The sequence below is a fragment of the Haemophilus seminalis genome (assembly GCF_006384255.1).
Taxonomy (GTDB): Bacteria; Pseudomonadota; Gammaproteobacteria; order Enterobacterales; family Pasteurellaceae; genus Haemophilus; species Haemophilus seminalis.
Genome location: NZ_VCED01000001.1, coordinates 230,686 through 426,151, shown reverse-complemented (window position 1 = coordinate 426,151; position 195,466 = coordinate 230,686). Strand labels below are relative to the sequence as shown.

Sequence of the window (195,466 nt, the reverse complement as noted above, 5' to 3'; positions counted from 1 at the left end):
TGTCGTTGGTTTTTTCTAAACCATCGCCAAGGTTTACACTGTATTTGATTTTGCTGGTTTTATTGTCTGTATTTTCAACAGATACACTCGTACCTTCGCCGTCAATAAAGTTAACGGTGTCATAAGCGGTAACAAAATCTTTTGCCGCGTTATTTCCTTGCAAGTTCCAGCCCGCGTTCAATACATCGCCTACAGTTGCAGCATTATTAGAGTTAACTTCATTAGCTGCAGTTCCCAATGTCGGTTTTGTTGCTGAAGTTGTCGGCGCATTTGTACCTGTTTTCGCACCGTCAAGGTTGCCAGCTACGTCGGTAATCGCATTGCCACCGTTGTTTAAGCCATTATTAGTTAAGGATACTGGTTGTTTACCAGTAGTGACAGGTGTAATTGTCACACCATCACTGTTGATTACAGTCTTGTCACCAGCTTGGTTTTTAAATTCAGCACTTGTTAAGCCACTTAATACTGGGTTTAAGGAATAGATAAAGTCTTGGCCTGCTTGTTTTACTGCAAGGTTATTACCTGCTTTGAACGTCACCTTATTGCCCGCTTTGATTAACTCTTCAGCCTTACCTTCTACTGTACCAGTACCTTCTTGATCTGCTGTTGCTTTCCACCCCATTTCTGTTAAGGCTTTTACTACTTCATCAGCAGTCACTAATTTACCACCAGTTATATTAGCTGTTGGCACTCCATCTGTACCTGTCGTAATCTTGCCAGTTTTTGGAGTTAATGTGATGGTATCTCCAGATGCAGTTACGTCTAACAAGGTTCCATCGCTAGATTTAATCGTAAACTTAATACCATCTTTTTGGTCTAGCGTTTGATCTGTCGTTTCAGTTGCTGCTGCATCTCCATTTTTACCTGCTAATTTAATTTTGTTTTTAGCAAGTCCATGGAATTGGCTACCATTAATAGCATCCGTAGACGTAGCACTAACGTCTCCAGCTTCTACATTCGTAATTTTTACTGGGTCTGTTCCATTAGAACCAGATACTTTAAGGTCTCCCGCATCAGATTTATTTAGTTTAGGACCTTGGTCGCCACCTACTTGTACAGTGCTGAAAGATGGATTATCTACTGTAGCGAATGTAATTTTACCGCTTGTATCATGTTTTACATCTAGGTTTTTACCAGCAATCATTTCTACAGTGCTGCCCGCTTTAATGGATTCACCAGTCTCAGTAACACTACTTCCTGTGTTTCTTGTACCACCGTTAGCACTTGCTTTCAATGTGAAAGCCGCACTATTCACAGCACTTACCACAGAATCTACCGTAGCAATTTTGCCCGCGTCAGCATCTTTTACTTTCACAGTACCAGGGTTAGCACCAGTAGTAACAGATTCGATGTCACCAGTATTTACTTTTAAACCCTTTTCATCGGTAGTTAAGGTTTTGTCTCCAGCTTTAACCTTTAAACCAGCATCAGTTACTTCTAAGGATTTATCAGCTGGGTTAACCTTAACGCCGTTAGTATCTACTGTTAAAGATTTGTCTGTTGCTTTTACAGTAATATTATTGTTACTATCTTTTTCTAGTCCATCGCCAAGGTTTACGCTGTATTTTACAGTGGATGTTTTACCATCTTTGCTTTCCACAGTAACAGATGTGCCATCGCCTTTGATGAAGTTAACCGTATCATATGGTTTTACGAAGTCTACAGCTGTACCATCACCTTGTATATTCCAACCAGCATTCAACACATCAGATACAGTCGCTGCATTCGTCGGATTTACCTGATTTGCAGTATTTCCTAAAGTTGGGGCATCTTGAGATTTAGTCGCATTACTTGGGTCTGTTGCAGCAGCATCATTATTTTTAGTGCTCGGTAAATTACCTGCCACATTAGAAATCGCATTGCCACCATTGTTTAAACCGTTTTGAGTTAATGAAATCGGATTCTTACCTGTAGAAGTTTCTGGAGTAATGGTTACACCTTCATTAGTCAGCTTGGTGGTCGGCGCATTTGCATCTGTGCCTTTAAACTCTGCACTAGTCAAGTTACTTAATACTGGATTCAAAGAATATGTGAATTTAGAAGTAACATGAGTCCCTGTTTTACGATTAGGGTTATCAGGATCTTCATAGGCATCTCTAGTCGCATTTTCTTGATTTAATACCAAGTTATCGCCTACACGGATTTTTACTTCATCGTTAAGACGAACTTTATCTACATGACCTGTGGCTGTCCCAATCTCTCCTTTTGTAGAACTTTTACCATCAGTTGCGTAGTTGACACTTTGTCCTGTTGCTTCAGTACCTTTTAGTTTCAACACCCCAGAACTACCGTGATCTTTTTCAGCTTCTACAGCCCAACCACTAGACATACGTTTGGTAACGGAGTTCAACTGAGAACCGTTGATAGCATCTGTGGAATCATCCGCAATACGACCCGCTGCAACGTTTTTCAACTGACGTTCTGCCCCTGGTGTACCAAAGGATACTACGTCACCTTCGGAAGTATTCGTGCCACCTGCCCAATAGAATGTATAAGCTACCTTTTTACTGTCAAATGGAACGATATGACCTTCTTCATCATAGGAAATATCTGTTTGACGAGTACCTTTAGAGTTTTCATCTGCTCTTGAACCAGTACCAATAGCGACACCGTTTTGTAATTCAGAAATTGCACCAGTACCTAATGCTACGCCACCTAATTTGGTAACACGTGCCCCAGTACCAATAGCCGTACCTAAATCACCAGTAGATAAGGAATGAATCCCCATGGAAATAGAACCATGGCCATTTTTATTAGCTGCTAATGAATAATCCAATCTCGCTGTATCAAGTGTTCGTCCGTTCGTTAATTCCATATAGGCATTTTGAATCGAACCTGATGCATCTTCCATTTCTACGGATCGAATAGTACGTTCTATTTGTTCTCCACCTATGGTCTCTGTTTTTTTAGTGGATTTGATGACCGCACGACCTTGCGCATCTTTTTTCTCTTTTTGATACTTCACAGTTTGTGCAGCGACTTTATTGATTTCCGAGCCACCAATCATAATAGAGGAGTCACCTTGCGCCTGTGTGCCCAAGCCCATGGCAATCGCACCTTGTTCACCTGATGCTTTCGCGCCTTGACCAACTGCAATATCTGCCTCTTTCGTTGCTTGTGCTAACTGACCGACTGCAACAGAAGAAGTTGTCGCATTAGAATGATCACCGACAGCTACCGCAGATTTGTCAGCATTTGCTTGATAACCAGCAGCTACCGCAGATTCTTTAGCACGAGCAGCCGTACCGGTAGCTACGGCATAATTACCCTGAGCTTCCGCGCCCATACCGATAGCGACCGCTGCCTCCGCATTTGCCAAGATAGACGCGCCGGAACCAATGGCTGTCGCACCAAAGGCACCTTTTCTAACGATAGAGTTTGTACCAATCGCCACGCCTAATGGAGTAGTAGAGTGGGCCTGCATACCGATAACCGTAGACCCATCTTGACCGTAGCTAGCACGATAGGAACGATCTAATCCTGCGCCTACTAGTTCCTTATATTTTTCAGAAATAGTAAGCTCCGACTCTGTTTTATCTGTTGGGTTCCTTTTTCCTGTACCTGGAGTGACTGCCGCATTAAAATCATTAACACTTCTGGCATCTGCACTATTCGGGTCCGCAGCTTTAAAATATTTCTTTCCGTCATAGGCTTGAATATCATTACCACCGATAACGATAGAGCCTTGACCTGCTACAGATTGCGCACCAATGGCTACCGATTGGTCACCCATAGCACGGGTATTACGACCTAAAGCTGTACCTTCATTAATATCTACGCCTTGGAATGAGAAGAATTTATCCTGGCTGGCAGCTCCTGCATTTTTAAAATAATCTAATGTGCTGGTAGTACCTCCAAAAGCTTTCACCAACACCGTATCGTTATCATCCGCATCCGTACCAACGCCAAGAGGTTTTCCATCAGTATCCACAGAGCGATAGCCTACACCCGCGCCGGCACCGAGTGCGACTGAATTGTTAACGGCAGTACTATTTTTATTAAGTCCTGTATAGGCATTCGTACCAATAGCCACACTACCGTCATCAGCTCGTAGTCCTGTACTTTGATCATTTGTCTCGAAGTTACTTCTACTGCTACCCGCAGTTGCCCTTTGACCGATAGCAATACTACGTCCATTACCTTGGTCGCGGCTTTTTGCGTCCTTACCAAGAATGATATCCCCATTTTTTTGGCAGTTGCTGAGTTACCGATTGCTACTGTATCGTCTCCAGTTGCAGCTGCTGTCGAGCCTAATGCTATGACTCCTACTTTTTCTGCTTTCGCTAAATTACCTATAGCAATTGTATTTGTAGCAGTAGCTCTAGCCCCATATCCTAAAGCTGTAGCTCCTTCTTGAGTCGCAAAAGCTTTTCCGCCGACCGCTGTGGTGTATTTATTCGTTGATTCTACACTACTACCTAAGGCAACACTAGATTCATTCGATGCCTTTGCAGCATTACCGATAGCAATGGAATTCTCACCAGTTGCTTGACTTTTAGAACCTACTGCCACTGCTTGCTTATTACTTGCATTAGTATCTAACCCAATAGCAACTGACCAGTTACCAGTAGATTTAGATTGAAAACCTAGGGCAATTGCACTATCTCCTGTGGCTTGTGCTTTTCTACCTACCGCTACTGCATTGATCTGAGTAGCCTTAGATTCTTGACCCACAGCAACATTGTTATCAGAACCTTCACCGGCTGGATTCGCTGCAACAGCTGCATAAGCCGAATGGCCACTTAATAGCGTCAAGGCGATAGCTGAAGATTTAATAAAATTGCCTGAAAATTTGACCGCACTTTTTTGTGCATTTGATGAACTTTGTTTTTTATGTGCTTTGGTTAATTCTGAAACAACCACCCAAGATTGAGTTGCTTGGCTCCAAACGATACGGAAGATTTTATTCATAAATGTCTCTCTAACGATGTTCAAAAATACCCTTAATCTCTTATTCAATTAATAAAAAAACTTGGGCGTAAATAAAGTGGAAAAATTATACAGATTTAGTCATGAAATTCAATTTAAAAATACAATCTTTACGATAATTTACATTTATCAAGTGTAATGAGAAATGAGGGCAAACGTTTGCTTTTTTTACGCAAGAAACAAGCAAAAGTGCGGTGAGTTTTAGGGGAGTTTTAGGGGAGTTTTAGGGGAGTTTTAGGGGAGTTTTAGGGGAGTTTTATGAGGAAAAGAAGTCAGGACAAAGCTCTATAGATTACAGAACTCCGCCCTTGATTTAACTATTCAACATTTTAGTTGCGAGTTAGTTGCGGGGCATTTTATCTCATTACTAACAAATTCTCGGTAGAGGTTCATTTGTTGGTAAATCTAATAATCGACTTTGTCCAAAAATGCCCACTAAACGCACTTTTTTATCGGTTGTCACTTCACCAATCACAGCCGCATTTTCACCTAATGGATGACGACGAAGTGCGGTCAAAATTTCTGGTGTTTTTTCAGCGGAGGCAACAATAACCAATTTCCCTTCATTCGCGAAGTTTAATGCTTCAAGACCAAGTAATTCACAAATTCCCCGCACTTCTTGGCGAATTGGCAAGGCTTGTTCATCAATATTCATGCCTAGCTGTTGCGCCTGTGCAAATTCATGCAAAACAGCATTGACACCACCACGGGTCGCATCTCGAACTGCTTTCACACCATCTACTCCGCGTAAATTTTCAATTAGTGGATAAAGCACCGCACAATCACTGTGAAGATCCGTTTGGATTCCCAATTTTTCACGTAAATTTAAGATTGTTGCGCCATGATCCCCAATGGTGCCACTCACAATGATTTTATCTCCTGCTTGAATTTTATGAACGCCCCAATCCAAATTTTGAGGAATAACACCAATTCCACTGGTATTGATAAAAATCTTATCCACAGCCCCTTTCTGTACCACTTTTGTATCGCCAGTAACAACCTGAATGCCTGCCGCTTTTGCGGTTTCTGCCATTGATTGAATAATTGCTTTAAGATCCGCAAGTGGCAATCCTTCTTCCAAAATAAAGCCACAGGATAAATATTTTGGTATCGCCCCGCACACCGCCACATCATTTGCCGTGCCGCACACTGCTAATTTCCCGATGTTACCACCAGGGAAAAAAATGGGATCAATGACAAAACTATCCGTGCTAAATGACAGTGTTTCGCCTTGCTTTGCTAATTCGGTTAATGGAATTCTTGCCTGATCTTCCCCTTGCGCCAAAATAGGATTAGCAAAGGCTTCAACAAAATAATCTTGAATCAATTTTTGCATGGCTGCACCGCCATTGCCGTGCGCCATAGTAATAAATTCACTCATTTTATTCTCTCCGATATTGATAATAGGCTGCACATGCACCTTCGGAAGAAACCATTAATGCGCCATAAGCATTATCAGGATTACAACCTGTGCTAAATAATGGGCAATCAGATGGTTTACAACGCCCAGTCAAGACATCACCACAACGAGAATTGGGATCATCCGCCACCTTTTGCGCTTGGCTTTGGAAATAAATTTCGGCATCAAATTCACGATAAGCCTCCGTCAATTCCACGCCTGATTGTTCAATTTCCCCCAAGCCACGCCATTCACTGCTTGCTTTAAGCTGGAATACTTCTTGCATTGAACGTTGGGCTATAGCATTTCCGTGATCATCAACAATACGTTTATATTGATTTTCGATTTCACAACGGCCATCAACAAATTGCTGCACTAACATCACAATCGCCTGCAAAATATCTAAAGGTTCAAAACCTGTAATCACAAAAGGTTTGTGATATTTATCGACAATCCCTTGATAAGGCGATGAACCAATCACCATACTCACATGCCCTGGCGCAAGAAAACCATCAATTTTGACTTGATCTTGTGCCAGCAAGCTATGTAAGGTTGGAATAATGGTGATGTTTTGGCAAACAATCCAGAAATTTTTTGTTCCTAGTTTTTTGGCTTGCTGAAGCGTCACTGCTGTACTCGGCATTGTCGTTTCAAATCCTAAGGAAAAAAAGACGACTTTTTTATTCGGATTATTTTGTGCAATATTCAATGCATCCAAAGGTGAATACACAATGCGAACATCTGCGCCTTTCGCTTTTGCTTCTAAGAGCGAACCTTTGCGACCTTTCACCCGCATTGCATCTCCAAAAGTACAGAAAATGACATCTGGTTTGAGCGCAATTTCAATACAAACATCAATACGCCCCATCGGAAGCACACAGACTGGGCACCCCGGACCATGAATAAATTCAATACTTTTTGGCAATAGCCGATCCAATCCAAATTTAAAAATCGTATGGGTATGCCCGCCACATACTTCCATTAAATACAACGGATTCTGCGCCGTAAAGTGCGGCATTTTTTCCATCAATTTTTCAAGTTGCGCCACTAAACTACGGGCAAGTTCAGGATCGCGAAATTCATCAACAAATCGCATCGATTATCCTTGTTTACGTTGTTGTTCTAGCCAATTTAACCACTCGCTAAGACCTTGTTCAGTGGTAGCAGAAAGTTGAATCACTTCAATATTTGGATTCACACGTTTTGCATTGGCAATACATTGTTCTACATCAAATTTCAAATAAGGTAATAAATCCACTTTATTTAAAATCATTAAACTTGATGCGGCAAACATATGCGGGTATTTAAGCGGTTTATCTTCGCCTTCTGTCACTGATAAAATCACTACTTTCGCTTTTTCACCAAGATCAAATTCAGATGGACAAACGAGATTTCCTACATTTTCGATAAACATAATGCTGTCAGCTTGTGGTCTTAATTTCACCATAGCTTCACTAATCATTTGTGCATCTAAATGACAACCTTTGCCTGTATTTACTTGAATAGCTGGCACACCAGTAGCACGAATACGATCTGCATCATTTTCAGTTTGTTGATCGCCTTCAATGACATAACAAGTGCGGTCATTTTTGAGGGCATTTAGCGTCGTCGTTAAAAGGGTGGTTTTGCCTGAACCCGGACTCGATACAAGATTTAAAGCTAAAATATGTTGTTTAGTAAAGAATGCTCGGTTTTGGTCCGCGAGTTGATTATTTTTTCCGAGAACATCTTGTTCAATTTTTAACAAACGTTTTTGAGTATCGTCTGCATCGACTGGTTTATTGAAATGAAATGCTGAATGTGAAAAATTTGGCGTACCTGATTGATGACTTCCTTGATCATCATGTGTATGAGGCAATTCACCAATACGGACTTGCTCTGGATGTCCGCAGCCACAGGTTGTACACATAAATCCTCCGTTTTAATGTGCTTATTTGGGCTGAGTTTTCAAACTGACTTTCCATAGAAATAAGGTCTAAAAAACTCAAAGCCCTGAGCTTTGTCAACAAATTTGCAACAAGCATAGCACAATCAAAATTCGGCTTTTTGATGAAGATCATAAACTGATAATTTCTGTGGCTAATTCGTTAATAAATCCATGATGATGGGATGAAATCAAAATGGGTAAGGAAAGTTCACGTAAAAGTGCGGTCAATTTTTCAGTGTTTTTTCGATCTAATCCATTGGTGGGTTCATCTAATAATAAGATTTTTGGCTGCATCGCTAAGACACCTGCAAGTGCGGTGAAATTTTTCTCACCACCAGATAAGGTATGCACCATACGATCTTTTAAACGTGTGATACCAAGACGTTCTAATTGCTGCTCTGCAATATGATACGCCTGCTCTCTAGACATGTTTTGGTTTAATGGTCCAAAGGCAATATCATCCAACACTGTTGGGCCAAAAAGTTGATCATCGGCATTTTGAAAGCAAATTCCAATCGTGCCACGAAACGGCGCAAAATCCTTTTCTTCACGACAAACTTGGCCAAATAGTTTAATTTCCCCTTTGGTTACAGGAACAAATCCCAACAAAGCAAGCAGTAAAGTGGTTTTTCCTGATCCAATTTCCCCTTGTACGAAAAGGCGTTTTTGACCTTCCAAGGTAAAACTCAAATCTTGAATAATCGCTCTACCATTGCGTTCTATACAAAGATTATTTACAGCTAACATGTTATTTTTCTCTCTTTTTGCCGAACTGAAAACCACGACATTTTAAAGCCATTTGCGCCGTTTCAGCTTTCAACAGGGCATGAATCAATAATAAAGCGACACTTTGAGCCGTTACATAAAGGGTTCGGCGATTAAGCCCAGGACGAAATCCACGAGCTCGCATAGCAATATCCATTTTTTGACGCAATTCGCCAAGCAGTGCAATGTAACGTACGGTCAGCACAAAAAGTTGAATTAATTTTTCTGGCAAAGGCAATTTACCAATGGCTTGAACAAGCACCGCATCATTAATATTCCACAAAAAAAGCCAAAGCGAAATCAACAATAAATGAGTACGTAAACTCAATTTTTCTGCTAATTCTATACCTTGAAAATTGAGTTCAATGCCATTTTCGCCAATTTTCCAACTTAATGTCGCCCACATTAAAACAATAAAAATGATTAAAGCAAACCAACGTTTAAGATAGGGCAAAAAAGATTTTTGACTGAACTGCAGTGAAATAAAAAATAGAGAAACTGCAAGAGCATTAAGGGGGATAAGCCAAGTGAGATCACTCAATCCACTAATGATTAGCCCCCAGATAAACAGATAAATCAACCTAAAGTGCGGTTGAAATAAGCGATGAATTTTCATTAAGTGACATTCTCGGTACGATTCATGACTTCAGGATACATTTTACCAAGTAAGGTAATCACCCCTACGCTGATAATACTATCCAAAATAAATACCGGAATATGAGAGACTAGCAAGAGCCAAACAAGATTCAGATAACTTTTACCACCATCTAACATCAGCACAAAAGAAGCAAGCGCGCCTGCTCCGCCAACGCCAATTACGCCAGCTCCAATACCGACTAATAAGCGATCTTTTAAAGCCATGTGCGGTTGTAAACGAGAACGGAAAAGATAATGAGCGATCACCGCTGGCGTTGCCATCACACAAAGATTGACGCCTAACACTGCAAATCCGCCGAAAGAAAAGAAGATGACTTGCAATAAAAGTGCGATGAGAAACGCAGGAAATACAGCCCACCCTAGAAATAAACCAGCCATGCCATTTAAAATTAAATGAACGCTACCAATCCCTACGGGCACATGAATGGTTCCAGCCACAAAAAATGCTGCCGCAAAAAGTGCGGTGAGCGGTAAACGTTCTGATTCTAAACGACGCAACCCCACGGCAATGCCAGCAACAGCAAGCACCGCACCAGCTAATAAAATAGGCGTATGTAACACGCCTTCAGATAAATGCATTAAATACGTCCTTGTTTAATTTTACGCGCATTACGTAAAGCAATAAGTCCAGCAATACCAACGATATAACCAATTCCGCCTAAAATATCATGCAAATAAATTTTATCTTTTAAATGCGCAATATCTTCACGAAGCAGCATTAAATCTGCACCGCTTTGATTTTCGGCAGATGTGTGAGCGGCAACAACTGACGCACGGTGTCCTTCATCGCCTTCTACTACAACTTTTAAAGTTGTATGTGGCACATCAGCAATGGAAAGCTTAAATGCGCCTTGACGGTCAGTTTTTCCAGTTAAAACGGGATCAGAAACGCCTGAGCGGAAAACTTCTAAATAAGTTTCAGCTGCTGGGGTCATATCAGAATAATAGGATTTGCCAGAGAGTGTTTGCCCATCATATTGGGCAAACACATAAAGCGCATGGGCATAAGCATTCGGGAGATAGCAAGCCGCAAAAAGTGCGGTTAAAAAAACAATTTTCTTCATCCCAAATCCATATTATTGCGCATCAAAAGTTAACATATATTCTACAGAGCGACGATCGTAATCCGCATTATTTGTTACGTTTTCCTCAAACTCTGCCCATACTTTATTGAAGCCTTTAGTTGGCGTAAATTGAGCAATACCTTTTTCATTAGTTAAATTGAACGGCGCATCTTCACTCACACCCACTTTAATGCCTTGAACTGGTTTACCATTATGTAACACAAGGATAGAAAGTGGTTTGTTCGCTTGTGCTTTTTCTTGAGGAATCAATTCGTAAGCTTGTTGATGAGATTTGAAAGATTCAGCATCCCATTTCAAAATCGCTTTACCAAATTTAACAGGATTGGTACTAAATTCTGCTGTTGGTTCTTCACGTTTTGTTTTTTCAACGTATTTACCGCTTGGTAATTTTGACCATACACCATTATCGAAATGAACGAATACTAAATCTGATTTAGGCATAAGATAGGCTTCGCCATTTCTGAATTGATAGTCAACTGAGGTTAATTTTCCTTGAGAATTTAAGGCTTGGATAGATTTAAGTTTAGATTCTGGATAGGTTTCAGTTTGTTCATGTCCAAATTTCACCACGTATTCACCTTTAGCTGAAGCAGGTTCAAGCCAAACATTGTGAGCGTTAGCAACAGACATACCTAAAAGTGCGGTTAATCCCACTGCGATTTTTTTTAATTCCATTTTGGATGCTCCTTGTTTATTTAAGAAAATCTGAACGCATGATAAAATATGAAGTAACTTTAGAGTCAAGTTATTTTTTTAGGTGATTAATGAAAATTGGAGCACTTGCTAAAGCCCTAGGCTGTACCGTAGAAACCATTCGTTATTATGAACAACAAGGTTTAATCCCGCCCCCAAAACGCACTTCAGGCAATTTTCGGCAATATAATGAAGAACACTTACAACGTTTATCATTTATTTGTAACTGCCGAAATCTAGATATTTCATTAAGTGAAATAAAAACCCTACTGAATTTAGAAAATGCTTCAAAACAACAAGCAGAAGAAATAAATCGTGTGTTAGACAAACATATTAAAGAGGTGGCAACAAGAATTCATGAACTCGCCCATTTGCGGATGAAATTAATTGAATTACGTGAAAAAACAGTCTCGAATGATGAAGATCCAATGAAATTGCTATTGCAACACAGTGGCGTGAAATTTGTGCGATTAAAATAACCGCACTTTTAGATTATGGCTGACTAGATAAACGCTGTTTCGCTTCCTTATTGCCTAATTCAGCGGCTTTCTTCAGCCATTCCAATGATTTTTCAGGTTGGTTTTGTGAGCGATAAATATTACTTAACATCATCATCGCATCCGTGTCTTTAGCGCGAGCTGTACGTTCAAAAAGCTTAATGGCTTGTTCTGTATTTTGTTTGACGTAATCGCCACGTAGATACATAACGCCAAGGTTATTTAGCCCTTTCACGCTGCCCTTCTCTGCCGCTTCGCTAAACCACCAATAAGCCTTTTCGTAGTCTCTCACCGTGCCACGCCCAAGATTATATAACATTCCTAGATTGCTTTGAGCGGTTATGTTTCCTTCTAACGCCATCGGATACATGATATCGAAAACAGAGATCCATTGCTGTTTATTGGCAAAGTCTTGTGCCAAATTCATTCTTGCTTGATCATTCATTTTCGAACTTGCTGTAACATCAACCGTTTTCATTGCCCAAATAGGCAAACTAAAAGAAAATAATACTGTATGAAAAAATAACTTCAGTTTCATTTATAAAGTTGCTATTAAAAGTAAAATAAAAAACACAGCAGTGATCGCAAATTCGGTTAGTCCAACTTGCATAACAGAGAGCTTTTTAGTGGGCAGATAAACCGCTCTCACCAATCCGGGAACAAAAGCTAATGCTAAAATAAATTGTTGCGAAACCACAAAAATCAGCACACATAATAAGTGAAAAATCACTGACGCCCAAAAATAACGTGGATTTTTTCGCTCACGCATCATAGATTTCACATAAAGTGTTGTTCCAATAAAAAATAATGTTGGGTAAATCGCCACCCAAAGTATTTTTTCATCAAAAGTGCGGTCAGAAAAATAATAAGATCCCATTCCAGCTAGAGCAAAAATTAAGATCCCCGCCAAGTCATTCCATAAGTTACGCTCATCTTTTTTCTTGGTGAAATAAATGTTTACCGCGACAAACGGCAACATGGCAAACATAAAATACAGTACTTGCCAATTATAAATTAACGCGGGAATCGCAAAAATCACAGCGGCAGCAAAATAAATCACAGACCATTTTTTGTATAACTCAAGATTTTTACCTTTAAACAAATTCAAAAAAGGATACGTCATCAAATAAAGCGAAAACCATCCTAATAGTAAAAATACATGCGCCCATACAGGATTAGCAAGTAACATGCCGTAAATAAAAGGCACCAATGCCATAACAATAGCGCCATGCTGATTAGAGATAAGCAGTTTCATAATGATTAAATAATTGAGAATAATTATCGGGTATTCTAGCCTAGTAAAGAGGATTTTACAAAGTGGTAAACGCTATTTAGAATAGAAAAAAATACCCCAAAGGAGAACCCTATGACAATTCAACGCATTTTACCCAGCACACGTTTAAGTGAAGTTTCAATTCATAACAACCTCGCCTATTTTGCAGGGCAAGTTCCAGAATTAACCATCGAGCAAAATACCTACGAACAAACCAAAGAAGTATTAGGTTTAATTGATAAATTGTTAGCAGAAATTGGCTCCAATAAAAGCAATATTTTAACTGCGCAAATTTTCTTGGCAGATATGCAAGATTATGCACAATTCAATCAAGCTTGGGATGAATGGGTCGATCGTGTTAGCCCACCAAGTCGAGCGACAGTCGAAGCTAAATTAGCGGATCCTCGTTGGAAAGTTGAAATTGTTATTATTGCAACCTGTTAGTTTTTTAAGCCGAATAAACAGGAGAATATTATGGAAAATTGGACAAATGAAATTTGGGTAGCGATTGGTATCGCTTTTATTGTTGGATTATTTATTGGTTACATTGCCGTGCGTTTAACCAAAGGCTCCGTAAAACATCAAGCTAAAACAGAAGCTGAATTAAAAACAGTTAAAACCCAACTTGATACACAAAAAGCGCAAATCGAAAAACATTTCGCAGAAAGTGCTGAGTTATTCAAAACCTTAATTAACGATTATCAAAAACTTTATCGCCACTACGCAACCTCCTCCAATAATTTACTGGGCGAAAAAGATCACAAAGGTTTATTCACCCAACAGTTAATTACTGCAACAGATAAATCTCAAGATGAACAACCTAGAGATTATTCTGAGGGCGCATCAGGCTTATTTAAAGAAAATAAAGAAGAAAATTAAAAAAAAGTGCGGCTAAAAATAGAAATGTTTTTAGCCGTTTTTATATAGGAACAATTTATTGTTCTCTTATAACACTTATAAAACCTAGATAAAACAAAACCCCGCGATTAGTTTCGCGGGGTTATGAAAGGGTTAGATGGTGCGACTAGCTGGACTCGAACCAGTGACCCCCACCATGTCAAGGTGGTGCTCTAACCAACTGAGCTATAGTCGCACTGCATAAAGTGCTAGGAATTATAGATATTTTTAATCTGAAAACAAGTATTTTTCTTAAAACCCGATATAACTGACAAAAAAGTAAACAGTATTGCCTTAAATAACCGGGCCGTTTTTGATTTCCCAAATTTTTAAGCGTATAATGCGCACCGATTTTTCGTCTGGCTAATATATAGCCAAGTAAAAATAGTATCTTTAAAATTTTGTAATTATTGACGGAGTAAATAATGTCTAGAAGACTAAGAAGAACGAAGATTGTATGTACTATGGGCCCATCAACTGACCGTGATAACAATCTTGAAAAAATTATCGCAGCGGGCGCTAACGTAGTTCGTATGAACTTCTCTCACGGTACACCTGATGACCATATTGAACGTGCTGAACGTGTACGTTCTATTGCGAAAAAATTAGGTAAAACTGTGGCAATCTTAGGTGATTTACAAGGTCCTAAAATTCGTGTTTCTACCTTTAAAGATGGTAAAATTTTCTTAAACATTGGTGACAAATTCATTCTTGATGCAGAGTTACCAAAAGGTGAAGGCACACAAGAATCTGTTGGTCTAGACTATAAAACCCTTCCACAAGATGTTGTTCCTGGCGACATTCTTTTATTAGATGACGGCCGTGTTCAATTAAAAGTATTATCAACTGATGGTGCAAAAGTTTTCACTGAAGTTACTGTTGGTGGTCCATTATCAAATAATAAAGGTATCAACAAACTAGGCGGAGGTTTATCTGCTGATGCATTAACAGAAAAAGATAAAGCAGACATTATTACCGCTGCACGTATTGGCGTTGATTTCTTAGCTGTTTCTTTCCCTCGTTCAAGCGCTGACCTAAATTATGCGCGTGAACTTGCCCAACAAGCTGGTTTAAATGCAAAAATCGTTGCTAAAGTTGAACGTGCAGAAACAGTGGCTACTGATGAAGCAATGGACGATATCATTTTAGCATCTGATGTCATCATGGTTGCACGTGGTGACTTAGGTGTAGAAATCGGCGATCCTGAATTAGTCGGTGTACAGAAAAAATTAATCCGTCGTTCACGTCAATTAAATCGTGCTGTAATTACAGCGACTCAAATGATGGAATCAATGATTAGCAATCCAATGCCAACTCGTGCTGAAGTAATGGACGTTGCAAACGCAGTATTAGATGGTACTGATGCAGTTATGCTTTCTGCAGAAACAGCTGCTGGTCAATATCCTTCTGAAACAGTAGCAGCAATGGCCGGCGTATGTTTAGGTGCAGAAAAAATGCCAAGCATTAACGTTTCTCGTCACCGTATGGATAAAGAATTTGAAACCATTGAAGAATCTGTTGCTATGTCTGCAATGTATGCAGCAAACCACATGAAAGGTGTTGCAGCGATTGTCACTTTAACTAGCACAGGCCGTACTCCATTATTAATGTCACGCATTAGCTCTGGCTTACCTATCTTTGCTTTATCTCGCAATCAAGAAACCTTAAACCTTTGTGCACTATACCGTGGCGTAACTCCAGTTTATCATAATGAAGATAGCCGCACAGAAACCAGTGCAAAAGCAGCACTCCAATCATTAAAAGAAAAAGGTTACTTATCTACTGGTGATTTAGTGCTTGTTACTCACGGTGGTCAAGGTGCGACACAAACCAACGTATGTCGTACATTAATTGTTGAATAATCAACAATCTAAATACGTTCAACTGAAAGAGCGGTGGATTTTTCCACCGTTTTTTATTTCCTTTTTTCACCGCACTTTTCACTTAAACCCAATAGATATTTGCGGTATCATAGACGACATTCTAGTATCGAAATAAGTCCTATGGCATCACAACCTCAAATCAAATCTTCTGACAAAAAAACGGCACAAATAAGTATTCCACCACACTCACTTGAGGCTGAACAAGCCGTATTGGGTGGCATCATGCTGAGCAATCAACATTGGGATGGCATTGCTGAACGTGTGATTGCCGACGATTTTTATACTTTTCAGCATCGTCTGATTTTTACAGAAATGGAACATCTAATGCGTAATCAATCGCCTATTGATTTAATTACGCTAGATCAAGCCTTAAGAAGCCGTGGTGTAAGCGATGAAGTGGGTGGATTTGCCTATCTAGCAGAGCTTTCCAATAATACGCCAAACGCGATTAATATCTTGGCTTATGCGGATATTGTGAGAGAAAAAGCCATATTACGAGAACTTATTTCGGTAGGAAATCGTATTGCTGAAAATAGCTATTCTCCCAAAGGGCAAGACATCAAGTTAATTCTTGATGAGGCAGAGCGTGAAGTGTTTGCGATTGCAGAAAAACGAACAACTTCTAGCGAAGGCCCACAAAATGTGATCAATGTGCTGGAAAGTACTATTGAAAAAATCGATATTTTGAGCAAACTTGAAAATCATTCTGGCGTAACGGGCATTACGACCGGTTTCACTGATCTTGATAAAAAAACGGCAGGTTTACAGCCTTCTGACTTAATTATCGTTGCGGCACGTCCGTCAATGGGTAAAACCACTTTCGCCATGAACCTTTGCGAAAATGCCGCAATGGCAAGTGAAAAACCCGTTTTAGTATTTAGTTTAGAAATGCCAGCAGAACAAATTATGATGCGTATGATCGCATCGCTTGCTCGTGTTGATCAAACTAAAATTCGAACAGGCCAAAATTTAGATGAAATCGAGTGGAACAAAATTGCCAGCGTAGTTGGGATGTTCAAGCAAAAAAATAATCTTTATATCGATGACTCTTCAGGCCTAACGCCTACTGATGTTCGTTCCCGTGCACGCCGAGTTTATCGTGAAAATGGTGGATTAAGTATGATTATGGTGGATTATTTGCAATTAATGCGCGCACCAGCATTTTCAGATAACCGAACACTAGAAATAGCGGAAATTTCTCGTTCCCTCAAAGCGCTCGCTAAAGAATTACAAGTGCCTGTGGTCGCCCTTTCTCAGTTAAATCGTACTTTAGAACAACGTGCAGACAAACGCCCTGTAAACTCAGATTTACGTGAATCAGGCTCCATTGAACAAGATGCAGACTTGATTATGTTTATTTACCGAGATGAAGTCTATAACGATAATTCCGAAGATAAAGGGATTGCAGAAATTATTATCGGTAAACAGCGTAACGGCCCGATTGGTCGAGTGCGGTTAAAATTTAATGGACAATTCTCACGCTTCGACAATCTCGCCGAACAACGTGAATATCATGATGATTATTAAGGAATAACAATGAATGTAAAACCGGCGACAGCGAAAATTAGCTCGCACGCCTTAAAACAAAATTTAGAAATAATTAAACAAAAAGCACCAAATAGTAAAATCATCGCTGTGGTTAAAGCAAACGCCTATGGTCACGGCGTTGTGTTTGTCGCATCAACTTTAGAACAAAATGTAGATTGCTTTGGCGTGGCTCGTTTAGAAGAGGCTTTGGCATTACGTTCAAATGGTATTACTAAACCAATTTTATTGCTTGAAGGCTTTTTTAATGAACAAGATTTGCCCGTCTTAGCGGTCAATAATATCGAAACTATCATACATAATCGTGAACAATTGGAAGCACTAAAACGTGCGAATTTACCAAGCCCAATTAAAGTTTGGTTAAAAATAGACACAGGCATGCATCGTTTAGGTGTTGCATTAGATGAAGTCGATTTTTTCTATAATGAACTTAAAAAACTTCCATATATTCAACCGCGCTTGGGCTTTGTCAGCCATTTCAGCCGCGCTGATGAATTAGAATCAGATTACACCCGACTTCAAATAAATCGTTTTTTATCCGCTACAAAAGATAAACAAGGTGAACGTACTATTGCAGCGTCAGGCGGCATTCTTTTCTGGCCTGAATCTCATCTGGAATGTATCCGCCCTGGTATTATTATGTATGGCATTTCACCAACTGATACCGTCGGTGCTGAGTTTGGTTTAACACCAGTGATGAATTTAACTTCATCATTGATTGCTGTTCGCAACCATAAACAAGGTGAACCAGTTGGGTACGGTGGCATTTGGACAAGTTCACATGATACAAAAATCGGCGTTGTGGCTATTGGCTATGGCGATGGGTATCCTCGCGATGTTCCTGAAGGCACGCCTGTTTATTTGAATGGTCGTATCGTGCCAATCGTAGGAAGGGTTTCAATGGATATGTTAACCGTTGATTTAGGACCTGATAGCCAAGATCAAGTAGGTGATGAAGTCATTCTATGGGGTAAGGAATTACCTATTGAAACCGTAGCTAAATTCACAGGAATTTTAAGCTATGAGCTAATTACAAAATTAACGCCGCGTGTTATAACTGAATATGTTGATTAATCTGTTAATCACTGCATTTTCTGAAGAGAGGGATTCATTCCCTATTTAATAAAAACCCCAGAAAGTGCGGTTAAAATTTTGATTATTTTTAATGAAAGGAAATACCATGAAAAACATTAACCCGACTCACACCCATGCGTGGAAATCTCTTGAAGCTCATAAAGCTGAATTGTCAAACACCAGCATCCAAGATTTATTTAAACAAGAAAAAAATCGTTTTGATGATTATTCTTTAACATTCAATAACCAAATTCTTGTAGATTTTTCTAAAAACAACATCAATCAAACCACCCTTTCACATCTTCGCCAACTTGCTCAAGAATGCGCTCTTGATAGCGCAAAAGAAGCTATGTTTACCGGTGAAAAAATCAATCGTACTGAAAATCGTGCTGTACTACATACCGCACTTCGCAATCGCGCTAATACCCCAGTGCTTGTTGATGGTAAAGATGTTATGCCTGAAGTCAATGCTGTGCTAGCTAAAATGAAAGATTTCTGTCAGCGTATTATTTCTGGTGAATGGAAAGGCTATACAGGCAAAGCAATTACTGATGTTGTGAATATTGGTATTGGTGGCTCTGATTTAGGCCCTTATATGGTAACCGAAGCGCTTCGCCCATATAAAAATCACCTAAATATGCACTTTGTTTCAAATGTCGATGGCACACACATTGCAGAGACCTTAAAAAAAGTCAATCCAGAAACCACGCTTTTCTTAGTGGCATCGAAAACTTTTACCACTCAAGAAACCATGACAAATGCACAAAGCGCGCGTGATTGGTTACTGAAAGCTACGAAAGATGAAAGTGCCGTTGCAAAACATTTTGCAGCATTATCAACCAATGCTAAAGATGTAGAAAAATTTGGTATTGATACCAATAACATGTTTGAATTTTGGGATTGGGTTGGCGGCCGTTACTCTTTATGGTCAGCTATTGGTCTTTCAATTGCACTATCAATTGGCTTTGAAAACTTTGAAGAGTTGTTGAATGGCGCGCATGAAATGGATAAACATTTCCGCTCTACTCCAATTGAAAAAAATATTCCAACCACCTTAGCATTAATTGGCCTATGGAATACTAATTTCCTTGGTGCACAAACAGAAGCGATCTTACCTTATGATCAATATTTACATCGCTTTGCAGCTTATTTCCAACAAGGTAATATGGAATCAAATGGTAAATATGTGGATCGTGATGGCAATGTCATTAATCATTACCAAACTGGCCCGATTATTTGGGGAGAACCAGGTACAAACGGACAACATGCGTTCTATCAATTAATTCACCAAGGCACCACTTTAATTCCTTGTGATTTTATCGCACCGGCCCAAAGCCACAATCCATTGGCGGATCATCATAATAAATTGCTTTCTAACTTCTTCGCACAAACAGAAGCATTGGCATTCGGAAAAACAAAAGAGGAAGTCGAGGCTGAATTTGTAAAAGCGGGTAAATCTTTGGATGATGTAAAAAATATCATTCCATTTAAAGTATTTACGGGTAATAAGCCAACCAATTCGATTCTAGTTCAAAAAATCACGCCATTTACCTTGGGGGCATTAATTGCTATGTATGAACATAAAATCTTCGTACAAGGTGTGATTTTTAATATCTTTAGCTTCGATCAATGGGGGGTAGAATTAGGCAAACAACTTGCAAACAGAATTCTTCCTGAATTAACAGATTCTGAAAAAGTAGCAAGTCATGATAGCTCAACCAATGGGTTAATCAATCAATTTAAAGCATGGCGTTAGTTTTTTAATATATAAATAATCTGCACTCTAATTACTGATAGATAATCAGATTTTTAAGTGCAGATTATTCAATTTTTATCGTATCTTAAGTACATTGATTATTTTGAAGAGTTTTTTATAATTAAAAACTAAATGTAAGTTACAACATCAAGCAAAATATCCCAATATAAAAAAGCGGTCGTTTTGCTTATAATTCAAGCATCAACCCATTCTACCTTCCTTAAAAAATAATCATATTTATTCTATAAACAACAGGATAACGCTTGCAATTGACATAGAATGTAAAATACAGGCTAAATATTATTAAGAACTGAAAAGTATGGCTGGGGTACTAGGATTCGAACCTAGGGATGCCGAGATCAAAACCCGGTGCCTTACCGCTTGGCGATACCCCAACAGAGAAATCTTTGATTAGATATAAAGAAGATTTTATTTGATAGTATGGCTGGGGTACTAGGATTCGAACCTAGGGATGCCGAGATCAAAACCCGGTGCCTTACCGCTTGGCGATACCCCAACTACTATTTGACTTACAAAGCGATAAATGGTGCGGGACGAGGGACTTGAACCCACACACCTCTCGGCGCCAGAACCTAAATCTGGTGCGTCTACCAATTTCGCCAGTCCCGCAAATCTGGTGGCTACAGCGAGATTCGAACTTGCGACCCCAACATTATGAGTGTTGTGCTCTAACCAACTGAGCTATGTAGCCATTACCTTAATTTGCCTAACCATATCGGCTTTGCGGGGCGTATTATGCTGATTTTGCCGATACTCGTCAAATACTTTTTTGAAAAAATTTGTGTTTCTATGTTTATTTGATTATTAAAAAAACACTTTACTTGTTTTTTACACGTTTGCAGTTTGCATTGTAAGCATTCCTATTCTGTGTCTCTAATTTTTTACTTTTTCACATTCATATATAAATTTTATTTATATTATGATTAAAAAAAGGGCACTTTTTCATTTGTCAATAAAATCTATTTGACAAAAAATGCCTAAATCGTTATTTCTATAACCACTATTCTAAAAAAATCACAACATCTTAGGAGTACCTTATGTCCCATCTCTCAGTCGCCAAATTTGGCGGAACATCTGTAGCCAACCATGCAGCAATGACAGCTTGCGCAAAAATTGTCATTGCAGATCCCAATACGCGCGTAGTCGTGCTTTCTGCGTCAGCTGGGGTGACGAATTTATTAGTCGCTTTGGCAAATGGTGTAGAAACAACAGAACGTGAAAAATTAATCGGTGAAATCCGTCAAATTCAAGAGAATATTTTAAATGAATTAAAAGACGACAGCCGTGTTCGTCCAATTATTGAAAAATATCTTGAAAATATTACCGCACTTTCTGAAGCAGCTAGTCTTGCAACCTCTCCCGCATTAACCGATGAACTCATCAGCCACGGTGAGATGATGTCCACTCAAATCTTTATTGAGATTTTACGTGAACAAAACGCATCGGGCACTTGGGTTGATGTACGTACAATTGTTGCAACCAATAACCATTTTGGTAAAGCAGCACCGAATGATGAACAAACTCAATCAAACAGCGATAGCATTTTAAAACCATTAATAGACCGCGGCGAATTAGTCATCACCCAAGGTTTTATCGGGCGTGAACCAAGCGGTAAAACAACCACATTAGGCCGTGGCGGTAGCGACTACTCTGCTGCCTTGTTAGCCGAAGTATTAAATGCAAAAGACGTTTTAATTTGGACTGATGTTGCAGGTATTTACACAACCGATCCACGCATTGTTCCAGCTGCGCAACGTATCGACACAATGAGCTTTGCTGAAGCAGCTGAAATGGCAACCTTTGGCGCAAAAGTGCTACATCCAGCCACATTACTCCCCGCAGTTCGCAGCAATATCCCCGTTTATGTGGGGTCAAGTAAATCACCAGAAGCAGGCGGAACTTGGGTCACTCGCGATCCTCAACCTCGTCCAACTTTCCGTGCAATTGCGCTACGCCGAGATCAAACTTTACTTACGCTTTCCAGCTTAAGTATGCTGCATGCACAAGGTTTCTTAGCGAATGTATTTAACATTTTAGCTAAACACAAAATTTCAGTGGATACAATCACCACATCAGAAGTGAGCGTAGCATTAACATTAGATAAAACTGGCTCCGCATCTTCAGGGGCAGAATTACTTTCAACCGAATTGCTAGATGAACTTCGTCAATATTGTTCAGTGAAAGTCGATACTGGATTATCATTAGTTGCATTAATCGGCAATGATTTACATACTGCAACAGGTGTAGCAAAAGGAATTTTTGATACTCTTGAGCCTTATAATGTAAGAATGATTAGCTATGGTGCAAGTACCAACAATATTTGTATGCTCGTGCAAAGTGAACATGCTGACGAAGTCGTTCGTTCATTACACAAATCCTTATTTGAATAAAATCTAACCCCAAAGTGCGGTGAAAAATCACCGCACTTTTTCTTTTATATCATTGAGATTAAAGCCGAAAAAGAGTAAAGTAAACGGCTGTTCATTTGACTAATTTAACCGAATAAAGGCGGAAATTATGGGAAAAAGTGTTGTTATCTTAGGCGCTCAATGGGGCGATGAAGGTAAAGGGAAAATCGTCGATCTTCTAACGGATCGCGTAAAATACGTAGTTCGTTACCAAGGCGGTCACAACGCAGGCCACACACTTATCATCAATGGAGAGAAAACCGTATTACGTTTAATTCCATCAGGTATGTTACATCCAAACGTAACTTGCTTAATTGGTAATGGCGTTGTGGTTTCACCTGAAGCATTAATGAAAGAAATGGGTGAACTTGAAAGCCGTGGTATTAAAGTTCGTGAACGTTTGTTAATTTCTGAAGCTTGTCCTTTAATCTTGCCTTATCATGTGGCTATGGATCACGCCCGTGAAGCAGCTCTCGGCAAAAAAGCTATCGGTACAACTGGTCGTGGTATTGGCCCTGCTTATGAAGATAAAGTGGCTCGTCGTGGTTTACGCGTAGGCGATTTATTTAATAAAGAAGCTTTTGCCGAAAAACTCAAAAACATCCTTGAATACTATAATTTCCAATTGGTGAACTACTACAAAGTTGAAGCTGTCGATTATCAAAAAACCTTAGATGATGTAATGGCAATTGCCGATGTAATCACTGGTATGGTGGCAGATATCACTACAATTCTTGATACAGCACGCAAAAATGGTGAGCACATTTTATTTGAAGGTGCGCAAGGTACCATGTTGGATATCGACCACGGTACTTATCCATATGTAACCAGCTCAAACACAACGGCTGGTGGTGTTGCAACAGGTTCTGGTTTTGGCCCGCGTAATCTTGATTATGTACTTGGTATCATCAAAGCTTACTGTACTCGTGTAGGTGGTGGCCCATTCACAACAGAATTATTTGATGATGTGGGGGCTGAAATTGCGCGTAAAGGTAACGAATTTGGCGCAGTAACAGGCCGTCCACGTCGTTGTGGTTGGTTCGATGCCGTCGCCATTCGTCGTGCAATCCAACTTAACTCTATTTCTGGCTTCTGCATGACCAAATTAGACGTATTAGATGGTTTTGATGAAGTAAAAATCTGTGTTGCATACAAAATGCCAAATGGTGAAATCGTTGAATATGCACCATTAGCCGCGAAAGATTGGGAAGGTGTAGAACCAATTTATGAAACATTACCAGGCTGGAAAGAAAATACTTTCCGCATCACAGATGTAAATAAATTACCACAAAACTGCATTAACTATATTAAACGTATTGAAGAAGTGACTGGCGTGCCAATTGATATTCTTTCAACCGGCCCTGATCGTGTAGAAACCATGATTTTACGTGATCCGTTCGCAGCTTAATTTCATCTCAGTTTTCGACCGCACTTTTAAAAGTGCGGTCATTTTTTATCTTATTTTTATATCAAACTAAAAGGGCTAAGTTCTATTTACAGAACTTAGCCCTTTAATTACTTACTATACTGTGTGGTTAGATTACCAGAAGTATCCTACTGCTGCACCACCGGTCACTTCACCTTGAGTGTTAGCACCCATTGAGAAGTGAACACCGTATTTACCGTTATCAGAAATACGAGAGTAACCCACTGCTACCGCAGATTGGTTTTTGTGTTGACCCACACCTGCTGTTGCCACAGATTGACCCGGTTTATGCGGTTGTAACAAGTTTGCCATAGCTGCAGAAGTCGCCATGCCCGCATTCATACGGTTGCCTAATTTATTAATTTGGCCCTGTAACTTATTACCCATCGCATATAACTGGCTACCATTTACCGCATCTTTTGAAGTTGCTGAAATTTCACCTGGTGCTACGCCTGTAATCTTAGTCGGTGCGCCTGTCGCTGTACCAACATTGATATTTCCACCATTGTTAGTAATCTTAGGACCATTATCACCGAATTGAACGCTGTCAAAGGTTACATTAGAAGCGGTTGCGTAAGTCACTTTACCGTTAGACTCTTGTTTCACGGTCATATTTTTACCTGCAACCATTTCAACTTTTTTACCTGGATTGATCATTTCTGGCGTACCTGAAATTTTCTTCCCACCATTTTCTGAAGTGGTTAATGTAAAGCCTGAATTGTTAATTGCATTTGCTACATCTTGTGCAGTCGCCACTTTATTTTCAACATTTGCAATATTATTTTCAGCATCTTCAACTGCTTGTTTAGCAACCTTACGTACTGCTTCTGGTGCATTAGGTGGTAAGCTATTATATGCATCTTTTGCATCCTTTAATACTCTCTGCATTTCAGGCGTAACTGGGCCTTGAACGCTACCATCAGATTTATTGGTGATTTTGCCTGTATCAATGTCAAATTTCACATTACTTGTCGTACCATTTTCAGTTTCTACTGAAACTTTAGTACCTTTACCATCGACAAAGTTAACAGTGTCATAAGGTTTTACAAAATCCTTCGCGTCACCATTATTTTGTAAATTCCAACCTGCATTCAACATATCAGATACGGTCGCTGCATTATTTTTAACTTTATCAGCGTCTTCAGCTGTTGGTGCAGCCTGATTCAATGTAGGGTTATTACCATTCTTCGTTTCAGGCAAGTTAGATTTCACGTTACCTAATGTCGTTGGTGCACCAATTTCATTCGGTGCTGCCGCTGGATTAACCATATTCGTTGTTAAGTCCGCAGGTTTCACTTCTGTTGTCGTTGGGTTACCTTTATCATCAACAGTAAAGTATTTATCACCCACTTTAGTCACTGGCTTGCCTTTCTTATCAGTATATTGAACTGGTAAGCCTGTTACATCCACTTTTACTGTCGTGGTAGTTACTTTTGTTCCGTCATTGTTAACAGATTCTTTGGTCGCTAACTTCACTTTCGTGTTGTTACCATCTGCAAAACGAACTTGATCATCTGGGTTAACTTTTTCATCTTCATTTTTGAAGTCCTCAGAAGCTAACGCAGCTGTTTGTTTACCAATCACAAAACCAGATTTTTGAATCGCTGTAGCTACTTTATTACCTGTTACATAGCCCGCACCAGTATTAGGTGAAGATGGATCTTCATTTGGTTTAACTACTTCACCGTCTTTAATACCAATAGTAATTTCACGAACACCATCTTTAGTGTCACCAATTACAGAAATTCCAGCCCCAGCTTTAAAATCCACTTTATTAGCATTCTTCACTGTATCTACATAACCATTTTCAGGCGCACCAACAATCCAGCCCATATTCTGCAAATCACCTACTGTTGCAGCTGCATTTGGCGTAGTTGCGTTTGCTAAATCAACAAGATTAGATTCAGGTTTAGCCCCGTCCTTACCATTTGGTGCAGTTTCTACTGGTTTAGTATTCAATGATGAAGCAACACCTGTAATTTGGGTAGGTTTACCATCAGAAGAAGTTACATTTAACGCAGTTGTTGGTTGTTTTTCAGCAGCATTGTTAGTCGCTGGTTTAGCCGCTTCGGTTTTAAACTCAACTGGTGATTTACCATCTTTATTATTACCAACTTTTACTGTATTAAACTCAACGTCCTCTTTAGTTGCATAAGTTACTTTACCATCAGCATCTTGTTTCACAGACATATTTTTGCCAGCAACCATTTCAACAGTTGCACCCGGATTGATTAATTCACCAGCATCCTTAGTACCTTTAGCTTTTTCACCGTTACTATTTTTATCAGCAGAAGTCTTTAAGTTAAAACCAGATTTATTAATCATATCTGCAACATTACCTGCAGTTACTAATTTTTTAGCATTATCATCTTTAGGATTTGTAACCTTTCCGCCTGTAGATGTTAAAGTTTCAGTTTGTGGTTCTGGTTGTTTTACATCTACTGTAATAGTACGAATACCATCTACAGTTTTACCAGATACCGTTGCTGCGCCAGTACCAATGAATTTCACTTCGTTCGCATTTTTTACTGTATCTTTGTATGCTTCACCTAAAGCATCAGTTGTTTTATTAGAAGATACAATCCATCCCATATTCGCTAAATCACGAACAGTTGCTGCAGAATTTAATACATTATTAGGTAGAGCTTTCTCACCTGGCTTAGTTCCTAAATTCACTAAGTTAGGTTGATCTGTTACTGGGGTACCTGGAGTTGTTGTTACTGGCGTAGTATCTAATGCAGACTTAACCCCTGTAATTTTTTTATTACCTAAATCTACACCCTGAGGATTAAAAGTCATAGTGGTTCCATTTCCACCAATACTTGTCATGTCAGTTAACACTGGATTTAACGAATAAGTAAAGTTTTTACCATCTTGTTTTAACTTGATGTTTTTACCTGCTTTGAACGTTACTGTATTACCAGCTTTCACACTCTCTAACTAATATATTGTGAAAAATAATTATTTATAAAAACAGAAAAGCTCGTCAAATTTGACGAGCTTTTTTAACTTACGTAAAACTGTATTAATATAAATTACGCGCGTTTGAAGTCAAAACGTACAAATTTCAAAACACCAAAATTTTATAAATAAAATCATACTATTAAAAATCTATAACGCCTGTAATTTCCGAAACTATACACATTTTTCCGAAATTAAAAAAGTTACAGGGCTATAATAATGCTATTTTTAAATTAAAAAAAAGTGCGATTTTATTTTGATTTAATCGCACTTTTTATCGCTACTCTTGTTGCCGTCCGAAAATTTTGAGAAACATAACGCCCTTTAAACTATCATTAAAGGGCGTTTAAATTAGATATAAGAAACGGCGGAATTACCCGCCGTCACATTTATCACTCCACCTCAGTCTCAAAATCAACATGCTCATGTTGGTCTGCAAGGGCAATAAAATAAATCGGAAAAGAATCTTCATTTTTTTGCATTTCGAAGTAATCGCCCAACTGTTCAAATGTCGGCGTATAATCCCCTAACTTAACAGCACAAATTTTGTTGACCAGGTTAGGATGGACTTTAATTTGTGCCATCCCTCCAAAAACCGTACCTGGTTTAGCTGTCACTTTCTGCACCCATTGAGTTTTTTTACCCTGTTGAGCGGTAACGGCGGCTTGTAAGGCGGCCACAGCCCCTTCTAAGTGGGCAATGTCTTTTCCAACTTGATAGATAAAAGCTTTGTCTTGTTGGTTAATTTCTAATTTTTCCATTTTTGTAGTCCTCTTTAGCTTGATGATAGATTGTTAAAAGTGCTGAATCAAACAGTGCAAGGCTTGCCAGTTTTACACAAGGCTTCACCTTGATTTGCACAGTTTGTTTAGGTTTTACTTGGATAGTTTGCATCATACTCTCCTCGTAATATCGTGTTGTAACTGCACTTTTCCGTTACACCACGTTTTAATTTTGCCGTCTGGCGTGGTTTGTTGCAGGTCAAATCTTGCCTCTCTCCATGTCACGTTTTCGGTGAGTTCATGGGCGATGATAAGGCTGACTTCATTCGCGTTGATTAGGATGCTTTGGTTGTCCGTCGATAAGTGAATCTTCTCGCTTGCACTGCCTAAAGGCACAATATCGCAATCAAACCGACTACCGGTAAAATCTAAAGGTTCGCCGTTTTCTTCGGTAAACACTAGGGTTTCTGCTTCGTCATCGCCACGAATCCAGTTAAAAATAATCTCAGCCATTTTGCACCGCCTTAAAGCGTTTATCATGTTGTTTGCCCGAAACTTCACTTTCATAGGCCATTTTGCAGTGATTGCGGTCAAAGAAAAGGCCGTTGATGACGCGATACAACACACGCCAGCGTTTTTTCGGCTGTTTTGCCAGTATTGCGCCACGGTAGGTGCGGCTGGAAAGGGTTTCATCTGCTGCGCCACCTGTGAGGGCGTTAAACAGTTGGTCTATGGCAATGACCACGTGATAGCTATAGCGTTTTAATTTGCGTTGAATGTCCATGCTTCAATCTCCTGTTCAAGTGAGGTTAATTCTTGTGGCGTTTTTAAAGCCAACAAACGGTCTTCAAATGCCTGACGTTGCCCAATAATGATGCCAATCGCCACAGCAAATTGAGCAGATTTTTCAATCACTTTGTTAATTAACATATCCAGTGGCACACCACGTACGCGAGCAATTTGTGAAAGCATCGGTGTTGGTGTGTTGTGGTCGGCTTGCCATGCGAGAGCCTCTTTTTCCTGACGATAAAAACTTTCAATTTCTGTTTGTGGATAGCCCGCCAGTAATCCATTTTTTAGTTGGTCAGCTTTATCCGCTAACTTATTGAGTAAGCTTTCTTTTTGTTGTGCAAAAAGTGCTCTTTGTTTTTCGGCTGAAATATCCCATGTGAGCGTGTCAAGATTTAACACATGTGCCGCACTGGGTTGAGGGTCAATTAATACAGGGTTTCCTATTTTATCTGCGATGATTTGTTTACCTTGTGTTTGCCCGTTAAGTAATGCTATGTACTGCTCATCGCTAAGCGGCACTGCTTGCGATGGGATATTGTTATAAAGTTCATCGGAATAAAATGCTATGTCATCAGGATTAAAATATATAGTCATGATTTACCTCTATTAGTAACCGATTGCAATCCACTGTGCGGGCGCGTTATTAAATGCATCTTTATTGCGATACTCCCAGCTAGATACCCATGTAAAATTAGAGGTGGTTTGCTGAGTGATCGAAAATCCTTCTTGCGAATTTCCATCTTGTGAAATTGAGCCAGAGACCCCACCGATGATGATAGAAAATACCGCGAGGGGGAATGTAACAGGGAGAGTACATACTCCAGTCTTTTCGTTTGTTAGATTTGGCAATGTAATTTTTCCCCATTGTAAAATTAGACCATTAGGCAATTTACACCAACCATTTTCAGAGCTTACGCCCGAAAATGAATTTCTCACAGCCGTATTAAAATCTGTAATCTGATTTGCCGTGTGCGTGTGACTTATATTTGCCTTTGTGCCCAGAGCGCGTATTACCGGCTCTATATCATTCAACTTCTCCCATGCTGACCAATCATCATTAGTGACACTCACTTGCCAGCGAATATAGGTATCTTTCGAATAATGTACGTGGAAAATTTGCCGACACCATCTTTCATTACCTATACCACCTGTAATGACCTGAAGATTTCCAGACCAAATATCACTATTTGTATCTCTAGGTGAATTACTTACTCCGTAAAGTGTATCAAAGCAATAAATACCGTCAGTGCGATAATCATTCATATTACCGCTACCATTTTCCACCTTAAAATTATTAATACCATAGCCAGCTAAGGTTGTGGCTGGGGATTGTTTGCTTTCGGCTAGTTCATGAGCGATTTTGACGGCTTTAGATGTTGCTGCTTCGGACTCGCTTTCACTGTTTGTTGAGGAGCTTAGTTGCACTATGCCTGGCTGCTGTAATGTCGCGCGAGCAATCTCACTCAACGCAAATCCCCAACGTACCCAATGTTGCGAATCTGATTCATTCGGGCTGTTATTTTTGCTATTTTTTAATGCTCGGTAGCTTAGCCCTTCAAACTGGACACAAGAGCCTTTAGTATAGTCTTGTGTAGCAGACCATTCGGGTAGCCCTCGTTGCATCAAATAAGCGTGTTTTTCGTCAAGTCGCTTAAATAAGAAGTTAAACCACTCCATAGGAGGGATGCCCTGTGTTTGGTCAAATGTAATCCCCCAACCACGCAATAAGTCAGGGAAATTATCGACCTCACCTTGTTTTGCAGATGATGCAAAAATGCTTTCATCTGGCTTATTTACTAATGCCATATATGACCTCTATATTAGGTTGAAAAGATATTGCACACCTGCTTGGCGTGGCAGTATATCTAAGTGGTTGATTGAGAATTTCTTAAAATCAGATGTGATAGCGCTTGGTACAGAGATAGAGACGGTCATATCGTAGTTATCCACGATGTGACAACCTTCACCAAAAATAAATAGGCACGCCTCAATTAAGTTTGGTAGCGTGCCTATTTGGTAGTTTTTGAGGATTCTGCATTTAATCAAGAATCGATAATCATCATCAGATAATCTGACGGAATCAGACAGCGGGTCTCGTTTCCGATACCATTGCGCACCGCCTAGCCTTTTTTTGCTAAATCCCAGTGCATTAGGTGAATTGCGGAAACCAAAAAATTTACGCAATTGATAGCCATTAATAACCCGAAATTGCCCGACGTGTTTACCGACCAAATCAAGCTGATGCCCTGTGGCCGTTTCAATGTTCAGCACATCTTGCAATCGATATAAATCGATAAAGCCTTGCCCGATAATGTTTTCAAACAGCTTAATCGTTGAGACGGCTTTAGGCTTGTTTCGGTATTGCCAAATCAACAAATCAGAATAGCCCATTATTCCACCTCAATGGTTATATCCGTTGCTAAAATTCGGATTAATTCGCGTGGTTGTGCGGTAATATTTTCCGTGGTAAGAGACTGTCCTTTACGTCCGATTTTTAGTTCTTTCACCCAGAAACCACCCACTTTATTTATTGGCGAATAAAGTCTGGAAAGCGAAAGATTTTGCCCGATGCCAAAGCGTTGAATGGATAATAATCGTTTGATTTCATCCTTATCCACTTCAGTAAAATCTTCATATCGAACGCAACGCATAGATACTTGCACATCAACAGGCGTTGCACGGTCGAACCGTAATGCTCTACGCTCACCATTTACCGTTAAAGTTGTTTCTGTAGCACCTTGCAACCCGACCCCTGCCCCTTTGTTTTCATAAATAACGTGAGCGATTTGCTCATCTGCCCCGCCATCTACAATAATATTCAAGGAGTTAGGCTCTACACCATATTTATCACGCTGCTTAGTGTTATTTTCTAGCACTTTAACTTGTCTAACATCAGGCAATGCGGCAATTTTTGACTGGATAGCATCTGCAGAATTTTGCGCATTTTTGGTTCGGCTAATGAAAAAGCGTTCTCGTAATTGCAAGTCGGTTTCTTCTTCCTCACCAATTTCTGCATTTTCGAATGTGGTTGCCGAGGTAAGCCCAAGCGTAACGGTCTCAATGGTCAAATTCGTGTTTTTTATGAGGTTAAACGCACCCAATTCTTCGCTACGGAAGTCCGCACGGGCAGAGCCATTACTATCTAGCTGTACATCTGCCGTTAATACCCACCGCACTTTATGTGGGTCAGACACTACAATCCCTGCATAAAGATGAGTTAATGGCTCTCCTGTCAAAATCACTGAGCGTAAATAGCTATAACTTGCCGCTCGTCTTATTAATCCGGCATAAGCAACACGCTGATCGAGCCAAGCACCTGTCGCAACATCAGGATCTAACTGTCGATACACATTCTCTGCAAGCTCCTCAATATCCATCTTCATCTGAGCAAGCAAGCCCACCATTTGCCCATCAGGTGAGTTAGGCGATAGGTCGATATTCTGCCCATAGATTTGTCTAAATCCATCTTCAAATCGTGCCACGATTTCGTTTAATCGCTCAATTTGAATGCCTGTTTCAATCAGTTTTGCCATATTTTCTCCAATAAAAAACCCGATCGGAAATGATCGGGTGGTGATTTTAAGCACGCCCAAAGCCGCTTACAGTTTCCCGTAAGCGGTAGGCGGTCGGATTTTGTGTTGTTTATAGAATGTCTAGCTGAAAGCCTGTTGCTTTAGGGTTATAGGCTCGAAGATATTTTAAGACACGCCAGTTATTGCCTTGTTTGTACTCAAATTTTTCAGTGATTCGCTCTAATACTTTTTGCGCCTGACGGAGAGTGCTGTGATATTCGTAAGCCATGTCATGAACTGGTGCAGCGTAGTGCGAGCCAATTTGTTTTAATGCTGGGTGAAGTACTTGGCAAAGTTCCGTGCCACGCAATAAAGCAAACCATGCCCAAACGAGCTGTTGTAGGTCATGCTCTGTAAATTCACGGGTGAATAGCTCATCTTTTTTCTGTTCAGTGATAAGCTCACCCTCAAGCACAATTCTATGCACATATTCAACCGCTTGCGGTAACTGCTCTAATGTTAAATCTTCGATGCTTTCCACATTAAAGCGTTGGTGGATCAAATGATAGGCATCGGAATAAATTAATCCCTTTTTGCTCACGAGCATATTCACGGCATTGCGTAAGCCAGTGCGATCATCTACCGTAGTTTTTCGTTCAGCTTTACCATTAAACCAATAATCATGTAACGCTTGGTAACACTCTTTTTTGTATTTGATTAATGTGTCACGGATTTCTGGGTTACAACGATTAATATCAATACCAAATAGCCAGCCGTTTAAATATTCGATTGGTAAGCAGATCATTTCACGTTTTTTACCATCTTCTGCAACCGTGGTTATGATAACCACAGTTGAACATAATACTTCATCTCTCACTATTCTTTGGCGTTGCGCGCGCCAGTCAATGCCGATATTTTCACAAATAGGCTTCATAGCAACATAGTGATTGCCATTTTGTTCAACGGTAATTAATGACTGATTGTTGAATGAAATTGTTTGGGTTGAGATTTGATTAGACATAACTGTCTCCTACTGTTTCTTCGATATTTTTAAGATGCCGCAAGTTGGGCGCCAAGTGGTTCGAAGGCTGCAGTAAGTCAGCTGGACGTATTCCCCTTTCGGGTATTGTATTAGTCGCCCACTCGGCATAGATAAGATGTGATTATGCGCAATGAATGTTTAATGGCAATAAACAAACAAGGTTACTAAATTTCACGCATAAAAAAACCGCTATGCTATCGGGAGCGGACTAACCGCTTACTGCTAATAAGGCTTCGACACCTTGAGCAGATAACTATCTGCTTGATAAAAATCATAATGAAAAAGCCCCTTGGGTGTCAAGGGGCTTTTTGTAATTATTCACTTTTAATTTTGGGCGTTCGTCTATGGATTACAACTACTTTACTTTTTTCAGGATTTTTCTGCTCAAGCAATTCAACTTTCTTATATTCAATCTTCGTTTCTCTTGCGAGTGCAATAGCAAAACGATATTCAGCATTGGCTTTGGAATTATGTTCGTTAATTTGATTTAATCTTTCTCTCGCTAGTTGCTTTTCTTCCGCAGTAATTAACCTCACTTTTGAACCATTAACATCTCTGATCCATTTTCTACGAACAAAACGTTTTAAATAGCTAGGTGAATCTAAATAATATCGCATAGCACCTCGAACTACTTTTGATAACTCATCATCACCAAGTACGGCAAGCATATCATCGATAATTGTAGGAACTAATGGTTTAGTATCGAAAAAGACATTTGGAAACCGTTCTTTTAACTTAGCTAAATTTGCTTTGATATTATCTCTTCGACCCATATCTTACCCCATAAAAAAACAGCTTCCATTGGGAAGCTTTTTTGTTAAGGTTTCGACACCTTAAAGCTAGATTATCTAGCTTGGGGAGGATACTAAGCTTTAAATTTTGCTCTGTCAACTAATATTAGTTTTTTGTTTCTGGGGTAAGATTGCCGTTTACAATATCAAATGCCCTATGATAACAATCGTAAAGAATTGAATACGCCATATCTGCATTTTTATCACGTTTTCCATTTTCTAATATATCCAACACCTCTTTTACGGCTTCAAGAGCTGATAATAAATTTTGTTTGGATTGAGAATCATTTTTTGTTGTCATTGCTAAATTAATGATCCCTGTACAAGCATTTAATGCTAGTTTTATTGCATTAATATCTTTAATTTCCATATTTTCCCCATACTCTTTTATTTAATGCATCACGTAAATGCCGCCCTGTTTCTTCCCAAGCATTGTTAAAATATTTATACTCATTCGGCTCTATTTCAATTGTAGAAGATACGGAAACAACGGGGGCAATATTTAATATGGAACCAAACCCCAACAAGAAATTGCTAATGCAATGGGTGTGTTTAGGTTTTTTCATATCCGTTTCCTTAAAAAAGTTAAAAATCCCTCCTTCAGCACAAAAACAAAAGCCCACAAAACCAAGGTTAAGTAGGCGCATTCCTTTCGAGTGCTGTTAAAGAGCGTGATCTATAAAAAAAGATCGCACTAGATGATAGATGAAAAGTTTTCTTTTTACAAGAAATTGCTTGCAATGACTAAAAAAGAAATAAAATCTTACCGCACTTTAAGCGTCATAACGTGCGGTTTGTTGTTGTCCGTAAATATCTTGGTAATCAATCGATATGGTCAGCTTGCGTGTATCTGCATCAAAATTAGCTTGATAATCGGTTATTCTGCTTACACCTTCAGTTTCCAACACATAGCGTTTTATTTTGATTTCCCAGTCTGCCATATTTACCCCACGCCCCATTTGTTCAAGCCAAGGTAAGCCATGCTCAAGGTCTAAAAACCAGTCATTAGCAAATGACCAAAGGCGAGTTTGTACATTTTGAGCAATGGCATCGGACTCTGTTGCGTAGTTCGAAAAGCCTTGCCCAAATGTCCAATCGTGCTCTTTATTAAGTCGTCTTACTCTCATTCTGGCACTCCTGTTTTACCGCCACTATCGCCTGTATGTTTATGGGTTTTGCCTGATATACCGCCCGCTGTTACATCCGTATCGCTTGAGATAACGCCTGTGGAGCTATGCGAGCCTGTTTGCGAGGTATCGCCCTGATGTTCGATATTTCCTTTAATCAAAATCGAGCCGTTTTTGATTCTGATGTATGTGTTGCCATCAAGGGTCTGCATGGATAACCCTTCGGTAAAAAATCCGCCAATAGCTTTCGGCACAGAACATATGCCAGGAATAAACATCGCATCGGATAAATCATGTAGCCTAAAATCTAAAGGCGTTGATGCGCTGCCGTTTTGCCACCATCCGTCAATGCAACGCTCAGAAAATATCGCTATCCCCTCATCGCCTGCTTTAAGCGGAAATGTCACTGCAAAGCCACCGCCACGAGGAAAGCTCACAGGCACATCAAGAAGTGGCGGTATATCTGCCCCACTCCCATCAACTAACTGCATTTTTATTTGTATCGCAAGTGATACAGTTTGTTTTGCTGGGTCAAAACTCACGACTTTTGCAGGAAGTGCTGTGTGAAGGTTTAATCGGTCCTGTTGGATTTGCCGATCTACCGCCGTTTCAGGTGTGGCAAGTGATTGTTCGTAGTTCATTAAATATAACCTTTGATTTATATTTTAAATGTGTTATGATTTGCATAACTTAAAAGTTATGAGGGTTTTATGTTCGAGTTATTATTTCACCCTGAAGCATTCGCCGAAATTGAAGCCTTATCTCCAATAATGCGAGCTAAAGCGTTAAATGCTCTGGATAAGTTAGAAACATTAGGCAGTGAGCTTCGTTTCCCGCATACGCGCGCAATGAGTAATGGTTTATTTGAACTGCGCGCCGGCAATAAAGATATTTCGCGCACCTTTTTTGCTTTTGCCATAGGGAAGAAAATTTATATCCTGCGCACTTTTGTTAAGAAAACACAGAAAACCCCACCGTCAGAAATTGAATTAGCTTTAAAACGTTTAGGAGAAATGACCGATGAAAGTTAAACCGATAAGTTACAAACAAGTAAAAGAGACCTTGCTTCAAGACGAAGAAACTAAAGCACTTTATTTGCAAGAAAAACGTATTGAGGAACTGCAATCACTACTCCAAGAAATGCGTATTCGTGCAGGTCTCACTATTTCTCAAGTTGCCGAAAAAATGGGTGTAACTCAACCGGCAATCAGCAAATTAGAAAAGAATGCCAGCCGGGCTTCATTTCTAACACTACAACGTTATGCGCATGCTTGCGGTGCCGAATTGCGTGTCGGTGTCATTTAATATAAATGACTGCACTTAACAAAAGTGCGGTCATTTTTTCCTGTCTTTTTTTCCCGATTTTTTAGGGTTTTCTACCTTTTGGAATTTGCCCCCAACAACCGTCATTTTGCTGTGCCAATCCCCACCGATACCATCGCCAGAATGCGCAAGTTTTACAATCTTGTACTCCCCATTGAAGTACTCAATGATAGATTCAACTTTCACAAGTCCGCCAATTTGTAATGCAGGGTTGAGTAAACAAGTCAGCTCTAATCCCTCATCGGTTTGCTCTGGCGCATTAATCATTCCTGTATCTTGGGAAATCAGTACGGCATCATCACTTAGCACTTTATCTTTCGGCAGGAAAATAAGCGAGCCATCTTGGATAGACCAATCAGCCTTATTATTGCGCGCAATTTTGGTGAGGATATCTCGGCTATTGCCGTTTAATACCCTACCACGAGGGAGTTTTCGTTGGTTGGGAATGTCAATGGCACCAGTCTGCACTTTAGGCATCGTCTTTTGCAATTCTTCGACAATCTGTTTGTCTGTTGCCCCTGCTTTTAATGTCGTTTTAGCTCTCGACTGAGTATAGGCTTGATGCCCATCTGAACACTCAAGCGTAAGGACAAAATCCAATCCCTCTCGTTGGATTCTTGTCTTGGTAATATCTCCCACATAGATTTGGCGTAACTCGCCATAACCAACCGATAAGGCGACTTTCTTATAATCTTGGCTTAATAATTGGTTGATATGGTCTCGATTTAAGTTCCACACTTGGATTTTAGCGGGATTAGGCTTTTCATTGATGGTTTTATCAATTTCAAACGCAACACGTAATTGCTCAATGCTTAACGTTTCTTGGTCGTTGCTAATGTCCAGTTTCCAACGTCTGCCAAATTGTTTCATTGTCTCTCCTCGCGCTATTTAGCAAGTTCAATAAGGACATTTGCCAACGGTGTAATACATAAAGCAAACAAGCCAAGCGCAACGATAACAATAGAGAATGCGATTGCACCTCGCATAATCGGACTTGCATTTGTTTCCATTTCTAACCCCTCTTTTAAGTGTATTTTTAACTTAGTTTTGCTATACTTACTCAAAATTTGTTCCTTCTTTATTGGGAAAGTTGGAATAAAAAACCCCGATAGTGCCTAGCTATCGGGGTTATTTTTATCTATTAATTTACGATGCCTTTTCGCCTATATACAAAAAGCATCGAGTGCCCAAATCTTCCATGCTCATTGGGTCTAATTCAGCACCGCTTTCATCGTCCAAATAGAAGAAATAAGGCTGCGTACTGCGAGCCAATAATGGCACTCCGCACGCGAGCGCATGACCTCGGCAAATCTGCTTTTGATTTACTGGCTCAAATATATCCATCGCCCAAAACTGTCCAATACTATTAAATCGCAAGGTTAAGCGGATTTTTATGCCGTTAAATTCAAAGGTTTGCTCCTGATAAGGATGTTGTGTCAATGGAATTTTACGCATACGTCTTACCACCATTTAAAAAGATTGAAAAGCGAGGAGGTTCTTTTAGGTGTATCGTTCTCTGGTTGAGTAGAACCTTGCTGTGATTTTGTTGCGGATTGAGCCGCTGCTCGACCACTTTTACTCTTGCCCGATGCAGATGATTTAGATTTAGCTGCTTTTGTCTCAACAATAAATATCTCACGAGCCGTTATGGTAAATGTCGCACTGCCATCTTGTGACTGATTGACCGCTACAGATTGGATTAGCATGTTTTTGTACAAGTTAATCCCTGTCTGTATATCAATGGTTTCTCCCGATTTCTGACAAGCGACAAGGTCGGCATAGCATTTTTGCACCCTACTATCCCCTGCACTGCTATCAAGCAATCCGCCTAGCCCAAAATCAGGCAAAAAAGGGGCAATGGTTCGCGCTTGATTAAGAATGCTCTTCGCTTGACTATACGCACCTGCAACTTGGCTAATCGCTCTTCCTGCTCTTGCGATAGCTTGCGATGTTTGAGTGATAACCTTAACTGGCAGAGGGAAACTATTAAGAAAGTCTATCCCGCCACGAATATTGCCGATAAACGGAAAGTCTAAACCAAAAGTCGAATGGTCGTGATCAACCATTACACCATTAATGGTAACTTGTTTAGGCTGAATAACCGCATGGTCAGCAATGGCTGCGCCTGATTCAATCGGGTTTTCTGTAATAGATAAATCTGACTGATGGTCCTCTGTTGTAACCACATCGAATGTTATTGTGCCAATACTACGATTGGATACTTGAGCAAAATTTAACATAGAGGCTACCCCACAACAGGTGATAGTTGATTATTGATCGCGCGAGCCGATTGGTCTGCCACTGCTTTTGGATTGTCCGTACCTTGAATATTTTGCGTAATGGTGATTTTGTTGTTGCTATTTTTGACACTGTTATCGGCATTTGAAGTTTTATTATTGACTCCTGCCGCAGCAACTTGTGGAGCCGCTGTGTAAGATGGGTCAAACATCATTGTGTCATAGGCTTTCGTATTTTGACTTGCCGTGCCTACCTTTTCGCCACTATCACTAAACCACCCTTTTATTGTATCAACAATCGGTGCGATATATTGGTCGTAATAGCCCTTAACCCAATCAAATGCACTTTGGAATGGCTTTTTAATCCAGTCTGTGACTTGAGCAAACTTGGTCTCGATAACATCCAAATCTAACTGTTCGCCAGTAAATAAATTCCATAAACCACCAACAAGCGCGAGCCCAAGTTTAAATGGTAACTCAAGCATATCTGTGATGAGGGATAATGTTGCACCAATTGGATCGACGCTAAAATTATCGACAAAGTTTTTCCACGTGGATTTTACCCATAAAAGTGCGCTCTTAAATGGCTTCCAAAATTCACCTAATGCCGTTTCTCCGCCTTCAAGATAAGTGATAAAGTCATCAACAAGTAAAAACAAGGCTGCAACGCCCGCTATAATCAATGTGACAGGGTTGGTCGCAAAAGCTAATAACATCCGTCGACTTAACCATAATAATGCTGCACCTAATGCATAGATTGTCGTTTTCCAACCAACTGTATATTCAACAACATTATCAATGGCTGCGGCTAACTCAAACAAGAATGAAAGAATTTTGCCAAAGCCGTTGAGTGTGGCCTTGATAAACTCATTATTCTCGATGAACCATTTTGTAAACCGCTCGGCTAATCGCTGAATGGATGGCGCGACACGGAGTGATACATATTCGCCAATAGCCGTAAATACTTGAGAAACCTGCGTCAACGCATCTTTAAAAGCGGCGGCAGTTTCTGCATTTTCAGCATTACCTACGCCAAGTGTGAGCGCACTTGCAAGGGCGATTTGTTCTTTCAGCTCATCATTACCAAGACGCAAGGTTTGAATCATCGAACCATCAATGCCGAGTTTCGCAAGCATCGCAATTTGCTCTTGCTCGCCCATTGCTTTCATCTTGTCCGAGATTTCACCTAGTATTTCGCTTGAGGTTTTAACATCCCCATTCGCTTTTTTGGCGCTTAGTCCATATTGCTCAAATGATTTAGCCCCTCGACCGATACCTGTTGCTGCCTCGCCTATAACACGAGACAATCCCTCAATAGAGGATTGAGCAGCCTGTGCGGATGAGCCATTAACCTCTGCAACCTTACCTAAGTTGTAAATTTGGTCGGCTGATTCGCCCGTGACAGCTGAGAGCTGCTTAATTTCATCGAGTGCATCAAGATTAGCATCAACAAAATTCTTCACCCCGATTGTGGCAGCGTAGAAAGCTGCACCAAATGCCGCAACTTTAAGTGTGGTTTTATTGATGCTAATGCCAAGCAATTCAAATTTATTCAATAATCCGACTGCGCCATATTGGGTCGCCCATAAGTCAATGATATTGTCAGATAAATTTTCTGTGCTTTTGGCGTTATCTTCTACGGCTTTTGTATCTTTTTCGGTAGCATCGGTTTTCTGCTCAATCGCAGATTTGAGTTTGCCAATAACTTTCTCAACCTGCTCTGCACTTAACCCCGCCTCTTGTAACTCTTTCGAGAGCTGTTCGGTGTTTTGAAGAAAGCTCTCACCAAACTCAGATAAGAGCTTATCCCCCTCGATGAGTTTCTGCACCCATGCATCTAAGGCTTCATCTTCAGAAAGATTTTCTGTTTCGTCTTGTAGTTTCTCAAGCGATGCAAAAAACTCGCTGAACTCAGGCATGTCTTTGACTTGCTCGGTTGCTTTATTCGCAGCCTCTTCTAGCGCTTGACCAAAGGCGCCTAAACTTTCTGCAGCATCTTCAGTGCCATCTCCAATTGCATTGAGGAATTGCTCAAACTGTTGCATTGCTTGGCTATCCGCATCAATGCCGATTTTAATCAGTAGTTCATCGAGTAGCATTGCGTTGCTCCATTTGATTTAATTCAACAATGACTTCATGGAAAGATAAAAGGTCGGTTAACGAATAAACCGACCTTAATTCGTGTAGTGAACAAAAATTTTTTACAATGGGCGTAAAAATAAACCAGTCAACTTTGCTGTCTGACTGGCTTATTTCTTCGCTTTTAGATTGGCTTGAATATTGCTCAGCAATCCGCCCCCACCGATAAAAAAATCAGCAAATTGATACATCAACCCTTCTTTCAATACTGGGATTAAATGCCCACGGTGTTGGTTAAAATGGCTATCAAAGCGTTCAGACAGGCGGTATAGTTTGCCATCTTGCTCACATGAGGTATGTTTAAGCACGATATCCTCAAGCTCTTTAATGCTTGGGTCGCCTAAATTCGCCAACACGGTAGTTAATACGCTTGCACCGAGCTTTTTATTGTTACCTAATGATGATAAATCGATGGATTGCAATAATTTCATTGCATTTTTGAGTGCAGTCCATGCTGTCATCGCATTAGCTGGCGTCATCGTATAGGTGACATTTTCAATATTGATTTGTTTGCTTTCCATTATTGAACACCTTTTTCAAGATTCATCGTTATTTTCTCAAACACAATCGTCCAAGTCGTCGCATTGTGTCCATTTCCACGCACGTAAGGCGCAGGCGTGGTGAAATACCCTTTACTTGCCGTGACAACATCATCATTGATTAAGTCGCGGATAGCGAGAGTTATCGGTAAATAGGTTTTAATACTGGTTTTTTGTTGATTAAACAACTTAGATAAATAGGCGTTATCCTCAGAATGTTGTTTAATTTTCAGGGTTAATTTACCTGATTGGTCAGGGTTTGCGATAAATACGCCCGTGCCATTCGCACCAATAACCATTTGCCCCGCATCAACTTGGTTGGTCGCATTAATCACATCTGAGCCGTCTGCCCAGTCACTTATTTCTTTGCCGTCTAATAACACGACAACTTGTTTTGGATCGAAAACTGCCATTGTTTTTCCTCTAGTAGAATAAAGCCAAGAATTTCTCCTTGGCTTTTGAATTATCGGTTATAGTTAACAATCACATCGCTTGAATGGATTGCGCCGGCTAATTTCACTGCGGTTTGAATTGGTGTCGCACGGCGTTGCTCACGGTCGCTATCAGATAGCGTATCCATTGGTGCTGCCCATACATAGTAACCTTTCTCAAGATAATCACCTGTCGTCAAGTTACCAAAGCTATCGCCCGTCCATTGACCTGGTGCGAAAGCGCCATTGTTTACACCTTCTAAGCAGACTTTCTCAACCGCTGCAATTAATACCGCTTGGCCTTTGTCTGTTAATGGGATTTTGGTCGGTGATTTATACAATCGAGCAAATACTTCTTTTTGCACCGCGTCAGTAAACCAGTCTAAGATAACAATTTCATCCGCAAATTTACCGCCCATCACCGTACCTTCAGCAATCATTGCCACATCATCAAAATAGGTGTACACATTGATGCCTAAGCGTTTAGCCTTTGAGAACTCTGTTGCCGTAATTTCATCAGCCGTAATAGTTGGTTGTTGCTTGAATTTAAGCGTTAAGGTTGAATTGTTTGCCGCAAAGTTCGTTGATAATAAACGAGCCAATGCGGAAGAGGCTGGGTACATATCGTTTTTATCGAACATCGCTAATGTGTGATCTAAACCTGCATCATATAATTTCTTATAGATGTTATCAGCAGACCATTCAAGCTGTTCAACGCGAATAACATTCGCACCAAACATTTTGGTATTAGCTTGTGCGTATTTTGCAGCAGATTCCACTTCACCATCAGTAAGCTGTGCAGCAAACGTAAAGCCATACCACGCATTATTCACTTCGGCTACGTTAAATAATGCCTCTGCAACGGTTTCTTTTTTCAAAGAAATTGATGCCTTGCCTACTTTTCGGCTTGCTTGGCCATTTTCTAATTTAAGCAATGAGCCAATATACTCACCGTTACCACCACTATTAAAGGCGTAATGGATTTCGGTCGCTGTATCTTCTCCAGCGTTGTTAGATGTGATGATAAAACGTTGTCCTACGCTATCGTAAGAGATAGATAAAGATGAAGGAAGTGCTGTCAATTTCTCTTGGATTTTAGCTGCAATCGCATTGAAATCTGATGCATCAGCAAAAGATAGCCCATTTACTTTCTTGGTTTCAGTGCCAATAGTTAATGTAAATCGACCATTTACAACCGCTTTAAAACGCTCTAAATCATCCGATAAGGTTGCACCGCTTAATGTGTTTTTGGTTGCATCAATGGTTGCAGGTTCTTTTTGCCAACGCGCAATAATTAATTGTTTTGCACGAGGACTTTGAGCAAAAAATGGCTGTGCCGCTTTCGCTGTTTCTGAATTTGTGCCGAACAACTGTTCTACATCACGTTGATTTTCGACATAAACATAACGCGTAGTCGCATCAGCAAATGCTTGTCCTGCCTCTGGCGTGAACAATGCTACGATACCGAATGATTTACGCGTGGCAGATTTTGGCACAGTATTTAACTGTACATTGACAATCTGCGAGATAGATAATGCCATAAGGCTATCCTCCTATTTGTTGAATTAAATGGTTTGTGCGTTGTTCAACGTTTTCTATCGGATCTAGAGATGTATCAACAATGTGATGATGGCTAAATACAACATCAAACTGCCCTCGTTCTTCATAATCTGCCCCAACGGTAGCCGTTAAATTACGGACATCTGAAAAACGAATCACGCCCCAGTGATTTGATTTGAGAAAGGAAAGAAACGCTGAACTTTGGAAAATGGCTTTTAGCTTGTAACACTGCGCAATGGAATTTCGACCGAAACAAGAGACACTCACTGTGCTTTGCATTGACTGAATGATACGCTCACGTTTGCCGTCAAATTCTCTCGTAGCCTGCCCTATTTCATTACTTGTCATTAAATCCACGGTAATAAAAGCAGGTAAAGGATTTTCAGGGAGCCAGCCACCAATAACAGCGCCATTAGGTAACTGTAAAGCCTGTTGAATCCACTTTCGCAGTTTGGCTGTGTCTAACGCCGATATTGTTGTGGTATCCATATTTTCCCCAATTTGCTACTGTTTTTATTTTGTAGGTTTCCCCCTCATAAATAACCAAATCACCTATTTTTAACGGCTTAATGGTGTAGATTTTTATTGAGGGGATAAAACGCTCACCTTCTGGCAATAACAACACATCATTAGGAGAGATCGGCATAACAATGGCAGTCACGCTTTCATCGGTATAACTCGCCCCGAACCCATCAAATGAATGCTCACCTTGCAGATGTTTCACGGTGACAACTTGGCTAAATTTTCTATTCAGAAAGCGAGGATATTGATTGATTAAACTCATTTAACGATACCTTTTACAGAACCACGCAAGTGCCCATCCCATATGAGTGGGTTTTTCTCAATACTTTTGGGATCTAATGTTGCTCTAAGTTTTTTCCTGCGTTTAGGATCTTTAACATCCTTAAGTTTCCATGCTATTTTGGTTGAATCTGCATTTTCAATCCATTTACCTCTTGCTATATTAAGCTGGACATCACCTTCAGCCTTAATCGCTAACTCTTTATAAATTTGCGCAATGTCCATCCCTTCCTGAAAATACTGAACAAAAAGTGCTGTATATTTCTCTTGGTTTTCTGAGAGCGTTTGGCGCAAGAAAGGGCGCGATGGGATGCGCTCATTACCAAATTCCAATACAGCCGCCAAAGAGGCAAGATTAAAATTCCCCGCTCCCTCTACCGGTTCATCAAACTCGGCAGGAAATCCAACGTAAACCGCTTTGTCTTTATCAGCCCTCAATCGCTCAATTAACGCTTTTGCTTGCTCAAAATTCCCCGTAATTTGCACCGCCATTTACGCCACCATTACCCCAATACCAACCAATTTACGTAATCGCAAATACTCTTGGCCATACGCCGTTAATTGATAATCTGCATCAGTTCCCGTCAGTGTTGGCACGGCATAGCTCACAGATAACTCACCAGCACTTTCACTGGCGAGATTCCGATTTGCTCCACCGCCACCTTCAGTTGTCCAAAGCGACAAACGTAATAGATGAGCAGTCAATGCCAACACGCCACGTTGGTAGAGTTTTCCCCAACGAGATTGACTTACTTCCATTTCTGCATCCGATAAAAAAAGGTCGATTTTTGTATAATCGACCTCATTAAATTCAGGATAGCGCTCAAGGAATACATCCGTATCAAATGTTGGCATAATGACTCCCTAGTAATCTACGTAAAGTGCGGAATCTGGCTCCATAAAGGTTACGCCACCAAATGCCATGCGTAAGCCAGATTCATAAGCTAATAAGCCTTTTTGTTGAGCAGCTAACACAGTTGGCGACATTGGGATATCAAAGATAACGTGTTCTTTGCTGTTTACATAAACCATTGCACGAGTTTTGCCACTTGTTACACGAGTACCAAAGTTTGATGGCAAGGCTTTAATTGCAACTTCACGACCTGCAGCCGCAGACAAGCTCTTAGTTAAGAACTCTAATGCAGTTGTGTCAGTATTATTGCGTTGCGTTAACGCTAAGTGCGCTAAATCAAGCGAATCAATCGCAAAGGTGTTTGGCGCTTCAATGCGTTTGGTTTTTTCCATACCTTGCAGGAAAATCTCCTTAAAAAATGCCACCGCTTTATCAAAGTCCATCGCTTGTACTTTGGTATTTGCGGCAGTGCCTTTGATGTTGTACACCTCAACAGATTTGTTGTTTAGCAAACCAGTTAAGCGAGTATCTTTTGCATGGCCTAAGAACGCCACTTTTTGTAAGGTTTGTTGTGCGTTTTTATTTAACGCCATAATTTTTGCGGTATCTAACGCTAACCCTAACAATTTACCCTGTTCAAGCTCTGGTGTTGTCCAGGTTACAGATTTAGCCCATGGCACAATGTAAGAGCGAGTAGGTGTAAAGCCAACTTCTACTTGGTCTAATGTGCTTGTGCCAGTAGTAATTAAACCATCATCAAGTGAACCATGCTCATCTGCGCCATAGTGTAGCTTTTCTGTAATGCCTACAGCTGTTTGTTGGTCAACATAGACAAATTGCGGGAACACAATTTCAGGATATTTAGTTTCTGAAATATCTTTGCTGACAGCCGTTAAGCCGTTTTGTACATAAGTTAATAATGACATTCATCACCCCTTATAATTTTGTAATCATCGCTAATTGACCTTTAACGTCAATCACGGTGTAGCCTGTTTCAATCGAATTTGCATCGGTTTCGCCTTGGATTGCGCCAGTTTTACCATCGCCACCCGTCGTTAATACAAACACTTTACTACCACGAGATACGGTTTTCTCTGGTGCAATATTGACCCAAATCGCATCGCCTGTACCAATGTGCATCACATCGACTAATTCACCTTCAGGCCATTCATCACGAATGCGACTTGCTAATACCACGCCAGCCAATATATCTGTTTTAGCAGATAAAGCTTTCACACCACCTGCAGGATTTAATGCCACAAATTCACCTGCTTTTACTTTACCTGTGACTTTTTCTGCTGTAGTTTTTGCACTTGCAAGATTGCCCTTGCCTAATTCACCTGCACGCGCAGGCGCTTGTTCGTAAGCATAACTCATCTAATTACTCCTAACTGTTGTAAGTTTTATTAAAATCGATAGACGGCGCAGCTTTATTCATCGCAGCGTCACCAAGCAAAATACTGCCAAGTGATTTGCGTTCATCCGCTAATTTAGCTACAACCGCTTTTGCAGTTTGATATGCGCCCGAAATTTCCTCATCGGATAATTTGGCGGCCTCATCTTTAGTAAAAATACCCTGCGCAACTACCGCACTTTCTTGAATTTCACGCACAGTCGCATTATCTGCAAAATTGACTTCTTTAAATGCGGTTTTAGCATCAGCCAATACAGCGGCTTGTTTTGCTTCTGCATCACGTTTTGCTTGCGCATCTTTTAACTGCTGAATTTCAGCGTCTTTTGCCGCTAATTTTTTTTCATACTCTTCTTTTTCCACTTCATCTTCCTTTTTATTTTCAGATTCAGATTTCTTTTCTTTTGGTTCGGTTGGTTGTTTGCCTTTTGGCTCTTTACCTTCTTCACCACCAGACTTTTCTTCTTCCTCAATTTGTTTTTTCTGTTCGTCCGACAACTTGATGCCGAACGCACCTAAAAACGCATCGAGAATTTTTGCGGTTTTCCCCATAATGGTTTTATCCTCATCGGCAAGTTTTACACTTCCACCGCAGCGACCCTTTGCCACAATCGCTACGTGGTTGCCGATCATCGGCGACATCTCAAAATCTGCATCTTGTACCGTGGATGGCTTAATATCGCAGTCATAACCACAAGATAATTGCTCAACACCATTCTCCTGCACGGTCTTAATGGCAGACTCATCATAAATCCAAGCCTCTGCCGTGAGCTCATCGCCCACTCTCTTAACATTGCGCACAACACCGACAGAGAGCTGTTTCCAGTTCTTCGCATTCACCCCATCTTTAGGGTGCCCAACGGTTAGTGTTGCATTTTCAAAACTCTTAATCGTTTCATCGCTAAACAAAGATCTCTCAGTGCGAGCGACTTTTTTAATGCCCTCTTCTTTTAAACCTAGTTCTGTGGCGAGATAATCAAATACCCCAACTTTCGAAATGGTTGCAGGCACAACTAAAAAACCCTCCTTAGTGATGGTTCTTTGTGTGGTTGCTTGAGTGGTTTTGTCTGTAAATTTCATTTATTTACCCCAATAAAAAACCCGACCATTTCTGATCGGGTTGTTTGTTTCTTTACAATGTTACTCTAACATTTGGCTAATTAGTGTTTGCGCTACTTGTTTTATTGTATCAAGTGATAAATCAAGGCTTTTGCTTTTTATTGTAGTTTTTAAGCTATTCCAGACAGTATCATTACGAATTTTGTCTAAGAATTCATGACCTTGCCAAGTCAGCGACCGAGCAACAAGGCTCAATTCATTTAGAGAGGAGTAATCTATCGCTTCAATCAGCCCTGCACTTTGCAATAACTTAAAATGGTAGGAAACTGTTTCTGAATCGAAACCAGTAAATCCATCAGGTGATAAACTCCCTCTAGCCTCTGCCTGACTTTCCAATTTAAGTAATATAGAGCGAATTAAATCCCAATTACGTTTCATTCTTTGCCATCTCTTGCCCAAAGCATATCTACAATCTCATCATAAGATTTAGATTGGCTTTCTGCTTTTTCAGCCTCACCAATAAGACGATCCATTTCTTTTACCGTGTCATCAAAAGTCATTTCATCAGTAAATTTTTTATGGATGCGATACAAGACTGCATCTCTCATTCCAAACTCTACTGGCTTTGTCAGTAACTCATACATCCATAGCATCAGATATTCAGACAGTTTAATTTTTTCACCAGAATGACGGCGATCCGTGTTTCTCTTGAAAAGAGCATCATCTGTATATTCTTTTCGCATTTAGAGCTCCTGTAATTCAACCAGCAAATAGCTTTTAGTTTGAGTACGTTTTAACACTTTAAATTTGGTGCCTGATTTAAATAATACTTCATCTTCATTAGGTAATACACTTAAGCTTTGAATTATTTTCCCGCTCTTACTGTGAATTAGCAACCTATGAGGTAACTTCTTAAAGCGTTCATCACTATAGCTAGAACTTGAAAATCCCTTCTCTATTACAACACTTCCAACAACATATGAAGATAATACACTATCTGGTAAATCAACATCACGCCAAACTTTACCTTGGTAAGACGGCATTTTATTTAGTGCATTATTAATAACTTTAGCCATCATGAGTATTGAAGGCGTGGTTTTATCTTCTCTTAATTGAGAGTTTATTTTTGCATAACTGTGAGCAGTATAATCTCTGATCGAAACAGCCTCTTTAGTAGAAAGGTTATATTTTTTTACAAATTCCATAGCAACAGGATTTTGCTCTATATCTCCTACATGATATCTATATTGAGAAGGAGATATGACTTCTTTTACCTTATCTACTTCGTACTGTTCTGTTATTTGTTTTTCTTGCTCAACATCAAGCACCGGAATCTGGACGCATCGACAATTAACATCATGACCAGGGTGACCAGTATCGGCAGGCGGATTGGTATATTCGAATATCTGCCCATCTTTTTCCGCATGGCTTTCGCGCACACGCTCATCACCCGATGTTGACCACATGTATTTTTTTATGCCAACCTCTTCATGTCTAGCTCGAGTTAATGCCGCATTTAATTTTGAGGATTGGTCTCGAGCAATAAGCATTGCACGACTTTCTACATCTTTCCCTAGTTTTTTGAGTTGTTCGGCTAAGTCTTTATTCAATGACCCCTGAACCATTGCTTGCATGACGGCATTTTGCACCTTATCAAGATATTGCGTGCGAATGGATTTGATTAATTGGATGTTACTTACCGTTAATTCATTTACCCTTTCTACAATATTTGGACTATTGCGCAAATAGGCGGATAAATCGATGCCAGTTTGATTTTTTAAATTGGTTGACACTTCAGCATGGTTTTGTGCATCGCCACGGCTAACAAAGCCATTGGCGATATTTTCGGCCTGTGAAGTGCGGTCAGATTTTTCGTACTTTTCTAATACTTTCATCAGCGCTTTCGCACTAATCGCCTGAAATCCTTTTGCATCATCCATAAAAAAAGAGCCTTGCGGTTGTTGCATGGCTCTCTCTATATCATCGGTCATTGTTTTGACGAAATGCTTAAGCTGTTGTCTATACCAAAGCTCCGTTCTCTTGCTCATTTTCACTGGCTTGAACTTGCGTGTTTTCGCCTTCTGGTTCTTCAAAATTTCTGGCAAGTTCATCAGCATTTTTCATTTCCTCAATGTCATCAGCAGAGATATTGGCAAATAAACCACTTTCTCGGAGTTCGTTTGCCACTTGATATTCATTTACTACACCATTTTGAATTAACGTATTTGTCGCTGTCGCAAAGGTGTTAAGCATATTGACCTGTTGCTCTTGTTTCACCACCGTCAATGGTAAAAATTCAAACCACCAGTCATCTGGCTGCCCGCCAAATAATTCATTGCATAGCAATGTATCAAGCACTTCAAGCACAGGGCGCAATCTTGTTTCTTGCAACCGATGAATGGATTCATGATAGTTTTGAATATCCTCATCACCACTTGCCAATCCCGAAACAGATTGCCCAAACAAAATGGTGACAGGCATATCTGCCGCACCTGCCACCGCATTGCGAAACTCTGTCAGTAAATCTTTTAACCCACCGAAGGATAGCTCTTTTCGGTCGTACTCATTTTCTGCATCAAGCAACAAGCTATTTGTCGCCGATTTAATCGACTGTACCGCTGAAATAACGTGAGCGACATCATTTTCTAAGCCTGCAGATATCTTGTCAGACAACCCTGCGATTTTGAAAATATCGATTTTACTTTCAAAAATAAGGTCGCCCACATTCGCAGAGGCGCTATCAAAGCGTTTAAGCACATCAATAATCTTTTCAAGGTCTGATACACCCCAAATATCGTTATCAGATAACGGCGCATCATTGGCATTGATAATTAATAAGCGAGAATGGTGTACTAAAACAGATTGTGTGCCGCCAGTGATGGTATATTCACTATATCGACCAAAGTTTGGTGAAAGCACATCATCATCTTTTTGCCCTGTGGGTGAGATTTTCCATTTAGGCAAGATAATTAATTGTTTTAATCGCTCTGTAGGCTGTAACGGTGAGGTGATATTAATAGTATCGGTTACAACCAATAAACCCACTGAGCCATACAGGCTAGACCATTGCAGCGCTTTAGTTAATGTCTCACGTAGTTTTAATCTGCGCTCAAGCTTAGTGAAATCGTCTAGCTGTTCAGATTTTAAGTCATTCGAGAAAATATCGCGCCAATTACGTACCATATCTTCCGAGCGTTTAATACATACCTTGTTTGCAATCCAGTTATCACGCCATAATGCTTCAATCTGCATTAAGTCATCGGTTAAACTCATCCCGCGAGCATAATACGTTTGCTCTTGTTTACTGCCTAACTTCAGCGCAAGTGATTTGATGCCATCTAAAATATTCATCTTATAAATCCAGTAGTGATTTAGGTTTCCCTAAAATATCCGTTATTGCCATTACAAGTGCATCGACTTGGTCATCGTGCGCGTGACTATCTGTTGCGGTAAATGCCTCGCACTCACTAATAAAATCCGCTACCCAAGGAGCATTTTCAGGTATCATCACATAACCGCTCTCAATATATCCTTGAATGCCTAAAACACGCGTGTACTTATCTGCATCAACTTGAATTGGTGAGATTGGAATTTGATTATTTCTGCGTATAGCCTGAATTAATCCTGTTCCACTGGCTTTATCTTCCACATTTGCTCGAGTTAATATCCCAGTGTCCTTTCTTGCCTTGTGTTTAGCCCAAACATCTTTTAATGTCTGCTCAAGTTCTGGCGCTTCCCATTTCCCTCTAACAAGATCGAGAATGTAAACTTTTCCATCCGTTCCCTTGCCTGCGACAATAAAGACTGAATAGTCATTGTGCTGTTTAATTTTTTGTGCCGTATCAGCGTAGATTGCTTTGACTTTAATCAGTGGAGGGATTTTGTATCGACCAAACCAAGCGCCTTTAATAATGCCACCGCCCTTATTAGATGGTCTTTGTTGATATAAAGCATTCCACGCTTGAGAGCCAACAGCCTTTCTAATTTTACTCAATCGCTCTAAATCAAATCGTTCTGGGTGTAATGGTTCGCCCTCTTTGCGGAACTCCTCATCTTCTTCGGCAATCGCAGGAAATTTCACTATGCGCCATTGGTCGCCACCATTCTTCATCTCTTCGATTAATCGACCAGCCAAATCATCCTCGTGCCATCTTGTCATGCCTAATAGCACACCAGATTTTGGTGATAAACGCGTGTAAAGCGTGGTTGTGTACCAATCCCAAACGCCATCTCGAACTGTTTGAGAATTAGCCTCTTTAGCATCTTTTACAGGGTCGTCAATAATGGCTATATCCGCCCCCATCCCTGTAATACCGCCACCAACACCAGCGGAGCGATAAGCGCCTTTGTGGCCCGCAATTTCAAAAATCTCACTATTACGCAAAGGCTGGCCTGAGACAGCCGCAATGCGTTTATCATTTAAGGATGATTCAGGGAATATATCGTGGTAGCTCTCGTCATCCATTATTCGCTGTACATCGCGATTCATTCGGCTAGCTAAATCAGCAGAATAAGAACAGGCAATCATCTGCAAGTCAGGATTTTTACCAAAAGCCCAAGCAGGAAAACGACGACTAAATAATTCACTTTTACCACTACGAGGCGGAGCAAATATCATTAATCGAGGTTGCTTGCCATCTATTACATCTTGGTAGAACTGCTGCAGCTCTTTTGCAATGAGAATATTGAACCATCCTGTTACAAAGTCAGGTTTGGTTTGCAAGGTGAAATCAATCAAGCTCTTTTGAGCTATCATTGCATTCAGTTGCTTTAGATTTAAGCTCTCTAAGAAGTTTGAGTTCATCGACACTTAACCTTGATAAATCCATAGATATTTTTTGCTCAATCGGCGCCCCATTAACACCGGTGATTTCTTGCGTTACTTTATCGCCATATTTTTTAGGGGCGACTTTGGTGATGTACCATTTACGAGCATCAACTCTCAACTTAGCTACGCTAACATCTTCGGGAGTAGCAAGATCTGAAATCTCCAACATTTCCTCAAGCAAAAAATCGGCTTGGTTCTCGCGCGCACGCGCGTACTGATCCCGAAATTCAGCTTGTTCATTCAACCAACGAAATACCATTGATAAACTTGGCATTCCAGGACGCTTACAAATCTTACGCAAACTTTCACCTTGAGCGATAAGCTGACAAATATCATCAGACACTTCCTTTACATAAGATGATGGGCGACCAGTTTTTTTCTTCCCCACGCCATCAGACGTGGATTTTCCTTTCACGTCTGACATAGGAAATCCTTACTTAAATATTAAAAACCGTCTTACCTTGCTCATTGGTAACGTAGATGTGGTCTCCATCCCCAATTAATCTGTATGCAATCTCTTTCTCAATGCCTTGATCGCCGTACTCATCGTCCGGTATAAAATCAATTATTACACCAAAGATTGATGTTGGATTGTTTCTTGCCGAGCAGTAGATTGATTCCTCACGGATAACCTCTTTACACTCTTGGTCTCCATAGATTGGTTGAGTGTAGTAGATGCCGTTAAGTGTGATAGGTCTCTCTTTTAATTTGTCTGCCAATCTAGTCATCTCTTCGAACTCACGAGAAGTCTCATCGTAAAATACAAAGCTATTGCTTTCAGTAATTGACGTTACACCGTCTTGTATAATTTTGATTGTTAGCATAATTGCTCCTGTTGTTTTTATTGATAAAAAAAGACCGCACTTTAATTGGCGGTCTTGGTTTGATTAATCCACTTATTGAGATTATCTACTTGGCTTGCGCACTTATCTCGCTCTGCTGTTACCTTAACTAGCTGTATGACTACATCACCGTATGTCTCACCAGTAAATGCTGTTTTAACACAAGGTGCAGTGTAGGCTTGAGGCGGGTAAATATATTCTGCTTTGGTCGTGACTTTATTTGTACAGGCGGTCAAGAGCAGACTGAGGCAAACGAGTGTGAGCACAAGGTTGTGTCTTAATGATTGTTTTAACTGATTCAGCATTTTCTGTTGCCACCCTTTCTATTTCATCATTACGTTGCTGTTGTGCTATTACCGCATCACGCTCTTGTTGTAGTGCAATGGTCAATGCCTTGTTCGCATCTTCTTGCTGCTGAATGGTCTGAGCTTGTTGCTTTGTGGTTATGTTCAACTCATCTATAACACTTGATTGGTAACGCAATGCACCAAACAAAACTACTACAACAACCCCTAACACTATGTAAATGTACTTAGTCATTATCAGTTACCATTAATGCTCGATATAGCTTGCAACGCTCATCAATGCCATTTAGCCCACCATTAATTCTTCGAGTCACTTTCTCTACCGAATTAAGATCAGCTAATTCACAGAGTTTCCAATACCAAACAGCAGCTTTAACTGATAAGTCTAAATTACTTGCTATATCTTCTGGCTCTATATCTCTACCTAACCATTTTCTAAACGCGGCATAATTATCCTTACCTGTGATCTGAATTAGTCCACGACCACGATATTTCCAACCATCTCCGCTTTTCTCATCTCCATTACCTAAACGATTAGCATAAACACGATTGGCTATGAGCTCAGGTTTGCGCTCATATTTCTTGGCTGTAAGTGGATCGGGGAAATATTTACGGAAAGTTTGAGAAAGCCCAGACCAAGAATAATTTAAGTTTTCTTTAAATCTTGTAAATCCTCCACTTTCATGCCCGCATTGAGCTAAGAACATAGCTTGTTGCATCTTAGTTATACAACCTGCTTTTTCTATTTGTTCTGAAATAGCTTGATAAACACCATTAACTGCATGAGGGAAAATTTTATTGAACGTCACTTCGGAAATCATCATTGTCATCTTTTTCAATTCTCCGATTAATGAATTTAAATAAGAATTCGCGAATTTTCTCAGTACCAACAAACCCAATCATCGTGCCAAGAAACGATGAGTATTCACTATGCCCAAAAATATGAGTGCAGATAGGCACTGCTACGCCAGCAATTGAGGCACACATAGCTGCATCAATGAACACATATCGGAAACTTGGTTTTTTACGCATAAATCCAAGTCTTAAAATAGAAATAAATAATGCCCAAAGGGCGCTTTGAATAGAGCTAGAACTCAAATTAATTTGTAACCAAGACCATATTAACGCCCATACATCAGGCTCTTTAATTGGCATATTTCCCCCCTAATTTTTTAGGCAATAAAAAAGCCCACGCATTAACGTGAGCTTGTGATATGGCAAAGGCGCAAGGAATCGAACCTCAATTAGCGATTTTGGAGACCGCTGTCTTACCATTAGACTACGCCCTTATTGTTGGATAACAAAAAACCCCGACCGTTTCCGATCAGGGCTGTAAAAATTTATTCGGTGAACATCACTTACACAACGACCACCTTACATCTAAATGATAGGACAAGATGACAAGGTTTGTCAATAAGTAATTTTGATACTTCTTGCATTTTGTCGTCCAGTTCGCAAAATAACGAACCCAGTTATAAGAAGTTCGTGAATTATTGCTTTCGCTAATTTTAGCTCTTTTTCGACATTTCGCTTCATTGTTTTGAGGCTTGGAGTGCGAATATCTGGCTTACCTGCACACGGTTGCATTTTTATTTCTCCGCAGTTTTCTCGAAGTTTAACCGCTATGTGATTGATTGTGCTTTTATTAACGTAATACGAAAATACAATATAGTGTAAGGTTCGGTCGCTTTTAAAGAAGAATCGATCAATAACTTCACTAATCATCATTCCTGTTGAATCATCGCAAATTGGTTCATTTGACTCTGCAGGAATGACTGATTGCATTAGTTTTGCAATAATATTTAATTGCGGTTTATCAAGCCTACCGCTGCGCACCCAGGCACCCCATTGATACATATTACGGTCAACAAATTCTTCTTGTTCAATCGTTAGTTCTGGTAACTCGCTAAATTTACGCATGAATGCCTCTAATTTTAATGATTGACTTACCTTTGCTTACTACGCCTTTCTCTTCAATCGAATATTTACGAATAATTTTCCGGTTATCATCTTTAATTAAGCCAGCGCCAACTAAGCTATCAAAAATTCCTTTAGGCAAATTATCAAGGTCGCGCGGACGATTATCGGGAAAGTAAATTTCCATCTTAATTTCAACCGCACTTTCAAATGGATCGAACTGTGAGCAAACCTCAGTAGCAACACGTTTAAATTCCCGTCCTGCTTTTGATATGTAATGCTTACCTTGCCTTGTGTGCTTCCAATAATGATTCACGCTCGGTGGGTATGGCAGACAGATTTCAAGCCAATCACTCATAACTTGCCCTCCTTGCGCAAAATTTGCTGTGTTCGCAACACACCTTCAGCATGTGCTAGGCGGACATATTCAGCATCCATTTTTCTAGTTCTACGGTCACATTCATCATGGCAAGATGAGCATGCCCAAGCACCAAAAATATCATCGGGCTTCATACCAACTCCATTTAATCCTGCCATACGATAATGTGCTAATACGGTCGTTTCAGGATTATGATTACAAATACCAGGCAACCGCACTTGACACTCTCTCCCCTTCGCTTCTTTTCTCAAATTACTCATTATCCAAACACCATCTGAAAAATTAACCAAACTGCCACAATCCAAAGTACGATTTTTAACTCTAAAATCTCGTCATCGTTTAATTTCATTTAGCCCCCAAACTAATCACACCATAACCAAGACCGACTGCAATCAAGATAAAATATCCCAATGTGCTTACGACCAATATCCAGTTAAAAAATCTAGCAATGAATGGTGAAATTAGCCCCAAAAGAAGTGCTAATAAAGGTAAGCTCATCACTATCAACATCAGCGCAAAGTAAATAATCCAGTCCATATCTAACTCCTACCAAAAGAACTCATATAACTGATTTAACGTATTTTCATCGGTTGAATCGTTAAAAATATGCTTGATTGCTGCACTAATTAACGCCTTGTAACAGCTTTCAAACTCTGCTTGCTCCATGTTTCCATAACTCAAGGATTGCGCCTCAATCCTCAAATCCCCTTTAATGTTGTATGTAGATTCGTAAAACCCAGCCAATACCGTTAGATGCTTGCGAAAGGTGTCAAATTGCTTACGTTCATCAAAGTGTTCCCATTCTGTTTTATCTGCAGCCCAATGGTTAAAACAGAACTTAAAAAAGGCGAACACCTTACGATGGAAAGCGGGATTGCGTGTACGGATGATTTCAATTTCATACTGCTCACCATTTTTTAATGATTTCAATTCTTCTGATTCCAGCTCATCAAGTGGTGCAAGAACACCGCCTTGTAACTTAATCATCTGAATTTTTAACCGCCCTTCAGTTCGTTTCCCGTGCGCTTTTTTAATATCATCAACACTGCAAGCCATTGACCTATTTCTCCACGTGGATATATCCACCAACCTTTTTAATAAAATCAAGGCTAATTGAACGTGTGACAAAGTCTTCCATTGTCGGATCAAAGACTACGACCATTTGTCCTTTGCTATTCCCTTTGATTTCTTTTCCTGTTACAGGGTTGATAAATGCAATTCGACCACCTGTGATATCAATCACTTCATTCGCCACGCCTTGAATGTGGTTTTGATACCATTGAGTAGATTTATCATTGTTGAGTAACATCACGACTAAATAACCGGCATCACATAATTCTTTTGCGCGTTGTAGATATGGTGTAACGTTAGAATAAGGCGGGTTCACATAGATTCTTAACGGAGCCGAACAACGTTCTGCGACTTCGTCCAACAATACATCTAACATTTGCTCAATCGGCATTAGAAAGTCATCTGCGATTGATTGATGCTCATCATTATCTGAGTTAGGTTCGCCGATATAGTGACATGTCAAGGCGTTGTTTGCTGTTGCGCAACCATCAAGATCGAACCATCCGAAACGTTGAGATAGCCATTCAAAAACATAGTGTGGTGTTTGCCATGTATCTTTATCAAATTGTTGTTCAGACATTTAATTCCCCCCCATAATCGTTTTTAATCTAGCTACGCCTTGAATTGCTACCTGTCTATCGATAACTTTGGTTTTTTCTTCAATCGCTATTGGAATAGGCTCAAATTCATCCCCAGACCGCACTTTTACAACGGCTTGAGCCAAAATACGTGGCATTGCTTTTTGACAATCTTCCCATTTCTTCTTGCTGTAATTTCGGTAAAGTTCAGAAAGCAACCAATATTCGGCTGGGGAGCGAAAATTAAAATTGTGAGGCTCTTTCGCATAACCAAAGTATTTTTTAAGTCGTTGCTCAAGTTCTTCTAGTGTTGGTAAGCCTAATTCGTGATAACTTTCAAACTCGCACCAAGCAATAAATTGCCCTACACTTGGGAAAAATGGACTGGTCGATTTTGCTGCTAAATCAAGTCCGTGTTTTAATTTCATCGGTTCAACTACGCCAGCTTTGAATAGCTCTTCGAGCCATACTTGCTTAGTCTCGTTATACTCAACTTCACTAGCAAACGCCTGTTTCCATGCTGGAAAGATGGATTTCAATCGCACAAACATCCGGTCAATTAAGCGAACGGCGTTGCTGGGAATACTAGACTTTGTGACCGTACTTTTTGCTGGATCCATTGGAATTACGTTTTTCATCTCAACTCCTCTGGAATGAGTTCAGGATCGATATTTAATTTTCTGCCAACAGCCCAAGAACCGTCATCGGCAAAAGTGCTTGTTTTTCGGGTGTTTGTAGCCGTTGCTATGCTGTCACCGCGCCAATTCCAGCTCGCATTAAATCCGCGCCAATCTCTTTCAATGGCGATTGCGATTGCTTCCTCCAGCGTTATCCCAGCTTTGTCAGCTTCGCGCTTATACCCATTGAGCGCAGTTTCGGTGATGGTCGCTTTTTTGGATTTGCGGTGAGTGATGAAGTCATCGGCAAGCTGACCAACGATTCCGAATTCAGCAAGCAAATCGAGCGAATTTTTTTGCGTAGTTTTTTTATTTGTATTTTGTATAGTGTTTTTAATATTGTTTATTGTGTGTGAACTTTTTTCACAGGTGACTTGTGAACTTTCTTCACAGGTGCTGTGAACTTTTTTCACAGGTGAACTTTTTTCACAGGTGACTTGTGAACTTTCTTCACAGGTGGTTTTTGAGTAAGAATTTACCGCATAAACGCCAGTGTTTCTTGCGCCATTTTGTTTAATTAACAAGCCATATTTAACAAGTGATTCACAGGCTTTAATCACTGCACTATTGCTTAGTCCAGTTGCTTTCATAAACTGACTGATTGAGATATTGTCGCTTTCTTTATTCCAGCCTTTGGTTTTTCTGATGACAACCAAGTAACACTTCAATTCCGCCCCGGTTAAATCAGGCAGTAGCTCATCAATAACAGCATTTGGCACCTGTAAAAAATTAGGAATAAATTTAGATTCGTTACTCATGCCACCGCCTTATTTAACATCGTGGATAATTTTGCCAATCCCTTTGCAGTTACTAATACTTGAGGGTAGATTTTTTCCGTGCCGTCAGGTTGTGTGACAGGGTGTGCTTTATGCTCTAAATAACCGCGCTGCAATTTGTCTTGATAAGCAATCCAAGCGGATCCAACAGTGCGCTTATAAATCCAACCATGAGCAAATAAAAATTGGGTGAATGCTCTTGGTTGCATTTGTAAGTGTTTTGCAGCATTAGTGAGATTCATTGCGCCTTCTGTTGCGGTTGCTAAACGATCAAACGCCTCCGCCTTTGGGGTAAGCTCGATCACCCTTTCGGAATACGTTGCAAGCGCGCCACGCAAGTAAACTGGGTCGTTTAATAGCATCATAGGATCAGTGGATTTCGCCACTTTTTCCATCTCAATAAAATATTGTCTGGCTTGTTTTCCTTTTTCGTTGCGCTCAACCATTGATAGTTCTTTTGCCATATCAATGGAAATGTGAACTTCTTTCTGAGGGCGACCCCCTACATGGTTTTTCTCATTTTTGAGTAAAACTACAAAGTCTTGATTTTCAACGAATTCATATTCTGAGATTCGTCTTTGGATCCAGTCTGAAAATCTCGTTGAGACTTCCAAGAATGAATGTAATTCTCTCGCATTTACCGTTTTAACTTCGGAATTGTTGATTTTGCTATTGCTAATCTGAATTAGATTTGCCATAATCACCTCGTTTAACACTTTATTAATTAGCCACGGTTGCCGCCGTGGTTTTTTATTACCGTTTATTTAGCGAGATCACGCACTCGATTGAGTGTTGTGTTGCTGCTAAATGCTTGTTTAATAATTTGCGGATCACGTCTTCTTCATCGGTTGTGATTTCGCCATCTGCCAGCGCTTTTTCTAACTCCTCAAACAACAATCCACGAGCGGACAGTTCACGCAGTTGTAAAGTTGAGATTTCTACTGAGTCCAATTCGCCTGCGACTGGTACCGGTACAAAATGGCCGCCAGCACTTCGGCAAAGCTCCTCGATAAAATCAGTACAGCCATACTCAAGCTGCAATGCGATTAATTCTTCGTTTTTAAAACGTTGCCCTTTCGTCTGATAAAGACGATTGTTCAGCTCTGCCTCTGAAAATCCAAGAAACCCTGCAACCGCACTTTTGCCGCCAGGTATCTTTTCAATCATTTCCATAATGACTTTCTTCATTGCCATAATTTTTGCCTTATTTTTATGGTTTTCTTTTCAATTGGTGTTGGTAAATTACAGTCATGCGATAATCGCAGAGCCTGACTTAATAGGTTTGCTAAAGTGTCGAATTTCTTCCGCAGAGACAGAACCTTCCAAGGCTTGAGATAGAATCTCGGAATATCTTGTCTCGCCTGTATATTCAGTTCGTGGTAAAGAATTTGATGTGCGCCATTTATAAACAGCTCGGACAGAAAGTCCGCATAAATCGGCCACTTTAGCTGCACCCAAAGAGTCAATAATATGTTTTAAGTTTTCCATATATAATCTCTTTAAATGAACTTTGAGTACATTTTAATTTAGAACTGAAAGTACTTCAAGTTTTATTTATAATTGAACCGTTGGTTCAAAGGTGAAAAAATGATTACAGAAGAAAAAATTAAACAGGACTTTGCCGCACGGCTAGACATTGCGTGCAAAAGAAAGAACTTGCCAGAAAAAGGCAGGGGAAAAGTTATTGCAGATATACTGAAAATTACGCCAAAAGCAGTGAGTAAATGGTTCAATGCGGAGACATTGCCAACTCAAGCAAATATTTATGTATTGGCTGATTTTTTGGGCGTAACAAAAGAATGGCTAACTTATGGCGATAAGAATGCCTCTATTGAGAAAATCGAAAAGCAAATATCCTACCCTTTGCTAAGTCCAATCCAAGCAGGACTATGGACTGATATTAGATCGCTTGAGGGATTTGACGGTTACGAGATGATCCCAAGTACAGTCATAGCCTCTGAAAACTCCTTTTATTTACGAATTGAAGGGAAATCTATGCTCCCGCGTTTTAATGAGGGCGATCTGGTTTTAATCGATCCTGATATTGCACCAACCCCAGGAAAATTTGTGGCCGCAATCAATGGCAACAATGAGGCGACATTTAAACAATACAAAGAGCTCGGTACAAGAACAGCAGAAGGCATACCGCACTTTGAGCTTGTCCCGCTTAATCCAATGTTTCCAACATTAAGCTCACTTAACCAAGAAATCCGCATTATTGGTGTGGCAAGAGAAAGAGTTGAAGTTTTGTAATTAAAATGCCGATCAAGAAAACCTGAAAAAATTGGCTAATCTACCATAATTAATTTAGCGATAACTAAAAAATTACTTGACTTTACATGCTCAAGAAATCATACAATAAGGAATCAATATGACACAAAAATTTGGAAATAACATGACTCAATTAGCGCTCGTATTTGAGGAGGGAACATCTCTTTCATTTGACGATTTTGCGAAACAAAACGGAATTACATACTGGTATGCTTCTGATCTTGCTATGATGTTAGGGTATAACGACATGCAGGCAATTTTAAAAGCCATGAATAAGGCTTATGCTGTATGTAATAACTTAAATATTCCAATTGCAGACAACTTCATTCAGACGCAATCGCCGAACACACCATCTGACTTTAAAATGACTCGATTTGCTTGTTATTTAACGGTTATGAATGGAAATATAAGTAATCCGAAGGTTGCTGCAGCCCAAGCATATTTCGCTAAACTGGCAGATGAAATTCACACACTTTGCCAAAGCGCCGAAGAAGTGGATCGAGTTTACTTACGTGGTGACATTTCAGATAGAGAAAAAAGCCTGAGCCATATTGCCCACAAACACGGCGTGGAGAACTATGCTTTCTTCCAAAATGCTGGGTATAGAGGGATGTACAATATGAATATTAAAAATTTAAAAAACAAAAAAGGGCTACTTGATAACAACGCATCACTGCTTGATTTCATGGATAATGAGGAGCTCGCAGCGAATATATTCCGCGTAACACAAACAGAAGCCAAAATAAGAAATCAAAATATTAAAGGTCAAAAGAATTTAGAAAATGCGGCTGAAACCGTTGGTCGCTCTGTTCGTAATGTCATGATCTCAAATACCGGAACAGCACCTGAAGATCTCGCTCTTTCCCAAGAAAAAATTAACAAAATACAGACAAGTATAAAGAAAACACATAAAGCACTGACAAAGCACGACAGCAAGAAAAAATAATCCTCTATTTGACAAATAAACCGCCTAACTGGCGGTTTTTTATTAACATTTAAACTCCGCAATCAACTCCTCTAGCACAATCCTCTCCTGCTCATTAGCGCGTACAATCCTCAATTCATCATCTACGCGCGACACTATCTCATCAATCCCTAATCTATTAATCCCTTCACAATTCAGCGAGATTAGCCATTTTTTAAACTCTTTTTTCATAATTGCCCTCCTTATCGGCAGAGGCATAATAAACCAACCTCAATTTAAACCAACTATCGCTACCAAAATTTGCGATCAGCATCGCAAAAATCTCAAAAACACACCACAAAACACAAACTTTACTTTTTAACTGATTAAAAAATAAGCAATTAAACTCAATTTTCAAAAATTTATTTCTTTGTAAATCAATCAAATATGAACAAAAAGTACATTTTATTAAAAATATGTACTTTTTGTTCTTGACTATAATGAACCATAAGTACATAATAATCCCATCAAAACGAGATACACAAACAAGGAGCCTAAAAATGACAAATCTTCAAAACTTTAAAAAACAGCTTAACTCAGTCGCACCGATTGAGTGCGATTTAAAAGTTGGCGACCGAGTTATTTATAAAAACGACTTTGGAATCAAATTTGGGCCATTCGAGGTTATCGGGTTTGAAAAGAAAGAAGATATTTCAGGCGGAAGATTTGTTTACTTAAACAAAGATTGTTACTGGTCTCCAGTAAGAGCGGAACAACTAACAAAACAATAAGAATCTTTACTAAGCCCTTTTGGTGAGGGCTTGAATAAAGGTTTTACAACCAAGCCGAAAGGCAATGCTCTTTAAAAACTTGGTCTCGTGCGGGATATAAATTATCGGCTGATTAAAGTCGAGTAACCCCAGAGCAGAAAACTGTACTGCGTGTTTAACCGAAGAGATGTGGTTGGCAGGTCAATGGCAGCGCTGTTTATATCTTTAAGCAATCCCTTAGAGGATACGAGTTCAGTCGGGGAAATGGCGAACAAGCCCACGGACTGGTTTATTTCAAAGCATATTTGAAGTTAAGACATCAATATCAAGTGTGCTTTGAAATGGTAAAACCATTACAACACTTATTTAAATAGGAGAAATAAAAATGGCAAAAACAAACGTACACGAGTTTCTTGAAGAGCTTGACGCAGGGATCTTTGAAAATAAGCTCGCCACAGCTCTTTCAGAGGTTGCATTGGGTGTTTTAAATAATGACAAGCAAGGCACAGTGAAGGTTGAATTTACATTAAAGAGAATGGATAGCGATAATCCATCTGTTCAAATTCAACACAAGCTAAGCTATATCAAACCTACAAAACGCGGGAAATCTTCCGAAGAGGATACTACTGCGACACCAATGTACGTACATAAAGGTGGTGCACTTTGTGCAACGCCTGAAAAACCAGAGCCAACACCAAATGGCACTTTAAAAATTGTAAAAGCAGCATAGGAGCTTTAAATGAACGAAAATTTACAACAACTTAAAGAACTTGTTTTATCTAGTGTTCACGTAGGAAAAAGCGATTATCCAATCGCTATCCTGCCAAGTGATATGAAAATCCATTCATTGGAATCACAAAATCAATTCCGCAATCAATTTCGTGCCGTATTTTCAACATATAACTTTGATAGTTTTACTGCTTATGCCGCACAGTATCAGCAAGAAAATGCTCAATGTTTTATTGACGAAAAAAATCTTGGTGCAGAAATTGTCTTTGATATTGGCTCTCTCAAACAACCTCTTCACGCCAACCATCGCGCACTTTTAAATATGGAAAAAACATCGGCATTTAAAGCACTATGTGATTTCCAAGGTAAAAAATGTGATCAGCGTGAATTTTCTGAATGGCTTGAAGATTGGCGCGATTTCATCACTGTTTACAGTGAGGATGATGAATTAATGTCATTCACTTCAGCAATTCAAGCGGTGCGTAAAATTACTTTAGATTATGCTAGAAATGAAGAACACGAAGTTGGGGAGTTTGCTGCATCACGTTCAGCGATGGAAAGTGTAGAAGCGAAAAGCAAGTTACAACTACCGAAATATTTTGTGTTTAACACGCACACATACAAGGGCTTAGATAGCCAAGCATTCACGCTTCGCTTATCAATCCTTACGGGTGGTGATAAGCCAATGCTAGTAGCTCGTTTGATTAAAGCAGAACAAATCCAAGAATCTATTGCGCAAGAATTTGCGGATAAGCTCACGCTTGCTTTAAAAGAAACAAGCATTTCAGTCAGTGTTGGCACAATGCAAATCTAAACTAAGCTTGAGCCTTGCAAGCATAAAGAAAGGCACTCATCATTAACCTGTTTTGAATTTTCGACAATTTGGTTACAGAAACACAGTGCATAACGGTATTAAGCGGTCGTTAGATTAAAAGCCCTAACCTACTTAATAACACTGTGGTTTAAAGTCTGCCCATGCAAAGCCAGTGAAAAACGGTGTAGTTGCCGAAAGTGGAGCTCAAGCAGGCGAATATCCCAATGTGGATATTTCAAAACACATTTGCTAGTACAGAGACACAACGGCAAGTGAAACCGTTGCGAATGATAGATGAAGTGTGTTTTGAAATGGCAACAATAAAACAAACGAGGTTAAAAATGGAAGAAAAACAAGAAAGCAGCCTATCTGATAAAGATAAAAATCTAATCAAACAGGCTGTATTAGAAAGCGCCGCGAAAAATACAGGAATGTTACCTGATGAGATTGCAGAATCCTTATGTAGGGCTATTTACCTGATTGATTCTTATAAGCATTGATGATGTGAGACGAATCAATTTCATCATCTAACGTTTTCTGAAATGTTTCAGATAATGAATTGATAAACTCTGCAATATCCCTTGCGGTTGTTAGATCAATATTTCTTTGATAATGAGAGTTGGTTCTCAAAATGTCTCTAGCCATGACTAAGGCTATTTTATCAGCCGTTATCTTTTTCATAGTATTTCCTCATAAATTGTTGTTATGGCGGAAATATTATATTCCTCGTTGTTGTGGCAAACAAGAGGGCTTGAGCCTTACAAGCATAAAGAAAGGCGTCCTATTCTAGACAAATCAGCACAGACTGATTGCACTACTCCACTGACCGCTCGAAAGAGCGGTATTTTTTATTAGTTTTTTGCTGAACTTGATGATTTTTTTATTCGTAAAAGTAAGGATAAACGATGACATTTAAAGAATGTATAATTTTTATACTCGCCATCAATCTCAACCCACTTGGATTGTGGATTGACAGCTTTGTATTGCCGAAATTTTTCGACCAAACTAGCCAATATATCCAAAATGATGAAGAACATTTGCCAAAAGCTAGTTGCGGCAACCAAGTAGAAAAGGTAAACCAGAGCATAATCAGGTAAAGCAGGTAGTGGTCTTGCCATTAGCTCAATCTGAATATGAACAGGAATAAGCAACCAACAAAGAATAAACGACAAAAACCACGTTGTAATACGCACAATCACCTCATCAAAATGAGATTTGAGAATGGAAAAGATGGAAGTAATTAACGCTTCCCACATAATAAATTCCTGTAATTGTTGAAGTAAGACGCAACAATTATATTCCTTGTTTGAAGTAAGACGCAACAAGGCGAGTTTTGCGGTTCTCGTTAAAAAACCGTATTGACAACACCGCTCACATCAGATTAAGATACCCCCACTTTCAACAGAAAGTCGGGATCGCAGTCCTGAATGACAAAGAGCGGTGAAAAAGACAGTCGCTCAAAAGCGACTTTTTTTATAGCCGCAAAACAGCAAATCTACCTTTTTGATAAATTTATCAAAAAGTCCAATGATGAACTGTTTAGGAGGATCGAAAGATCCGCCGTTTCTCTTTGTCACGGTACTGCGAATCCTATTCAGTTCATCACCAACTATTCGCAGTGGTTCGTGATGAGTTTTAAAACTTTGACAAAGAGACCACAAAATGACAAATTCAAACTTAATCCCTGTTTTTAACGGCTTAATCCAAAATCAACCTGTTCAACTTTGCAACGCTCGTGAACTTCACGCATTCGTAGAAAGCAAACAAGAATACGCAACTTGGATTAAAAACCGCATCAACGAATATGGTTTCATTCAAGATGAAGACTACTTCATCATCACCGAACGCACCAACGGACGCCCACGCAAGGAATATCACATAACCCTCGACATGGGCAAAGAACTCGGCATGGTCGAAAGAAACGAACGAGGCAGACAAATTCGCCAATACTTCATCCGTTGCGAAAGAACATTAAAAGCCTTGCAACCACCGCAACAGCTCGCCTTGCCAGAACCTGAGAAATTCACCTTTGAATTTACCGAATATGAATTACAACAGCTTGCTTGGTTGTGGTTCGCTTTCAAACGTGGCGTCGGCACTTTCCAACATATTGAGAGAGCCTTTAACGTTTTAGGCTCGAACATGAGTGGGCAAATCTACGGACAGGCTTACGAATATTTAAGCGTGTTACGCTCTACCAATCAAATCTTAAACCGCATCACAAGCGATTTTAACATCGACCAAATGACAAACTGGCGTGTATTAAAACACTTGCGAGGCTTTAATCCAAAAGCAGTCAAAATCGACTTCTAAAACAAAGAAAAATCCGACCGCACTTTTGAAAAATCGTGTGGCGGATTGTTACACCCTAAATTCACTAAATTGACGAAAAAGGAAACAAAAATGCAAAAATTTACTGATGTATTCGCTGAAACCATCCCATTTCTTTGTAAAACAGCCATCGCCTTTGCCCTCGCTTTTTTAATTGGTGGTATTGCCTACTGTTTTGCCGATGAACCTACCGACTGGCACGACAACACACTAAGCGAACAAATCCAACAAGAAGAACGCGCGAAAGCAAAGGCACAATGGCGTGAAGAAAACGGCATCTATCAAGCAAATCTTACCCCACAGGTCAATGCTGATATGTATCGTTATGTCGAGCAAAAACAAGCCGAAATTAACCGCACTTGGAGTAAATAATGAAAGTGGAAAGCTACAAAACACAAATCATCCGTACAGAAGCCGGAAAATATTTTGGAGAATTGTGGGTGAACAATAAGCTGTATCAAAAAACCGCCTATTTTGCCAATGAAGCCATTGCAACCTTACGTCTAAATAAACGAATCGAAAATTTTAATGCAATGGAAAACACCAAAATTCCGCCTTATCAAAAAGATGCCAGTACGAATCAATTTAAAGCGGAACTAGTAGAAAGTGCGAAAGAAAATCAACCTATTCCCCCAACTGAAAAAGCAGAATCGGAAGAAGAAAAACCACTTGAAAAAGTTAAGCCAAAAGCCACAAAACCCCGTCGAAAACCGTTCACCCCTTATGGATTAAACGGCTATTTTGTGGATAAACAAGGCAATATCCGCCTGCATTTAGACCGAAAAGCACACGCACATACTATCGTGCTAAACCCTGAAATGTTCTCGATGCTTGCCAATATGGTACAAGCCACGCAGGAGCAAAACAATGAAACCTTCCGATGATTACTATTACCAACTTGATGCAGCTCACCAACGAGAAGTGGATTGGCAGGCAGGCTATGAAATCGCCTTAGATGAAGTCGCTACTGAAATCGACAATGATTTAAAACAAGGCGACCAAACGCATTATCACGAACTCACAGAAATGCTGTGTGATAACGATAATTTCTGGCTTGCCATTGGCAGTGGTGCAAGTTATGAGCCTTATAGACAAGAAACGATTAAGAAAATCGCCGAGCGTGAATTGCACGCAAGAATGAATGATTATGACCCAGATTAATGGAGGGGCGAGATGCTTAATTTTGATGATTTAGAAGATGTTCATATTGAAGATGAAATCAAACCAAAAATTGATTTATCTAAAATCCCCCACCCAACTCCAAAGGGAATAATTGAATTAAAACGTCTCTTTTCTGCCATTAGAAAAGGCGTCGATCCTGATTATGTTATTAATCGTAAGATTATCGATGAAATGTATATCAAAATTTAAATTGAACTAAGGATAAATAATGAAACTTTACGAAATCACCGAACAACTAGAAAACATCAAAGAATTACTCGAAAACCCTGAATTTGCAGATAACGCCGACATTGCCAAAGCATTAGATGCAGTACAGCAAGATTTTGACAAAAAAGCGGAGAATGTCGTCTATGTCATTAAAAATACAGAGGGCGACATTGAAGTGATTGACGCTGAAATTAAACGCTTGCAGGCAATGAAAAAACAACGCCAAAACGGCATTGAGCAGATTAAAAACTACCTCAAACACAATATGGAAGCAACAGGCACAGCAAAAATTAACTGCCCTTTGTTTACCATTTCTTACCGCGAAAGCAAGCAAAGTGCGGTGCAATTAGATGAAGATTTATTCCTTGCCAATAACTGCGATGAAACCCTTGTTAATGTGAAAATCACAGCGAATAAAACTGAGATTAAAGCACGATTAAAAGCAGGGGAAGAAATTCCTGGTGCGAAATTGGTTGATAGCCAAGTTCTGACGATTAGATAGGAGATAAAAAATGAGCATTGCTACATTAATTTTAGGCGAAAGCGGAACAGGAAAATCAACCAGTTTACGCAATTTCGACCCGAAAAAAACCTTACTGATTCAATCCATTCACAAGCCACTACCATTTCGCCCAAAAGGTTGGCAACAGTGCGAAAAAGGCAAAGGCGGTAACATCTTCACCACTGATAATGCCGAACAAATATGCAAAGCAATGGCGCGTGCACCGCAAGATATTATCGTGATTGATGATTATCAATACATCATGGCGAATGAATTTATGCGTCGCGGTATGGAAAAAGGCTTTGACAAATTCACCGATATTGGAATGAACGCATGGAAAATTTGCGACCTTGCCGCCAAACTTCCAGCACACAAGCGCGTTTACATTCTCGCACATACACAAAATGATGATTATGGTCGCACTAAAATAAAAACCATTGGGAAAATGCTAGATGAAAAAATCACTTTAGAGGGCATGTTTACGATTTGTTTACGCACTGCAGTGAAAGATGGCATGTACCAATTTTCCACCCAAAACAACGGTTCTGACACCGTAAAAAGCCCGATGGGATTATTCGATAAGCTGTTTATTGACAATGATTTGGCATTAATTGATGGCATCATCTGTGATTACTATGACATTTCACAAGATGAAGCCAACGTAGAAAAAACAGAACCAACCGAACAACCAACCACAGGAGAAAACTAAAATGGCAGTCATGTTCACTTACAACGAAGAGCAAGCAGTAAAAGGCGGACAACCTGCTTTTATTACAGAAACAGGCGCATACGTGGGGAAAATTCTTTCCGCTAAATACACTAAATCACAAGGTGGTGCACAAGCGATTGAATTTTCCATTGAAACCGATGATGGAATGCTAGGTAATTATCTTTCCGTCTATTACAAAGGCAAAGATGGCAATGATTTATCAAGCGGCTTAAATATGATCCAGGCGATTATGGGGGTTACAGGCGTCAAAGAATTGACGGTGAAACGACAAGGCAATGATGATATTGCACCAGAACTCACTAATAAACACATTGGCCTGTTCTTGCAAAAAGAACTCACGACCAAAAACGATGGCTCGGACAGCTACCGCTTTTCCATTACCTGCCCATTTAGTGCAGCATCAGGGAAAACATTAGCTGAACATCTTGCAGGGGAAGAGCCAAAACGCATTCAGTGGCTAATAGATCACGCCAAAGATAAAGATAGCCGTGCTAAAAATACACGCCAAGAGCAATATCAGGCACAGCACCAATATTATCAATCCACCGCACCAAGCTACCCGCAAAGACAGCCTGCATCAAGCAACAGTGGGTTTAACGATGATATTCCGTTCTGAAATCCATAATAAGCCACTAACCAATAGTGGCTTTTTTATTATACAAATTTGAGAGATAAAAAAAATGGCCGAAGAAAACAAAGAAATTATAGCTTATAAAGGGTTTAATCAAGACTGGACTTGTCGAGGTTATCAGTATGAGGTAGGCAAAACGTATGTGCATAAAGGTGATGTTAAGGCTTGTGAGAGTGGATTTCACGCCTGCGAATACCCTCTTGATGTGCTTAGCTATTACAGTCCAGCGGTAAGTAAATTTGCTGTAGTTAAAATGAGCGACGAAACATCAAAAGATAGTGATGATACAAAAATTGCATCTGCAAAAATCACGATCGAAACCGAAATTAACTTACCAGAAATGGTAAAAAAAGCCGTTGAATGGATAAAAGGTAAAGTTGATTGGGATGCTGCTAAGATATCCAATACAGGCGATTGTTCGGCAGCAACCAATACAGGCAATTGGTCGGTAGCGACTAATACAGGCAATCGGTCGGCAGCGACTAATACAGGCAATCGGTCGGCAGCGACTAATACAGGCGATCGGTCGGCAGCGACTAATACAGGCAATCGGTCGGCAGCGACTAATACAGGCGATCGGTCGGCAGCGACTAATACAGGCAATCGGTCGGCAGCGACTAATACAGGCAATTGGTCGGCAGCAACCAATACAGGCAATTGGTCGGTAGCGACTAATACAGGCGATCTGTCGGCAGCAACCAATACAGGCAATTGGTCGGCAGCGACTAATACAGGCGATCTGTCGGCAGCGACTAATACAGGCAATCGGTCGGCAGCAACCAATACAGGCAATTGGTCGGTAGCGACTAATACAGGCGATCTGTCGGCAGCAACCAATACAGGCAATTGGTCGGCAGCGGAAGTATCTGGCGAGCAATCTATAGCTGTTGCGCTTGGTTGGCAATCTAAAGCTAAGGCGAGTATCGATGGTGCGATTGTTTGTGTGTATCGCAATGATGATGGAGAGCTAATTCATATTAAAGCATCAAAGGTCGGTGAAAATAACATCAAAGCTGATACTTGGTACACGTTAGATGCGTTTGGTGAGTTTATTGAGGTTAAAGATGACTAAAAAACTATATAGAAAACCTATCTATGGTGGTGATGGTGAGGAAATTGGCTATTACCTTATGGATAATGATGGGTTCTTGGTTGAAGAACACTACTACGAAGATGATGCTTAAAATCTGCCGCTATTAATTAGCGGCTTTTTATTTATGAGGAATAATAAAAATGTACTGGTTTAAAAATGCAATTATTTACCAATTAACAAAACAAATAGACTTTGAGAATATCGAGAAACAACTCAAAGAATGTGAATTTACTCCGTGTGATTCAGCAGACGTTAGCCATTTCGGTTGGTCTGCTCCGCTCGCCACCAGCGAAAGCCTAGCTCATCAAGCGGACGGAAGAATCTTACTTGTAGCTAAACGAGAAGAAAAGATTTTACCTGTGGAAGTTGTGAATCGTGAACTCAATAAACGAATCACTGCACTTGAAGAAAAAGAACAGCGAAAATTAAAGAAAGTAGAACGATTATCCATAAAAGATGATGTGATAGCTACCCTACTTCCGCAAGCGTTTTCTCGTATCAAAACGACCGCACTTTATATCGACACATTGAAACAACTTATCTTTGTTGATGCAGCATCAAGTAAAACAGCCGAAGATGCACTTGCACTTTTGCGTAAATCGCTCGGTAGCTTGCCAGTAGTACCGTTGGCGTTTAATAGTGCACCATGTGAAGTGATGACAAAATGGGTTACAGATACTGCGCCCGATTGGCTAATCTTGCGTAAGGAAGTGGAAATCCGCGAAAAAGAAGATCTTGGCGTTATTCACTGCAAGCAAAAAGATGTTGAAGACGAGGAAATTATTGAGATTGTTCAAAATGGCTTGATCTCTAAACTCGCGCTTGAGTGGGAAAACAACCTTAAATTTATCTTGGTTGAAGATGGCACGCTGAAACGACTGAAGTTTGACGACAATATCATCGAGAAGAACGATGACATTGTAAAAAAAGATGTGACAGCTCGTTTTGATGCAGACTTTGTTTTAATGGCGAGCGTGCTTGGCAAAACAGTGGATAGCCTAACAAAAGAATTCGGCGGGATTAGGGATAGATTATGAGATTACTTAAACGGCTAGCTGAAAAAGTCCTAATGGAAGATCTTAGTCGATTAGATAAACATATTGATAAATCTATCGAACTCCATGAGTTGGAGCTACGAAAATTGGGTGAATTAATTAAAAGTCTGAAAGCTGAGAATGATCAACTAAAACTGGAAAATACAAAGCTTGAAACTGAGCTTAGAGCGATAAAACAAGAACGTATTTTAAGTAAACTTAAAAAGAAAAGAAAACGTAAATGAATGAAATTAACATTAATATCCCCTACTCAAGATTTGTAGATATTTTCTGCTGCTATTTTTATGTGCGCATGAATAGCGGTGACCCATCGGCTGTTACTCGAGCGTTAGATGACGCTAAATACAATTGGCTTATGTTTGGGTCTGAGTTACGAAATGACATTATCCGAATGGCGGAATCGGCATACTATCCTGCGGTAGTTAATAACTACGTAAATAATTTTGTTGAGTGGGCCAAAAGTCAATTTAATGCACCACAAGACTACAACACGCCTCGGCCGCTTGTTGATGTATTGCCGGTAGTTGATTTAAAGCCGTACGGGGATAAAAAATGCAACAAAAAATAATTTTAGATGCGTGCTGCGGTAGTCGGATGTTTCATTTTGACAAACAAAATCCACACGTTTTATTTGCCGATAATCGCACTTTTGAAGGTACGCTATGCGACGGCAGACTGCTAAAAGTGGAGCCTGATGTAATCCATGATTTTACAGATATGCCGTACCCGGACAAATCATTTAAGTGCGTGATTTTTGATCCACCTCACTTAATAAAAGTCGGTGACAAATCTTGGTTAGTCAAAAAATACGGGCGGCTTGACGAGGATTGGCGAACGCAGCTTAAAAAAGGTTTTGATGAGTGTATGAGGGTGCTTGATGACGGCGGATCGCTTATTTTTAAGTGGGCGGAAACGCAAATAACAGTAAGTGAGATTTTAAAAGTTATCGGTGTAAATCCAATAATTGGACACAAATCTGGGCGCCTGAATAATACACATTGGATGTTGTTTGTGAAAGGTGCTAGTTATATAGGAGATAATACAAGATGAGTAAATACTTTAGTTATGACGCGATCGATGTGAATTTATATGTCCACGACACCGCAAAGGAGGCTAAACAAACCGCGTTAGATATTGCCGAGGATGGATATAACTTAAGTTCAGACCAGTGTGACGGACTTTCAAAAGGTTCGCAGGATTTAATCAAAAGTATTTGTTATGGCGTAATCCTTGGCGGGATTGATTTACCTGTTCGCCAGACCTCTGTTGAGCAAGATGGAGCGGATGCAGTGGCGAAATTTAAGTATATGGCGCAACCTCCGGTTATTGTTGAGTATGAGCAAAATAACGGATGGATTAAGTGTTCGGAGCGGTTGCCAAAACCAAATAAAAGAGTTTTGGTTTGTAACCAAGACAATGAAATTCGGTGCGCATTATATCAAGAATTAATTGGTTTTGGTTACATTCCTCTTTATGGCGAAGTTACACATTGGCATCAACTACCACAACCACCAGAAGATGAATAACAAACCACCGCTCTTATGGGCGGTTTTTTATTGGAGAATATATGGGAAGAGAATTTTTTGATGAATACTGCAGTCCAGAATTATTAGCGTTAATAACTGGATATGTTTGTCCTAAATATCAGATGAAAAGCTTAAATGAATTCGGAATTCCTTTCCTTCACCCAAAAGGAAATAGAAAATTCCCGCTTGTGTTACGATCTGATGGTGACAAAATTTTGAAAGGTGAGAAAGTGCAGCCGATTACACAAACAAAGGAAAGACGGCGGTCTGCAGTATTAAGTTAGTAAGGGGGATATTATGGCACGTCCAAGAAAACGAATTAATCAAGGATTGCCACAAGGTTTAGTGTGTCGGAATCGAAAAAGAGCGGATGGCTCAATCGTAGTTTATTACTACTACACGATGGCAGATAAAAAAGAAGTTGCTTTAGGTAAAGATAAGCACATCGCTATTCTGGAAGCAGCAAAGCTTAATATGCAGTATCTGACGAAAAAAGATAATATCCTTTTTATTGAAGTGCTTGAGCGATATGAAAAAGAAGTTGTGCCGCTTAAAAAAGCGAAGAACACTCGAAACTCAAACATTCAGGCAATAAAGAAATTACGCCAATACTTCCAAGATCCACCATTTACCCTTGATGAAATACAGCCTATACACATTCGTGAATATTTAGATTGGAGAAAAGATGTTAAACCAACCGCAAATATCGAAGTTGGGTTATTTGGCCACATTTGGAGCATGGCGAGAGAATGGGGTTACACTGAAAAGATTAGCCCATCAACAGGGGTTAAAAAATTCAAAGTGAATTACCGTGATGTGTACATTGAAGATTATATCTTGGATAAAATCTACGACTGCGCCACAGGTGATATGAAGGACATTATGGATGTGATGTATTTAACCGGACAACGCCCAATAGACGTGGTAAAAATCCATAGTTCACACATCTACAACGATTTACTGCATATTACACAGCAAAAAACAGGTAAACGTGTTGCGATTAAAGTTATAGGTAAACTAAAAGAGATTATCGACAAGCGGATCACTGAAGAAAATCAGTTTCTGTTTACGAATAAATGGGGGCGAAAGCTCGAGCGGAGATCACTTACAGATTATTTCAAAGATACACGTAATGCGGCATCAAGAAAATATAAAGAGCTAGCCGAAGAGATCAACCAAGTGCAATTGAGAGATCTTCGCGCGAAAGCAGCAACAGACCTTTCATTAATGATTGATGATGAACGAGCAAGAAAACAACTTGGCCATACTTCTGCACGTACCACTCAACATTACATCAGAAAAGAAAAACCACTCAATCCAACCAAATAAAAAAGGCTCTTCAAATAAAGGGCCTTTTTTTGTCACAAATCACGTTCCGAAACGTTTTTGAAACTCATTGATTTTATTAAAATTTAAAACCTAAAAATAAGAAAAGGTTTCGGAATTAAAATTGACTTTAGATAGCGTAAATACTGGATTATGCTCTTTTGAAGTCAATGTGAACCAATTTTGGTTTGAATGGGTGACGTTGCATTGCTTGTACTTTAACTGCAACTTCTTTACCACCGATCACTAAAGTAATCACTTCAGAATAGAAAGATTCATGAGCTTGCGCGTTGTTTAATTCATCATGGTTTAAGATGATTGAAACTGGCTCTTCGCTGCCACCATAAACGATTGCAGGGATTTGACCATTGTGACGCAGGCGGCGGCTCGCACCCTTACCTTGCGCTGTACGAACTTCAGCGTTAAATTTAAATGCCATTTTAATGTTCTCTTTAAATTAATGTTAAAAGAAAGAAAATTGCAGGCGACCCAGCAATTTTCCAAATATTGCTCTCAAAGACAAGCATTGAGCTATACTTTGAGACGGCGAATTATAGAATATCCCTCTTTTCAAAGCAAACTTTTTCTAGGCTTTTTACCCTGAAAAGATTAGAATGCTTAGCAGTTTTTTACGATATTTATAAAAAAATAAAGTAGGAAGATTATGGAATTTCTGATTGGATTTTTTACTGAGTACGGCTATTGGGCTGTTCTTTTTGTTTTAATTATTTGCGGATTTGGTGTGCCGATTCCAGAAGATATCACCTTGGTTTCTGGTGGTGTTATTGCGGGACTTTATCCTGAAAGTGTTAATTCACATTTAATGTTACTCGTCAGTATGATTGGCGTGCTTGCGGGTGACTCCACCATGTATTGGCTTGGTCGTATTTATGGCACAAAAATTTTACGTTTTCGCCCAATGCGTAAAATCGTGACATTACAACGTTTAAGAATGGTGCGTGAAAAATTCAGCCAATATGGCAACCGAGTGTTATTTGTCGCACGTTTTTTACCAGGTTTGCGTGCTCCAATTTATATGGTCTCTGGCATTACTCGCCGTGTAAGTTACACACGTTTTGCCTTAATTGATTTCTGTGCTGCTATTATTTCTGTGCCAATTTGGGTTTATTTAGGCGAACTTGGTGCAAAAAATTTAGACTGGTTACATGCTCAAATCCAAAAAGGTCAAATGGTGATTTATGTGCTTATCGCTTTACTTGCCCTATTTCTGTTCTGGAAATGGAAAAAATCAAAAAAATAAGCATAGTAATCAAATAAAAGAGCGGTTAAAAAATTCTGTGTTTTTTAATCGCTCTTTTTATTTAAATGGACTATAAATTTCTCGCCTTCAGATAATTTTCTACCATATCTACGATGAATAAAAAGTGAAATTTTAGATTTAAGTATGCGATGATTTACACACTATATGATGGAAATAGCCAACTATTTGATTTTAATTATTAACAAATTATTTATCTAATTAATATCTATTTATTCCAACGATAACATAGCATTTTATTCGCTCATCACTAAGAAGCCCTATAATAAAACCTTTCAGAAACAGATTTAATCGAAAAACTGAAAAAATCGCCTATTAAAAGTAAAATTAAACACAAGATCAACCGTACAGGATAAACGAAAATTTGTGTATGTAACGTTGGAATAAAGTAGACATGGCTAAATAAAGTAGGCAAAAATACCGCACTTAGATGAACAATCAAAGTGCGGTATTTTTTTATCAAGTTTTTATTGACGATAAAATCTTACTTATTTCAAGATAAAAATAAGCCTCCGTATTAACGGAGGCCTAACGTTATTTATAGGCAATAATTACCAGAAATAAGATACACCAGCACCAGTACTTAATTGTCCTTGAGTATTTGCGCCTACTGATAATTTCACACCATATTTACCATTATCAGAAATACGTGAATACCCTACGGCTACCGCTGCCTCACCATGATGTTGACCTATAGCAGCCATCGCAGCTGATTGTCCTGGTTTATGAGGTTGCATTAAGTTAGCTGCTGCCATTGCACCCGCTACACCTGCATTCATACGTTTGCCTAATTTATTAATTTGGCCTTGTAAGTTATTAATACGGTTACCTACGCCTTGAGCCACTGAGTACAACTGACTACCGTTAATCGCATCCGTTGAAGTTGCAGAAATTTCACCTGCCGCTACGTTTTGAATACGACGCTCATTACCTGCTGCACCAACAGAAACTACGCCATCAGCAGTTGCACCTTCAAAACCGCCGTAAACCATATTGCCTACGATAGCTTGTTTCACAGTACCTTTTGAGCCTGCTGTTATGCTTGTACCTCTAGTGCCATCTTGTTTGATGTTATTTAAAGTAGCTGTTGCAGAACCATCACCAGCTGTTGCAGTTGATTTAGTTCCTAAGATAACTGAATTTTCCACAATGTGTTTTACTTCATTACCTAATACAAACGTATCATTTGTTGCAACAGTATTATTGTTACCCACTGAGTAACTACTGTTACCATTAATAATACTTGGATCACCAAATGCACCAGAATTATTACCGGTCACGCGGTTACCTGTACCAATACTGATTGAATCATTACCCGTTACAACAGAATTGAAACCTATTGCTACTGCATTTGTTCCATCTGCTTTTGAGCGAGAACCAATTGCTGTCGCAAATTTACCACTTGCACTTGAGTCAAAGTCATTCTCCGTTTCCACTTTAGGACGATCTACACCATCATTAGAGTGGAAGAACTTAATACCTTGCTCATTCATATTATGGACTGCTTCAACAACAGAGTTAGTGATAATTTCTTTCTGACCTTGTACGTTATAGGTCTTCAAGATTGGTGTACCATCCTTATCAACAATAATATCTTTGTACTCTTTAGTCGTTTTTGAACCATCTGGGTTAGTTACTGTTGCTGTAATATTTTTCACTTCAGGCACGTTACCACGACTTAATGCATAAATTTGCGCACCATTTACCGCATCAGTGCTATTTGGTGAAATATCACCCGCAGCAACCCCAGTAATCTTAGTTGGTACTTTACCATCCGGACCACTTACATTGATGTTACCCTCTGCAGTAGATGAAATCTTAGGCCCTTTATCACCACCAAACTGTACGGTATTGAATTGAACATCGTCTTTAGTTGCGTAAGTAACTTTACTATCTGTGTCTTGTTTGCTCCATTTTTAGACCGCAGATTGTAGTTTATTTAAGCAAAACACGATGAAATTTTGTAAGTTTTAGATAACAAAAAGAACAAAATAGAAAAGTGCTGGTAATTTTGGAGGATTTTTATTAGCTGCAATTATGGCAACTGAAGTTTATTCGGCACGCCAATTCAAAAAAATGGCTCCAATATGAATTAACAAATAAGTGATAGCTTCTAAAAATTACAACAATTAATGTGAAATTTTTGTGATAAAGATCTCATTCTGATAATCTATCATTAGAGTTTACACTCCAAATTCCCTATAATTAATCAACGTATTGTGAAAAACTAAAAGGAAAATTATGAAAACATTGAGTGAATTTATCGTTGAACGCCAAGCAGAATATCCAAATGCAAAAGGGGAATTGAGCGGTATTTTGTCGTCAATTCGTCTTTTAGCGAAAATTATTCACCGAGATATTAATAAAGCGGGCTTAACAAATATTCTCGGCCAATCAGGTGTTGAAAACGTACAAGGCGAAAGTCAGATGAAACTTGATTTATTCGCCCATAACACGATGAAAGCGGCATTAATGGCACGCGAAGAAGTGGCTGGTTTTGCATCTGAAGAAGAAGAAAGTTTTATCGCATTTGATACGGAACGTGGACGCAATGCCAAATACATTATTTTAACGGATCCCCTTGATGGTTCTTCAAATATTGATGTAAACGTATCCGTCGGTACAATTTTCTCTATTTACCGTCGTGTATCTCCAATTGGCACTCCAGTCACCTTAGAAGATTTCTTACAACCAGGGAATAAACAAGTTGCCGCGGGTTATATTGTTTACGGTTCATCAACTATGTTGGTATATACCACTGGTAATGGGGTTAATGGTTTTACTTATGACCCATCAATCGGTACATTCTGTCTATCACACGAAAATATGCAAATGCCAAAAACTGGCCGCATTTATTCCATCAATGAAGGGCAATACCTCAAATTCCCACAAGGTGTGAAAAAATATATTAAATATTGCCAAGAAGAAGATAAAGCGACTCATCGTCCTTACGCCTCTCGCTATATTGGTTCACTTGTAGCAGATTTCCACCGCAACTTATTAAAAGGCGGCATTTATATTTACCCAAGTGCAACCAACTATCCAAATGGAAAACTCCGTTTATTATATGAAGGCAATCCAATCGCATTTTTAGCAGAGCAAGCGGGCGGTGTAGCAACAGATGGTTATCGTCGAATTTTAGATATCGAACCAACCGCACTTCATGAGCGTATTCCATTATTTGTTGGTTCAGAAGATATGGTGAAAAAAGCGCAAGAAATGATGGTAGAATTTAAAGAATAATAACCCCCCCTAGACTAAAGAGGGGATTTTTATCAATAAACCGATCAAAAAACCGAACTTAATGTTCGGTTTTCTTTTTCATTACATGATACGGCGCGATTGAGTGTAAGTTCTAGCCCAGTATTCTTCATCAAGGGAACTTATCGTCACACCTTGCCCTGTACTTGCGTGCATAAATTGGTTGTTACCAATATAAACACCGACATGGTTATTTTTACGGAAGAAAACTAAATCGCCTTTTTTCAACTCTGATTTACTAATTTGTTTACCCAAATAACGTTGTTCAGCCGTAGAACGAGGCAACTCAATGCCAAATGCTTCAGAAAAAGTCGTTTGCATAAATGCAGAACAATCAATACCACGTTTAGTTGTACCGCCCATACGATAAGCGGTTCCCACCCATTCATTATACACACCAGCTAAAGCCTTATCACCCATTAAAGCTGATGAACGGTTTGTTCTCACTTTATGGAAAATCCCTGAACGATTATTACCTTTTTCTAAATTACTAATCAAACCCGTTAATTGAGCATCATCACTCTCTGAAATAACCTGATGATTTGCCGTTCGTGGGCCATTAGAACAAGCGGTTGCGAGTGTCGCTAAACCAATAATAACTAAAATTCTTTTTAACATAATTTAAAATAATTAAAAGATATAAAATAAGATTCTGCCCGAGACTATCAAAATTTGAATAAGATTGCCAGTAAAAATCCAATTTTAATGGAATTTTTGTGATCTTTTGCACAATTTTGGTTTAATTTGTACCACCAACGGTAATTTCATCAATTTTTAGTGCGGGCTGTCCAACACCGACTGGCACACTTTGCCCCTCTTTTCCACAAACCCCGATACCTAAATCGAGTTCTGATTTATCTGCAACCATAGAAATTTTTTGCATCACTTCAATACCGCTACCGATTAAAGTTGCGCCCTTCACAGGTTTCGTGATTTTTCCTTTTTCAATTAAATAAGCTTCTGAAGTAGAAAATACAAATTTACCAGACGTAATATCCACTTGACCGCCACCAAAGTGCGGTGCATAAATCCCCTGTTCTACAGAAGTAATCAAATCATCAAACTGACTTTGGCCCGCAAGCATATAGGTGTTAGTCATTCTAGGCATTGGTAAATGGGCATAAGACTCACGACGGCCATTCCCCGTAGGTGCGACGCCCATCAAACGGGCATTCATTTTATCTTGCATGTAACCTTGCAAGATCCCATCTTTGATGAGTACATTGCATTGACTTGGTACACCTTCATCATCAATAGTTAATGAACCTCGACGATTTTCAATCGTGCCATCATCCACAATCGTACATAACGGTGAAGTCACTTGTTCACCAATCTTGCCTGTAAAAAGTGAACTTTCTTTACGGTTAAAATCACCTTCTAAACCATGCCCAACAGCCTCATGTAACAGCACACCTGGCCAACCAGCACCTAATACAACAGGCATTAATCCTGCTGGTGCTGCAACTGCACTAAGGTTTACTAAAGCTTGACGAACCGCTTCTTTAGCAAATCGTACTGCTCTAATATCGCCATCAATCACTTCAAAGAACCAATCTAAACCGAAACGCCCACCAGAACCACAGCTGCCTCGTTCACGTTTTCCATTTTCTTCTACTAATACAGAAATAGATAAGCGAACTAAAGGACGAATATCTGCAGCTAGCGTACCATCCGTCGCCATGACTAATATTTCTTCATAAACGGAACTAAGACTTGCTGATACGCGGGTTACGCGATGATCTTCTGCGCGTGCTGTACGATCAACTAAATGTAATAGCTCAATTTTTTTCTCTTTAGTCAAACTTTCCAAAGGATTAATCGCTGCATAACGAGTAATAGGATTTACAACATTAAAAGCAGATGGCGAAATCAAATTCCCCTGTTTTACTTGCGCAATTCCCTTTACCGCCTCCGCACATTGCTGCAAAGAAGCAAGATTAATTTGATCGGCATAAGCAAAGCCTGTTTTCTCACCAGAAACTGCTCGCACGCCAACACCACGATCAATATGAAAACCGCCTTCTTTTATAATCCCATCTTCCAATACCCAACTTTCATCTTGGCTAAGTTGAAAATACAAATCAGCATAGTCAATATTACGATGCGACATCATATCGAAAATATTGAGCAATGCTTTAGTTGAAAGATTACTTGGTGTCAGTAATGTATTTGAAACTTGGTTTAACATATTTTTTCCAGTCTAAAAGTAAATATCTTGTAAGAACTTGTGTCTGTTTGGTGCAACAGCACAGATTAAAATTGGATGAATAAAGTGCGATTGATTTTGAGGTTACTTTTCCAAATGCTCTAATCCAAATTGATACAAAGCATTCTTCTTATAACCATACAACTTAGCAACAATAGCAGCCGCTTTTTTTAGCGGTAATTCTTCTGCAATTAATTCAAGCGCCTTCACCGCTTGTGGGGAGATTTCATCGTTATTGTCAGACTTTGGTTTGCCTTCCACAATCAAAACCATCTCGCCTTTTGTACGATTGGGATCTTCTAAAAGCCATTCTCGTAAATTTTTAATTGTATTCCCCGTAATCATTTCCCAAGTTTTAGTAATTTCACGGGCTAACACAATATATCGTTCTTCCCCCAGCACCGATTGCATATCTTCTAGCGTATCTAAAATACGGTGAGTGGATTCATAAAAAATCAAAGTGCGGTCTTCTTTTGCGATATTTTCTAATTTATCTTTGCGGGCTTTACTTTTTGCTGGTAAAAAACCTTCAAAACAAAATCTATCAGAAGCAATCCCCGATGCGCAAAGTGCGGTAATTGCCGCACATGCACCGGGCAAAGGAACAACGCGAATGCCTGCCTCACGGCATTGACGAACTAAATGAAAACCAGGATCACTAATTAATGGCGTCCCCGCATCAGAAATCAAAGCAATATGGCTACCTTGCTTGAGTTTTTCCACCAAAATATGGGCTTTTTCTTGTTCATTGTGATCATGCAAAGCAAAAAAAGGCTTTTTGATACCGTAATGACTTAATAAAAGGCCACTATGACGGGTATCTTCTGCTGCAATTAAATCCACTTGAGTAAAAGTATCTAAAGCACGCTGGGTAATATCCTGTAAATTGCCAATCGGTGTGGCAACAATGTATAAAATTCCGGTTAAATCAGTCATTTTTGTTTGCTTTTAAGTTATGAGATAAGTAAGATCTACCACAACTATTGTCTGTTCATAATGGAGCGAGAATGTCTATTCTATTACAAGGCGGACGTTTTAAAAAACGTTTAATGCCAATTTTATTGTCAATGGCCTTAGCTGGCTGTTCAAATCTACTTGGCAGCAGTTTTACACAAACTTTACAACAAGATGCGAATGCAAGTTCTGAATTTTATATGAATAAATTAGGACAAGCACAAGAACTTGAAGATCAACAAACCTATAAATTGCTCACGGCTCGCGTATTAATCAGTGAAAATAAAGTTGAACAATCTGAAGCTTTATTAAGTGAGTTAGGTGAATTAAATGATGCGCAAAAATTAGATCGTGCATTAATTGAAGCGAGAATTTCTGCTGCAAAAAACGCCAATGAAGTGGCTCAAAATCAATTACGTGCATTGGATTTAAATAAATTAAGCCCGTCACAAAAATCTCGTTATTACGAGACCTTAGCGGTTGTTGCTGAAAACCAAAAAGATATCATTGAGGCCGTCAAAGCGCGGATAAAAATTGATGAAAATTTAACAGATGTACAACGTCGTCAAGATAATGTTGATAAAACTTGGGCATTGTTACGTTCATCAAATACTGGCGTAATCAATAATGCTTCAGATGAAGGCAACGCAGCTTTAGGTGGTTGGTTAACCTTAATCAAAACCTACAATGATTATATTCGTCAACCCGTTCAATTAAGCCAAGCATTACAAAGTTGGAAAAATGCTTATCCAAATCATGCAGCCGCAACCTTGTTCCCTAAAGAATTGCTTACATTGCTGAATTTCCAACAAACGAATGTGTCACAAATTGGTTTATTATTGCCATTAAGTGGTGACGGACAAATTCTTGGTACCACCATTCAATCGGGTTTCAACGATGCGAAAGGTAACTCAACCATTCCCGTGCAAGTATTTGATACCTCAATGAATTCTGTACAAGATATCATCGCGCAAGCGAAACAAGCGGGGATTAAAACGTTAGTGGGTCCATTACTAAAACAAAATCTTGATGTAATTTTGGCGGATCCAGCACAAATTCAAGGTATGGATGTGCTTGCATTAAACGCTACACCAAATTCTCGTGCAATTGCTCAACTTTGCTATTATGGACTTTCACCAGAAGATGAAGCAGAGTCAGCAGCCAATAAAATGTGGAATGATGGAATTCGTAGTCCACTGGTTGCAATGCCACAAAATGATTTAGGGCAACGAGTAGGTAATGCCTTTAACGTACGTTGGCAACAACTTGCTGGTGTCGATGCGAATGTTCGTTATTATAATCTACCTGCTGATGTCACCTACTTTTTACAACAAAATGGTGAAAATACAACCGCACTTTATGTGGTCGCCAATCCAGATGAACTGGTCGAAATGAAAGGCTATTTAACGAATAGTGCACCAAATTTACGTATTTATGCGAGCTCACGCTCAAGCTCCAATGCCACAAGCAGCAATCCTGAGTTTGTCGCTCAAATGAATGGTGTTCAATTTAGCGATATTCCATTTTTTAAAGAAACCAATTCACCACAATATCAAAAACTCGCTAAAACAACTGGCGGTGAATATCAATTAATGCGTTTATATGCAATGGGGGCGGATGCTTGGTTACTCATCAATCAATTTAATGAATTGCGCCAAGTACCAGGATATCGCTTAAGTGGTTTAACCGGCATTTTAAGTGCGGGTACAAATTGTAATGTTGAACGCGATATGACTTGGTATCAATATCAAAATGGTGCAGTTGTACCGGTCGCAAACTAATGTTTTCTTTAAAACGTCAACAAGGGGCGAGCTTTGAGCATCAAGCTCGCCTTTTTTTAGAATCAAAAGGCTTAAAATTTATTGCAGCTAATCAAAATTTCAAATGTGGTGAACTTGATCTTATTATGAATGATAAAGGAACCATCGTTTTTGTTGAAGTTCGCCAGCGTTCTAATCATACCTTTGGCTCGGCGATAGAAAGTGTAGATTGGCAAAAACAACAAAAATGGTTGGATGCGGCAAATTTATGGCTTGCAAAACAAAATATGAGCTTAGAAGATGCCAATTGTCGTTTTGATTTAATCGCCTTTGGCAAAACGCCCCAAGATATTCAATGGATTCCTAATTTTCTCGATTAATGGCTTTTTATGATGTTACAAAAAGTAAAAGATATTTATAGCGAAAGTATTCAAATTCAAATTGCTGCATCCAGTATGCTTTCGGAAAATATTGCTAACGCTACCCAAATGGTGATGCAATGTTTGCTAGGTGGAAATAAAGTGATCGCTTGTGGCGTGTCGCGCTCTTATGCCAATGCGCAATTTCTCGTATCTAACTTACTTAATCGATACGATTTAGCAAGACCGAGTTTTCCCTCTGTGCTCTTAAGTTTAGAAAGTGCGGTGGGTTCTTCTCTTGTTTTTGAACACTCGCCTGAGGAATTGTATTGTCATCAATTTAATGCCGTTGCCAAACCAGGCGACTTACTTATTGCTTTTGCACCTTTGGGAACAGAAAAAATTGTACTAAACACTATTTCTCATGCAGTAAATAAAGAAATTAATGTCATTGCACTCACTGGTTCTAATAACGATGCAATTCAAGGAATTTTAGCTGATAGTGATTTAGAAATATCGATTCCAGCAACCAAAGAAAGTCGGGTCTTAGAAAACCATCTTTTTGTTATCAATGCCCTTTGTGAATTAGTTGACCATACGTTGTTCCCAAGTGCTTGACAGCACAATAAATCAATTTCAAACTAGCAGTAATTTAATCTCAAAAGGAGTTAATTATGACATTATCCCCGTTAAAAAAACTGGCTATCGTGCTTAGCACAACATTCTTTTTACAAGGTTGTATCGTTGCCGCTCTAGGTGGTGGCGCCGCAGCGGCTAAAGTAGGTACTGATCCTCGAACAGCAGGCACACAAGTAGATGACGAAACACTCGAATTCAAAGTAGAAAATGCCGTTGAAAAAGATGCTCAAATCAAAACTGAAGGTCGTGTAAATGCAGTGTCTTACAATGATCGAGTACTTTTAATCGGTCAAGTTCCCAATAGTGGCGTAAAAGAAACAGCCGCAGATCTTGCAAAAGGCGTTGAAGGTGTCAATGATATTTATAACGAACTGACTATTGGCCCGAAAATCTCTTTTGCACAAATCAGCAAAGACAGTTGGATTACTACGCAAGTCAAATCAAAAATGTTAGTCGATGGTCGAGTTAAAGCAACCGATGTTAAAGTTATTAGCGAAAATGGAGAAGTTTTCCTACTTGGTACCCTGACACACGCCCAAGCTGATGCGGCCGCAGACATTGCGAGTAAAATCAGTGGCGTGAAAAAAGTAATTAAAGTTTTCAAATATCTAAACTAATCTTCAAAGTGCGGTAAAAATTCAACGAATTTCAACCGCACTTTTCTCATTTTTACAAGTAAAAAATTTGATTTTTTTGCTCTTCGAAAAAACCGTTTATTTTTAAATAAGTTACCTATTGTCAATAATTCAAGCAAAAAATTTATTGCTTGATCTCAAGCAAAAAACACATTACCTTGTGCTTGATTTTATTACAAACACTATATCTTGTGTTTAACATCGCCATAATAACAAGGGTCGTACAATGAATAAAAGCTTAATGGTAACCAAGCGTGATGGCACGCAAGAACAAATCAATCTTGATAAAATCCACCGTGTTATTACATGGGCAGCAGAAGGTCTAGACAATGTGTCTGTTTCCCAAGTTGAGCTTCGCTCACACATTCAATTTTATGAAGGCATTCGTACTTCAGACATTCACGAAACCATTATTAAAGCAGCCGCAGATTTAATCAGCAAAGATACGCCTGATTATCAATTTTTAGCTGCTCGCTTAGCGATTTTCCATTTACGTAAAAAAGCCTACGGTCATTTTGATCCCCCTCGTTTATACGATCACGTCAAAAAATTAGTGCGCATGGGAAAATACGATCATGCCTTATTGGATGATTATACCCGCGAAGAATGGGATGAAATGGACAATTTCATCGACCATTGGCGTGATATGACATTCTCTTATGCTGCCGTAAAACAATTAGAAGGTAAGTATTTAGTACAAAACCGTGTGACGGGAGAAATCTACGAATCAGCACAATTCCTCTATTTACTGGTTGCCGCAAGTTTATTCTCTAAATATCCAAAAGAAACACGTTTGGATTATGTGAAACGTTTCTACGATGCAACATCTACCTTCAAAATCTCCTTACCAACGCCAATTATGGCGGGGGTGCGCACACCGACTCGTCAGTTCAGCTCTTGCGTATTAATTGAATGTGATGACAGCTTAGATTCAATCAATGCAACGGCATCAGCTATTGTGAAATATGTTTCACAACGTGCAGGGATTGGTATCAATGCTGGTGCAATTCGTGCATTAGGTAGTGAGATTCGTGGCGGTGAAGCATTCCATACGGGTTGTATTCCATTCTATAAATATTTCCAAACCGCGGTAAAATCTTGCTCACAAGGTGGCGTTCGTGGCGGTGCTGCGACACTTTATTACCCAATTTGGCACTTAGAAGCAGAAAGCTTACTTGTATTAAAAAATAACCGTGGTGTAGAAGACAACCGCGTTCGTCATATGGATTATGGCATCCAATTAAACAAATTAATGTATCAACGCTTAATTAAAGGTGGCGAGATTACTTTATTCAGTCCATCAGATGTACCTGGACTTTATGAAGCATTCTTTGCGGATCAAGACAAATTTGAAGAACTTTACGTAAAATACGAACAAGATCCAACTATCCGCAAACGCACCGTCAAAGCCGTTGAGATTTTCTCTTTATTAATGCAAGAACGTGCATCAACAGGCCGTATCTACATTCAAAACGTAGACCACTGTAATACTCACTCTCCGTTTGATCCACAAGTGGCACCAGTTCGCCAATCTAACTTATGTTTAGAAATCGCGTTACCAACGAAACCACTTCAGCACATTAATGATGAAAATGGAGAAATTGCACTTTGTACTCTTTCTGCATTTAACTTAGGTAAGATTGAAAACCTAGATGAATTAGAAAAACTTGCCGATCTTGCTGTACGTTCACTTGATGCATTATTAGATTATCAAGATTACCCTGTTGTGGCGGCAAAACGTAGTTCACTTGCTCGTCGTGCATTAGGTATCGGTGTCATTAACTATGCTTATTATCTTGCAAAAAATGGCGTTCGTTATTCTGATGGTTCAGCTAACGATTTAACTCACCGCACTTTTGAAGCCATTCAATATTATTTATTGAAAGCCTCTATGAACTTAGCAAAAGAGCAAGGTGCTTGCGAATACTTCAATGAAACCACTTATGCAAAAGGCATTTTACCTATTGATACCTATAAGAAAGATTTAGATGCCTTAACGCAAGAGCCATTACGTTATGATTGGGAAAGTTTGCGTAAAGATATTCAAGAATTTGGTTTACGTAACTCAACATTAACCGCCTTAATGCCATCGGAAACATCATCGCAAATTTCCAATGCGACTAATGGTATTGAGCCACCGCGTGGTCATGTAAGTATTAAAGCGTCAAAAGATGGTATCCTAAAACAAGTTGTACCTGAATACGAAAACTTAAGCGACAACTACGAATTACTTTGGGATATCCCAAGTAATGACGGCTACTTACACCTAGTCGGTATTATGCAAAAATTCGTAGACCAAGCGATCTCTGCCAACACCAACTACGATCCGAAACGTTTTGAAGACGGTAAAGTACCGATGAAAGTGTTGTTAAAAGATCTTTTAACCGCTTACAAATACGGCTTAAAAACTCTTTACTATCAAAACACCCGTGATGGTGCCGAAGATGCTCAAGAAGATCTTGATGACGGATGTGCTGGTGGGGCGTGTAAGATTTAACCTATGCGAGGAAATAATGAGTAATTTTAAATTAAAAGATTTGCAATTAGGTAATTTAGATGCAAAAAATGAACTAATTGAAGATACTGATGATGTTAGAGATATTTTTATTAATTCATACGTTATACCTCCTAATTTTAACTTTCAAAAATTTTATGAAAGACAACGATACTTTATAACTGGGCTAAAAGGCACAGGAAAAACAGCTTTACTTAGATATATATCTATAAAACTAGAGGAAGACCCAGATACTTATTCAAAGTTTATATTATTTAAATCAGATCTAGGAAATAAAGATATCAGTGCAGGACTGAGTAAAACTAATGTGTATGATACGGATAATATTAATGAAGAAAAAGATTATAAAGATCTTTGGCGCTGGTTCATATACTCTGAAATAGTTTTTTTTCAAAATAAAAAAGAAATTGAATTATTTCAGAGAAATAACACATGGAGTATCTTCTCAAAAAAAGTTTTAGCAATTAAAAAAACATCAAGTTTATTTCCAAAGATAAAAAATGGAAATTTATCAATATCTCTAAAATTATTTGAGCATACTGAATTATCTGCTCAATTAGGATTTGATAAAAAAGAAGATGAAATTAAGATAGATTTCAAAGAGTACATATACGAAATAGATGAACTTTTTGAAGAATTAGAGTCATCCACTCAAAACCTTAATATATTTTTTGATGAGCTCGAACTTAACTATATTAAAAAGAAACAATATAAAAAGGATGCAAATTTAATTAAAGATCTAATACTTTCAATAGAAAAAATCAATGGTATTTGCAGAAGAAAGAGATTTAATGTATTTATATATTCAGCTATACGTTCAGAAGTACTGCTAGCAATTTCAGGAGATGAACTAAATAAATCATTATCTGACTTTGGAGAAAGTCTGTCTTGGTATGGTGCAGGAAATGATGAAAATCAGCCATTACTTAATGTAATAACAAAACGCCTAGCCTACCAACTTAATTGTCAAGTAAAAGACGTGTGGAGCAACCTATTTCCACCCAAAATACAAAGGGATGATACTCGAAAATATATTCTTCATCATTCTTGGTATAGACCTAGAGATATCGTAAGATTTTTGACTCTTGCACAAAAACAAGGTGGAGAAAAAGAAAAATTTGAACACGAAATGTTTGACTCTATACAATATGACTACTCTAGTTCATCTTGGAATGAATTAGTTGAAGAGTTAAGAGTGAGATATTCAGGCAGTGAGATAAATGGTATCCAGCGTATATTTAATGGATTCAAAGAGTTTTTCACCTATAAAGACTTTGAGGAAAGAATTACATATATCAGAAACCATTTCTCTGAGACCGAAAATGAAAAACACTTATTAGATAAGGATATAAAACCATTATTAGAAATATTATATCGAATTGGCTTTATAGGTAATGTATTTAATAAGTTTAATAGAAATATGTATCAATTTTCCTTCAGAGGAAATCCTAATATAGATTATGAAAAAGATTTTATAATTCATAAAGCTGTAAAAAGATATTTAGGTTTAAAATAATTCAAGGACAAATAAAATGGCATACACCACTTTCTCACAAAACAAAAACGACCAGTTAAAAGAACCGATGTTCTTTGGTCAAAACGTTAACGTTGCGCGTTACGATCAACAAAAATATGAGACGTTTGAAAAGCTCATTGAAAAACAACTTTCTTTCTTCTGGCGTCCAGAAGAAGTGGATGTATCACAAGACCGTATTGATTATGCTGCGTTACCTGAGCATGAAAAACACATTTTCATCAGTAACTTAAAATATCAAACCTTATTAGATTCTATTCAGGGTCGTAGTCCAAACGTGGCATTGTTGCCGTTGGTGTCGATTCCGGAATTAGAAACTTGGATTGAGACTTGGACATTCTCTGAAACCATCCACTCTCGCTCTTATACCCACATTATTCGTAATATCGTGAACGATCCGTCTATCGTGTTTGACGACATCGTAACTAACGAAGAAATCATCAAACGTGCGCGCGATATTTCTTCTTACTACGACGATTTAATCCGCGACAGCCAACTTTACAGCCTATACGGCGAAGGTACTTACACGGTAGATGGTAAAGAATGTGTTGTGACATTACGTAATTTGAAAAAACAACTTTACCTTTGCTTGATGAGTGTGAATGCACTTGAAGCTATTCGTTTCTATGTATCCTTCGCTTGCTCATTTGCCTTTGCAGAACGTCAATTAATGGAAGGCAATGCGAAAATCATTAAATTTATCGCACGTGATGAAGCCCTACACTTAACTGGTACGCAGCACATTTTAAACATCATGGCGGCAGGACAAGACGATCCTGAAATGGCTGAAATTGCGGAAGAATGTAAACAAGAAGCCTATGATTTATTCTTAGCGGCAGCGGAACAAGAAAAAGAATGGGCAGATTACTTGTTCAAAGACGGTTCAATGATTGGTTTAAACAAAGATATTTTGGTGCAATACGTAGAATACATCACCAATATCCGTATGCAAGCTGTTGGTCTTCCATTACCATTTGGTGCACGTTCTAACCCAATTCCATGGATTAACGCATGGCTTGTTTCTGACAATGTACAAGTGGCACCACAAGAAGTGGAAGTAAGTTCTTACCTTGTTGGTCAAATTGATTCCAAAGTAGATACCAAGGATTTTGGCGATTTTGATTTATAAAATATTTAGAATCTAGAATCACTTCATATAAAAGGCCCCGCAATTAATAACGGAGCCTAATTTATATTTCATTTATCCATTACTCTTGCTGAGCCTTTACTGCCGCATAGGCTACCATATTAATAATACGGCGAACAGATGCCCCCGGATTAAGAATATGCGCAGATTTGTTCATACCCATTAAGATTGGGCCAACAGTAATTGCCGTAGTGGTTCCGCGTAATAAGCTATAACTAATACGTGATGAACTCAAATCAGGGAATACTAATAAATTAGCACTTCCTTTCAATGGGCTATCAGGCATGACTTCTTTGCGGTGAGCTTCATTCATCGCTAAATCGCCACGCATTTCACCATCGATCATTAAGTGCGGATTACGCTCTTTGACGATCTGTAACACTTCACGCATTTTTGGTGCACCTAATGAATTAGATGAACCAAAATTAGAATGAGAAAGCAATGCAACTGCAGGTTCAATACCGAAACGATGGATTTCTTCTGCTGCCATTAAGGTAATTTCAGCTAATTCTTCTGTTGTTGGATTACTGTTTACGTGAGTATCAGTTAAGAACACGTTACCAGTCGGTAATACAAGGCTATTTAAAGCCGCGGAAGTTTTCACGCCATCTTTTAAGCCAATAATATCGCGAATAGATGCAAGATGTTTTCCGTATGAACCAAATAAGCCGCATACTAAAGCATCTGCATAACCTAAACTAAGTAACGTAGAAGCTAATACGGTGGTGTTAGAACGCACGACACGTTTTGCGATTGCAGGTGTAATGCCTTTACGTTTGGTAAGCTCGTAGTAGTGTTTCCAACATTCTTCATAGCGAGGATTATCTTCGTTATCCACAATTTCAAAATCGACACCGGCGGTTAAACGTAAACCAAGTTTTTTAATTTTTTCTTCAATCACACTGCGGCGACCAATTAAAATTGGATTTGCCAAGCCCATTGAAATCACTTCTTGGGTGGCATGCAATGCTTTATTTTCTTCCCCTTCCGCTAAAATAATGCGTTGTTTTGCCGCTTTTGCTTGGCTGAAAATAGGGCGCATAAACAAGCTCGTTTTGTAAACAAACTGAGTTAGTTTTTCAACATAAGCATCCCAATTTTGGATTGGACGAGTTGCCACACCTGATTCCATTGCGGCTTTTGCTACCGCTGGTGCGATACGCACAATTAAGCGAGGATCGAATGGGCGAGGAATCACATAATCGGCACCAAATGTCGCCCCTTCACCACCGTAAGCTGAAGTTACCACTTCGTTTTGCTCTTCTAATGCAAGATCAGCGATCGCATAAACTGCTGCACGTTTCATTTCTTCATTAATAGTGGTTGCACCCACATCTAATGCGCCACGGAAAATGAATGGGAAACAAAGCACGTTATTTACTTGGTTTGGATAATCAGAACGGCCTGTACATACAATCGCATCAGGACGAACCGCTTTCGCTTCTGGCGGGGTAATTTCAGGATTTGGGTTAGCCAAAGCAAGAATAATTGGATGCGCAGCCATGGTTTTCACCATATCTTGTGTAAGCGCACCAGCTGCAGAACAACCTAAGAAAATATCTGCATTTGGAATCGCATCACCAAGTTTACGCCAGCCATTATCTTCAATTGCATAATCTTTTTTGGTTTGATCCATTTTGTCATCACGACCTTTATATACCACGCCTTTAGAGTCGCAAACCGTGATGTTTTCACGTTTCATACCTAAAGAAAGCAATAAGTTCAAGCACGCAATAGATGCAGCGCCCGCACCAGACGCAACAAGTCGAACATCTTCAATTTTTTTACCTACAATACGAAGAGAATTGATGATCGCGGCAGCACTGATGATCGCCGTACCATGTTGATCATCATGGAATACAGGAATGTTCATTCTCTCACGCAATTTTTGTTCAATATAGAAACATTCCGGTGCTTTAATATCTTCTAAATTGACCCCACCGAAAGTTGGCTCTAACGAAGCAATAATATCAACAAGTTTATCGGGATCATGTTCATTCACTTCAATATCAAATACATTGATACCAGCAAATTTTTTGAACAATACGCCCTTCCCTTCCATTACAGGTTTGCCGGCAAGCGCGCCGATATTACCAAGACCAAGTACCGCTGTACCATTGGAAATCACCGCCACTAAATTGCCACGCGCCGTATATTTGTAAGAGGCTGCAGGATCTTTTTCAATTTCTAAACAAGGCTCAGCCACACCGGGTGAATAAGCTAAAGCCAGATCGCGTTGTGTTGCTAATGATTTTGTTGGGGTAACTTCGATTTTTCCCGGAATTGGAAATTCGTGGAAATCCAAGGCAGCTTGACGTAATTGTTCGCTCATAATAAATGCTCCATTTTATTGAAACAGGATTGAAATATTACGTCGATTATAGCGGTTTTTTATCTAAAAAATTGTGACAGACTGCAAATTTTCACAAAATCATTACAAAATTTTTTGATGCGAGGCATTAGCTAGACTTTTCATTTTTCAGCAAAAAAGGTACGATTTTCACAATAAAATCATAGAGGATAAGAAAATGAACCCATTTCAAAAAATCAAAAGTGCGGTGAATAAATGCCAAAGATTTTTTATCAATCGTTCATTACAACGTAAATTGACTAACCAAGGCATGACTGTCATTTCTGCCAATTGCGTGGGGGCTTTTATCTTACATGATTTGCACCAGCCGTTTAATTCCCCTTTTGTGAATCTCTATCTCTCGCCACAGGATTTTTTACGTTATTTACAAAATATGGATTTCTATCTCACACAACCTCTCACATTCGTAAAAACAGAAAAAAGTTATCCAGTGGGGAAACTTGCGGATCTTGAAATTCATTTTATGCACTATCACAGTGATCAAGAAGCCAATGAAAAATGGCAACTTCGCACATCACGAATGAATTTCGATAATCTTTTTATTATGATGACAGATCGAGATGGTGTAACCGAAAAAGACATTCAACTTTTTGATCAACTCCCTTTCAAAAATAAAGTGATTTTTACTCACAACCCCTACCCTGCTTTTAAATCAGCTTATTATATAAAAGGCTTCGAGAAGCAAAATCAGGTGGGCGATATTTTTGAATTTTCTGGCTGGACTGGGAAAAAATATTACGATCAATTCGATTACGTGAAGTGGTTTAATCAAGCTTAATAGATAAAGGCTGCATTGCAGCCTTTTTTGTTTCGTTCTAAAAGCAAAAACCTGTACAATGCCTAGCGAATTTTAACAAGAGAAAACATAATGAGATTAGATAAATTTATTGCTGAAAATACAGGATTAACGCGTTCTCAAGCAACAAAAGCAATCCGCCAAAGTGCGGTAAAAATTAATGGTGAAATTGTCAAAAGTGGCTCAGTACAAATTTCACAAGAAGACGAAATTTATTTTGAAGATGAATTATTAACTTGGGTAGAAGAAGGTCAATATTTTATGTTGCATAAGCCACAAGGCTGTGTTTGTTCTAATGATGACGGCGACTATCCAACAATTTATCAATTTTTCGATTACCCTTTGGCTGGAAAATTACATAGCGCGGGTCGCTTAGACATGAATACGACAGGTCTCGTATTGCTTACCGATGATGGACAATGGTCACATCGCATCACTTCGCCAAAACATCATTGTGAAAAAACCTATTTGGTGACATTAGCTGATCCCGTAGAAGAAAATTACGCAACAGCTTGTGCAGAAGGTATTTTATTACGCGGAGAAAAAGAACCTACTAAACCAGCAAAATTAGAAATCTTAGATGATTACAATGTGAATCTGACCATTTCTGAAGGTCGCTATCATCAAGTAAAACGTATGTTTGCCGCACTTGGGAATAAAGTCGTTGGATTACATCGCTGGAAAATTGGGGATGTTGTGCTGGATCAATCCTTAGAAGAAGGCGAATTCCGCCCATTGACTCAAAGTGAAATCGAAAGTTTGGTGAAATAAGATGAGTCAACAAAAATCTACTTTTATCTTTATTCTTACGCTCGGTATTCTCTCCATGCTACCGCCTTTTGGCGTGGATATGTATTTGCCGTCTTTTTTAGAAATTGCGAAAGATCTCGGTGTGAGTCCAGAGCAAGTACAACACACGCTCACTTCTTTTGCTTATGGCATGGCGTTTGGTCAGCTTTTCTGGGGGCCTTTTGGTGATAGTTTCGGACGAAAACCGATCATTTTACTCGGAGTCATTGTAGGTGCACTCACAGCTTTAGTGCTCACCGAAATAAATTCAGTCGGAAATTTCACCGCACTTCGTTTTGTGCAAGGTTTCTTTGGTGCCGCACCAGTTGTGCTTTCAGGCGCATTATTGCGTGATTTATTTAGTAAAGATCAGCTATCCAAAGTGATGTCCACCATCACGTTAGTATTTATGCTTGCGCCTTTAGTTGCGCCAATTATTGGTGGTTACATCGTTAAATTTTTCCACTGGCACGCGATTTTTTACGTTATTTCGCTCGTGGGATTATTAGCCGCAGCATTGGTCTTTTTCATCATTCCAGAAACCCATAAAAAAGAAAATCGCATTCCGCTGCGCTTAAATATTATTGCTCGCAATTTTCTTCTGCTTTGGAAGCAAAAAGAAGTGCTTGGCTACATGTTTGCCGCCTCTTTTGGCTTTGGCGGGTTGTTTGCTTTTGTGACTGCAGGATCAATTGTCTATATCGGCATTTATGGGGTTCCCGTCGATCAGTTCGGTTACTTCTTCATGATGAATATCGTTACAATGATCTTTGCCTCCTTTTTGAATAGCCGATTTGTCACTAAAGTGGGCGCAGAAACAATGTTACGGATAGCCCTCACAATTCAATTCCTTTCTGGAATGTGGCTAATTTTGACCGCACTTTTAGATCTCGGTTTTTGGCCAATGGCAATTGGCATCGCCTTTTTCGTCGGTCCAAACCCAGTAATTTCATCAAATGCAATGGCATCAGCTTTAGAAAGATGTCCTCAAATGGCGGGAACAGCAAATTCTTTGATTGGTAGCGTACGTTTTGCAGTGGGTGCAATTATGGGAAGTTTAGTCGCGTCAATGAAAATGGATACTGCCGCACCAATGCTCTTTACTATGGGGGCATGTGTTGCGATTTCCGTGTTGGCGTATTACTTTCTAACCAGCCGAAATCTTAAAAAATCTATGGGAAAATAGGCTCACAATTCATGGTTGTTCCCTCAATATGATTGAGGGAACATTAATTTCTAACGTTTTGATCCTAAATAAATCGCAAATAAAGTGAGCAATGCACCAAGACATTGCCAAAGATTAATCGCTTTATCCAAATAGAAATAATCAATCAACAATGCAACTACTGGCTCCGTGAGTAACAATAATCCAGTAACACTTAGCGAAAGCAAAGGGATTGAATAAGCAATCATGCCCCAAGCAATACACTGCATTACTGCACCATACATCAAGACTAATCCCCAATCCAGCCATGTTGTTGGATAAAGATTGTTTGAATTGAAAATTAAAGATGGGACAAGTAGCACTAAAGCACCTGTCAAACTGATAATTAACATCAATGGGAATAATGCCGTTTGCTCTTCTTGATGAACTTTTTTCACCATCACCATAGAACCAGCCAACATTACCGCTGAAATTAAACCAATCACAATGCCATAAATTCCGTCAATATTATGCTGTAATTCTTCTACAGAAATTAACGCTACGCCAACTATCGCCAAAAACAAACTTAATATTTGTAGTTTGCTTTGACATTCTGCAAAAAAGACAAAACCAATGGCAGCCAAACAAAAAATTTGCAAGCTATTTAATAAGGTAGAAATGCCTGGACCTACGGAGTAAATACTTTCATGCCAAAAGGCAAGATCAAACGCTAAAAATACCCCTGAAAGTGCGGCGAAAAATAAAGCCTTTTTACTTTTCGGAAAATGTTGGCGTTTTAGTTTCATTAAAAAATAGAAAATGCCTGATGCAATTAATAATCGCCAAAAAGCAATTGCATAAGCACCGACAGGCACGAACTTAACAATCAAACTACCTAAGCCAAATAAAATACAGCCTACCACCAACATCAAAGAGGCAATATTATTTTGCTTTTCCATTAAGCGAAGACCATCCATAACGGCAAGCAAATAGCAATAAATAATAGGATAAATAAACTATTGGCAGATAATTTCCACTTTTGAAAACTATGCAGAATCAAAATAGCCGCAATAACAAAATGGCAAACAAAATAAATGATGTAAGCGAAAATACTGTCAGAATTAACCGCACTTTCCATGCCATTTAAAAGTAAAAATAAAAACATTGCTAAAGCATTTAGGGCAAGCAATATAATCATGGCTAAGGGCAATAATGCAATAAAACCTTGTAAACGATTTCGTGCAATAACAAGCGCAAGATTTGCCAAAATCACGCCAGATAAAATCGGCGCAAAAGGGTTATATTCAGCAAAATCACTCGCAGGAAGCGCGGTAAAAATCATTAAATAACTCAAGCAACCTAAACCCGCAATTAATGCAGCCATCAATAAAAAGCTATTACGGATTTTTTCAGTTTTTGGTTGTTTCCAAATAAAATACACGACAGAAAGACCACATATGCTCATCACGTTAGTAAGCGTGTGATTACTCTGTAATAGACTTATCAGCAACCACAATGCCCAATAAATGGCAAAAGTCAGATTAACTTTGATTAAACGACCACGTTGTCCTGGGCAAATTTCGCCACGATAAAATACCAACAAAGAAATTAGCTGTGCAACCAACACACCTATACCTAAATGAGGCATTGTTTGCTTTTCAGATTGCAAAGAAAAAATAAATAGATCGATGCCAAGCACCATTGAGATCGATAATACCGCAAGCAATGCCGCGATATATTTAGAAGATTGTTCTGACATAATTTTGACGTCTGAAAAAATAATGCGCCATTATGCTAAAAATTCATTAAATTTTAAAGTAGAATGAAACCAATTATAACCGCACTTAGGTACATGAATGTTACTTAGTATTTTATATATCATCGGTATCACAGCTGAAGGAATGACAGGTGCACTTGCGGCAGGTCGTGAAAAAATGGATATTTTTGGCGTGATAATTATCGCATCCGTCACTGCCATTGGCGGTGGCTCTGTGCGTGATGTACTACTCGGACATTACCCTCTAGGCTGGGTTAAACATCCAGAATATTTTTTAATGGTAGCAAGTGCAGCGGTGATTACCGTATATGTTGCGCCATTCATCAATCATTTTATGCGCTACTTCCGCACTATTTTCTTGGTACTCGATGCGATGGGTTTAGTGGTGTATTCCATTATTGGCGCGCAAATTGCGATGGATATGGGACATAGCCTCACTATTGTAAGTATTGCCGGCTGTATTACAGGTGCCTTTGGCGGGGTTCTACGCGATATGCTATGCAATCGAATTCCTCTCGTATTCCAAAAAGAACTCTACGCCAGCATTGCACTATTTGCCACGCTGACTTATTACGCATTAAGCACACTTCAAGTAGAACATACTCTTGCCGTGTTACTCACACTTATTAGCAGCTTTACTTTACGCCTTTTAGCTATTCATTTCGAATGGGGTTTACCCGTGTTTAATTACCAAGAACTCACATCAGAAGAACAAGATAAGCTGCCAAATAAAAAGAAATAAATACAATAAAGGGAATAACTATGTTAGAACAAATGGGTAAACAAGCTAAAGATGCTGCATTTATCTTGGCTCGACTCACCACTGCTGAAAAAAATCGTGCATTATCTATTATTGCAGAACAACTCGAACAACAAGCACCGCTTATCTTAGCCGAAAACGCAAAAGATATTGAACTAGCTAAACAAAATGGATTATCTGATGCTTTGATTGATCGCCTACTACTCACACAAGAACGTTTGCAAGGCATTGCTAATGATGTACGCCACGTTATTTCACTTTCAGATCCAGTGGGGAAAATCATAGACGGCGGTACATTGGATAGCGGACTTAAAATCGAACGCGTACGCACTCCGCTTGGCGTCATTGGCACAATTTATGAGGCTCGCCCAAATGTGACCATTGATGTGGCAAGTCTTTGCCTTAAAACCAGTAATGCAGTGATTTTACGCGGTGGTAAAGAAACACAGTTTTCTAACAAAATTCTAATCGAAGTTGTACAAAATGCTTTAGAGCAAGCAGGCTTACCAAAATTTGCAGTGCAAGCCATTACCGATCCAAACCGTGAACTCGTTATGCAATTATTAAAACTGGATCGCTATGTGGATATGATTATTCCTAGGGGTGGTGCGGGTTTACATGAATTGTGTAAACAACATTCTACTATTCCTGTTATTGTGGGTGGTGTGGGTGTTTGCCATACTTTCGTTGAAAAAAGTGCGGATCAAAATAAAGCGATTTTTGTTATTGATAACGCCAAAACCCAACGTCCAAGCACTTGTAACACATTGGAAACATTGTTAGTTCAACATTCTATTGCTGAAGAATTTTTACCTAAACTTGTCTCTCACCTCGCTACCAAAAACGTAAAATATCACGCAAAATCCACCGCACTTAATATATTGAAACAAGCGGGTGCGAATGTCTTCGAAGTGACAGAAAAAGAATTGCGCGAAGAATGGGGATCATTGGATTTGAATGTGGTTGTTGTAGAAGATATTCATGCCGCTATTGAGCATATCCGCCAATATGGTACGCAACATTCTGAAAGTATTTTAACTTCCTCACAAAACCTCGCGCGTCAATTTATTAATCAAGTCGACGCCGCTGCTGTTTATGTGAATGCAAGCACACGTTTTACTGATGGCGGACAATTTGGATTAGGCGCAGAAGTTGCCGTGAGTACTCAAAAACTTCACGCTCGTGGCCCAATGGGATTAGAAGCATTAACAAGTTATAAATGGGTTTGTGAGGGAGACTATACTGTACGTAGATAATGAATTCTGAATAAATAAAGATCAAACTATAGCTAAACTGGGCGAATACTCTCTACGTCTAGTTTAGCATCAAACTCTTTCTGTAAAAGTAGAATTTTATTGTCTTGTTGAAGTGCAGTTCTCGCTTTCTCCTTTAAAGTTTGATAAATATTACGACGATATTCCATCGGTGTGGTGACGGAACTGTCATCAATGTTAATTTTTACATGAATAGCCTTGCCTTGAAGTTTACTTAATGCTTCAGTTAAATGCTTAATACTTCTCTCTTGGCATAGATGGGATTTTTCTGAATGTAATCCAAGATTGATTTCATCATCAGTTTTACTTTGCAAGAAACAATTTAACGCTAATTCTTTGCTAAATCCTGTTACCCCTGAACGTTCCACCATATCAGCCCACTCATCTTGTTGTTGAGTTTGGGTAATGATTTTTAAACGTAATTCAGGCGTAATATCTTTTAAAATCGCCTGTTTTATATCAGAAGGGCGAACGCCTGTATCAGCTTTAGCAAACTCTGGATTACTCCATTCCCAACGATAAGTCTCTGCATCTAAAATCTCCCGTTCTTCCTGCATTATTTCGGCATTATCCTCCATAGAATTTTCAACAATAGCAACTTCTTTAGCCATACTAGCTATTTGAGGAGAAAAAGAGGAAAGTTTTTCATTTTTTAATTTTGGTGCAGACATTTCGCGCACAGGAAGTGCGGTCATTTTTTTATTCGATTTTTCTTCATCTAGTTCTTGGATGTGATGTAAAGTCTCACTTACTGCAGCTAGTGATTCAGCTTTGTGTTCTTGACGTTCTTGGTTTTCCAGTTGTGTTAAATGTTCAAGCGCATCTAAAGCCGAAAGGCTTGCCAAATTTGGAATGCTCGTTTTATTTGGTTTTGCTTGAGAATAAGCTGATTTTACACTTTGCGACAGTACTGGCACATCGACATAATTACCTGTATTTTCAACCGCACCTGGAGTTGATAGCGGTGGAGTAATTGTAGTGTTAGCCTTTGGTACTGCCGTAAGGAACTTTGGGTGGAATGCCAATGCCCTCAATAATGTCATTTCTGTGCCAATACGACGGTTTGGCGCATTTGATAAGTCTTTTCTACCAGAAACAATCACTTGATAAAAAAACTGAACATCTTCTGGAGAGATATGTTTGGCTAAAAATGAAAAATGTTCATTGTCATCTGAAGATTTTTGTGGAAGAAGTTGCATGAGTGCAATTTGATGTAATTTTTCTGCACATTCACCAAGTAATTTATCCCAATCACCTGCCGCATCTGCAACTTTTTGCAGTGTTCGCATTAATAGTTCACCATTACCTTGGTGTAAAGCGTACAAAATGTCAACAGAATAGTTATCATCAAGTAACCCTAACATATTGCTTACAACACTATTAGTAACTTGTTGGTCACCCATAGCAATGGCTTGATCGGTTAAACTTAAGCTATCACGAATACTTCCTTGCGCCGCTTTTGCAAGTTTAACTAACGCAGGATCTTCAAAAGGAATATTTTCTTGCGTCAGAATATGGGCAAGATGCTGGGAGATTTGGGTTTCATCTAATGCTTTGAGATGAAATTGTAAACAGCGAGAAAGAATAGTTACAGGTAATTTTTGTGGATCCGTTGTCGCGAGTAAGAATTTTACATATTCTGGTGGTTCTTCCAAAGTCTTGAGCAACGCATTAAATGAATGGCGAGATAGCATATGGACTTCATCGATTAAGTAAACCTTAAATCTGCCCACAACTGGTTTATATTGCACGTTATCTAATAATTCGCGCGTGTCTTCAACTTTTGTGCGTGATGCTGCATCAATTTCAATTAAATCAATAAAATTACCTTGCTCAATCGCTTTACAATTTTCACATTCACCGCAGGGTGTTGCGGTTACACCATGTACACAATTTAATCCTTTTGCAAACAATCGAGCAATAGAGGTTTTCCCTACACCACGGGTGCCTGAAAAGAGGTAAGCGTGATGTAGTCGATTATCTTTTAATCCATTTGCTAATGCCGTGATAATGTGTTCTTGCCCAACAACATCAGCAAATGTTTTTGGTCGCCACTTTCTGGCTAAGACTTGATAGCTCATCGAATCCTTAATTAATGACCTTCAAAATTGACGAGTGTATAGCAATCAACGCCCAAATTATTTAAGCGTTTTTCGCCACCTAATTCAGGTAAATTAATCACAAATGCAGCGTGTTTTACTACTCCACCTAAACGTTGTACTAATTTTACCGTCGCTTCAACGGTGCCGCCTGTTGCTAATAAATCATCAATGATTAAAACATTGTCACCTTCTGAAATTGCATCAATGTGCATTTCCAAAGTATCTTGACCATATTCTAATTGATAAGATTGAGAAATAGTTTCACGTGGTAATTTTTTAGGTTTACGTACTAATTCGAAAGGTAAACCTAGTGCTAGGGCAACGGGTGCGCCAAAAATAAAACCACGAGATTCGGTTCCAAGCACTTTGGTAAGTCCTTTGTCACGATATTGTTCCACAATAAGATCTATTGTTGCTTTAAAAGCTGATGGAACTTCTAAAAGGCTGGTAATGTCACGAAAGATAATGCCTTCTTTTGGATAGTTAGGAATTGATTTGATAGAAGATTTTATTAAATCAAGTTGTGTAGTCATAAATATTGCTCACAAAGTGCGGTTAAGAAAATAAATATTTTTGGATAGGCATTCTATCATAAAAACGCAAAAAATATGCGTCACACCAAAATTTCATACAACCAAAGTTGAATTTAAATAAAGTATAACGCATATCTGTATTTAACGTTTTTATAAAAACTAAATTTCCAATAATAATCTTGTTGGGTCTTCCAATAATTCTTTAATCGTTACCAAGAAACCAACAGATTCACGGCCATCAATTAAACGATGATCGTAAGATAAAGCAAGATACATCATCGGACGAATCACAACTTGACCATTAAGCGCAATCGGACGTTCTTTAATTGCATGCATTCCTAAAATCGCACTTTGTGGTGGATTGATAATTGGGGTGGACATAAGAGAACCAAACACGCCGCCATTTGTAATAGTAAAATTGCCGCCAGTGAGATCTTCTACAGTCAATTTGCCATCACGACCTTTTTCAGCTAATGCCTTAATTTGTTTTTCAATATCTGCCATACTGAGCTTATCGCAATCGCGAAGCACTGGGGTGACTAATCCACGCGGGGTCGAAACCGCAATACTAATATCAAAATAGTTATGGTAAACAACGTCATCCCCATCAATAGAAGCATTCACTTCAGGGTAACGTTTCAATGCTTCCACAACCGCTTTGATATAAAAAGACATAAATCCTAAACGAACACCATGCTGTTTTTCAAATTTTTCTCCATAGGTTTTGCGCAAAGTCATTATCGGCTGCATATCCACTTCATTGAAAGTAGTAAGCATTGCTGTACTATTTTTGGCTTCCAGTAAACGTTCAGCAATACGTTTACGCAAACGGGTCATTGGCACACGTTTTTCAGAACGTGCACTATAAGCTACCGTACTAATTGTATTTTGCTCAGTGGCAACTTCTTGTTTCGCTTGCAGTGCTTGTCGTTTTGCGATTTCACGCTCAATGTCTTCACGTGTTAAACGGCCACCCACACCCGAACCTTGAATTTGATCGGCTTGTAAATCATGTTCTGCTAATAAACGGCGAATCGCAGGGCCTTGATCCGCATTATGATTATGACTATTTTCAATCGCTGCATGTTGACGATCAGATGGTGTGGGTTCATTCGTTGCTTTTAACGTCGCGGGACTGACATCCCCTTCTTGAGCCGTAGAAATTTTGCCTAGCAGCTGTTTGCTCACCACAGTTTCGCCCTCAGCTTGAACAACTTCTGCCAACACGCCATCAGAAAGTGCGGGTACTTCTAGCACGACTTTATCCGTTTCAATTTCTACAATAACTTCATCACGTTTCACAATATCGCCTACTTTTTTATGCCAAGTAGCCACTGTTGCATCTGCAACTGATTCAGGTAGGTCTGGAACAAGAATTTCAATGGTCATTTTATTTTTCCTTATCTCTTAAAGTGCAACTTATTGCACTGAATTACTCTTTTACTTTTTATCCACGATGCAACAAGTACACCTGTAAATTTATAAAAATATCTTAATTTTTAACCGCACTTTATAGGGTTAACGCATCTTCCACTAACTGTTTTTGCTGTTTAGTGTGAAGCGACATATAACCCACAGCAGGTGAAGCCGAAGCTGGACGCCCTGCATATTTGAGTTTAACGGATTCTGGAATTGCTGATTCAAAATTATGTTTGCTGCAATACCAAGCCCCTTGGTTAAGTGGTTCTTCTTGGCACCATACATAATCCGAGACATGTGCATAAGGCTCAAGCGCTTTCTTCACATCTTCATGTGGGAATGGATAAAGCTGCTCAATACGAATAATCGCAACATTTTTCTGATTATTCGCACGACGTTGTTCAATTAAATCGTAATAAACTTTACCTGAACACATTACCACACGTTTTACATCTTTAGGATCAAGCTCGTCAATTTCTCCAATTACCGTTTGGAAAGCTCCATTAATCAACTCATCTAAACTGGATACAGCCAATGGATGGCGTAACAAAGATTTTGGAGAAATAGCAATCAATGGACGGCGCATTTTACGTAAAGATTGACGGCGCAACATATGGTACACCTGTGCTGGCGTTGATGGCACGCAGACTTGCATATTTTGTTCAGCACAAAGTTGCAAATAACGTTCAAGACGTGCGGAAGAATGTTCTGGGCCCTGCCCCTCATAGCCATGAGGCAATAACATAACTAAACCACACATTCTCCCCCATTTTTGTTCGCCGGAGCTAATAAATTGGTCGATAACAATTTGTGCACCATTAGCAAAATCGCCAAATTGCGCTTCCCAAATGGTTAAAGTTTTTGGATCTGTTGTTGCATAGCCATATTCAAAAGCAAGTACAGATTCTTCAGAAAGTACAGAATCCCATACTTCAAAACGACCTTGGTTAGCATGCAGATGGGTCAATGGCACATACCCCGTACCATCATTTTGATTATGCACAACAGCATGGCGATGGAAAAAGGTTCCGCGCCCAGCATCTTCACCTGATAAACGGACATTAACACCTTCATCAAGTAAGGTTGCATAAGCCATGGTTTCAGCCATCCCCCAATCGAGCAATTTCTCGCCTTGATACATTGCTTTACGATCATTATAGATTTTTTCTACACGAGGATGCGCACGTAAACTTTCTGGATATTCACACACACGTTTAGCAAGCGTTAAAAAACGTTCCTGTGAAAATTTGCTTTCATACGGCGCAGTCCAATCATAGTTTAAATATTGCAACCAATCCATTTTTGCCGTATCCATTTCTCGCCATTCAGATACGACTCGATCACCATTATCTAGTGCATCGCGATAATCATTCGCCATCTCGGTGACTTGTTCTTCAGTCATCACGCCTTCTGCAACTAAGCGATCTGCATAAACTTTACGAGGTGTAGGATGTTTTTTGATGATGCTATACATCATTGGTTGAGTAGCTAATGGCTCATCAGCTTCGTTATGACCATGACGACGATAAGAAATCAAATCAATAAAAATATCTCGTTTGAATAAATTACGATATTCCACCGCCATACGCGCAGCAAAAGCAACCGCTTCAGGATCATCACCATTAACGTGAATAATCGGCGCTTGAATCATTTTCGCAATATCGGTGCAATACTCTGTGGAACGCGTGTCATTCGGATTAGATGTCGTAAAACCAATTTGGTTATTAATCACGATACGAATGGTACCGCCCACACTGTAACCACGGGCATTTGACATATTCAATGTTTCTTGAACAACGCCCTGCCCAGCTACAGCGGAATCACCATGTACTGTAATCGCTAAAACTTGGCTACGCGTTGTATCATTAATGCGAGTCTGTCTTGAGCGCACAGAGCCCACTACTACTGGGTTTACAATTTCCAAATGAGATGGATTAAATGCCAAAGTTAAGTGAACTCGCTTATCATCCACTGCGAAATCAGAAGAAAAACCTTGATGATATTTCACATCCCCCGTACGTTCACTCGAATGTTTACCCGCAAATTCATCAAATAAATCCTCAGGCTTTTTACCTAATACATTCACGAGCATATTCAAACGCCCACGGTGTGCCATTCCCATTACCACATCATTTACCCCTTGGCGACTAGCATGACGGATAATTTCTTTCATTAATGGAATAAATGCATCACTTCCTTCTAAAGAAAAGCGTTTCGCCCCCGGGAATTTTGCACCCAGATAACGTTCTAAACCGTCTGCAGCGGTAAGTTCACGAAGAAAATTAACACGTTCCTCAGATGTAAAAAGCGGTTTATCTAACACACTTTCCATTTTGCTCTGAAGCCAAGTTTTCTGTGCCATATCTTGCACATGCATAAACTCCAAACCAATTGAACCACAATATGTCTCTTTCAACATTTGAGCCAATTCGCCAAGTTTAATGGTATCGCGTTTGTAAACGTAATGATTAATATTGAAGGTTTCGTTGAGATCTTGTTCAGTAAAACCGTGATGACGATAATCTAATTCAGGGACGGAAGAGACTTTCCAACGATAATAATTTAGGGGATCGAGATTAGCCTCTAAATGGCCACGAAAACGATAGGCATTGATAAATTGTAGAACTTTCACCAATTTTGCACCAGCAGCAGGATCTATCACTGTCACCGCTTCATTATGATTTTCTCGCGCTAAACGACGAAAATAATCTCGTACTGGTGTATGGGGCTGTTCAAGTGCGGTTATTTTTGGTAAAGAATCAAAAGTGGCCCGCCAGCTTTCCTCCACCGACTGCGGATCACTCAAATAGCTTTCATAAAGTTCTTCTATATAAGATTGATTTGCACCGCCTAATGCTGTGCTAGCTAACCAATCATCAAATGCCTTGTTTTGCTGCATAATTACCTCTTTATTATGATTATTTGGAACGATATTTTTCGCTCCATTTTTTCTCCATTATACATAGGATTGAAAAGGAAATAAGTCTCTTATCAGAAATTGTTACAAATTTGTGATCTAGTTCAAACTCTTTGAATTTCAAACAATAAAAAATCCCTTTCATCTGATGGTGAAAGGGATTTTAAAAAAGAAAACGAATCTTAGTAAGAATCATTGATTTTTATTAATACTTACCTTCATTCATCAGCCGATAATTATGGCAGGCATCTTCTATACCATTATCACAAGCTCTTCCAGTCCATTCTTTTGCTTCAGCTCGATTCTGTCTTACGCCTTGACCACGATAATATTTCTGTGCAAGCATTGCTTGAGCAATAGGAATATTTTGTTGTGCCGCAGCCTTAAACCATTTAACAGCTTGATTATAGCTTTGCTGCACACAATCTCCCTGATCGTATGCCATAGCTAAAGAAAATTGTCCTAATGCACTTCCTTGTTCTGCAGCTCTAGTAAACCAATAAATAGATTGAGAACAATCTTGTGGTATATCTCCATAGCCTTTACCATAACGAGCTGCCAGCATTAATTGTGCTTCTTCATTGCCTTGCTCTGCTTTTTGAATCAGCTGAGTACGAGAAATATTTGCAGGCAAATTAGCTGATACTGATTGTGAAAAAGCTAATACTAAAAATGGTATTGCTAAAATTTTAATTGAATGTTTCATATTTATTTGCTTATTAAAACCCTTGATATTTTAAAGTGCGATAAATATTTTCATAGTGCTCAACATATAATTTACACTCTTGAAAATTAGGTTGAATATTTATACTACGTGCCTTATTAATAATATCCATATGATTTTCAACTGACTTATGGAATATATAATCTCTTTTTATAAAATTATATCTACCTTGTCCAAAAACTGTACCACCTATAGTTTCTTTGGCTGCAAATTTTAATCTTTCACCAATTCCTACATCAGGTAAATTCGATATATTTTTCAAGTCAGATATATTGCTATATCGAGACAAACATTCCATCGTCATTTTTTCTTCTTTTCCTAATTTAAATGCTTCTTCATCAGAGATCATATATGCTGTAATACAACCCGTTAATGAAAAAGCAGATAATAGAATTAATGCTATTTTAAATTTCATTTAAAATTTCTCCTTAATTACAAACATTTGTCCAACCGCCAGTTCCCCAACCATTTCCAATAGATTGACAGGAAGAACGCATATTCTGATTCATTTGATTCATAAATTGTGTGCCCTGTTGGATTTGCTGATTCATATTTCGAAGTCCTGAACTAATAGAGTTAGAGAATTCTTGAAATGCAGCTTGCTGAGCAGCTTGTCTTTGCATCTCTAACATTTGCTGTTGATATTCACGTTGCTGAGCTAACATTTGACGCTGATATTCAGCTTGCTGCTGACGAGCTAATTCGGCTTGACCTTGTGGTGTTTTTAAATATGCTTCGCGGGCTTTACGCTCTTTTTCAGCTTGAATTTGCTGAGCTTTACGCTGCTGCTCTGCTGCTTTTTGTTTAGCAATAGCTTGTTTTTTCTGTTCTTGAATTTGTTTTCTTAATTCTGAAATTGCATTGTTATAGTCTCTTTTGAATGCCTTACATTCATTTACGTCAACATTTGCTATATTGTTATTAAATTTTTTATGCTGTTCAGAAAAATAAGCTTGTGAAGCAGGATCGTTTGCTATTATTCTTGAATCTCGTTCTCCTATTACTTTAACAATGGTGTTCAGCTGAGCATTATTCCAAAGAATTCTTTCTTCTTGAGAATATTTTCTATAGACCTTTCTATCCGCATCCTCCAATGTTAGACCTTTTAATTCAGGGTGGATACAATGTTCTAATTTATTAATAACAGACACAACTTCCTTCATATCCTCATCTGATATTTTATATTTTGGTTGTTGTGGAATAAATTGATAACTACTACCACATGCGGTTAAAACAAAAATCGAAAAAACTGACAACGTTTTTTTAAACATAACTCACCCTATACTAATTACTATATTCACCAAAAAATTTTAATTGAATCGCTTTGACTCCACATTTTTCAAGAGTATTTCTTGCTCTCAATTCTAAAGCTTTCAATTCAGAATTTACTTTATCTATATCTATTTCAATATCTTTAATAAAATTACATTCCCTTTCAGAAAGAAAAATTCCTTGAACAAACTCATATCCCAAATTTCTAAAAATATTCTCAATATCAGATTTTGGGGTTTCAGATGAAAAAGAGATATATACGCCAATACGAACATTCTTTTTCATAATAGATCTCCTATAAATAAATGTTTAATCAGATTTGTTTGTTTTAGCTTTACAGCTAAAACAACAATGAGTATACTCATTGAGAAATCGATGAAAAAACACACAAAAAATCCCTTTCATTTTTCAATGAAAGGGATTAAAAATTATTCTATTTATATATTCTCGCCCAACCTCCTCAATCTCCTCTCCAAACTTCGCATCCACCAATTCAGCATCTCACTTTCCACCACCGTCGCACGAACTAAATAAGTTTCGCCTTCGTCTGTGATTTCTTGATCTGTGGACAACGGCGTTTCGGTTAAATGGAAACCATAAGGCTTACCAATGCGAAAAGTCAGACGGATTTTCTTGCCGTTACCAAAGCCAAAATGTTGTTCAGCGAGATAATGTTTTAGGTTGAATTTTGAGCGTTCAAAAGTGAACGTGGTTGCAGTAGCATTGAGAAAGCGATATTTGCTCAACAGGGATTACCCTTTTTTAGGAATGAAACGCAAGATTTCGAGAAGTAACTGAATAGTAGAATGAGGTTGTGACATAATCTCGCCCTTTTTCGCATAAAATCAATAAAAAACCGTACTTCATCTCTTAAACAAAGTGCGGTTATTTTTACTTGTATTAAAACTTAGGATTTAGAATTTAAAAATGGGTTTGTCTGTTTTTCTCGGCCAATGGTTGTATAAGGTCCATGCCCAGCGATAATAATAATATCTTCGTTCAGCGGTAATAATTTTGTTCGAATTGAAGAAATCAATGTTTCATAATCGCCACGAGGAAAATCGGTACGACCAATTCCGCCTTGAAATAATACATCGCCTGTAAATGCCACTTTTTTATCATGTTCAATAAAACCGATATGCCCAGGTGTATGCCCTGGTAAATGTAAAATCTCGAAATTAAAGCCATCTAATTTTAAGATTTCACCTTCTTGATTAAACCAACGATCAGGTAAAAAGGCTTCAATATTTGGCAAACCAAAGTGTTGGGCTTGTTCGGGTAAACTCTCAAATAAAAATTTATCTTCTTCATGAGAGCCCCAAATTTCAACGCCAAAATGTTGTTTTAACTGCATCGCTGCGCCAACATGATCTAAATGTCCATGGGTAAGCAAAATCACTTTAAGATTTAAATCCAGTTCTTCAATACGTTGAATTAAGCGTTCGGCTTCGCCACCTGGGTCAATAATTGCTGCATTTTTGTCGTCATCCCAAATCAAAGAACAGTTTTGTTGAAATGCGGTGACTGGGATAATTTCGATATTCATGCTTGCTCCTTATAATCGATAAAATTGTTGAGTATTCAAAAGCATTTGCTCTTGAACATAATGTAATGGAAAAGATCTTAATTCAGCTACTTTCTTCACTACTGCGAATAATTGCTCAGAAATTACCGCACTTTCAAATCCTTCATGTGGCCAGGGACTATCCGTTTCAATCATCAAACGGTTCAACGACAAATGTTGAGCAACATATTGCGTTTTAGGATTCCATAAAATATCAGGCGTTATGCTAGCAAAATATGGTGTAGATAAAAATTTCTGAAAAGATTTTTCATCTGTCTTAAACCAATGAAAATGGGCTCGTTGGATATTATGTTTCTGCAATAATTCAAGCGCAATATCCACATCATTATGCACAATATGTAAATTTAACGGCAAATCCCATTTTTTCGCTATAAGAATAAATCGCTCCAGTAATTCAATATAAGGTGCGTAATCCAAATTTAAATTTTCACGTTTAGAATAATGTGGCAACCCCACCTCGCCAATCGCAGAAATTAAAGAATGATGTTCATCAATCCATTGAAATAATTCTTCTTGCTCTTCTAAATTTAGCAATAGCTGCTCAGGGTGAAAACCAGCTGCAATATAAAGTTTCTCGGGATAAGCCTGTTTTAAATTCAATAGCTTTTTAGCACTTTTTAGATTCGTACTTACCGCAAGCATACCTGTAATCTTTGAATCACCAAGTGTTTTATGAATATTCTCATCAGAAAGTTGATCCAAATGAAGATGACTGTCAAATAGCATAGTATTTTCCAATGAAAAACCGCACAAAAGTGCGGTCAATTTTAAATTTATTTTATACCCCTTTCCAGGTTCTAACAGGGCCAGTATCCACATGAATAAAATTACTTGTCGGATAATACCCTACCCCACCATTTCGAAGATTTTCTGCGGAAGATTTCACTTTACTCAAAGGCACACCTGCAATACGAAAATCAATGGCCTTTCCTTTAATATGATAGCTATTACTCGCCACGCCTTTACTTTGACGATGACGCATTGCATTAGTTGCAGCGGAACGATATCCACAAATTACTTCAATTTCAGCATTGCGTAAACCTAAATTACTTTGAATATTATAAAACTTGTGGAATAAACTTGGATCCATTCTATGAACTTGGTTTGTTCGTTTATCGCGCATAAAATGGTCTAATTTTTTTAATGTGGCACTTGCGAAACCTTTTTGTGCAGAAAACTCACCACTTAATCGCTCTCCCGTATTAATATTACGGAATGTCAAAATACGAGGCTTAGGTGTTGAAACCATTGCTAATACAGAATTTGGTAAAATTGATGCGCCTAAAACAATGCCACCAAGCGACAACCATTTACGTTTCTGTTTATCAACCTTGTTCATCCTCTCTCCTTTCTATTTTTTGATGGATTATTAGAGATATTTTTTGACCACATTCCAGTTAATTCCACTGAAATTCATCAATCCATCATATTTATAAATATCTGGCAATACTTGAATTTTTCCTTCATCAACCCAGGATGTAACATAGTATATAAACACAGGGTTTTCCGAACGAATTGGGGCAGAAACCGTTTTTTTACTCTCTAAAACATTCTTTTTACGTTCATCAGACCACCCTGCTTCTTTCAATAAAATACTAGCAAGTTGATCGGATTTTTCCACACGTACGCAACCAGAACTTAACGCACGATCTTTACGATTAAATAATCCATGATTTGGCGTATCATGCAAATAAATCGCATCTGAGCTTGGCATATTAAATTTATAATTACCCAATGCGCTATCGCCCGCGGCTTGTCGAACTCGATAAGGGAATTTATTACCAATAGATGCCCAATCAATAGAAGCAGGATCAACGACATTTCCCTGACTATCTAAAATTGAATAATTATGCTCCGTAATATAATTTGGATCCGCTTTCATTTTTGGCAACAAATCTTCATTAATCAAACGAGTCGGCGCATTCCAAGGTGGATTAACAACAACATTACTCAATTTGCTATACATCACTGGCGTACGTCGCTCATCCTTACCAACAATAACACGAGACTCCAAAGTTAAATTACCATCACGATAATACTGCAATTTATAACTTGGAATATTTACAAAGATACCATTATGAAAATCAGGAATTACTCGCAAACGTTGCGCATTAATAGCAAGTTTTTTGCCAACTTCTGATAATCCTGAGGCTGATACCATTGATGATAATGCTTTAACAGTTTGATGATATAAGTGATTATCACCCGATAAACTTTGTACAAAACCTAAAAGTTGGCCATTTTCTACCGCACTTAACCAACGTTGAATATGCTCATCTGCAGGTTGTTGAACTTGATAAGCGCTAGATGAATAAAGCCAACGTTGGGCTTGCACACCTACATTTTGAGTATAATACAAATAATCTAGCAATATATCACTTAATAAAACATCATAAGCTAACCCACCTTGTTGTTCGATCAACTCAAAGGATTCTAAGGATTTTGCTGAACGTTTAGAAATACCGCTAGCCACCATGGCTGCATAACCCTGTAATAATTGACGAGCCGCAGCATTATCTTTCCATAATGGCGCATATTTACGTTCTGCATATAAACGAGCTAACAAAGGCTTAAACTGTAAAGCATGCTCGCCTATTTCATGGGTTAGCGACATTTCTAAAATCGCTTGCTTTTCCTGTGCTAAGCGGGCTTGATCTAATTTAATTTCCTCTTCAAGCTTTTGTTTTTCTTCTGGAGAGAAATGCGAAACATCAACGCCATGAAGTTGTGCCGATTGTCCATTTTTTACAAAATCTGCTAAAGCGCATCCTGACGTCATCATTGACAATGACAACGCAAATACTGAGAGCTTTGCAGAGCTTTTAAACATAGCCATTCCTTAAACATTCCCTAAAACAACCGCACTTTATTTAAATTCTAAAACAAAGTGCGGTTAAAATAATTTTATTTTTTCTCTTCTACTTTTTCTGTTGGTTTCTGAGCTTCTTTACCAACATCTTGCGCACTTGAATTCAACATGACAAAATCCGCAGCCATTTTTTCTGCTTCTTTTAAGAAGAAATCTGGCGCTTCATAATCTTTCGGTAAATCATCAATATCATTTAATGCTTTTTTGCCTTCGCGTTTAAAACGCTCATTAATATCTTTTAAGCGTCTTGCATCATCCTTATCATTTTCAGCTTTACGCGTTTGATAATTCAACGATAAGAATTTGCGATCACGGCGCTCATTACGAATTTTTAAATCTTCATTCAATGCAACAAATTCAGGATCTTTAGCAATACGCTCAAGATGTTTTTGATTTAATACATCAACATCTTTGCGCGCATTACCAACTTCTTTATAAGTTGCGGATGGAATTTTATCCCACGGCAATGCATTATCTTCTTTATCTTCGCCATATTCTTTCGCATCGATAATTTCAGGGAAATTAATATCTGCCGCCACACCTTTTAACTGAGTTGATCCACCATTAATTCGATAGAATTTTTGGATGGTATATTGCAATAAACCTAACGGAGTCTGATCCAAATCATACACAAAATTCAAAGGACGACTTTGCTGAACGGTACCTTTACCGTAAGTATTTTGTCCAATAACAATACCGCGATTGTAATCCTGCATTGCCGCTGCAAAAATTTCTGATGCTGAAGCACTATAACGGTTAATCATGACAAACAAAGGGCCTTTATATTGTTGCTCAGCATCATCATCTTCATGTACACGAATTCGTTGATAAGCATCACGTACTTGCACAACAGGACCATTAGTAATAAACAAACCACTTAAAGCAACTGCTTCTGTTAATGCGCCACCACCGTTCTCACGCAAATCAATAATTAACGCATCGGCTTTTTGTTTCTCGGCTTTAACCAATAATTTTTTAACATCATCAGTTAAACCAATATAGAAACTTGGCACTTTGATTACCGCAATATTTTTACCATCTGCTTTATCCATGGTTAATTTTGCAGCTTGATCTTCAATACGCACTTTATCGCGCACTAAAGTAATAATGCGGGATTTTCCACCTTTAGACGGTTCAATTTCTAACCGCACTTTTGTGCCTTTTTTACCCTTGATTTTCTCAACAATATCTTCTAAACGCCAGCCAACGACATCTTCAATCTCGCCTGTTGCTTGACCCACACCAATAATCTTATCTCCGGGATGTAATTTTTTACTTTTCTCCGCTGGTGCGCCAGGAACAAGTGACTTAATGCTTGTTTCATCATCTTCTGATTGTAACGTTGCCCCAATCCCCTCAAGAGAAAGATTCATGCTTTCATTAAAACTTTTCGCGGTTCTTGGTGCAAGATAGCTGGTATGTGGATCAATTTCTCGAGCAAATGCATTTAAATAAGTTTGAAGAATATCATCTGCCTTCGTTTGAGTTAAACGGCGAATTGCCAAATTATAACGTTTGGTGAGTTTTGACTTAATTTCTGACCATTTTTTATCTTTTAATTTAAGATTGATAATGTCATTTTTTACTCGTTCTTCCCAAAGTTTGTTAGCTTCCTCTTCGTTTTTCGGAAATGCCGCTTTTTCACGATCAATTTCAATTTGATCCTGACCATTCAAATTAGGTTCTTTATCTAATAAAGACAATGCATAAGCATAACGTTCATAACGACGCTTCATCATTACATCATAAATGTCAAAAGCAGCAGAAAGATCACCTTGATTTAACTGGTCATCCAACTTAGCGCCATATTTTTGACGAAGTTCATCTACATCAGATTGCAAAAAGGTGTTATGGCTAAAATCAATATTTTTAATATAACGATCAAAAATCTTTTCAGAAAAAGCATCATCCAATGAGATCTTTCGATAATGCGATTGGGTTAATCGAGTCGTTGCACGCTTAGTCGCCAACTGATTCTCTTCGCTTGCTGTTGGAATAGTGATATCGCTCAGTTTTAATTTAGGCTGCACAGCCAAAGCAGGCACAGAGCCGATTAACAATGCCGATAACAATGCGCTAGTAATCACATTTTTTGAAATATTAGATCTCATAACCTTTCCCGAGTAGAATTAAATCATTATGCAAATAAACGATCTGCAGCTACGCTCATAACCAAACCGTTTTCAAGCTGAACACGAGCTGAATCTTTTAGGACTTCCACTACTGTTGCTTTTTTCGCATGATCACCAGCTTTCACTTTCACCACAGAACCAACAGAAATTTGTGAAAAATCAACCGCATTTAATGACGGCTTATTGAAATGTTTAGCATTTTTATTTGCAGGTTTACGTGGGCGTTGTTTTTGTTGTGCTTTTTTCGCGGCTGCCTCTGATTTACGTTTTTCAGCAACACGAGCTTTTGCATCTGCAAGCTGTTGAGCTGCATGGGCTACATGTTCAGCTTCTAACACGCCAGCTGGATTACCTTGTAAATCTACGCGCACTGCGCCTTCCCGACAGCCATGTAAATAACGCCAATTTGATGTGTATTGACGAAGAGCCTGACGCAACTGAGTTTTACTTACACGCTCATCATCTTGTAATGCTTCCGCTAAATCTTGGAACAGACCAATTTTTAATGGTTTTGCTTCGCCTTCTAAAATAAAGCAAAGAGGGAATTTTTCAGCCAAATACGCAATAATATCTTTTGTATTGGTTAATTTTTGTGAATTTACTTGCGCATCAGTGGTCTGAACGCCAGATTGAGAATCAGTCATATTAGTTATCCTAGGGTAAATATAAACCGACCTAGTTTATCGCACTTTTTACAAAATTTACAATGAATCAAAACATTGTGAATAAATTTTGCACAAAAATAGTCAAGAACACTTCCCATATATACTTAAACAAGGCTAAAATGCCCCGTTTTTAACAACCGAATAAAAGATAATCTTTCGTGCAAGAATCAAACCTCACACAAAAATCATTTCAAATTATAAAATGCGAAGAATGTGATGTTAGCGTAGAAACACCTTTAATATTAAATAAAGATGAACAAGCTGAATGTCCACGTTGTCATCACCATTTAACGACAGGTGGGCGTTGGTCTGTTCATCGTTGCGCAATGGTTGCTTTATCGATCCTTATTTTGATGCCATTTGCCTTGGGTTATCCCCTATTAGGTCTTCATTTGTTAGGTGTAAAAATTGACGCATCTATTTGGGAAGGTATTTGGAAAATGTCAGTGGCAGGCTATGAATACACTGCCTTTATGGTGTTTATCTGTGCCGTTGTGATGCCAATTACCTTTGCAATTTTAGTCATCATGCTCTGGATTGCAAAAATTTTGCATATTAAACCACGTAGTGTCTTGCTTTTTTTAGGTTATATAAAACCTTGGGTTATGTTTGATGTTTATTTAGTTGCGCTAGGCGTGACGATGTTCAAGGTGCGTGAATATGCAACACTGGAAATTAATGTTTATTTAATTCCCTTTATTTTCACCGCACTTTTGACAACCTTACTTTTTATCAAATTAAACCTTAAAGCATTATGGAAAGAGTTTTATCCCGAAAATGAACCCGCTTATGATGCAAACAACATTGAATTATGTGATGCTTGTAACTATACATTTTCAAAAAATGGGATTCATTACGATAAGAAGAACAACCCACGATGTCCGCGCTGTTTATCGCCTGTTCATATTTCAGATAATATTAAGTTACAACGCACTTGGGCAAGTTTAATTGCAGGGATTATTATGCTCTTCCCAGCAAATTTATTACCCATATCAGGCATTTATTTAACAGGTTCGCTCTCTGAAGATACATTAATATCCGGAGTTATTTCTTTTGTGAATATGGGCAGTTATTTTGTTGCTTTCGTGGTATTCTTTGCGAGTATTTTTGTCCCAATCAGTAAAGCTGCAATTTTACTTTATTTACTAAGTTGTGTTCATTTTAAATGGCGACACTCTATTAAATGGCAAATACGTTTATTGCATATTGTGCATTTCGTTGGGCGCTGGTCTATGCTCGATTTATTTGTATTAGCCTTAATGATGTCTCTAGTAACACGCGGTGAAATTATTAATTTTACCGTTGGTCCTGGCGCATTTTACTTCGGCGCTGCCGTATTTTGCAGCATGATTTCAACCTCACAATTTGATAGTCGATTAATTTGGAAAATTTATGACAGAGAAAAATAGTTCTTCAATGAAAGATCAACATACAGAAATGACAGCGGCAGTACGAAAAACTCGTCGTATTTCTCCATTTTGGTTACTTCCCTTTATTGCATTATGTATTGGGGCAATTTTATTCTTCCAAATTGTTAAAGAACGTGGCACAAGCATCACGATTACCTTTACCAATGGTTCTGGTATCGTTGCAGATAAAACACAAGTTCGCTACCAAGGTTTGCAAATTGGTGTGGTGAAAAAAGTAAATTTCACAGATAACATGCAAAAAGTGGAAGTTATTGCCAATATCAATCCTGAAGCGTCAAGTATTTTGCGTGAAAATACAAAATTCTGGCTTGTTCAACCAAATGTTTCACTTGCAGGAATTTCAGGTTTAGATTCTCTCGTATCAGGCAATTACATCACTCTTCAACCGGGTGATGGCGATCGCGAAGATGAATTTATTGCGGAAGAACAAGGCCCTATTGCCCAAGTTTCGCCTGGAGATTTATTGATTCACTTAATTTCTGATGACTTAGGCTCAATTTCCATCGGTGCATCCGTCTATTTTAAAAAACTACCTGTAGGAAAAATTTACGATTACCGCATTAATAAAGACAATAAAGTACAAATAGATGTGGTGATTGATAAAGCCTATGCACAATTTGTGAAAAAAGATTCACGTTTTTGGAACATAAGCGGCATTAACGCCAACATTAGCCCATCAGGCTTAAATCTAAATGTAGAAAGTTTAAATGCGGTTGTACAAGGTGCCGTTTCTTTTGACTCTCCAGCTGACAGCCCAAAAGCAGATGAAAATAGTCATTTCACGCTGTATACCAATTTAAAAGCCGCAAAACGTGGCATTGAAGTCAACGTAAATATCCCTGCATCTGCTGGTCTCATTGCAGGACAGACCGAAGTTTATTCTCAAGATAATCCTATCGGGATTCTTTCTAAAATAAGTGCGGTTGAAAATAACGATGAAATTTTAGAAGGCAGTTTATTGATAGATCCAAATCAAGCCTCTTTATTTAAAGCGAATAGCAAAATCGTACTTCGCAATAAAAAAACGGATCTTAGTAATTTAGCAGATCCAAAAAAATTCTTTCGTGGCGAATATTTTGATGTTATTGCTGGAGATGGTGAAACTAAGCATCAATTTGATGTCGTTAAAGAAAATGAGTTATTACTCAATGCACCTAATACATTAGTTTTAACACTCACCGCACCAGAAAATTATGGTGTAAGTGAAGGTCAAAATGTGTTTTATAACAACATGCCAATCGGACAAATTGTTTCACAAAAAGTGGATATAAATGGCGTACAATTTAAGGCAGCAATTGCATCCGAATATCGCAATTTAATTCACGAAAATACACAATTTGTCGCAGCAACCAACTTTGATATCAGCATTGGAGTAGACGGATTGCGTTTTGAGTCCGCGACACCGGAAAAATGGTTACAAGGTGGCGTACGGGTATTAACGAAACAAGGTCAAGGAAAAGCTAAAGATAGCTATCCGCTTTATCAAAATATCAGCAATGCTGAACATGGCATCATTGGAAATATTCTTACGCCAACAATAACCTTACACACCCAAACGTTACCAAGCATTGATAAAGGCTCTCTCGTACTATATCGTCAATTTGAGGTGGGAAAAATTTTAAATATTAAACCTAAAACTAATAGCTTTGATGTGGAGGTTTATATTTATCCCGCCTATCAACATTTGTTGACAGATAAAAGCCGTTTTTGGGTGGAAAGTGCGGCGAAAATTGATATCACACCTAAAGGAATTAGCATTCAAGCGACGCCACTTGCGCGTTCATTAAAAGGTACGATTAGCTTTGATAATAGTGGTTCGGGCAATAATCGAACACTTTACGCAAATGAAAGTTATGCAAAATCTATCGGACTTGCCATCACCTTAATGGCAGATGATGCAACCAATCTGAGCAAAGGAATGAGTCTGCGCTATTTGGGTTTAGACGTAGGACAAATTGACAGTATTCAGCTTGATGCAAAATCTAAACGCATCACTGCAAAAGCGTTAATCAACCCAAATTATATGAATATGATTGCAAAAGAAGGTTCTAACTTTACGATTATCTCACCGCAAATTTCAGCAGGTGGAATAGATAACCTTGATAGCTTATTACAGCCTTATATCGATATTGAAATTGGGAATGGTAAAGCAAAAACACAATTCAATTTAGCGCAAACAGCGCCACAACGTAATAAATTTAGTAATGGCACGCCATTTATTTTAGAAACACGTGATGCAATGAATTTAAGTGAAGGTTCACCAATTCTTTATCGAGGCGTAGAAGTGGGTACTGTGAAAAAATTTGAGCTTAACAGTCTTGGTGATCGCGTCTTAGTTCATATCGCAATCATGCCAAAATATAATCATCTTGTTCGACAAAATACAGAATTTTGGGTTGCATCAGGCTATGACTTTACCTTAGGTTGGAAAGGTGCCGCATTTAATACAGGAAGTGTTCAACAGTTGCTAAAAGGTGGTATTTCTTTCTCCACACCAGCAGAAAAAGAAATTCAACCACAGGCGCAGCCAAACAAACGTTTCTTACTTCAGATAAAACGCCCTGAAGAAGTGCAAACTTGGGGAAGCGGCGCTTTACCACAATAAATAAAAAATGGATTAAACGGTAAAAGGTTTAATCCATTTTTTATTATCGATTTAAATAGTCCAATAAGTTTTTCCACTGTAATTGCATATCTTTTATACCCAACTCATACATTGCCTGCAATTTATTGGGATCTTTTTCAATGCGCTTAATCTTCAAATCAACAGAAGGTCGAATAACAAAAATATCGCCTTTTTCTGCTAGCTTAATCACATTTTCAACTTGTTGATTATACATGGCATAACGCTGATTTACGGCATCTGCAAAATGTGGATAACGTCGATAAAACCATTTGGCAATCCAAGTCATTGGCTTAGATTTTCTATAATCTAAAGTGCGGGTAAGAATGACAATGATTTTATCGTATCCTAACTTCTGCATTTGTTCGACAGGAATAGAATCCGCAATAGCGCCATCCAAATAAGGAATCCCGTCTATCTCAACAGGACGAGAAACATAAGGCATGGCGGAGGTAGCACGCAACACCTCCATTTGGGCCAAAGGATCTATTAATTTGACATATTCTGCTTGCGCAGTTTGTAAGTTAGTTACAGCTACATAAAAATCGATATCTGATTCTTTAAACGTTTTATTATCAAACACATCATATTTGAAAGGTACTTCATAAAAAGCAAAATCTTTATTCACGATATTGCCTGTCCTCACCAAACTTTTAAAACTGATATAACGCTTATCCGATATAAATTTCTTGTTGTAACGAATTGCCCGCTCTTTTTGCCGAGAAGGATAATTAACCCCAAATAATGCACCTGCAGAAACGGAAATGATACCATCAACCCAAAAATCTTTATCTAAGAAGGTATCTAGTACTCCCGCAGTGTACATGCCTCGCATCGCCCCACCTTCTAATACTAAGCCAATTTTCATTGATTTTTTAACTTCTTCCATTTGAAAACAACACATAAAAATATTGCGTGCCATTTCTGAACACGCAATTATTTGAACGATCTGAATTAATCCCGTTTCCGACTCAGCAACCACCAAATCATCACGATAAATAGCAAACTTGGCATTAGCGCACCGAAAACAGCAGGCATGTTATAAACAACGCTCATTTGCCCGAAGATTTCATTTACTACATAGAACAAAAAGCCAAAACAGATGCCCGTTACAATTCTAGCGCCCGCGGTCACACTGCGTAGCGATCCAAAAATAAACGATAATGCCAATAACATCATCACACCAACAGACACAGGTTGGAAAATTTTCCGCCAGAATGTGAGTTCAAAGCGACTCACATCCTGACCTGTTTCACGTAAAAATGAAATGTAATTATACAAACCTGAAATAGACAGTGATGTAGGACGTAAAGAAACAGCACCTAATTTATCTGGCGTTAAATTTGTTTCCCATTTTTCCGATAAGCGATTACTTGTCGTGATTTCATCTTTGCTAATCATAGAATGGTTCACTTGACGTAAAGTCCATTTACTTTCATCTTCCGAATAACTTGCTTGGTTAGCATGTTTCAACTCCGTCAAATTACGATGCTGATCAAAAGTATAAATATAAATATCGTTTAATTTTGCGTCATCCGTCACACGTCGAACAAACACAAAATTATTACCATCTTTTGCCCAAACGCCATTCTTCATGGAAAGCATGGAACCACCAGAAAGCGCTCGAGCACGCATATCACGTGCGAACTGTTCTGTTTGCGGAATCCCCCACTCACCAATCACCATTGTTAACAACACTAATGGTAATGCGGTTTTCATCACGGCCATTCCAATTTTAAAACGAGAAAAGCCAGCAGCTTGCATCACAACGAGTTCGCTTCGACTCGCAAGATTACCCAAAGCCATTAGGGCACCAAGCAATGCCGCCATAGGAAAGAAAGTTTCAATATCTTTTGGAATGGTTAACCCAGTAAAAGCCACCGCTTGCCAAATATCATAAGTGCCTTTACCCACACTACGAAATTGTTCCACAAATTTGATAATGGCAGAGAGTCCAACCAATGTAAGCAAAGTGGCAAAAATCGAGCCAAGAATACTTTTTCCAATATAACGATCTAGGGTATTCATCATTTTGCTTATCCTTTTCTACTGAATAAATGGCGGAATTTATACATCGCAGCGCTATCCCAACCGTTTAACACTATACCAAGCAACAAAAAGCCGATATTAACAAGAGGCATAAAAATAGCAGCATCTAATTTTCCTGCTGCCCCCGCAGATTTAAAGGAGCTTTGTAATAAAAAATAAATTAAATAGAGTAAAAGTGCGGGTAAAATTTTGGCAAATCTACCTTGTCGAGGATTTACACGACTTAATGGCACAGCAATTAACGCCATTAGTGGAACCGCTAGAATTAATGTAATACGCCAATGCAATTCAGACTTCGCAGAAGATGAATCTAAACCGATAAGTTGAGACAATGTTAATTCCGCGACTTCATCATTCGTATTTTCTGTTTCCTGATGACCTAAATAGGCTTGATATTCATCAAAATGCGTAATGCGGAAATCAGGCAAAACAGACGTGCCTTCAACTCGTTGCGTATTTTGTAAATTCAGAATTTGATCGCCATTTGGCAACGCTTTTAATTCGCCTTTTTCAGCAGTCACAACTGATGGTTTCGTTTGTCCTTTCGGCGCAGTTTGGAACAAATACACGTCATTAATTTGATTTCCCTTAATACTATCAATAAATAACACAAAATTGTTGTTATTCGTTGCTATAAACTGACCAGAAGCAAGCGCCCCCATTGTTGGATTCGCTTTGGCATCTTCCACAATTGCAGCTTGTTTTTGAATTGACCAAGGCGAAAGCCACAAGACGTTATAAGCAGCAAGTCCCGCAGTAATCAATGATAGCATTAACGCCACACGCACTAAAACACGCTGCCCGACACCACAAGCACGCATCACCGTTATTTCACTTTCCGCATAAAGACGACCAAAAGTGAGTAAAATCGCAATAAACAAACATAATGGCAACATTAATTGCGCCATAGCAGGCATGCCTAGCCCAAGCAAGGAAAATACCAAATCAGCTGGCACTTTACCATTAGCCGCAGATCCCAGTACGCGCACTAACTGCTGAGAGAAAAATATCAGCAATAAAATGAACAAAATAGCGACTTGGCTCTTAAATACTTCTTTCGTTAAATATCGAATTAAAATCATCTTATTTCGTTTGTTTTTCTAAATCTAAAACGGGGGAAAACTGGATAAAATCGGTCGCGTATGATACCTTATTTTCGCTGAATTAAACAGAAATTTAAGGACATCAAATGAAATATCAAGCAAAAAACACCGCACTTTCTCAAGCCACTGATTGCATTGTTTTAGGCGTATATGAGAACAATGAATTTTCAAAAAGTTTCCATGAAATCGATCAATTAACCCAGGGCTATTTAAACGATTTAGTGAAATCAGGTGAGCTAACTGGCAAATTAGCCCAAACCATTTTACTTCGTGATCTTCAAGGTTTATCTGCTAAACGCGTATTAATCGTTGGCTGTGGCAAAAAAGGAGAACTCACGGAGCGCCAATATAAACAAATCATCCAAGCTGTATTAAAAATGCTAAAAGAAACCAACACACGTGAAGTTGTTTCTTATTTAACTGAAATTGAATTAAAAGATCGCGATCTTTATTGGAATATCCGCTTTGCAATTGAAACGATTGAACACACTAATTATCAATTTGATCATTTCAAATCTCAAAAAGCAGAAGCCTCTGTTTTAGAATCCTTCATCTTTAATACAGATTGTGAGCAAGCACAACAGGCTATTTCTCACGCCAATGCGATTAGCTCAGCTATAAAAGCAGCACGCGACATCGCAAATATGCCACCAAATATCTGCAACCCCGCTTATCTTGCTGAACAAGCAAAAAATTTAGCAGAAAATTCTACCGCACTTTCTTTGAAAGTTGTGGATGAAGAAGAAATGTCAAAACTTGGAATGAACGCTTATCTTGCCGTCTCAAAAGGCTCTGAAAACCGTGCTTACATGTCTATTTTGACATTCAATAATGCGCCAGATAAAAACGCCAAACCCATTGTACTTGTAGGCAAAGGATTAACCTTTGATGCAGGCGGTATTTCACTTAAACCTGCCGCTGACATGGATGAAATGAAATATGACATGTGTGGTGCTGCTTCTGTCTTCGGCACTATAAAAGCTATTGCAGAGTTGAATTTGCCATTAAACGTTATTGGTGTTTTAGCTGGTTGTGAAAATCTGCCTGATGGCAATGCTTATCGCCCAGGCGATATTCTTACCACTATGAATGGTTTAACCGTAGAAGTGCTCAACACCGATGCGGAAGGTCGCTTAGTCCTTTGTGATGCACTTACTTATGTTGAACGTTTTGAACCTGAGCTTGTTATTGATGTTGCAACCTTAACTGGTGCTTGTGTGGTTGCTCTTGGTCAACACAATAGCGGCTTAGTTTCTACAGATAACGATCTTGCCAATGCACTACTCCACGCGGCAACAGAAACCACTGACAAAGCCTGGCGTTTACCATTAAGCGAAGAATATCAAGAGCAACTTAAATCGCCTTTCGCCGATCTTGCCAACATTGGCGGTCGCTGGGGTGGCGCAATTACAGCGGGTGCATTTTTGTCTAACTTCACGAAAAAATATCGCTGGGCACATTTAGACATCGCTGGTACGGCTTGGCTACAAGGTGCCAATAAAGGCGCAACTGGCCGCCCTGTTTCTCTATTAACACAATTTTTGATTAATCAGGTTAAATAAAATAGTCATGAAAATAACCGCACTTTTGAAAAGTGCGGTTATTATTCATATTATTTCCCCGAACGATACGCCTTATCCATCGCCATAATCACCTCACGTACCACTTTTTTCTGCTCTTGTGGCAAATTCAAGAATATCTGAAAAAGCGTCTGATCCTGATAGCTTGCCGCACTTTCCCAAATATGCTTATTCGGTTCTTTTTTCTTTTCTAATTTTGCAACTTGATAGGCCTTTTCATCTGATACTAATTCTTGAATATCAATTTCTAACCATTTCGCTAAGGTTTGTAAGCGAGCAAGCGAAGGCAATCCCTCTCCTCTTAACCAGCGAGCGACAGCGTGCAAACCAATCGGCTTACCATAATGACGTAAGTTAAATTCACGCTCAATTACCGAGGCTTTTGGTTCATAGCCCTTCTCAATCAAGATCCGACGTAAATTTGTTGCAAATTTTTCTTTTTCATTCATATCTGCAACTTTAAACAGATCTTTTTAATTTACGAAAATCTTGATTAAAAATTACGTAACAATTATTATAATTACGCTTTAAATTACCATAAAAATTACGTTAATTAAGGTTAATAAAATTAATTTCTTAGTAAGGATATTTTATGTCAAAAAAATTATATAGTAATGTTGCTATATCTATTCTTCTTTCATTAGGTGTATCAGCTTGTGGATCAAAAGGTGGTTCATCTCCTACATCAACTGATATTTCTCAAGTTAACCAAATAAAAAAATTAAAAGAACAAATAGAAGCTGAAGTTAAAGAGAAATCAAAAGCTGTAACCTCAGCTGAACAAGCGAAAGCCCAAGCCGCCGCTGAAAAAGCTGCCCAAGATTTAGCGAAAGCAAATGCAGCCTTAGAAGCCTCAAAAGCGGAAACCGCAGCAGAACAAGCGAAAGCACAAGCGGCTGCCAATAAAGCGGCTCAAGATTTAGCGAAAGCGAATCAAGCCTTAGAAGCCTCAAAAGCGGAAACCGCAGCAGAGCAAGCTAAAGCACAAGCGGCTGCCAATAAAGCTGCCCAAGATTTAGCGAAAGCAAATGCAGCCTTAGAAGCCTCAAAAGCGGAAACCGCAGCAGAACAAGCGAAAGCACAAGCGGCTGCCAATAAAGCGGCTCAAGATTTAGCGAAAGCGAATCAAGCCTTAGAAGCCTCAAAAGCGGAAACCGCAGCAGAGCAAGCTAAAGCTCAAGCGGCTGCCAATAAAGCAGCCCAAGATTTAGCAAAAGCAAATCAAGCATTAGAAGCCTCAAAAGCGGAAACCGCAGCAGAGCAAGCTAAAGCACAAGCGGAAGCAGAGAAAGCTGCACGAGATTTAGCAGCGTTGCAGGAACAATATAATAATCTTGTCAATAAAGATGAAATTGAAAAAGCTAAAAAAGAAGCTGAATTAGAACTTGCCAAAGAGCGCTTGAAAGAAGCCGTGGCTAAACGAGAAATTTATGATTTGACCGATCAAAGTTGGCGTGTATTAGATATTGAACAAAGTAATCAACATGTAAATGGACGAGTTCAGTATTCGAAATCTGCAACGGTACCAAAAGATAATGTGGTTCTTATTACTAAAGAGATTGATTTTTCTAAATCTCCGGTTGAACCTAATGTTTACCATACAAGTGATAATATAAAGGTCATTAATAAATCTTTCAGTAAAGGAGAGGTTGTTAGCAGTGAAGAAAATGCAGGTCGATATTATTACATCAATCAAGATTATTCTTCTTATGCTTCATTTAATGCTTATAAATTTAACCCTTTAAAATATTTAGATTCTAGGAATCATCTTGTTTACGTAGCATTACCAACTAAATTGGAAGCTGAAATATTTAAAGGGAATGGTAAGTATACCTATACTGGATACGCCATGAAAGAGTGTTGCGATCCTCCAAATGGAAACCTGACACTAAATTTATTTGTTTATCCAACATCTTCTTTTGTTAAAGGTGAGATCAATTTTGGTAATGATGATAAATATGTATTAGGAGTTGCAAATGTTAATTTAGCAAATACAGATACACATTTTAGAGGGAAAGTAGACTATTCTTATAGAAAATTTAAAGATGATCGTAATCTTACAAGACGGACAGATCTTGACTTAAATTATTTTGGTGTATTTGCAGGACCTAATGCTGAAGAAGTTGTAGGAGCAGTGGAAGGCTATGGCCCAGAAGCTTCATTTGGCGGAAAACGTTAATAACCATATCCCAAAGTAACTTACTTTGGGATACTTATTTTATAAATATCATGAAGAAATTTACATTTTTACTATTTGTTTCAATCAATACATCGGCTTTACCAGAGATAGAGTTAAAGTCTAGCGAAGCTATTCAATCGTCTAAAACAAAATCGGGGGAGACTTTATCTCCTACGATACAAGATAAATTACAACTTACTGAAGAACTTATTCATTCTCCTCAAATTATTAGGAAAATGATAAATCGAGCTATTGATACTAGGCAGTTTCATCTATTATCCGAACTAAATCGTATTTATCAAAAAACGCAAAATCCTGACTTAATTTTATTGAATTATTCCCAAGCAATTATTTACTCACTCGAAGGGAAATACTCTTTAGCCATTGATTTATATCGGAAAATTATTGCTCAATATCCACAATTTCATCCTGTTAGATTACGTTTAGCACAAGTATTATTTGAAGATCAACAGAATGAAGCAGCATTAGACCAATTTAGGAAACTAAATTCAGAAGAATTACCAAAAGATATTAAAGGATTAGTTAGTTCATATATTCTAGCAATTCAAAAAAGATCAGATTGGCAGGTTGATTTTGGATTAACTTATCTTAACGAAAGTAATATAAATAATGCATCGAGTGAAGACTACATTTATTTAGGAAATATACCATTTAAGAAATCAGCAGATGATCTACCCAAAAAAGCAAATGGTGTTGGCTATCAGGTAAATCTTTCTAAAAATATTCATGTGATAAGTAATCACTCTCTTTACTTCGAAAATAACCTTAATGGCAAATCTTATTGGGATCATCATGATTTTGATGATATTCAAAATCGCACAAGTTTTGGATATCAATATCAAAACGCTAAAACAAAATGGAATTTATTACCTTTTTACGAAAGACGTTGGTTTGCAGGTCATAAATATAACTATGGTTATGGCATTAGAAATGAATTTCAACATTGGATAACACCAAATTGGCAATTCACTTTTGCAGCTGAATTTGGACAATTAAAGCATAAAGGGGAAAATAAAATTATTGATGGAAATAATTTATTAAGCTCAACTACTCTACTTTATGCATTTAATTCTCGCAGTTATCTATATATGGGGGTTGATAGATTACAGGAAAATTTAGCCACACGCTCTTTTTCATCAAATCGTGTAACTACACGAATTGGCTGGGGGCAAGAATGGTGGGGGGGAATATCTAGTCGTATTCAACTTAGTTATGGAAAAAGAAAATTTGAAGGTATGCATTCTTTATTTCAAACAATTAGAAAAGATAAAGAAAAAGATTTTTCTTTAACGATTTGGCACAGAAATTTACATTTTATAGGAATTACACCTAAAATTACTTTTAACCATCATAAAGTAAAATCTAATCTTAATACATTGTATTCTTATAATAGAAATAGGGTTTATCTAAATTTTGAGAAAAGCTTTTAGAATTCATCTCAACAATTGGCCAGTTAATCAATTAAATACTGACTTCTATTGTCCTAAACTAAGCCATTTTAAGTCTAGTTGTAGAAGAACAGACCTAATCTGACAAACTACAATAAAAAATGAGAGTTTCCCGTTTAGAATATGAGTATAAAAATCAATCTAAACAGAAAAGAAACTCTCATGTTCTATTCTAACAATCCCTCGTTTAACAGAAATCCTGCTTATTAAACTTATCCGAAGAATTAAGCAACATCTAACAAATCTGTAAAATGATGGATATCCACTACGACCAAAACCTATCAATAAAATTCAGCAATCATTAAAATATGATGCTCACATCACCGACACAGCTTTAATTTGAACATAAACATCTTGCCCAACAGAAAAACGCAGTTCATTTTGCGCCCACTTACTGATACTTGCCCAAATCTTATTCCCTTCCACTAATACGGCAAGATCCACTCGAGAATCTTGTATCTCAATTTGTGCAACTTGGCCACGTAAAATATTACGAATGCTTGTTTGTTTTGGCTTTTGCAGTGTGATAGAAACATCTGAACTATAAATACAAACTCGCACTCGCTCGCCTACATTCGCGGGCACTTGATGAATCCAAAGCGCTTGTTCGCCTAACGAAAGTGCGGTCATTTTATAAGGTGGATTATGCAAATAAACGGGCAAGGCAAGTACACTACTCTGTTCGCTTTCTCCTTTCCAAGGGGCAAAAATAGGACTATTCCAAATTTTTTCTACGCTGTCATAGGCTTTTACAATGCCATTTTCCATCAGCACAACGCGATCAGCTAGACGCAACAGTTCGTCCAAGCTATGTGTAACATATAAAATCGGGATATTAATTTCTTTAGAAAGACGTTCCAAATATTGCATTAGCTCGCGTTTGCGGGGAACATCAAGGGCAGAAAGTGGTTCGTCCATCAGTAAAATGTCGGGTTCTGACAACAGTGCTCGACCGATTGCGACACGCTGCTTTTCACCACCGGAAAGCGTGAGGGGATAACGCTTTAATAAATGAGTAATACCGAGAAGATCGACAATATAATTAAAATCATCTTGTGAGACATTTTTCATGCCATAGCGCAAATTTCCTTTCACTGTGTAGTGAGGAAATAAACGCGCATCTTGGAACACATAGCCAATTTTACGCAAGTGGGTCGGCAATGATTCTTGGGTTTCCCTATCCACTAAAGTGCGGTCATTTAAACGGATGAATCCTTCCTCTGGTTGTATCAAGCCACTGACGAGATTAATCAACGATGTTTTGCCTGATCCAGACAAACCGAAAATGGCGGTTACACCTTGATCTGGCACTTGTATATTCGCTTGCAAGGCAAGTTGCCCGAGCTGTTTTTTCACATTAATCTGCAACATTTCCTTGTCCTAATTTTTTCTGCATTCGCTTGCTCAACCACTCTGACAATAGCAAAGAAATCAATGAAAGAATGATAGCAAATAAACATAAGCGAGCGGTTTGTTCTTCTGCTCCCGGTGTTTGAATAAAAGAATACATCGCAAGGGGAATCGTTTGAGTTTCTCCTGCAATGTTCGACACAAACGTAATGGTCGCACCAAATTCCCCCAATGATCGAGCAAAACCAAGCACCATCCCAGCTAAAACCCCTGGTAAAGAAAGCGGCAAGGTTATTGTAAAAAATACACGCCAAGCAGAAGCACCGAGTGTTTGTGCTGCTTGCTCCAATTTAATATCAATATTTTCTAAAGAAAGTCGAATCGCGCGAACAACCAATGGAAAGGCAACCACTGCAGAGGAAAGCACCGCTCCTTTCCAACTAAAACCAAAAGATAAGCCAAACCACTGATATAAATACTTGCCAATGAAACCATTACGCCCCATTGCCACAAGCAATAGATAACCGATAACCACAGGTGGCAACACTAAAGGCAAATGAATCACGCCAGTAATCAGGGATTTGCCATAGAAGTTTTTGCGCGCTAAAAGCCACGCAACAAAAATGGCTAAAGGCAAACTCCAAAGCATGGAACTGACCGCAACACTCAGGCTTAAATTAATCGCTGAGATTTCCATTGGAGTCAGATTGAAAAATGAAAAAAATTGGGTAAGCAAAATGAATCCTTATACAAATAGCCTCTCTTTAAACCCCTTTTTATGAGAATATCCCGCATTGATGAGAGGTAAGATGCTCTATAATAACAAAAGGGCAGAAATATCCGCCCTTCATGACTATTAAGATTCTATCTTATTTTGCTGAGAAACCATACCCTACAAGCACTTTCTTCGCAGCATCTGATTCTAAATATTTCAAGAAGTCACGAGAATCCGTATTATCATGATCTTTCAAAATAGAAACGGGGTAAACAACCGGTTTATGGCTATCTGCAGGGAACACTGCAACCGTTTTAACTTGTTGACTAATTTTTGCATCAGTGCTGTACACAATACCGTAAGGTGCTTCTGCACGTTCAACTAAAGCTAATGCGCCACGCACATCTTTTGCACGCGCTAAACGCTCTTGCACTTTATCCCATAAATTTAATTTGGTTAATGCTTCTTCTGCGTATTGACCAGCAGGCACGTGCGCAGGATCGCCAACAGATAAATAGCTATCTTTTAATGCATTAATCCATTCGCCTTTTGCAATATCCAAAGAATTTACCGCACTTTTTGCTGGTGCGATTAAGACTAAATCATTGCCTACTAACACTTTTTCGGTTTCTTTCACGGTTAAATCTTTTTCAGAAAGATATTTCATCCATTTATTGCTTGCAGATACAAAAATATCCGCTGGCGCACCTTCTTCAACTTGTTTTGCTAAAGTTGAAGAAGAAGCGAAAGAAAATACAACTTCATTTTTCGGATTTTGTTTTGCGTAATCTTTTGCAACTTGTTGTAAAGCATCTGTCATTGAAGCCGCTGCAAATACAGTCACTTTAGCGGATGCTGCAAAAGAAAATCCTAATCCGGCGATTAAAAGTGCGGTTGAAATTTTAGTTAATTTTTTCATGAATCATCTCCTACGATTATCGATATATAATTTATTATATATCAATTTTAATATACAAAGAAAGTAGCAAATATAAAAAATAACTAATCATTTCAAGTGATTCGCCGTATATAAAAAGGTATTTACTGATTAAATTTATCTTCTGTTTTCTTCAAATTCCCATTTTCATCTTCTTTCGCTGACATAGGCACGCAGCTACAATTAGGTTGATCTAATCCCCATTCTTTAATGAAATTATCATATTTTTCAAGTGCACGTTTAAACCAGCCTTTTGGTTTTGAGATTTGTTCTGTCATAAAGTTCCTCATTCTAAGTATTGTTTAATTTCTAAACGCAAACATTCTACGCCTTTCCTCTTGTTAATAGGAAGTTGTTTTTTTGTTAAATAAGCAGAAATTAATGGAAAATTTTCTTTGCCCGCTAATTTTAATAAACGCCTTATCGCAGGAATGCTCGAAAATAAAGTGCGGTGAAAATTAGCGAAGTTTTTTAAGCTCAGCCAATCAAACTCATCAAGCTTCCAATCAAGCTGATTTTGCTGAAAATTTATTGCGAACGAATGAAAAGATAAAAGGATATTACGCTGAAATTGTTTGTGCGCAGTATCAACTAAAGCCAAGCCTTCTTTGGAAATACCTTTAAGGGCAATCGCTGAATAACAACCACTACTCGCTTCTTGATGCTCACCTAAATGCACCAAAACAAAACCGCACTTTTGCCAAAATTTTGCCAGTTCGTCAGTGTAGCCAAAACTCACCGAAAGAAAATCTACTTCTGAATTTTCCATAAATTTCATTAGATTTTGACCAATACCCTGTTTTTGCCAATTTGGCTGAACCGCGATACGAGAAATACGTAAAGATCGTAATTTACAGGCTTCAGATAAATTTTCATGGAAACATAATGCCTGTGGAACAAGATTCCCTTTTGGGCGGCGTTTGCCTTGTTGAATTTGAATAATCAACTCATCATCAGCCATATTTCCTTCTTCTAATGCCCAAATTGCACCGAGCAAATTCTGTTGATATTCGGCAAAATAAAAACGTTGATTTTCCCCATCAAGTAAACGGCGAAGATCAAGTGGCGAGGTTCGATAATGCGCCAATGTCATTAAGCCATAAAACTCTGCAATATGATGTGTTTTTTGCGCTTCTCGAATTTGATAAGGGAGATGAGGTTGAAAAGGAAATTGCTGAAAATCATCTTCGGCATTTAGCAACAAAAGATCATCAATAAAATGTTCTAACGGATCATTTTCTTGCCAACGCAGGGGCTGTTTAAGCTCAAAATGCTGAAAAGTGCGGTGAATTTTCCGTTTAAATTTTAATTCGAAACCACGCCCCGTCCCTTCGTAGCTATGAATTGTAGTGCTGAAGACAATATGTTGAAAATATTGAGAATATTCTTTCAATAATGGCAATGGGATCATCGCTGCTTCATCTACGAGCAACCAAGCCGATTGACTAAATTCGGGTTCATTTTGTAACCGAATAGTCAGTTCATCGGGAGCGATAAATTCAATTCCTCCTTCTGAAAATTCGATAACCGAATGCACCGTACTTTTATTCGGGGCGGTGAGATAAACTGGCGCTTGAATTTGGTTAGCAAGCATCCCCAATAATGCGGATTTCCCTCTTCCCCGCTTGGCGGTTAGAAAATAAATATCCTGATCGGCCTTTAAAATAGTCTCGATAATTTGTTGTTGCGCTAACGTAGCATTTTTGTGATTCGCATTAGAATAAGAAACCGTAGGAAATTCAACCGCACTTTCATCTCTTAAAATAGGGAAATGATAGCGTTCAATGCAATGTTTGAAATGATCAATAAAATTAGGCGTGGCGATTGCTGACTGATTTCCATTCCAACGTAAACTATCTTGTTCAGGCTGCTGAGATAAATTTTCCCAATCGGATAAGACTAAACAAAGTGTACCGCCCATTTTCAGTGTTCCAGCTGCAATAGCTAGCGCTTCAAGATGAATGCCATTTCGTCCATCAAATAAAATATGTTCAAATTCTTGTCCGAGCAAATTCGTTGCTTTAGAAAAAGCAATGCCGCTTTCACCGATAATTAATACGTTATCAGGTACAAGCGGCAAAATTTTGCAGATTAAAATTTGAAGATGGCGAGATGACATCATTTTATTTTAAGTAGGCAATTAACATCGCACCAATAAAACTTACGCAAGCAAGCCAAAAGAAAATACTTTTGGGTTGAGAAACTTTTTTACTGAAAAATTTCGCAGCAAACAGGATATACAAAATCAGTAATGCGAATTTAGCTATCAACCACCATTCAATACCAAAAGCAAAGAGATATAAAATGACGACACCAGAAACAATCAGCAAGGTATCTGATAAGTGCGGTAAAATTTTTAATAATTTTATCGAACGCCAATTTTTGCCATTAAGCTGCATTGCACCACGAATTACTAACAGTGCCAAACTTAAAAAGGCGAAAAAAATATGTAAATAAACGAGCATAATCACTCCCCAAAAAGTAAGAAAAGTGCGGTTAACATCCACCGCACTTTCTCAATATAAATTACTTCGCAATACGTTTATATTTAATACGATGTGGCTGGGTTGCTGCATCGCCTAAAGTTTTCTTTTTCCACTCTTCGTAGTCTGAGAAGTTACCTTCATAGAACGTGACTTTACCTTCGTCACCGTAATCTAAAATATGCGTTGCGATACGGTCTAAGAACCAACGGTCATGGGAAATCACCATTGCACAGCCTGGGAATTCTAAAATCGCATTTTCTAAGGCACGCAAGGTTTCAACGTCTAAATCATTGGTCGGTTCGTCCAATAACAGGACGTTTCCGCCACGTTGTAAAAGTTTCGCCAAGTGTAAACGACCACGTTCCCCACCTGATAATTCGCCCACACGTTTTTGTTGATCCACGCCTTTAAAGTTGAAGCGTCCAACATACGCACGGCTTGGAATTTCAAAGTTACCGATAGTGAGAATATCTTGTCCGTTAGAGACTTCTTCCCACACAGTTTTCTTATCATCCATTGAATCACGGAACTGATCCACCGAAGCAAGCACAACGGTTTCACCCATGGTTACAGAACCTGAATCTGGTTGTTCTTGACCTGACAACATACGGAATAAGGTTGATTTACCCGCACCATTTGCCCCGATAATCCCAACGATTGCACCTTTTGGAATACTAAATGATAAATCATCAATTAAAGTGCGGTCGCCATAAGACTTGGTTAAGTTTTGCACTTCAATCACTTTATCACCTAAGCGTGGACCAGGTGGAATAAAGAGTTCGTTAGTCTCGTTTCGTTTTTGATATTCGCCAGAATTCAATTCATCAAATCGAGCCATACGTGCTTTGCTTTTCGCTTGACGACCTTTTGGATTTTGACGCACCCATTCTAACTCTTTCGCAATAGATTTTTGACGCGCGTTTTCAGCTGCTTGTTCTTGCTCTAAACGTTTCTCTTTTTGCTCTAACCAAGAAGAATAGTTACCTTCCCAAGGAATACCCTCACCGCGGTCAAGCTCTAAGATCCATCCTGCTACGTTATCTAAGAAATAACGGTCGTGGGTAATTGCGACAACAGTGCCCTCGTAGTCATGTAAGAAACGCTCTAACCATGCCACCGATTCCGCATCTAAGTGGTTGGTTGGCTCATCTAACAACAACATATCTGGTTTTTCAAGCAATAAGCGGCAAAGTGCGACACGACGACGCTCACCACCAGATAAATGTTCGATTTTGGCATCCCAGTCTGGCAAGCGTAACGCATCTGCTGCACGCTCTAATTGGTTATCTAAATTATGCCCATCATGCGCTTGAATAATGGCTTCAAGGCTCGCTTGTTCTGCCGCTAATTTATCAAAATCCGCATCGGGATCCGCATAAAGCGCATACACTTCATCTAAACGAGTCAGTGCATTTTTTACTTCAGAAACCGCTTCTTCCACCGCTTCACGCACGGTTTGTTGCGGTTCTAATTTTGGTTCTTGTGGAAGATAACCGATTTTAATACCAGGTTGTGGACGAGCTTCCCCTTCAAATTCTTTATCTACGCCCGCCATAATTCGTAAAAGGGTTGATTTACCCGCACCATTTAAGCCTAGAACCCCAATTTTTGCACCAGGGAAGAAGCTTAAAGAAATATCTTTCAAAATATGACGCTTCGGCGGCACCACTTTACCGACACGATGCATCGTATAAACAAATTGCGTTGACATTAATTATTCCTCATTAAAAATGACGCCCTATTTTACTGGAAAATAGGGCGAAAATATAGAATACCAATAGTAAGATTCACTTATATTATTACAATCACGAGTCTACTCAGTGTAAACGAAGGGGACTACCCCATGAGGACTACAAAACTCCCTCCTTAATTTAACTGTATAATTTTTTTAGGGAACAGAGCAAGTGCCTTTCCTTTTACTCATTACTCAGGAAATTTTTCTTCCAAAATTAATGCTAGCCCATCTTCATTATTGGTCGCGGTGACTACATTTGCAGCTTGTTTAATTTCATCAGGCGCATTTCCCATTGCCACCCCAAGCCCAACATGTTCTAGCATATCCAAATCATTAAAATTATCACCAAACGCAATCACCTCATTGGTTTGTACGCCAAAATAATCTTCCAAAAAACGCACCGCACTTCCTTTGGTTGCACTCTTGTGCATCACCTCTAAAAAGTTAGCATGAGAACGACAAATACTCAGATGTGGAAATTTTTCCTTTAAAATAATTTCAATCTCAATGATTTCTTCTGCTTCCCCAATAATTTGGATTTTATGTGGCGAACGAGCCGCCACGTCATCAAAAGGATGAATTTCAATTTTGGTAACACTGCGTTCATAAATCACCCATTTATTTTCTACATCGCGAGCATGGCAATCATTATTTGTATAATAATTCACGCCAAGCAACGGATGATCCGCCAAAACGGTATTAATATCTAAAATATCCTTTGGATCAATTTGTACGCTATAAATTGGTTCAAGATGTTGATTCAAAATAAGCGCACCACTAAATGCAACAAGCACATTATTCGTTTCAAGCTGTTTCCAATAAGGCAAAATACCCAAAGGAGAACGCGCTGAAATTGGCACAAAAGGAATACCATTCGCCGTTAAACGCTTAATTGCTGCAACAGTTCGAGGGGAAATAGTATGTTGAGAGGTTAATAAGGTGCCATCAAAATCACTAAATACCGCTTTATACATCATTACTCCGAATAAAGATTATTTCTCTGCTAAATAAGGATCATCAAAGCCTAATCCTTGCATAATTTGGGTTTCTAAACTTTCCATTTCTTCCGCTTCATCGTCTTCAATATGATCATAACCGAGTAAATGTAAGCTACCATGCACGACCATATGCGCCCAATGCGCCATTAATGGTTTCTCTTGTTCTGCGGCTTCTCGCTCCACAACTTGACGGCAAATAACGAGATCCCCTAACAATGGCAACTCCACCTCATCTGGGCATTCAAATGGAAATGAAAGTACGTTAGTCGGGCGATCCTTGCCACGATAAGTTAAATTTAATTCATGGCTTTCATCTTCATCCACAATACGAACTGTCATTTCGACTTCATCCCCTTCCGGTTGAACAGCCGCTGTTGCCCACTGCGCAATCTGTTCTTCTGTTGGCAAATCCTCTATATTTTCTGTGGCAATTTGCAGATCAACGAATATACTTCCCATTTTACTCTCCTAAATTCTTTTCAATTTCTGACCGCTCTTTTTCACGTTCGGCTTTACGAAGCTCCGCTAATTCTTTGCGACGAATTTCATCTTGCACTTCCCATTCTTCGTATGCCTGCACGACTTTAGCCACCACCGGATGGCGCACAATATCTTTGCTATCAAAATAGTTAAAACTTAATTCTGGTACTTTTTCCAACACTTCAATAGCATGGCGTAAACCAGATTTTGTGCTACGAGGTAAGTCAATTTGCGTAATATCGCCCGTAATCACAGCTTTAGAATTAAAACCAATACGGGTTAAAAACATTTTCATTTGCTCAACTGTCGTATTTTGGCTTTCATCTAAAATAATAAAACTATCATTAAGTGTACGCCCACGCATATAAGCCAAAGGCGCAATTTCAATAACATTACGTTCCATTAATTTTTGCACACGCTCAAAACCTAACATTTCAAACAAAGCATCATAAAGCGGGCGTAAATAAGGTTCGATTTTCTGACCTAAATCCCCTGGTAAAAAACCTAGCTTTTCGCCCGCTTCCACCGCAGGTCTCGTCAGTAAGACACGACGAATTTCTTGACGTTCTAAAGCCTCAACTGCTGCAGCAACCGCTAAGAATGTTTTCCCCGTTCCTGCTGGGCCAATACCAAAACTAATATCGTGAGTTAAAATATTATGCAAATATTGAACTTGATTTTCGCCTCGAGGTTTAATCACACCTCGTTTAGTTTTAATCGTTGTACTGAAAACATTATTTTCAGCACGGTTCGGTTCAGCTTGAGATAACATTCGGCTTTCTTGTAAAGCCATATGCACATCTTCCAAATCTAACTCTTTCACTTTACCTTTTACGGGCGCAGTTTCAACATATAAATCTTGAATTAATTTCACCGCACTTTTTATCAATTTTGCATGATAAGGTTTTATATCCTCTTCCACAGTATCAATATTAAAAGTGAAATTATGACGAGCAATGACAAGGTTAAATTCTTTTTCAATAAGTTTTAGATGATCATCAAATGCACCGCATAAAGATTGCAAACGTGCATTATCTTGAGGTTCGAGAGTAAATGAAAGCATGAGGATACTAAGCTGGTGAAAATTGCAGTTATTCTAGCGTAATTAAAACCTCATGGGAAATAATCATCACTTTGTTTTCATCCATATTCCCTCTATAATATGCGCCTTTAATTATGTTACAAACTGGATATATTATGGCTGAACAAAATAACCCTTACGACGAACTTAGATACTACTCAAAACCCTTTTCTTATACGAGCATTGCGCTTTTGGAAGGAAATGCAACATTGTGGGGATTAACACCACCAGAACTCAAAGGTGCTAAAGTATTAGAATTAGGTTCTTCTTTTGGTGGAAACTTAATTTCTCAAGCGGTTTATTATCCAGATACTGAATTTGTAGGCATTGATTTATCAGATAGTCAAATTACTCAAGGTAATGAAATTATTAAATCAATGGGATTAACAAACATTCGTTTAGAAACAAAAAATATTCTCGATATTACGCCTGAATTTGGCATGTTTGACTACATCATCGTGCATGGTATTTATTCTTGGGTACCTGATAATGTCAAAGATAAAATCCTTGAGGTTTGTCGTGAGAATTTAACGCCAAATGGTATTGCTTATATTTCTTACAACACCTATCCTGGTTGGAAAAGCCGCGAAGTTGCACGTGATATTATGCTTTATGCAAATAAATACACTCAGGATTTACCGCTCTCTGAACAAACTCGTCGTGGCAAAGCCATTGTTCAATTATTCTCAGATGCAATTAAATCAATTGAGTCTGAAAAAAACAATAATAAGAGCCGAATTAATAACTTCGATAGTATTCAAACTAAAGGTGATCATTACGTAGCACATGAATATCTCGAATATCACAACCACCCTCTCTATTTAAATCAATTTGTTGATAGCCTACATCAACATCAATTGGCTTATATTGGCGATACGGATTTTCAACTTTCATATATTTCTTGGATGCCGCAACATCTCCGTGACATGATCAATCAATTATCCGAAACAGATTATGTTGCACGTGAGCAATGCCTAGATTATCTTTACGATGTAGCATTCAGAAGAAGTTTACTATGCCATGCTCATTTACAAGATAAAATTAACCGTACAGAAATCATTGATAAAGCATTATTGAATAAATTAACTTTTATTAACCAGAACAAAGAAAATAATCTGAGCAATATATTCAATAATAAAGACGCAGCAAGACTACTTGAACACTTTATCTATCAAGTAGGTCATTTCACTATTCAATCATTAATTGATCACGTTGCTGAATATAAAGAATTTGAAAATCTCACCGAGAATCAAATTTATTCTTCTGTATTGTTAGCTATAGTCTTAGGCTATATCAATGTATTTCTTACACCATATCAAACATATACATTTGAAGATAACAAAACCTATATACCAAAACGCTTTACTCAATATTCTCAAGCTTTATTAGAAGGTGCAAATCAATATATAGGAGCAGGCAATATGTATAACTGTGGAGTTGAAAATTTAAATGAACTGCATGTTTATATGATGTCTCAAATGGAAACACCGACCACTAAAGCGGCCCTCAATACGTCACTCAAAGCATATTTAATTAAAAATGGCTACAAAGATATGAACAACAACGAAAAACTCATTGATGAAGAGTTTGATTGTTCAGGATTATGTGATTCTATTTGTACAGTATTAGCAGACTTAGGTTACATCCAACCTGCTACACTATAAGCAAAAAGCAAAATTGAAAATAAGTAACATACTAAAGGAGATCAATTAGATCTCCTTTTTTCGTCCCAAACTCAAAATTTAAATTGAAAACTATTTGCATTTATTAAATTTTAGAAATAGAATAAACTCAATTCAATATAAATTAAGATCCATTCTCAAAAACAAGGAGTTTTCAATGACATTAAAATCATTCAAAATTGCGACTCTCGCTGCCGCACTTACATTCTCAGCAAGTAGCTTTGCCGATATTACCGTTTACAACGGCCAACATAAAGAAGCTGCAAAAGCCGTAGCAGATGCATTTACGCAAGAAACTGGCATCAAAGTTACTTTAAATAGTGCTAAAAGCGAACAGTTAGCTGGTCAACTTAAAGAAGAAGGCGATAAAAGCCCAGCCGATGTATTCTATTCAGAACAAACATCTCCATTTGCCGCACTTTCTGAAGCGGGTTTATTAGAACCACTTTCAGCTAATACGATCAAACAAACCTCTCACCAAGGTGTACCAGTAGCGCCTAAAAAAGATTGGATCGCATTAAGTGGTCGTTCTCGTGTTGTGGTTTACGATCACACTAAATTATCTGAAAAAGATATGGAAAAATCAGTACTTGATTACGCGACACCAAAATGGAAAGATAAAATCGGTTATGTACCAACCTCAGGTGCGTTCTTAGAACAAGTTGTAGCTATTGTTAAACTAAAAGGCGAGAAAGTTGCGCTTAATTGGTTAAAAGGCTTAAAAGAAAATGGTAAACTTTACGCGAAAAACAGTGTTGCATTGCAAGCTGTTGAAAATGGCGAAGTACCTGCAGCCTTAATTAACAACTACTACTGGTATGCATTAGCAAAAGAAAAAGGCGCAGAAAACTTAAAAACTCGCTTGTACTTTATTCGTCATAAAGACCCAGGTGCGTTAGTCACTTACTCAGGTGCTGCAATCTTAAAATCATCTAAAAATAAAGAAGAAGCGAAAAAATTCGTGGACTTCTTAGCAAGCAAAAAAGGTCAAGAAGCCTTAGTTGCTGTACGTGCAGAATATCCATTACGTACAGATGTGACTTCTCCATTCAATATGGAACCTTATGCTAAATTGCAAGCACCAGTAGTTTCAGCAACTACTGCTCAAGATAAAGAACAAGCAAATAAATTAATTGAAGAAGCTGGTTTAAAATAAGCCCGCTAACGTCGCAACTGTATTTTCACCAAAAGTGAAAATACAGTTGTAACATATAAAGGACTATCTTTTGACCCGAACGCCCCCACTTTGGCTCACCATCATTATTTTACTTATTGGTTTACCGCTCTTATTACCATTTCTATATATTCTTTTCCGTGCGATTGAAGTCGGATTAGAGCGTAGCCTTGAGCTTCTTATTCGCCCGAGAATGGCGGACTTACTGAGTAACACAATGCTTCTCATGGTCTGCGTAACCATTGGTTCCATTTTTCTCGGTACGCTTTGTGCATTTTTACTTGAACGCTATCGTTTTTTCGGCAAATCATTTTTTGAAGTGGCGATGAGTTTGCCGCTTTGTATTCCAGCCTTTGTGAGCTGTTTTACTTGGATCAGCCTCACCTTTCGAGTAGAAGGTTTTTGGGGAACGATTGGCATCATGACATTAAGTTCTTTTCCACTCGCTTACTTGCCTATTTCAGCCACACTTAAACGACTTGACCGCTACCTTGAAGAAGTAAGTCTTTCATTAGGAAAAAGTCAAACTTACACATTTTGGCACGCTATTTTCCCGCAATTAAAACCAGCAATCGGTAGTAGTTTATTGCTAATAGCATTACATATGCTGGTAGATTTCGGTGCGGTTTCAATTTTGAATTATCAAACATTCACCACAGCGATTTTCCAAGAATATGAAATGTCTTTTAATAACAGCACCGCAGCACTACTTTCAGCTGTATTAATGGCAATTTGTAGCATTATTGTGCTGGGAGAAACATTCTTCCGCGGTAAACAAACACTTTACAACAGTGGCAAAGGCGTCACTCGTCCTTATCCGGTAAAAACACTTTCCTTTGGCAAACAATGTTTAACCTTCGGATTTTTCTCTAGCATATTCATCTTAAGCATTGGCGTGCCTGTGATTATGTTAATTTACTGGCTTATCGTAGGAACTTCACTCGAAAGTGCGGGTGATTTTTCAGAATTTTTATCGGCATTCAGCAATTCATTTATTATTTCAGGCTTAGGCGCATTGCTTACCGTAATTTGTGCTTTGCCATTGGTTTGGGCCGCCGTACGCTATCGTAGCAAATTAACCATTTGGATTGATCGATTACCTTATCTATTACACGCCGTACCCGGCTTAGTTATCGCATTATCGCTGATCTACTTTACAATCAACTATGCCAACAGCTTATATCAAACCTTTTTAGTTATCATCGTGGCTTACTTTATGCTCTATTTACCAATGGCACAAACCACGCTTAGAGCCTCGCTTGAGCAACTTTCTGATAATATTGAGAAAGTCGGACAAAGCCTAGGACGAAGTCCATTCTATATTTTCCGAACTTTAACATTACCAGCAATGCTACCAGGCATTGCGGCGGCATTCTCTCTAGTATTTTTGAATTTAATGAAAGAGCTTACTGCAACACTTTTGCTCACGCCAAACGACATCAAAACCCTTTCTATTGCCGTTTGGGAATATACCAGTGATGCGCAATACGCTGCGGCAACGCCTTATGCACTCATGCTCGTTCTCTTTTCAGGGATTCCTGTGTTTTTATTGAAAAAATATGCATTTAAATAAAATGATAAATACTCCGTTATTAGCCGTTAAAAATATCAATAAATTTTTTAATGAACAACAAGTTCTTCACAATATTTCCTTTACCTTGCAACGAGGTGAGATCCTCTTTTTGCTTGGTGCTTCTGGTTGTGGGAAAACAACGTTATTGCGAGCGATCGCAGGATTTGAACAACCCAATACTGGCGAAATTTGGCTAAAAGAGCGGTTAATTTTCGGCGAGAATACGAATGTGCCAACGCAACAGCGCCATCTAGGTTATGTGGTGCAAGAAGGTGTACTTTTCCCTCACTTAAATGTCTATCGCAACATTGCTTACGGATTGGGAAATGGCAAAGGGAAAACGGATGAAGAGAAAATGCGGATTGAGCAGGCAATGCAACTCACTGGAATTAGTGAACTGGCAGAACGTTTTCCTCACCAACTATCAGGCGGACAACAACAGCGTGTGGCTCTTGCTCGAGCGCTAGCGCCAAATCCAGAACTGATTTTATTAGACGAACCTTTTAGTGCCTTAGATGAACATCTTCGCCAGCAAATTCGTCATGATATGCTGAAAGCACTGCGTCAAAGCGGTGCATCAGCGATTTTCGTCACCCATGATCGTGATGAAGCATTACGTTATGCGGATAAAATCGCGGTTATCCAACAAGGGAAAATTTTACAAATCGACACGCCTCGTACACTTTATTGGTCGCCTAATCATATTGAAACCGCAAGTTTTATTGGTGACAACATCATGCTATCGGCGAATCTGATTGATGAAAACACAATTCAATGCCAATTAGGTAATATTCCTGTAAAAAATAAATCAATCTCGCTGAAACAAGGTAAGATTTTACTTCGTCCCGAACAATTCAACCTGTTTAAAACATCGGAAAATCCAACCGCACTTTTCAAAGGGCAAGTGAAACAAATCGAATTTAAAGGGAAAATTACTGCTATTCAAATTGAAATTAATGGCTACGCAATATGGATTGAGAACATCATTTTCCCTGATTTATCTATTGGTGATGAGCTGCCAATTTATTTGCATGGAAAAGGGCTTTTTTACGCCTAAGAATAAAGCCTTATCTTCACGATAAGGCTTTATTTTTAAACAATATATTCAGAAAAAATTTGTTCAAGATTTGATATTAAACAGTCTGCGCCTAAAATATTTTCCCCTTTCCACGCCTGTTGCAAAATGTCTGGAGAAAATTGCTGGCTTGCCAATTCAGCTAACGGCAAATAACTGATATGCCAAGGCTCCCGCCCCACTTTCTTATTGGAGTGCATATTTATAAAAGGCAAAGCAAAATCAAAGTGCGGTAAATTTTCGGTAAGAAATTCACTCAATTCAAAGAAATAGCCACCTTTTTCATATTCCCAAGGCTCCAGTTGTAAAGATTGACCTTGTGGCAAAAGATCGGGATCGAAAATATCCACTTCTGTTCCCCAATGATGACGGCTAGCACCCGGCAATGCAGACCAACGTAAAATCGCCTGACATTTTTGCCAGTCATCTAATTGGCTCAAATCTAATGCCTTTCCTGCGTCATCATGGACTTTTCTATCGCCCTTAAATTTGCTGTTCCAAATAAGCTGTTGGCGTTCAAAATCACGAAAACTACTCGCTGGCTGTAAATTAAAGCCATTTTTCGCCGCACTTTGTTGTAAACCTTGAAATGCTTGCACAGCTTGTGTTTGCAAAAAATGATTTGATGAATGAGTCGCAGGTAAATTGACTAAATGCTCACGGGACTTTCCTGTAAGCATTTCTGGCGTTAATTTCATTTTAGCTATCCAATAAATTCACTAACATTTTGTGATAAATTTCACCGCACTTGCCAAGGTCTTCTACACTGACGCATTCATTTACTTTATGAATTGTTGCGTTAAGTGGACCAAATTCCACTACTTCTGCGCCCATCAATGCAATAAAACGACCGTCTGATGTACCACCACCTGTTTCAGCCTTTGGCGTTATGCCTGTAGTTTCCTCAATAGCGGAGGTTATCGAATCTAATAATTTACCCGGTTTTGTTAAAAAAGGCTTACCTGATAAATTCCATTCAATACGATATTTCAAATTATGTTTTTCTAGCATTTTAGCTACTTTTTGCTTAATGATTTCATCTGTTACTTCTGTGCAATAACGCAAATTGAACTGAATATATAACTCGCCTGGAATCACATTATTACTTCCCGTACCTGCGTGAATATTAGCAATTTGTAAGCTTGTTAGAGGGAAAAACTCATTACCTTCATCCCATTGGTAAGTCGTTAATTCTTGCAAGAATGGGGCGGCTTTATGGATTGGATTTTCAGCTAAATGCGGATATGCCACGTGCCCTTGAATCCCCTGAATATAAAGATTTCCTGTAATTGAGCCGCGGCGACCATTTTTGACAACATCACCTAAGTTTTTAGCACTCGATGGCTCACCAACCATACAATAAGTAATTTTTTCATCACGCGCCATTAAAGTCTCAACTACACGCACGGTACCATCTTTTGCGGCTGCCTCTTCATCAGACGTAATCAATAATGCAATGGTGCCCTTATGATTAGGATTTGCTTTTACATATTCTTCTGCCGCGACAATCATTGCAGCAAGGGAGCCTTTCATATCCGCCGCACCACGACCATAAAGCATGCCATCAATAATCTCAGCAGAAAACGGCGGAAACGACCACTGATTTTCATCGCCAGTAGGCACAACATCCGTATGTCCAGCGAAAGCAATAACTGGCTCAACCGTTCCGTGTTTTGCCCATAAATTCAACGTATCATTAAAAGGCATCCATTCAATTTGAAAACCTAATTTTTCTAAACGTTCGGCAATAATTTGCTGACAACCTTCGTCATTAGGGCTAATAGACGGGCGACGAATTAAATCTTGCGCCAACGAAACCACTTTTTCTCTCATAAAAACTCCTAAGAAAATAACCGCACTTTAGGCAAAAGCAGCCTGATATTCCTTTTCATTAAAACCAATTAGAGCCTTCCCATCTTGTAAAATAATTGGGCGTTTAATTAAAGTTGGATTCTCAGCCAACACGGAAAGTGCGGTCGTTTTATCAAGGGAATTTTTAACTTGTTCATCCAAATTACGCCAAGTTGTACTACGTTTATTCACCAACACATCCCAGCCAAATTGAGCTTCCGCTTGGACTAAAAAATTCGAATCTAAACCATCAATACGGTAGTCGTGAAGTTTGTATTCAATATTGTGATCCGCTAGCCATTTCAACGCTTTTTTTACTGTATCGCAATTTTTAATACCATAGACTATTAGCATAATATCTCCTAATCTTTTATTTGTTGTTTTAATAAATTTACTATATCTCTTAAAGTTTCTAATTCATTTTCTCTTTGTTTCAATAATTCATCTTTATGTTTTAATTCTAACTTTAATTTTTCTACTTCTAACTCAGCTGCTTGATTACCATAATAGTTATTACGAAAATGATTTTGATTATTTTCTCCACCAACTAAAATAACGCCGCTATCATGGGTGGATACCAAATCCAAAAGATCTATTTGTAGGACTGATGCTATCTGTTTCAATTTATGAAGACTTATATTCGTTTCACCTCTTTCAATTTTTGCATATCCAGCCACAGACATATTCATTCTTTCAGCCATTTCCTCTTGAGACCATTGATTTAACTCTCTGAATAATCTTACTTTCTCATTAACGCTCATTTTAGACCTCATATTTTGTCAAGTAACAAATAGTATAGAACATCATTACAACTACTATCTTTTGCATAATATCCATAAAATTATAATTTCTAAGAATATACACCGCATGAAGATTTTAACCTAAAGTCAATTTAGTGTCGTGTTTTATTCATACTACGTTTAATTTACATTGGAGTATATATGAAAAAAATTGTAATGATTTTATTAGCAACATTTGCTTTAGGTACATTTTCATCTTTTGCTAACGCAGGAAGATGTGATCATTATTGGCAAACCGCAAAAGATGGCTCAGCCTGTGGAGATCGTGCCGCTGATCGTCGCCCAGGAGGACAATAAAAAAAAGAAAAGCCTACATTTATCTTATTTACAACTAAGTGATGAAAATAAGTTAGGTGGTGAAATAAATAAAATAATCTATTCAAAAATAGATTGAAACTAAAAACGCCTTGGAACTACACCAAGGCGTTTATTTATTATGCCAACAACTTATTAATGCGCTTAATAAACGCAGCTGGATTTTCCAAAGATCCACGCTCTGCTAACATAGCTTGTTCAAGTAATAATTCCACCCAATCAGCAAATTCTGTTTCATCGGCAATATCAGCCACTTTTTTCACTAAATGGTGTTCTGGATTAAGTTCAAAAGTGTATTTTACTTCTGGTACCGGTTGTCCTGCGGCTGCAAACAATTTCGCCATTTGGGTCGTCATTTGATCATTATCCGTAGAAACCACCGCTGGTGTATCCGTTAAATTGTGAGTTAAACGCACCGTTTTCACACGTTCGCCAAGCAAGTTTTTCACACGCTCAATAAAACTACCAAAGGCTTCATCTTGTTGTTTTTGTGTTTCAGATTCTTTATCGGCTAAATCGCCTAAATCCAAATCTGCTTTTGTAATACTTTGTAATTGTTTACCATCGAATTCAGTTAAATAGCTTAACATCCATTCATCAATGCGGTCGGAAAGCAATAAAACCTCAATGCCTTTCTTATTGAAGAATTCCAAGTGTGGGCTATTTTTCGCTGCAACATAACTATCCGCTGTAATGTAATAGATAGCTTTTTGCCCCTCTTTCATACGCGAGATGTAATCTTCTAAAGAGACGGTTTGCTCGCTGCTATCATTATGTGTTGAAGCAAAACGTAATAACTTCGCGACAGTTTCTTTGTTAGCAAAATCTTCTGCAGGGCCTTCTTTCAAGACTAAACCAAACTCTTTCCAGAATTGAAGATATTTTTCTGCATCATCTTTTGCTAATTTTTCTAGCATTTGTAATGAACGCTTAGTTAATGCTTTGCGTAATGCAGCAGTAATTTTGTTATCTTGTAAAATTTCACGAGATACATTTAATGGCAAGTCATTGCTATCGATTAAACCACGCATAAAACGTAGATAATTCGGCATAAATTGCTCAGCATCATCCATAATAAATACACGTTGAACATAAAGTTTTAAGCCGTGTTTATGTTCGCGATTAAATAAATCCCAAGGTGCTTTAGCTGGCACATAAAGCAAACTAGTATATGCTTGATTTCCTTCAACTTTGTTATGCGCCCAAGTGACAGGATCAGCAAAATCATGGCTTAAGTGTTTATAAAACTCTTTGTATTCCTCATCGGAAACATCATTTTTAGAACGCGTCCAAAGTGCATCGGATTTATTAATTTTCTCCCATTTCTCACCGCACTCTTTGCCTTCATCATCGTATTCTTTCGTTAGCATTTCCACTGGCAAGCCAATATGGTCAGAATATTTACCGATAATTTCACGTAAACGCCATTCGTTTAAAAATTCTTTTTCATCTTCACGTAAATGTAAAATCACATCGGTGCCACGGGATTTTTTCTCAATATCCGCCACAGAATATTCGCCTTCACCAGCAGATTCCCAAAGCACCGCTTTATCCGCCTCTTCGCCAGCTGCTCTGGTTTTTACAGTCACTTTATCTGCCACAATAAAAGCTGAATAAAAACCCACACCAAATTGCCCAATAAGTTGGCTGTTTTTTGCTTGGTCTTGGCCAAGTGCGGTTAAAAATTCTTTTGTTCCTGATTTTGCAATCGTACCCAAATGATCGATGACTTGCTCACGAGTCATACCAATGCCGTTATCGCTAATTGTGATAGTGCCTTTATCCGCATCAAAGCTAACGCGCACACGCAAGTCACCATCACCTTCATATAAAGTAGGGTTGGAAAGTGCTTTAAAACGTAATTTATCTGCTGCATCAGAGGCATTAGAAATTAATTCACGTAAGAAAATTTCTTTGTTGGAATACAAAGAATGAATCATTAATTGGAGTAGTTGTTTGACTTCAGATTGGAAGCCGCGAGTTTCTTGATTTTGTGACATAATTTTTTTCCTTCATAAAGATAAAAATTGAACGTCACAGATATAAGAATAAAAAGAAAGATTTCAAGGGGAAAAGCAAAGTGCGGTGAATTTTCACCGTATTTTATTCAAACATTTTCCTAAAATATCTAGAAATGAATAACGGTGATCACCATAAGTAATCACCGTTAAACCAAAAGTGTTTTCTTAAAGAGATTTGGGTACTCTAAAAATTAGAATCCGTAACCCACACCAACTTTTGCACCATAGTTATTAACTTTAGTATTATCAAAACTACCTAGACGATTGTATTCAACACCGCCATTTGCATACCAGTTACCATCTAATTTATATTTAGCACCTGCTACAACACCATAACCAATTTTAGTTTCAGAAGAACTTTTATATACTTGGTTAGCTCGATTATCATATTTGAATTGGTTAGCTGCAACACGAGCGCCTACATAAGGTTCAACTTTAGAATTCGTGTCAAAATCATATAATACTGATGCACCTAAACCGTGAATTTTCGCACCATCAACTTTTCCGTGATGAGTATAATCACCTGCGACACGTGTATTTCCTAATTTATAACCAACCGCTACACGAGGTTCAACTCGAGTATTATTGCTACCGTTTGCTTGAGTTTGAGATAAACCGATATCGCCTTCAGCATAGATATTCGCATTTGCAGCAGAAGCAAAGGCAAATGCCCCAACAATAACGGCTAATAAAGATTTTTTCATTGGATAACTCCTTTATTTATTGAATAAACTAGAAAAATATATCACAAAAATTATTCTGTTTCATCGACAAAAACTAATTTTCCCTTACATTTTCTACATAAATATTCAATCTTTTCTCTTACTATTCTATTATGACGGCGAATACTTAGAAAATGTGGTTGGCACGCACAACGATATTCAAAGGTTTTACCTTGCACACTTTTTATATCAAATTGATGGCAAGTATCCGCAGGAAGCTTAAAAATTTCATTCATTACAATCTGCCATTCCCGACCATGAGGTTTTACACGACCAAACATTTGATACACAATCAAATGCGCAAGCTCATGTGGCACGACTTGTCGAATAAATTCATCTGCATTTTCTAATAACAAAGTGCGGTTAAATTTTATTTCATTTTTTTGTAGGTAAGCCACGCCTGCCTTTATTCCACGTAACTCATAATTTACCTCAGGCATTGTAAATTTTCGCTTAAAATAAGCCTCTGCAAGCTGCAAAGACTGATTCAATTTACGTTGCACTTGCATTTTTAAATGACGAAATGGAATTTGCTCTATTGATGTCATGATTGAAAAGAAAAAACCGCTAGATAAGCGGCTTTTATATAATTTACTAAATTAAAAAATAAGATTATTTTAATCCTGCTGCAACACGTAATTCTGCTGCACGATCCACTTTTTCCCAAGGGAATTGCTCACGACCGAAATGACCATAAGCTGCCGTTTCACGATAGATTGGTTGAATTAAATCTAACATTTTAATTAAGCCATAAGGACGTAAATCAAAGAATTCACGAACTAATGACACTAATAATTCATTCGCAACTTTTCCAGTTCCAAAGGTTTCGACCATGATAGACGTTGGATCAGCCACACCAATTGCATAAGAAAGTTGGATTTCACAACGGTCTGCCAAACCAGCTGCCACAATATTTTTTGCGACATAGCGTGCAGCATAAGCGGCTGAACGGTCAACTTTAGACGGATCTTTTCCTGAGAATGCGCCACCACCGTGACGAGCGGCACCACCGTAAGTATCTACGATAATTTTACGACCAGTTAAACCACAATCCCCCATCGGTCCACCAATAACAAAACGGCCAGTTGGGTTAATGAAGAATTTTGTTTCTTTAGAGAGCCATTCACTTGGTAATACAGGTTTGATAATTTCTTCCATCACACCTTCATGTAAATCTTTTTGGCTAACTTCTTCAGAATGTTGAGTAGAAAGCACAACCGCATCCACACCAACAATTTTATTATCTTCATATTTTAACGTTACTTGGCTTTTCGCATCTGGGCGTAACCATGCTAATTTACCGTTTTTACGCACTTCAGCTTGTTTTTCCATTAAACGATGTGCATAAGTAATAGCTGCAGGCATTAATACATCCGTTTCATTGGTGGCATAACCAAACATAATACCTTGGTCACCTGCGCCTTGATCTAATGGATTTTCACGATCAACGCCTTGATTAATATCTGCAGATTGTTTACCAATTGCATTAAGCACCGCACAAGAATGGCCATCAAAACCCATTTCAGAATGCTCATAACCAATATCACAAATCACTTTACGCGTTAAATTCTCAATATCGACCCATGCTGATGTGGTAATTTCACCACCAACCAATGCCATACCGGTTTTTACGTAGGTCTCACAAGCTACTCGTGCTTTTGGATCTTGTTTTAGGATTTCATCAAGTACCGCATCAGAAATTTGATCGGCAATTTTATCTGGATGCCCTTCAGATACAGATTCAGATGTAAATAAATAGCTAGACATATTTTCTCTCTTTTTCTTTTAAATTTGGATGTATTGACGTATAGACGGCTATAATACGTATTTTTGCTTAATAAGCAAGCGCTATTATTGATTAATCGTCGTAGGAATAGTCAACCAATTACGCAAAATTTGCTCTCCAAAGTCTGACATATAAGACTCAGGATGAAACTGAACACCATAAATTGGTAAAGATTTATGCTGCATAGCCATTACCACACCTTCATCACAAAGTGCGGTAATTTCTAGGCAACTAGGAAAATCTTTTTTCTGTACGCCCCAAGAATGATATAGCCCGATATTAAATTCGCTTGGAAGGCTAAAAAATAATGGAGAATTTGACCGTACTTTTAAAATTCGTTTCTGGCCATGACGGACTTTCTCTAAGTTATACAATGTACTACCAAAAAATTCACATAAGGTTTGATGCCCTAAACACACACCTAAAATAGATTTTTGCTGATAATATTTTTTCAACATAGAAAAAAGTTGTGGATAAGCGCGTGGTACATCAGGCCCTGGCGAAATCAATATATGACTATATTTTTCGACTGTACTTTTCTTTAAATCTTCCACATTTAAAACATCATAAGGTACATTTAATTTTCGAATTAAATCCACCAAGTTAAAAGTAAAAGAATCGTGATTATTAATGATGAGTAATTTCATAACCGCTCGGCATTCGTTATAATCGGGCAATTTTACGCAAAATGACACAAAGCACAATGCAACATTTTATTGAACAGGCTAATCATTATGGCAAACAACGTACGCCATTTTTCTTTCTCATTGATTTTGAAAAAGAAAAACCATTGATTTGTCCTCTCGAAAATTCTGCACAACAAGGCATTTATTTTGATATTTTAGGGAAAAGAAATTACACAATTTCTCCACAACCTCTCCCTCTTAATTTTACCAAACATCCAATGCCCTTCTCGCGTTATCAACAAGGTTTTGAACTTGTTCACAGTCAATTACAGAAAGGCAATTCTTATTTATTGAATCTCACCTATCCCACTGAAATTTCAGGTAATCTGTCACTTGAACAGATTTTTCATCAAACAAATGCACCTTATAAATTGTGGTTACAAGATCAATTTGTTTGCTTCTCACCAGAATGTTTTGTCAATATTCATGACAACAGCATTTTTACTTATCCCATGAAAGGGACAATTAATGCGTCTCTGCCCGATGCAGAAAATCAGTTACTCACAAATGAAAAAGAACAACGCGAGCATTACACTATTGTTGATTTAATGCGTAATGATTTATCTATGGTGGCAGAAAACATTCAGGTGAAAAAATTTCGTTATATCGATCGAATCAAAACACAAAAAGGCGAAATACTGCAAACCAGTTCTGAAATTTGCGGAAAGTTGAATGGAAACTGGCAAAATCAAATTGGAGATATTTTATCGAAACTCTTGCCTGCTGGTTCCATAAGTGGCGCCCCAAAAGAAAAAACCACACAAATTATTCAACAAGCAGAAAAACAAAAACGCGGTTATTACACAGGAATTTTTGGCATATTTGATGGTAAAACACTAAAAAGTGCGGTGGCAATTCGATTTATTTCTCAAGTAGATGAAAAATTTTATTTTCATAGTGGAGGTGGAATCACCATTCATAGCAATGTGCAAGATGAATATGAAGAATTGTTAGAAAAAGTCTATTTACCGATTGAAGGGGCTCATTAATGTATCCTCTATTTGAAACCCTTTGTATTGAAAACGGGAAAATTCAAAATATCGATTTACACCAAGCGCGATATGAACGTAGTTTGCGTGAATATTATGGCAAAAGTGCGGTGAAAATTTTTAATCTTTTTTCACTCTTTCAACTGCCTGCCCTCTTACAAAATCAATTAGTTCGCTGCCGCATTGATTACAATGCCGAAACCACACAAATTCAATATTTTGAATACCATCGAAAAATTTACCGCACTTTTCAACCTGTAATTTGTGATGATATCGAATATGGCTTGAAATATTCTGATCGCAGTTTAATTAATACATTGTTTGCTCAACGTAGTGCTTGTGATGAAATTATTATTATCAAAAATGGAAAAGTGACAGATTGTTCTATTGGTAATTTAATTTTTCGCCAAGGAAAAAAATGGTACACACCAGACTCGCCATTGCTTTTAGGCACACAACGAGAAAAATTATTACAAGAGGGGAAAATTCAAGAGCGCACAATATTCCAAGAAGATATTATCAATTTTGATGAAATTAAAATCATTAATGCAATGAATACGCTCTAAAACGGGTATTACCTCTCTTTACAAAATTTTTTTAAAATTTTATATTGCCTAGCGACTTAGCTTAACATGACACTATAATCATAAGGAAAAATATGTCACAACCTCTCCAAACATCATTAAAACTCGCTTCCCTTCTTGGACTAGCCGTACTAAGTGCTACCTCTACTGCTCAAGCTGCGGGTAAACTTACCGTCTATTGCAGTGTTCAAAATACAACTTGTGAACAAGTGACAAAAGCATTTGCTCAAAAATATCAAATAGAAACACAGTTCATTCGCAATAGCACAGGGACAATTTTAGGTAAAATCAAGTCTGAAAAAGAAAATCCTCAAGCAGATGTTTGGTATGGGGGCACTATTGAACCGCATTTACAAGCAGCCGAGTTGAATTTACTTGAAAAATACCGCTCCCCAATGCAAAAACAGATTATGCCCAAATTCAAATCCTTAATGGCTCAGCGCGGTGATTTCACATCTGTTATTTACCTAATGGAAATGGGAATTGGCATTAACACTAAAAAACTAGCCTCATTGGGGATTATACCACCAAAATGTTTCGCCGATTTAACCAAACCTGAATTCAAAAATGAAATTCAATACGCAGACCCACGTGTTTCAGGAACCGGTTATTCATTATTAAGCACACTCATTTCTCTATGGGGTGAAGAGAAAACGAATGATTACTTAAAAGCCTTGGATCACAATGTTTCCCAATATACAAAAAGTGGGCTCGCAACTAGTTATTTGGCAACGGGTGATGTCGCAATTGATATAGGTTTCATGCTCAATTATGCTAAAGAAAAGAATAAAGGCGCACCCGTTGAAGGTGTTTTACCTTGTGAAGGTGTTGGATACGCATTAGGGGCTGCAAGCATTATTAAAGGGGCGCGTAATTTAGATAACGCAAAATTATTTATTGATTTCGTGTTAAGCAAAGAAGCTCAAGAAATTCCTTGGCGATTTGGCGATTCTTATCAGTTACCGACCAATATTTATGCCCAACCAGCACCAGGCTTTACACCCGCAGACAAACTTAAGCTTATAGATATGAATTTTATAAAATTTGGATCTGATAAAGAAGGTAAACGCTTGATTCAACAATGGGTATCAGACATTAAAGAAAGAGGTTAAATATCCCTAAACAAAACAGGAAATAGAAGAGGCACATTACCCTATTTCCTGTTTTATATTCACTAAAATTTCAACCGCTCTTTACCACAGTACACATTCCCCCGCCCTTCTCTCGCAAACCCAATTAGGGTTAAATTATGCTCATTCGCCATTTTCACCGCCAAATCTGTAGCCGCAGAAATTGTCACTAACATCTCTATACCGCAAGCTATTGTTTTTTGAACCATTTCATAACTCGCGCGACTAGAGGCTAAAATAAATCCCTGAGGTTTATCAGTTTTTGCATACCAACCAAGTAGCTTATCTAGTGCAACATGTCGCCCTACATCCTCACGAATTGCAAGCATATTGCCTTGTAAATCAAAAAAAGCACAAGCGTGTGTCGCTCCTGTTTGTTGAGCAAGTTGTTGATGAATTTGTAATGTAGTTAAGCAACTATCTAACCGATTAATATCAAGCTGAAAGGTTTGCTCTAATTTTGGGAAGTGTTTATAAACTTGATTAAGCTGCTCTGTACCACAAATACCACAGCCAGTTCTCCCAGTCAGGTTTCGACGATGTTCTTTTAATGTCATAAATTTTCGACTAGAAAGTTCAATTTGAACTTCTATACCATTACAAGCTTCTATCACGTCAATACCATAAATATCCGAAGGTTTATCAATAATTCCTTCTGTTAGAGAAAAACCCAATGCAAAATCTTCTAAATTCTTTGGTGAGCACATCATCACGGCATGAGAAATACCGTTATAAACAAGAGAAACGGGGATTTCAACAGCAAGATCATCCTCTTTCTCGGTTAAAAGTGCGGTAATTTTTTCTTCTTTTTTATTTATTCTAAACAAATAGATTGAGTGTCGTAAAAGCCAGTTCATTTCTTGTTATATCCATTACATACATGTAACAATTTTGTTAAATTTGTTTCATTTTTATGATCTAGATCACTTATTTTTAGCAATCTAATGTAATTTGATTATAGATTTATGGTTAAAAAATCGTTATCCTTAGGCCCGCTTAAATTGGTGTTTCTTGCTATCGCCTTTTTATGTGACCTTTCGATAAGGCTATTTTATCGAAATCAATCAAATTATCTAAGCGAATTTTTTACTATCTAAAAATCTAAAACACATTAACGCTCACTGTTAATGTAAAGGAGTGATTATGCAGATCTCAAGAAGAAAATTCTTTAAGGTCTGTGCAGGTGGTATGGCGGGAACTTCAGCCGCAATGTTGGGCTTTGCGCCTACAAGTGCATTGGCTGCACCGCGTGAATATAAATTATTACGCGCATTCGAATCTCGTAACACCTGTACATATTGTGCCGTAAGCTGCGGTATGTTGTTATATAGCACTGGAAAACCTGCTGATACATTAAGTGGCCACACCAGCACAAATACTCGTTCTAAATTATTTCACCTTGAAGGTGATCCAGATCATCCAGTAAGTCGTGGTGCACTTTGCCCTAAAGGTGCTGGTGCATTAGACTATGTAAATAGTGAAAGCCGTTCTTTATATCCTCAATATCGTGCACCTGGTTCTGATAAATGGGAACGAATTTCTTGGCAAGATGCAATTAAACGAATTGCTCGCTTACTGAAAGACGATCGTGATGCTAACTTCGTTGAAAAAGATGCAAGTGGCAAAACCGTGAACCGTTGGACAACTACAGGTATTATGACTGCATCAGCCATAAGCAACGAAGCCGCACTACTAACTCATAAATGGGTGCGGATGTTGGGTATGGTACCGATGTGTAACCAAGCGAATACTTGACACGGACCAACGGTAGCAAGTCTTGCTCCATCATTTGGTCGCGGTGCGATGACAAATAACTGGGTTGATATTAAAAATGCCAACCTTATCATTGTTCAAGGCGGTAACCCTGCTGAAGCTCACCCTGTTGGCTTCCGTTGGGCAATTGAAGCAAAGAAAAACGGTGCGAAACTTATCGTCATCGATCCACGCTTTAACCGTACAGCCTCTGTTGCAGATTTACATGCGCCAATTCGTTCTGGTTCAGATATCGCATTTTTAATGGGTGTTATCCATTACTTATTGGAAACAAACCAAATTCAACATGAATACGTTAAACACTATACTAATGCTTCATTCTTAGTTGACGAAGGTTTCAAATTTGAAGATGGTTTATTTGTAGGTTATAACGAAGAAAAACGTAACTACGATAAATCTAAATGGAACTATCAGTTTGATGAGAACGGACAGGCTAAACGTGATATGACATTACAACACCCTCGTTGTGTCATTAATATCTTAAAAGATCATGTTTCACGTTATACCCCAGAAATGGTTGAACGTATCACGGGTGTAAAACAAAAACTCTTCCTACAAATCTGTGAAGAAATTGGTAAAACCTCTGCCCCAAATAAAACGATGACGCATCTATATGCGTTAGGTTTTACTGAGCATTCAATCGGTACACAAAACATTCGCTCAATGGCGATGATCCAATTACTTTTAGGTAATATGGGTATGCCTGGTGGTGGTATTAATGCATTACGTGGTCACTCCAATGTGCAAGGTACAACAGATATGGGCCTATTGCCAATGTCTTTACCAGGTTACATGCGTTTACCAAACGATAAAGATACCTCTTATGAGCAATACATTAACGCGATTACACCAAAAGATATTGTTCCAAACCAAGTGAACTATTATCGTCATACTTCAAAATTCTTTGTTAGTATGATGAAAACCTTCTATGGTGATAAAGCAACTAAAGAAAATGGTTGGGGTTTTGATTTCTTACCAAAAGCAGATCGCTTATATGACCCGATTACTCACGTTAAATTGATGAATGACGGCAAATTACACGGTTGGATTTTACAAGGCTTTAACGTATTAAACTCATTACCGAACAAAAACAAAACTGTTGCAGGAATGAGTAAGTTAAAATTCTTAATCGTGATGGATCCGCTTCAAACTGAATCCTCTGAATTCTGGAAAAACTTTGGTGAATCAAACAACGTGAATTCTTCAGAAATTCAAACTGAAGTCTTCCGCCTACCAACAACCTGTTTCGCAGAAGAAGATGGTTCAATTGTAAACTCAGGACGTTGGACGCAATGGCACTGGAAAGGTTGCGATCAGCCAGGTGAAGCATTACCAGATGTTGAAATTCTTTCTATGATTCGTGAAGAAATGCATCATCTTTATCAAAAAGAAGGTGGTCGCGGTATTGAATCCTTTGAAGCAATGACTTGGGACTATGCTCAACCACACTCACCAAGTGCGGTAGAATTAGCCAAAGAATTAAATGGTTATGCGCTTGAAGATCTTTATGATCCAAACGGTAACTTGATGTACAAAAAAGGCCAATTACTCAATGGATTTGCACATTTACGTGATGATGGTACAACAACATCAGGTAACTGGTTGTACGTTGGTCAATGGACTGAAAAAGGTAACCAAACCGCAAATCGTGATAATTCAGACCCATCAGGTCTAGGTTGCACCATTGGTTGGGGCTTTGCATGGCCTGCAAACCGTCGTGTACTTTATAGCCGTGCATCATTAGATATCAATGGTAATCCTTGGGATAAAAACCGCCAATTAATCAAATGGAATGGTAAAAACTGGAACTGGCATGATGTAGCAGACTATGGTACACAACCACCAGGTTCTGATACAGGACCATTTATTATGTCTGCGGAAGGTGTAGGTCGTTTATTTGCAGTTGATAAAATTGCAAATGGTCCAATGCCTGAACACTATGAGCCAGTTGAAAGCCCAATAGATACTAACCCATTACACTCTGCAGTGGTAAGTGATCCTACAGTACGTATTTATCCTGAAGATAAAGAATTTATCGGTTCAAATAAAGAGTTCCCATTCGTGGCAACAACTTACCGATTAACGGAACACTTCCATAGTTGGACTGCACAATCTGCATTAAATATCATCGCACAACCACAACAATTTGTGGAAATCGGTGAAAAATTAGCAGCAGAAAAAGGCATCCAAAAAGGCGATATGGTAAAAATTACTTCTCGTCGTGGCTATATTAAAGCTGTTGCCGTGGTTACGAAACGTCTTAAAGATCTCGAAATTGATGGACGTACCGTACACCATGTAGGTCTTCCAATTCACTGGAATATGAAGGCCTTAAATGGTAAAGGTAATCGTGGATTTGCTACTAATACCTTAACACCATCTTGGGGTGAGGCAAACACGCAAACACCAGAATACAAAACATTCTTGGTGAATATTGAAAAAGTTGGGGAGGCATAATATGGCAGGAACTGCTCAAGGCGTTCAAACGCAAGACGTTATTAAAATCTCCGCAACTTCAGGCTTAACACCTGCACCACACGCGCGAGATCATAAAGTTGAAGTCGCAAAATTAATCGATGTTACTACCTGTATTGGCTGTAAAGCTTGTCAGGTAGGCTGTTCAGAATGGAATGATATCCGCTCTGATGTCAATGCTCAGTGTGTAGGGATCTATGATAACCCTGTTGATCTCAATGCAAAAGCATGGACTGTGATGCGTTTTAACGAAGTAGAGGAAAACGATCGTTTAGAATGGCTAATCCGTAAAGATGGATGTATGCACTGTGCTGAACCAGGCTGTTTGAAAGCTTGTCCATCACCAGGCGCAATCATCCAATACGCCAATGGTATTGTAGATTTCCAATCTGATAAATGTATTGGTTGTGGCTATTGTATCGCAGGATGTCCATTCAATATTCCTCGAATGAATCCTGAAGATAATCGAGTATACAAATGTACCCTTTGCGTGGATCGTGTATCTGTAGGTCAAGAGCCTGCTTGCGTGAAAACCTGTCCAACTGGTGCAATTCGTTTCGGTTCTAAGGAAGAAATGAAAGTATACGCAGAACAACGCATTGCTGAATTAAAAGCACGTGGTTATGAAAATGCGGGGCTTTACGATCCTGAAGGTGTTGGTGGTACGCATGTAATGTATGTATTACACCATGCAGATAAACCTGAACTTTATTCAGGCCTTCCGAAAAACCCAAGCATTGATCCAAGCGTTACTTTATGGAAAGATGTGTTAAAACCAGTTGCGGCAGTGGCAATGGGTGGTTTAGCCCTTGCAGAAATCGCACACTACTTAACTGTTGGTCCAAATGTAGAAGAAGATGTGGAAGATCATCACCACGAATTTGAAGAAGAAAAATCAACTAAGGGGGAAAACCATGAGTAAAATTGAAATTAGCAACGATACTCGCGTTATCCGCCATAGAACGCCTGCGCGTATCAGCCACTGGATGTTGGTAATTTGCTTTTTTATGACAATGTTCACTGGGGTTGCCTTTTTCTTCCCAGATTTTGCGTGGTTAACAGAAATTTTGGGAACACCACAAATTGCACGTGCAGTTCACCCGTTCACGGGGATATTAATGTTCTTTGCTTTTATTTACTTAGCTTTATTATACTGGGATCACAATATTCCAGAAAAAAATGATATTCGCTGGGCAAAAGGCATATTAGAAGTATTAAAAGGTAACGAGCATGCTGTAGCTGATAATGGTAAATATAACTTTGGCCAAAAAATGTTATTTTGGACATTAAATTTAGCTATGGTGACATTATTAGTAACAGGCATCATTATGTGGCGCCAATACTTCTCACATTACTTCTCAATTCCAGTATTGCGTATTGCAATTTTGCTTCACTCATTAAGTGCTTTCATGCTATTCACTGGCATCCTAGTACATATGTATATGGCATTTTGGATCAAGGGCTCTATTCGTGGTATTGTTGAAGGATGGGTAACTGTTCGCTGGGCGAAAAAACACCATCCAAAATGGTATCGTGAAGAGGTGTTAGAAGCACTAGAGAATGACCTTATTAACGAAAAAAATGACAAAGGTGGGAAAACCAAAGTATTATTTAAAGGCTTTGGAAAATAACCCCCTAGTATGAAAAAGTGCGGTTAAATAACCGCACTTTTTATTAGTGACAATCAAGAGTATCTTATGAGCATTAAAATTCTTTCAGAGGACGAAATTAAACAAAAAAAGAACGCTTATGATGTTCCACCTGTTTTATTTGCGAATCCTAAAAACCTTTACCAGCGTCGTGCAAAACGTCTGCGTGATTTAGCGAAAGATCATCCACTAAGCGATTACTTAAATTTTGCTGCAGATATTGTGGAAAGCCAACTTTCTACATTAGAAAAAAATCCTTTACCTGCTCATCCATTTAAACAGTTAAATGAAATTGAGCCCTTAAATGCAAAAACTTTTCAACGAAATAATATTTGGAGAGAATATCTTGCAGAAATTATTCACGAAATAAAACCTAAAGCTAATGAACAAGTATTAGCAACCATTGAACAGCTTGAAAAAGCATCATCTTCAGAATTAGAAGATATGGCAACTAAACTTCTTACTCAAGAATTTAACTTAGTAAGTAGCGATAAGTCTATTTTCATTTGGGCGGCCCTGTCCCTCTATTGGTTACAACTCACTCAACAAATTCCACATAATAGTCAACTGGAAAATACTGAAAATCTCCATCACTGCCCTGTTTGTGGCTCATTACCTGTCGCGAGTATTGTACAAATTGGTACATCACAAGGTTTACGTTACTTACATTGTAATTTATGTGAAAGTGAATGGAATTTAGTACGCGCACAATGCACCAACTGTAATGGCCACGACAAACTCGAAATGTGGTCATTAAATGAAGAGCTCGCACTTATTCGTGCCGAAACCTGTGGCGGCTGTGAAAGTTACTTGAAAATCATGTTCCAAGAAAAAGATCCTCATGTAGAACCAGTAGCCGACGATTTGGCTTCTATTTTCTTAGATATTGAAATGGAAGAAAAAGGTTTCGCACGCAGCGGATTAAATCCCTTTGTTTTTCCTGCAGAAAACGCATAAAAATATAGCCTAGGACAACATCCTAGGCTATATCATTTGTATCTATAAATAACGGGCCATCACTAAGGAATTTTCTCGTCCACCACTGGGTTTCGGATAATAATTTTTTCGAATATCGACTTCATTAAAACCAATTTTTTCATACAAGAAACGAGCGGGGTTAGACTCTCTGACTTCTAGCCATAAGGTCTGTACACCTTTTTCTTTCAACCGAGCGATTAACTCATTCAACAATAATTTCCCCAATCCATTACCTTGATGAGACGGTACAATAGCAATATTAAACAAAGTCGCTTCATCCAATACTGTTTGACAAATAACAAAACCGATAATCTGATTATTCTCAATTAATTTTAAATTGAGATAACGCTCCCCTTGATTATTTTTTAACGTACCAAATGACCAAGGAACCAGATGTGCTTGCTGCTCGATTTCATATAATCGGTCGAAATCACTGACTTCAATTTGAGAAATAATAGACATAATTAAGGCTGCTGAATTTGTTGCCACAACTCTCGTTTGGCTTGGTGATTAGATTGAAATTGTTGCCAACTTGGCGAACGATAAACGCGCTCAGCCGGCATGCAAAATGATAAAGTGCGGTCAATTTGACCGATATTTTCTGATAATAACCAATAATGAATAGGCCGCTTACATTCGATATGCTGGATTTGATCGTAATTCAAACATAAGCAATCTTCTTTTTTAAGATCAAGGCTGAGTAGTACATCCGCCAACAAAGGCGAGCCACTTATATTTTCATCAGAAACAGTGATAAAGCGAATATTCTCAGCAACACTAATTCCTACTGAACCTTGTAGCACCTCTGGACGATATAATGTCCACTGAGAAATGCCCATTTCTTGTAAAAGAAGATCGCGTCTATTCATATTAACGAACAATACTATCAAATGGATAATCAACTAATGCCTTAATAATCGCACGTTCTTCAGCCTGTGTAGGCTCTACTTGATATGAGGTATAACTACGATAAGCAATAATATTTTTATCTTTATGTACTAAAGCAACATAACGTTTAAATTTATCACTGGCACAAGCATAATAATCATGAATATCTGATTTCACAGCCTGTAACTGGCAAGTCTCTTTATTTTTGGCAAAATAACGTTCCGTAATAGCTTTCTCATGAGAAACATCAGTTAAATAGAATGTATCACTTAACACGGCTTTACGTGCCTCACTATTTTTACTTAATGCTAGACTCACAAAACGAGGATCGTCACCTTTTACCGCTTGTGTTTGTTTCACATATTTCTCACCATTGAATTCAATTTCGATACCTTTAGCTGAAATACGCTGAAACTGAGCATCTAACTTTTGTAATACTTCAGTTTGTACTGGTGTTAATACTGGCTTTGATACTTTAGATGCCTTTTGAGGCGTACCTTGAACAAGGTCAAGAACTTGACATCCAGATAGTAACGTTGCCATTAAAGCTGCAGAGAGAATTTTTTTCATAAAGGATTTTCCTAAAATAGTTTTAATCAATTTTTATTAATAATTTTGCTAAAATAGCGCGTAATTTTAACTAATAACCCACAGGATTCAAAGCGTGATTTCTCTAGAGAGCCAAGTTTTAGAACGACATCTTTCATTTTTTGATGGTAAATCAGTATTATTTGCTGGAGGTATCTCTGATAATTTTCCTCAAACATTAGTCTCTAAATGCCCATCAATCCAAATTTGGAGTTGCTATTTTGACTATGCAAGAACGCAAAGTGCGGTCAATTTTTCCGTTGAATTTCAAGGTAAAGCTAATTTAATCGTTTATTATTGGACTAAAAACAAACAAGAAGTCAATTTCCAACTCCTTCAACTATTCGCTCAAGCACCTATTGGCCAAGAAATATTAATTATTGGAGAAAACCGTTGTGGCGTGCGTTCAGTAGAAAAAACATTAGAACCTTATGGTGAAATAGCAAAAATTGACTCTGCTCGTCGTTGCGGTTTATATCATTTTTCACTACAAAACAAACCGCACTTTGAACTTAAAAATTTCTGGAAAACCTATCAACATTCTACGCTACAAGACTTAACTATATATAGTTTACCTGGGGTATTTAGTGCGGCGGAATTAGATACGGGCACAGAACTGTTACTTTCAACTATTGATAATAAAATAAAAGGAAAAGTGCTCGATCTTGGCTGTGGGGCGGGAGTAATTGGCTCTATGATAAAAAAACGCGCTCCTAACGCACAAATTACCATGACTGATATTCATGCAATGGCATTGGAATCAGCGCGTAAAACACTTTATGAAAATCAATTACAAGGCGAGGTTTATGCCAGTGATGTCTTTTCTGATATAGAAGGAAAATTTGATTTGATCATTTCTAATCCTCCATTCCATGATGGCATTGATACCGCCTATCGAGCAGTAACAGAACTCATCACGCAAGCAAAATGGCACCTCAATCAAGGTGGAGAATTACGCATTGTCGCCAATGCATTTTTGCCTTATCCCGAATTACTTAGACAACATTTCGGTGATTACGAAGTTGTTGCTCAAACAGGAAAATTTAAAGTGTATTCAGTTAGAAATTAACTACAATAAAGGCGGATTTTTTCCGCCTTTATCATTAATGAGTAAATTCTCTTACTAATGAAAGCACTGTCTGAATATCAGAGGCAGACAACTGGCCTTCCTTTACAAATTTTACTTTACCATTTTTATCTAATACGATAATCGCACTTTCTTTGGCATTTAAAGCCCATGCATTTTTTACCGCACTTTTATCATCTAACACGACTTGGCTATGTGGATTCTCAACCTTGCCTTTCTCCGCACTACTTTTCACAAACATTCCTGTACCAACAATAGCATCATCAGCATTAATAATTGTTGTGGTTTGATATTTTGCAGGATTAAAATGTGACGCCTTAATTGCATCAATCATTGCTTGATTTTTCTCTTTTGCTGAAGTTCTTCCCGCTAAATGATGCACGATTCTCACTTTTCCTGGTAGCGTAGAAGATGTCCAAGATTGGAATGCAATATCCTTTCCATTTAATACAATTTCCCCATAATCAGATACTTTCACAGCAGGTAACAATTGATCTATTTGTAAATTATGTGCAAACGTAGAACTGCTCAACATCGCTCCCCCCAATCCCAGCACTAAAAAATTTTTTTTCACGTAATTTCTCCAAAATTTTATCGAAAAAAAGCCCACCTTTGTTTATTTTGGCGAACTTGACATTTTTTGCTATACTCGCGCCCCTATTATATGCTAACCAAGAAGGAAAACCCAATGGATCAAATGCCTGCTTGTCCAAAATGCCAAAGTGAATACGTTTATCACGACACGGTTAATTTTGTGTGCCCTGATTGTGGTAATGAATGGAATAATAATGAACAAATTGAAACTGATGATGATCAACTCATCGTCAAAGATAGTAATGGTAATTTACTTACCGATGGTGATGATGTGCTACTCATTAAAGATCTAAAATTAAAAGGCTCATCAGAAGTATTGAAAAAAGGAACAAAATTCAAAAATATTCGCCTAGTTAATGGTGATCACAACGTAGATTGTGGCAAAATTATGCTTAAATCTGAGTTTTTGAAAAAAGCTTAATAAAAAAATAAACCGATTCTTATTCAGAATCGGTTTATCATTTAAGCGATTCCACCTGATTTCATCAATTCAGCATGTGCTTTTTTCTGTTCTTTCATCTTAGCACTTGTTTCTCTACGCTGCTTTGAAAGCTCTGCATTACGAATAGTGTAATCATCCACTCGTCCTTCATAATCATCTCGCATACTTTCAATAATTCCGCGCACTTCTTCAATGCTCATATCGTCACGAATATATTGATTCAAATTATCTAACAATAATACTCGTTTTTGGTTATCACGAATTTTACGGTTGTTGTCTTCCATATCACGTTTAATCTTATTCTTTAAACGATACATTCGGACATACTCCAACACATCCTGGAAAGATTGCTTATTTACATTTTCCATAATTACTCTCTTTTAAATAGACAAAGTGAACTTCACTAATTTAGCTTTTTTTCATCTATTCGTCAAAACCTTACCAATAACTTTTAACAACATTCCCCAAAATTGATTGATTTATTTAAAAAGCATTGATTATCCGCTTTTGTAGTGATAAAAAGAGACCAACATCATTCATAAAAATAAGGAAACACAATGTCACAAGTCTTTAATTTTAGTGCAGGTCCTGCAATGATTTTCCCAGAAGTTCTTCATAAAGCACAAAGTGAGCTCACAAATTGGCTTGATCAAGGGATATCTGTCATGGAAGTCAGTCATCGTGGCAAATACTTTATGGAGCTTATCACTCAAGCTGAAAAAGATTTGCGTAATATTTATCATATTCCTGATAACTACCGTGTCCTTTTCTTACAAGGTGGTGCACGTGGTCAATTTGCCACAATTCCAATGAATTTAATCGGGAAAAAAGGGAAAGCACTTTATTTAAATAGTGGGCATTGGTCTGCCACAGCAGCAAAAGAAGCGCGTAATTTCGGAGAAATTGATGAAATTACAATTGTAGAAAACGGAGACAAAACGCGTATTACTCAACTCGATTTTAGTGATATTGCGGAAAAATATGACTATGTTCACTATTGTCCGAATGAAACTATTAGCGGAGTTGAAATTTTTGATATTCCTAAAGTAGGAGATGCCGTATTAGTTGCAGATATGTCATCAAATATCCTCTCTCGCCAAATAGATATTAGCAAATTTGGGGTGATTTATGCCGGTGCACAAAAAAATCTTGGCCCAGCAGGGATTACATTAGTCATTATTCGTGACGATTTAATTGGTCATGCCCGCAAAGACACGCCCTCTATTTGGAACTATGCGGTGCAGCGTGATGCCGATTCAATGATAAATACGCCACCAACCTTTGCATGGTATCTATGTTCTCTAGTATTTAAACATATTCAATCAATAGGTGGCTTAGACATTATAGCTAAACGCAATACATTAAAAGCGCAAACGCTTTATAATTACATTGATTCAAGCAAACTATATAGAAATGTTGTTGCAAAAGAAAATCGCTCAACTATGAATGTGACTTTTATCACTGGTAATGCTGAACTCGATGCAAAATTTGTAGCTGAATCAACTGCAGCAGGCTTACAAGCATTAAAAGGACACAAAGTCCTTGGAGGAATGCGTGCATCTATTTACAACGCCATGCCATTAGAAGGGGTAGAAGCGCTGATTAAATTTATGAAAAAATTTGAAGCAGAAAATAGCTAATCAGAACAGGCTTAACGCCCGTTTCTATAATATCCACAATATGAATAAAAAAACGTATAAAAACAATGCAGTACATTAACATCGCCAATCAAGGGGTTAAATCCCTTTCACCTTACCAAGCAGGAAAGCCAATAGAAGAACTCGAACGTGAGCTCGGCATTTCAAATATTATTAAACTCGCCTCAAATGAAAATCCATTTGGCTTTCCCGAAAGTGCTAAACGCGCTATAAATGCACAACTAAATCAACTCACACGTTATCCCGATGCCAATGGTTTTGAACTCAAACAAACTATTGCTCAAAAATTTGGTGTTCAACCTAACCAAATTACACTTGGAAACGGATCAAATGATTTATTGGAACTCTTTGCCCATACTTTTGCTAGTGAACATGATGAAGTCATTTATTCACAATATGCCTTTATTGTCTATCCACTAGTCACTAAAGCAATTAATGCAGTAGCAAAAGAAATTCCCGCTAAAAATTGGGGACATGATTTAAACGGATTTTTAGCCGCTCTTTCTGATAAAACGAAGCTTATTTATATTGCGAATCCAAACAATCCCACAGGTAACTTTTTAACTGAGCAAGAAATCGATGCTTTTTTAGCGCAGATTCCTGCAACTGTCATTGTTGTGTTAGATGAGGCTTACACAGAATTTACCCAAAAAGAAGAGCGCATAGATTCTTTTAGTCTTTTAAAAAAATACCCTAATCTTATTGTTTCTCGCTCACTTTCTAAAGCTTATGGATTGGCTGGATTACGTATCGGTTACGCAGTATCTAATCCCGAAATTGCCGATTTATTAAATCGTGTTCGTCAACCTTTTAACTGTAATGCATTAGCATTAACGGCAGCAGTTGCCGTGATGAATGATGATCATTTTGTTGAAAAAGTGGCGGAAAATAACCGCTCAGAAATGATTCGCTATGAAACATTCTGCCAAAAGCACAACTTAGAATATATTCCTTCAAAAGGAAACTTTATTACGATTAATTTTAAACAACCTGCTGCACCAATTTATGATGCCTTATTATATGAAGGTGTGATTGTTCGTCCAATAGCAGGCTATGGAATGCCAAATCATCTTCGTATAAGTATTGGTTTGCCAGAAGAAAATGATCGATTTTTCACCGTACTTTCTAAGGTGCTACATCTCTCTCTCATAAAATAGGAGCTTTTATGACAAAAGTAACAATGATGGGTAATCCCATTGAAGTAAAAGGCCATTTTCCACAAAAAGGCGAAAAAGTAGAAAATGTACACTTTACAAATAAAGATCTAGCTGATGTAAGCTTAGGGGATTTTTCTGGTAAACGTAAAGTCCTTAATATTTTCCCAAGTATTGATACTGGTGTATGTGCAACGTCTGTACGAGTATTTAATCAAAGAGCAGCCACATTAGAAAATACTGTCGTACTCTGTATTTCAGCAGATCTCCCTTTTGCACAAGCACGCTTTTGCGGTGCTGAAGGAATTGAAAATGTACAAACACTATCAACCTTCCGCCATAAATCCGTACATGATACGTTAGGCGTTAATATCACTACAGGTCCAATTGCAGGATTAACTGCGCGTGCAGTCATTATTCTTGATGAAAATAATAATGTCATACACAGCGAATTAGTCTCTGAAATTAAAAATGAGCCGAATTATGATGCGGCTTTGGCTGTGCTATAACTTACATTAGCTAATTAAAATATCCCCTATTTGCAAAAACTAGGGGATATGATAAAGGTGCGGTAAATTTTCTTAATATTTTACACATCCACTAAAATCAAAATTGCGGCTTCACCGCCCCATTCTCTTGGCGCTTGATGTAATGCCCGCACTTTAGGATGTTGTACTAGCCAACGTGGAATTTGTTTTTTCAATGTAAAGGTGCCATAGCCCGTCATAATGCTGGCACAATCAATATGTTCATTTTCACAGGCCAGTAAAAGTGCGGCTAATTCTTGCTTAGCTTGTTCACGGGTTAAACCGTGTAAATCTAAAAATAATTCTGGGGAAAAATCTCCACGACGAAGTTGTTTTAATAAATGGGAATCTTCCCCATCACGTAAATATTTCACAACACCATCATTGTCATTCAGTAATGGCTCATATTCATCAGAAAAATAAAATAACGTATCTTCTTTTGCTCGTAATTCTTTCAATTCTATTTTTTTCTGATCACGTTTTGGGCGGTGGGCAACAAAAGTATCTTGTTTAATTGGCTTAATGCCTTTGGTTTCCGCACGGAATAAATCAAATTCGTCTTGCATTTTTTCTCATTAATTTCAAATTTTGCGTATCATATCATAGTTCTACATTCTCATCTGTGGTATAACTACGCCAAATTTTCATACCGAATTTTATGCTAACTTTTCTACTCACTTTTATGGAGAAATGCGATGGAAACCTCACATAACCAAGAATTAGTTGCAACTATCTTGGAAGATAATGTTGCAAACGAACTGCAAACCATCCAAGATTTTCTGCGTTGGACGTATAGCATTCTCAATCGTTCTGATATTTACTTCGGGCAAGGGCACGATAATCCTTGGGATGAAAGCCTGCAACTCGTTTTAAGTGGCTTACATTTACCCATTGATTTACCTACCGAATTATTTAACAGTCGATTAACCCCATCTGAAAAAGAAACCTTAGTTCAACTTATATTAACCCGAATCGAACAACGCGTACCGGTGGCATATTTAACAAATAGTGCTTGGTTCTGCGGTCACGAATTTTATGTCGATGAACGAACTATTATTCCGCGTTCTCCAATTAGTGCGTTAATTCAAGATCGCTTTGAAGATTTAATTTCACAAGAGCCGAATCATATTCTCGATCTATGCACAGGCAGTGGCTGTATTGCCATTGCTTGTGCTTATGCTTTCCCGAATGCGGAAGTGGATGCAGTCGATTTATCAGTTGATGCACTTAATGTCTCGGAGATCAATATTTCACGCCATCAATTAGAGCATCGTGTATTCCCGATTCAATCAAACTTATTTGAAAATATTTTGGGACAAAAATACGATCTTATCGTGACCAATCCACCTTATGTGGACGAAGAAGATCTCGCCGATATGCCAGAAGAATTCCATTTTGAACCAGAGTTAGCCTTAGGTTCTGGCCATGATGGCTTAAACATTACCAAACAAATTTTGAAACAAGCACCAGATTACTTAACCGAAAATGGTGTATTGGTGTGTGAAGTGGGCAATAGCATGGTGAGCTTAATTGAGCAATATCCAGATGTGCCATTTGAATGGGTAGAGCTTAAAAATGGCGGACTAGGCGTATTTGCTATTCAGCGTAAGGATTTAGTGAAATATCACGATCTATTTTAATCTTTCAAGTGTGGTGAAATTTTGATATCAATTTCAACCGCACTTATAAAACTTATGGCGCGCGTTATTCAACGCGTGCTTTTCTTTTTTATCATTTGACTCTATGAATTTACAAAAACTTTTACTTACTCGGCGTTTCTTTTCCACCCTTGCCTTTTTTTCTGTGCAAACGGTATTTCTGATTTATCTACAAAGTAAAGGATTGAGCAACAGCGAAATTGCCTTTTCTTTATCACTGCTCTTTTTCTCAAACCAAGCACTTTCCATTCTTGCCGGTATTTGGGGCGATCGTTATGGTTTAGCCAAAATGATGTTGCTCGGCTGTTTTTTAGATGTAATAGCTTATATTTTCTTTCTCTCAGCAGATAATTATTTATTACTTCTTATTGCGACCACTTGTTTTGGTTTAGGCAGTTGCTTATTTGGAACCAATGCCAAAGCGTGTTTACTTGTGTTGGCAGGCGATGAATACAAAGAAAAAACGCGCTTACAAGGGAAATATCTAAAAGTGACCTCCATGTCATCCATGTTTGCGCCGCTTTTAGTCATCCCATTTATTAAATACGAACATATCGACTTGCTCATTTGGGTCTGCTTTTCAATGGAAGCCGTATTATTCGCCTTAATGGTGAAGCCTTTCTATCAAATTCAAACCTTACAAACGTTGGTAAAATTTCGCTTTACACAAATCAAAGAAATTATTACAAAAGAGTTTCTCATGGTGCATTTAATGCTATTTTTACCTCTTGCCATTGCGAGCTCTTTCTTTGTCATTTTCCCATTTTTATTTAACAATAAACTTGGCATGCCTGAACATTCTCCGATAGCATTATTTGGCAACGGCTTACTCACCGTGCTATTACAAAGCTATTTTTCCCGAAAAATTAATTTAACAATCAAACAAGCGGCATGGGTTGCCCCTCTGTTGGCTATTGGAATTATCGTGCCTTGGTTTATCACCTTACATTATCTTTCCGTATTTTCAGCCTATGCCTATCTCGTCATTTTTACCGTCATTGAAGTATATGCCCTCACAGCGATGGCAAATTTATTAGTAAAATTTGATAATGGCACTAATCGTGGTTTTATTTTTGGCTCATCAAGATTATTGCTTTCCATCGCGACAGTTGGTGTGATGAACCTTATTCCAGTTCTATTTTTAGTATAAAAAAGAGCGGTTGAAATTCTTATTAAATTTCAACCGCTCTTCACACCATATAAATAAAATTATTTCACTTCTAATTCAATGCCTTCAAATAATCGCTTCACGGCATTGTTATCACGCAAATTCTCCGCCTTTTCAACAACAGGGCGCGTTAAGTGCGGCGAAAAATATTCCATAAAATCATACATATAATTACGTAAAAACGTACTATGTTTAAAAGCAATATTTGTCATACTGGCACGGAATAAATGACTCGCATCAATTGCAACAAGATCTTTATCAAGCTCAGTATGCGCCATTGATGCCATAATACCCACACCTAATCCTAAGCGCACATAAGTCTTAATGACATCCGCATCAGTAGCTGTGAATACAATATTAGGCAATATTCCTGCGCTATTAAAAGCATAATCTAGATCGGATACGCCTGTAAAACCAAAGGTGTAAGTAACAAGAGGATATTTTCCTAGTGCTTCAATCGTTAGTTTTTCTGCATTAACTAAAGGGTGATCTGGTTTTACAATGACGGAACGGTTCCACCAATAACAAGGTAATTGAATTAAATCATCATATAAATGTGGCGCTTCAGTTGTAATCGCCAGATCCACCTCACCGGACATTAACGCATCGTGGATTTGTGTTGGTGAACCTTGATGAATATGTAAACTCACATCTGGATATTGTTTAGAAAAACGTTCAACAACTGCAGGTAGCATATAACGAGCCTGCGTATTCGTTGTCGCAATACGTAGTACCCCATGATTAGGTTGCGTATATTCATCTGCTACCGCACGAATACCTTGGGCTTTCACTAATAACTCACGTGCAATCGCAACAATTTTCTTGCCAGCAGGTGTTACTGCCTTAATATGTTTGCCATTTCGCTCAAAAATCTCAAGTCCAAGTTCATCCTCTAACAGACGCACTTGCTTACTTATACCGGGCTGAGAGGTATAAAGCGCATTCGCGGCTTCTGTGACACTCAAATGTTGATTTACAATCTCAACAATATAGCGCAGTTGCTGCATTTTCATAAAAAAAGTCCTTATTTTTTATAGCGTTTGCTCAGTTCAGAATAACGTTTTACTGCTTTACGAATTTGTCCTGATTTTGGACGACGACGTGGTTGTGTAACATCTAATTTCGTTTCGGTTTCAGCCGGTAATCCCACAAGTTCACGCAAGTAATTGACGTTTTCAAGACCCATTTCTTCCCAGCCACCACGAGGCAAACCTTTCATCAGTTTGATATTGCCGTAACGAATACGAATCAAGCGACTAACTTGAATCCCTTGGGATTCCCACAAACGACGAACTTCACGGTTACGTCCTTCCATCAAGGTTACGTCATACCATTGGTTAATACCCACACCACCTGTAAATTTAATTTCTTTAAAGTTGGCAGGGCCATCTTCAAGCTGAACGCCTTTGCGTAAACGTGCCAACATTGCATCATCCACTTGACCAAATACTCGCACTGAATATTCTCGTTCCACTTCACGGCTTGGGTGCATTAGGCGATTTGCCAGCTCACCATCAGTGGTAAACAGCAACAAACCTGATGTATTAATATCTAAACGCCCTACCGCAATCCAACGAGATCCCGTTAAACGCGGCAAACGATCAAACACGGTCGCGCGCCCTTCTGGGTCACTACGAGTACAAAGTTCCCCCTCAGGTTTGTAATACATTAACACGCGACAAATTTCTTTTTGTGCGTGGCTAAGATTAATGATTTGGCTATCAATACGCACTTTCACGCCAGAATGTACGTCAATACGATCGCCTAAAGTCGCAATTTTACCCTCTACGCTCACTCGGCCAGCGGCAATCATCGTTTCAATTTCACGACGAGAGCCTTGTCCAGCACGCGCTAAAACTTTCTGTAATTTTTCGCCCTCTACTTTAGGTTGATTCGAGGCTTTTACAACAGGTTTCTCTTTTGGCTTAGATAAAAATTTGTTGTCAGAATTAACCGCACTTTTTTTCGTATTTGCCGTTTCTGCGCGTGCAGTACGAGACACTGAACGTCTATCATTTTTAGCTGAAAAATCACTTTTCTTTGCTGAATCTTTGGAAAAGTGCGGTTGTTTTTGAGTTTGTTTTTGACTAGGTTTCATTGTTTTCCTTAAATAATGGAAAGGTCGCTTTCACAAGCGTCTATAAGTTAAATAAAAGGAGCTGTACTTCCACTTCCTTCGCGCAAAATCACTGGCGATTCTTCCGTTAAATCCACCACTGTTGTAGGCTCTTGCCCTAAATATCCACCATGAATAATTAAATCGACTTGGTGCTCCAAACGATCTCGAATTTCCTCAGGATCAGATTGCGTGGTATGTTCTTCACCTGGCAACATTAACGAACAAGATAAAATCGGCTCGCCTAAGGCTGAAAGTAAATCTAAAGCGATCTTATTATCTGGTACGCGTAAACCTATAGTTTTACGTTTTGATGTCATTAAACGACGCGGTAATTCTTTCGTTGCAGTAAGAATAAAAGTATAACGCCCTGGCGTATTATTTTTAATCAAACGATAAGCGGTATTACTCACTGTTGCATAAGTTGAAAGCTCCGACAAATCACTACACACCAACGTAAAATTATGTCCTTCAGGCAATTTACGAATCGCTACAATACGATCCATTGCATGTTTATCGCCCATCATACAGCCTAAGGCATATCCTGAATCCGTCGGATACACAATCACTCCGCCTTTTTGTAAAATCTCTACGGCTTGATTAATCAAGCGCGCTTGTGGATTTTCAGGGTGGATATAAAAAAATTGGCTCATGTGTTTCTTCCTTAAAAAGTGTGCGCTGATTATAGCAGTTTTGCGCTCACTTTATAATGGCGAGCATATAAAAATAAAGGCGTAGAGAGTCAATCTACGCCTTGTCAAACTAAAGTGCGGTTAATTTTCTTAAATTATTTTAATACCTTTCTCAAGGCTGCACCAATTTCAGCTAGACTTTTTACACAAGTCACACCTGCAGCCTCAAGCGCTGCAATTTTTTCTGCGGCAGTGCCTTTTCCTCCACTAATAATGGCACCCGCATGCCCCATCCGTTTGCCTTTTGGCGCAGTAATCCCAGCAATATAAGCTACCACTGGTTTAGTGACGTTATCCTTAATGAAGGTTGCCGCTTCTTCCTCTGCGGAACCGCCGATCTCGCCAATCATCACAATGGCTTCTGTTTCGGGATCTTGTTGAAATCTTTCAAGAATATCAATAAAACTCGAGCCGGGAATAGGATCGCCCCCGATACCCACACAAGTAGATTGTCCAAAGCCTTCATCTGTAGTTTGTTTTACCGCTTCATACGTTAAAGTACCAGAACGAGAAACAATCCCCACTTTGCCTTTTTTATGTATGTGTCCTGGCATGATGCCGATTTTACATTCATCAGGGGTAATCACGCCTGGGCAATTTGGTCCAATCATCACAATGCCTGTTTCATTTAATTTTTGTTTCACCTTAAGCATATCCAATGTAGGGATGCCTTCAGTAATACAGACAATTAACTTAATCCCTGCATCAATGGCTTCAATTATGGCATCTTTACAAAATGGTGCGGGTACATAAATGACTGTCGCTGTTGCTCCCGTATTTTCGACAGCTTCACGAACCGTATTAAATACAGGCAAACCAAGATGAGTGCTTCCACCTTTATTTGGTGATACGCCACCGACTAATTGCGTTCCGTAGGCTAATGCTTGTTCAGAATGAAAAGTCCCTTGTCCACCAGTAAAACCTTGGCAAATCACTTTGGTATTTTTATCAATTAAAATCGCCATTAGTGTTCTCCTTTTGCTGCATTCACGGCTAATTCTGCGGCTTGTTGTAAACTGTGCGCGGTAAGAATATTAACGTCGCTTTCCGCTAAAATTTGGCGACCGATTTCAGCATTCGTTCCTTCTAATCGCACAACCACAGGCACTCTCACGCCCACTTCATTTACTGCAGCGATCACGCCTTCAGCAATCAAATCACAACGAACAATGCCACCAAAAATATTCACTAAAATCACCTTCACTGAAGGATCGGTTAAAATGATTTTGAACGCTTCAGCAACCCGCTCTTTCGTTGCACCACCACCCACATCAAGAAAATTCGCAGGCTTACCACCATAGAGTTTCACAATATCCATGGTGCCCATTGCAAGCCCAGCCCCGTTTACCATACAACCAATATTGCCCTCTAAAGCCACATAGTTTAACTGGAATTTTTCAGCTTCTGCTTCACGGGCATCATTTTGAGTTAAATCTTGCAGTGCCAATAAATCTTTATGGCGAAATAAAGCGTTATCATCAACAGATATTTTGGCGTCTAGACAAACCAAATTGCCTTGTTTAGTTAGAACAAGCGGATTGACTTCCACTAAAGATAAATCTTTTTCTAAAAACAAACGAGACAACCCCATAAAAATATCGGTAAACTGTTTGTTTTGCGTACCACTTAACCCTAATTTAAACGCCAATTCACGGCCTTGATAAGGCAATCCTCCAAATAAAGGATCAATGGTGACTTTGTGGAGTAAGTGCGGTGAATTTTGCGCGACTTCTTCAATATTCATTCCACCAGCAGGAGAAGCAATAAACACTACTTTTTGAGAGGCGCGATCAACAACCGCACTTAAGTAAAATTCTTTATCAATATCGCAAGTTTCTTCAAAATAAATCTGGTTTACTGGCTGACCCGATTTATCCGTTTGAAAAGTGACTAAACGTTGTCCTAGCCATTTTTCTGCAAAAGCTCTTGCTTCCTCTACATCGTGCACTAATTTAACGCCACCCGCTTTACCACGCCCACCAGCATGAACTTGGCATTTCGCCGCCCACTTATCGCCTGAAAGTTGAGCTAGTACCAAATCTACTTCATCACCAGATTGACAGACTGCCCCATTTTTTACGGGTAATCCATAATGCTCAAATAGTTGTTTTGCTTGGTATTCGTGTAAATTCATTCGCGACGTCCTTTTTGGTTATGAAAAACAATTCACTCAAGATTTTAATGCTATATGTACCGTGATTTCTTCACGATCGTGATATAAATGTTTTGCTTGAATATCAAAATTCAAATTCTGCTCCGCCAACATAACGGCCAAGTTTTCTAAACATAATACAACTTCCTGATAACGTTTTTTCATGGGTAATTTTAAATTGAAGATCGTTTCTCGGCACCAACCATTCAACAACCATTTGCCAATCAATAACGAAATACGACTTGGTTGTTCCACCATGTCACAGACTAACCAATCCACTTTTTTCTTTTTGGGAGGCTGAAATTTAAAACCATCTTCCGCGCAATGTTCAATGCGCCCCGTATCATGCAAACTCGCTGCCATTTTTCCGTGATCAACGGCATAAACAAATAAACCTCGTTTGACTAATTGATACGTCCAACCGCCAGGGCAAGCCCCTAAATCAACGCCAATCATATTTTCATTTAAACGTTTATTCTCTTCTTTACGCGGAATAAAAGTCAAAATAGCTTCTTCGAGTTTTAACGTAGAGCGACTCGGCGCATCTGCCGGGAATTTTAAACGAGGGATTCCCATAAAATATGGAGAATGGTTATCCACATAAGAATATCCCACATAGCAACAATTCGGTTTTACAAAAAAACAATGTAAAAATTGACCGCTCTTTTGAGTTGCTTTTGCAGAAAGCCAACCTTGTTTTTTCAATGCCTGACGTAAAGGCACAGTAAATTTACGACAAAAAGTGGAAAGCTCCTTCGCTTCATTTGTGTCTGCAGTTTCGACAAAAAGCTCGCTAGATTGAGCAAAATTAACTTGTTGTGATAATTCTTCAAACGCCGCCACGATGGGACTAATACGATCAGCAGGATCTAAATCTTCCAATAAATCAGAAACCACAACCATCTGACGAGCAAAAATCAAACGATTAAAAGGAATGTCTCGCGCAAGGCAATCTGCCTCATCAGGTTGATAACATTCAAAAATGACATAGCCCGAATTATCTTGTACTCGTGCAAAACCAAATACACCTAAATTACTTGCTTGATCGGTAATCTCTGCGGCGACTTCTTTCTCAAAACCTGGGCGACAATATAATGCGAGTTTATTCATTTTCTTTTTGTTTAATTGAGTTAATAATCCACTGACGGAATGCTTGAATTTTTTGGTCATCAAGGCGATCAAGATGATTGACCACATAAAATGATTTTGGATCAGACAAATTGGTTGGCAATACCACTTTTAAAGAGCCATTTTCAATTTCTTGCAAGGCTAATAAGCGATTAGCTAATACAATGCCTTGCCCATGAATCGCAGCCTGTAATGCCATGAATGTATGGCTAAATAACGGCCCTTGCTGAATATTTAAATCATCTAACTGTAAATGATTTGCCATCGCTTGCCAATTATCACGCGTATGAATATGAATTAATGTGTGTTTTTTTAAATCTTCAGGCTGAATAATTGGATTTTCCGCTAGCAATTCGGGCGAGGCTAAAATCAATAAATTTTCTCCGCCAAGACGATCAACTTGTAGATTCTGCCAATTACCCAAACCATAATAAATAGCAAGATCAATTTCTTTATTTAACAAGCCTTCATCTTGATCCACACCAGTTAAACGAACCTCAATTTGCGGGTAAAGCTGATTAAATTCACTTAAATGTGGCACAAGCCATTGGATACCAAAAGTTTGTGGTACGCTAATATTTAAATGCGGATCCGTTTTTAACGTTAACAATCGCTCTGTTGCTTCATTTAAGCGGCGCAGAATTTTATTAATATCAACAAAATATGCTTTTCCAAGCTCTGTTAATTCTAAAGAACGATTCTTTCGCTTAAATAATTCAATTCCTAAGAACTCTTCTAATAATTTAATTTGATGACTAACTGCCGCTTGTGTGACACAAAGCTCATCTGCCGCTTTCGTAAAACTTAAATAGCGAGCAGCTGACTCAAAAGCTTTTAGCGAATTCAACGGTGGCAAACGTTTATACATAAGTATTTCCATTCATAAAATTTTTGTCTATAATAGACAAGATTTAATTCGGATTAGTTTTTCTAATACTTCAAATAAAAAAACGTCATTTGTCCTTTCCTACCCTTTTCCTTACAATACAACCATACTTAATGATTGGTAATTCCTTACTAGTTAATGAGTTTCGGACTTAAGTATGATGTTGTGTTTGCATATAGTTCGGGTAACCGAACTTGAGTAACAAATATGTTACTCATTTACTTCCTGTATATTATTAAACCGATTTGGTTAAACGCTGCTCTGATTGAGTGGCGTTTTTTTCATCCCGATTTTAGCATAACTATATCTTTATTTCCTGCCCTGTTTCCAAAATTTCCTTATTCCTTTTTAATTGGCTAAAAATTGCATAATTTCGAGAATTTATTATTTAAATCACTTCGGGAATGGTGTAGATTAAACGGTATTTCATTCAAAAAAATAATATTAAGGAAGCAAAATGAAAGACTTAGACTGGAATAACCTTGGTTTTAGTTATATCAAAACAGATTATCGTTTCATTGCTCACTGGAAAGATGGCAAATGGGACGAAGGCAAACTCACCACAGACAATACCTTACATATTCACGAAGGTTCTACCGCACTTCACTACGGTCAACAATGCTTTGAGGGCTTAAAAGCTTATCGTTGCAAAGACGGCTCAATTAACTTATTCCGTCCACAAGAAAATGCAAAACGCATGCAGCATACTTCAGATCGTTTACTCATGCCACAAGTGCCAACAGAATTATTTATCCGTGCATGTAAAGAAGTAGTGAAAGCAAACGAAGAATGGGTCGGACCTTACGGCTCTGGCGCAACCCTATATTTACGTCCATTCTTAATTGGCGTAGGTGAAAACATCGGTGTGAAAGCTGCGCCAGAATTTATTTTCTCTGTATTCTGCTGCCCAGTTGGAGCCTATTTCAAAGGTGGTTTAACACCATCTAACTTTATTACCACCGAATACGATCGCGCAGCACCAATGGGAACAGGTGGCGTAAAAGTGGGTGGTAACTACGCTGCAAGCCTTCTACCACACGTATTAGCAGCAGAACAAGGTACGCCAGAACGTAAATTCGCTGATGCCATTTATTTAGATCCAAAGACTCACACCAAAATTGAAGAAGTCGGTGCGGCAAACTTCTTTGGGATCACCAAAGATAATAAATTCATCACACCAAAATCAGAATCTATTTTACCAAGTATCACCAAATACTCTCTTTTACATATCGCAAAAGAGCGTTTAGGTATGGAAGCAATTGAAGGCGATGTTTATATCGATCAGCTAGATCAATTTGCTGAAGCTGGCGCTTGTGGTACTGCTGCGGTCATTTCACCTGTTGGCGGAATCCAACATAAAAGCAAATTCCATGTGTTCTATTCTGAAACTGAAGTTGGCCCAGTAACACGTCGCCTTTATGAAGAACTCACTGGCATCCAATTCGGTGATGTCGAAGCGCCTGAAGGCTGGATTGTGAAAGTTGAATAATCTTTCCTGAAATAAAAAAGCGATAACTCACCTAAAAGTTATCGCTTTATTTCTTTATAAAATAACTAAAAGTCCTTTTCTACTAACACCTGCATATATTTTTCTGAATAAGAAAACATTGAAGGAATGTTACTCTCTTGTTTTTTCCAACGGAATTGAACTTTCGGCGTAAAACCTAAATACTGCCAATCTTGTTTCCAAAGCGTTAAATTTAGCGAATAGATTTTATCTCGACGAATTTTATTTAATGGCAAAATTCCACCAAGAGAAGCTAAATCCTTATACTGTTTCAACGCAATAGAGCCATTAATTTGACTTGCAATTGCATAACCCCAATTTTTCCGCCAACCTATTCTCAAGGCTTTCATATCATTACTATATTGTTTTATACGAGTGCTTTCTCGAATAAAATCCGAACCTAAGTAATAATAACCTTTATCAGATGGCTGCCAAATAAAGGTTACAGAAGCTAACTTAATTGTTCCATTACGATCTGCTTGGGTAAAATAACGTGGCTGACTTAATTCAAGTGCGGTTGAAATCTGCCAATTTTTTAAAAGATTTAAACTATATTCCGCTCTAGCACCATTTGCCCAGTTATAACGATGTCCACCCAACCATTGTCTCTCATAAAACGGTTTTAACACCAATTTATATTTAGCATTTTGATATTGATAGCCCAAATAAGTGCGGTTAGTAATTTCATCATAATCGTGATTATCCCAATAATTTTTGCTATACAGGTTATTCGCAAAATGCAGATAATGCGAACCCTCAATGTTCCAATTTTTCTGAGCATCAAAATAATAAGAAAAGCCGTGTGCCGATTGTGGCAACATATCATCATTTTTCACAAAGCCTGTGTTTTCAATATGTCGCTCATTAGACGTATTATTCACATTCTTTGTTTGTAAATAATTCCCGCCTAAGGAAAATTGCCAACGTTCTCGGTTTTCAATTGCTTGCAAATAATTTTGAATTATTGACCGCTCTTTATCATTTAAATTTGCTTCCGTTTGCAATGCCTGAAAAGCCTTTTTAGCATTATTGTTTTGATAATCTAAGAATAATAATCTTGCTTGTCTTATTTTGGCGTAATTAACCAATCTTAGATTTTTCTCAGGAAAGCTTTGATAAATCGGTAACAAACGATCTACTAAATCCATTCGATCAATACTTAGCATATCTGAAAGTAATTTTTCAGTAGTTTTAGAATCTTTTTCTAAATCGGAAATAGAATAAGTTATTTCTTGTTTTTCATTAGCAAAAATATTGCAACAAACACTTGAGACTAAAATAAAAAGAAGTATGTTTTTCATCATATTAAAGAAATAAGGCTCTATTGCTAGAGCCTTTAGAATTATTGTTTATATAAAGTTTTAGATCCGCTTACTTTTATATTTTTATCTGATGAAGAGGTATTATATCTGAAATCTACACTCTCTCCATGAGATGAATCAGTGCTACCGTTATAGAAACCTGATAGGTTTTCAGCTTTTAACGTTTCTGTCAAAATTTTCCCTGTTGTTTCTCCATTAAATGTCATCCAATTATTGCTCTTATATAAGGTAGCCTCTTTAAATTCAAGTTCAGTTTGAGCTTTTTTAACATTATCTGATGAATAAAGATTAAAGGCAGCAGAACCGTTGATTTTTTTATTATCAAAATCAGCATTTAAAATGACATAACTTTTTCCATCAGCTTTTGAAGAAATGTGATAACCATTAATCTCGCCATAAGCATCTACATTTTGAGAGAAATAAGTTGCCTTACCTTTTAAGTTAGAGCCATAACCAAATATTGAAGACTCTTCAAATTTTGGCACCGCAGGCAATTTATCCCAAACCACTTCTTTGGGCGTATTTTCAGTTGTAGGAGTTACAACAGGAACTGTAATTGTTTCCGAAGGTTTAGATGATTCAACTTTTGGGGTTGTTGCCGTTTCCAGAGGTTTAGCAGGTTCAACTTTTGAAGTTGTTGCTGTTTCCGTAGGTTTAGCTACTTCAACTTTTGGGGTTGTTACTGTTTCCGAAGGTTTAGCAGGTTCAACTTTTGGGGTTGTTGGTTGTTCTCTTTGCACTTCAGAAACTTTTTCACCATTAAATACACCATTAACTGCATAGCGAACATCTTCGTGTGATTTTGCCTCTAATTTACCTGAGATTTTTTCACCACGCTGACCTGAAATTTGACCTTGGTAAGAGCCTTGAATATTAATTTTATCTCCATCATTAGAAAGTACACCAGATGCTTTACCGTTAAAAGCTAGTACACTATTTTGATTTGTTAAAGTCGTATTTTCTAATTCTACAGTTGCATAATTACCTTCTTCGTGCCTTGTAATAACTTGGCATCCGACATAATTACAACCACGATGACGAGCACGAGAAGTTGTATAAGTTCTGTAATTAGCACTTTTATCAAAATTCACCTCACCCACGATATTATTCTTTGTGAAGTCCGCAATGAAATTAACAGTCCCGCTTCGTGCATCACCCATAACACTACTTTGAGCTTTGTCTAAAGCACCAGAATACTTAGCTTGACCAGGTAATTTCTCCATTTCAATTTTAGTAACAGGCGTATTTACTGGCATATTTGTTGATGAATTAGTAGCTCCATTATTACCGCTATTACCACCACCTGAACCACAAGCAGTTAATCCCACCATTACGGCTGTTGCTAATAATGATCTAGTAAATGTCATTGTCATAAAAAAGTCCTCAAGATTGGATAAATTTTGCGTAAATGTTATACTTAACCCCAATTTTTCACCACAAACGAACAGTGGCAAAAACTTATCTGCCACTACCTAAAACCGCACTTTTAAGGAAACAAGATGGAAGTCCACGATAAAATTCGCGTAATGAGAGAAATCAATCAATGGTCGCAAGAAGAAATGGCGGAGAAACTTTCGATGTCACCGAATGGATATGCCAAAATTGAGCGTGGACAAAGCAGTATTAATTTAGATAAATTACAGCAAATTGCGAATGTATTTAATATTGATATGGGCGAATTAATTACTTGTAAGGATAGATCAATTTTCTTTGCAGTAGGCGGTGATAATTCTTATAACTTAACTAACAGTCATTTCGGTACTAATGAAGTATTAACAGCTGAAAATGAAAAATTAAATAGTTTACTGGCAATGAAAGATACGTTATTAGCTCAAAAAGATGATGAAATTAAGGCATTAAAAGAGATTATTGAGTTGTTAAAAGCAAAATAAAATTGTGAAATTTTATTGATAACCGCAATAAGCGCGAAAACTAAAAAATCTAAATAATAAAAGCCTATCTACAATTCTGTAAGATAGGCTTCTTTATAACCGCACTTTTTTATTGATTCAATCCCCATTGGCGAGAATCTTTATCAAATTTAACACCTGAATGCGAACCTTCCGCCCCATTAAAATACACATCTTTATTCGCACAAGCTGAAACAACCAATGCAGCCGCGACCACTAACAACCATTTTTTCATGACTTATCCTTTATTGAAAATTGAATGATGGAAAAATTATAGCATAAATTTAAACTTTGCCTGACTTTCTATCCTCATTAAAATTCAGGTGTATTAAAAAAGGCACTTTGTGAAGAATCTTGAGCCAGTTTATCTGCTTGCTTACGCAAAGTGGTTTTATAGCCCTCCGCTAACACATTGCACTGTAAGGTTTGTTCTAAAAAGGCTTTATTTAAAGTATTGGCTGGTTTTGAAAGCAATTCATGCACTGCCATCACAGTTAATGCTGGATAAGGACGTTTAACCAAGACCAGTTCATCATCTTGATGAATTTCACCCGCCTCTAATACACGCGCATACCATCCCACTAACCCCGTTTCCACCACCACTTTTCGTGTTTCTGGTACATTCGTATTTTGAGATAATGTATTACACGGCTTGCGAGGTTGGCAAACTTCAATTAACGCTTCGCCAATACGAAACTGATCACCAATACAAACATTATTTTCATCCAAATCAGACACCACAAAATTTTCACCAAAACGTGAATCTTGTAAATAATCATACGACAAAGCCAAAAGTGCGGTCAGTTTTTCTAAACTTTTTTGCCCATTGAAAAAAATAGCTTTATCAACCCCACCATGATGTTTAATGTTCGCGACTTCATCCCCAACAGGGCCCAAAAATTCAACCCGAATGTGCGATACCGAATGTTTACGAATAGCCGTTGTAATTTGTTTACCATCAGATAACGTGAGCACGCTCGCTTTGGCGGCTTTCACGGCTAAAATTTTGCTCATTTATATTACTCCAAGTTTTATCTAAGCCTTATTCCCAAATTTTATCATGAACCATCATTTCTTTAACATATTACAGATAAAAAAGCGCCCTACATTTGCTGGGCGCTTCACTTACTTTAGAGATTTATTATTGTTATTAGATTACCATTGGTATCCGTATGCTGCACCAACCATCGCATCTTTTTTACTAAAATACTGATATCACAGAAAGTGAAGATAATGTTGAAACTATTTTTGATGCGCCTTTGCCCTTTACATAAGTAAAGTGGCTTTATTTATATTTGCTAACGCAGTTGCGGTTCGAGCTGTCATATCTACCACAAATAGATAAATAAGTTTATTTTGTTTATGCTGACTTAGGCGACTTTTTCTCATTTGTCTATCTTAGCCTAAATAGAGTTTTTAGTCGTTATCTAGGACAACCCCTTAAATTTAAACTTTTCCCCCAATACCTTTAAATTTTTCAACAAATGCGGATATTTTTTGGAAAACACTCTGTTTTTTAGTTAGGTATTGTGGATTAAGTGGGCTCATTTTAGGGAGCGCCTCATTTAAATCTGTACCTTGTTCACTTGCATATCCACGTTGTAATGACACGTTAATATAACGTTTGGCATCTTCAATATTAAGTCCTTCGGTACTTATCAATTCATTGGCTTCTTGTTGTTGCTCTTTTTGGGCAAATTGGAAGAATGACTCAATAATGCCAGCTTTATCGGCAATGTTATCTAAATCAGTTTGATTAATAAAATCCACAATCAAACTTTCTTTCGCTCGATTTCCAAGGCTGGAGCGGATAATGGCACGAATTTCATCAATAAGCTCAGATTTGTTTTTAGTTTTTTTATTGTGCTCAAATATTAATTCTAAAATGTAATCTAAATTGATTTCTTGGGATTTTAATAAATCCACTTCAAACACCACATCGTCCCAATCAATGGTCGATTTTGCTTTTTCCTCGCCATCTTTTTGACGACGGAGCCAATCCCGAATATCGTTGTAAGTTGAACGGTAATTCTGAATGCTACGTTCACTCGGCATATCAATAGGTTGCATTTCAGCAAATGCTTCATCTGTTAAATAATATTTTTCTTTAAAGGCTTCAACGGCTTTTGCATCGCTGGTATCGAGCGATTGAAATGCGTGTAAAGCAGCAAACTCATCATAGTTTTGCAGAATGTTTTCAACTCGCAAATATTCACCAAATAATTTCACAAAGTCTTTCTTGTCTTTTTCAGTTTGAATTACATTTGGATCCGGGAAGCGTTCTTGTAACTCTGCAATAACGTCTAAATACCCACGACGGGCCACGCCAGCATCGGTAAAGCCTTCCATATATTCTTGGTAACTTTTTTCCAAAACGACATTGCGCGTATTGGATTTACCGAAAAGGGTAATCGCATCAATGGTATCTTGTTCCAAATCACGGAAAGTGACGATATTGCCAAAACTTTTGGTGCTGTTATAAATGCGGTTTGTGCGTGAATAAGCTTGAATCAAGCCATGGTAACGCAAGTTTTTATCCACAAATAACGTATTTAAGGTTGGGGCATCAAAACCAGTTAAAAACATTCCAACAACAATCAGTAAATCCACCTCTTTGTTTTTAACGCGTTTAGCAAGATCACGATAGTAGTTTTGGAACGATTTACCATCCACATCATAATTGGTGGCAAAATAGCCGTTATAATCATCAATGGCAGATTTTAAAAATTCCTTGGCTGAGGAGTTCATCGCCTCCACTTCAAAACTTTCATCGACAATATCGCCAATCGCATCTTGTTCTTCGTTTGCCGCAAAAGAGAAGATTGTTGCAATTTTAAGTGGATTTTTGACCGCACTTTGTAACTGTTTAAAAGTTTGATAATAAGCTTTAGCAGCATCTACACTACTTACCGCAAACATCGCATTAAAGCCATTGTTACCCGCATTAAAACGGTGGGTCTTTTGTTTGAAATTATTTAAGACATATTGAGCAATTTGCTTGATACGTTCTGGGTGTAAAAAAGCTTGTTTTTTCTCAAGTGCGGTCAGTTTTTCAAGATTTTTTTCGGTTTCAATACTCTTGAATTGTGGGCGAACATCATTGTAATCCACTTTAAATTTCAGCACTTTTTCATCACGAATCGCATCGGTGATAATGTAAGAATGGAGTTCAACGCCAAAAACACTCGCCGTGGTTTCTGCACCTAATGCGTTACTTGGGAAAATCGGTGTGCCAGTAAAACCAAATTGACAGTATTTTTTAAATTTTCTCGTTAGATTTTTTTGTGCTTCACCAAATTGAGAACGATGACATTCATCAAAGATAAAAACAACCTGTTTATCGTAAATAGGTAGTTTATCTTCCGATTTCATTAGGTTATTGAGTTTTTGAATGGTGGTGACAATGATCTTATTGTCGTCTTTGTCGATATTGCGTTTTAGCCCAGCCGTACTTTCCGAACCATTTACACTATCCGGTGAAAAACGTTGGTATTCCTTCATGGTTTGATAGTCCAAATCCTTTCTATCAACTACGAAGAATACTTTTTCAATAAAGTCTAATTCTGTTGCAAGACGTGCAGCTTTAAAACTGGTGAGCGTTTTGCCTGAGCCTGTAGTGTGCCAAATGTAGCCGCCACTTTCTTTATTGCTCCAGCTTTTTGCTAAATAAGAACTTTTAATTTTCCATAAAATACGCTCGGTGGCGGCTATTTGATATGGGCGCATAATCAATAGGGTGTCAGAAACATCAAACACGCAGTAATTTACTAATACATTGAGTAAAGTATTCTTTTGCAAGAAAGTTGCTGTAAAATCCTTTAAATCTTTAATCAGAGTATTTTTTGCCGTTGCCCAATTCATTGTGAAGTCGTAGCTGTTCTTATCTCGCTTGGTGGTATTGGCAAAATAGCGAGTATCTGTGCCATTAGAAATGACAAAAATCTGAATATATTTAAAGAGAGAATTTTCTTTATTGAAGCTTTCTTTGCTGTACCGATGAATTTGATTAAAGGCTTCACGAATGGCTACACCGCGTTTTTTCAATTCAATATGTACAAGGGGTAAACCATTCACCAAAATTGTCGCATCATAACGATTATCATAGCTGCCGGTTTGTTCGAATTGATTGATGACTTGCAGAGTGTTATTGGCAAGATTTCTCTTATCTAGCAAATAGATATTCTGAATTCGCCCATTATCAAACACAAAATCATAAATATAGTCATCATGAACTTTACGGGTTTTCTCAATCAGACTATCACTGGATTTATCCAAATATTCTTCTAAAAAACGTCGCCATTCCGCATCGGAGAAAACCACATTATTCAATCGCTGCAATTGAACCCGTAAGTTTTTCACCAACGCATCATGGCTATTGAGCCCTTGCAAATACTCATAGCCTTGAGCCTGTAAATCGCGGATAAATTCACGCTCAAGGCTCCCTTCCGTTTGGTAGCCTGCATTGGGTTCTTCCACAAACTTTTTGTATTGATCTAAAACGATAAAATTGTTGGATTCAGCGATAGTTTTGTATTGGGTCATGTACGTTCCTTAATTATTGATTCTTTTGTTTTTTCAGATCTTTCTGCCAGTTTTCTAAAATTTCTAAATCTTCATTATCAGCCTGTATGCGTTTTTGCTGTTTTCTGACCTGATCAAATAAGGCATATTGTTCTTTGGTAAAGGTTTCCATTTGTTTTACGGTTTGGGTTCCATTACCGATAAGCAGCGGAAAACCGTTAAATTCAATTAAATTATCGACATTATTACGCCAGAAATTTAATGTCAGATCTTGACGGTTTTTAACGCGTAATTCTGCACTTTCTAAAAAGATCATCACTAGACGATTCAAGGAATCTAATTCATCACGGGTTAAATAGTTTTTAGCGGTAATAATATCCCCTTTACGTACAACAGTACCTTTCCAAGAGGTGAGGCCCATATTAGGCAATTCAGCATTTGCACGCGTACAAATGAGTTCTGCGGCGGTTTGTTGTGTAATGGCATAGATCAACTTATTTTGTGTCTCGGCAAAAAACATTTGAGTGACTTTATCTGTTTTATCGAAGTCACTGGATAATTTAAATAACTCTCGTACTTTTTGATAAAACCGCAATTCACTGGCTCGAATTTCACGAATTTGTTCCAGTAATTCATCAAAATGATCAAATCGACCTTGCGGATTTTTCAACCGCTCTTTATCTAATAGAAAACCTTTATCTAAATAAGTACGTAATTGCGTATTCGCCCAACGACGAAACTGTACACCACGAGGGCTACGCACACGAAAGCCGATGGCGAGAATCATATCAAGGGAATAATGTTTTACTTGATATTGCTTGCCATCTTGGGCAGTTATCAAGTAATCCTTGATAACTGAATTTTCATCTAATTCATTGTCTTCTAATATATTTTTTATATGTAAGGCGATATTTTGTACAGAGGTGTCAAAAAGTTCCGCAAGCTGATTTTGGGTCAGCCAAGCCTCATTTTCGACAACCAATAAAGCAACGTGAGATTTACCGTCGTCGGTGTTGTAGATGATTAAGTCATTCATTATTTCTTCTCGAATTTGTAGGGGGGGCTTAGCCCACAGTTTGTTGTGATTAATTGGTGGGCTGAAGCCCACCCTACGTGTTATTAAAATTTAATAACAATTCTCTGTAATATTCATACCGCTTTTGGCTTTGTTCAATTGCTAAAGGCAAGCCTTCGGTGATGGAATTGGTTAAGGTTTCAAATTTATCTAGGATTGAAACGATGCGTTGTTGTTCTTCAAATGTAGGAAGAGGAATTTCATAATTCAAAAAATTATCAGCCTTAACTCTAATTACTTTTGTACCTTGAGCATATTTTTCTTTAAATTTATAAAATCTTTCTGTTTGCAAAATATATGTTAAGTATTTTGTATTTACTCTTTTATTCGGTCTAAATGCAAACATATCGCCTGAAAAAGCAATTTCACTACCAAGCCATCCAAGAGGTTTCATTACATCTTTTAAATTTTCACTGGTTCCAGCAATTAATACATCACCATATTTAGCTTTTTTTAATTTTTTAGCCAATTCAGGCGAAACAAAAGATTTGGTTTTCGTAGCAAATGTACCGTAGTAAGTATAAATTTGACCATAATGAATGGCCGGAACGCCAGTTTCGGTAAAATCTTTCTTCTGTAATCCATTGCCACGAATTAACTCACCCAAATCAATCAGTTTTACCCATTGGACTCCCCCCCCAATAGCTCTAAACTATCAAAAGATAATAATTTTTCTCGATAGTATTCATATTGTTTCTGGCGTAGTATAAGCTCGCTGGTAAGCTCGCTGGTAAGCGCTGTCAATGCGTCCAAAATTCGGACGATTTCGGTTTGGACGGAGAGTGGGGGGATGGGGATTGGAAATTTTCTAAATCCATTCATATCAACGGAGGCAAAACTAGACATAGTGGTATTTTTCTGACACCAATCATCAAGCGTAAAACAATAATGGTATAGAAAATAAATATTAAATTTATCAATATATTCAGGTTTTAAAGATAAAACCGTAAATCTTTGATTTGCTAGAAATGGTATGGTTATTAAAGCGTGCTCACCAATAGTTGCAGAGGTTGCAATAATAATTGAATTTGCGGGAAAAAGTTTTCCACCTTTAACCGCACTTTCTGAAACCTTTTGTAATGCTGTATTTAAAACGCGTCCATTTTCTCGAATATCTTCCATTCTAAACCAAGGGATTGAGCCATTTTCCCAATATTCTTTCACTCCTTTTGACGGGGTATAGCCATTTTTTAAATGGAATATTTCATTGAGCGTTTTCCACTCGACCTCAGCCCCATTCAATAATTTTTCTAAAAAAGTGCGGTTGTTTTTCATGGTGTTTTTATCCCTCAATCTCCGCCACAATCTTGTCAATTTCTACACGCAAGCGGTCGATATTAGCAACAGTTTGTTTAATTTCAGCGTTGAGTTTATCGATATCGATCACTTCTCGGGTGTCTTCTTGTTCTACGTAAGAACTCACTGCAAGGTTGTATTCATTTTTAACGATTTCTTCAAAGGACACGGATTTGGCTAAATGTGGCACATCTTCTTTATTGGCAAACAATTTGAGAATTTGCTCAATATGTTCCGGTTCTAAAATGTTGTTATTGGTGGCGGATTTAAATAAACTGCTGGCATCGATAAACTGCGTTTTAGTGTCAGTTTTATGTTTGGAAAGTACTAGAATATTCACTGCGATACTGGTGCCGAAAAATAGATTTGGCGCAAGCGCAATCACCGTTTCTACATAGTTATTATCTACCAAATATTGACGAATTTTTTGTTCCGCACCGCCGCGGTAAAAAATGCCGGGGAAGGAGACAATCGCCGCGCGGCCTTTTGCTGAAAGATAACTTAACGCATGCAAAATAAAGGCAAAGTCCGCTTTGGATTTTGGTGCAAGTACGCCGGCGGGGGCAAAGCGTTCATCGTTAATTAGCGTTGGATCGTCTGAGCCAATCCATTTCACGGAGTAAGGCGGGTTAGAAACGATAGCATCGAAGGGTTTATCATCACCAAATTGCGGATTCATTAAGGTGTTGCCAAGGGCGATATCAAACTTGTCGTAGTTGATGTTATGCAAAAACATGTTCATACGGGCAAGGTTGTATGTGGTGTGGTTTATTTCCTGCCCGAAAAAGCCTTCTTCAATGATATGTTCATCAAATTGTTTTTTAGCTTGTAATAATAAGGAACCAGAACCTGCTGCCGGGTCATAAATTTTATTGACCTTGTCTTGTCCATATAAAGCCAGTCTAGCAATTAGCTTAGAAACACATTGTGGTGTAAAAAACTCGCCACCTGATTTACCGGCATTAGCAGCATAGTTGGAAATTAAAAATTCGTAAGCATCACCGAATAAATCAATATGATTATCTTCAAAGTCACCAAAATCTAACTCGGCAACGCCTTTTAATACCGCAGCTAGGCGGCTGTTTTTATCGGCAACGGTATTACCCAAGCGATTGCTGGTAGTATCAAAATCAGCAAATAAGCCTTTGATGTCTAGTTCGGAAGGATAGCCAGTAGCGGAGTTTTCAATATCAGTAAAAATGCTTTTTAGATCTGTATTTAAATTCGGATTAGCATTGGCTGTCGCTACAACATTTTTAAATAGCTGGCTTGGATAAATAAAGTAACCTTTGGTTTTTATGGCATCCGTTTTGATTTCAGGTGTGATGATTTCATCAGGCAATTCAGCGTAATTCACGCTTTCATCACCTGCTTCAATATAATTGGTAAAGTTTTCACTAATAAAACGATAGAAAAGTGTGCCAAGCACATATTGTTTGAAATCCCAGCCATCTACTGAGCCACGTACATCATTAGCAATTTGCCAGATTCTGCGTTGGAGTTCGGCACGTTGTTGCATTGCTATTGTCATAAAATCCTCAAAATATTTTATGTAATGAGTTAAATAAAGATGTGAAAAATTATACAGGAAATGAGTATGTTATGTGTGAGTTTCTATGCGTTTATCTCTACTTCATTTGGGTTGTTTGTAAAATAATAGCTCGTTTGAAGGTTCTGCCTTGATAAAGTGCGGTTGAAATTTGCAATGTTTTTATGAAGGGCTTTTTTAGAGGAAAATATTTGAGAAAGGGCATGTCGTGCATGCCCTATAGATTGATATATTAATTCATAATGCCTTTATGTCTTAACAACGCATCTAATTGCGGTTCACGACCACGGAAGCGCTTGAAGAGTTCCATTGGTTCTTCTGAGCCACCACGGGTGAGAATTTCATCTAAGAATGATTTGCCGGTGATTGGGTTGAAAATACCTTCTTCTTCAAAACGTGAATAAGCATCAGCCGATAAGACTTCAGCCCATAAATAGCTGTAATAACCTGCGGCGTAGCCCCCTGCAAAAATATGGCTGAAGCTGTGAGGGGTTCTTGCCCAATCTACACCTTTTATGACGGCAACTTGTGATTTCACCGCTTTAAGTGTCTCTAAAATTTGATTGGTTTTTTCCGCATCAAAGGTGTGATGCAAGCGGAAATCAAAAATCCCAAATTCAAGCTGACGCAAGATAAACATCGCGGCTTGGAAATTTTTCGCTTTTAACAATTGCGTGAGTTTTTCTTTTGGCAACGGCTCGCCTGTTTCGTAATGCCCTGAAATAAACGCCAAAGCCTCTTCTTCCCAACACCAGTTTTCCATAAATTGACTTGGTAATTCCACGGCATCCCAAGGCACACCGTTAATACCCGCCACATCAGAGACATCAATTTGAGTAAGCATATGATGAATGCCGTGACCAAATTCATGGAATAGCGTGGTGACTTCATCGTGCGTAAATAACGCTGGCTTATTACCTATAGGCGCGTTGAAGTTGCAGGTTAAGTAAGCCACAGGCGTTTGAATGCTGCCATCCAATTTACGCTTGCGCCCAATACAGTCATCCATCCATGCCCCACCACGTTTGTGTTCGCGTGCATATAAATCAAGATAGAAACTGCCACGGAGTTGATCGTTTTCATCAATTAAATCAAAGAAGCGCACATCTTTATGCCAAGTATCCACACCTTTGCGTTCAACTGCACGAATATTGAAAATACGTTTAATTAACTCAAATAGCCCCGAAATTACGCGATTTTCAGGGAAATATGGGCGAAGTTCTTCATCATTAATGGCGTATAAATGTTGTTTTTGTTTTTCGCTGTAAAAACCAATATCCCAAGGCGCAAGTTCAGTGACACCAAATTTTTTTTCACAGTAATCTTTCAATTCTTGCAATTCTTTTTCGCCTTGTGGTTTGGCACGTTCGGCAAGATGATCTAAGAAATCGAGCACTTGTTGTGGGTTTTCAGCCATTTTGGTGGCAAGTGAAAGTTCGGTGTAAGTATTAAAACCGAGTAATTTCGCCAATTCCACGCGTAATGTAAGAATTTCTTCCATAACTTTACTGTTATCCCATTTGCCGGCATTAGGGCCTTGCTCTGAGGCGCGTGTTGCATAAGCACGGTACATTTCTTCACGCAATGCACGATTTTCACAGTAAGTCATTACTGGCAAATAACTTGGGATTTCTAACGTAAAACGATAGCCTTTTAATCCTTTACTTTCGGCAGATTGTTGTGCTGCTTGCAGTGCGGATTCAGGCAAACCAGCAAGTTCTGCTTCGCTTTCAATGAGTTTTTCCCACCCCATGGTGGCATCTAATACGTTATTGCTAAATTGTGAGTTTAATTCGGATAAGCGCACCACAATTTCGCCATAACGTTGTTGTTTGTCTTCTGAAAGCCCGATACCTGAAAGTTCAAAATCACGCAGTGAATTTTCAATAGCTTTCTTTTGCGCAATAGAATAGTCCGCAAATTCAGCACTGTTTTTTAACGCTAAATAGGCATTATAAAGCCCTTTATGCTGACCAACCCAAGTGCTGTATTCAGAAAGTAACGGCAAGCACGCTTGATAGGCTTCACGTAATTCAGTGCTATTTTTTACTGAATTGAGATGAGAAACGGGTGACCAAGCACGATTTAAGCGATCATTGGTTTCCGTTAAAGGCAAAATGAAATTTTCCCAAGTAAAGTGCGGTTGTTTTAACACTTGTTCTATCGTATCGCGACAATCTTGAATTAATTTTTCAACAGCCGGTTGAATATGTTCTGGCTTAATTTGCGAAAATGGCGGTAGGCCTTGAATGTTAAGTAATGGGTTTGACATAGATATAAATGTTCCTTTTTTGAAAACTACTTTTTATGTGACGGTAAATTCTATAATATCAAGGTTGAAAAATCTAAAAAATCAGTAATAATGGTTCGCATTTTCTTTTTATTAGGAACATTATGAAGTTTATTTACATTGTTTTAGGTTTTCTTTCTCTTGCACTTGGCATCATTGGAATTTTCCTTCCTATTTTACCGACCACGCCTTTTTTATTACTCACTTTATTTTTCTTTGCAAAAGGTTCAAAACGCTTAGAACAATGGTTTTTAGGCACAAGTATTTATCAAAAACATCTTAAGTCTTTTAATGAAAATCGTACATTAAAGAAAAATACTAAAATTTGCATTTTGAGTTTTGCGACCACTATGTTGCTTATTGGTTTTTATTTCACGCCAAGCGTAATGGGGCGTAGCGTTATTGCGGCATTGATTTGTATTAAATTTTGGTTCTTTTTATTTTGGGTTAAAACCGAGAATGAATAATTTTCTAACTTTGTGCCAGCGAAGTGCGGTTATTTTTTCCATTATTTTTACGGTGGTGGCTTGTGATAAATTGGATAATCCCAAGTCTGTTTTGCCACAAGTTGAGGCACCGAAAAATCCTCAATTGGAATCTAACCGAGTTGAATTAAAACGCGGTGTTTATGGCGATTTGACTTTGCAACCTTGGCAAGCACAAAGCGAAGAACAAACGCAATTATTACGCGATCTTTTTGAAGGCTTAACGGCTTATGATGCGCAAGGTAATCTCGTTCCTGCCGTAGCAGAAAGCTGGCAAACTAAAGATAATAAAACGTGGATTTTCACTTTGCGTGAAAATGCCAAATGGTCAAATGGTGAAGCCGTAACCGCATCTGATTTTGTGCAATCTTGGCAAGCACTTTCTCAATCTGAAAGCCCACTTAAAAATTATTTGGCTTTCATGAATGTGAAAAATGCGAAGGCAGTATTGGAAAAAACGCAAGCTGTGGAATCGCTTGGATTATTTGCCGAAAATGACCGCACTTTACGCATTGAATTAGATAAAGCATCGCCATATTTACCTTCTATGCTGGCGCACATCAGCCTTTTACCTCGCTATGCTAAATCGACTGAAACCCTTATCAGCAATGGTGCTTATCAATTACAAAGCCAGTCTGAAAATCAGTACGTTTTAACTGCCAATCCTTATTATTGGGCAAAGGAAAAAGTGATATTTCAGCAAGTGAAGTATCAAAAAATTGCAGCTGATGCAGATTTATCTGATTTTGATGTTGTAATAAATCCGCAAAAAACAGTTCAAAATATCCAAGATTATCCGCAACTTTGTACTTATTTCTATGAGTTTAATCTTGCCGATCCTATGTTGCAAAAAAGTGCGGTAAGAAAAGCGATTGCTTCGATGGTTTCTACGAAAAAT

The 195,466-nt window shown here is 38.4% G+C and carries 209 protein-coding genes, 6 tRNA genes and 4 pseudogenes (1 of these 219 cut by a window edge); 75 read left to right on the top strand and 144 right to left on the bottom strand.

The annotated features are described in order from the left end of the window. The 10 genes and pseudogenes from FE813_RS02205 to FE813_RS02160 all read right to left on the bottom strand — a co-directional run. A pseudogene (locus FE813_RS02205) lies at positions 1–4,033 on the bottom strand (hypothetical protein); the annotation flags it as partial. Further along, positions 3,943–4,911, bottom strand: a complete 969-nt coding sequence (locus FE813_RS02200) for an ESPR-type extended signal peptide-containing protein (protein WP_139989294.1) — start codon at positions 4,909–4,911, stop codon at positions 3,943–3,945. The pseudogene FE813_RS02205 and the gene FE813_RS02200, both read right to left, overlap by 91 nt. Positions 4,912–5,296: 385 nt before the next feature. Further along, the gene (gene hypE / locus FE813_RS02195) at positions 5,297–6,310 is read right to left on the bottom strand and encodes a hydrogenase expression/formation protein HypE (protein ID WP_139989293.1); all 1,014 of its coding nucleotides are present in this window, start codon (positions 6,308–6,310) and stop codon (positions 5,297–5,299) included. Position 6,311: 1 nt separating this feature from the next. Continuing rightward, positions 6,312–7,424, bottom strand: a complete 1,113-nt coding sequence (hypD, locus tag FE813_RS02190; RefSeq protein WP_139989292.1) for a hydrogenase formation protein HypD — start codon at positions 7,422–7,424, stop codon at positions 6,312–6,314. 3 nt (positions 7,425–7,427) lie between these two features. Continuing rightward, the gene (gene hypB, locus FE813_RS02185; protein WP_139989291.1) at positions 7,428–8,237 is read right to left on the bottom strand and encodes a hydrogenase nickel incorporation protein HypB; all 810 of its coding nucleotides are present in this window, start codon (positions 8,235–8,237) and stop codon (positions 7,428–7,430) included. Positions 8,238–8,384: 147 nt separating this feature from the next. After that, a complete protein-coding gene (locus tag FE813_RS02180) occupies positions 8,385–9,002 on the bottom strand; it encodes an energy-coupling factor ABC transporter ATP-binding protein (protein ID WP_139989290.1) in 618 nt (205 codons plus the stop codon). Position 9,003: 1 nt separating this feature from the next. Continuing rightward, complete coding sequence (locus FE813_RS02175; RefSeq protein WP_139989289.1) at positions 9,004–9,636, bottom strand: energy-coupling factor transporter transmembrane component T family protein; 633 nt, start codon at positions 9,634–9,636, stop codon at positions 9,004–9,006. Continuing rightward, the gene (gene cbiM, locus FE813_RS02170) at positions 9,636–10,256 is read right to left on the bottom strand and encodes a cobalt transporter CbiM (RefSeq protein WP_139989288.1); all 621 of its coding nucleotides are present in this window, start codon (positions 10,254–10,256) and stop codon (positions 9,636–9,638) included. The genes FE813_RS02175 and cbiM overlap by 1 nt, the downstream gene beginning before the upstream one ends. Further along, positions 10,256–10,741 carry an HI_1622 family ECF transport-associated protein gene (locus tag FE813_RS02165; protein WP_005632431.1) on the bottom strand — a complete coding sequence of 162 codons (486 nt, stop codon included), beginning with the start codon at positions 10,739–10,741 and terminating at the stop codon, positions 10,256–10,258. The genes cbiM and FE813_RS02165 overlap by 1 nt, the downstream gene beginning before the upstream one ends. A 12-nt stretch (positions 10,742–10,753) precedes the next feature. After that, positions 10,754–11,437 carry a DUF4198 domain-containing protein gene (locus FE813_RS02160; protein ID WP_139989287.1) on the bottom strand — a complete coding sequence of 228 codons (684 nt, stop codon included), beginning with the start codon at positions 11,435–11,437 and terminating at the stop codon, positions 10,754–10,756. A gap of 89 nt (positions 11,438–11,526) precedes the next feature. On the opposite strand from FE813_RS02160, the gene FE813_RS02155 reads away from it, so the two are divergent. Further along, positions 11,527–11,934, top strand: coding sequence for a Cd(II)/Pb(II)-responsive transcriptional regulator (locus FE813_RS02155; RefSeq protein ID WP_118800364.1), 408 nt, complete (start codon positions 11,527–11,529; stop codon positions 11,932–11,934). 13 nt (positions 11,935–11,947) lie between these two features. Here FE813_RS02155 and FE813_RS02150 read toward each other — a convergent pair whose 3' ends face one another. Together FE813_RS02150 and FE813_RS02145 are read right to left on the bottom strand one after the other, a co-directional pair. Further along, positions 11,948–12,490 (bottom strand): tetratricopeptide repeat protein, encoded by a 543-nt coding sequence (locus FE813_RS02150; protein WP_180978662.1) that lies wholly within the window; start codon positions 12,488–12,490, stop codon positions 11,948–11,950. Then, a complete protein-coding gene (locus tag FE813_RS02145) occupies positions 12,491–13,207 on the bottom strand; it encodes a YwiC-like family protein (RefSeq protein ID WP_053465502.1) in 717 nt (238 codons plus the stop codon). 111 nt (positions 13,208–13,318) lie between these two features. On the opposite strand from FE813_RS02145, the gene FE813_RS02140 reads away from it, so the two are divergent. Both FE813_RS02140 and FE813_RS02135 read left to right on the top strand, forming a co-directional pair. Further along, a complete protein-coding gene (locus tag FE813_RS02140) occupies positions 13,319–13,669 on the top strand; it encodes a RidA family protein (RefSeq protein ID WP_139989286.1) in 351 nt (116 codons plus the stop codon). 30 nt (positions 13,670–13,699) lie between these two features. Beyond that, on the top strand, positions 13,700–14,104 hold the full coding sequence (locus FE813_RS02135) for a Z-ring associated ZapG family protein (protein WP_139989285.1): 405 nt from the start codon (positions 13,700–13,702) through the stop codon (positions 14,102–14,104). A gap of 137 nt (positions 14,105–14,241) precedes the next feature. Here the strand turns inward: FE813_RS02135 and FE813_RS02130 are convergent. Continuing rightward, positions 14,242–14,318 (bottom strand) — tRNA-Val (locus tag FE813_RS02130). Between the two features lie 229 nt (positions 14,319–14,547). Between FE813_RS02130 and pyk the strand changes: the two genes are divergently transcribed. The 4 genes from pyk to pgi all read left to right on the top strand — a co-directional run bounded on the left by pyk (position 14,548) and on the right by pgi (position 20,380). Next, positions 14,548–15,984, top strand: a complete 1,437-nt coding sequence (gene pyk, locus FE813_RS02125; RefSeq protein WP_005638033.1) for a pyruvate kinase — start codon at positions 14,548–14,550, stop codon at positions 15,982–15,984. Positions 15,985–16,116: 132 nt separating this feature from the next. After that, a complete protein-coding gene (locus FE813_RS02120) occupies positions 16,117–17,532 on the top strand; it encodes a replicative DNA helicase (RefSeq protein ID WP_258038567.1) in 1,416 nt (471 codons plus the stop codon). Between the two features lie 9 nt (positions 17,533–17,541). Next, entirely contained in the window at positions 17,542–18,624 is a 1,083-nt protein-coding gene (gene alr, locus FE813_RS02115) for an alanine racemase (RefSeq protein WP_139989283.1), read from the top strand. Between the two features lie 106 nt (positions 18,625–18,730). Further along, a complete protein-coding gene (pgi, locus tag FE813_RS02110; RefSeq protein ID WP_139989282.1) occupies positions 18,731–20,380 on the top strand; it encodes a glucose-6-phosphate isomerase in 1,650 nt (549 codons plus the stop codon). 320 nt (positions 20,381–20,700) lie between these two features. On the opposite strand, the gene FE813_RS02105 is transcribed toward pgi, so the two are convergent. The 4 genes from FE813_RS02105 to FE813_RS02090 all read right to left on the bottom strand — a co-directional run bounded on the left by FE813_RS02105 (position 20,701) and on the right by FE813_RS02090 (position 21,092). Beyond that, positions 20,701–20,775: transfer RNA gene (locus FE813_RS02105), tRNA-Gln, on the bottom strand. A gap of 47 nt (positions 20,776–20,822) precedes the next feature. Continuing rightward, positions 20,823–20,897 (bottom strand) — tRNA-Gln (locus FE813_RS02100). A 28-nt stretch (positions 20,898–20,925) separates the two neighbouring features. After that, positions 20,926–21,010, bottom strand: a tRNA-Leu gene (locus FE813_RS02095). 5 nt (positions 21,011–21,015) lie between these two features. Beyond that, positions 21,016–21,092, bottom strand: a tRNA-Met gene (locus FE813_RS02090). Between the two features lie 346 nt (positions 21,093–21,438). Here FE813_RS02090 and lysC (FE813_RS02085) point away from each other — a divergent pair. Together lysC (FE813_RS02085) and purA are read left to right on the top strand one after the other, a co-directional pair. Further along, the gene (lysC, locus tag FE813_RS02085) at positions 21,439–22,791 is read left to right on the top strand and encodes a lysine-sensitive aspartokinase 3 (RefSeq protein ID WP_139989281.1); all 1,353 of its coding nucleotides are present in this window, start codon (positions 21,439–21,441) and stop codon (positions 22,789–22,791) included. Positions 22,792–22,918: 127 nt separating this feature from the next. Beyond that, the gene (gene purA / locus FE813_RS02080) at positions 22,919–24,217 is read left to right on the top strand and encodes an adenylosuccinate synthase (protein WP_139989280.1); all 1,299 of its coding nucleotides are present in this window, start codon (positions 22,919–22,921) and stop codon (positions 24,215–24,217) included. A 132-nt stretch (positions 24,218–24,349) separates the two neighbouring features. On the opposite strand, the gene FE813_RS02075 is transcribed toward purA, so the two are convergent. The 15 genes from FE813_RS02075 to FE813_RS02010 all read right to left on the bottom strand — a co-directional run bounded on the left by FE813_RS02075 (position 24,350) and on the right by FE813_RS02010 (position 35,823). Then, positions 24,350–27,166: a YadA-like family protein gene (locus FE813_RS02075; RefSeq protein ID WP_235898361.1), complete on the bottom strand. Its 2,817-nt coding sequence runs from the start codon at positions 27,164–27,166 to the stop codon at positions 24,350–24,352. 422 nt (positions 27,167–27,588) lie between these two features. Then, entirely contained in the window at positions 27,589–27,957 is a 369-nt protein-coding gene (locus tag FE813_RS02070) for a hypothetical protein (protein WP_139989279.1), read from the bottom strand. Further along, a complete protein-coding gene (locus tag FE813_RS10455; RefSeq protein ID WP_180978661.1) occupies positions 27,938–28,093 on the bottom strand; it encodes a hypothetical protein in 156 nt (51 codons plus the stop codon). Before FE813_RS10455 ends, FE813_RS02070 begins: the two co-directional genes overlap by 20 nt. Further along, the gene (locus FE813_RS02065) at positions 28,090–28,431 is read right to left on the bottom strand and encodes a hypothetical protein (RefSeq protein WP_139989278.1); all 342 of its coding nucleotides are present in this window, start codon (positions 28,429–28,431) and stop codon (positions 28,090–28,092) included. The genes FE813_RS10455 and FE813_RS02065 overlap by 4 nt, the downstream gene beginning before the upstream one ends. Then, complete coding sequence (locus FE813_RS02060) at positions 28,424–28,702, bottom strand: DNA helicase UvrD (protein ID WP_139989277.1); 279 nt, start codon at positions 28,700–28,702, stop codon at positions 28,424–28,426. The genes FE813_RS02065 and FE813_RS02060 overlap by 8 nt, the downstream gene beginning before the upstream one ends. Then, on the bottom strand, positions 28,681–29,304 hold the full coding sequence (locus FE813_RS10615) for an HI_1402-related protein (protein WP_139989276.1): 624 nt from the start codon (positions 29,302–29,304) through the stop codon (positions 28,681–28,683). The genes FE813_RS02060 and FE813_RS10615 overlap by 22 nt, the downstream gene beginning before the upstream one ends. A 12-nt stretch (positions 29,305–29,316) precedes the next feature. Beyond that, complete coding sequence (locus FE813_RS10450; RefSeq protein WP_219728935.1) at positions 29,317–30,516, bottom strand: pyocin knob domain-containing protein; 1,200 nt, start codon at positions 30,514–30,516, stop codon at positions 29,317–29,319. Positions 30,517–30,525: 9 nt separating this feature from the next. Beyond that, positions 30,526–31,101, bottom strand: a complete 576-nt coding sequence (locus tag FE813_RS02045) for a DUF2612 domain-containing protein (protein WP_139989275.1) — start codon at positions 31,099–31,101, stop codon at positions 30,526–30,528. Beyond that, positions 31,101–32,243, bottom strand: a complete 1,143-nt coding sequence (locus tag FE813_RS02040; RefSeq protein ID WP_065250964.1) for a baseplate J/gp47 family protein — start codon at positions 32,241–32,243, stop codon at positions 31,101–31,103. The genes FE813_RS02045 and FE813_RS02040 overlap by 1 nt, the downstream gene beginning before the upstream one ends. A 109-nt stretch (positions 32,244–32,352) precedes the next feature. Next, positions 32,353–33,243 carry a phage antirepressor N-terminal domain-containing protein gene (locus FE813_RS02035; RefSeq protein ID WP_139989274.1) on the bottom strand — a complete coding sequence of 297 codons (891 nt, stop codon included), beginning with the start codon at positions 33,241–33,243 and terminating at the stop codon, positions 32,353–32,355. A 335-nt stretch (positions 33,244–33,578) separates the two neighbouring features. Continuing rightward, on the bottom strand, positions 33,579–34,037 hold the full coding sequence (locus FE813_RS02030; protein WP_111395908.1) for a ProQ/FINO family protein: 459 nt from the start codon (positions 34,035–34,037) through the stop codon (positions 33,579–33,581). Positions 34,038–34,161: 124 nt separating this feature from the next. Continuing rightward, positions 34,162–34,425, bottom strand: a complete 264-nt coding sequence (locus FE813_RS02025) for a hypothetical protein (protein WP_065265033.1) — start codon at positions 34,423–34,425, stop codon at positions 34,162–34,164. Next, positions 34,415–34,621: a hypothetical protein gene (locus tag FE813_RS02020; RefSeq protein ID WP_139989273.1), complete on the bottom strand. Its 207-nt coding sequence runs from the start codon at positions 34,619–34,621 to the stop codon at positions 34,415–34,417. Before FE813_RS02020 ends, FE813_RS02025 begins: the two co-directional genes overlap by 11 nt. Before the next feature lie 207 nt (positions 34,622–34,828). After that, a complete protein-coding gene (locus FE813_RS02015) occupies positions 34,829–35,182 on the bottom strand; it encodes a contractile injection system sheath initiator (protein ID WP_112082236.1) in 354 nt (117 codons plus the stop codon). Continuing rightward, positions 35,179–35,823 (bottom strand): Gp138 family membrane-puncturing spike protein, encoded by a 645-nt coding sequence (locus FE813_RS02010; RefSeq protein ID WP_139989272.1) that lies wholly within the window; start codon positions 35,821–35,823, stop codon positions 35,179–35,181. Before FE813_RS02010 ends, FE813_RS02015 begins: the two co-directional genes overlap by 4 nt. 69 nt (positions 35,824–35,892) lie before the next feature. On the opposite strand from FE813_RS02010, the gene FE813_RS02005 reads away from it, so the two are divergent. Continuing rightward, positions 35,893–36,213, top strand: coding sequence for a type II toxin-antitoxin system RelE/ParE family toxin (locus FE813_RS02005; protein ID WP_139989271.1), 321 nt, complete (start codon positions 35,893–35,895; stop codon positions 36,211–36,213). Next, on the top strand, positions 36,203–36,487 hold the full coding sequence (locus FE813_RS02000) for a helix-turn-helix domain-containing protein (RefSeq protein WP_053465044.1): 285 nt from the start codon (positions 36,203–36,205) through the stop codon (positions 36,485–36,487). Before FE813_RS02005 ends, FE813_RS02000 begins: the two co-directional genes overlap by 11 nt. 30 nt (positions 36,488–36,517) lie before the next feature. On the opposite strand, the gene FE813_RS01995 is transcribed toward FE813_RS02000, so the two are convergent. The 38 genes from FE813_RS01995 to FE813_RS01810 all read right to left on the bottom strand — a co-directional run bounded on the left by FE813_RS01995 (position 36,518) and on the right by FE813_RS01810 (position 60,396). After that, positions 36,518–37,375 carry a phage protein gene (locus tag FE813_RS01995; RefSeq protein ID WP_139989270.1) on the bottom strand — a complete coding sequence of 286 codons (858 nt, stop codon included), beginning with the start codon at positions 37,373–37,375 and terminating at the stop codon, positions 36,518–36,520. A gap of 14 nt (positions 37,376–37,389) precedes the next feature. Next, positions 37,390–37,515, bottom strand: coding sequence for a hypothetical protein (locus FE813_RS01990; protein WP_257004065.1), 126 nt, complete (start codon positions 37,513–37,515; stop codon positions 37,390–37,392). 136 nt (positions 37,516–37,651) lie between these two features. Then, positions 37,652–37,960, bottom strand: coding sequence for a phage baseplate plug family protein (locus FE813_RS01985; protein ID WP_139989269.1), 309 nt, complete (start codon positions 37,958–37,960; stop codon positions 37,652–37,654). Between the two features lie 5 nt (positions 37,961–37,965). Then, entirely contained in the window at positions 37,966–38,745 is a 780-nt protein-coding gene (locus FE813_RS01980; RefSeq protein WP_139989268.1) for a phage baseplate protein, read from the bottom strand. A gap of 5 nt (positions 38,746–38,750) precedes the next feature. After that, complete coding sequence (locus FE813_RS01975) at positions 38,751–40,841, bottom strand: phage tail tape measure protein (protein WP_139989267.1); 2,091 nt, start codon at positions 40,839–40,841, stop codon at positions 38,751–38,753. Between the two features lie 150 nt (positions 40,842–40,991). Next, positions 40,992–41,402: a phage tail assembly chaperone gene (locus tag FE813_RS01970; protein ID WP_139989266.1), complete on the bottom strand. Its 411-nt coding sequence runs from the start codon at positions 41,400–41,402 to the stop codon at positions 40,992–40,994. Further along, a complete protein-coding gene (locus FE813_RS01965) occupies positions 41,402–41,833 on the bottom strand; it encodes a phage structural protein (RefSeq protein ID WP_139989265.1) in 432 nt (143 codons plus the stop codon). Before FE813_RS01965 ends, FE813_RS01970 begins: the two co-directional genes overlap by 1 nt. 50 nt (positions 41,834–41,883) lie before the next feature. Then, complete coding sequence (locus FE813_RS01960) at positions 41,884–43,392, bottom strand: DUF3383 domain-containing protein (RefSeq protein WP_139989264.1); 1,509 nt, start codon at positions 43,390–43,392, stop codon at positions 41,884–41,886. Positions 43,393–43,396: 4 nt separating this feature from the next. After that, on the bottom strand, positions 43,397–43,900 hold the full coding sequence (locus FE813_RS01955; protein WP_235898360.1) for a phage neck terminator protein: 504 nt from the start codon (positions 43,898–43,900) through the stop codon (positions 43,397–43,399). Further along, complete coding sequence (locus FE813_RS01950; protein ID WP_139989263.1) at positions 43,824–44,195, bottom strand: hypothetical protein; 372 nt, start codon at positions 44,193–44,195, stop codon at positions 43,824–43,826. Before FE813_RS01950 ends, FE813_RS01955 begins: the two co-directional genes overlap by 77 nt. Further along, positions 44,192–44,704: a hypothetical protein gene (locus FE813_RS01945; protein ID WP_139989262.1), complete on the bottom strand. Its 513-nt coding sequence runs from the start codon at positions 44,702–44,704 to the stop codon at positions 44,192–44,194. The genes FE813_RS01950 and FE813_RS01945 overlap by 4 nt, the downstream gene beginning before the upstream one ends. Further along, positions 44,705–45,067 carry a DUF4054 domain-containing protein gene (locus tag FE813_RS01940; protein ID WP_118807140.1) on the bottom strand — a complete coding sequence of 121 codons (363 nt, stop codon included), beginning with the start codon at positions 45,065–45,067 and terminating at the stop codon, positions 44,705–44,707. Positions 45,068–45,076: 9 nt separating this feature from the next. Then, on the bottom strand, positions 45,077–45,991 hold the full coding sequence (locus tag FE813_RS01935; RefSeq protein WP_139989261.1) for a major capsid family protein: 915 nt from the start codon (positions 45,989–45,991) through the stop codon (positions 45,077–45,079). A gap of 10 nt (positions 45,992–46,001) precedes the next feature. Beyond that, positions 46,002–46,442, bottom strand: a complete 441-nt coding sequence (locus FE813_RS01930) for a structural cement protein Gp24 (RefSeq protein ID WP_139989260.1) — start codon at positions 46,440–46,442, stop codon at positions 46,002–46,004. Between the two features lie 10 nt (positions 46,443–46,452). Continuing rightward, positions 46,453–47,556 (bottom strand): DUF2213 domain-containing protein, encoded by a 1,104-nt coding sequence (locus FE813_RS01925; protein ID WP_139989259.1) that lies wholly within the window; start codon positions 47,554–47,556, stop codon positions 46,453–46,455. A 60-nt stretch (positions 47,557–47,616) separates the two neighbouring features. Beyond that, positions 47,617–47,973: a DUF2513 domain-containing protein gene (locus tag FE813_RS01920; protein ID WP_118785715.1), complete on the bottom strand. Its 357-nt coding sequence runs from the start codon at positions 47,971–47,973 to the stop codon at positions 47,617–47,619. Next, positions 47,970–48,278 (bottom strand): hypothetical protein, encoded by a 309-nt coding sequence (locus FE813_RS01915; RefSeq protein WP_139989258.1) that lies wholly within the window; start codon positions 48,276–48,278, stop codon positions 47,970–47,972. Before FE813_RS01915 ends, FE813_RS01920 begins: the two co-directional genes overlap by 4 nt. Then, positions 48,279–49,652, bottom strand: coding sequence for a phage minor head protein (locus FE813_RS01910; RefSeq protein WP_139989257.1), 1,374 nt, complete (start codon positions 49,650–49,652; stop codon positions 48,279–48,281). It lies immediately after the preceding gene. Further along, positions 49,555–50,886: a DUF1073 domain-containing protein gene (locus FE813_RS01905; RefSeq protein WP_139989256.1), complete on the bottom strand. Its 1,332-nt coding sequence runs from the start codon at positions 50,884–50,886 to the stop codon at positions 49,555–49,557. The genes FE813_RS01910 and FE813_RS01905 overlap by 98 nt, the downstream gene beginning before the upstream one ends. A gap of 1 nt (position 50,887) precedes the next feature. Continuing rightward, entirely contained in the window at positions 50,888–52,291 is a 1,404-nt protein-coding gene (gene terL, locus FE813_RS01900) for a phage terminase large subunit (protein ID WP_258038565.1), read from the bottom strand. Then, the gene (locus FE813_RS01895; protein ID WP_139989255.1) at positions 52,266–52,787 is read right to left on the bottom strand and encodes a terminase small subunit-like protein; all 522 of its coding nucleotides are present in this window, start codon (positions 52,785–52,787) and stop codon (positions 52,266–52,268) included. Before FE813_RS01895 ends, terL begins: the two co-directional genes overlap by 26 nt. 13 nt (positions 52,788–52,800) lie before the next feature. Then, entirely contained in the window at positions 52,801–53,187 is a 387-nt protein-coding gene (locus FE813_RS01890) for a hypothetical protein (RefSeq protein WP_048953007.1), read from the bottom strand. Between the two features lie 41 nt (positions 53,188–53,228). Beyond that, positions 53,229–53,510, bottom strand: coding sequence for an Rz1-like lysis system protein LysC (lysC, locus tag FE813_RS01885; RefSeq protein WP_032827955.1), 282 nt, complete (start codon positions 53,508–53,510; stop codon positions 53,229–53,231). Next, the gene (locus tag FE813_RS01880) at positions 53,422–53,745 is read right to left on the bottom strand and encodes a DUF2570 family protein (protein WP_139989254.1); all 324 of its coding nucleotides are present in this window, start codon (positions 53,743–53,745) and stop codon (positions 53,422–53,424) included. The genes lysC (FE813_RS01885) and FE813_RS01880 overlap by 89 nt, the downstream gene beginning before the upstream one ends. Next, a complete protein-coding gene (locus FE813_RS01875) occupies positions 53,738–54,340 on the bottom strand; it encodes a glycoside hydrolase family 19 protein (protein WP_139989253.1) in 603 nt (200 codons plus the stop codon). Before FE813_RS01875 ends, FE813_RS01880 begins: the two co-directional genes overlap by 8 nt. After that, positions 54,306–54,665 carry a phage holin, lambda family gene (locus FE813_RS01870; RefSeq protein ID WP_032827954.1) on the bottom strand — a complete coding sequence of 120 codons (360 nt, stop codon included), beginning with the start codon at positions 54,663–54,665 and terminating at the stop codon, positions 54,306–54,308. The genes FE813_RS01875 and FE813_RS01870 overlap by 35 nt, the downstream gene beginning before the upstream one ends. 60 nt (positions 54,666–54,725) lie before the next feature. After that, positions 54,726–54,799 (bottom strand) — tRNA-Trp (locus FE813_RS01865). Between the two features lie 121 nt (positions 54,800–54,920). Next, positions 54,921–55,430, bottom strand: a complete 510-nt coding sequence (locus FE813_RS01860; RefSeq protein ID WP_139989252.1) for an antiterminator Q family protein — start codon at positions 55,428–55,430, stop codon at positions 54,921–54,923. Further along, the gene (locus tag FE813_RS01855; RefSeq protein WP_115180836.1) at positions 55,423–55,785 is read right to left on the bottom strand and encodes a RusA family crossover junction endodeoxyribonuclease; all 363 of its coding nucleotides are present in this window, start codon (positions 55,783–55,785) and stop codon (positions 55,423–55,425) included. Before FE813_RS01855 ends, FE813_RS01860 begins: the two co-directional genes overlap by 8 nt. After that, entirely contained in the window at positions 55,782–56,066 is a 285-nt protein-coding gene (locus FE813_RS01850) for a DUF1364 domain-containing protein (protein ID WP_046950508.1), read from the bottom strand. The genes FE813_RS01855 and FE813_RS01850 overlap by 4 nt, the downstream gene beginning before the upstream one ends. An 85-nt stretch (positions 56,067–56,151) precedes the next feature. Next, positions 56,152–56,343, bottom strand: a complete 192-nt coding sequence (locus FE813_RS01845) for a hypothetical protein (RefSeq protein WP_139989251.1) — start codon at positions 56,341–56,343, stop codon at positions 56,152–56,154. A gap of 9 nt (positions 56,344–56,352) precedes the next feature. After that, positions 56,353–56,862: a DUF1367 family protein gene (locus tag FE813_RS01840; RefSeq protein WP_065265098.1), complete on the bottom strand. Its 510-nt coding sequence runs from the start codon at positions 56,860–56,862 to the stop codon at positions 56,353–56,355. Between the two features lie 4 nt (positions 56,863–56,866). Next, positions 56,867–57,457, bottom strand: a complete 591-nt coding sequence (locus FE813_RS01835) for a DNA N-6-adenine-methyltransferase (RefSeq protein ID WP_139989250.1) — start codon at positions 57,455–57,457, stop codon at positions 56,867–56,869. Beyond that, on the bottom strand, positions 57,458–58,093 hold the full coding sequence (locus tag FE813_RS01830) for a replication protein P (protein ID WP_139989249.1): 636 nt from the start codon (positions 58,091–58,093) through the stop codon (positions 57,458–57,460). Further along, positions 58,090–58,890 (bottom strand): replication protein, encoded by an 801-nt coding sequence (locus FE813_RS01825; RefSeq protein ID WP_139989248.1) that lies wholly within the window; start codon positions 58,888–58,890, stop codon positions 58,090–58,092. The genes FE813_RS01830 and FE813_RS01825 overlap by 4 nt, the downstream gene beginning before the upstream one ends. Next, a complete protein-coding gene (locus FE813_RS01820; protein WP_139989247.1) occupies positions 58,887–59,606 on the bottom strand; it encodes a phage antirepressor KilAC domain-containing protein in 720 nt (239 codons plus the stop codon). Before FE813_RS01820 ends, FE813_RS01825 begins: the two co-directional genes overlap by 4 nt. A 55-nt stretch (positions 59,607–59,661) precedes the next feature. After that, entirely contained in the window at positions 59,662–60,102 is a 441-nt protein-coding gene (locus FE813_RS01815; protein ID WP_139989246.1) for a YmfL family putative regulatory protein, read from the bottom strand. A gap of 54 nt (positions 60,103–60,156) precedes the next feature. Continuing rightward, a complete protein-coding gene (locus FE813_RS01810; RefSeq protein ID WP_139989245.1) occupies positions 60,157–60,396 on the bottom strand; it encodes a helix-turn-helix domain-containing protein in 240 nt (79 codons plus the stop codon). Positions 60,397–60,495: 99 nt separating this feature from the next. On the opposite strand from FE813_RS01810, the gene FE813_RS01805 reads away from it, so the two are divergent. Both FE813_RS01805 and FE813_RS01800 read left to right on the top strand, forming a co-directional pair. Then, positions 60,496–61,161 (top strand): S24 family peptidase, encoded by a 666-nt coding sequence (locus FE813_RS01805; protein WP_139989244.1) that lies wholly within the window; start codon positions 60,496–60,498, stop codon positions 61,159–61,161. Positions 61,162–61,279: 118 nt separating this feature from the next. Further along, positions 61,280–62,125 (top strand): BRO family protein, encoded by an 846-nt coding sequence (locus tag FE813_RS01800; RefSeq protein ID WP_139989243.1) that lies wholly within the window; start codon positions 61,280–61,282, stop codon positions 62,123–62,125. Positions 62,126–62,167: 42 nt separating this feature from the next. Here FE813_RS01800 and FE813_RS10445 read toward each other — a convergent pair whose 3' ends face one another. Further along, a complete protein-coding gene (locus tag FE813_RS10445; protein WP_180978660.1) occupies positions 62,168–62,335 on the bottom strand; it encodes a hypothetical protein in 168 nt (55 codons plus the stop codon). Between the two features lie 308 nt (positions 62,336–62,643). Here FE813_RS10445 and FE813_RS01795 point away from each other — a divergent pair, with 308 nt between their 5' ends. The 4 genes from FE813_RS01795 (at position 62,644) to FE813_RS10440 (ending at position 64,896) form a co-directional block, all read left to right on the top strand. After that, positions 62,644–62,874: a hypothetical protein gene (locus FE813_RS01795; protein WP_139989242.1), complete on the top strand. Its 231-nt coding sequence runs from the start codon at positions 62,644–62,646 to the stop codon at positions 62,872–62,874. A gap of 364 nt (positions 62,875–63,238) precedes the next feature. Next, on the top strand, positions 63,239–63,583 hold the full coding sequence (locus FE813_RS01790; protein WP_139989241.1) for a YfdP family phage-associated protein: 345 nt from the start codon (positions 63,239–63,241) through the stop codon (positions 63,581–63,583). A 9-nt stretch (positions 63,584–63,592) separates the two neighbouring features. Beyond that, positions 63,593–64,396 carry a DUF2303 family protein gene (locus FE813_RS01785; protein WP_139989240.1) on the top strand — a complete coding sequence of 268 codons (804 nt, stop codon included), beginning with the start codon at positions 63,593–63,595 and terminating at the stop codon, positions 64,394–64,396. Positions 64,397–64,737: 341 nt separating this feature from the next. Next, positions 64,738–64,896, top strand: a complete 159-nt coding sequence (locus tag FE813_RS10440) for a hypothetical protein (RefSeq protein WP_179228197.1) — start codon at positions 64,738–64,740, stop codon at positions 64,894–64,896. Here FE813_RS10440 and FE813_RS01775 read toward each other — a convergent pair. Next, the gene (locus FE813_RS01775) at positions 64,865–65,077 is read right to left on the bottom strand and encodes a hypothetical protein (RefSeq protein ID WP_118856371.1); all 213 of its coding nucleotides are present in this window, start codon (positions 65,075–65,077) and stop codon (positions 64,865–64,867) included. The genes FE813_RS10440 and FE813_RS01775 overlap by 32 nt on opposite strands. 170 nt (positions 65,078–65,247) lie before the next feature. Further along, a complete protein-coding gene (locus tag FE813_RS01770; RefSeq protein WP_235898358.1) occupies positions 65,248–65,652 on the bottom strand; it encodes a hypothetical protein in 405 nt (134 codons plus the stop codon). Positions 65,653–66,058: 406 nt separating this feature from the next. Between FE813_RS01770 and FE813_RS01765 the strand changes: the two genes are divergently transcribed. From FE813_RS01765 to FE813_RS10900, 9 genes and pseudogenes are all read left to right on the top strand, one after another. After that, entirely contained in the window at positions 66,059–66,709 is a 651-nt protein-coding gene (locus FE813_RS01765; protein ID WP_139989238.1) for a P22AR C-terminal domain-containing protein, read from the top strand. Between the two features lie 90 nt (positions 66,710–66,799). Further along, on the top strand, positions 66,800–67,099 hold the full coding sequence (locus FE813_RS01760) for a hypothetical protein (protein ID WP_139989237.1): 300 nt from the start codon (positions 66,800–66,802) through the stop codon (positions 67,097–67,099). Continuing rightward, positions 67,099–67,611, top strand: a complete 513-nt coding sequence (locus tag FE813_RS01755) for a hypothetical protein (protein WP_139989236.1) — start codon at positions 67,099–67,101, stop codon at positions 67,609–67,611. Before FE813_RS01760 ends, FE813_RS01755 begins: the two co-directional genes overlap by 1 nt. After that, positions 67,595–67,888, top strand: coding sequence for a hypothetical protein (locus FE813_RS01750; RefSeq protein ID WP_139989235.1), 294 nt, complete (start codon positions 67,595–67,597; stop codon positions 67,886–67,888). The genes FE813_RS01755 and FE813_RS01750 overlap by 17 nt, the downstream gene beginning before the upstream one ends. Before the next feature lie 12 nt (positions 67,889–67,900). Further along, positions 67,901–68,098 (top strand): hypothetical protein, encoded by a 198-nt coding sequence (locus tag FE813_RS01745; RefSeq protein WP_139989234.1) that lies wholly within the window; start codon positions 67,901–67,903, stop codon positions 68,096–68,098. Between the two features lie 19 nt (positions 68,099–68,117). Next, positions 68,118–68,618, top strand: a complete 501-nt coding sequence (locus FE813_RS01740; protein WP_038440657.1) for a siphovirus Gp157 family protein — start codon at positions 68,118–68,120, stop codon at positions 68,616–68,618. A gap of 10 nt (positions 68,619–68,628) precedes the next feature. Next, on the top strand, positions 68,629–69,327 hold the full coding sequence (locus tag FE813_RS01735; protein ID WP_139989233.1) for a DEAD/DEAH box helicase family protein: 699 nt from the start codon (positions 68,629–68,631) through the stop codon (positions 69,325–69,327). A 1-nt stretch (position 69,328) separates the two neighbouring features. Next, positions 69,329–69,964: a hypothetical protein gene (locus FE813_RS01730; protein ID WP_139989232.1), complete on the top strand. Its 636-nt coding sequence runs from the start codon at positions 69,329–69,331 to the stop codon at positions 69,962–69,964. Positions 69,965–70,028: 64 nt separating this feature from the next. Next, positions 70,029–70,316, top strand: a pseudogene (locus FE813_RS10900) (DUF7666 domain-containing protein); the annotation flags it as partial. Here the strand turns inward: FE813_RS10900 and FE813_RS10895 are convergent. Continuing rightward, positions 70,311–70,856 (bottom strand): hypothetical protein, encoded by a 546-nt coding sequence (locus FE813_RS10895; RefSeq protein ID WP_506340687.1) that lies wholly within the window; start codon positions 70,854–70,856, stop codon positions 70,311–70,313. The pseudogene FE813_RS10900 and the gene FE813_RS10895 overlap by 6 nt on opposite strands. A 356-nt stretch (positions 70,857–71,212) precedes the next feature. On the opposite strand from FE813_RS10895, the gene rdgC reads away from it, so the two are divergent. Genes rdgC through FE813_RS01690 form a run of 7 tightly spaced genes read left to right on the top strand, consistent with a single transcriptional unit; the run spans position 71,213 to position 74,982 of the window. Next, the gene (rdgC, locus tag FE813_RS01720; RefSeq protein WP_139989230.1) at positions 71,213–72,109 is read left to right on the top strand and encodes a recombination-associated protein RdgC; all 897 of its coding nucleotides are present in this window, start codon (positions 71,213–71,215) and stop codon (positions 72,107–72,109) included. After that, positions 72,106–72,351, top strand: a complete 246-nt coding sequence (locus tag FE813_RS01715) for a hypothetical protein (RefSeq protein WP_139989229.1) — start codon at positions 72,106–72,108, stop codon at positions 72,349–72,351. Before rdgC ends, FE813_RS01715 begins: the two co-directional genes overlap by 4 nt. Next, complete coding sequence (locus FE813_RS01710; RefSeq protein WP_139989228.1) at positions 72,348–72,695, top strand: hypothetical protein; 348 nt, start codon at positions 72,348–72,350, stop codon at positions 72,693–72,695. The genes FE813_RS01715 and FE813_RS01710 overlap by 4 nt, the downstream gene beginning before the upstream one ends. Beyond that, complete coding sequence (locus FE813_RS01705) at positions 72,680–73,177, top strand: class I SAM-dependent methyltransferase (RefSeq protein ID WP_139989227.1); 498 nt, start codon at positions 72,680–72,682, stop codon at positions 73,175–73,177. Before FE813_RS01710 ends, FE813_RS01705 begins: the two co-directional genes overlap by 16 nt. Then, a complete protein-coding gene (locus tag FE813_RS01700; protein ID WP_139989226.1) occupies positions 73,174–73,653 on the top strand; it encodes a DUF551 domain-containing protein in 480 nt (159 codons plus the stop codon). Before FE813_RS01705 ends, FE813_RS01700 begins: the two co-directional genes overlap by 4 nt. Positions 73,654–73,694: 41 nt before the next feature. Then, positions 73,695–73,937 (top strand): hypothetical protein, encoded by a 243-nt coding sequence (locus tag FE813_RS01695; protein WP_048952983.1) that lies wholly within the window; start codon positions 73,695–73,697, stop codon positions 73,935–73,937. A 13-nt stretch (positions 73,938–73,950) separates the two neighbouring features. Continuing rightward, positions 73,951–74,982 carry a tyrosine-type recombinase/integrase gene (locus FE813_RS01690; protein ID WP_139989225.1) on the top strand — a complete coding sequence of 344 codons (1,032 nt, stop codon included), beginning with the start codon at positions 73,951–73,953 and terminating at the stop codon, positions 74,980–74,982. Positions 74,983–75,130: 148 nt separating this feature from the next. Here the strand turns inward: FE813_RS01690 and rplY are convergent, their stop codons facing one another. Continuing rightward, entirely contained in the window at positions 75,131–75,418 is a 288-nt protein-coding gene (rplY, locus tag FE813_RS01685; RefSeq protein ID WP_005633680.1) for a 50S ribosomal protein L25, read from the bottom strand. Between the two features lie 225 nt (positions 75,419–75,643). On the opposite strand from rplY, the gene FE813_RS01680 reads away from it, so the two are divergent. Beyond that, positions 75,644–76,240: a DedA family protein gene (locus FE813_RS01680; protein ID WP_139989224.1), complete on the top strand. Its 597-nt coding sequence runs from the start codon at positions 75,644–75,646 to the stop codon at positions 76,238–76,240. 569 nt (positions 76,241–76,809) lie between these two features. Here the strand turns inward: FE813_RS01680 and FE813_RS01675 are convergent. After that, positions 76,810–78,012 carry a YadA family autotransporter adhesin gene (locus FE813_RS01675; protein WP_373366632.1) on the bottom strand — a complete coding sequence of 401 codons (1,203 nt, stop codon included), beginning with the start codon at positions 78,010–78,012 and terminating at the stop codon, positions 76,810–76,812. 487 nt (positions 78,013–78,499) lie between these two features. Here FE813_RS01675 and fbp point away from each other — a divergent pair, with 487 nt between their 5' ends. Continuing rightward, entirely contained in the window at positions 78,500–79,501 is a 1,002-nt protein-coding gene (fbp, locus tag FE813_RS01665; protein ID WP_139989222.1) for a class 1 fructose-bisphosphatase, read from the top strand. 81 nt (positions 79,502–79,582) lie between these two features. Here the strand turns inward: fbp and FE813_RS01660 are convergent, their stop codons facing one another. The 3 genes from FE813_RS01660 to rsmI form a co-directional block, all read right to left on the bottom strand. After that, the gene (locus tag FE813_RS01660; protein WP_139989221.1) at positions 79,583–80,137 is read right to left on the bottom strand and encodes an NlpC/P60 family protein; all 555 of its coding nucleotides are present in this window, start codon (positions 80,135–80,137) and stop codon (positions 79,583–79,585) included. A 121-nt stretch (positions 80,138–80,258) separates the two neighbouring features. Beyond that, positions 80,259–81,707: a metalloprotease TldD gene (tldD, locus tag FE813_RS01655; RefSeq protein WP_139989220.1), complete on the bottom strand. Its 1,449-nt coding sequence runs from the start codon at positions 81,705–81,707 to the stop codon at positions 80,259–80,261. Between the two features lie 102 nt (positions 81,708–81,809). Then, entirely contained in the window at positions 81,810–82,661 is an 852-nt protein-coding gene (rsmI, locus tag FE813_RS01650; RefSeq protein ID WP_139989219.1) for a 16S rRNA (cytidine(1402)-2'-O)-methyltransferase, read from the bottom strand. Positions 82,662–82,732: 71 nt separating this feature from the next. Between rsmI and FE813_RS01645 the strand changes: the two genes are divergently transcribed. From FE813_RS01645 to nrdB, 7 genes are all read left to right on the top strand, one after another. Then, positions 82,733–84,460: a penicillin-binding protein activator gene (locus FE813_RS01645; protein ID WP_139989218.1), complete on the top strand. Its 1,728-nt coding sequence runs from the start codon at positions 82,733–82,735 to the stop codon at positions 84,458–84,460. Next, complete coding sequence (locus FE813_RS01640; RefSeq protein WP_139989217.1) at positions 84,460–84,819, top strand: YraN family protein; 360 nt, start codon at positions 84,460–84,462, stop codon at positions 84,817–84,819. The genes FE813_RS01645 and FE813_RS01640 overlap by 1 nt, the downstream gene beginning before the upstream one ends. 12 nt (positions 84,820–84,831) lie before the next feature. Continuing rightward, on the top strand, positions 84,832–85,416 hold the full coding sequence (locus FE813_RS01635) for a D-sedoheptulose-7-phosphate isomerase (protein WP_139989300.1): 585 nt from the start codon (positions 84,832–84,834) through the stop codon (positions 85,414–85,416). A 56-nt stretch (positions 85,417–85,472) separates the two neighbouring features. Further along, a complete protein-coding gene (gene dolP / locus FE813_RS01630) occupies positions 85,473–86,054 on the top strand; it encodes a division/outer membrane stress-associated lipid-binding lipoprotein (RefSeq protein ID WP_139989216.1) in 582 nt (193 codons plus the stop codon). 244 nt (positions 86,055–86,298) lie between these two features. After that, complete coding sequence (gene nrdA / locus FE813_RS01625) at positions 86,299–88,569, top strand: class 1a ribonucleoside-diphosphate reductase subunit alpha (protein WP_139989215.1); 2,271 nt, start codon at positions 86,299–86,301, stop codon at positions 88,567–88,569. Beyond that, a complete protein-coding gene (locus FE813_RS01620) occupies positions 88,535–90,103 on the top strand; it encodes a P-loop ATPase, Sll1717 family (RefSeq protein WP_139989214.1) in 1,569 nt (522 codons plus the stop codon). The genes nrdA and FE813_RS01620 overlap by 35 nt, the downstream gene beginning before the upstream one ends. A gap of 16 nt (positions 90,104–90,119) precedes the next feature. After that, a complete protein-coding gene (gene nrdB, locus FE813_RS01615) occupies positions 90,120–91,250 on the top strand; it encodes a class Ia ribonucleoside-diphosphate reductase subunit beta (RefSeq protein WP_139989213.1) in 1,131 nt (376 codons plus the stop codon). 79 nt (positions 91,251–91,329) lie between these two features. Here nrdB and FE813_RS01610 read toward each other — a convergent pair whose 3' ends face one another. Next, positions 91,330–93,600: an NADP-dependent malic enzyme gene (locus FE813_RS01610; RefSeq protein WP_139989212.1), complete on the bottom strand. Its 2,271-nt coding sequence runs from the start codon at positions 93,598–93,600 to the stop codon at positions 91,330–91,332. A gap of 196 nt (positions 93,601–93,796) precedes the next feature. Between FE813_RS01610 and FE813_RS01605 the strand changes: the two genes are divergently transcribed. The 3 genes from FE813_RS01605 to FE813_RS01595 all read left to right on the top strand — a co-directional run bounded on the left by FE813_RS01605 (position 93,797) and on the right by FE813_RS01595 (position 96,410). Further along, positions 93,797–94,417 (top strand): DUF1919 domain-containing protein, encoded by a 621-nt coding sequence (locus FE813_RS01605; protein WP_139989211.1) that lies wholly within the window; start codon positions 93,797–93,799, stop codon positions 94,415–94,417. Between the two features lie 90 nt (positions 94,418–94,507). Continuing rightward, complete coding sequence (gene rsuA / locus FE813_RS01600) at positions 94,508–95,206, top strand: 16S rRNA pseudouridine(516) synthase RsuA (RefSeq protein WP_139989210.1); 699 nt, start codon at positions 94,508–94,510, stop codon at positions 95,204–95,206. A gap of 1 nt (position 95,207) precedes the next feature. Next, positions 95,208–96,410: a Bcr/CflA family multidrug efflux MFS transporter gene (locus FE813_RS01595; protein ID WP_139989209.1), complete on the top strand. Its 1,203-nt coding sequence runs from the start codon at positions 95,208–95,210 to the stop codon at positions 96,408–96,410. 50 nt (positions 96,411–96,460) lie between these two features. On the opposite strand, the gene FE813_RS01590 is transcribed toward FE813_RS01595, so the two are convergent. After that, positions 96,461–97,327 carry a DMT family transporter gene (locus FE813_RS01590; RefSeq protein WP_139989208.1) on the bottom strand — a complete coding sequence of 289 codons (867 nt, stop codon included), beginning with the start codon at positions 97,325–97,327 and terminating at the stop codon, positions 96,461–96,463. Continuing rightward, positions 97,327–98,127, bottom strand: a complete 801-nt coding sequence (locus FE813_RS01585; RefSeq protein WP_139989207.1) for an HI_1241 family integral membrane domain — start codon at positions 98,125–98,127, stop codon at positions 97,327–97,329. Before FE813_RS01585 ends, FE813_RS01590 begins: the two co-directional genes overlap by 1 nt. 97 nt (positions 98,128–98,224) lie before the next feature. Between FE813_RS01585 and FE813_RS01580 the strand changes: the two genes are divergently transcribed. Both FE813_RS01580 and proA read left to right on the top strand, forming a co-directional pair. Next, on the top strand, positions 98,225–98,887 hold the full coding sequence (locus FE813_RS01580) for a trimeric intracellular cation channel family protein (RefSeq protein ID WP_005634779.1): 663 nt from the start codon (positions 98,225–98,227) through the stop codon (positions 98,885–98,887). Between the two features lie 20 nt (positions 98,888–98,907). Then, the gene (gene proA, locus FE813_RS01575) at positions 98,908–100,161 is read left to right on the top strand and encodes a glutamate-5-semialdehyde dehydrogenase (protein ID WP_139989206.1); all 1,254 of its coding nucleotides are present in this window, start codon (positions 98,908–98,910) and stop codon (positions 100,159–100,161) included. Positions 100,162–100,193: 32 nt separating this feature from the next. Here the strand turns inward: proA and dnaX are convergent, their stop codons facing one another. The 15 genes from dnaX to proQ form a co-directional block, all read right to left on the bottom strand. Beyond that, entirely contained in the window at positions 100,194–102,260 is a 2,067-nt protein-coding gene (gene dnaX / locus FE813_RS01570) for a DNA polymerase III subunit gamma/tau (RefSeq protein WP_139989205.1), read from the bottom strand. Between the two features lie 11 nt (positions 102,261–102,271). Continuing rightward, positions 102,272–102,814 carry an adenine phosphoribosyltransferase gene (gene apt, locus FE813_RS01565; RefSeq protein ID WP_048954030.1) on the bottom strand — a complete coding sequence of 181 codons (543 nt, stop codon included), beginning with the start codon at positions 102,812–102,814 and terminating at the stop codon, positions 102,272–102,274. 159 nt (positions 102,815–102,973) lie between these two features. Next, positions 102,974–104,203: a 2-oxoglutarate dehydrogenase complex dihydrolipoyllysine-residue succinyltransferase gene (odhB, locus tag FE813_RS01560; protein ID WP_139989204.1), complete on the bottom strand. Its 1,230-nt coding sequence runs from the start codon at positions 104,201–104,203 to the stop codon at positions 102,974–102,976. Positions 104,204–104,324: 121 nt separating this feature from the next. Continuing rightward, positions 104,325–107,132, bottom strand: a complete 2,808-nt coding sequence (gene sucA, locus FE813_RS01555) for a 2-oxoglutarate dehydrogenase E1 component (protein ID WP_139989203.1) — start codon at positions 107,130–107,132, stop codon at positions 104,325–104,327. Between the two features lie 223 nt (positions 107,133–107,355). Next, complete coding sequence (locus tag FE813_RS01550; RefSeq protein WP_139989202.1) at positions 107,356–107,856, bottom strand: tetratricopeptide repeat protein; 501 nt, start codon at positions 107,854–107,856, stop codon at positions 107,356–107,358. A 13-nt stretch (positions 107,857–107,869) separates the two neighbouring features. After that, positions 107,870–108,289, bottom strand: a complete 420-nt coding sequence (locus FE813_RS01545) for a hypothetical protein (RefSeq protein WP_118808408.1) — start codon at positions 108,287–108,289, stop codon at positions 107,870–107,872. Positions 108,290–108,302: 13 nt separating this feature from the next. Continuing rightward, positions 108,303–109,145, bottom strand: a complete 843-nt coding sequence (locus FE813_RS01540) for a DUF5358 family protein (protein ID WP_139989201.1) — start codon at positions 109,143–109,145, stop codon at positions 108,303–108,305. Between the two features lie 13 nt (positions 109,146–109,158). After that, a complete protein-coding gene (locus FE813_RS01535) occupies positions 109,159–109,431 on the bottom strand; it encodes a hypothetical protein (protein WP_065249682.1) in 273 nt (90 codons plus the stop codon). A 152-nt stretch (positions 109,432–109,583) separates the two neighbouring features. Beyond that, positions 109,584–109,892: a WYL domain-containing protein gene (locus FE813_RS01530; RefSeq protein WP_065249683.1), complete on the bottom strand. Its 309-nt coding sequence runs from the start codon at positions 109,890–109,892 to the stop codon at positions 109,584–109,586. Between the two features lie 161 nt (positions 109,893–110,053). Next, positions 110,054–110,692, bottom strand: coding sequence for an MBL fold metallo-hydrolase (locus FE813_RS01525; RefSeq protein ID WP_139989200.1), 639 nt, complete (start codon positions 110,690–110,692; stop codon positions 110,054–110,056). 9 nt (positions 110,693–110,701) lie between these two features. After that, the gene (locus FE813_RS01520; protein ID WP_139989199.1) at positions 110,702–111,457 is read right to left on the bottom strand and encodes a TatD family hydrolase; all 756 of its coding nucleotides are present in this window, start codon (positions 111,455–111,457) and stop codon (positions 110,702–110,704) included. 52 nt (positions 111,458–111,509) lie between these two features. After that, entirely contained in the window at positions 111,510–112,070 is a 561-nt protein-coding gene (gene mepK, locus FE813_RS01515; protein WP_139989198.1) for a peptidoglycan L,D-endopeptidase MepK, read from the bottom strand. Between the two features lie 30 nt (positions 112,071–112,100). Then, positions 112,101–113,561 carry a L,D-transpeptidase family protein gene (locus FE813_RS01510; RefSeq protein ID WP_459562308.1) on the bottom strand — a complete coding sequence of 487 codons (1,461 nt, stop codon included), beginning with the start codon at positions 113,559–113,561 and terminating at the stop codon, positions 112,101–112,103. A gap of 74 nt (positions 113,562–113,635) precedes the next feature. Beyond that, complete coding sequence (prc, locus tag FE813_RS01505; RefSeq protein WP_139989196.1) at positions 113,636–115,711, bottom strand: carboxy terminal-processing peptidase; 2,076 nt, start codon at positions 115,709–115,711, stop codon at positions 113,636–113,638. 26 nt (positions 115,712–115,737) lie between these two features. Next, positions 115,738–116,376, bottom strand: a complete 639-nt coding sequence (gene proQ / locus FE813_RS01500) for an RNA chaperone ProQ (protein WP_180978659.1) — start codon at positions 116,374–116,376, stop codon at positions 115,738–115,740. Positions 116,377–116,555: 179 nt separating this feature from the next. Between proQ and FE813_RS01495 the strand changes: the two genes are divergently transcribed. Further along, positions 116,556–117,806 carry a PqiA/YebS family transporter subunit gene (locus tag FE813_RS01495; RefSeq protein ID WP_139989195.1) on the top strand — a complete coding sequence of 417 codons (1,251 nt, stop codon included), beginning with the start codon at positions 116,556–116,558 and terminating at the stop codon, positions 117,804–117,806. Then, on the top strand, positions 117,790–120,432 hold the full coding sequence (locus tag FE813_RS01490) for a PqiB family protein (protein ID WP_139989194.1): 2,643 nt from the start codon (positions 117,790–117,792) through the stop codon (positions 120,430–120,432). The genes FE813_RS01495 and FE813_RS01490 overlap by 17 nt, the downstream gene beginning before the upstream one ends. A gap of 43 nt (positions 120,433–120,475) precedes the next feature. On the opposite strand, the gene FE813_RS01485 is transcribed toward FE813_RS01490, so the two are convergent. From FE813_RS01485 to lptF, 3 genes are all read right to left on the bottom strand, one after another. Next, the gene (locus tag FE813_RS01485; protein ID WP_139989193.1) at positions 120,476–121,318 is read right to left on the bottom strand and encodes a patatin-like phospholipase family protein; all 843 of its coding nucleotides are present in this window, start codon (positions 121,316–121,318) and stop codon (positions 120,476–120,478) included. A gap of 86 nt (positions 121,319–121,404) precedes the next feature. Then, a complete protein-coding gene (gene lptG / locus FE813_RS01480; protein WP_046942840.1) occupies positions 121,405–122,481 on the bottom strand; it encodes an LPS export ABC transporter permease LptG in 1,077 nt (358 codons plus the stop codon). 5 nt (positions 122,482–122,486) lie between these two features. Beyond that, complete coding sequence (lptF, locus tag FE813_RS01475; RefSeq protein ID WP_065246752.1) at positions 122,487–123,581, bottom strand: LPS export ABC transporter permease LptF; 1,095 nt, start codon at positions 123,579–123,581, stop codon at positions 122,487–122,489. A gap of 107 nt (positions 123,582–123,688) precedes the next feature. Here lptF and FE813_RS01470 point away from each other — a divergent pair, with 107 nt between their 5' ends. Further along, a complete protein-coding gene (locus FE813_RS01470; protein WP_139989192.1) occupies positions 123,689–125,164 on the top strand; it encodes a leucyl aminopeptidase in 1,476 nt (491 codons plus the stop codon). 50 nt (positions 125,165–125,214) lie between these two features. Here FE813_RS01470 and FE813_RS01465 read toward each other — a convergent pair whose 3' ends face one another. After that, positions 125,215–125,631 (bottom strand): hypothetical protein, encoded by a 417-nt coding sequence (locus tag FE813_RS01465; protein ID WP_139989191.1) that lies wholly within the window; start codon positions 125,629–125,631, stop codon positions 125,215–125,217. A 143-nt stretch (positions 125,632–125,774) separates the two neighbouring features. On the opposite strand from FE813_RS01465, the gene FE813_RS01460 reads away from it, so the two are divergent. Together FE813_RS01460 and FE813_RS01455 are read left to right on the top strand one after the other, a co-directional pair. Then, positions 125,775–127,361 carry a hypothetical protein gene (locus FE813_RS01460; RefSeq protein ID WP_139989190.1) on the top strand — a complete coding sequence of 529 codons (1,587 nt, stop codon included), beginning with the start codon at positions 125,775–125,777 and terminating at the stop codon, positions 127,359–127,361. A gap of 50 nt (positions 127,362–127,411) precedes the next feature. Further along, entirely contained in the window at positions 127,412–128,812 is a 1,401-nt protein-coding gene (locus FE813_RS01455; RefSeq protein WP_139989189.1) for a surface lipoprotein assembly modifier, read from the top strand. 333 nt (positions 128,813–129,145) lie between these two features. Here the strand turns inward: FE813_RS01455 and modC are convergent, their stop codons facing one another. The 10 genes from modC to FE813_RS01405 form a co-directional block, all read right to left on the bottom strand. After that, positions 129,146–130,201 (bottom strand): molybdenum ABC transporter ATP-binding protein ModC, encoded by a 1,056-nt coding sequence (gene modC, locus FE813_RS01445; RefSeq protein ID WP_139989188.1) that lies wholly within the window; start codon positions 130,199–130,201, stop codon positions 129,146–129,148. Next, complete coding sequence (gene modB, locus FE813_RS01440) at positions 130,188–130,916, bottom strand: molybdate ABC transporter permease subunit (protein ID WP_180978658.1); 729 nt, start codon at positions 130,914–130,916, stop codon at positions 130,188–130,190. Before modB ends, modC begins: the two co-directional genes overlap by 14 nt. A 133-nt stretch (positions 130,917–131,049) precedes the next feature. Beyond that, positions 131,050–131,814: a molybdate ABC transporter substrate-binding protein gene (modA, locus tag FE813_RS01435; protein ID WP_139989187.1), complete on the bottom strand. Its 765-nt coding sequence runs from the start codon at positions 131,812–131,814 to the stop codon at positions 131,050–131,052. Positions 131,815–131,936: 122 nt separating this feature from the next. Next, positions 131,937–132,110: a DUF5363 domain-containing protein gene (locus FE813_RS10435; RefSeq protein ID WP_180978657.1), complete on the bottom strand. Its 174-nt coding sequence runs from the start codon at positions 132,108–132,110 to the stop codon at positions 131,937–131,939. Between the two features lie 8 nt (positions 132,111–132,118). Then, positions 132,119–133,951 carry a tRNA(Met) cytidine acetyltransferase TmcA gene (locus FE813_RS01430; RefSeq protein ID WP_139989299.1) on the bottom strand — a complete coding sequence of 611 codons (1,833 nt, stop codon included), beginning with the start codon at positions 133,949–133,951 and terminating at the stop codon, positions 132,119–132,121. A 4-nt stretch (positions 133,952–133,955) separates the two neighbouring features. Beyond that, positions 133,956–134,297 (bottom strand): SirB2 family protein, encoded by a 342-nt coding sequence (locus FE813_RS01425; RefSeq protein WP_180978656.1) that lies wholly within the window; start codon positions 134,295–134,297, stop codon positions 133,956–133,958. Positions 134,298–134,358: 61 nt separating this feature from the next. Next, positions 134,359–136,029, bottom strand: a complete 1,671-nt coding sequence (gene ettA / locus FE813_RS01420; RefSeq protein WP_139989185.1) for an energy-dependent translational throttle protein EttA — start codon at positions 136,027–136,029, stop codon at positions 134,359–134,361. A 212-nt stretch (positions 136,030–136,241) separates the two neighbouring features. Further along, the gene (locus tag FE813_RS01415) at positions 136,242–137,027 is read right to left on the bottom strand and encodes a Cof-type HAD-IIB family hydrolase (RefSeq protein ID WP_180978666.1); all 786 of its coding nucleotides are present in this window, start codon (positions 137,025–137,027) and stop codon (positions 136,242–136,244) included. An 18-nt stretch (positions 137,028–137,045) separates the two neighbouring features. After that, on the bottom strand, positions 137,046–137,510 hold the full coding sequence (gene ybeY, locus FE813_RS01410; RefSeq protein ID WP_139989183.1) for an rRNA maturation RNase YbeY: 465 nt from the start codon (positions 137,508–137,510) through the stop codon (positions 137,046–137,048). Position 137,511: 1 nt separating this feature from the next. After that, positions 137,512–138,594, bottom strand: a complete 1,083-nt coding sequence (locus FE813_RS01405) for a PhoH family protein (RefSeq protein WP_005625772.1) — start codon at positions 138,592–138,594, stop codon at positions 137,512–137,514. Between the two features lie 134 nt (positions 138,595–138,728). Between FE813_RS01405 and FE813_RS01400 the strand changes: the two genes are divergently transcribed. The 4 genes from FE813_RS01400 to fbpC all read left to right on the top strand — a co-directional run bounded on the left by FE813_RS01400 (position 138,729) and on the right by fbpC (position 144,098). After that, on the top strand, positions 138,729–140,276 hold the full coding sequence (locus tag FE813_RS01400; RefSeq protein ID WP_140577897.1) for a methyltransferase regulatory domain-containing protein: 1,548 nt from the start codon (positions 138,729–138,731) through the stop codon (positions 140,274–140,276). A gap of 175 nt (positions 140,277–140,451) precedes the next feature. Further along, on the top strand, positions 140,452–141,450 hold the full coding sequence (locus FE813_RS01395; protein WP_106014149.1) for an iron ABC transporter substrate-binding protein: 999 nt from the start codon (positions 140,452–140,454) through the stop codon (positions 141,448–141,450). Between the two features lie 70 nt (positions 141,451–141,520). Continuing rightward, positions 141,521–143,041 (top strand): ABC transporter permease, encoded by a 1,521-nt coding sequence (locus tag FE813_RS01390; RefSeq protein WP_139989182.1) that lies wholly within the window; start codon positions 141,521–141,523, stop codon positions 143,039–143,041. Continuing rightward, positions 143,028–144,098: a Fe(3+) ABC transporter ATP-binding protein FbpC gene (gene fbpC, locus FE813_RS01385; protein WP_180978655.1), complete on the top strand. Its 1,071-nt coding sequence runs from the start codon at positions 143,028–143,030 to the stop codon at positions 144,096–144,098. Before FE813_RS01390 ends, fbpC begins: the two co-directional genes overlap by 14 nt. Before the next feature lie 35 nt (positions 144,099–144,133). Here the strand turns inward: fbpC and FE813_RS01380 are convergent, their stop codons facing one another. Genes FE813_RS01380 through FE813_RS01365 form a run of 4 tightly spaced genes read right to left on the bottom strand, consistent with a single transcriptional unit; the run spans position 144,134 to position 146,728 of the window. Beyond that, entirely contained in the window at positions 144,134–144,814 is a 681-nt protein-coding gene (locus FE813_RS01380; RefSeq protein WP_139989181.1) for a M15 family metallopeptidase, read from the bottom strand. 1 nt (position 144,815) lies between these two features. Then, the gene (gene dapE / locus FE813_RS01375; RefSeq protein ID WP_139989180.1) at positions 144,816–145,949 is read right to left on the bottom strand and encodes a succinyl-diaminopimelate desuccinylase; all 1,134 of its coding nucleotides are present in this window, start codon (positions 145,947–145,949) and stop codon (positions 144,816–144,818) included. Between the two features lie 27 nt (positions 145,950–145,976). Continuing rightward, a complete protein-coding gene (locus FE813_RS01370; RefSeq protein ID WP_139989179.1) occupies positions 145,977–146,321 on the bottom strand; it encodes an ArsC family reductase in 345 nt (114 codons plus the stop codon). An 8-nt stretch (positions 146,322–146,329) separates the two neighbouring features. Then, on the bottom strand, positions 146,330–146,728 hold the full coding sequence (locus FE813_RS01365) for a helix-turn-helix domain-containing protein (RefSeq protein ID WP_180978654.1): 399 nt from the start codon (positions 146,726–146,728) through the stop codon (positions 146,330–146,332). A gap of 180 nt (positions 146,729–146,908) precedes the next feature. Here FE813_RS01365 and FE813_RS10430 point away from each other — a divergent pair, with 180 nt between their 5' ends. Beyond that, positions 146,909–147,064, top strand: coding sequence for a hypothetical protein (locus FE813_RS10430; RefSeq protein WP_162836956.1), 156 nt, complete (start codon positions 146,909–146,911; stop codon positions 147,062–147,064). A gap of 137 nt (positions 147,065–147,201) precedes the next feature. Here the strand turns inward: FE813_RS10430 and htpG are convergent, their stop codons facing one another. The 5 genes from htpG to FE813_RS01340 form a co-directional block, all read right to left on the bottom strand. Then, positions 147,202–149,082: a molecular chaperone HtpG gene (htpG, locus tag FE813_RS01360; RefSeq protein WP_139989177.1), complete on the bottom strand. Its 1,881-nt coding sequence runs from the start codon at positions 149,080–149,082 to the stop codon at positions 147,202–147,204. A 212-nt stretch (positions 149,083–149,294) separates the two neighbouring features. After that, the gene (locus FE813_RS01355; protein WP_048953715.1) at positions 149,295–149,807 is read right to left on the bottom strand and encodes an OmpW family outer membrane protein; all 513 of its coding nucleotides are present in this window, start codon (positions 149,805–149,807) and stop codon (positions 149,295–149,297) included. 50 nt (positions 149,808–149,857) lie between these two features. Then, positions 149,858–150,373 (bottom strand): SprT family zinc-dependent metalloprotease, encoded by a 516-nt coding sequence (locus FE813_RS01350; protein ID WP_139989176.1) that lies wholly within the window; start codon positions 150,371–150,373, stop codon positions 149,858–149,860. A gap of 64 nt (positions 150,374–150,437) precedes the next feature. Beyond that, positions 150,438–151,592 (bottom strand): methionine adenosyltransferase, encoded by a 1,155-nt coding sequence (gene metK / locus FE813_RS01345; protein WP_105899360.1) that lies wholly within the window; start codon positions 151,590–151,592, stop codon positions 150,438–150,440. 84 nt (positions 151,593–151,676) lie between these two features. Next, positions 151,677–152,258 carry an anthranilate synthase component II gene (locus FE813_RS01340; RefSeq protein WP_139989175.1) on the bottom strand — a complete coding sequence of 194 codons (582 nt, stop codon included), beginning with the start codon at positions 152,256–152,258 and terminating at the stop codon, positions 151,677–151,679. A gap of 41 nt (positions 152,259–152,299) precedes the next feature. Here FE813_RS01340 and FE813_RS01335 point away from each other — a divergent pair, with 41 nt between their 5' ends. The 3 genes from FE813_RS01335 (at position 152,300) to FE813_RS01325 (ending at position 154,982) form a co-directional block, all read left to right on the top strand. Next, the gene (locus tag FE813_RS01335) at positions 152,300–153,286 is read left to right on the top strand and encodes an aminodeoxychorismate synthase component I (RefSeq protein ID WP_139989174.1); all 987 of its coding nucleotides are present in this window, start codon (positions 152,300–152,302) and stop codon (positions 153,284–153,286) included. Beyond that, complete coding sequence (locus tag FE813_RS10850; RefSeq protein WP_139989173.1) at positions 153,286–153,852, top strand: aminotransferase class IV family protein; 567 nt, start codon at positions 153,286–153,288, stop codon at positions 153,850–153,852. Before FE813_RS01335 ends, FE813_RS10850 begins: the two co-directional genes overlap by 1 nt. A 92-nt stretch (positions 153,853–153,944) precedes the next feature. Beyond that, positions 153,945–154,982: an ABC transporter substrate-binding protein gene (locus FE813_RS01325; RefSeq protein WP_139989172.1), complete on the top strand. Its 1,038-nt coding sequence runs from the start codon at positions 153,945–153,947 to the stop codon at positions 154,980–154,982. A gap of 62 nt (positions 154,983–155,044) precedes the next feature. Here the strand turns inward: FE813_RS01325 and fdhD are convergent, their stop codons facing one another. Then, positions 155,045–155,857: a formate dehydrogenase accessory sulfurtransferase FdhD gene (gene fdhD, locus FE813_RS01320; protein WP_139989171.1), complete on the bottom strand. Its 813-nt coding sequence runs from the start codon at positions 155,855–155,857 to the stop codon at positions 155,045–155,047. 286 nt (positions 155,858–156,143) lie between these two features. Between fdhD and fdnG the strand changes: the two genes are divergently transcribed. The 4 genes from fdnG (at position 156,144) to fdhE (ending at position 161,854) form a co-directional block, all read left to right on the top strand. Further along, a complete protein-coding gene (gene fdnG, locus FE813_RS01315; protein ID WP_139989170.1) occupies positions 156,144–159,230 on the top strand; it encodes a formate dehydrogenase-N subunit alpha in 3,087 nt (1,028 codons plus the stop codon). A 1-nt stretch (position 159,231) separates the two neighbouring features. Beyond that, positions 159,232–160,170, top strand: a complete 939-nt coding sequence (gene fdxH / locus FE813_RS01310; RefSeq protein ID WP_048953725.1) for a formate dehydrogenase subunit beta — start codon at positions 159,232–159,234, stop codon at positions 160,168–160,170. After that, entirely contained in the window at positions 160,163–160,879 is a 717-nt protein-coding gene (locus FE813_RS01305; protein ID WP_048953726.1) for a formate dehydrogenase subunit gamma, read from the top strand. The genes fdxH and FE813_RS01305 overlap by 8 nt, the downstream gene beginning before the upstream one ends. 66 nt (positions 160,880–160,945) lie before the next feature. Next, positions 160,946–161,854: a formate dehydrogenase accessory protein FdhE gene (gene fdhE, locus FE813_RS01300; protein WP_139989169.1), complete on the top strand. Its 909-nt coding sequence runs from the start codon at positions 160,946–160,948 to the stop codon at positions 161,852–161,854. Between the two features lie 42 nt (positions 161,855–161,896). On the opposite strand, the gene rimI is transcribed toward fdhE, so the two are convergent. The 3 genes from rimI to FE813_RS01285 are packed head-to-tail and all read right to left on the bottom strand — an operon-like array spanning position 161,897 to position 163,333. Next, a complete protein-coding gene (gene rimI / locus FE813_RS01295) occupies positions 161,897–162,337 on the bottom strand; it encodes a ribosomal protein S18-alanine N-acetyltransferase (RefSeq protein ID WP_139989296.1) in 441 nt (146 codons plus the stop codon). 2 nt (positions 162,338–162,339) lie between these two features. After that, entirely contained in the window at positions 162,340–162,744 is a 405-nt protein-coding gene (gene holD / locus FE813_RS01290; RefSeq protein ID WP_139989168.1) for a DNA polymerase III subunit psi, read from the bottom strand. A 1-nt stretch (position 162,745) separates the two neighbouring features. Continuing rightward, a complete protein-coding gene (locus FE813_RS01285; RefSeq protein WP_139989167.1) occupies positions 162,746–163,333 on the bottom strand; it encodes a YdgH/BhsA/McbA family protein in 588 nt (195 codons plus the stop codon). A 94-nt stretch (positions 163,334–163,427) separates the two neighbouring features. Between FE813_RS01285 and rsmC the strand changes: the two genes are divergently transcribed. Beyond that, positions 163,428–164,420, top strand: a complete 993-nt coding sequence (gene rsmC, locus FE813_RS01280) for a 16S rRNA (guanine(1207)-N(2))-methyltransferase RsmC (RefSeq protein ID WP_139989166.1) — start codon at positions 163,428–163,430, stop codon at positions 164,418–164,420. A 34-nt stretch (positions 164,421–164,454) separates the two neighbouring features. On the opposite strand, the gene FE813_RS01275 is transcribed toward rsmC, so the two are convergent. After that, a complete protein-coding gene (locus FE813_RS01275) occupies positions 164,455–165,012 on the bottom strand; it encodes a YtfJ family protein (protein WP_139989165.1) in 558 nt (185 codons plus the stop codon). Positions 165,013–165,126: 114 nt separating this feature from the next. Between FE813_RS01275 and FE813_RS01270 the strand changes: the two genes are divergently transcribed. After that, complete coding sequence (locus tag FE813_RS01270; RefSeq protein ID WP_139989164.1) at positions 165,127–165,453, top strand: zinc ribbon domain-containing protein YjdM; 327 nt, start codon at positions 165,127–165,129, stop codon at positions 165,451–165,453. Between the two features lie 41 nt (positions 165,454–165,494). On the opposite strand, the gene FE813_RS01265 is transcribed toward FE813_RS01270, so the two are convergent. After that, entirely contained in the window at positions 165,495–165,842 is a 348-nt protein-coding gene (locus FE813_RS01265; protein ID WP_065265242.1) for a DUF496 family protein, read from the bottom strand. A gap of 189 nt (positions 165,843–166,031) precedes the next feature. Between FE813_RS01265 and serC the strand changes: the two genes are divergently transcribed. The 3 genes from serC to tpx all read left to right on the top strand — a co-directional run bounded on the left by serC (position 166,032) and on the right by tpx (position 168,795). After that, the gene (serC, locus tag FE813_RS01260) at positions 166,032–167,114 is read left to right on the top strand and encodes a 3-phosphoserine/phosphohydroxythreonine transaminase (protein ID WP_139989163.1); all 1,083 of its coding nucleotides are present in this window, start codon (positions 166,032–166,034) and stop codon (positions 167,112–167,114) included. Positions 167,115–167,179: 65 nt separating this feature from the next. Next, the gene (gene hisC / locus FE813_RS01255) at positions 167,180–168,289 is read left to right on the top strand and encodes a histidinol-phosphate transaminase (RefSeq protein WP_139989162.1); all 1,110 of its coding nucleotides are present in this window, start codon (positions 167,180–167,182) and stop codon (positions 168,287–168,289) included. A gap of 8 nt (positions 168,290–168,297) precedes the next feature. Beyond that, a complete protein-coding gene (gene tpx / locus FE813_RS01250) occupies positions 168,298–168,795 on the top strand; it encodes a thiol peroxidase (RefSeq protein ID WP_048953743.1) in 498 nt (165 codons plus the stop codon). An 80-nt stretch (positions 168,796–168,875) separates the two neighbouring features. On the opposite strand, the gene smrB is transcribed toward tpx, so the two are convergent. Continuing rightward, complete coding sequence (smrB, locus tag FE813_RS01245) at positions 168,876–169,379, bottom strand: endonuclease SmrB (protein WP_139989161.1); 504 nt, start codon at positions 169,377–169,379, stop codon at positions 168,876–168,878. A gap of 129 nt (positions 169,380–169,508) precedes the next feature. Between smrB and prmB the strand changes: the two genes are divergently transcribed. Further along, positions 169,509–170,453 carry a 50S ribosomal protein L3 N(5)-glutamine methyltransferase gene (gene prmB / locus FE813_RS01240; RefSeq protein WP_139989160.1) on the top strand — a complete coding sequence of 315 codons (945 nt, stop codon included), beginning with the start codon at positions 169,509–169,511 and terminating at the stop codon, positions 170,451–170,453. A gap of 103 nt (positions 170,454–170,556) precedes the next feature. Beyond that, positions 170,557–171,621 carry an MFS transporter gene (locus FE813_RS01235; protein WP_139989159.1) on the top strand — a complete coding sequence of 355 codons (1,065 nt, stop codon included), beginning with the start codon at positions 170,557–170,559 and terminating at the stop codon, positions 171,619–171,621. Between the two features lie 59 nt (positions 171,622–171,680). On the opposite strand, the gene cysB is transcribed toward FE813_RS01235, so the two are convergent. The 7 genes from cysB to FE813_RS01200 form a co-directional block, all read right to left on the bottom strand. Continuing rightward, positions 171,681–172,652, bottom strand: a complete 972-nt coding sequence (gene cysB, locus FE813_RS01230; RefSeq protein WP_139989158.1) for an HTH-type transcriptional regulator CysB — start codon at positions 172,650–172,652, stop codon at positions 171,681–171,683. Positions 172,653–172,663: 11 nt separating this feature from the next. After that, the gene (gene rluB / locus FE813_RS01225) at positions 172,664–173,737 is read right to left on the bottom strand and encodes a 23S rRNA pseudouridine(2605) synthase RluB (protein ID WP_139989157.1); all 1,074 of its coding nucleotides are present in this window, start codon (positions 173,735–173,737) and stop codon (positions 172,664–172,666) included. Positions 173,738–173,784: 47 nt separating this feature from the next. Then, positions 173,785–174,408 (bottom strand): L-threonylcarbamoyladenylate synthase, encoded by a 624-nt coding sequence (locus tag FE813_RS01220; RefSeq protein ID WP_005638700.1) that lies wholly within the window; start codon positions 174,406–174,408, stop codon positions 173,785–173,787. Positions 174,409–174,542: 134 nt separating this feature from the next. Beyond that, positions 174,543–175,412 carry a succinate--CoA ligase subunit alpha gene (gene sucD, locus FE813_RS01215; protein ID WP_139989156.1) on the bottom strand — a complete coding sequence of 290 codons (870 nt, stop codon included), beginning with the start codon at positions 175,410–175,412 and terminating at the stop codon, positions 174,543–174,545. Beyond that, positions 175,412–176,581, bottom strand: a complete 1,170-nt coding sequence (gene sucC, locus FE813_RS01210) for an ADP-forming succinate--CoA ligase subunit beta (protein WP_139989155.1) — start codon at positions 176,579–176,581, stop codon at positions 175,412–175,414. Before sucC ends, sucD begins: the two co-directional genes overlap by 1 nt. Before the next feature lie 36 nt (positions 176,582–176,617). Next, complete coding sequence (gene rlmM, locus FE813_RS01205) at positions 176,618–177,709, bottom strand: 23S rRNA (cytidine(2498)-2'-O)-methyltransferase RlmM (protein ID WP_139989154.1); 1,092 nt, start codon at positions 177,707–177,709, stop codon at positions 176,618–176,620. Continuing rightward, positions 177,702–178,595, bottom strand: coding sequence for a transcriptional regulator GcvA (locus FE813_RS01200; protein WP_118794398.1), 894 nt, complete (start codon positions 178,593–178,595; stop codon positions 177,702–177,704). The genes rlmM and FE813_RS01200 overlap by 8 nt, the downstream gene beginning before the upstream one ends. Positions 178,596–179,070: 475 nt before the next feature. Between FE813_RS01200 and FE813_RS01195 the strand changes: the two genes are divergently transcribed. Next, entirely contained in the window at positions 179,071–180,102 is a 1,032-nt protein-coding gene (locus FE813_RS01195; protein WP_139989153.1) for a branched-chain amino acid aminotransferase, read from the top strand. A gap of 65 nt (positions 180,103–180,167) precedes the next feature. Here the strand turns inward: FE813_RS01195 and FE813_RS01190 are convergent, their stop codons facing one another. Both FE813_RS01190 and FE813_RS01185 read right to left on the bottom strand, forming a co-directional pair. Next, positions 180,168–181,421 (bottom strand): surface lipoprotein assembly modifier, encoded by a 1,254-nt coding sequence (locus FE813_RS01190; RefSeq protein ID WP_139989295.1) that lies wholly within the window; start codon positions 181,419–181,421, stop codon positions 180,168–180,170. 41 nt (positions 181,422–181,462) lie between these two features. Next, on the bottom strand, positions 181,463–182,815 hold the full coding sequence (locus tag FE813_RS01185; protein WP_139989152.1) for an energy transducer TonB: 1,353 nt from the start codon (positions 182,813–182,815) through the stop codon (positions 181,463–181,465). Between the two features lie 126 nt (positions 182,816–182,941). Between FE813_RS01185 and FE813_RS01180 the strand changes: the two genes are divergently transcribed. Beyond that, a complete protein-coding gene (locus FE813_RS01180) occupies positions 182,942–183,334 on the top strand; it encodes a helix-turn-helix domain-containing protein (protein WP_118871324.1) in 393 nt (130 codons plus the stop codon). A gap of 109 nt (positions 183,335–183,443) precedes the next feature. On the opposite strand, the gene FE813_RS01175 is transcribed toward FE813_RS01180, so the two are convergent. From FE813_RS01175 to prlC, 8 genes and pseudogenes are all read right to left on the bottom strand, one after another. Beyond that, the gene (locus FE813_RS01175; RefSeq protein ID WP_139989151.1) at positions 183,444–183,587 is read right to left on the bottom strand and encodes a hypothetical protein; all 144 of its coding nucleotides are present in this window, start codon (positions 183,585–183,587) and stop codon (positions 183,444–183,446) included. A gap of 77 nt (positions 183,588–183,664) precedes the next feature. Then, positions 183,665–184,366, bottom strand: a complete 702-nt coding sequence (locus tag FE813_RS01170) for an MOSC domain-containing protein (protein ID WP_139989150.1) — start codon at positions 184,364–184,366, stop codon at positions 183,665–183,667. Between the two features lie 264 nt (positions 184,367–184,630). Beyond that, positions 184,631–184,741 (bottom strand): annotated as a pseudogene (locus tag FE813_RS01165) (IS1595 family transposase); the annotation flags it as partial. A gap of 57 nt (positions 184,742–184,798) precedes the next feature. Continuing rightward, complete coding sequence (locus tag FE813_RS01160) at positions 184,799–187,894, bottom strand: type I restriction endonuclease subunit R (protein ID WP_139989149.1); 3,096 nt, start codon at positions 187,892–187,894, stop codon at positions 184,799–184,801. Positions 187,895–187,907: 13 nt separating this feature from the next. Then, positions 187,908–188,909 carry a virulence RhuM family protein gene (locus FE813_RS01155; RefSeq protein ID WP_139989148.1) on the bottom strand — a complete coding sequence of 334 codons (1,002 nt, stop codon included), beginning with the start codon at positions 188,907–188,909 and terminating at the stop codon, positions 187,908–187,910. A gap of 73 nt (positions 188,910–188,982) precedes the next feature. Then, positions 188,983–190,170: pseudogene (locus FE813_RS10890) on the bottom strand (restriction endonuclease subunit S). A gap of 60 nt (positions 190,171–190,230) precedes the next feature. Next, on the bottom strand, positions 190,231–191,775 hold the full coding sequence (locus FE813_RS01140) for a type I restriction-modification system subunit M (protein WP_139989145.1): 1,545 nt from the start codon (positions 191,773–191,775) through the stop codon (positions 190,231–190,233). A gap of 250 nt (positions 191,776–192,025) precedes the next feature. Continuing rightward, a complete protein-coding gene (gene prlC / locus FE813_RS01135) occupies positions 192,026–194,065 on the bottom strand; it encodes an oligopeptidase A (protein ID WP_139989144.1) in 2,040 nt (679 codons plus the stop codon). A gap of 122 nt (positions 194,066–194,187) precedes the next feature. On the opposite strand from prlC, the gene FE813_RS01130 reads away from it, so the two are divergent. Together FE813_RS01130 and FE813_RS01125 are read left to right on the top strand one after the other, a co-directional pair. Further along, on the top strand, positions 194,188–194,550 hold the full coding sequence (locus tag FE813_RS01130; RefSeq protein WP_009500077.1) for a YbaN family protein: 363 nt from the start codon (positions 194,188–194,190) through the stop codon (positions 194,548–194,550). Continuing rightward, positions 194,543–195,466: the 5' portion of a peptide ABC transporter substrate-binding protein gene (locus tag FE813_RS01125; RefSeq protein WP_139989143.1), read on the top strand. Its footprint extends 618 nt past the window's final position; the window shows 924 of its 1,542 coding nt (coding positions 1–924); the start codon lies at positions 194,543–194,545; the stop codon falls past the right edge of the window. The genes FE813_RS01130 and FE813_RS01125 overlap by 8 nt, the downstream gene beginning before the upstream one ends.

What these genes read in the sequence shown, in the direction of transcription:
- nrdB (WP_139989213.1), top strand. Translation starts at nt 90,120, where the DNA reads ATGGCATACACCACTTTCTCACAAAACAAAAACGACCAGTTAAAAGAA.
- FE813_RS01525 (WP_139989200.1), bottom strand. Translation starts at nt 110,692, where the DNA reads ATGAATATCGAAATTATCCCAGTCACCGCATTTCAACAAAACTGTTCT.
- FE813_RS01430 (WP_139989299.1), bottom strand. Translation starts at nt 133,951, where the DNA reads ATGTCATCTCGCCATCTTCAAATTTTAATCTGCAAAATTTTGCCGCTT.
- rlmM (WP_139989154.1), bottom strand. Translation starts at nt 177,709, where the DNA reads ATGAATAAACTCGCATTATATTGTCGCCCAGGTTTTGAGAAAGAAGTC.
- FE813_RS01735 (WP_139989233.1), top strand. Translation starts at nt 68,629, where the DNA reads ATGAGCATTGCTACATTAATTTTAGGCGAAAGCGGAACAGGAAAATCA.
- FE813_RS02140 (WP_139989286.1), top strand. Translation starts at nt 13,319, where the DNA reads ATGACAATTCAACGCATTTTACCCAGCACACGTTTAAGTGAAGTTTCA.
- FE813_RS01775 (WP_118856371.1), bottom strand. Translation starts at nt 65,077, where the DNA reads ATGAAAAAGATAACGGCTGATAAAATAGCCTTAGTCATGGCTAGAGAC.
- metK (WP_105899360.1), bottom strand. Translation starts at nt 151,592, where the DNA reads ATGTCTAGCTATTTATTTACATCTGAATCTGTATCTGAAGGGCATCCA.
- FE813_RS01490 (WP_139989194.1), top strand. Translation starts at nt 117,790, where the DNA reads ATGACAGAGAAAAATAGTTCTTCAATGAAAGATCAACATACAGAAATG.
- FE813_RS01580 (WP_005634779.1), top strand. Translation starts at nt 98,225, where the DNA reads ATGTTACTTAGTATTTTATATATCATCGGTATCACAGCTGAAGGAATG.
- hypD (WP_139989292.1), bottom strand. Translation starts at nt 7,424, where the DNA reads ATGCGATTTGTTGATGAATTTCGCGATCCTGAACTTGCCCGTAGTTTA.
- FE813_RS02070 (WP_139989279.1), bottom strand. Translation starts at nt 27,957, where the DNA reads ATGGAAAAATTAGAAATTAACCAACAAGACAAAGCTTTTATCTATCAA.
- FE813_RS01635 (WP_139989300.1), top strand. Translation starts at nt 84,832, where the DNA reads ATGTTACAAAAAGTAAAAGATATTTATAGCGAAAGTATTCAAATTCAA.
- FE813_RS02180 (WP_139989290.1), bottom strand. Translation starts at nt 9,002, where the DNA reads ATGTTAGCTGTAAATAATCTTTGTATAGAACGCAATGGTAGAGCGATT.
- FE813_RS01730 (WP_139989232.1), top strand. Translation starts at nt 69,329, where the DNA reads ATGGCAGTCATGTTCACTTACAACGAAGAGCAAGCAGTAAAAGGCGGA.
- FE813_RS01755 (WP_139989236.1), top strand. Translation starts at nt 67,099, where the DNA reads ATGAAAGTGGAAAGCTACAAAACACAAATCATCCGTACAGAAGCCGGA.
- FE813_RS01960 (WP_139989264.1), bottom strand. Translation starts at nt 43,392, where the DNA reads ATGGCATTATCTATCTCGCAGATTGTCAATGTACAGTTAAATACTGTG.
- FE813_RS01935 (WP_139989261.1), bottom strand. Translation starts at nt 45,991, where the DNA reads ATGTCATTATTAACTTATGTACAAAACGGCTTAACGGCTGTCAGCAAA.
- tpx (WP_048953743.1), top strand. Translation starts at nt 168,298, where the DNA reads ATGACAAAAGTAACAATGATGGGTAATCCCATTGAAGTAAAAGGCCAT.
- modC (WP_139989188.1), bottom strand. Translation starts at nt 130,201, where the DNA reads ATGTTGCAGATTAATGTGAAAAAACAGCTCGGGCAACTTGCCTTGCAA.
- FE813_RS01895 (WP_139989255.1), bottom strand. Translation starts at nt 52,787, where the DNA reads ATGTCAGACGTGAAAGGAAAATCCACGTCTGATGGCGTGGGGAAGAAA.
- FE813_RS01355 (WP_048953715.1), bottom strand. Translation starts at nt 149,807, where the DNA reads ATGAAAAAATCTTTATTAGCCGTTATTGTTGGGGCATTTGCCTTTGCT.
- FE813_RS01890 (WP_048953007.1), bottom strand. Translation starts at nt 53,187, where the DNA reads ATGCTAACAATCAAAATTATACAAGACGGTGTAACGTCAATTACTGAA.
- FE813_RS02015 (WP_112082236.1), bottom strand. Translation starts at nt 35,182, where the DNA reads ATGAGAGTAAGACGACTTAATAAAGAGCACGATTGGACATTTGGGCAA.
- odhB (WP_139989204.1), bottom strand. Translation starts at nt 104,203, where the DNA reads ATGACCATTGAAATTCTTGTTCCAGACCTACCTGAATCAGTTGCAGAT.
- FE813_RS01485 (WP_139989193.1), bottom strand. Translation starts at nt 121,318, where the DNA reads ATGAAAATTGGCTTAGTATTAGAAGGTGGGGCGATGCGAGGCATGTAC.
- FE813_RS01380 (WP_139989181.1), bottom strand. Translation starts at nt 144,814, where the DNA reads ATGAAATTAACGCCAGAAATGCTTACAGGAAAGTCCCGTGAGCATTTA.
- FE813_RS01800 (WP_139989243.1), top strand. Translation starts at nt 61,280, where the DNA reads ATGACACAAAAATTTGGAAATAACATGACTCAATTAGCGCTCGTATTT.
- rluB (WP_139989157.1), bottom strand. Translation starts at nt 173,737, where the DNA reads ATGAAACCTAGTCAAAAACAAACTCAAAAACAACCGCACTTTTCCAAA.
- FE813_RS01605 (WP_139989211.1), top strand. Translation starts at nt 93,797, where the DNA reads ATGAACCCATTTCAAAAAATCAAAAGTGCGGTGAATAAATGCCAAAGA.
- FE813_RS01945 (WP_139989262.1), bottom strand. Translation starts at nt 44,704, where the DNA reads ATGGCGGTGCAAATTACGGGGAATTTTGAGCAAGCAAAAGCGTTAATT.
- FE813_RS02175 (WP_139989289.1), bottom strand. Translation starts at nt 9,636, where the DNA reads ATGAAAATTCATCGCTTATTTCAACCGCACTTTAGGTTGATTTATCTG.
- FE813_RS01825 (WP_139989248.1), bottom strand. Translation starts at nt 58,890, where the DNA reads ATGAGTAACGAATCTAAATTTATTCCTAATTTTTTACAGGTGCCAAAT.
- FE813_RS01690 (WP_139989225.1), top strand. Translation starts at nt 73,951, where the DNA reads ATGGCACGTCCAAGAAAACGAATTAATCAAGGATTGCCACAAGGTTTA.
- FE813_RS02165 (WP_005632431.1), bottom strand. Translation starts at nt 10,741, where the DNA reads ATGAAGAAAATTGTTTTTTTAACCGCACTTTTTGCGGCTTGCTATCTC.
- FE813_RS01325 (WP_139989172.1), top strand. Translation starts at nt 153,945, where the DNA reads ATGTCACAACCTCTCCAAACATCATTAAAACTCGCTTCCCTTCTTGGA.
- FE813_RS01770 (WP_235898358.1), bottom strand. Translation starts at nt 65,652, where the DNA reads ATGTGGGAAGCGTTAATTACTTCCATCTTTTCCATTCTCAAATCTCAT.
- FE813_RS02150 (WP_180978662.1), bottom strand. Translation starts at nt 12,490, where the DNA reads ATGAAACTGAAGTTATTTTTTCATACAGTATTATTTTCTTTTAGTTTG.
- FE813_RS01695 (WP_048952983.1), top strand. Translation starts at nt 73,695, where the DNA reads ATGGGAAGAGAATTTTTTGATGAATACTGCAGTCCAGAATTATTAGCG.
- FE813_RS01220 (WP_005638700.1), bottom strand. Translation starts at nt 174,408, where the DNA reads ATGAGCCAATTTTTTTATATCCACCCTGAAAATCCACAAGCGCGCTTG.
- FE813_RS01510 (WP_459562308.1), bottom strand. Translation starts at nt 113,561, where the DNA reads ATGTTTAAAAGCTCTGCAAAGCTCTCAGTATTTGCGTTGTCATTGTCA.
- FE813_RS02060 (WP_139989277.1), bottom strand. Translation starts at nt 28,702, where the DNA reads ATGGACATTCAACGCAAATTAAAACGCTATAGCTATCACGTGGTCATT.
- FE813_RS01870 (WP_032827954.1), bottom strand. Translation starts at nt 54,665, where the DNA reads ATGCCAATTAAAGAGCCTGATGTATGGGCGTTAATATGGTCTTGGTTA.
- FE813_RS01850 (WP_046950508.1), bottom strand. Translation starts at nt 56,066, where the DNA reads ATGAGTAATTTGAGAAAAGAAGCGAAGGGGAGAGAGTGTCAAGTGCGG.
- FE813_RS01545 (WP_118808408.1), bottom strand. Translation starts at nt 108,289, where the DNA reads ATGAAATTTAAAATAGCATTAATTCTATTATCTGCTTTTTCATTAACG.
- fdhD (WP_139989171.1), bottom strand. Translation starts at nt 155,857, where the DNA reads ATGAACTGGCTTTTACGACACTCAATCTATTTGTTTAGAATAAATAAA.
- FE813_RS01585 (WP_139989207.1), bottom strand. Translation starts at nt 98,127, where the DNA reads ATGTCAGAACAATCTTCTAAATATATCGCGGCATTGCTTGCGGTATTA.
- FE813_RS01785 (WP_139989240.1), top strand. Translation starts at nt 63,593, where the DNA reads ATGAACGAAAATTTACAACAACTTAAAGAACTTGTTTTATCTAGTGTT.
- FE813_RS01400 (WP_140577897.1), top strand. Translation starts at nt 138,729, where the DNA reads ATGGCTGAACAAAATAACCCTTACGACGAACTTAGATACTACTCAAAA.
- htpG (WP_139989177.1), bottom strand. Translation starts at nt 149,082, where the DNA reads ATGTCACAAAATCAAGAAACTCGCGGCTTCCAATCTGAAGTCAAACAA.
- FE813_RS01285 (WP_139989167.1), bottom strand. Translation starts at nt 163,333, where the DNA reads ATGAAAAAAATTCTCTCTGCAGCTTTAATGGCAACGTTACTATCTGGA.
- fdhE (WP_139989169.1), top strand. Translation starts at nt 160,946, where the DNA reads ATGAGCATTAAAATTCTTTCAGAGGACGAAATTAAACAAAAAAAGAAC.
- FE813_RS10850 (WP_139989173.1), top strand. Translation starts at nt 153,286, where the DNA reads ATGTATCCTCTATTTGAAACCCTTTGTATTGAAAACGGGAAAATTCAA.
- FE813_RS01595 (WP_139989209.1), top strand. Translation starts at nt 95,208, where the DNA reads ATGAGTCAACAAAAATCTACTTTTATCTTTATTCTTACGCTCGGTATT.
- prlC (WP_139989144.1), bottom strand. Translation starts at nt 194,065, where the DNA reads ATGTCAAACCCATTACTTAACATTCAAGGCCTACCGCCATTTTCGCAA.
- fdxH (WP_048953725.1), top strand. Translation starts at nt 159,232, where the DNA reads ATGGCAGGAACTGCTCAAGGCGTTCAAACGCAAGACGTTATTAAAATC.
- lptG (WP_046942840.1), bottom strand. Translation starts at nt 122,481, where the DNA reads ATGATGAATACCCTAGATCGTTATATTGGAAAAAGTATTCTTGGCTCG.
- FE813_RS01790 (WP_139989241.1), top strand. Translation starts at nt 63,239, where the DNA reads ATGGCAAAAACAAACGTACACGAGTTTCTTGAAGAGCTTGACGCAGGG.
- FE813_RS01460 (WP_139989190.1), top strand. Translation starts at nt 125,775, where the DNA reads ATGTCAAAAAAATTATATAGTAATGTTGCTATATCTATTCTTCTTTCA.
- FE813_RS01235 (WP_139989159.1), top strand. Translation starts at nt 170,557, where the DNA reads ATGAATTTACAAAAACTTTTACTTACTCGGCGTTTCTTTTCCACCCTT.
- FE813_RS01425 (WP_180978656.1), bottom strand. Translation starts at nt 134,297, where the DNA reads ATGCTCGTTTATTTACATATTTTTTTCGCCTTTTTAAGTTTGGCACTG.
- dnaX (WP_139989205.1), bottom strand. Translation starts at nt 102,260, where the DNA reads ATGAGCTATCAAGTCTTAGCCAGAAAGTGGCGACCAAAAACATTTGCT.
- FE813_RS02160 (WP_139989287.1), bottom strand. Translation starts at nt 11,437, where the DNA reads ATGGAATTAAAAAAAATCGCAGTGGGATTAACCGCACTTTTAGGTATG.
- FE813_RS01765 (WP_139989238.1), top strand. Translation starts at nt 66,059, where the DNA reads ATGACAAATTCAAACTTAATCCCTGTTTTTAACGGCTTAATCCAAAAT.
- FE813_RS01875 (WP_139989253.1), bottom strand. Translation starts at nt 54,340, where the DNA reads ATGACAATGATGATTTCCGAAGTGACGTTCAATAAAATTTTCCCTCAT.
- FE813_RS01975 (WP_139989267.1), bottom strand. Translation starts at nt 40,841, where the DNA reads ATGCTACTCGATGAACTACTGATTAAAATCGGCATTGATGCGGATAGC.
- FE813_RS10430 (WP_162836956.1), top strand. Translation starts at nt 146,909, where the DNA reads ATGAAAAAAATTGTAATGATTTTATTAGCAACATTTGCTTTAGGTACA.
- FE813_RS01130 (WP_009500077.1), top strand. Translation starts at nt 194,188, where the DNA reads ATGAAGTTTATTTACATTGTTTTAGGTTTTCTTTCTCTTGCACTTGGC.
- FE813_RS01855 (WP_115180836.1), bottom strand. Translation starts at nt 55,785, where the DNA reads ATGAGTGATTGGCTTGAAATCTGTCTGCCATACCCACCGAGCGTGAAT.
- FE813_RS01905 (WP_139989256.1), bottom strand. Translation starts at nt 50,886, where the DNA reads ATGAATATTTTAGATGGCATCAAATCACTTGCGCTGAAGTTAGGCAGT.
- FE813_RS01180 (WP_118871324.1), top strand. Translation starts at nt 182,942, where the DNA reads ATGGAAGTCCACGATAAAATTCGCGTAATGAGAGAAATCAATCAATGG.
- FE813_RS01950 (WP_139989263.1), bottom strand. Translation starts at nt 44,195, where the DNA reads ATGAGTTTAATCAATCAATATCCTCGCTTTCTGAATAGAAAATTTAGC.
- rsmI (WP_139989219.1), bottom strand. Translation starts at nt 82,661, where the DNA reads ATGACTGATTTAACCGGAATTTTATACATTGTTGCCACACCGATTGGC.
- rplY (WP_005633680.1), bottom strand. Translation starts at nt 75,418, where the DNA reads ATGGCATTTAAATTTAACGCTGAAGTTCGTACAGCGCAAGGTAAGGGT.
- FE813_RS01395 (WP_106014149.1), top strand. Translation starts at nt 140,452, where the DNA reads ATGACATTAAAATCATTCAAAATTGCGACTCTCGCTGCCGCACTTACA.
- FE813_RS01795 (WP_139989242.1), top strand. Translation starts at nt 62,644, where the DNA reads ATGACAAATCTTCAAAACTTTAAAAAACAGCTTAACTCAGTCGCACCG.
- FE813_RS10615 (WP_139989276.1), bottom strand. Translation starts at nt 29,304, where the DNA reads ATGACTATATATTTTAATCCTGATGACATAGCATTTTATTCCGATGAA.
- FE813_RS01995 (WP_139989270.1), bottom strand. Translation starts at nt 37,375, where the DNA reads ATGAAACAATTTGGCAGACGTTGGAAACTGGACATTAGCAACGACCAA.
- FE813_RS10445 (WP_180978660.1), bottom strand. Translation starts at nt 62,335, where the DNA reads ATGAAAAAAGAGTTTAAAAAATGGCTAATCTCGCTGAATTGTGAAGGG.
- FE813_RS01305 (WP_048953726.1), top strand. Translation starts at nt 160,163, where the DNA reads ATGAGTAAAATTGAAATTAGCAACGATACTCGCGTTATCCGCCATAGA.
- FE813_RS01175 (WP_139989151.1), bottom strand. Translation starts at nt 183,587, where the DNA reads ATGAAAAAATGGTTGTTAGTGGTCGCGGCTGCATTGGTTGTTTCAGCT.
- FE813_RS01170 (WP_139989150.1), bottom strand. Translation starts at nt 184,366, where the DNA reads ATGAGCAAAATTTTAGCCGTGAAAGCCGCCAAAGCGAGCGTGCTCACG.
- FE813_RS10450 (WP_219728935.1), bottom strand. Translation starts at nt 30,516, where the DNA reads ATGGCATTAGTAAATAAGCCAGATGAAAGCATTTTTGCATCATCTGCA.
- FE813_RS10435 (WP_180978657.1), bottom strand. Translation starts at nt 132,110, where the DNA reads ATGACAGAACAAATCTCAAAACCAAAAGGCTGGTTTAAACGTGCACTT.
- hypB (WP_139989291.1), bottom strand. Translation starts at nt 8,237, where the DNA reads ATGTGTACAACCTGTGGCTGCGGACATCCAGAGCAAGTCCGTATTGGT.
- dapE (WP_139989180.1), bottom strand. Translation starts at nt 145,949, where the DNA reads ATGAGAGAAAAAGTGGTTTCGTTGGCGCAAGATTTAATTCGTCGCCCG.
- FE813_RS01970 (WP_139989266.1), bottom strand. Translation starts at nt 41,402, where the DNA reads ATGGAAAGCAAACAAATCAATATTGAAAATGTCACCTATACGATGACG.
- FE813_RS02135 (WP_139989285.1), top strand. Translation starts at nt 13,700, where the DNA reads ATGGAAAATTGGACAAATGAAATTTGGGTAGCGATTGGTATCGCTTTT.
- FE813_RS01830 (WP_139989249.1), bottom strand. Translation starts at nt 58,093, where the DNA reads ATGAAAAACGTAATTCCAATGGATCCAGCAAAAAGTACGGTCACAAAG.
- FE813_RS01835 (WP_139989250.1), bottom strand. Translation starts at nt 57,457, where the DNA reads ATGTCTGAACAACAATTTGATAAAGATACATGGCAAACACCACACTAT.
- FE813_RS01965 (WP_139989265.1), bottom strand. Translation starts at nt 41,833, where the DNA reads ATGGCAGTTTTCGATCCAAAACAAGTTGTCGTGTTATTAGACGGCAAA.
- FE813_RS01455 (WP_139989189.1), top strand. Translation starts at nt 127,412, where the DNA reads ATGAAGAAATTTACATTTTTACTATTTGTTTCAATCAATACATCGGCT.
- FE813_RS01590 (WP_139989208.1), bottom strand. Translation starts at nt 97,327, where the DNA reads ATGGAAAAGCAAAATAATATTGCCTCTTTGATGTTGGTGGTAGGCTGT.
- FE813_RS01740 (WP_038440657.1), top strand. Translation starts at nt 68,118, where the DNA reads ATGAAACTTTACGAAATCACCGAACAACTAGAAAACATCAAAGAATTA.
- mepK (WP_139989198.1), bottom strand. Translation starts at nt 112,070, where the DNA reads ATGAACAAGGTTGATAAACAGAAACGTAAATGGTTGTCGCTTGGTGGC.
- tldD (WP_139989220.1), bottom strand. Translation starts at nt 81,707, where the DNA reads ATGTTAAACCAAGTTTCAAATACATTACTGACACCAAGTAATCTTTCA.
- FE813_RS01160 (WP_139989149.1), bottom strand. Translation starts at nt 187,894, where the DNA reads ATGACCCAATACAAAACTATCGCTGAATCCAACAATTTTATCGTTTTA.
- FE813_RS02045 (WP_139989275.1), bottom strand. Translation starts at nt 31,101, where the DNA reads ATGGGCTATTCTGATTTGTTGATTTGGCAATACCGAAACAAGCCTAAA.
- FE813_RS01955 (WP_235898360.1), bottom strand. Translation starts at nt 43,900, where the DNA reads ATGGATACCACAACAATATCGGCGTTAGACACAGCCAAACTGCGAAAG.
- rsuA (WP_139989210.1), top strand. Translation starts at nt 94,508, where the DNA reads ATGAGATTAGATAAATTTATTGCTGAAAATACAGGATTAACGCGTTCT.
- FE813_RS01335 (WP_139989174.1), top strand. Translation starts at nt 152,300, where the DNA reads ATGACACAAAGCACAATGCAACATTTTATTGAACAGGCTAATCATTAT.
- FE813_RS02040 (WP_065250964.1), bottom strand. Translation starts at nt 32,243, where the DNA reads ATGGCAAAACTGATTGAAACAGGCATTCAAATTGAGCGATTAAACGAA.
- FE813_RS02025 (WP_065265033.1), bottom strand. Translation starts at nt 34,425, where the DNA reads ATGGAAATTAAAGATATTAATGCAATAAAACTAGCATTAAATGCTTGT.
- FE813_RS02065 (WP_139989278.1), bottom strand. Translation starts at nt 28,431, where the DNA reads ATGGCTGAGATTATTTTTAACTGGATTCGTGGCGATGACGAAGCAGAA.
- FE813_RS01915 (WP_139989258.1), bottom strand. Translation starts at nt 48,278, where the DNA reads ATGCGAAAAGAATATACAGATGATGCTCTTTTCAAGAGAAACACGGAT.
- FE813_RS02030 (WP_111395908.1), bottom strand. Translation starts at nt 34,037, where the DNA reads ATGGGTCGAAGAGATAATATCAAAGCAAATTTAGCTAAGTTAAAAGAA.
- cbiM (WP_139989288.1), bottom strand. Translation starts at nt 10,256, where the DNA reads ATGCATTTATCTGAAGGCGTGTTACATACGCCTATTTTATTAGCTGGT.
- FE813_RS01155 (WP_139989148.1), bottom strand. Translation starts at nt 188,909, where the DNA reads ATGAATGACTTAATCATCTACAACACCGACGACGGTAAATCTCACGTT.
- prc (WP_139989196.1), bottom strand. Translation starts at nt 115,711, where the DNA reads ATGAGATCTAATATTTCAAAAAATGTGATTACTAGCGCATTGTTATCG.
- FE813_RS02005 (WP_139989271.1), top strand. Translation starts at nt 35,893, where the DNA reads ATGTTCGAGTTATTATTTCACCCTGAAGCATTCGCCGAAATTGAAGCC.
- hisC (WP_139989162.1), top strand. Translation starts at nt 167,180, where the DNA reads ATGCAGTACATTAACATCGCCAATCAAGGGGTTAAATCCCTTTCACCT.
- FE813_RS01715 (WP_139989229.1), top strand. Translation starts at nt 72,106, where the DNA reads ATGAGATTACTTAAACGGCTAGCTGAAAAAGTCCTAATGGAAGATCTT.
- pyk (WP_005638033.1), top strand. Translation starts at nt 14,548, where the DNA reads ATGTCTAGAAGACTAAGAAGAACGAAGATTGTATGTACTATGGGCCCA.
- FE813_RS01710 (WP_139989228.1), top strand. Translation starts at nt 72,348, where the DNA reads ATGAATGAAATTAACATTAATATCCCCTACTCAAGATTTGTAGATATT.
- FE813_RS01550 (WP_139989202.1), bottom strand. Translation starts at nt 107,856, where the DNA reads ATGAAACATTCAATTAAAATTTTAGCAATACCATTTTTAGTATTAGCT.
- dolP (WP_139989216.1), top strand. Translation starts at nt 85,473, where the DNA reads ATGACATTATCCCCGTTAAAAAAACTGGCTATCGTGCTTAGCACAACA.
- FE813_RS01680 (WP_139989224.1), top strand. Translation starts at nt 75,644, where the DNA reads ATGGAATTTCTGATTGGATTTTTTACTGAGTACGGCTATTGGGCTGTT.
- alr (WP_139989283.1), top strand. Translation starts at nt 17,542, where the DNA reads ATGAATGTAAAACCGGCGACAGCGAAAATTAGCTCGCACGCCTTAAAA.
- FE813_RS01520 (WP_139989199.1), bottom strand. Translation starts at nt 111,457, where the DNA reads ATGCTATTTGACAGTCATCTTCATTTGGATCAACTTTCTGATGAGAAT.
- FE813_RS01415 (WP_180978666.1), bottom strand. Translation starts at nt 137,027, where the DNA reads ATGTATAAAGCGGTATTTAGTGATTTTGATGGCACCTTATTAACCTCT.
- FE813_RS01200 (WP_118794398.1), bottom strand. Translation starts at nt 178,595, where the DNA reads ATGTATAAACGTTTGCCACCGTTGAATTCGCTAAAAGCTTTTGAGTCA.
- sucA (WP_139989203.1), bottom strand. Translation starts at nt 107,132, where the DNA reads ATGCAGCAAAACAAGGCATTTGATGATTGGTTAGCTAGCACAGCATTA.
- FE813_RS02155 (WP_118800364.1), top strand. Translation starts at nt 11,527, where the DNA reads ATGAAAATTGGAGCACTTGCTAAAGCCCTAGGCTGTACCGTAGAAACC.
- rimI (WP_139989296.1), bottom strand. Translation starts at nt 162,337, where the DNA reads ATGTCTATTATTTCTCAAATTGAAGTCAGTGATTTCGACCGATTATAT.
- FE813_RS01840 (WP_065265098.1), bottom strand. Translation starts at nt 56,862, where the DNA reads ATGGCTTGCAGTGTTGATGATATTAAAAAAGCGCACGGGAAACGAACT.
- FE813_RS01350 (WP_139989176.1), bottom strand. Translation starts at nt 150,373, where the DNA reads ATGACATCAATAGAGCAAATTCCATTTCGTCATTTAAAAATGCAAGTG.
- FE813_RS01645 (WP_139989218.1), top strand. Translation starts at nt 82,733, where the DNA reads ATGTCTATTCTATTACAAGGCGGACGTTTTAAAAAACGTTTAATGCCA.
- FE813_RS01930 (WP_139989260.1), bottom strand. Translation starts at nt 46,442, where the DNA reads ATGAGTTATGCTTACGAACAAGCGCCTGCGCGTGCAGGTGAATTAGGC.
- FE813_RS01540 (WP_139989201.1), bottom strand. Translation starts at nt 109,145, where the DNA reads ATGTTTAAAAAAACGTTGTCAGTTTTTTCGATTTTTGTTTTAACCGCA.
- FE813_RS01370 (WP_139989179.1), bottom strand. Translation starts at nt 146,321, where the DNA reads ATGCTAATAGTCTATGGTATTAAAAATTGCGATACAGTAAAAAAAGCG.
- rdgC (WP_139989230.1), top strand. Translation starts at nt 71,213, where the DNA reads ATGTACTGGTTTAAAAATGCAATTATTTACCAATTAACAAAACAAATA.
- FE813_RS01620 (WP_139989214.1), top strand. Translation starts at nt 88,535, where the DNA reads ATGACGGATGTGCTGGTGGGGCGTGTAAGATTTAACCTATGCGAGGAA.
- FE813_RS01640 (WP_139989217.1), top strand. Translation starts at nt 84,460, where the DNA reads ATGTTTTCTTTAAAACGTCAACAAGGGGCGAGCTTTGAGCATCAAGCT.
- FE813_RS01405 (WP_005625772.1), bottom strand. Translation starts at nt 138,594, where the DNA reads ATGCTTTCATTTACTCTCGAACCTCAAGATAATGCACGTTTGCAATCT.
- FE813_RS01185 (WP_139989152.1), bottom strand. Translation starts at nt 182,815, where the DNA reads ATGACAATGACATTTACTAGATCATTATTAGCAACAGCCGTAATGGTG.
- fbpC (WP_180978655.1), top strand. Translation starts at nt 143,028, where the DNA reads ATGCATTTAAATAAAATGATAAATACTCCGTTATTAGCCGTTAAAAAT.
- FE813_RS01940 (WP_118807140.1), bottom strand. Translation starts at nt 45,067, where the DNA reads ATGCCAACATTTGATACGGATGTATTCCTTGAGCGCTATCCTGAATTT.
- lysC (WP_032827955.1), bottom strand. Translation starts at nt 53,510, where the DNA reads ATGCTGAATCAGTTAAAACAATCATTAAGACACAACCTTGTGCTCACA.
- cysB (WP_139989158.1), bottom strand. Translation starts at nt 172,652, where the DNA reads ATGAAAATGCAGCAACTGCGCTATATTGTTGAGATTGTAAATCAACAT.
- FE813_RS01750 (WP_139989235.1), top strand. Translation starts at nt 67,595, where the DNA reads ATGAAACCTTCCGATGATTACTATTACCAACTTGATGCAGCTCACCAA.
- FE813_RS01805 (WP_139989244.1), top strand. Translation starts at nt 60,496, where the DNA reads ATGATTACAGAAGAAAAAATTAAACAGGACTTTGCCGCACGGCTAGAC.
- FE813_RS02145 (WP_053465502.1), bottom strand. Translation starts at nt 13,207, where the DNA reads ATGAAACTGCTTATCTCTAATCAGCATGGCGCTATTGTTATGGCATTG.
- sucD (WP_139989156.1), bottom strand. Translation starts at nt 175,412, where the DNA reads ATGGCGATTTTAATTGATAAAAATACCAAAGTGATTTGCCAAGGTTTT.
- FE813_RS01860 (WP_139989252.1), bottom strand. Translation starts at nt 55,430, where the DNA reads ATGCGTAAATTTAGCGAGTTACCAGAACTAACGATTGAACAAGAAGAA.
- apt (WP_048954030.1), bottom strand. Translation starts at nt 102,814, where the DNA reads ATGACTACACAACTTGATTTAATAAAATCTTCTATCAAATCAATTCCT.
- FE813_RS01365 (WP_180978654.1), bottom strand. Translation starts at nt 146,728, where the DNA reads ATGAGCGTTAATGAGAAAGTAAGATTATTCAGAGAGTTAAATCAATGG.
- FE813_RS01270 (WP_139989164.1), top strand. Translation starts at nt 165,127, where the DNA reads ATGGATCAAATGCCTGCTTGTCCAAAATGCCAAAGTGAATACGTTTAT.
- sucC (WP_139989155.1), bottom strand. Translation starts at nt 176,581, where the DNA reads ATGAATTTACACGAATACCAAGCAAAACAACTATTTGAGCATTATGGA.
- FE813_RS01985 (WP_139989269.1), bottom strand. Translation starts at nt 37,960, where the DNA reads ATGCGTAAAATTCCATTGACACAACATCCTTATCAGGAGCAAACCTTT.
- FE813_RS01705 (WP_139989227.1), top strand. Translation starts at nt 72,680, where the DNA reads ATGCAACAAAAAATAATTTTAGATGCGTGCTGCGGTAGTCGGATGTTT.
- serC (WP_139989163.1), top strand. Translation starts at nt 166,032, where the DNA reads ATGTCACAAGTCTTTAATTTTAGTGCAGGTCCTGCAATGATTTTCCCA.
- FE813_RS01660 (WP_139989221.1), bottom strand. Translation starts at nt 80,137, where the DNA reads ATGTTAAAAAGAATTTTAGTTATTATTGGTTTAGCGACACTCGCAACC.
- FE813_RS01990 (WP_257004065.1), bottom strand. Translation starts at nt 37,515, where the DNA reads ATGGAAACAAATGCAAGTCCGATTATGCGAGGTGCAATCGCATTCTCT.
- lptF (WP_065246752.1), bottom strand. Translation starts at nt 123,581, where the DNA reads ATGATTTTAATTCGATATTTAACGAAAGAAGTATTTAAGAGCCAAGTC.
- lysC (WP_139989281.1), top strand. Translation starts at nt 21,439, where the DNA reads ATGTCCCATCTCTCAGTCGCCAAATTTGGCGGAACATCTGTAGCCAAC.
- terL (WP_258038565.1), bottom strand. Translation starts at nt 52,291, where the DNA reads ATGATAGCTCAAAAGAGCTTGATTGATTTCACCTTGCAAACCAAACCT.
- FE813_RS02000 (WP_053465044.1), top strand. Translation starts at nt 36,203, where the DNA reads ATGAAAGTTAAACCGATAAGTTACAAACAAGTAAAAGAGACCTTGCTT.
- FE813_RS01810 (WP_139989245.1), bottom strand. Translation starts at nt 60,396, where the DNA reads ATGGAAAACTTAAAACATATTATTGACTCTTTGGGTGCAGCTAAAGTG.
- FE813_RS01340 (WP_139989175.1), bottom strand. Translation starts at nt 152,258, where the DNA reads ATGAAATTACTCATCATTAATAATCACGATTCTTTTACTTTTAACTTG.
- FE813_RS02010 (WP_139989272.1), bottom strand. Translation starts at nt 35,823, where the DNA reads ATGAACTACGAACAATCACTTGCCACACCTGAAACGGCGGTAGATCGG.
- smrB (WP_139989161.1), bottom strand. Translation starts at nt 169,379, where the DNA reads ATGCAAGACGAATTTGATTTATTCCGTGCGGAAACCAAAGGCATTAAG.
- prmB (WP_139989160.1), top strand. Translation starts at nt 169,509, where the DNA reads ATGGAAACCTCACATAACCAAGAATTAGTTGCAACTATCTTGGAAGAT.
- FE813_RS01700 (WP_139989226.1), top strand. Translation starts at nt 73,174, where the DNA reads ATGAGTAAATACTTTAGTTATGACGCGATCGATGTGAATTTATATGTC.
- FE813_RS01880 (WP_139989254.1), bottom strand. Translation starts at nt 53,745, where the DNA reads ATGACTAAGTACATTTACATAGTGTTAGGGGTTGTTGTAGTAGTTTTG.
- FE813_RS01535 (WP_065249682.1), bottom strand. Translation starts at nt 109,431, where the DNA reads ATGAAAAAGAATGTTCGTATTGGCGTATATATCTCTTTTTCATCTGAA.
- FE813_RS01470 (WP_139989192.1), top strand. Translation starts at nt 123,689, where the DNA reads ATGAAATATCAAGCAAAAAACACCGCACTTTCTCAAGCCACTGATTGC.
- FE813_RS01265 (WP_065265242.1), bottom strand. Translation starts at nt 165,842, where the DNA reads ATGGAAAATGTAAATAAGCAATCTTTCCAGGATGTGTTGGAGTATGTC.
- nrdA (WP_139989215.1), top strand. Translation starts at nt 86,299, where the DNA reads ATGAATAAAAGCTTAATGGTAACCAAGCGTGATGGCACGCAAGAACAA.
- FE813_RS01910 (WP_139989257.1), bottom strand. Translation starts at nt 49,652, where the DNA reads ATGCTGATGAACTTGCCAGAAATTTTGAAGAACCAGAAGGCGAAAACA.
- ettA (WP_139989185.1), bottom strand. Translation starts at nt 136,029, where the DNA reads ATGTCAACGCAATTTGTTTATACGATGCATCGTGTCGGTAAAGTGGTG.
- purA (WP_139989280.1), top strand. Translation starts at nt 22,919, where the DNA reads ATGGGAAAAAGTGTTGTTATCTTAGGCGCTCAATGGGGCGATGAAGGT.
- hypE (WP_139989293.1), bottom strand. Translation starts at nt 6,310, where the DNA reads ATGAGTGAATTTATTACTATGGCGCACGGCAATGGCGGTGCAGCCATG.
- proQ (WP_180978659.1), bottom strand. Translation starts at nt 116,376, where the DNA reads ATGACTGATTCTCAATCTGGCGTTCAGACCACTGATGCGCAAGTAAAT.
- FE813_RS01980 (WP_139989268.1), bottom strand. Translation starts at nt 38,745, where the DNA reads ATGTTAAATTTTGCTCAAGTATCCAATCGTAGTATTGGCACAATAACA.
- FE813_RS02020 (WP_139989273.1), bottom strand. Translation starts at nt 34,621, where the DNA reads ATGAAAAAACCTAAACACACCCATTGCATTAGCAATTTCTTGTTGGGG.
- pgi (WP_139989282.1), top strand. Translation starts at nt 18,731, where the DNA reads ATGAAAAACATTAACCCGACTCACACCCATGCGTGGAAATCTCTTGAA.
- FE813_RS01815 (WP_139989246.1), bottom strand. Translation starts at nt 60,102, where the DNA reads ATGGCAATGAAGAAAGTCATTATGGAAATGATTGAAAAGATACCTGGC.
- FE813_RS01760 (WP_139989237.1), top strand. Translation starts at nt 66,800, where the DNA reads ATGCAAAAATTTACTGATGTATTCGCTGAAACCATCCCATTTCTTTGT.
- ybeY (WP_139989183.1), bottom strand. Translation starts at nt 137,510, where the DNA reads ATGGGAAGTATATTCGTTGATCTGCAAATTGCCACAGAAAATATAGAG.
- modA (WP_139989187.1), bottom strand. Translation starts at nt 131,814, where the DNA reads ATGAAAAAATTAACTAAAATTTCAACCGCACTTTTAATCGCCGGATTA.
- FE813_RS01925 (WP_139989259.1), bottom strand. Translation starts at nt 47,556, where the DNA reads ATGAAATTTACAGACAAAACCACTCAAGCAACCACACAAAGAACCATC.
- FE813_RS10440 (WP_179228197.1), top strand. Translation starts at nt 64,738, where the DNA reads ATGGAAGAAAAACAAGAAAGCAGCCTATCTGATAAAGATAAAAATCTA.
- holD (WP_139989168.1), bottom strand. Translation starts at nt 162,744, where the DNA reads ATGAATAGACGCGATCTTCTTTTACAAGAAATGGGCATTTCTCAGTGG.
- FE813_RS10455 (WP_180978661.1), bottom strand. Translation starts at nt 28,093, where the DNA reads ATGATGCAAACTATCCAAGTAAAACCTAAACAAACTGTGCAAATCAAG.
- proA (WP_139989206.1), top strand. Translation starts at nt 98,908, where the DNA reads ATGTTAGAACAAATGGGTAAACAAGCTAAAGATGCTGCATTTATCTTG.
- FE813_RS01745 (WP_139989234.1), top strand. Translation starts at nt 67,901, where the DNA reads ATGCTTAATTTTGATGATTTAGAAGATGTTCATATTGAAGATGAAATC.
- FE813_RS01920 (WP_118785715.1), bottom strand. Translation starts at nt 47,973, where the DNA reads ATGAAACGTAATTGGGATTTAATTCGCTCTATATTACTTAAATTGGAA.
- FE813_RS01140 (WP_139989145.1), bottom strand. Translation starts at nt 191,775, where the DNA reads ATGACAATAGCAATGCAACAACGTGCCGAACTCCAACGCAGAATCTGG.
- FE813_RS01610 (WP_139989212.1), bottom strand. Translation starts at nt 93,600, where the DNA reads ATGAGCGAACAATTACGTCAAGCTGCCTTGGATTTCCACGAATTTCCA.
- FE813_RS01820 (WP_139989247.1), bottom strand. Translation starts at nt 59,606, where the DNA reads ATGGCAAATCTAATTCAGATTAGCAATAGCAAAATCAACAATTCCGAA.
- FE813_RS02035 (WP_139989274.1), bottom strand. Translation starts at nt 33,243, where the DNA reads ATGTCTAATCAAATCTCAACCCAAACAATTTCATTCAACAATCAGTCA.
- FE813_RS02200 (WP_139989294.1), bottom strand. Translation starts at nt 4,911, where the DNA reads ATGAATAAAATCTTCCGTATCGTTTGGAGCCAAGCAACTCAATCTTGG.
- fbp (WP_139989222.1), top strand. Translation starts at nt 78,500, where the DNA reads ATGAAAACATTGAGTGAATTTATCGTTGAACGCCAAGCAGAATATCCA.
- FE813_RS01845 (WP_139989251.1), bottom strand. Translation starts at nt 56,343, where the DNA reads ATGGACTGGATTATTTACTTTGCGCTGATGTTGATAGTGATGAGCTTA.
- FE813_RS01465 (WP_139989191.1), bottom strand. Translation starts at nt 125,631, where the DNA reads ATGAATGAAAAAGAAAAATTTGCAACAAATTTACGTCGGATCTTGATT.
- FE813_RS01195 (WP_139989153.1), top strand. Translation starts at nt 179,071, where the DNA reads ATGAAAGACTTAGACTGGAATAACCTTGGTTTTAGTTATATCAAAACA.
- FE813_RS01190 (WP_139989295.1), bottom strand. Translation starts at nt 181,421, where the DNA reads ATGAAAAACATACTTCTTTTTATTTTAGTCTCAAGTGTTTGTTGCAAT.